The sequence below is a fragment of the Dyadobacter arcticus genome, from assembly GCF_011762185.1.
GTDB classification, from domain to species: Bacteria; Bacteroidota; Bacteroidia; order Cytophagales; family Spirosomataceae; genus Dyadobacter; species Dyadobacter arcticus.
The window spans coordinates 230,687-461,372 of sequence record NZ_JAASQJ010000005.1 but is presented as its reverse complement, the minus strand read 5'-3'; the positions used below and the strand labels follow the sequence as shown (position 1 = coordinate 461,372).

Sequence of the window (230,686 nt, the reverse complement as noted above, 5' to 3'; positions counted from 1 at the left end):
AAATGCTGTAAGAGTTATAAAAATAGTGGGAAGCGCTGCAAAAAGTGCCCCAAAAAATAGTGCTGTAACTTTTAACAAGTAATACAGTTCATGGTGAATAATTGTAAGAAAGGGAGTGCCTTGTAGCACTCCCTTTTCTATGCGCAATCAGGAGTAAGCTATACTTTCCGCTTCAACTCAAAATTCTGACCTAAATAAACCCTTCTAACTACCTCATCTTCCGCCAATTCTTCCGCGCTCCCCTGTTTCAGTATTTTGCCTTCAAATAATAGATATGCGCGGTCTGTAATGGACAATGTTTCATTTACATTATGATCGGTGATCAGGATTCCAATATTCTTATGCTTCAGTTTGGAAACAATACTCTGAATGTCTTCCACAGCGATTGGGTCAACTCCCGCGAATGGCTCATCCAGGAGGATAAATTTTGGATCCACGGCAAGTGATCGTGCGATTTCAGTCCGCCGCCTCTCCCCACCCGACAACACCATTCCTTTGCTTTTGCGAACATGTCCCAAATGAAATTCTTCTAATAATTCCTCGACTTTCAGTTTTTGGTCATTTCGTGAAAGATCGGTCATTTCAAGAACGGCTTTGATATTCTCTTCAACGGTCAAGGAACGAAATACCGACGCTTCCTGGGCAAGATAGCCGAGGCCAAGGCGGGCCCGTTTATACATGGGAAGGCTTGTGATATCTTTATCGTCTAAAAACACTTTACCGCTATTGGGTTTTACCAAACCGACAGCCATATAAAAGGAGGTAGTTTTTCCAGCACCGTTTGGCCCCAACAATCCTACAATTTCTCCCTGCTCGACCTGGTAGCTTACATTATTATTTACAAGACGTACCCCGTATTTTTTTACAAGGTTTTCTGTTCTGAGTATCATGTCTGTTTTATAAATCAACACCAAGTATTAAACTCAATGCAGCTTGATGTCCTTTAATGACAGTTGTAACGTTTTTTTATCCCGAAAGTTATTCTCTTCCAGGCAGTAACAAATTGAAAATGGCCTTCCATTGGCGATATCAGGGTAAAACTGGGCCAAGCCAAAACCAACTGCCGTGAATGTCTGAGAGCTATTTTGTTTGACGTCAAACTTAATATGCTTTTCCTTCATTAAGGAGGGCGTACCCACCAGCGTCACATTTCTCGATTCAAAAATGGGCGTCATATTGCCTGGCCCAAATGGTCCCATCTGACGCAGTACATTGTAGAATTTGAGCGTAATCGTTTCAATAGCCAAAAGCATATCAATGTTAATCACCGGTACTAACTGATCCGGCAGCATACGGCTGCTCACAATGTCGTTGAAGCGCGATTTGAACGCTTCGATATTGTGTATAGGTAGAGTCAATCCGGCCGCGAATGTATGTCCACCGTATTGTTCAAGCAGGTCGGCACACTCCTCAATTGCTTCGTACACATCAAATCCGGGAATGGAGCGGGCTGATCCAGCCGCTTTGCCGTGAGATTGCGTTAAAATAATGGTAGGGCGATAGTATTTTTCGATACATCTGCTGGCGACAATTCCGATCACCCCTTTGTGCCAGTCTTCCTTATATAATACGGTACTTTTGGCCTCAGAAAACCAGGTGTCGTTTTCAATCATGGAAAGCGCCTGTTCTGTGATGCTGGTATCGAAGAGCCGACGTTCGCTATTGTGTTTGTTTATTTCCTGTGCAAAATCAAATGCTTCTTCTTCCACTTCTGAAAGTAAGAGTTTGACAGCCTCCCTGGCATGTTTAATCCTTCCCGCAGCATTGATTCTTGGCCCCAAACCAAAAACAACATTTGTAATGTCCAGCTCGCCAGTCATCCCGGCAATTTGGATCAAAGCTTTGAGCCCGACCCTTGGAGACGCATTGAGTTTTTTGAGCCCATAATATGCAAATACCCGGTTTTCACCTGTGATGGGTACAATGTCTGATGCAATGCTGACCACCAGTAAATCGAGAAAATCAAAAAGTATTTCGAGATCAATATCCTCCCTGATGCAGAAGGCCTGTAAAAGTTTAAAGCCGACTCCGCAGCCGGTCAATTCCTTGTAAGGATAAAGACAGTCCTCACGTTTGGGATCTAGTACCGCAACGGCCGCAGGCAATTCATTACCTGGACGGTGGTGATCGCAAATGATGAAGTCGATTCCGTATTCGGCGGCGGCGCTTACTTTATCAACCGACTTTATGCCGCAATCGAGGGTAACGATCAGCTTAAAGCCATTTTGTTGTGCCCATTCAATGCTATGCCAGGATACACCATATCCTTCCTCGTAACGGTCCGGAATGTAATAATCAATGTTGTTGTATATCTTTTTAAGAAATCCGTAGAATAATGCGACAGATGTGGTACCATCCACATCATAATCGCCATAAATCAGGATTTTCTCTCCGGAAGTGATGGCACTGGATAATCTTTGGACTGCCAAATCCATATTCATCATTAGGAAAGGATCGTGGAGGTGTTTGATTTCGGGACGGAAAAAGTTTCTGGATTGCTCAAAATCATGAATGCCCCGCTGAACCAAAAGTGTTGCTAACGAAGGGCTTACTTTCAAAGATTCAGCCAGTTGTCCGGCAGCCTGTTGTTGTTCGGAGGTAAATTCAAGGGCGTGTATCCAGCGTTTTTCAATCATAAGGCAAAGATAATCGGATTACTTCATGCGCCTACCAAAATGTGTATCACCGATTGCGCAATCAGAAAAGCTAATTGAAACGTCTTATCTTTGCAATTAATTAACATACTTTAATATATATGCCCCGCCTTCTCGCAATTGATTATGGAGCAAAGCGCAGTGGAATTGCAGTTACTGATCCTCTTCAGATTATAGCGACGGCATTAGAAGCAGTTCGTACGCATGACCTTCTGGATTTTTTGAAAAAATACACCAGCCAGGAAGACGTTAAAACCTTCATTATTGGGATGCCGAAACGTATGGATAACACAGCCAGCGAAAATGCAGACCGGGTAATAGCTTTTGTAAAGCAATTAAAGAAAGCATTTCCGGAAATTCCGGTTCACACCCATGACGAGCGCTTCACATCATCCATCGCACTTCAATCCATGATTGCCGCGGGATCAAAAAAAAGTGACAGAAGAGAAAAAGGTAACATTGACAAGATAAGCGCTACCATTATTCTCCAGTCCTACATGGAAAGCATAGGATAGCAGAATATTTTAAACATTACCAAACGAATAAAAGGTCTCAGTAAAATGATTTATCCCATAGTTGCCTACGGCGATCCGATTCTAAGAAAGCCAACCAAATTCATTGAAAAAGATGAACTAGACCTTAAAAAGCTTTCCGAGGATATGTTCGACACCATGCACGCGGCCAATGGCGTAGGACTCGCCGCCCCTCAGATTGGAATGACTGTCAGAATATTTGTAGTGGACGGAACACCATTTAGTGAAAAGGATGATGATGAAGACGATGAGCCAGACTTATCACTTGTTGATTTCAAAAAGGCCTTCATTAACCCTGAAATATTGGAAGAAAAAGGAGAAGAATGGGCCTTCGAAGAGGGTTGTTTGAGCATTCCAGGTATACGAGGAGATGTTTACCGGCCGGCAACTCTGAAAATCCGGTACCGTGATATAGAATGGAATGAATTCGAAGAAGAGTATTCAGGAATGGCCGCCAGGATTATCCAGCATGAATATGACCATTTATTGGGCAAATTGTTTGTTGATTATTTACCCACATTGAAAAAACAGTTTATCAAGAAAAAACTCACCGACATATCCAAAGGTAATGTTGATGCGGATTATAGAATGCGTTTTCCAAGCCGTAAATAATGTCCCTCAGCGCAGGTAATTTCAATTTCAAAATGCAAGAACAGGAATCAGAATTATCGGTTACCTTGATCCAGACAGATTTGTCATGGGAGGATGTGACCGCTAACCTGTCTTCGCTGGAAGAGAAAATCGCATCGCTCAATGAACCTGCCGATATCATTGTGCTTCCAGAAATGTTTAATTCTGGATTCACAATGAATACCGATTTAGCTGAGCCAATGAATTTGACTACAACCCGGTGGATGAAGCAAATGGCAGCGACGACCGGCGCGCTGCTGATTGGAAGTTTTGCTGTTAAAGAGAGCGGCAATTTCTATAACAGGCTGCTTTGTGTAAGGCCAGATGGCAGCTTAGTTCATACCGACAAACGCCACCTTTTTAGTATCGGAAATGAGCATCACACCTACACTGCGGGAAAAGAACGGTTAATGCTGACCTGGAAAGGCTGGAAAATTTGTCCATTAATATGTTATGATCTCCGGTTTCCGGTTTGGAGCAGGAACTCTATTTCCAACCCTTATGATCTATTAATATATGTTGCAAATTGGCCTGCAAGAAGAACGCATGCGTGGAACACATTGCTTAAGGCGAGGGCAATTGAAAATCAATCTTATGTGGTTGGTGTCAACAGGATAGGTAAGGATGGCAATAATCTGGATTACCAAGGAGATTCTGCTGTTCTCGATTTTTTGGGCGAACCATTAGTTATGCTTTTCGATGGGGAGACGGAGAAGACAGTCAGGCTTTCAAAACAGGAACTTGAAGATTATCGAAAGGCCTTCCCAGCATTATCTGATGGTGATTTTTTTGATTTAAGATAAAGGCCTTCTATTAGTCCTCAATACTTATTCAATCACTTTCGGAACCATTATATAGGTCTCATTTTTTGAAGGGGCATTCGTTATGGCCTCTCGTCTGCTCAATGTATTCAACCCTTGATCCTCCCGCCAGTTGTTAACTTCATCCATGATGTGCGTAAGTGGTTCGACATTCTCTGTATCGATCTCATTCAATTGATCCATCCAGGTTAGCACAGAATCCATACTGTGCAGAAGTGCTTCTTCTTCACTTGCACTGATTTCAAGCCGCGCCAAATGGGCAATTTTTCTGAGCGATTCAGCATCAATTTTCATTTTAAGAATTTGTTAAGTTAGCTCGAGCCTGTGTTTCTACTAGCAAAATTAGGTGATTTTTGCAGATCAGTCCGCGAATGCGGGAAAATCAGGTCAATTGGATCAGGTTTTCGGCACATTCGGTTGCTAATGCCTACCTGACGTTTTAAGACAAATGCCAAGCATTGTACCAAGAATGATGGTCTGATGTTGAAAATTGTTGTTTAGACACATAGTAGGAGAAAAATAATATTTGCTTTTCTACTGGATTCCTGAAATTTTTTGAAATACAAACGGAGGCTTTTAGAAACATGCATATTGAGTTTGACGCATAGAGTACAATTTTCTATGCTTTACGATAGACTTGATATTTACTTCTGAATCAGCATTAAACTAGGATTTACTAGTAAATATTCCAATATCAAATTCTTCAAAATATGCAATTTACGAGCGTAATGTGAAAAGATCTGGGAAAAAATCTGACGAAAGCCTTGCTTTTTTTTAAAAGGAAATCTCATACTTTTGTAGAAGTCGGTAAATCAAAAAGGCAATCGAAATTTTATTTTACCAAAACCAGTTTTAACCAAAAGTTTTATTTAATTCACAACCAAAATCTCAATTTAACCTTTAAAAGTAAGTCTGATGGAAAAGAAAGCTACAAGTCCGGCACCAGCTCCAAAGCCTGCTGCGGCAGAAACAAAAGGCAAAGGCGGTTTGAACCCGGCATTGGTAATCCCTCTACTATTTGCAATTGCATTATGTGTTTACATTTTCGTTTTGGGAGCGCCCGAACACTTTAAAGATGGAGATCACGCAAAAGGCCCAATCGATGGAGATTACTATGGAATCGTCTACAAAGGAGGACCTATTGTACCAATTTTGATGACATGTTTTCTGATCGTATTAACCTTCACAATTGAACGTTTGATTACTTTGAACAAAGCGAGCGGATCAGGCAGCATTGATTCATTTGTACGGAAGCTGAGAAGCCTTCTTGATAAAAACCAAATCGACGAGGCAATTAAAGAATGTGACAGACAAAAAGGATCTGTTGGTAATGTAGTAAAAGCAGGCCTTTTAAAATATAAGCAGTTAACTACTGAGACTGCACTTGACAAAGAACAAAAGCTAGCTGCTCTTCAGAAAGAAATTGAAGAAGCTACTACACTTGAACTTCCAATGCTTCAGAAAAACCTTACCATTATCGCAACACTTGCTGGTGCTTCAACACTTTTGGCACTTCTTGGAACGGTAATTGGTATGATCAAAGCATTTGCTGCACTAGGTACATCAGGTTCTCCTGACTCGGCTGCTCTCGCAACTGGTATCTCTGAAGCCCTTATCAATACCGCGTTAGGTATCGGTACTTCTGCTATTGCGACCATTTCCTATGCATATTTGAACAGCCGTGTTGACGACCTTACTTACAGCATTGATGAGATCGGCATGAGCCTTCAATCAAATTTCGCAGCTCATTATTAATTAGTTTTCTAGTTTATGAACTATTTAATGTACAAGTTTCGTTAATATACAAAAAACTTATATATTTGTTATGGCAAAAGTAAGACCTAAGAAGCACGCCCCGCATACGGATATGACAGCGATGACCGACGTTGCGTTCTTACTTCTGACATTCTTCATTATGACGGCGACTTTCAAGTCGAATGAAGCAGAGATAACAACTCCTTCTTCGATTTCACAGATAAAGGTTCCGGATGATGACATTATGATCATTAGTATTGACAAAGCAGGCAAAGTTTTCTTTGGGGTAGATGCCAAACCGGTTCGGGCAGCAATGCTTGATAACATTGGACAGGCTAAGGGGATCACTTTTACTGAAATGGAAAAGTCAAAATTTGCTCTTCAAACTAGTTTTGGATTTCCCCTTAATCAGTTGAAACCTTGGTTGAATATGACAAAGGAGCAAATGCCGAACGTTAAACAGCCAGGTATTCCTGTGGATTCAACAGGTGCTAGTGAATTGGCTGACTGGGTATATGCGGCGCGTAAGGCTAACAATCAGTTGAGAATTGCTTTAAAAGGAGATAACCTTTCAAAGTTCCCGGTTTTCAAAGATGTATTGTCAAACTTGCAGTCACAAAATATCAACAAGTTTAACTTGATCACAGGTAGCGAACAGGCTCCTGCGGGTTATACAAATGAATAATGTTACAAATGGTATCATTTTAATTTTAAGAAAAAATGGCAGCAATTGAAGAATCGGGTGATGGGCATGGCAAAGGCGACGGTAAGGTTCGGGCCAAGAAAATGTCTACCCGTGTCGATATGACTCCAATGGTGGACTTAGGATTTTTGCTCATTACCTTTTTTATGCTTGCGACAACCATGTCAAAACCCACGTCTATGACGCTGGCGGTGCCTGACAAGACGGATGAGGAAGATCAGGAGAAGACAGAACCTTTAAAAGCATCCAAAGTTTTAACCCTTTTCATGGGTTCTAATGATGATGTATACTATCTGGACGGTGTTGCCGCAGATGATGATAAGGCAAAGGAATTATTGAAAACTACCCGTTACGGTTTTGATCTGAGAAGCGTAATTTTTGCTTCGGCAAAGCGGATTAATGCAGCAAACCCGAAGGATGAAAAAGGCAATGAACCCTTTGTGGTAGTAATCAAACCTACTCCAGTGTCAACTTACAAGAATATGGTTGACGTCCTTGACGAAATGGCAATTACCAAATCAAAACGGTATGCGCTCGTTGAAAGTCTTACAGACTCGGAAAAAGGGCTGTTGGGGGATAAAATCATTCCAAAAAATTAATTTTTAATCAAAAACTATCAAAGCGCCATGGCAGAAATGAGCCCGAATGCAACACTTGATGATATAGTGTTTGCCGATCGTAACAAGGCGTACGGTGCATTTGAACTTCGTAGAGGATATCGAGCAGATGTTACGAAGGCCACTTTGATCGGAGCTGCTCTTTTTGTACTTGCTATGTTTACGCCGTCGATCATTAACCGATTGACTGCTGGCGAGGAGAAAGAAGAACTGATGGTTGAAGTGGATTTAATGAAAATACCACCGCCGCCAATTGATCCGGCAGAACCACCGCCGCCGCCACCGCCACCTATCGAGCAGCCAAAGGTGAATACGGTAAAGTTCTTACCTCCCGAGGTTAAGAAAGATGAGGAAGTACCTGAAGAGGTTCCGCCACCAACAGTTGAAGAAATTAAGGAAGCTGTTGTTGCTGATAAGACCGTGGAAGGTGATCCCAATGCGAATGAGATTATCGTTGCTCCCGAAGCTGTTGCTGCCCCAAGTAAAGGTACAGTGGTTGAGGCGGCTCCGGAACCTGAAAAGGTTTTTACAGTTGTTGAGCAACAACCTGAGTTTCCAGGTGGTACCGCAGAAATGTACAAATACTTAAACAAGAACATTAAGTATCCAAGTGCAGCTTCTCGTGCCAATGTTTCCGGACGGGTATTTATGTCATTCGTTGTGAATATTGATGGAAGTATCCAGGATGTAGCAGTTCTGAAAGGATTGGGTTTTGGTTGCGATGAAGAAGCTATGCGTGTTGTGAAAGCAATGCCGAAGTGGAAACCAGGTAAGCAGTCTGGCCGCGCAGTTCGTGTTAAGTACAATCTACCAATCAATTTCCAGTTAGAGTAACTCATGAGGGAAAAACCATTGCATGAGAAGATCGGTGATCTAACCTCTGTGTTAATGGCTCTGACATACATAGGAGGAGGGGTCTTTTTGATCTTCTCCTCCTTGTCTTTTAGATTGTTTCCCATAGGCAGTTTACCGCGTTACGCCTTCGCTGGCACACTTATTTTGTATGGAGGGTATCGGGGTTATAGGGTTTGGAGAAGAAGAAACCGAAATGAGTTATGAAATTTATTGCGACATGCCTTTGGTTTGCAGTATTGTTGGTGGTAAGCTTGTTAGGATGTGATTCTTCAAGTACTAGTTTAGACAATCCAAGGCAGGGTACTATTACAATAGCGTCGGATGAGTCCTTCAAACCGCTGGTAAATGCTCTGACAAATGCTTATGAAGGGATTTACCCCAATGCGCATTTCAAAGTTGATTATAAGCCGGAGCAGGAGTCCATCCGGCAATTGTTGAATGATAGCGCCCGGATTATTTTCTCAACCCGACAGCTGAATGATAAGGAACTGGCAATTATAAAAGATCAAAAAGGAAGTTATAAGTTCCAGCATATTGCGACAGATGGACTTGCTTTGGTAACAAGCAAGGCAAATACAGACAGCCTTATTACAATGTCTGAAATTCAGGCAATGCTGGAGGGAAAAATTACAGATTGGTCGCAATTGAAGGATGGAAATCAGAAAGGGTTGATTACGCTGGTTTTTGACAATGCTAATGCCAGTAATCTGAATTACATCCTTCATAAGTTCGGGATTACCAACATTAACGGGCTGCGTATTATATCAGCCGGTTCAAATGAAAATGTGATTAAGGATGTAAGAAAAGATCCGCTTCATTTGGGATTTATTGGCGTTAATTGGATTAGTGACGGGCATTCGCTTGCTTCCGAGGAGTTATCAAAAGGTATAAATGTTCTTGGTGTAGCTAAAAAGGTGAAACCTGATTCGTTATCTGATTACATACAACCATTCCAAGGAGGCCTTGAATTCAAGCGGTATCCACTATTTCGCGACCTTTATATTGTTAGTCGCGAGGGATATTCAGGATTAGGAGGAGGATTAATGACGTATATAGCAAGAGACGTAGGTGGCCTTATCATCCAAAAGATGGGGCTCCTTCCAACGGTACCCTACCCACGTGAGATTGAAATTACCACAGGGAAGGATTTTTAACTTGAACAATTGGATAGATTTGGAATTTGTTATTGAAAAGCCAAATTTTTTATCATTATTTTAACCCGGTAAAAAATGAACAGAAACATGAAGATGAAATTAGTAGCACTTGTGATTGGTTTATTGACGGTTGTCAATGTTCAGGCACAGACAACACAGGATGGCTTGGCTTTGATACACGGAGAACGGTACAATGAAGCGGGTGAACTATTCAAAAAGCTGTCAACGGGTACTCCGTCGGCAGATAACCAATACTATCTTGGTTATTACTATATAAAGGCAAATCAATTGGATGAGGCTCAAAAGGCTTTTGAAAAAGGTATTCAGCTTGACGAAAAATCATATTTGAATCAAGTTGGTTTAGGAACCGTTGCACTTGGAAAAGGCGATAGAGCCAAAGCGAAAGAATTGTTTGACGTTGCTGAGAAAAAGAAAGGCAAGGATGCTGAAGTACTTTTTAGGATTGGTGAAGCTTACACGCTTTTCGAAAAGACAAATGATCCTGCGGAAGCGATCAGGTTGCTCGATTTGGCTGTAAAAAGGGATAAAAATCTCGCTGATGCCTATCTTGCAAAAGGGGATGCATTAATGCTTAGAAATGAAGGAGGTAATGCAGTAACTGCTTACGAATATGCCTTGACAGCAAAACCAAACTATGCAGCAGCACACAATGCCGTTGGACAGATTTACCTTAGGGGTAAAAATTATAACCTTGCGTTAGAAAATTATAAGAAAGCAATCGAAGCTGATCCTAATTTCGCTCCTGCTTATAAGGATTTGGCCGAGTTGTACTTTTTCGCTCAAAAATATAAGCAAGCTGCTGAAAACTTCGATTTATTCATTCAGAAAAGTGGAACAACTGATCCTGAAATGAAGTTGCGTGCCGCGCAATTTGCGTTCACGGCGGACGATTATCCAAAATCATTGCAATTATTGGAAGAAATAAAAGGTAAGATTAATAATCCAATCACCTTGAGAATGTATGGTTGGTCATATTTCAAACAAAACGATCCTGATAGAGCGATTGAAAATTTGAATGAATTCATGAAAGTAGCGCCGGATAAGATCATCGGAGACGACTACAAGTATCTTGGACGTGCTTACAATCAAAAAGTAACTGATGGAAAAGGATATGATTCCACTGGTGTGCTGTACATCTTGAAGGGTGCGGATTTAGATACAAGCAAGACAGAGGCTTCCAACACATACAAAGAGGTTGCTGCCTTGTATTACGCTGCAAAAGATTTCCCGAATGCTGCCATGACATACAGCAAGGGTATTTCCCTGGATACAGCCAAGGCAAGTGCGAATGATTACTATTATACTGGTCTATCCAATTTCCAAATGGCATCAAGTCTAAACGTGCCCACGGCAGCAGACTCTAATTATGCGGACAGCGCCAATATTGCAATGAATAAGAAGGCTTTGTATTTGAAAGCCGATTCTATCTTTGCGACCGTTACACAGAAACTTCCGGAGTGGCCATACGGATATTATTGGAGAGCTAGTACATTATATAACGCATACGACAGACAGGAAAATGTAGACAAGGGTATTTCTGCTCCGTACTATCAGAAGTTAACTGAATTAGCGGAACTAGACCCGGATCCATCCAAATACAAGTCATATTTGAAGTTGGCATATAGTTATCTGGCTTTTTATACTCAAACAACTTTAAAAGATCAGGCGAAGGCGAAGGAGTATTGGGAGAAACTATTGAAAGTGGATCCGGACAATGTAGCAGCGAAGGAGGCATTAGGCATGGCAGTGGCACCTGCTGCGCAACCAGCAGCAACATCGGCAGCTTCCAAACCAACCGCAAAGGCAAAGGGAGCAGCACCGAAGAAAAAATAATTAAGACTTGTTGATAAGCCAAAAGGCCGCCCGAATTTCGGACGGCCTTTTGGCTTTATATAACACTTAAATTTTTAGAAAGACGAGAGACGTGCAAAGCAGGTATTTAAAACAGGCAAATGTATTGTAGCGTAGTGATCATAGCACCATTGTCTTAAACGTTTTACCTCGGCCGGCATCAACATACGAATCGCTTTTCTCAATTCTTTCTCAAATAATCTGCGGTCGAAGCTAACTTTTTGCAGAATAATTTTTATGTATTCAAGCATCGAGGCCATAGTATTATGTAGTTTTGTGGTTTAGGGAAGTTTAAGTGATTGGATCATTCGGGTTGGGTGAGATTACGCCAAATCCTAATAAAGTTAACGAAAATATTTAATGAAATTATATGCATTATTAAATATTATCTTGTGTTTTTCTGGTATAGTTTATGCCCAAGAATTTAATGATGAAGCTTCTATTGAAATCGGATCCAAAAATCTTTCCCTTGAACAACCATTCCTCATTTCTGTTGTTATAAGAGATGCAGAAAACAGACCTTCCATCATATTTCCCGACATAAAGGATCTCGAAAAGAGGAGCAAGTCGGGTACAAGTTCCATGAGTACTGTTGATGGCAAGAAAGTAGTGATCCAGACGATCACACAGGAGTATTACGCTTCAAAAGCGGGGAATTATCTCATACCCGAGTTTACAATCAATGTCAATGGACAACGCCTTTACGCCAATGAAACAATTGTCATATTTTCCTTGGGAGCCGCCTTTGCCGACGGATCATTAGAGGGTAATACCGAGGCACTGGAAGCAGAAGTCGATGATATTGGAGACGGGATCTTTCTTTCTGTCCAGACTGATAAAAAGTCGGCTTATATTCGGGAAGGGTTTGCGGTGAGAATCTCGCTTTACATAGCAGAAAATGCACCTGTTCGGATGGAGTTTTACAGGTTCAACGAGCAACTCCAATCCATACTTAAAGTGTTGCGACCCATTAATTGCTGGGAAGAGAATGTCGGGATTGAAGAAATTGTAAATAGAAAAGTGACTATAAGAGGGAGACGTTATTCCGAATACAATATGTATCAGGCGAGATTGTTTCCACTCACATCGGAAGACATTTTATTTCCATCTGTAAAATTGGATATGCTTGTGACGGACAATGCCATGACGGTAAATGTGGATAAGAAAATCGTTAAAGCCTTTCGTTCAAAACCTATCCGTATTGCTGTAAAGCAACTGCCCGACCACCCATTACGGGACCAGGTAGCCGTCGGCCAATATAGTTTGAAAGAAAAATTATCTGCCGAGCTGGTTTACCCGGGTGAAAGCATCCGCTATATGTTCAAAGTGGAGGGTATGGGTAACATTACCGCAATCCCTGCACCGGTTATTGTCGCTAACTCCTATTTTGATATCTATCCTCCTGAAGTCAGTCAGGTCGTCAAAAGGAGCTTTCAGAATGTGATCGGGGAAAAGACATTTGATTACTTTATCGTCCCGAGAAAGGACGGTACTTTTCCGCTTGGAAGGTACTTTCAATGGATCTATTTTGACTCGCAAACAGAAAAATACGATACCCTGAGATCAGGAAAATCTTTAAAAGTAGAAGGAGAGGATTACAGACTGGCAAATTTATCATTGAGTGGGTCAGCGGGGCTGTACGACAATTTAGAAAGTCAGGATAGTAGCCGTGAAAGCTTTGATTATAAGCAAATTTTAAAGGATGCTACCAACGCCATTGTGATCATATTGCTGATTATAATGTTTTGGGTTTTTAGAAAATAAATTCATGGGAAGTACATACGGAAAAATATTCAGGATCTCGACGTTTGGCGAGTCGCATGGGGCAGGAATTGGTGTGGTCATTGATGGCTGTCCGTCAGGACTTGATTTTGATCCCGACTTCATCCAGAGTGAGCTGACAAGACGCAAGCCAGGCCAATCGCGGATCACCACGCAACGCAGAGAAGCAGATGAGTTTGAAGTTTTATCGGGGGTTTTTGAAGGTAAGACTACCGGAACACCCATCGCGCTGATCATTCGCAATGAGGACCAGCGTAGCAAAGATTACGCGCACATTGCAGCGCAATTCAGGCCATCACACGCAGATTATACCTATCAGATTAAGTATGGGATTCGCGATTATCGCGGAGGAGGTCGCAGTTCGGCTCGTGAAACAGCAGCAAGAGTTGCGGCAGGGGCTATCGCCAAAACGCTCCTAAAAAGTTTGGGAGTAACTGTCCAGGCTTATGTCTCTCAGGTGGGAAATTTAAAGCTGCAACAGGAATATGGAACGCTTGATCTCTCGCAAACCGAGAACAACGACGTACGTTGTCCTGACCCAATGATGGCGCAGCAAATGTTTGATTACATTGATGGCATTCGCAAGCAGGGTGATTCGGTTGGCGGTGTGGTAAGTTGTGTTATCAAGGGTACACCCGCAGGATGGGGAGAGCCAGTATTTGACAAAATGCATGCAGAGCTCGGAAAAGCAATGCTAAGTATTAATGCGGTAAAAGGTTTCGAATACGGAAGCGGCTTTGATGGGGTTGCATTATTGGGGTCTCAGCACAATGATGCATTTTTTAAGGATGAGGCGGGTTCAGTTCATACCCGTACCAATCACTCGGGAGGGATACAAGGGGGTATTTCTAATGGAGAGGACATTTATTTCAGGGTTGCGTTCAAGCCGGTGGCTACCATCATGCAGGATCAGGAGAGTGTAGATCAAAATGGCAATGTTGCTATTGTACAGGGAAAAGGGCGGCACGATCCATGTGTTGTACCTAGGGCGGTACCGATTGTTGAAGCCATGGCAGCGATTGTCCTGGCAGACTTTTATTTGAGAAATAAGGCGAGCAAGATTTAATGGAACTTGATCAAAGTTTATGCTTATTACGCCTTTGATTGAGACTCAGAACCAGCCATATCGTGCCTAAGAATTCAATAGCAAGGCCTGTCAAAATAATAGGATTGCTTATTTGGGTTTTAGATGAATTTAAGAACGATCCGATGGCCAGTATCACCATACCAGCCAGTAAAATCAGTACAGCATTTTGTAAGCTTAGTTTCACTGACTATACCGTTGGTTCAACAATAGTCTTATTTCAGAAAGTTATCCGTATCGAATATAAATATTCCCTGCCGAAAATGCTATTATGCCAATTAGGTATTTGCTTTTGGCGGAAAGTTTCAAATAAAAAAAGGCTCCCTGGGAGCCTTTTTTTATTCTCTTTATTACAGGTCAGATTACCTGAGTTTTTCCAGGAACAGCGACGGGATATAAACCGTCGGGGCCGGGAAGAATCTTTGGAGAAGCGTCCCACGCAAGTTTGTCAGGGAACAAATTGATATCTGAATTCAATGCCTCATCCCACTTAATCATTTTGCCCGAATAAGTTGCCATACGGCCCATGATTGATGTCATGGTACTCTTCGCACCGTTTTCAGCGTCAGCAAATTTATATTCGCCTTTTGCAATGGCTGCAAATAATTCATCGTGTTCAACCTGATATGGATTTTTATCTCCCTTATCATCATGTTGATACAGAACGCCACCCTTATAATCTTTCAGGATTGTTTTTTTGCCATCAAAACTATCTATACGCCCTTTTGTTCCCACAAAAGCTTCGTCGACCCTGTTCCAGGTGCCTTCAAACTGGCGGCATTGACTTGAAATAACAGTTCCGTCAGCATAAACAAGATCCAATGTATGGTGATCGAAAATCTCACCGTAAGCCTTTCCTGTACGTACCTGGCGTCCGCCTGAACCTTGAATGGTTACAGGATAACCCTTTTTAACCCAATTAGCTACATCGATATTGTGAACATGTTGCTCAGAGATATGGTCACCGCATAGCCAATTGAAATAGTACCAGTTTCTCATTTGATATTCCATTTCCGTTTGATTTGGCTGACGTTCCTTCATCCAGGGGCTGCTGCCAACCCAATAAACCTGACCACCAACGATATCACCCAAAGCGCCATCATGAATACGTTTGATCGCCTCGCGATAGTTGGCCTGATAATGACGCTGTAAACCAACTACCACATTCAACTTCTTTTTCTTTGCTTCTTCCGCGATTTCCAACACTTTGCGAATCCCCGGAGCGTCGGTAGCAACCGGTTTTTCCATAAAGATATGTTTATCATTTTTCACAGCTTCTTCAAAATGCCATGGGCGGAAGCCGGGAGGAGTTGCCAGGATGACTACATCTACATCTTTCAGCGCAATAGCCTTTTTAAATGCGTCGAATCCAACAAATTTGCGGTCGTCAGGAACGTCAATTTTTGTTTTAATATCTACAATCGCTCCTGCTGCATCTTTATATTTCTTTGTGGTCAGAATTTTGTAAGCTTCGTCCAGATTATCTTTAAAAGCGTCGGCCATTGCGACGATCTGCACGTTTTGAGAAGTGCTTAGGGCTTGTGCCGCCGCACCTCTGCCTCTGCCTCCGCAACCGATCAGCGCAACCTTAATTGTCTCGTCTACCGAACTATTAAAGCCATATCCGCTCAGCGGATTTAGCATAGCACCACCTGCAATTAAGCTGGATGCTTTTAAAAAATTGCGTCTATTTTGTTCCATTATCTTATTCGTTAAGAGTTTATATATGATCAATAATCTTCAATCAACTTTGGACTGTAATATGCTTTGATTTCCTCAGCAGAAGGGACTTTCACTGGCCTCACCACCCTGAAACCAACGAACGAAGCACTTGTCATCCACCATTCACTTTTCGGCAGTTGCGGGTCAAGCACTTTCCATTCTGCTTTTGATGCCACACGTCCTGCACTGCGCAAATCAACAGGTTCATCATCCCATGACCCTCCACGAACGGATGTCGGATACAATTCGGTGACCGGTGCATAAGCTTGGCCGACGGGTTGTTTTGCATAATAATCGGGGATGTATTGGTCTAATGTCCATTCCATCACATTACCATGCATATCGTGCAAACCCCATGCATTTGGTTTTTTGGTGCCTATTTTTTTATAAGCAGCGTCGCTATTCTTACGGTACCAGGCAAATTCATCAATTTTAGTCTCATCATTTCCAAACGAATACGCTGTTTTTGACCCGGCACGGCAGGCATATTCCCATTCAGCTTCGGTTGGCAGTCGATAAAAAATGCCTGTTTTCTCATAAAGCCATTTACAGAAATGAATAGCAGCATATTGAGTCATGTTAATGGCTGGGTATCCCTGGCGGCCCATGCCGAAAGACATGTCTACGTAAGGCGGACTCGGGCGGGTACTTGCATCTGTTTTTTGGACGCTTTTATCCGGATCGGGATGCCTCGCGGCCATTTCCTTTTCCATATTTTTAAATGCATATAAATCATATATATCCCAAATCACTTCATGCTTACCCATCCAGAACGGCTCAATTTTCACCTTATGTTGTGGCCCTTCATCGGCCTTGCGACCTTTCTCACTGGCAGGACTTCCCATCATAAATTCGCCTCCGGGAATGGCAACCATATCATAAAGTTGCGGACTGCCTCCAATTTTCTGCGTGTAGTTCTTGAAATTACTGTCCTGGGCTATTGAATTAAAGCAAAGAAAAACGGTTGAGATAAGGAAAAGAAATTTCTTGGACATGAGAATAAAATGTGTTCTATGGAACTATCAGACTAAATATAAGTGGTAATATTAGCCTATTTACCCTACGAAAACGAATTTTTTCTTTGTTGTTTGATATCTGTCCTAACTTTGCAAACATTGGAATTTTACTCTAAAACATGAATTATCTTTCAGCAGAAAATATAGCAAAGTCATTTGGCGATCAATGGCTTTTCAAGAACATCAATTTTGGAATTAGCCGGGGTGACAAAGTAGCATTGATCGGTACCAATGGAACAGGCAAGACCACATTCCTAAATATATTGACCGGTAAAATTCCGGCGGATGAAGGTGAAGTAAGCATTCGTAAGGACATTCGGGTGGGTTACCTTGACCAAAGTCCCTCATTTGATGAAAACCTACCTGTTTTAGAAGTGATATTCTCCTCCAATAATCCGGTTGCGCAGGTGGTCAAGCGATATGAACACGCTATAGAAACCGATAACCATGACGAACTGGCGGAAGTGATGGAAGATATGGATAAGTTCAATGCCTGGGATTTCGAATACAAGACCAAAGAAATTCTCGGCAGGCTTGGAATTCACCATACCGACAACTTATTCGGGACGTTGTCTGGCGGCCAGCGTAAACGGGTTGCAATGGCAAAAGTGTTGCTGGAAGATCCGGATTTATTAATTCTGGATGAACCAACTAACCACTTGGACCTGGAAACCGTTGAATGGCTTGAAAATTACCTGAATACTTCCAACACAACTATTTTGGTAGTTACCCACGATCGGTATTTCCTGGATACAGTTTGTAATCAAATGCTGGAACTGTCACATGGTTCGGCTTACGCCTATAAAGGCAACTACACGTATTTTCTTGAAAAAAAGGCGGAACGGGAAGAAATGGAGGCGGCTGGAATTGACAAGGCGCGAAACCTGATGAGAAAAGAATTGGATTGGATCCGTAGACAACCCAAAGCGCGCGGAACCAAAGCCAAGTACAGGGTGGACGCTTTTGAAGAATTGAAAGAAAAAGCCAGTCAGAAGAAGTTAGATACCCAAATGGAGCTGAATGTACGGACTTCAAGGCTCGGGAGCAAGATCATTGAATTGAACGATGTGAGCAAAGGCTTTGGGGAGCGTGAATTGATCAAAAATTTTGAATATACATTCAGAAAAGGCGACAGGATTGGTATAGTAGGCCAAAATGGGATGGGTAAATCCACATTGCTTAACATGATCACCGGAGAATTGCTCCCTGACAAGGGAGAAATCTTAAAAGGGGAAACTGTCCAATTTGGCTATTACCGCCAATCTGACTTGGTTTTTAATGAAAGCCAGAGAGTGATTGACATTGTCAAAGACGTTGCCGAAGTGGTTCAGCTGGGTACTGGCGAAACAGTTACCGTTGGTTATTTGCTTCAGGCTTTTTTGTTTTCTCCTTCCAAACAGTATGACTTCATTTCAAAACTCAGTGGCGGTGAGAAACGCAGGCTGCAATTACTGCTCATCCTGATCAAGCAACCCAACTTTCTAATCCTCGATGAGCCAACCAATGATCTGGACATTGCCAGTTTGAATGTCCTAGAAGAATTTCTTTTGAATTTTCCCGGCTGCCTGGTTATTGTATCCCACGACAGGTACTTCCTGGACCGCTTGGTTCAACATATATTTGTTTTTGAGGGAGAGGGTAGAATCAGCGATTTTCCAGGGAATTATACCGAATTGCGCGATTATCAGGATGAGCAGGAAGCTGAAAAGAAGAACTTATCTCAGGCAAATGGCAATAAAACCGCGATTATAGAAACAGTGGCACCGCCGAAGGAAGTGGTGACAATAGTGGCTCAACCGAAACGCAAGCTTAGCTACAAAGAACAGAAGGAAATGGAGCAATTGGAGAAAGAGATCGCGGATATGGAGAAGAAAAAAGTGGTTTTGGCTGAAACTTTACATAAAGGCGGGTCGCATGATGAGCTTGTGAAGTGGTCAAAGCAGATAGAAGAAATAACGGAAAGTCAGGCAGACAAGGAAATGCGTTGGCTCGAACTGTCGGAAAATGCATAATTTTGAGAAGTGACCTATCGTCATCAGCTTTCGAATAACGCCATGGATTCAATTGTAGAGTTTTTCCAATACATTCTTAATTCCGAAGAAATCATTCGCACAGGCGGACTGCTGGTGATAACATTTATTGTTTTTGCTGAAAACGGCCTCTTTTTTGCTTTTTTTCTGCCGGGGGATTACCTGGTATTTCTTGCGGGGGTGTTTTGCGGAACTGGCACGCTGGATGTTCCAATTGTAATCCTTTTATTATGCATGTTCACGGCCGCGGTATTAGGTTCACTAGTGGGTTATATTTTTGGCCGCTATTTTGGCGGAATGTTCGAAAACCGGCCTGATTCATTCTTCTTCAAAAAGAAACATATTGACACGACCCGCAAATATTTTGAGAAATACGGAAGCAGAACATTGATAATCAGTCGTTTTCTTCCTATCGTTCGCACATTTGCTCCCATTTTAGCAGGGTTGGTTAAAATGACCTTCCCTTCTTTCCTTATCAATAATGTAGTTGGCGGCGCAATCTGGATCGGTGCATTAACCGGTGGGGGATATCTGTTCGGTGAGCGATTTCCGTGGATCGTGGATTATGTCCAATACATTATATTATTCTTTCTCGCGATTACGACTTTCACGGTTGTCAAGGGTTACCTCAATGCCCGGAAGGAAATGAGCTAGAATTTTCCGTATTTTTTCCGTTAAAAAGTTCGGCAATAACCTGTGATATGTCCATTTCCAGAGCCGTTGACAATTTATAAACTAAGTCAACATCCATCTTCCTTTTATTATTCTCGATTCTATTAATGACAGAAGTCGACAATTCAAGTGCTTCTGCGAGTGATTCTTGTGTCATATTAGAAGCCAGCCTTAGCTTCCTGAAATTTCTCCCGAAATTGTTCATAGTGTGTTGAAAGAGGCTAGATTAATTGATAATTCTTATAAAAGTTAAACACTCGGGTAAGTGCAATTAACTACACGCCGAATTCATGTAGTTATTACAATTTCTTTGACTTGTTATTGAAGGAATGCTGAGTGAGAAAACTATTGCTTGCCCAAAAAATCTGCTGGCAATTTACAAATAAAATTGAAAGCTCAAATTCATCACGGAAATTTTTTTGTAACAAGCTGTGGCATAATGAATTAAACTATTTTTCTAAATTTTCTCAAAGTTGCGGTTTTCGCAAAAGGATCTGTGAAATAGTTTATTTCATTTGTGAGGTAGTTTAATCTTAATCATAAGTCGAATGAAATATCTACCTAGTTGGACGGTTTGTGGCATCTTATCGTTGTGTTTGCTTATTTCCTGCGATCTGCACGAGTAATCCGTTTTGTCTCCTGATTTAGCCAAAATCTTGTTTGACAGCAGAACAGTTGATGTATCTCTACAAGTGGAATGTTCCAAAATCTAATGATCCGAATGGTTGCTAAGCCACCGTTTATGTATAAGATGGTTATTCATCAGTAGCCTAATTCAATATTATTAATTAAGTGTTTTTTTCAATTTTGTAACGTTTAATTTTCACATATGAAACCTTTTATCCTCGTATCCATGAAAAAATGCATACTATCATTTTTTGTTTTTTTCCTAATTTTTATTACCTTATCTTGTAATGAGGATGGTTTAAACTATGAAAATTATCCTAGGCAAGAAGGTAATGAATTTTTTAAAAATGAAATTAGATTGCTTTATGATACTGAAAATGTATCTATTCCCTTAGCTTCATTTGGTATAAATTCATTTAGTAAGGTTAAAACAACATCTAAAAATGAAGAATTCAAAATAAATGCTATGCCAACTAAGGTAAATACAGTTCTATTTGACCTAATGGATACAGACGTTAAAATATTAAAGACTGGCCAGAGAGAATACATAATAAATATGAAAAATGGCTTCGTAAAAGGAGTTAGTTTATATGTAAATGAATCTAATAAAATGATTAGATATACGCATTTATCGAAAACTGTGGATATAACAGATCAATCTTATAAGATATTATCAACCGAGGACAAAACATATTTTATCTTACTTTACAGCTTACTTGCAGAGGCGATAATTGGAGGTGGAGAAAGGGTTGTACCTAGTATTGTTAATAATAGAGTTCAAAAGTTATATTATGGGTATACCACAGGGTTTGGAGTTACTCAAGAAGAAGCCATTCATCGTGAGTCAACAATAAGAAACTCACCGGAATCTGTGCATGATATACAGCAAAATTTCTGTTGGTATTTAGGGACAACCACTAGTTGCGTTTGGGGAGGTTTTGGATGTGTAACGACTTCAACTTTTTATTGTGGATCCAATGACGCATAATTTTTTAATTTAAAACAAATAATAAGTTATGATAATAGATCATCAAATCTATTCGATATTTTTTATTTGGATTGCCATGGTATTTAGTATAATATTTTTTATAATTAGGGATAAGAAATCATCTGATGTTATAAAAATATTTTACATATTTATCTCTATTTTTATTCCATTTTTGGGAGTGGTAATTGTCATTTTTATGAAAGTTATTAATAGATATTTTGCTCATAAATAACATAGTGCATTATTTTTACTCAACATGGCTGTGTATATATAGAGCAATAATGATGTTTAAAGCATGGTTAAGAGATGCAACATTCCGTCAACTATTTACAAGCCTATATTATTGAATATACACATCGATTTAACAGGCGCAAAAATGGTCGAGATTTCGGATGCATGCTGGGCGAAGCTTTTTGGCTGGCAATAGATCTTTGGATTTATGAATCAGCGCCAGGAAGTAATCCTTCATAATATTAGATTGATTAACTTTGGTGAATAATTAAGGTTACTTTGCTGTTAATGGGCCTAGGTATTGAAGAGAACACATTGGTTATTTTTATATTTTTTATCTAGTTGTTAGGTGCTACAATCTTTTATATACTAGAACAGGTGGATTGAAATACTCGGAAAATAAGTAAGATATTATTTGTGTCATGCTTGCCTTTCTGTGGAATTGCTATTATTTGGGGAGTCTATTTATTTCGTAGAATACGATATTTGATATAATAAATATAAAAAACTTAATAAAAACTGCCACTATTTTGATAGTAATTTTCCGACTTACATTTGACTATAACATATAAATATGCGCATTTAGTCTATCAATGTTTCTGGGATATTTAAAACATTTTGGCAGGATATAAAATGCCCGCTAGTTTAAATAGTTATTTGATTATGGTAATTATCGGATTGATCGCTTATATCATTCTAGCACACCAAATCGACAATGACCGATTCAAAATTATTAAAAATGACATTTGAAAATCAATCTTCATCTTCCTCCTGAAACCATCCCGAATAAATAATATAGTTATTAGCAGTCCTGTCAATTGCAGCATCTAATTCCGGGGAGACATCTTTTAGATATTTAGCTGGGTTGCCGGCATAGATGGTGCCTGGGGGAATTTTTGTGCCCTGGGTTACAATTGCACCTGCGGCAACAATGGCACCTTCACCTACAACTGCTCCATCCATCACAATAGCGCCCATACCAATCAGCACACGGTCTTCAATGGTGCAGCCATGAACAATGGCGTTGTGCGCGATCGAAACGTAATTGCCGATCGTTGTAGCGAAACGCTGATAGGTACAATGGATCACCGCGCCGTCCTGAACATTTGAATGATGCCCGATGCGAATGCAGTTCACATCGCCCCGGATCACCGCATTGAACCATACGGTGCAGTTTTCGCCCATCACCACATCCCCGACAATCGTTGCATTTTCAGCGAACCAGCAACTCTCATCATACGCAGGATGATGTCCCCTAACAGATTTTATATGTGCCATAATTTGTTTTACTCTATTTACTAACCGATAGTTACACTAATTTTTACTCTGACTGGAAAATACTTAAAAAGCGATTATCCATTTGCCAAACGCTGTTTAATTGTTACCGAAAAATAAATATATTAGGGAGAATTAATTTACCTGCGAGGTTATGTCTTCTGCCATGAATGTTGCGAAAGGAAGTTTGTTGATCGCCAAACCGTTTCTCGGTGATCCTAACTTTGAGAGAGGGGTGATTCTGATGTGCGAACATAACGAACAGGGAAGTTTCGGCTTCGTGCTTAACCAAACCACGGAATTGTTTTTAGGGGATGTGCTGGAAGAAACAATCTATCAGGACATTACATTACACCTTGGCGGACCGGTAGAAAAAAATACGCTACATTTCATTCACCGTCGACCAGATCTGGTTTCCGGCGGTGCAGAAATCATGAAGGATGTTTTTTGGGGAGGAGATTTCAATGCAGTCAAAACATTGCTGAACATCAACACTTTGCGCCAGGAAGATGTACGCTTCTTCATTGGATATTCAGGATGGGGCGGTGGACAATTGGACGACGAGCTTAACCAGGATTCCTGGATCGTATCAAATACAACTTCAGAATTTCTGTTCTCAACACCGCCCGGCAACTTCTGGCGCGAAGTCCTGCGAAACATGGGGGGAGAATATCGCTCCATTGCCCATTACCCAATTGACCCTCGTTTAAATTAGTTTTCCGAAAACACCTAATTGGGCTGATTCAGGCCATGTACCGATTCGTAATCGGACTTGATGCGCCCCACTTCGCTGGTAAGAAATTTCTTTAAGCCTTCATTGAAAATCTTCTTCTCATCGTCGGGAAGCGAAGCGTAAAGCTCTTTCAATTCCTGATTAATCGCAGCCCTTTCCTGATCCGTGCTGGCGTTCATGGACCGGATATGAAATCTTTTAAAATCAAACTTCGACATAAGCCACCTATTTAATGGATATCAAAAATACCGAAAACCGTTTAAACCTTAAAATCCGCCGTCAAAAGCGAGATTTCTTTTTGCGATAGATAAATCCCATAATCTGATGAGCTAACCGAACGAGAAAAGGGGGTGCAATGTTTAAGGGCAATAGCTTATTCCTCTTTCAGATGACTAGAAATCAAGTTTTGTTGTTATTCACATTTGTTCTCATTGCAATTGATTGGTACGTTTGGCAGGGTTTGCGTTTGGCCATTCGTAATTTGAGTCCGCTGACACAGCGCTGGATCGGAGGCGCGTATTGGGGCTTCACCTTTTTAACGCTTCTTTCCTACATCGGAATGCAGTTGCTTCCACCCGATTATCTTAAGAGCACAACCAGAACATTTGTCATTGCATTTATTGCCATCCCATATCTTTCTAAGATCCTTGCAGTATTTATCTTATTGGTAGATGATGTCCGCCGTTTCCTGCAGTGGATTGTTAGTTTTTTCTTCCCATCGGCCGCCGTTGTTTCCCCAGAGACGGGCGAAATGGTTATCCCCCGTTCGCAATTTCTAGCGACCACTGCGGTCGTTGCAGGTGCAGGGCTCATGGGAACCTTCGCCTATGGTATCATTTCCGGAGCTCATGATTATCGCATCAGAAGGGTAAAAGTCCCACTAAAAAATCTGCCGAAGGAATTTCACGGGATGAAAATTGCGCAATTATCTGACATTCATTCGGGTAGTTTCTTTAATAAGACAGCAGTCAAAGGTGGGGTGGAGATGCTCATGAAAGAAAAGCCGGATATCGCATTTTTCACGGGTGACCTGGTCAACGACAGGGCAATAGAGGTGAAAGAGTACATGAACATTTTTGATAAAGTGAGGGCTCCGTTGGGAGTTCACTCTATCCTCGGCAATCATGATTATGGCGATTATTTCCAATGGCCCGACATTAATACGAAGACCCGAAATTTATCGGATCTGAGAGCGGCGCATAAATTACTCGGCTGGAATTTGATGCTGGATGAAAATCGGGCGATCACTGTAGATGGAGCGTCGATCGGATTGATTGGTATCCAGAATTGGGGCGCGGGTAACTTTGCCAAATACGGAAATCTTGAAAAAGCCAGCCAGCATATGGACGAATACCCTGTAAAAATCCTTTTGTCGCATGACCCGAGCCATTGGGAAGCGCAGGTTTTACCAAAGTATAAAGACATAGACCTTGCATTGGCAGGACATACCCATGGAATGCAGTTTGGAGTTGAGATCGGCAAGTTGAAATGGAGCCCGGTTCAGTACCGCTACAAACAATGGGCAGGTTTATATAAAGAAAATGAGCAATTTCTGTATGTGAATCGCGGTTTTGGATATTTGGGTTATCCGGGTAGAGTTGGAATTTTACCGGAAATCACAATTTTGGAATTGGTGAAAGCCTGAAAATTGATGAAATTGTAGCATCACAAAATAAATTGTACAGGTTTAGGATCCGATCTCGTTGAATATAAGTTCTGCCACAGATTAAAATTGGATGATGATGAGAAAAATTACACCATGGCTTCTGTTTTTTGCCCTGATTTGCGGCCTTTCAGGTATAGAAACAGTGAATGCAAAGCCTTCTTCAACCAAAATGGAAATGTTTGGAAAAAAGAAGAAATACAAAGGTTATCAGAAGCCTAAGTCCAAGAAAATCCTTGGAATCTTCAAGCGGAAAACCGACTGCGGTTGTCCCAGTCATTAACACCGACACGATTTACTGATTTGCACATATTCAAGAGTAAGCAAGGTCATCATTTCAAAGAGATTTGGATGGTTTTGCTTATTTTTGTATTTTAAAACAACCTATTAACGGCATTGTAAGCCAACGTTGAATGAAAATTAATCTTCGAAACCAGGATAGATTTGAAAGCCGTCACCACGGTAAAGATGCGCAGGAATTGCAGGAAATGCTGAGCACGATCGGGGCTGCGTCGCTGGATGAATTGATAGACCAGACACTTCCGGCAGCCATTCGCCTGGAAAAACCGTTGAACTTACCAAGAGCAAAATCAGAAACGGAATTTTTACAGGGTATCAAAAAGATAGCTTCTAAAAACGCAGTCCTGAAATCATATATTGGAACCGGATATTATGACACCATCACGCCCAATGTAATTCTCCGGAACATCCTTGAAAATCCGGCCTGGTACACCGCCTACACGCCTTATCAGGCAGAAATAGCACAGGGAAGGCTTGAAATGTTGCTTAATTTTCAAACGGTTATTACAGATCTAACCGGAATGGAAATAGCAAACGCATCTTTGCTGGATGAAGCCACTGCGGCGGCAGAAGCAATGACGATGCTGCATAGCCTTAGAAATTCCACAAAGAGGAAAGCCGAAACGTTTTTCGTATCTGAGCTTTGTCACCCGCAAACGATCGATTTGATCCATACCCGCGCCAAGCCAATTGGAATTAATGTCATTGTTGGTAACCACGCCACTTTTGACCTAACAAATGAAAATCTTTATGGCGTATTGGTGCAATATCCTGCCACGAATGGAGAGGTCATTGATTATACTGACTTCATTTCTTCTGCCCACGATTTGAATGTTACAGTGGCAGTCGCAGCAGATCTTCTGTCCTTAACATTATTAAAATCGCCCGGCGAAATGGGTGCTGATGTGGTAGTTGGTACGTCCCAGCGTTTTGGCGTTCCTATGGGTTATGGAGGGCCGCATGCTGCTTTTTTTGCTACAAAAGACTCTTTCAAGCGCAATCTTCCCGGTCGTATCATTGGCGTTTCAATCGATGGAGAAGGAAACAGGGCATTGCGTATGGCATTGCAGACTCGCGAGCAACATATTCGTCGGGAAAAGGCAACGTCCAATATTTGTACCGCGCAGGTGCTCTTAGCCGTCATTGCTGGCGCATATTCTGTCTATCACGGCCCGGAAGGATTAAAAACCATAGCGTCGAGGGTTCACGGCCTGACCTGTTTGTTTGTTGATACCATCAGAAAGTTTCATTATGAAGTACTTACAGAAAACTTCTTCGACACAGTTACGATTCAAACTCCTTTGACCAGAAAAATAAGGGAGCAGGCCCTTAAATGGGGTATTAATTTAAAATACAATAAAGAAGAAAGCATAACTGTATCATTTGACGAAGCGAAGACATTTGACGACGTAATTTCTTTACTAAATGTGTTTGCAGAAGTTTCCGGTTTTCAAGGAGAAATGGTTATTGAGGAGGATTTGGAGTTTTCATTTCCTGAGAATCTTGAACGTAAGTCCGACTATCTCACCCATCCAGTATTCAACACCCATCATACGGAGCACGAAATGCTGCGTTACCTCAAATCTTTGGAAAACAAAGATTTGTCACTGGTACATTCCATGATTTCCTTGGGTAGCTGCACCATGAAGCTGAATGCAACTGCTGAAATGATCCCGTTAACCTGGCCTGAATTTGGTGGAATACATCCTTTTGCTCCCGCAAATCAGGTAGGTGGTTACGCACAATTGGTTGGTGAGCTTAATACCTGGTTGTGTGAAATTACTGGTTTTGCAGCCATGTCATTTCAGCCTAACTCTGGTGCCCAGGGTGAGTATGCTGGTTTAATGGCAATACGTGCTTATCATGAGAGCCGTGGTGATCATCACCGTAACGTAGCCTTGATCCCTCAATCAGCACATGGGACTAACCCGGCATCGGCGGTGATGGCAGGAATGAAAGTGGTGGTAACCAAATGTGATGATCGCGGAAATATCGATGTAGCAGATTTGAAAGCCAAAGCAGAGCAATACAGCAATGATTTGTCTTGTCTGATGGTCACCTATCCATCTACACATGGTGTTTACGAGGAAAGTATCATTGAGATTTGCGAAATGATCCATTCACATGGTGGGCAGGTGTATATGGATGGCGCCAATATGAATGCGCAGGTGGGATTAACCAGTCCTGCAAGCATTGGAGCAGACGTTTGCCATCTTAACCTGCATAAAACGTTCTGTATTCCTCATGGGGGTGGCGGGCCTGGTGTTGGTCCGATCGGTGTAGCGGAGCATTTAATGCCATTTCTACCAAGCCACGTTAATTTCAGCACCCAACCTGAGCATTTGCCTGCTGGTGAAGCCGGTGCAGTATCCGCTGCACCTTATGGCAGCGCAAGTATCCTCACCATTTCCTATGCCTACATTGCGATGATGGGCGGAGAGGGACTTACCAATGCAACCAAATATGCGATCCTGAATGCTAATTACATCAAAGAGCGTTTGAGCGGACATTATGATGTTCTTTACACAGGAACAAATGGCCGCTGCGCCCATGAAATGATATTGGATTGCCGGTCATTCAAGGCTGCTGGTGTAGAAGCAGAGGATCTGGCGAAGCGATTGATGGATTATGGCTTTCATGCACCAACACTTTCGTTCCCGGTTGCAGGAACATTAATGATCGAGCCTACCGAATCTGAATCAAAAGCGGAACTCGACAGGTTCTGTGATGCGATGATCGCCATTCGCAATGAGGTGAAAGAGATTGAAGAAGGTACCGCTAATCGTATTGATAATGTCCTTAAAAATGCGCCGCATACTTCAAGGGTTCTATTGAGCGATTCCTGGACGAGGTCTTACAGCCGTGAAAAGGCGGCTTTCCCACTTCCATATCTCAGGTTCAATAAATTCTGGCCAAGTGTGAGCCGCGTGGACAGTGCCTATGGAGATCGTAATCTGATTTGCTCTTGCATCCCGGTTGAAGCATATGCCGACGAGGCAGTTAACTGAGAAGGAAGGTAGTTTTCAGAGAATTTATAATAAAAAACGGAAGGTACTCATCGAGCGCCTTCCGTTTTTTATTATATAAGTTAATTGCTTCCTGAGATTGCTTAAAAATGCCTTTCCCCAATCTCCCTTTTACCCAGCATAACAGCTCCTACCATGGCTACCAATAGCAAAATTGAAATAAGCTCAAAAGGCAACAAGTAGTCACGAAATAGCAGATGACCTAAGTTTTCAATCATACCGACCTGAGAATCAAATGTTTCCGGCGAGTAGGTTGGAATTACGCTTTTGCGATAGGCCCCAAATAGTATAATAAAAACGGTACCGCCCACAATGGTAGCAGCGACTTTGGTCAAATTGGTTTTTGATTCCTCATTGTCTTGTTTCATATTTAAAAACATGATCACGAACAGGAAAAGCACCATGATAGCACCTGCGTAAACAATGATATTCACAGCAGCCAGAAACTGAGCATTTAGTAAAATATAATGTCCTGATAATGTAAAAAAAGTCAGGATAAGATATAAAACACTGTGAATAGGGTTACGCGAAACAACTACCATTACTGCGCTGAGAATGGTAAGAAACGAGAGGAAATAAAAAAAGGATACAGTTGAATTCATAACATTAATGGCGGCTGAGGCTCTTGATTAATCCGTTCAGGGAATGGCTCTTGGAACGACATTGGTAACTTCCCCACTTGCCCTTTTCATGTCCAGAGCAAGTGCTTCTTCTTTGGTCCAGGCTTCACGGGTATAGCGATTGCTCATGTCTTCTACCAGCAGATCTTTGCCCCATATCACCTGATCACGCTCTGTAAAAACAGGGATAAATTCGTCATGGCGTAAATAAACGGCCTGTTTTGGGCAGGCTTCCTCACATAGGCCACAGAAAATGCATCTCAGCATGTTGACTTCATAAACAGCTGCATATTTTTCCTCCCGATACAAGTTTTCTTCCCCTGTTTCTCTTTCCGCTGCTACCATTGAAATGGCTTCTGCCGGACAAGCTACGGCGCACAGTCCACAGGCAGTACAGCGTTCTTTACCATCGGCATCTCTTTTGAGAATGTGCCTGCCTCTGAAAACCGGGCCAAGATATCTCTTCACTTCCGGATATTCAATCGTAACTTTTTTTGTGAAAAAGTGCTTGATGGTGATCGCCAGACCTGTCGCAATGGCGGGCAGGTAAGCTCTTTCCATGAAGGTCATTTCCTTATTGCTGACTTGCTTAGAGCGATTTGTCAATTGCATAGCAATGCGTTTTTGAATTTAGTTTAACCAGGCAGTGATCATTGGCTTCAAGAAAAGCACAGCGGCACCGGTGATTATGATATTAAAAATAGCCAGAGGAATCAACTTTTTCCAGCCAAGGTTCATCAACTGATCGTAGCGGAAACGAGGAATTGTCCAACGAACCCACATGTAAAAGAAGATGAAGAAAATTGCTTTGCCAAAAAATACGCCTGTTCCAATCAGCGTAGCAATGTTATGACCAGTTATGCCGCCCAAAGCCTGTGTAAGTTGGCTGTAAACCCAATCCATACCCGGATAGTTGTACCCACCGAAATATAAAACGGAGATAATAGCAGAAGAAATGAACATGTTGATGTACTCGGCAAATAGATAAAACCCCAGCTTCATACTTCCATATTCCGTGTGATAACCACCTACTAGCTCGGTTTCGCATTCGGGAAGGTCGAAGGGGACGCGATTGCATTCTGCAAATGAACAGGTGATGAAAATGATGAAACCCAGGGGCTGATAGAAAATGTTCCAATTGCCGCCGTGTTGCTGAGAAACGATTTCACCCAACGAAAGTGAACTGCTCATCATTAATATGGCAATCAGTGATAAGCCCATGGCAACTTCATAACTGATATTCTGCGAAGCCGCCCGAATTGCGCCCAATAAGGAAAACTTATTATTAGAAGCCCAGCCGCCGACCATGATCCCGTAAACACCAAGGGCTACCACGCCAAATACATAAAGGATACCAATGTTAGATTCAACCCCCTGAAGGACAACTTCATGGTTGTTGATTTTGAATGTGCTTCCAAATGGTATGACGGCACTGGCAAGTAGAGCCGTAAGCATTGCAAGACTTGGACCCGCAATAAACAGCCATTTATTAGCGAGGGCAGGAATGAAATCCTCTTTAAAAAACATTTTACCAGCATCCGCTAATGGTTGCAACAATCCGCCCCATCCGGCGCGGTTCGGGCCCATACGGTCCTGGATAAATCCCGCTACTTTTCGCTCTCCCCAAGTCGAGTACATGGCAATAACCAGTGTCAGGACGAAAACAACGAAGATTGTTGCAGTTTTAATTAGAAACTCGGTTAAATCCATTTTCAAATCAAAGTTAAATCAGCCCCTTAAGACCAATTATTAATTATTTTTTGCTGCCAAAGAGCGGTGATTCGCTTTGTCGTTGTCTTCGATGCTTTGATGACGGATCGTTTCCTGATCCGTTACGTAATCACGGGTATCATCGATCGGTTTAAATTGAGTAGCAGCCAGTTTAAGTGCAAAATCCGGTTTTTTAATCAGATCAGCCCTGTATTTATTTGCTGATATGACCGAGCTGCGTTTCACTTTGGTGGGACCTTCCAGCACCCAATCTGTCGTTTTTTTCTTCTCAAACCTGCATGTGTTGCAAATGAAATCATTTACTTCACCCCAGGTATTTTTGCGGGCAGTTACCCTGATCACCTCATCGCCGCGATACCAGAGCGTTGTTTTTCCGCAGCACTTATCACAATCACGATGCGCATCTTCGGGTTTGGTAAACCAAACGCGGTTTTTGAAACGATAGGTTTTATCTGTCAATGCACCCACCGGGCACACATCGATCACGTTTCCTGAAAAATCGTTATCAATAGCTTTTTCGATGTAGGTACTGATTTCGGAAGCATCCCCACGGTTCATAACCCCATGCACACGTTTATCCGTAATCTGGTCGGCTGTGTAAACACAGCGATAGCAAAGAATGCAGCGCGTCATATGCAGCTGGATATGCGGGCCAATGTCGATTTTATCAAATGTGCGCCGATCTTCCTCATAGCGTGTCTTTGCAGAACCATGCTCAAATGCAAAATCCTGCAAATGACATTCGCCAGCCTGATCACAAATAGGACAGTCGAGCGGATGGTTGATCAACAGAAATTCAACAATACTCTTGCGGGTATCCAGCACGCCCTGATTGGTAATATTTTCAACAACCATTCCTTCCTGAACCTGTGTGATGCACGACGGAATAAGCTTAGGCATTGGTCGCGGATCTTTTGCGGAGCCTTGTGCAACTTTTACAAGACAGGCCCTGCACTTACCACCCGACGTCGGGAGCGGTTTATAGTAACACATTGCGGGCGGGACAAGCGCTGCCTGACTTTCATCTGCTTCCGCAATTTTCCTTGCAGCCTCCATGATCGTAGTACCAGGTGCCACTTCGACCTCGATTCCGTCAAATGTGATTTTTATCAATTGGGGTTTTGTTTCTTCCATGCCAAATAATGTCCATTGTGTCATCAATTGTTCGCTTCGTAAATGTCGAATGAACCTACTGTTGAACTGTACCTTAAAGATTGCCCGAAATCAAAGTTAAATATGTTTACTGGCGGAATACCTTTGTTTGATATTACGTATTTAATCTGCTTGTTCCTAGCCATAGCCTCAAATTTATCGTAACGGAAGGTTCCGTTTTGATTTGCAAGATAAACCAGGTCAGGAAAAGGAATTAAGATATTCTTAACTAGAAATTGATTCAGAAAATAGCCCCTGAAATTCTCTCCGGGACACACATAAACCCACTCGTTGTCTTTCAATTTTTTGACATAATATAAATTCCTGGCTACCTCCCGCTCTTCGATGTAAATACCTTCAAAATTCAACGAATTGCCAGATTTATATTTCATAAATACAAATAGTGTGCAGTAAAAGAAAGCTATAAAAAGGTAAAGCGACAATGCTGATTTCAGAAACACATTCCTGAAAAGGTACTGATGGGACGCACTGCAAATGAATAATGTAATCTGCAATACTGACACAATCAGGTAATCCTGGTAATAACCTACGCCCGCGCCGATCTTAAACGCCGCCATTGTAGAGAAAACAAAGAATAAGAAGCTGGCTAAGGTCAGGAATAGAAAGAATTTTGAAGGCCGCTGATAAATAATGTAGGCACTCATCAAAACATTGGAGACGATCAACGGGGCGAATTGCAGCAACCAATGTTGAAGAGTCCAATCATAAAACCAGGCCCAACTTGCAGAGTTGGCCACGCCGCCAATGATGTTCGTAAGAAATAACGTAACACTGTTGATAGGCAAGATCAAAAGATACAGTCCAAATACCGCGATTCCGAAGAGTGTTAGCTTAAATAAAGTATTCCACTGCTTCGTCAAAATCCAAAATATTCCAGGAGTTATCGACAAGATCGCTCCACTTTGTTTGACAAAAAATGCCGAAACGGCAATTAAAATGGCTGCATACCACCAGGATTCATTGGCATTGTCTTGGATGGCCAGGTATACGGTATAAATGAATAGCGAGATGAGCAATATCAGCAGACTATCGGGTCGCGAAGTCGTCAGAAACCAGGAACTCAGGACCTGATACAGAAATAATGGAGACAGCAATGCTGCAATCTTATTTTTAGTAATGTGATAAATCAGATAGCCGATCACACATACCGCAAGGATTGTAAAAACATTTGAAAACAACCGACTAGCGACGTAAATGTAATGTACGTCCATCGCCGGCCAATTGACTAGCTGGCAAAATACGGCAACCAGTGAAAAATACAGAGGTGTATATTGGGTCAGGCGAAATGGCGCCGATTCAGGATCAAGGTAGATTTTTTGATTTTCCGTAAGAAGCTGAATTGGAGCAATAGTGCTGCCTTCACTGCCGGAAATATCGGGGTGATATCCGAGAGATGCCTGCATTTTGATGATAATGAGTACGACAGAACTAATCAACCCGAAAATTAAAGCTATCAACAAACATTTTTCCTTGATCCAAACCAGTATCTTATTTATCTCCATTAGACCAGCGCCATTTCTCCCTGGTATACGGCCCCTGGCTGTGAAGCCTCATAAGGGTTTGTTATATGCCAGATGAATTCATCCCTGAAATGGCGAATTGCACTGGCCACTGGCCAGGCAGCAGCATCTCCCAACGGACAAATGGTATTTCCTTCTATTTTTTTAGAGATATCCACCAGCAAATCTACATCGTGCATACTGCCATGACCATGTTCGATGCGATGCAGCACTTTTTCCATCCAGCCTGTTCCTTCACGGCAAGGACTGCATTGGCCGCAGGATTCGTGGTGATAAAAACGAGCGAAATTCCAGGTATTTCTTACTATACAAGCTGTTTCGTCAAAAACAATAAATCCGCCTGACCCCAGCATAGTACCTGTTGCGAAACCGCCATCGGAAAGAGATTCATAGCTCATTAAACGGTCTTCGCCGTTTGCCGTTTTCATGATCAGGTTGGCTGGTAAAATCGGAACGGATGAACCTCCTGCTACCAATGCTTTCAGGTGATGGCCTTTTCTTACTCCGCCGCAATATTCGTCTGAGTTAAGAAATTCCTCTACACTCACGCCTAGCTCAATTTCGTAAACGCCTGGTTTTTGAATGTGCCCGGAGGCAGAAATGAGTTTGGTACCTGTACTTCTACCAATTCCAATTGCAGCATAGGCATCGCTACCATTGTTAATAATCCAAGGCATATTAGCGATGGATTCCACATTATTCACAACGGTAGGGCTTTGATAAAGTCCTTTTACAGCAGGAAAAGGCGGCTTATTTCTTGGATTTCCTCTCTTGCCTTCCAGAGATTCAAGTAACGCAGTTTCTTCGCCGCAGATGTATGCACCTCCTCCTGGCTGAACAACCAGTTCAAGATCATAACCGGTGCCCAGAATATTTTTACCAAGAAAACCTTGTGCAGTAGCTTCCGCGATCGCTTTTTCCAGGATATGGATCACGTACATCAGCTCGCCGCGAACATATATGAAAGATTTTTTGGCACCCAAGGCGTAGCTGCCAATGATCATTCCCTCGATCAACAAATGAGGAATAGATTTCATTAGGTAATGGTCCTTGAATGTACCAGGCTCTGATTCATCTGCATTGCAAACCAGGTAGCGCGGAACGCCTTCCGGTTTAGCCAGAAACCCCCATTTCATACCCATTGGAAAACCAGCACCTCCTCGTCCTCTCACACCCGACTTTTTTGCTTCCTCGACAACCTCATCCGGTGTCATGGTTTTCAATGCCTTCTCAGCGGCAGTGTAGCCTCCTTGTTTCCTATAAGCGTCGAAGGTTTCGATGCCTGGGACGTTGATGTATTCTGTCAATATTTTTTTAGCCATACCAATTAAGCTCGATTCGCTTTTACGCTTTTTCCATTACAATGCTGTCTTCCTCTTCTCTCAGGAGAGGATTGGCATACACCGCGATGTCGTTATAATAAGAAATTGTAGGAGCTTCATCCCGCTTCCATTTATGGGCTGGATATGCATTAGTTGTTGTATAATGGCATACCAATGACTTTCTGGTGAGTTCCGGGTTTGCGATCTGAAGTCCGCCATGGACCAGCGCCGAATGCCAGATCAGGACATCGCCCTTTTTGATGCAGAGCGCTTGTTTTGTCAGTCCTTCTTTTTTGCATTTCCAGTCCAGATATTTTCCAAAAAGTTTAGGGCCAAAAACGGATTCCCCGTGACGATATAATATCCCGGTCCCGAAATTGAATTTCCGGATCTTATGAGATCCCGGAAAATAATAAAGCGGACCGGAGTCCGGGCTGATATCTTCAAGCGCGATCCAGGATGCGGTAAGATGGCTCGGAATTTTGGGCGTTACCCAGGGAAAATCCTGGTGCGTATCCTGTTGGCTCCCATATCTGAAAACCAGGGTCTGGTAAACCACTACCGGTGCGTCGAAAACTGCTTTAACAAAAGTGGTAATATAAGGATGGGTTATCACCTTTTTTGCCAACACCGAAGCGCTGTGGTATTCATTCACCCTTGTATCAATGCCTTTAAGAATTTCCTTTGGTACTTTCTTGATTGCGATATCCCTCGTGTTATTATACCCCTCAATCAGCGCGGTCATATCATACTTTTCATGGTTATCCATAGTTTCGTCAAACTCGTTCCATAAGGCATCGATTTGTTCCTCAAGGACCGCTTTTTGGAAAATTACATATCCATTCTTTTTCCAGAATTCGAGCTTTTCTTTCAGGTTGTAAGGGTAGTCAGCGCTTACAGGAAACTTCGAGACAAATGCATCGATATCAGCATTATCATGATCGATCCACGGCAAAGTGGAGTAGTCAAATTCCAGTTGAGGATTACCCAGATTGTATTTGATGAAATTATAATATTTCCTGGCAATCGATCTCAGGCGCATAGGGTTGGGGATTTAGGTGTAAAGCTATATACTCAAATCACTGATTATTTCATCCACTTTTTGATTCGTCAAATTCATATAATACTTTTCCCGGATTTGAAAAACAGGGCCCCAGCCACAAGCAGCAAGGCACTCCACCTCTTTCAAAGTGAAAAGTCCATCTGGTGTCGTCTGACCCACTTGGATTCCCAATCTTTGTTTCAAATAACCATAAACATCCTCGCCGCCCATCAAGCAGCACGGGCCTGTCCTGCAATATTCAATGACATGTTTTCCAACCGGATCCAGGTGATACATGGTGTAGAAAGAAGCCACTTCGTATACCTCAACAGGTTCAATGCTTAAAATGCCTGCAACGTAATCCATGACCTCGCTGCTCAGCCAACCCCATTGTTCCTGAGCCACATGTAAAACGGGTAAAAGGGCCGATTTCTGGCGGCCTTCCGGATAACGTGCGACAATTTTATTTACTTTCTCCAGTCGTTCAGGAGTGAACACTACCAGATTTGGTGTTTCGGTCATTTCTTAGATTGAATCTTTAAATCAAACTTATGCGTCGAGTTCACCCGCAATTACATTCAGGCTGCTCATGGTTAAAATTGCGTCGGACAGCGTGCTCCCCTTACACATTTCAGGATAAGCCTGGTAATAAATAAAGCTTGGTCTGCGAAAGTGCAGGCGGTAGGGGGCCCGTCCGCCATCGCTGATCAAATAAAAGCCTAATTCTCCATTTCCTCCTTCTACCGCATGATAAACTTCACCGATCGGCGCATCAATTTCACCCATCACAATTTTAAAATGGTAGATCAGCGCTTCCATATTTTGGTATACCTCCTGTTTAGGAGGCAAATAGTATTCTGGTGCATCGGCATAATAGGGGCCTTCCGGAAGATTGTTGACAGCCTGCTCCACAATTTTCAAACTTTGCCACATTTCTTCATTGCGAACCATATATCGGTCATAAGTATCACCATTCTGGCCAACTGGAATTATAAAATCAAAATCCTCATATGAAGAATATGGATTCATCACCCGGACGTCATAATCCAGCCCGGCAGCGCGAAGATTTGGGCCAGTAAAACCATAAGATAATGCCCGCTCTAAGGAAATAGGCCCCACATTAATGGTTCTGTCCATAAAAATGCGGTTGCGGTTGAGCAATTTTTCCAGCTCACGTAAAACGGGTGGAAAGGACTTGATGAACTCATGGATTTTGCGAATAGCAGTACTGGAAAGGTCTCTCTCCATGCCACCCAGGCGTCCCATATTGGTGGTAAGCCTTGCACCACAAACCTCTTCATATATTTCGTAAACCTCTTCGCGTTTTTGCATTACATACAAAAAGCCTGTGAATGCTCCGGTATCGACGCCAAGAATGCTATTGCAGATTAGGTGATCGGTAATACGCGCAAGTTCCATCATGATCACGCGAATGTATTGCGCGCGCTTTGGAATTTCCACTCCCAGCAATTTCTCCACCGTCATATGCCATCCCAGATTGTTGATTGGAGAGGAGCAATAGTTCATGCGGTCCGTGAGGGTAGTGATTTGATAAAAAGGCCTTCTCTCAGCGATTTTTTCAAAAGCACGATGAATATATCCGATGGTTTGCTCGCCAGACACGATCTTTTCTCCATCCATTTTAAGGATATTTTGAAAAACACCGTGAGTTGCGGGGTGAGTCGGGCCGAGATTAAGGGTGGTCAGTTCTTCAACCAGTTCGGGCAACTCGGTTTTAGAGGGAACATTATGCGGTAATAATTCAATATCTGCCATGTTGCTCTGTAATTATCGGCCAAAGAGTGCGTCAATTTTGTCTTCACGAGTAGCATCTTCCAATGCATATTCCTTGCGCATTGGAAAATAGTCCATCTCTTCAATATTCAGGATGCGTGTGAGATTTGGATGTCCGTCAAACAAAATTCCATAAAAATCATAGGTCTCGCGTTCCATCCAGTTTGCGCAGGCAAAAAGGCCGGTAGCCGTAGGAATATGGATATCTGCTTCTGCAATAGACACTTTCACCCTAATTCGGAAATTGTGAATAAAACTATGGAGATGATAAACAACCATAAATTCTTTGTCCTGAGCGTCTGGGTAATGAATTCCCGTCAAATCGGTCAGGAACATGACCTGATAAGTTTTATGATCCCTTAGGAATTCAAGAAGCGAAATGATTTCTCCACGATTTGTCGAAAGCGTCAGAAGTCCGTATGGTTCTTCAAAGTCAAATACCTGATCACCAAATTTCTCTAAAAGTGCTTCTGCTACTTCCTGATTGCCTAGCATATTTGGTTATTGAATGTTATAGGATGCCAGTAATGCCGAATACTCGTCGGTATTACGACGGCGTAGTTTTTCATTTTGAGCCAGATACTGTACCTGCATAAGACCGTCTATAATCTGTTCAGGCCTTGGCGGACATCCTGGGACGTACACATCAACGGGAATAATTCTGTCAATACCTTGCAAAACACTGTAAGTATCAAAAATTCCGCCGCTTGAAGCGCATGCACCTACCGCCATAACCCAGCGCGGTTCTGCCATTTGAAGGTAAACCTGTTTTACAATCGGCGCCATTTTTTTTGCTATTGTGCCCATCACCATCAGCAAATCAGCCTGACGGGGCGAAAAGCTAGGACGCTCAGATCCGAAACGTGAAATATCGTAATGTGATCCCATTGTTGCCATGAATTCAATCCCACAGCAGGAGGTAGCAAAAGGCAAAGGCCATAAGGAATAACTACGGGCCAAACCAATTGCTTCATCAAATGAAGTCGCAAAAAAACCAGATCCGCTATGCCCCTGCGGGGACTCCACAATCGTTACTTCTTTCATAATTTTTCGTGTTTCAATGTTTGAGCTTACTCTTCCCAGTTCAACACCCCTTTGCGGATAACATAATAAAAACCGGACAAGAGTAAAGCCATAAACAGTAACATCTCAACGAAACCAAACATTCCTAACCCCTTAAAATTGACTGCCCAGGGATACATGAAAATCACCTCAACATCAAACAAAACAAACAGGATTGCTACCAAGAAATATTTGACAGAGATGGGCGTCCGGGCGTCACCAACGGATTCAATACCACATTCGAATGGATCGTCTTTTAGTTTGCTCTTCCTGCTCGGCCCGATTAAATGGGTTACAATCATCGTTCCACCAATGAAACCGGCTGCAAGTAAAAATTGAACTAAAATGGGTAGATAGTCAGAAGGAAGATAAGTGCTTTTCATTGCTCGACGCTAGTAAAATCTTGGGAAGCCAACCCGTAAAAAGTCTTTAACAGGCGCATTCTTCTCGTATCTCAAAATTAGCCTTTGCAAATTTATCAATCAAATTCTTTAGTTTTTCTTTTGTTTAATTAGGATGATACTAAATAAGCCCCGGATGGCCGGGGCTTATTTATAAAAAAACGAAGAAAGAATATTTATCGGATTATAATTTGCTTAGTTAGGCTTTGCCCTTGCCCGGTAACCCGTATGATGTATTTTCCCGTTGAAAGATATCCGACATTGATCTGGAGGCGGCTGTTAAGTATTTTGGCAGTTAAGGTGTTGACAACCCGGCCATAAACATCAAAGATGGTAATTACGGCGTCACTAATATTATCCCTGGATTCTATGTAAACAAAATTTCCCTGACTTGGATTAGGGTAAATCACCACCTCGTTTTCTTCATTGGTTTTGAAATCATGGGACGTCGTATCGGAGTAACATGCCAAAACATTGTTATCACCGATTATAAATTCAACTTTCGCTTTTGTAGAATAGGTACCTGTTTTCAGGATCTTGACAATATCAGCCGTCGTGTCCGACTCGTATCCGGGCCTTCTCCATAAAAATTTCTCGTTTAATCCTGTCTCGCTAATGTTGGCAGTGATGCTGAATGGCCCCGAAGCCTCAATAACTGGTTTGGATATTTTTTGTCTGACAATCAAATTTGAGGTGGAAGAATTTTCGGAGACACATCCAAAGATATTCTGGCCTTTCACAAAGTAATTCCCACTTTCTTTGATTCTTGCAGTAGCTCCGGTCGCGATCACGGCATTTGAACCTTGCTTGTACCAACTATATATGTCATTTCCTTCGGACACCGAAAATTGGAAAGCGGAATCAGCGCATGCCTGTTGCTGGCCCTGCTGAAGAATGCTTGGCTGAACTGGTTTTGCGCCATTTTCTAGCACGACAACTGAACTTAGCACCGAATTACCTGCATCATCCTTTATTGTTGCACGGTAGGTACCGGCTGCCGAAACCTTAATACTGTTGCTCTTGTCGCCCGTATTCCATTCGTAGGAAGCAAAACCAGTGGGAAGTGTAATTGTAATTGCATCATTTTCGGTAACACAAGCGGCGCTTATTGTTGGCACGGCAGCTGGGGACATAGGAGGAACAGTCGAAAAGAAGTTGGCACCTAATGTCTCATTCCATGCATTGGCTAAAATTTTAAGCGCAGCCAATGTCCCTTCTCTATCAGCTGGTGACTTCCCTACGAAGTGCGTGCCGTCACCGCGATTGGGCACTAATGGGTCGGTTTCAGGACCTGGATATGTTGGGTTGAATGGCGTGTCCAAAACAGCATTTTGAGCTGCAACGATAACAGGATTAATGCTGGAAGCTACATTAGCCCCTGCCGAAGTCCGGGATGTGCGGGCAATGACCCACGTTATCCTTTTTCCCCCAGTTTCCAGCCCCAGGCGGTTCATAATGAATTGCAGGTTTTCTCTATATGATAAGGCGGATGTTTTGAACAACGCATCTGCCTCGCCCTGCATCCATAAAATAGCCCTTATTCCGTATTGATTGCCATAATTTCTAGCGGCAATTCTCAAATTGCCATATGGCATTTCGGGAGGATACACGAAGCCACCGTATTTATTTTTTGTCGGTAGTCCCTTTGCACTTACAGCCCAGTTCTCAACCGCAGTTCCTTCCCAGGCTGTATTGATAAATAAAACGGGGACATTTAATTTTGCAACAAGCTCATCGCCAACAAGTCCCCAGCACCAGGCAGACTGGCCTCTTGGCGACATAATGCCTAAATTTTCATTGATGTTTTCAAAAACCGGAGGAGTTGGATCGGTGAGACGATCGTATGTGTCATTGTTGTAGTTTGAAATATACATAACCCTGGGGTCCTTAGCAGACGGGCCCGGGTAAGCTCTCAAACCCTGTGCATTTGACTGACCTGCAATGATGAAAACTTCACCTACGCCTAAGCGGGAAAGAACGTCACGACCAACGATTTTTCCGTCTAAAACGGCGCGAATCTCAATCGTATACCAGCCTCCCAAAAGAGTAATATTTCCCGAAAAAACGCCGCCTTTCGGGGCATTTTGCAGCGGTTGCCAAGGGATGTCTATACCTTGACCCTGAATTACAGGAACTGCTCTGATTTCAATTTTGTCCATCGGCACAGAGAATGTGCCGGACACTGTAATTTCTCGCTGGCCGGCCAGATCCCGTTGATATACAGCCTGGAAAACAGGGGAGGTAATTTTGATTTGTGCAAATACTGTTGATGAGATAAAACATATCAACAGCAGCGCCTTTGCCACTACCGGAAGAAGAATTCTATAACGCATTGGGATACTGATACAAGTAAAGTTTTTTATGACCTGAGTGCTAGGGGTTTGATTCGGAATATCTCGATTGCAAAACGGTCACAAATGTAAAAGATTATTTTGCTAAAATAGCACTATTTGGTTTTTTTGATTAGCTGCTTCAAATAGCATTTATCTACTGCACAATAATGAGCTTTTGCGTGGCAGTGAATGAAACGGAGTGGATACGAACGATATATATTCCGCTTGGCAACCCTGAAAGGCTAAAAACCTGTTGACTGTCAAATCTTCTGACATTATAGGTTTTATGGATAATACCACGACTGTCAATGACTTGGATCTCGGCATTATTGACATTTTGGAGTGTCTCAATGGTCATTCTGCCGGTAGCATTAGGATTCGGATAAACTACAAACCCAGGAGTGGTCGTATCAAGTCTGAATATAAAAGGTTCTGAAAATTCAGAATAACAGGTAAGTGTAGCGCTGTAAACAATTGTATTGCTGGCCATGTAAGATCCTGACCGGACGGCCTTGATAATAGAGGTTGTATCCGCAAGGTTCAAATCATTGTATTTCCAGACATGGAAACCGGAACTTAGATTATTTTCAGCTAACAGGGAGTAAGTCCCAACTGGTTTGATCGTAGGCGTGCTTGGAGAAGGTTTTACATCGATGGGTATTTCTGGCGAGTACAGTGAATAGCAACCCTTATCATCTTTAACACGTGCCGAATAACTGCCGGATTCACTTACTTGTATTGAGGGACCTTCTTCACCATTATTCCAGAAAAAGATACTTCCCCTGCTAGCCAGCAAGGTCACCGTGTCTCCATCACAAAAAGTGGTTGCACTTGATGCCTTTACAGTCGGTGCCGGCGGCAATGTTAGCGTTTCAGTTATGATTTTATTACTTGGATCAGAATAGCATTGGAACTCATTGATGGTCTGAACTGAAAACGTTCCTCCCGTTGTGACTTTGAGCGTTTGAGTAGATGCGCCGTTACTCCATAAAAATCCTATGGCAGTTGAGGACTGAAGATTCACACTTAAGTCCGCACAAAAAACAACTGGCCCGTCGGCTGTGATTGTTGGTTTAACGGGTAGCGGGTTCGCCACTACCTGCACAACAGGCGAAACGGGCGAAACACATCCATTTGCGTCTTTGGAAGCGATTGTAAAGTTACCGGATGCCCTGATCTCAATTTCGCGATCGGTGGAACCGTTGCTCCACACATAGGAGAATGCCTCGCTGCTTTGCAAAGTGGTGTAATCGCGCAAACAGAAAGTTGTAGGCCGCAGGGCTGTAATTGCGGGAGTTGGGGGCAAAGGATTCACTTTAACCGAAACTTCGTCCGATGTGGATTCGCATCCGTTCGCATCTCTTTGTTTCAGCCTAAATCTTCCTGTTGTTGTCGCGGAAATGGACTTGGTAACCGCCGCATTGCTCCAAATATTCCCTGTATCGTAATTGGAGGTGAGCGTAACATTTTCGCCTGCACAAAACTCAGTTGATCCGCTCAATGCGATAACTGGTTTTTGAGGCAATGTATTAACTTTCACAGTTACAGCATCCGACTCTGGGGAATAGCAGCCAACATCATCAAGTGCTCTGACTCTGAACTCACCTGATGATTTGATACTAATAGCAGAAGTATTAGCTCCATTTGACCATATATTCTTGACTTTCGAATCAGATGTCAGATTAACTTCCCCGCCATCACAAAAGGTAAGTGCACCCGAAGCCGTAATTTTCGGTTTATCAGGCAGCGGAGAGTTCAATACCTTTACGGTGATTTTGTCTGAGGTCGATTCGCAGCCATATATGTTTCTGGTAGTAGCGAAATAGTCACCACCAGCGGTTACCGGAAGGCGGTCTCCTGTAAATCCAGTACTCCATCTAATATTTTCGGAAGTATTCGACACCAGTGTTGCTGTATTTCCAAGACATACTGGGTTACTTCCTTCCAGCGAGATAGTAGGCTGGTTTGGCTGAATATTTTCTGTGACTTTGATTTCGGGGGAAAAGATAAAATTGCCCCTGTTGTCTCTTGCAGAAACGCTAAATGTCCCGTTTCCAACCTGTATTGAATTGGAAGATTGTCCATTACTCCAGCTGAACGATGAGAGCCCAACGTTGTCGGCCTTCAAGTTAAGATTGCCATTACCAGCACAGTTCACGGAAATCTTCAATGGACTAACTCCCTGAAAAGGCTCTGACCTCGCAAAGAAATCATCATTAAGTTGTTCAGCCCATGCATCTCCCAGCTGGGTTAGACCCTCATTCATAAAATGAACGCCCTCACCATCGATCCTCGGAATTTGGATCAGATCGGTATTTGGCCCTTGAAATACATTTGGCACATTATTGATTACCCGTTGCTGCCCATCAGTTATCCGGGAATCCGTGCCATGTAAATTATCAAACGAGGTGATAGAAACGACCCAGGATATGTTTTTTCCGGATTCATTGCGGCTTGTTTCAATAACAGTTCGCAGATCATTGAAGTAACTTTCAGTGTCGGTGTCAACAAAATTATCTGCTTCCCCTTGTAACCATAATATCCCTCTCAATCCTGTGACCGGTGTATACTTTTGTATTACATTTCTGAGATTCCCATAAGGCATGCCGAAAGGCTCAAAAGGAATGGGTGCGAACACAGACCAGCCAATTCCATTGATACTCTGGCGCCATGCCCTCACCGCAGTGCCTGTCCAGGCGATATTGTAAAATAAAACAGGCACGCCAAGTTTATTGACAAGCTGATCCCCGAGCCTACCCCAGCACCAGGCAGACTCTCCTCTGGGAGAAATGTTCGACTCGGCGTCGATGTGTGCAAAGCGTGGATATTGTGGGAGATTATCCGGAGAAATGATATTACTGTGATCGATGCTGCTAACCCTGTCATCAGAAGCTCCCTGAGCGCCGAGGTTATGAAAGCCCTGGCCATTGGATTGTCCTGCAATCAAAAAAACTTCCCCAACACCGACGCGAGACACTTCTTTGGTATCTATTAATCGGTCGCCTTTCCATGCACGGACCTGCAGTGTGTACCATCCGCCCTTGGCATTGATACTGGAAGAGAAAAACCCTCCTTGCGGATTATTCTCGATTGTCATCCAATCGACGTTGGCACCACCGTTCAAGACGTTCAATTTCGCTTCGACGCGATCTATCGCTTCGGTATAGCTTCCTGCAATGTAAATAGTAGCAGAATCGTTCTTATCACGTTGAAAGACAGCCCTATCAGATGGAAAACTGATGTTAATCTTTCCAAAGGATTCAATCTGTCCAAAGGATTCAAATGTGGAAATGCTTAAAACTACCCAAAGTAAGTATGGTAGATAGTGTTTCATAGAGAGCAAAGATTCTTCAACGTAACTTCTCGGACACACAATATGCATCAAATGGTTGCCTGTTTCAAGAAAATATTATTTTACGGAAATCAAGATTAGCTTACGGGAAACGTAGAATTAATCTGCTCCCATATCATATCTTTTAATCGTTCAATTCCTTCTTGAGTTATTGCAGAAATGAATGTGCTAGGAATAGTGTCCGGGAGTTGACTTTGTAATATACTACGTTCTGAGTCAGACAGCACATCAATTTTAGAAATCGCCAAAATTCGGTTTTTATCCAAAAGTGCGGGATTGTATGTTTTGAGTTCTTGTATCAACGTCTCGTATTCAGCCTTAATGTCCTCACTATCAGCTGGAACCATGAAAAGCAGAATGGAATTTCGCTCGATATGCCTCAAAAAACGAAGGCCCAAACCTTTGCCTTGTGAGGCTCCCTCAATGATCCCGGGAATATCGGCCATCACGAAAGATTTATAATCTCTATATGAAACAACTCCCAGATTAGGGACCAATGTTGTGAAGGGATAGTCTGCAATTTCCGGGCGGGCTGCGGAGACAGCAGATAATAATGTAGATTTTCCAGCATTCGGGAAACCTACCAGCCCTACGTCAGCGAGCACTTTCAATTCGAGGATAATCCACTCTTCCAGGCCTGGTTCACCTGGTTGCGCATGTTGCGGGGTTTGATTGGTGGCGGATTTGAAATGATCATTACCCATTCCTCCGCGACCTCCTCTCAGCAGAATCACTTCCTGTCCTTCTTCCGTTATCTCGAAAAGCTGATCGCCCGTTTCGCTGTTCTTTGCAATGGTGCCGAGCGGTACTTCCAGGATGATGTCTTTTCCAATAGAGCCGCTGCGACGGCCGCCCTCACCGCCCTTGCCGTCGAATGCCTTGATATGCTTGGTATACTTTAAGTGAAGAAGCGTCCAGAGCTGACTGCTGCCTTTTAAAATCACATGTCCACCCCTGCCTCCGTCACCACCATCCGGACCGCCCTTCTCAACATGTTTTTCTCGTCTGAAATGAAGTGCACCCGGGCCTCCGGCGCCGGAGCGGGCATTAATTTTAACGTAATCTATAAAGTTTGAAGAAGCCATGTGTCGTATAGTGAGAATTCAAATTATGCGAAGGTAAACCGCGAAATTGTTGTCGAGATCTCCCCGAATATAAATTCAATTTCTCCAATACCATCAATGGCTACAAACTTTTCCTGTGCCCGGTAATAGTCAGCCACCGGTTTGGTTTTACTATTATATTCCTGAATCCTTTTGCTGATCAACGCTTCGTTCTGATCATCCGGGCGTCCGGAAGTCTCTCCTCTTTTCAAAAGACGGGCCGATAACTCGTTGTCATCCACTACAAGGGCGATCATTACTGAAATACTTTCATTATAGCTGGCAAGCAGTTCGTCCAATGCTTCTGACTGTTTAACAGTTCTTGGGAAGCCGTCAAAAATAAAGCCTGCCGCATTCCTATGCTCTCTAAGCTTATTATTGATCATTCCGATTACCACCTCATCCGGAACTAATATTCCTTGATCCATCAATGTTTTGGCCCTTAGCCCCAATTCGGATCCTGCCTGAATTTCGGAACGGAGAAGATCTCCGGTTGAAAGGTGGATCAGATTATATTTGGCAATAATTTTTTGACTTTGGGTTCCTTTCCCGGCACCGGGAGGACCAAACAGTATAAGATTCAGCATAGTAGCTCTGGAAATTGATGTCGCAGTAGAAGGTGATTTTCGGCAAATTTACAATTCTTACCAAATGTCAGCCTAATTGTTCCCACAAATTTTCCAATAAAAAATCCCCTTACTATTTCTAAATAAGGGGATTTGATAAAAAAATTCATTTTAATCAGGGGATGACGACCCGCTTAACGGTACCATCTTCATTTTGCACTACGGTGACAAATAATGTTCCTTTTGTGTTTTTCTTAAGTTCAATCTGACCTACAAATTCGCCTTCAAAATCTTTAATTTCTTTCTTCCCAACTTCTCTTCCCTTTGTATCAGTAACGGAAATGGTGACGTCACCTTTCTCGGGAACACTGAATCTTAAATTCAGCATTCCATTATCCGGATTGTTGGAATAGGCATTCAGCGCGTGCACATTTGCGGGTTTTATCAATTCTTTTTCCCAAAAATCCCCCATACGGTCACCGAAATTTTCCATATCCTTCATAAACACTTTGGCCCTTGGTCTGAACTCCTTTTCAAAGTTTTTCATATGGCTTTTGAACTTCTCGGAGTCGAAATCATATGAGAAATCATTGTCCCAATGAAAGGCCATTGGTTCGCGGTCATCCCGATGGTCGATAATTACTTTTTTTCTTTTCTTGGCAATCACATCATTATCGTCGTCGTCGTCCACGGTAATCGAGATAGCTTGTTTTTTATTCTTATCCACTCCTAGCGAATCCAGGACTTTTTGAACAAACTCATCCCGCTCTTTATCGGACATGGCGTCCATCCGGTAACTTCTCTCAACATTTTTCACATTCCCATCCGTTTCTTCTGTCACCCTGATCCGGATATTTGACTTATTGGTCTTATCATCAGATTTGGTCTGCTTATCAGATTGGGCGAGTACTGGCTGGATGAAAACTGCGGCGGTGGCGAGCAGCATTGACATGATCATTTTTGAAAAGAAAACAGATTTCATAGGTGCATTTGGTTATGTTTGAACGATTTACAAAATTATCAGAAGCGTATTCTGACCGCTGTTAAATTATGTTAAAAACACAATCCCGCTGGTCGCATGCGTTAAATTTGTTATCAACAAGAATGTCGGTGATAAGGGGAGCGGAGTTGCACCGGAGAAATTAAAATTTATGACCAAAAGGAAAATACAAATAATAGTTGGCCTGATGTGCCTCGCGCTGATCGGGCTGATCGGTTTTCAATGGTATTGGATCCGCGAAGCCATTGCGATCCGGAATGACCAGTTCAATCAAAAAGTATCCGAATCGGTTCAGGAAGTGGTACATCGACTGGAAAAGCAGGAAATGATGTACCTGTTGCAGAGAAGGATCGAAACTGAACAACAGAAAAGTAAATTAGATCGGATTACACAACTCCGGAACATGCCTTTTAAGCGCGTAACTCCTACGAAACCGCAGCCGTCTCGCGAACCATCTTCGCGTTATAAGCCCAAACTTGAAATCGCTATCGGCCCAAATGGGGAAGAAATACATTATCAGATTATCACAGAAGCGGTACCGACAGACGTATTAAGCCCCAATTTTCGGGTCATGGTCGACCATCAGCAGCAGATTATGGAAGAATTTTTCCAGGCTCAGCAATATGGCCTGGCTGGGATTGATGAATTTATGCGTCGACGGCTGGAGGAAGAAAGACGATTGGGGGATGCAATGAAAAGCATGGAAGAGCAGCCGACGGCCAAAAATGGACGTTATGGTGAAAAGAGTGTAAAAGACTCGGTTTCCCGAAACACTGCAAATCGTAAAGTGGCGTACCCTGAAAAAAGCAAGGGCAATCGACGGTCCAAAGGCCTGACCAATGTTGCCGAATTGGATAGGGCGGAGCTCCTAAAAGAGGTGATGAAGGATTTTGTTTATACCAAAAGGCCTATTGAACAGCGCGTTAACCGTTTTTTGCTGGATACATTATTGAAAAAGGAGCTTGTTCAGAATGGTATTGCGCTGCCTTATGAATTTGCAGTAAGAGGCCAGTCCGATGACAGCCTTATTTTTTCGACGGTAAGCTTGAAAACGCGGGATTGGGAGGAGAGATCATATAAAGCATCTCTTTTCCCCAGTGAAACAGTCAATTCACAGAACTCACTTTACGTATATTTCCCCGATCAGCAGCGTTACATTCTGAGTAATATGGGTGTAATGTTTGGCGGGTCCGGGATATTAATCCTGGTCATCATGACTTGTTTTTACATGGCAGTTACGACCATCTTGCGTCAGAAAAAATTGTCGGATATTAAAAACGACTTCATTAATAATATGACGCACGAATTTAAAACCCCTATCTCTACCATTGCATTGGCGGCGGAAATGTCGCAGGAAAATTCAGCATCATTTGGGCATGCCAATGCTGGAGTAAGGCTAAACCGTTACCTGGGGATCATTCGGGAAGAAAATAAACGATTGGGAACGCATGTTGAAAAAGTACTTCAAATGGCGCTATTGGATAAAGGTCATGTCAAATTGAAAATAAGCGATGCCAATGTTCACGATCTGATAGGCAATGCATTGAATGGACAGAGCGTACAGATAGAGCAGAAAGAAGGCGAGGTCGAACTTGAATTTGAGGCGATTGATGAGATCGTTTCGGCAGATGAGGTACATATATCCAACATTCTTAACAACCTGATCGACAATGCGATCAAATACTCACCAGAGAAACTGCATTTGACAATCCGTACCCGGAATGAAAATGACGGCATTGCTATATCCATTGCGGACAAAGGGATTGGGATGAGCCGTGATCAGCAGCAACGCATATTCGACACATTTTATCGCGTGCCTACCGGAAATGTACATGATGTGAAAGGATTTGGATTAGGGCTAAGCTATGTTAAAAAAATGGTCGAAGCCCATCAGGGAACGGTTACTGTACAAAGTAAACCCGGCGAAGGAAGCACATTTACCGCTTGGCTGCCGATCCGCAAAGCGGAACAATTAGTTTAGAACTTTCCGCTGCAAAGCCTAACTTGCCGTCTTTTTAAGATAGCCTGTCGCAGGTTAAAGTAAATTTCCGACTACAATGATTTCCAAAACATATGCCCCTCAGGAGATAGAGGATAAATGGTATGCTTACTGGATGGACAACAAGTTTTTTCAGTCCAAACCAAATCCGGATAAAGAGCCTTACACCATCGTAATACCTCCCCCCAATGTTACCGGTGTTTTGCATATGGGCCATATGCTTAACAATTCCATCCAGGATATTCTCGTACGGAAGGCACGCATGGAGGGCAAGGAAGCTTGCTGGGTACCCGGTACCGATCATGCATCAATTGCTACGGAAGCCAAAGTGGTAGCTATGCTCAAAGAGCGCGGGATCAACAAGAGGGACATTACCCGCGAAGAATTTCTAGAATATTGCTGGGAATGGACACATAAATACGGCGGCATCATCCTTAAACAGCTTCGTAAACTGGGTGCGTCCTGCGATTGGGATCGGACCCGCTTTACTATGGAACCGGATCTTTATGATTCCGTAATCGATGTATTTATTGACCTATATAGTAAAGGACATATTTACCGCGGCCACCGCATGGTGAACTGGGACCCGCAGGCGCGCACAACGGTTTCGGACGAAGAAGTGATTATGAAAGAGGTGAACCAGAAGCTGGTTTATCTTAAATATCCGCTTGTTGGGGAGAATGGAGAAGGGATGGAGGAAGGGATCATCATTGCAACGACGCGACCGGAGACGATCATGGCGGATGTTGCGATTTGCGTGAATCCTAATGATGAACGATATCAGCATCTAGTCGGCAGGCAGGTTTCTATTCCTTTGATTAACCGCGCAATACCTATCATTGCCGATGATTATGTGGAAATGGAGTTTGGGACGGGCTGCCTTAAAGTGACGCCTGCCCATGATACTAATGATTATGAATTGGGCAAAAGGCATAACCTGCCCACTATTGACCTTCTTAATGAGGATGGGACATTAAATGACAAAGCTCAGATCCTGATCGGTGAAGATCGTTTTGCGGCCCGCAAAAAAATTATAAAACTGCTTGAAGAATCAGGCAACCTGATTAAAACAGAGGAATACAAATCCAATGTTGGACATTCCGAGCGGACGAACTCGGTGATCGAGCCCAGACTCTCGGAGCAATGGTTTCTCAAAATGGCAAAAATCAGCAAACCGGCGTTCGAGAATGTAATGAATGATACAGTGCAGCTCTTGCCTCCGAAATTCAAAAATACATACCGTCATTGGATGGAGAATGTCCGGGATTGGAATATCAGCCGCCAGCTTTGGTGGGGACACCGCATTCCTGCCTATTATCTCAATGACGGAACGATGATTATCGCCAAGTCCAAGAGAGAAGCATTACATAAAGCGCAGCACGAATACCAGCTTTTTGCATTGACAGAAGAGGATATCACCCAGGATCCGGATGTCTTCGATACCTGGTTTTCGGCATGGCTTTGGCCGATATCGGTATTTAATGGGATTAAAGAGCCTGATAATGAAGATATTAAGTACTACTATCCTACGAATGATCTGGTAACTGCACCTGAAATCCTATTTTTCTGGGTAGCGCGGATGATCATTGCCGGCTACGAATACAGAGGGACTTACCCATTCAAAAATGTGTATCTGACTGGAATCGTGCGGGATAAGCAGGGGAGAAAAATGTCAAAATCGCTTGGTAATTCACCTGATCCGATTGACCTAATTGATCAATTTGGAGCTGATAGTATCCGTACCGGCATGCTTTTCAGTTCTCAGGCAGGAAATGATTTGCCTTATGATGAGAAATTGGTTGAACAAGGCCGGAATTTTGGAAACAAAATATGGAATGCTTTCAGATTGGTTAAAGGCTGGACCGTGGACAGCGAAATACCGCAACCCGAAGGTTCAGCGATTGCGGTTCAATGGTTTGAGAGTAAGCTCAATGTAACATTGGCGGAAGTGCACGATCATTTTTCCAAATTCCGCATTTCTGACGCTTTGAATTCAGTTTATAAGTTGTTGTGGGATGATTTTTGCGCACAATACCTGGAAATGATCAAGCCTGGCTTCGAGCTGCCGATTGATCTTGCGACGTACGATTCCACTTTGGATTTCTTCGACCGGATGATGCGTTTATTGCATCCGTTCATGCCATTTATAACAGAAGAAATCTGGCAAAATATAATTGAGCGGAAAGCAAATGATTCTATCTGTATCGCCCATTTCCCTCCGGCAAAAGATAGTGATCCGGCAATATTGAATGATTTTGAAATCCTTTTTGAACTGGTATCTTCCATTCGTAACCTGCGCAATGCAAAAAGCATCAGTCCTAAGATAGCATTGCCACTCGCGATCAGGACGGAGACAAAAGAACGTTACCAAAATCTTGAACCGCTCATCAGTAAGCTGGCCAATGTAGAAAGCATTAGCTATGTGACCGAAGAAGGTGAAGGAAATTCATTTCGGGTAAAATCGGATGAGTTTTTTGTAAACCTGCTGGATGAGCTGGACGTTGAATCTGAAAAGGAGAATCTGGAAAAAGAGCTGATATATACACAGGGCTTCTTGGAATCAGTTTTGAAAAAGCTTTCCAATGAACGTTTTGTCCAGAACGCGAAAGGTGATGTTGTTGAAAAAGAACGTCAGAAACTGGCAGATGCAGAGGCTAAGATTGAGACTTTGAAGGATGCATTGGTGAGATTGGGGTAGAATAATTGTTTTAGCATAAGGAAAAAAGCACCGGAAACCATCCTGTGCTTTTTTCTTTTTTATCAGGTGAGGAAAATAAAAAAGTACAATGTGACGAATTGTTAACTTGTTCACCCTTAGGATAAAAAAATTATTAAGTTGAGATATAGTTATATTAGTTATTAAAAAAATTTATTAGATACCAATGTTTGGAATTGTACTAAATGAAGGTGTAAATTTCATTATTCAAACATAATCACATCGCGCCATGAATGTCAGAACAGCCCAGGAACTTGCGTTGCCCGTTGGTGTTACACTCGACCGGTTTATCATGCACAGCCAGAGTGCATTTCCCTATGCCACTGGTGAACTATCACAATTACTGCGTGATATTGCACTGGCTGGCAAGATCATTAACCGGGAAATCAACAGGGCTGGACTTGTGGACATAGCTGGTGCCAATGGTACCGAAAACGTGCAGGGTGAAAATCAGCAGAAACTGGATATCGTTGCCAATATCCGTTTCATCCGCGCATTGAAAAATGGGGGCGAAGTGTGTGCGATTTTATCGGAGGAAGATGAGGACATCATTCATACAGGTAACAATCATGGAAAGTATGTGGTAGCCATGGACCCGCTTGACGGCTCTTCCAACATTGATGTGAATGTTTCCATCGGCACCATTTTTTCAATTTATAGGCGGGTAACCCTCATCAGCGAACCCGCGTCAATGGCAGACTTCCTGCAGGGTGGTAGAAAGCAGATTGCCGCAGGCTACATATTGTACGGATCCTCGACCATGCTGGTTTATTCCACGGGTGATGGGGTTAATGGCTTTACTTATGATCATTCATTAGGTGAATTCATTTTATCCCACAAAAATATATGCTCTCCGGCCCACGGAAACATTTATTCGGTGAATGAAGGTCATTATAACAGCTACCCTCCATTTGTAAAAAATTATATTTCACATTGCAAGTCGAAAAGTTATAGCGGAAGGTACATTGGCTCGCTAGTGGGCGATTTTCATCGTAACCTGCTTAAAGGCGGGGTTTACCTGTATCCTTCAACCAAAACAGACCCAAAAGGCAAATTGCGCTTACTTTATGAATGCTATCCCCTGGCATTCATTGCCGAGAAATCAGGAGGAAAGGCGAGTGACGGTTTTGGAAATATTCTGGACATTATACCCGACTCCTTTCACCAACGCTCCCCAATTTATATTGGCTCAGCCGAGATGGTTAAGGATGTTATCAAGTTGTAGGGACGGCCTGCTGTTTTAGTTTTCGTACCTTTGCGCCATGCAAACCACGCAAACCAATTTTGAACAGTTCAAGCTTAACCGTCAGTTACTCAATGCAATTGAAGAAGCGGGTTATACCGAACCGACCCCGATACAGGAACAAGCAATACCATTAGCACTGGCAGGACAGGATATCTTAGGCATCGCCCAAACGGGGACCGGAAAAACGGCTGCCTACACTTTGCCGTTATTAATGCGGATTAAGTTTGCTCAGGGAGAACATGCCCGGGCATTAATCATGGCCCCAACGCGCGAGCTGGCCATGCAGATTTCCGAAGCAATCAACCAGCTTAGCAAGTATACCGACATACGGACTGTTGTTCTCTATGGCGGTGTAGGTCCCAAAACACAAATTGAAGCGATCCGGAAAGGCGTGGACATTATTGTCGCTACACCTGGTCGTTTTATGGATCTTTATTTTCAGGAAGAGGTCATTGTGAAGCATCTCAATGTAATGGTCCTGGATGAGGCGGATAAAATGATGGATATGGGTTTTATGCCGCAGATTCGCAAGCTCCTCGAAATTATCCCTAGTAAAAGACAAAACATGCTTTTCTCGGCGACATTTTCGGAAAAAGTGGAAAGGCTATCGCACGAGTTCCTCGAATTTCCTACGCGAATTGAAGTAACCCCACAAGCGACCACCGCTGAAATGGTCTCGCAGGTACTTTATGAGGTTCCTAATTTCAGGTCAAAAATCAATCTGCTGACGTCCCTACTAAAAGATAGGGAAGTTTTTAAGCGCGTGCTGATCTTTACCAGAAGCCGCGAAGTAGCGGGATTAGTCCATCAAAATTTACTCGGCAATGTGATCCGGGAAGATGAATTGCGCGTAATTCATGCAAATAAAGGACAGAATACCAGGATCAATGCCATGGAGGATTTCAGGGCTGGCGGTGTGCGGGTTATGGTAGCAACTGACGTAGTTGCCAGAGGAATTGACATCACCGAAGTAAGTCATGTGATCAATTTTGATGTGCCACTTATCTATGAAGATTACGTGCACCGCATCGGCCGTACCGGCAGGGCAAATAACATTGGCCAGGCCATCACATTCATGACTGTTGCCGATGAATATCACATCGCAAAGATCGAAAATATGATCCGGATGGAAATTCCGAGAAAGGAGTTGCCGGAGGATATGGAAATTGCAGATACGCCCGTTAGCGAGCGCCAGGACATGTTGAAAGAAATTGACAATCAAAAAAGGAGGGAAGATCCTACTTTTCTGGGAGCATTTCATGAGAAGAAAAAGATATACCGACCCGACCCAAAAGTGGTTGCCAAAGGACGTCAAAACCGCCGCGGCGTAGCAGCCAGAAGTAAAAGGAAATAATGCAATAGTATTCAAATAAAACCGTTTAACTTGGACAATAGAAAACCAGTTTCTCTATTTTAAGTCATTTATGAAAGATTTTGTTGTTATTTGGCTTACTATTTTAATACCCGCAATTGGCCTGGCTCAAAATACTCATCTTGCGAGCGCCGGTCCAAATTCGGATACAAACGTCACCTCAAAGAAGCCGCTCGAATTAAAAGAAAGACGTATACTTCCACTGTTCGGAGAGATCAGCAAGACCTCAGAACAGATCGATGAAGAAATCAAATTTCTTAGCGAATGTGATAAATCATTTTCAAGCCGTACCGAAGCCAGCAGTTTTTTTGCTGCCCGTGCCTGGGAATATTTGCAGGAAGGTTCTCTGGATACAGCTTGTTATCGCTTCAACCTGTCGCACCTGTTAAATGATAAAAATGTGGAAGCTTACTGGGGGCTTGGTGTAGTATCTTACCAAAGGGAAAATTGGGTTGATGCAAAGCGAATGCTAACAAAAGGAATAGGTCTGCAAAGTGAGAATGTTCCATTATTAGTGGATCTTTCCACGGTTGATCTTAAATTATATGCAATCACAAGTCGCAAGGAGGAATTGGATGAGGCAGGTGAATTGCTAAAACAGGCGACGGGAATAGATTCTACTTACGCCTTAGGCCAGTATAATCTCGCATTGTTACATTATAACCTGAACGAGCTCGATAAGTCCTGGGAGCATTTGCACAAAGGGAGATCACTTGATTTTTCTCAGCTTAACCTCGATTTTGTAGAGTTGTTAAAAGCAAAAATGCCTGACCCTCAGGGGTTTTTCAAATAGTTTTTCAAGGTTTTAGGTATAAGAAAAAAGAGCCTTCCGAATTTTTCGGAAGGCTCTTTTTTCTTGGTATTACTTAAAAACAAAACCGGTAGGTGCCACACTCACCTTGATGGAATCCACCAGGCTTCCGTCTGCCCGGTAACGAATTGCGTAACCGGCCTGTGCATAAGACGGGGTTACCGCAGCATAGATCAACCCTTGTTGCGGATCAACTGACAATCCTGAGAAAACCCTTTTAATCACCGGAGTACTTACATTAACCTGAGAATCGGTGATAGCAAATTTGTAGGTCTCACCATGACTTACGTAGTTCGCATCAAAGTAAGAAAGTATGAAAAACACCGTTTTCAAATCAGAACTGAAAACGAAATTCCCGGCTGATTTAGAAGCGTCAGACCCAATGGGTAGTGTGGTCTCCGTCACATACGTATCAGCATTGATCTTTAAGGCTTTCAATCCAGCACCCGCCCATAATTTTCCATTAGCATCAACTCCAATCGGCGTAACTGCGTCGTCCAGCACGATGGTTTTTAATATCTCATCTGTTGAAGTATTGATGACCGTCAATGATTTGCCACCTCCATAGGAAACAGTCCCAACAAAAAGCTTTCCATTACTATAAACAAGATTTTCCGGCCCGCTTGCAATGTCAATCTTCTTGGTGACCTTCCTGGTCGCCAGATCAATTACCGCAACGTATCCGGTTTTGTAATCATAATTGGAATTTGCGCCCCAGCAAGAAACATATGCTTTATTAGCTCCAACTGTTACAATCTCACGCGGGTTTTCAATATCTGGTGTGCCAATGCTGCCTTCTGTTGTGAATGTATTGGCGTTGACGAATTCAATTTTATCCAGTCCGGCAGCTGAATTATCTATCAATATCAGGCCCTTATCTCCTGTAAACGCATAACCTTGTACGCCACCTTTCAATGCAGTATTGTTAACCTTTGAGAAAATATCCGCTTCGGCAGTACTCTGTTCTCTAGTAAGATATGATATCGCGCCATTGTTTTGAGAAAAATTGCCTTCATTAATCACAAAAACGCCGCTGACAAAATCACCTTTTGGAGCAGGATCACTCTGATTACAAGACCATACGACAAGGGAAACGAATACTGCTGCTGATAATCTGGTTAGTTGGTTTTTCATGTTTATTTATTTTGGTAAAAATCTTTTTGATGCCTGGGAACGATAGCTCAAAACCATACTCAGCGCATAGCTCCTTCCCGGCATTGCATTGTTCCGGACATTCAAGTAAAACGTATTTGCAATATTATTAACCTGTCCCCGGATCCGTATGGAGGTTTTATGCCAGTTAATGGTTGTCTCAGCCAGTAAATTGGCCAAGGAATAGCCGTTTAAAAATTGTGAATTATCAAATGTGCTGAACCGCTTGCTGATAGACTGAACCTGGCCGGTAATCCGGGTATTTTTGTATTGCAAAAAGGCATTCAGGTTCGCGGAATGTATGGGTACAAAAACCAACTGTTTCCCGATAATGTCTGATGAATAAGCGTCGTAAGCCTTTTCCTGGACACTTTTATTAAGAGCATATCCAAAGTTCAAGCCTGATTTCCATAACCTGAAATCGTTGCGCCAGGCCATTTGCAACTCAACTCCTCTTGCCAAAACCTGTTGTAAATTTTCGACATGATAACTTTTTGATGGATTCCAGTAAGTCCAGTCTTTAATGCGGTTATGGTAAGCTGTCAAAGAAGTGGTGAAAAACTGGCTGGCGTTTAATTGATAATGTTGTTCCAATCCAATTTCCTTGTTCCAGCCGGTTTCAGGCCGGATATCAGGATTTCCCAATTCATTCCAGTAGCGTTCATTCAATGTCGGTGCACGGTAACTTCGGGAGTAGGAGCCGCGGAGTTTTAACGAGTAATCTGTTTTTTGAAATAATTGATATTCGGCTCCGATTGAAGGTGTAAAAGGGGGATTGAAACCGGTAATCAGTGCTTGCCGCAGATTTGCGGAAATCAATAAATGCGCCTTCGCTTGCCAGCGTGTTAGTATGAAAAAATCCCCACGGTTTTCTGTGATAAGCGCTTTTTCATAACCCGCAATCTGCGCCCGATAATGCGTCCATTCTGCGCCAGCCTTTATTTGCACATTACTCCCCGACTGACTAAAATTCCATTGAAAATCCTTTTCAACGCGATTTGAGACTTTATCTGTAACTGCATGGTCCGGATTTGTGAGATCCCCTTTGGCAAAATCAATAATATCCCGCACCCATGCAGTCCGGACTGTCAGGTCTTTGATCCGGTAACGCAGCATGGTGCGATAAGCCTCTGTCAATGTTAGCTCACGTCCGGCAAGATCGTTAGGTGTCAATATAAGTTTATTACGGGTAAGCCAGATGTGCGCTGATATTTCCTGGTCATTTTTAGATTCAAAAAACAAGTCCTGGACCAATCCGCGCTGTAATGTCTCTGAACCCAATAACGTATAATTTCTTCTTTCGGAATAGGGGAAGTGATTCTTCATCCGCCCGTCGTACGCACTGGTTTTTCCGGAAAACTTCCAGTTATCGTTGCGTGATATGCCATAACGCGCTGAAACCTGTGTTTGATGGTTATTAAAGCTTTCCTGTTGCCTGCCTATTGAAACATTTAAGCCCTCACTCGGCGACATACTTTCCAACAAAATACTTCCCCCCACTGCGTCGGTACCAACCACACTGGCAGCGGAGCCGTATTGAATAGAAAGTTTGTCGAAGCCAATCAATGGAATAGTAGAAAAATCGGTTTGTCCCAGAGAAGGCGAATTAATGTTTAATCCATTCCATAAAACCGCGGCATGGCTTGCCGAAGTCCCTCTGAATGATGCTGTATTCAATTGGCCAGGGCCATAATTCTTGAATGCGATCGGCGTGTACAGTGACAACAAGCTGCTGATATTCTGAAATTGGAACTGGGTTAATGTAGCCGAATCAATTTGCTGGATTTTCAGGCCGCTCATGAATTTTTCAGGTACAAATCCTCTTACAATCACCGGTTCCAGGCGAATGGTATCTTGCTGCGCACAGACATTACAAGACAGGAAAAGCCCCGTCCCAGCGCAAAAAATAATAACAAACATCCGGTCGATGATCACCTGGGTCTTAAAATGAAATGCTGATAACCCATTGTTTTTCCTCCGAAAACAATCAGATTGAACATTCTGGCAGGTCTCCTGGCTCGTCTTTTGATCCCGTGCCTTCCCGTTTACGTGAAACAGTGGCTAAGAAGATCGGGTCAATTTTACAGACTCACAGTTGCGGGGACAGCTTCCGGTTCAACGGAATTCCCTATTAAGCCTTTAAACTATTTGAAACAGTTTTTGGCACCAAACGCCGTAAAGGTAGAGAATTGAATTGATTTTTGACTCTATCGGATATGCGTTATCTTTGGGCAAAACTCAATTTGTTGGCTGCCGTTTCCGAAACTCTCTCCACCAATTCTTCTCAGAAAGGCATCTATTTAATGCTCGGTGCGGCCTTTTTCTTTTCTTTAACTTCTGCAATTTCGAAATGGTTGGGCAGCGAATTTCACATTGTTCAGCTCGTATTTTTCAGGAATATCGTTGGGGTCGTATTTGTGGTTTCCAGCATTTGGAGGCGGCCGCTCAGACAGGAAGGTGGCAAACTTGGATTGCTGATTTTCCGAGGGGTCGTAGGTACATTATCGCTTTACATGCTTTTTTATGCCATTCAAACCCTGGGACTTGGAAGAGCTTCTACTTACCAATATACCTATCCTATTTTTCTCGCTTTATTTTCCTGGCTTTTGATCGGAGAAACATTGAATTCCGGTGAGTGGATAGCTATTTTTATTGGATTTGCAGGAATTTTGTTTGTGTTCCGTCCCGACCTCTCGATTTCCCTCCGTGATAATGCATTGGGTTTGGGTAATGCTTTATTAACCGCGCTATCTTATTTGTCGATCAGGCAATTAGGAGTTGTATATGATACCAGGGCGATCATACTTTCATTTATGCTCAGCGGGATTTTACTGCCAATTGTATCTATGTTGGTCGGGACTTATTATCCAATGGAGCACCTCGACTTTCTGATCGGGACTTTTAGATGGCCTGAAAATCCCGTACAATGGGCTGGCTTTCTTGCATTAGGCCTTACCGCGTTAATGGGACAAAAAATGCTGACTCAATCTTTTACATATGATAAAGCCGGCAGGGTGGCAGCAATTGGTTATTCCAATATCCTTTTTTCGGTACTGATCGGGTTTTTCATGGGAGAGTCGTATCCCTCAGTTTCCATGCTGATCGGAATGTCGCTGATTGTTGCGGGTGGGATTATGATTTCGTTTGCAAAAAAGAAGCATTAACGCTGTCGGCAATTGCCAAATGTAGATGTATTCGGCGTTTTAATGAGGTACAATTATTTTCTTCGTAATTTGTTACGAAAAGAAATTGAAATCAGCATGAAAGCTTTCACAACAACTTCATTTTTTGTACTAATCACATTGGCGGCCTTGACTGGTTTTCGGTCAGATTCTGCTAATATTCCAGTTGAGGGAATCCAGTGGCTAACTATTGAAGAAGCCTACGCAAAGGTTCAGAAGGTGCCTCGGAAAGTGTTGATTGACCTATTTACGGATTGGTGTGGCTGGTGCAAGGTAATGGACCGGGAGACTTTTAAAAATAAGGCGGTCGTTGATTATGTTAATAAGAACTACTATGCTGTGAAGCTGGATGCCGAGCAAAAAGAGGCTATCAAACTCGGAGAGAAGAATTTTAAATATTTGCCCCAGGGTGGCAGAGGGATCAATGAAATCGCATTGGCATTAACCAATAACCAACCCAGTTATCCTACAACCGTTTTCCTGGATGATCACTTCAATATGATCCAACCATTGCCCGGCTATTTGAAAGCCAAAGAATTCCATCAGATCATCACATTTATCGGCGGCGACCATCACAAAAAAGAAGCTTTTGAAGCCTATAAAGCCAAGACATATTCGGAGCTTTATCCTGCGAAATAGGTTTACACCGTCTCCCCTTCCTGCATCCTTTCCGCATTCTCAGCAATCCTCAGTCTTTCGATAAATTCAGCGATATCGCCTTCCATAACTGCGGGGAGATTGTAAACGGTATAACCAATGCGATGGTCCGTTATGCGGCTTTGAGGATAATTATAAGTACGGATCTTGTCCGAACGGTCGCCGCTGCCAACCATGGATTTGCGCTGGGAACTGATTGCGTCGTTGTGCTCCTTTAACTTAATTTCATACAATCGCGAGCGTAAGACGCCCAATGCGCGGTCCTTATTTTTAAGCTGGGAACGTTCGTCCTGGCAGCTTACCACAAGTCCGGACGGAATATGCGTCAGACGAACAGCTGAGTAAGTTGTGTTTACTGATTGTCCACCAGCACCTGAAGACTGGAAAGTATCTACGCGGACATCATTCATATTGATTTGCACATCCACTTCTTCTGCTTCCGGCAAGACCGCAACAGATGCAGCGGAGGTATGGATCCGACCCTGGGATTCGGTTTGGGGAACGCGCTGAACACGATGGACGCCGGACTCAAACTTCATTTTTCCATAAACGTCCTCGCCTTCTACTTTGCAAATAATTTCTTTATAACCTCCATTGGTGCCTTCCGTGAAATCCATAATGGAAGAACGCCAGCCCATTTTTTCGAAAAAGCGTTGGTACATACGAAATAAATCTCCTGCAAAAATGGCTGCTTCATCACCGCCTGTTCCACCCCTTACCTCAAGAATGATATTTCGGCTGTCGTTTGGATCTTTTGGTATCAGTAATTCCTTGATTGCACTTTCAACTTCTTCCAATTTGGGTGTAAGTTCATCCAGCTCTTCTTTGGCCATTTGCCTGAGCTCCTCGTCCTTTTCAGTCGTAATAAGCTCTTTTGTACCCGCAATGTCTTTCTGAATCTTCAGATATAAAGCGTATTGGTCTACAATCTTTCCCAAATCTTTATACTCTTTGCTTATTCTGGAATATCTGGCAGAATCAGAAACAATTTCTGGTTGTATAATTTGCTGCGAAACCTCTTCGAAACGTTCTTTTATAGCTTCTAATTTATCGATCATCTTTATTGAATATCTTTGGCAAGACTGATTTGGGGCACAAAGATACGCATTTTAGGTAAATGGATATTCCGGCAAAATCTGTACTGACAGCGAATTACAATTCTGTTAATGACGTTCATTTAATATAATCTGATCAAAATGAAAGAGATACTTCGTGGCATTGCATTGGCTATTGTTGTTTTTGGCTGCGATTTGGGAAGTCGAGTGGAGAATACGAAGGAACTTAACAAGGAGATTAAAGCATCACAAATCAAGCGGGTCACGCATACGCAACTTATTTATTCGGCCAATGAATGGGGAAAGAAGATTGCGCAGATCACTGAGAAATCATTGGAAGACCAGTTGCGTAAAAACCCGTCTGAGGCAAATGTTCTTTGTACTGACCTCGCGAAAATCCCGGTTGTGGCGGCACTGGAAAGGGAATATGGGGTTCAAATAGAATTGCTGGGAATGGCTGACCTTAAAAACCCAAAGTTGGCTGCTAAGGAACGCGAAATATTGGACGCCTATGTTTACAGCGCCAAAAACAAATCAGCCGCGGGCGACAATCTTCAGCAACTTGACGACACGCTGTTGGTTTATAATGCACCACTAACCGCCGAAAGTCTGATTTGCAAAGAATGCATGAAAAGCCAGGACGTGCCATTTGCAGTGTGGAGACTGTTATTTAGTAAAAAGGAGATCATCAGGAAGCTGGACGCCAAGCAGTTGAAGAATTGACTTGGATAATGATTTTGCTTACTTTGATGAAAAATTGAAGCTTATGATTATTCGGGAAAAGAAAAACCTCCCTTACGACTTACTCAACGCTGACCCCCTCATTCTCGAAGAATGGGACGGGAAAATCTATTACCGCAAAGGATATCGTGAAGTTCTTAGTGGTTCGAAAAAAATAGAGGATATCATGGGGAGTAGCAGCTTGCAGGCGGAACTGGTTTCATATATAATGCAGGTGCTTTTATTGGCTCTTGATCTAAGGAAATATCGCGTTCATACCAGCGAGCCCGGAATACATTTGGCCCATAAAGTGAATATGTCGGGAGACATCCTTATTTATGATAGGGCAGTGCTGACGCCAGATAAGATTTCATCCCAATATGCCGACGTGCCGCCCAAAATAGTGGTCGAAGTTGACATTGAAATTGAAGCCGAAGGAATTACGGAGGTAGGATATGTTTTTCAGAAATCCGAAAAACTGCTTGGATTTGGCGTTGAAAAAGTAATATGGGTTTTATCGGACATTCAAAAAGTCGTTGTCTTTGAACCAAACCAGGAAGCGAAGATTATTAATTGGCATGGTGACATTGAAATTCTTGATTCTGTGTCCTTTAATGTAGGCAAGCACCTTGATGATGAGGGAATTGTTTTAGAAAAATAGAAAATCGTAGATCAAGGCGTGGAACAATTTTACATCAACAAGACAATCCCAAAGATTATAGAAAATGAAGTCTTAAAGGCCTTATCCTTCTATCCTGAGTTGAAAGACACCTGCATTCATTTTGTTTTTAAACGGGAAATCAAAAAATCCGTCATGCAGGCACAGCCCAAAATCAAAACAATGTTCGGAGCGAAAAGAGAATATAACATCAATATCAGCGCGCTGTTCCGGCTGACCACCACCGCAATTCCAATCCATCAGATTCCGCCGGATATTATGGTCGGGTGGATAGGGCATGAATTGGGGCACATTATGGATTACCAGAACAGAAATCTTTCAGGAATGATCCGTTTCGGATTAGGTTATTTATTTTCCTCCAAATATGTTCAGCAAGCCGAGCGGGTAGCCGATACTTACGCTGTTAATCATGGGCTGGGTAGCTATATCTTGCAAACGAAAAACTTTATCCTGAATCACGCCAACCTTTCGGAGAAATACAAACGGAAGATCGCCAGGCTCTATCTTTCACCTGACGACATTACTGAACAGGTTCGTAAGCTCGAAGAGGCACAAATCAAAACTTTATAAATTCTTTTCAACAAAAGCGGCAAATTCCAGAAATTCAGGTTCTTTCATAACCCTGGGAATTTTCACCTGACCACCTAGCTTCTTCGTTTCCTCGCTCCATTTGTAGAAAAGCTCTTCGGGAATCAACTCAACCTCAACGCCTTTCAATGCCCGGCCTCTCGCCACATTGTAGTTCTTGTTATTCTCTTTTAATGTTTTGTCAAGCGATTCGGCGACTTTGATTTTGTCAGGGAATTTGTCGCAGCTTAAAAACCATTTATGAATGTATTCTTCATTCCGGTGCACTGCGGCGACTATAAATTCTTTAATCACGACATCATATTCGCTCTCGATAACACGCAAACCATCATTCATTTGGTTCACAGAAAGTTGCGACCCCACGACGTTTAAGAAATGCTTGGTGCGGCCAGTGATTTTTATTTCTGCTTTTATCTTATCCGTGATGGTAACCGTATCGCCGATCATATACCGCCATGCGCCCGAGACGGTTGAAATTAGTAACACATATTCAACATTTTGTTCGGCATCAGCCAAAGAATAAACTTTGGCCCCCGGCTTTACCACGCCATCTTCATCCACCGAATCACCATTAAATGGCACAAATTCGTAGAAAATACCATTGTCCGGGAACAGTGCCATGGAAGAAGTGTCGGGTCTTTTCTGGATTGCGATAAATCCCTCGGAAGCGAGGTAAGTATCAATGTAAATGAGCGGACGGGCAAAAAGCTTCTCCAGACTCTTTTTGTAGGGTTCGAAGGCAACGCCTCCGGTGGTGTAGACCATCAGGTTCGGCCAGATTTGATGAATATTATCAATCTTATGATAATTGATGATCTCCTTCAACATCAATTCCACCCAGGAAGGAATCCCCGAAATACAGCCGATATCCCAGTTTGCAGCTTGTTCTGCAATCTTCTTCACTTTTTCATCCCAATCAGACATACCGGCGATTTCCTGCCCAGGTTTGTAAAATCCACCAAACCAGGCAGGCAAATTGGCGGCGCTTATTCCGCTTATTTCACCTTCCTTATGATCATCCTTGTCAATTAAATTAGTACTGCTTCCAAGCATCAAAATTTGTTTCGTGAAAAATTCACCAGGCAGGTCAAATGCATTTATGTTAGTAATTTCTGAAATCCCGGCTTTCCGGATTGCATTTAGCATATCGTCGGTTACCGGTATATGTTTACTATTGCTGGTGGTTCCACTGCTCAGCGCAAAGTATTGCTGCCCGCCCGGCCATGTTACATTCTGATGTCCTTCCAGGAGATAATGCCACCAATCGGCATTCATTTTATCGTAATCGTGAACAGGAACGATCGACTGAAAACTTGCGATGATGTCCTCACTTTCAAGTGTTTCTGTGAATTGGTATTTTTTGCCAAAAGCAGTTAATCTTGCGGTTTGCAACAGATTTTGAAGGACTTTTTTCTGAGCCTCGACAGGATCAGGATCACCTTTAATTAGTCCTGTAAACTCAATTGCTTTCTTAATGAGCTCTCCGATAACAGCCATGTAATTGTGGTGGTGAGGTTTATATTTGATTAATCATGAATTGTCAATCAATTTTCAAAAAGTCATGCCACGTTTTAACTTTGTGAAGACTTGAACCCAATCATGATTTAATGAAGCTGCTATGGTTGTATTTTTCTGTATTGCTATGCATCAAAAAGTCTTTTTAAGGCAAAAAACTCTCTTTACCTTGTTATTGATACTTTTTTCCCTTAGTTCGTTTAGCCAGAACAACATTCTCGTCTTCCAATCCGATTTTGGATTAAAAGATGGTGCAGTTTCTGCAATGAAAGGGGTAGCAGCGGGCGTTTCTGCTAACATTAAATTATACGATGTGACGCATGAAGTCCCAGCCTACAATATTTGGGAAGCATCCTATCGTCTGGTGCAAACAGCCCCTTACTGGCCAGCAGGAACTGTTTTTGTTTCCGTTGTTGATCCAGGAGTCGGTACGCAACGGAAATCAGTAGTTCTATTGACCAAAACAGGCCATTACTTTGTAACTCCCGATAACGGAACACTTACATTGGTAGCGGAGCAAATGGGAATTCAGGAAATCCGCGAGATTGATGAGGCGGTCAATCGCCGTAAAAATTCAAATGAGTCCTATACTTTTCACGGTCGCGATGTATACGCCTTCACAGGCGCGCGCCTGGCTTCGAAGGTGATTTCTTACAAAGAAGTTGGGAAAAAATTGCCAGCAGAAGTAGTTACTATCCCCTATCAAAAGCCGACTTTTGAAAAAGGCGAAGTGTTAGGAGGCATACCAATCCTGGATATTCAGTATGGCAATGTTTGGACAAATATTGATAAACCGCTTTTTGAAAAATTAAATGTAAGGATTGGAGAGGCGCTTATGATTGCGGTTTTCAAGGAAAACGATAAAATTTACGAAGGAGAAGTTCGCTATGTCAATACTTTCGCAGAGGCGAAAGAGGGTAGTGATGTCGGTTACTTTAATAGTCTCCTCAATTTTTCATTGGCGATCAACATGGGTAATTTTTCCGAAAAATATAAGGTTTTCAGTGGAAATGAATGGCGTATTGTTTTAAGTAAGTAAAGCTATTTGCCCGTTGCCTGGTAAATTTCATACCAATCTTCCCGGCTCAGCGCTATGTCCGAAGCACTCGCCGCATTGCGGATCCGCGATTCAGATAATGATCCAATGATTGGCAATGTCCCCAATTTCATAAGCCAGGCCACTGCCGTTTGCTCAATATTAGCTTCATATTTTTTGCCAACTTCTTCTAGTTTAGCACGCAGCCGCACTGCCTTCTCCTCGGTACCATGTAATATTTTTCCGCCTGCAAGCGGCGCCCAGGCCAAAGGTTTACTAAAACTTTGTTTGATAAAATCGATCCTTCCGTCCTCTATGGCTGACGTATTCATCAGATTCAACTCGATATGGTTGGTGACAATCGGTATTCTGAGATATGAGGCGAGTAATTGATGCTGAAAAACCGTAAAGTTGGCAACCCCGATATGTTTGGCTTTACCGGATTTTACAATTTCAGCAAGTGCCGTCGCCGTTTCCTCCGGGTCGGACAAGAAATCGCTTTGATGCAACAGAAAAATGTCAAGGTAATCCGTTTTCAACCTCTTAAGAGATCCATTAATGCTATTGATAATGTGATCCTTTGAGGTATCATAGTAAGTCAGGTACTTATTATCCGATTTCCGGATCCCGCATTTACTGAACAATACAATGTCTTCCCGCTTGAATGACTTATTGTGAATGATCTTCCCAAAATGTTCTTCAATGCTTAATTCTCCGTAGATATCGGCGTGGTCGAAAGTATTAATGCCCAATTCCAGGCATAGATTGACGGTTTTTTCGATTTGCGAAGTTGTAATTGCACCTTCGTCTGTCCATCTCCAGAAACCATAAATTGCTTCCGATACCTTGGGGCCTGAATCACTGAGGCTTACTTTTTTCATTCGGTATTGAGTTAAAATCCTTGCAAAAATATCTATTTCTCCAATCGTTTATCTTTTACGATCAGATAAAAATCGTATTCCAATTCGAGATAGCCATAATCGTACACAAAATGATAAATGCTTCCTTTGAGAGTGGGCCGCACACTCGTGATGAGGTTGAAGTCAAACCCTTTTCCGATTAGCATGCTTTTGGTAGTTTTAGATTTGTCCTCCGGACAAAGGTCCTCCAATATCCTGCGATTTTTTCGAAGCTGGTTATTCATATTTCTTACGAAATTGTAAGAATCTGAATTGAGCCGGTTATTGTAGCTATTTCGGCACATATCAGAGCAGAATTTCTTGTCTACTCTTCCCATCAGTGGTTTCCCGCATTCCAGGCAATTCTTCATTTTTCTTCGGTTTAGCCAAACCTTTCCGGGTTTGTTTAGTGTGCATATGCTAGACATTCGCAATATATAAATTCATTTGTTGGTTTCATAAACCGGCTTTCCCGTGTGCAAACGGCTGCAAATGTTTCTATATGTTTATAAATGATTAAAAACCGAGTCGGATTTTGATGATCGTGCACCTTTGTAAAGTCGACTCACGATGAGCGGCATAACATCATTATCATCTTAAATTTTGAAAGATATGAACGCAGTAAAACTAATCGGAAATGTGGGGCGTGAGATAATTATGAAGGAGTATGAAGGAGGCAAACTAGCGACCTTCTCGGTGGCTACGGATGAGGGCTATCTGAATAAAAACAAAGAAGAGGTGAAGAATACGGTTTGGCACAACATTGTGGTATGGGGGCAACTTGCACAGCGCTGTGAGACTTTCCTGGAAAAAGGGAAGCTAGTGGTAATTGAAGGCAAGTTAACCTACCGGAAATATCAAAATAAAGATAATCAAACCGTAAAAGTAACGGAGATCGTAGCATTTAAAGTGGACGAATATGTGAAGGAGCAAGAAGCAGCAACATCAGTTTAAGCCTTTACAAGTTCGTTTCCAGCAGCTGTTTCCAATTGAAATAAGCCTCTTTGGTTTTTTCCGTCAGCCCGGTTTGCGGTTCGATCGTTTGTAATGCTGTAAGGCCTGTAAAAGCCTCCGAGCGGTTTTTGTAATAACCGAGTCCGAAACCGGCGGCTCTGGCAGCACCTTGGGCGCCGTCTGTATTATAAAGTTCAACCGTCGCTCCCGAAACATTGGCAAATGTTTCGCGGAAGACAGGGCTCAGGAACATATTAGCTTCTCCGGCGCGTATATTTTTTAACGAAACACCGACCGTTTCCATGATTTCCATTCCATAATATAATGCAAACACAATACCTTCCTGAGATGCGCGTGTGTAGTGGCTCAACCCGTGACGGCTGAACTGTATGCCTTTAAAAGTGCTTCCCGGATCTTGATTTTCAAGCATTCTTTCGGCACCGTTTCCAAAAGGAAAACAGAATAACCCATCGGAGCCGACAGGTGCCTGAGATGCGAGTCGGTTCATTTCAGGATAAGATATATTGCCTTGAAACAGCGCATTGCGGAGCCAGCCGTTAAGGCTGCCAGTCCCGTTGACACACAATAAGACACCGTAACGTGGTGAATCAGAAATCGGGTTGACGTGAAGGAAAGTATTTACCCTGGACTGAGCATCAAATTTGATCTGGTCACTGACCCCATACACAACTCCGGACGTCCCGGCGGTTGCCGCTACTTCACCTGGTTCCAGCACATTCAGGGAAAACGCGTTATTGGGTTGGTCACCTGCGCGATATGTTACTGGTATACCCTCGCGAAGGCCCAACGAAAGCGCGGCTTCGGGTGTGACACGTCCTTGTTCAGCGAAGGTCGGTAGTATTTCAGGCAGTATTTCCGGGTCAAAACCAAAATAATTGAAAAGGAAGTCGGCAGGCCTTTGGTTGACAAAGTCCCAAAAAATTCCTTCTGACAATCCCGACGGTGTGGTGACGATCTCACCGGTCATGCGCATGGCTAGGTAGTCGCCCGGAAGCATGAATTTATAAACCTTTGAAAATATGTCAGGTTCATTTTGTTTAACCCAGCCAAGTTTGGAAGCTGTGAAATTGCCGGGTGAATTCAACAGATGTGGCAGGACAAATTCTTCCCCCAATGCATCCATCGCGCTATTGCCAACTTCCACCGCGCGGCTATCGCACCAAATGATCGAAGGTCTCAGCACATTCATGTCTTTATCTATCACAACCAATCCATGCATTTGATAAGAAATCCCAATGGCACCGATTTCATCAGCAGAAATGGCTGCCTTTTGCATCACCGCCTTTGAAGCAAGGCAGGCATTTTCCCACCACATTTCCGGTTGCTGCTCGGCGAAACCAGGTTTAGGCGAGGCAATAGTCATTTCCCGTTCAGGATAAAATGCCGAAGCAATTACAGATCCTGAATCTGCATGAATCAGACATGCTTTAACGGATGAACTACCCAAATCAAACCCAAGAAAATACATTGTTATAGAGATTAATATTGATCAAAATGCTTTAATTTTTAAAGATAAGAGTTGAAAAGTACAAAACTGGACAAATAATTTAAACTAATGAAGAGAATTAAGTGTGACTATTACACTTAATTGAGAAGCGCAAAAATTTGATGGTTGTTCCATTAAAATTTTAAATAATTTTTGTGTAGAAAAAATTCTGTATTTTAATGAAGATAATTGGTCGTTAAGGAATCTATTTGAGGCCTTATTTGTGTATATCTTGCACAAAGTCAAATATCAATCCATATTTGAAAATCAGTTTAAATTACAGACATCCTTTATCGGGTACTATGAAAAAAGTTGTACGATTCTTCTTGATTAGTGGGTTAATATTGTCCTTCGCAGGATTTCGTCCTGGCGAAAAGAAATGGGAAAAGCCATTCTCCAAAATAGATGGAGAGGTTCGGAAAAACAGCAAAGCGTATGTTACCCTCGAAGAAGCTACCAAAAAAATCGGGCATCGCCTAACGGGTAGTGCAAATGGAGAGAAGGCGGAAGAATATGCATTTACGCTGCTGAAAAGCTATGGGTTTACAGATGTGGCCTATCAGCCTTTTGAAGTGGAAGCCTGGATGCGTGACACAGTAACCTTATCAATAGCACCTGGAAGCAGCGATAATTTCAGGGATGTGCCCGTAGTTTCTCTTGCCCATTCTCCTGTTGAATCGAATTTACAGGGTCAGATCGTGGACGTAGGTAATGGTTTGGAAGAAGATTTCGAAGTCATTAAAGACAAAGTTAAAGGCAAGGTTGCAATGGCGAATATCAATCTCGTTGGAGTGACCGGTAAGAAAAATCTTCACCGCTCTGAAAAAACAGCTCTTGCAATCAAGTATGGCGCGACCGGCGTCATCATGGTGAATGGTGCGCCTGGCAAAATTCTTTTGACAGGAACGGCTTCGGTAACCGGCGCAATGATCTCAATCCCGGCAGTCTGCATTTCCAATGACAGTGGATTGGAAGTAAGGAAATGGCTTACGGAAGAAGGTCCTTTGGAAGCGCATATCGATATGCACAACATCTCCAAGCCGATCAAGGCGAGAAACGTGATCGCCACATTGAAGGGTAAGTCTGACGAGAAAGTGATCATCGGCGGCCACCTGGATTCATGGGACCTTGCAACGGGGGCCATTGATAATGGTATCGGTTCGTTCGCTGTCATGGACATCGCCCGAACTTTTAAAGCCCTCAAAGTGAAGCCTGAAAAGACAGTTCAATTCGTTCTTTTTATGGGCGAAGAGCAGGGTTTGTTAGGTTCTAAACATTTTGTTAGCGAACTCAAAAAATCAGGTGCCATCGACAAGGTAAGCTATATGATGAACCTGGACATGACCAATGATCCAAAGGGAATAAATGCATTTGGAAGAGATGAAATGAATGATTTTTTCACTTCTGTCGGAACTGCGATCCACCATGTTGATGCTACGTATAAAAACGAAACAGTCAATCGGGCGGGACTGCACAGCGATCATCAGCCGTTTATGCTTGAAGGTGTCCCAATCGCTGGCTTGTCCGGAAATTTGGCGCCGGGTGTTCTGCAATGCTATCATGCCGATTGTGATAATTTTAGCCTGGTCAACAAAGAGCAGCTTGAAAGTACCGTACGCATTGCGACGATGTACCTATATGCGCTTTCCAATGCAGAAAATATTGCCGTAAAACGACTTTCGGATGAGAAAACACGCGATTTCCTTATTTCGCAAGGCTTGAAAGAAGAGCTGGTCATTGGCCAGGAGTGGCGCTGGGAACAATAATATGCGTTTATTTGCAGTCTAATTTCGGAATGCAATGCTGGTCTTCCCAAACGCAAAAATCAATATTGGCCTAAATATCGTTGAAAAAAGGGCAGACGGTTTTCATAATATCCAGTCCTGCTTCTACCCTGTTCAATGGACAGATGCACTGGAAATCACAGCGGCGCCGGTCTTTTCTTTCGAGTCAAATGGGATAAGTATACCTGGAAATGGACAGGATAACCTCTGTGCAAAAGCCTATCAGCTTCTTACACAAGATTTTGATTTACCACCTGTAAAATTGAATCTCCTTAAAAGTATCCCGATAGGAGCAGGTCTCGGTGGAGGTTCATCGGACGCCGCCTTCACGTTAAAAGCTTTAAATCAACACTTCGGCCTCGATATCCCCGTTGAAAAGCAGGTCAACTATGCGCGACGGCTTGGTAGTGATTGTGCTTTTTTCATCCTCAATAAACCTGCATATTGTTTTGCGAAAGGAGATGAATTTGAAAGTATTGATCTGAGCTTAGCTGGAAAATGGATTGTCTTAGCAAATCCGGGCATCCATATTTCTTCAGCCGAGGCATATGCTGGCGTTCAGGCGAAACAAAGTGCACTGGATCTGCGTACCCTATTATCAAAACCTGTAGTGGACTGGAAACATCATGTGAAAAACGATTTTGAAGCAACACTTTTTAATAAATACACTCTCTTACAAGACATTAAAGCAGAATTATACAATCTCGGAGCCGAATATGCCTCAATGAGCGGTTCAGGATCAACATTATATGCCATTTTTGATCAGGAAAAAAACCTTAAAACCAACTTTCCAAAGTTCAGCGTTTGGCAGGGTTATATGAGGTAAATTTAATGTTTACTTAATATGTCCTTCAGCAAAAAATAGTCGTTATATTCACCTGACGATGCGCTTTGTATTAAATACTGAAAATTGAAATGAGTCCCAAGCCAACAACCAAATTAAGGGAAAGCCCCTTCACCAAGCGACGAGAGCCGCTAGGTTTTATGTTGTGGCTTTGTGTCACAGGCAGTTCATTAATGTTCACTTCAATTTTTATAATATTTTTAATGCGGATGCATAGGGACACAGGGCATCTTGTATCGCTACCCGACATGTTTTGGCTAAGCACCCTGGTTATCTTATTCAGTAGCATCACTTTACATGAGGCTAATCTCGCGTTCAGCAATGAGCGTTTTCTGTATTACCGAATTTTTTTAGGAGCAACCCTTCTGCTAGGTATTGTTTTCATCTTATTACAGGTAGGAGGTTGGTTGGAAATGGTTAATACTGGCGTATTTATTGGCACAAGTACGTCCCACGGATTTATCTATCTGCTCACTGCCCTTCATTTGCTACACATTATTGGAGGCGTTTTTTATCTGACCTATCTTTTCAGAAAAGCTGTTAAGAACAGGACCTATGTCGACTCGTTTGTGTACAGCGTAAATCCGCCCAATAGGCTGCGCATCAAGTTGCTGACAAGGTATTGGCATTTCACCGGCGCGCTCTGGCTGGTGGTATTTATTTTTCTAATCCTTCTTTATTAAAAATTTCGTTTCAGGCTTCTTCTTGCAAGAAAAGTACTGATTAACGTCAAAATTGCTGCCATCAGCATCGGTGCTCCCGCAAAATGGATTGGCGCCTCAGGCTGCGTGAAGATTGAAAACAAATTTGTCATGAGCGGTGGCCCTATAATCGAGGTCAGGCTTTGCAGGCTTGTTAGCGCTCCTTGAATTTCTCCCTGCTCATTTGCTGAAACCTGCGTTGAAATAATCCCTTGTAGTGCTGGCCCGGCAATACTGCCCAGAATGTATGGAATCATAAAAACGTACATCATCCAACCCTGGGTGGCAAATGCGTACAATAAGAATCCCAATGCATACAAAAGCAAGCCGAGATAGACCCCTCTCTTCTGCCCGAGTTTCGGTAGGATTAGCCGGATCAGGTAACCTTGAACAAATGCGCTCAAAATACCAACAGCTCCCAATGAGTATCCAATATTTGCCTCGTCCCATTTGAATTTCTCAATAACATAAAAAGACCAATTGCTCTGGACAGCATGCATTGCAATGTAAAGCAACCCCAGAGAGAGGATCAGCCCATAAATAACAGGATATCGTTTCAGATTTTGTAAAGAACCTACCGGATTTGCGCGTGACCATTCAAATTTCCTGCGGTTTTCAGGTTGAAGCGATTCCGGCAGAATGAAATAGCCGTAAAGCCAGTTGAGCAGAGAAAATCCTGCGGCAGCCATAAACGGTACGCGGGCGCCATACTGGCCTAATAATCCTCCCAGCACAGGACCAATTATGAATCCCAGTCCGAATGCAGCCCCAAGTAATCCGAAATTTTGGGCCCTTTTTTCTGGCGTGCTGATGTCCGCGATATAAGCTGCCCCTGTTGTAAAGCTCGCACCCAATATACCCGCAATAATCCGCCCGACATATAACCAGGCCAGCGTAGGCGCAAATGCCAGAAAAATATAGTCGATGCCAAATCCGAAAAGGGATGCTAACAATACTGGTCTTCTGCCAAATTGGTCACTAATGCCGCCGATAATCGGGGCACAAATAAATTGCATAGAAGCATAGGCAAACAAAAGCCATCCACCGTCCCTGGAGGCATCACTGATGCTATCACCTGTCAGTTCACTGATTAATTTGGGCATCACTGGAATGATTATTCCGAGCCCAATCACGTCAATAAGTAAGGTTATGAAAATGAATCCGAGAGCAGGAGAACGTTTAGCCAGCATATCAAAGTGGTTTATACCTCAAAAGTAAGCGTAAATTTTTGGGGCTTATTAACTACCTGCTGCCTATTATTTTTTTAAAATCTTGAATTCGACACGGCGATTTTGCTGTTGACCTTCTGGCGTGTCATTTTTGGCTACCGGAACGGTTTCACCATATCCTTTACTGGCAACGCGATCCGGCTCAGTGCCTTTTCCTATGAGATATTCCCTTACCGAATCAGCCCGGTCTTGAGAAAGTTTGAGGTTAAATTCGGCGCTACCGGTGTTGTCTGTATGCCCGCCCAATTCAATGGTGAGTGTTTTATTCTCGGACATTGAAATGGCGATCCGGTTCAGCTCGGGAAATGATTCGTTGCTTAATGCAGATTTACCTGTTGCAAAGAAAATATTGTTCAATCTCACAATCTGCCCTTCCTCGATCGGAATCAGTTTCAGCAATTTGTTTGTGATCTCTCTAAAACCTTTGTCTTTTCCGCTTTCGGTAGAGTCGCTGAGATCAATATTTTCGCCTTCGGCAATGAAGTTGGGCGCTACTGCCCGCCAGCTATATTTTTGACCATAAGGGAGTACTATTTTATATTCACCCGTTGTTGGGTTTGTGGTAGCAGTACCAACTTCCTCACCGTCTGCAAGATTTTCATAAATGATCGTCGCTTCAATAGGCTTTCCGGTTTTGGAATCAATCACTTTTCCGCTGATCATGACCACCGGATCTGCGGTGGGAATATTAGCAACAGGGGCCTCAGTGGTGTCACCAGGCGCAGGTTTTGGACGCAGATTGTAACGAACCACATCGCCTTTACCCTCAGTGTCTTTAAACGAAACCATATAAGCGTAATCTCCCAATGCCGAAATCGTGTAATAAGCATCATAACCGTCGGAATTGATTGCAGCACCGAGGTTAACCGGCCGGCTCCATCGTTTCCAGGATTTATCGATGCGCTTGCTATAATAAATGTCATTACTGCCCTGGCCACCTTTTCGGTCGCTTGAAAAATAAATAGTAACACCATCAGGAGCAAGGAAAGGCGTGGTTTCAGTGAATTCCTCTGTATTGATCTCCGGTCCGAGATTCAGCGGTTTAGACCATTCTCCATTTTTTTGTTTAAAACTGACATACATATCGTCTGTTTTGCTGTTCTTTTTTTCACTGAATGACATAACAAGTGCCTTTCCGTCAGTAGACAAATATCCGCAGTCAAACTGCCCTTTACTGATCTTGCTGTAACCTGGTAGTTCTATTTTATTCGGAGCGGACCAGCCGCGTGCGGTCTTTTTACTTGTAGAAAAACCGCGGGTTTCATAAACGCCATTTTTATATGAACCCTTCACGAGCAATGTATTTCCATCCGGCGTAATGCTGTATAAACTGTTGTAATCTTCTTTATTCAATGGCGGAGGAAGGCGCCTGGCTTGTGTCCATTTATCATTCTTCAACTCCGAAAACCAAATATCCTGGCTTCCTTTTGGCCCATGTGTATTTTGCGGATGGCTTATCCTTGAAAAATAAACGGTTTTACCATCCGGAGAGATGATAGGGCTTATTTCATTATACTCTGTATTGACCGTTTTCCCAAGGTTTTCCAGTTGTGCGCTGGCACAAAAGGAAATAGACCAGACAAGAATAATTAAGAATAAAATACGCATTGAAGGGAGGTGATTAGTTATTATCAACATACAACGACCTGTCCAATGGCTTATTTCCCTGATTTTCCAAACGGTAGATTTCCATTTTTTCCAGCAGCGTCGCTGCGTCGTCGGACATCACCAGGAGTTTGCGATTGTCGGGATGTAAAAATCCTTCGTCGACCATTTTATCCAATTGTAAAAGGAGCAGATCATAATATCCATTGACATTTAAAATACCTACCGGCCCCTGGAAAATGCGAAGTTGTGCCCAGGTAAGTATTTCAAAAAGTTCGTCAAAAGTGCCATATCCGCCCGGTAACGTAATTACGCCGTCAGACATAGAGACCATTTTTGCTTTCCGTTCGTGCATCGTATCCACAAAGTGAAGCTCGGAAAGCGTTTTATGTGCATTTTCAAGTTTAGCCAGAAAATTAGGGATAATACCTGTTACAAAGCCATTATTATCCATGGCACCGTCAGCAACCCGACCCATCAGCCCCATATTACCACCGCCGTAAATCAGCTTGATATTTCTTTTGGCCAGCTCAACACCGAGCGCGTAGGCTGACTCTGCATAAACAGGCTTCTTGCCCGCATTTGAACCGCAATAAACAACAATGGACTGCATTGTTTTCGAAATTTAGATTATGTGTAGTTTCAAAAATAACAAATTGTGATTAGGAAAGAATTTCCAATGCCAGACCTTTAAAATCAAGTTCTCCAAATGTGCCCGAACTCATTAACAGTAAATTGGTGTCTTTCCAGGCCAGTGATTCTAAGAAGGCAGCCAGCTCACCAGAATCCGTAAAAACATTCAAATCATCTCTTTTGAACGCCTCACGGATATCATCTTCCGAAATCGGTTCAAGTCTTTTGTGTTCAACAGTAAGTGGATTGTAATAAACGACGGCAATGTCAGCTGCTTTGAGTTTTCTTCTGTACTGCTTCAAAAACGCCTTATTCAAACTGCTGAATGTATGCAGCTCCGCGCACGCAACCAATGTACGTTCAGGAAATTGCTCCTTTAATGCTGAAGTTGTCGCCTCAACTTTGGAAGGTGCGTGGGCGAAATCGCGGTAAATGTTCACCGAATCATTGCTGCCCAATAACTCCAGTCTTTTCGAAGCGCCTTTGAATGACTGGATTGCCAGATAAAATTCTTCATCCGTAATCCCAAGTCTTTCACAAATGGCCCGGGCGCCGCTGACATTTTTCATATTGTGGTTCCCAAAAACCAGAACGGGGATTTCTCCCTGCTCAGCAGTAATCAGGATCGTCTTGCCGTTTTCAATTTTATTGGGATGCACATTGTAAGGCTCGCTGATTACATCTGGTCGCTCCTTTTGCCCAATGACATTGAGCATATCATCCGTTTCATCGAAAATGATCGCCCCGGCTTTGGGCAAAGAATCGGCAAGCAGCTCAAATTGCTTTACATATGATTCCCAGGTTGGGAATACATTAAAATGGTCCCAGGCGATACCGCTTATCAAGGCCATATGCGGCTCGTAATGCATGAATTTAGGGGTAGGATCTATCGGAGAAGTAAAATATTCATCGCCTTCGATCACAATCAGCGGAGCCGTTTCCGATAATTTCACCATGTTCTCAAAGCCTTCGACCTGCGCACCCACCAGATAGTTGAAAATCCGTTTGTTGAATTTCAAAACGTGGAGGATCATGGACGTAATCGTTGTTTTGCCATGGCTTCCGGCAATAACAACGCGCTGTTTGTTCTGGCTTTTCTCAAAAATATATTCCGGATATGAGTAAACTTTAATCCCCATCTCACGAGCCTTCGCTAACTCAGGATTATCCTGCCGTGCATGCATTCCTAAAATTACAGCGTCGAGATCCGAAGAAATTTTGTCTGTAAACCATCCGGTTTTTGATGGTAGCAAACCATGTTTAGACAGGCGGTCGGAAGATGGCTCATAAATTTCATCATCCGATCCCGTAACATTGAATCCTTGTAAATGAAGCTCAATCGCAAGATTATGCATGACGCTACCACCGATCGAAATAAAATGGATTTTAGGTAAAGATGGAATTTGACTCATTGAAGATTTGAAACTGTTTCAGTGCGAAAGTTAGCAAGAATTGATCTTTGAGCCAATTGCAACAAAAAAGGATTCGATATCATATCGAACCCTTTCTCGCGGCGCCGACTTACTAGGCCAGCTTTTTGTATTTAATCCTTTTAGGCGCAGACTCGGTTCCAAGTCGCTTGCGCCGGTTCTCTTCATATTCTGAGAAATTACCTTCAAACCAATACACCTGAGAATCACCCTCGAAAGCCAGGATATGTGTAGCTACACGGTCCAGGAACCACCGGTCGTGGGAAATGATCACGGCGCATCCCGCAAAATTTTCGAGCCCCTCTTCCAATGCGCGCAAGGTGTTAATGTCAAGATCATTGGTCGGTTCATCCAATAGAAGCAGGTTACCGCCTTCCTTTAATGTCATCGCCAGATGCACCCGGTTGCGTTCTCCACCGGAAAGGTTACCTACCTTTTTTTCCTGATCTCCGCCGCCAAAGTTGAATCGGCTCACATAAGCACGGGCATTGGATTGTTTTCCGGCGATCATGATCCAATCATTACCATCCGCAATGCTTTGGTACACCGTTTTGTTGGCGTCCAGATTATCATGTTCCTGATCCACATAAGCCAATTCCACGGTGTCACCCACATCGAAATGACCTGTTAACGGTTTCAGTTGTCCTGTGATCAGTTTGAAAAGCGTCGTTTTCCCCGCGCCGTTGGGCCCGATAATCCCGACTATACCATTAGGAGGCAATGCAAAACTCAGGTTTTCATATAAGAGCCGGTCGCCAAATCCCATAGACACATTGTGCGCTTCAATTACCTTATTGCCAAGACGAGGCCCTGCCGGAATAAAAATTTCCAATTTATCTTCTTTCTCGCGGCCTTCCTCCCCTAACAACCGCTCGTATGCACCCAAACGTGCCTTGGATTTTGCCTGACGGCCTTTCGCCCCCATTCTCACCCATTCCAATTCACGTTGCAAAGTTTTCTGGCGTTTGGATTCGGTTTTTTCTTCTTTTTTCAAGCGCTCCTGTTTTTGTTCAAGCCAGGAAGTGTAATTGCCTTTCCAGGGTATTCCCTCGCCGCGGTCAAGCTCCAAAATCCAGCCTGCAACATTGTCCAGGAAATATCTATCGTGGGTTACTGCGATCACAGTGCCCTTATATTGCCTTAGATGTTCTTCGAGCCAGAGTACTGATTCGGCATCAAGGTGGTTGGTAGGCTCATCGAGCAAAAGCACATCGGGCTGGCGCAAAAGCAGTCTGCAAAGTGCAACCCTGCGTTTCTCACCGCCCGATAGTGTGGAAACCGACGCATCAGAAGGCGGGCAGCGAAGTGCGTCCATGGCTATTTCCAGCCTGTTGTCCAGATTCCAGGCATCAGCAGCATCCAGTTTCTCCTGTACTTCCCCCTGGCGTTCCAGTAATTTATCAAAATCGGCATCTTCCTCGCCGAAAGCTTCATTGATCTGATCGAACTCTTTGAGCAGGTTTACAATTTCTTGCACACCCTCTTCTACAACTTCTTTGACAGTCTTATTTGCGTCTAATTTGGGTTCTTGTTCGAGCATTCCTACGGAATAGCCGGGAGAGAACACAACGTCACCCTGTATGTCTTTGTCAATGCCTGCGATCACACGGAGGAGTGTGGACTTACCTGAACCATTTAAACCTAAAACCCCGATTTTTGCACCATAAAAAAAGGATAGATAGATGTTTTTGATAATATGCCGGTTTGGAGGAATGATTTTGTTAACCCCCGACATTGAGAAAATAATGTTTTCGTTACTCATTTTTTGTTTAATTTGTGCGTAACAAATATCGTTATTATCCCTACACTTAGCAGATAAAAAATTGGAAGAATGGAAAATGCCACATTGAATGATGAATACGGCTACGTCAAAGACAGCAAAGTATTTTTAAAGGGGTACCTGGAATTCCCCGACCGGCAAATTGGAGAAGTAAAAAGGACAGAGCAGGAAGCGATCGACTATTTTAAGAATCGTTTCAACATCGTATTGAACAAAGTTGAGCAACTGGAACAGGAGATAGACGAAGCGCTGAACAAGGGCTCGTATCTCACCAAACTGATACAATTGCAACGTAAGCTTAAAGGTTTTGATGCACTCGGCGACTTTGTCCCTTTGCTGCATAGGCTGGAAGAGAAAGAGGAGTATCTGAAGGGATTGATCGAGGTTAACCAACTCAAAAACCTGGAAATCAAGAGGGCTTTGATTGAGGATGTGAAGGTTGCGGCGGCCATTGAAGATTATGCAGCGGCCACCGACCAAATTCAGGAGATTAAAGCCAAATGGATACGTACTGGTCCTGTTGAGAAAGAGTATCAGGAAGAAGTTGAGACCACTTTTCAGCAGATCCTGGACGACTTTTTCCAACGTCGTCGTGATTACTTTGACGAGCAGAATAAGATCAACCAGTATCGTATAGAGGAGTATGAAAAGTTGATCAAAATCACAAAAACGCTCAGCTACTCACGTGACCTGGACGATGCTTATGCAAAAGCCAGAGACGTTCGTAATGCCTGGAACAATATTGGAGAAGTACCGCCAAAGCGCTTTTTTAAGGTTAATAAGGCTTACAGGCACTTCCTTAAGTTGTTCTACGACAAATACAATCTCGCAAAAGGAATTGAGCCGAAAGTTCGGGTTGACCCACGGATTTTAGAGCAGCAGAAACTATTGCAACAAGCAGAAACACTTTTAAGAGGCCCGGATATCATCGAAGCTTCACAGGAAGCGAAAGTGCTGTTAAGCAAATGGAAAGAGATCAAAATTCCATTTAAAATGGCAGATAAGGAGCTTGCCGAACGTTTCAGAATGGTTTGTGACAAGATTTTTGAGCTCAGCTATCTTGCCCGTGTGATCAGTCGCAAATATCCCGCTTTCGAAATGAAAAGTCAGGAAGAGCAGCTAAGAACAAAATACAGGGAGTTGGAGTGGCTTGCCAAACGTGAAAAAAGCGATCTTGAATTTGCGATCCTGGAATTCGACAGAACGGCAACAGGTGATCCTGAAATCGACAAGCAAGCCGCCGGTCGGATCAACATTCAAAAGCGCAAAGTGCAGATGAAAGAGCGCATCCTATCTGAGTTCGACAGAAAGTTGAAATCGATTACGGGTAATGTAGGATAGTTATTTTAAGGAGGATTTATTAATAACAATATTGGATTGCAATACCCTGGTCTCGAATTCGACCAGGGTATTTTTGCTTTCAATGAGGTCCAGCAGCAGTGAGGTCGCTTGTTGACCCATTTCAAACGAAGGCTGCGTAATCGAACTTACCGGCGGGTCGAGTAACGACGACATGGCCAGGTCGCAAAACCCAATGACTGCGACATCGTCCGGCATTTTATAGCCCAATTGACGCAACGCAGAATGTATACCCATGGTCAGGCGATCGCTGGCTCCAAAAATAGCATCGGGCCTTTCACGCAAAGCCATTAACTGATAAGTCCTTTCAGTACCGCCCGCCTGGTTAATTTCCGTGTGCAATACCCATTCTTCCTGAAAATCGATACCGTATTTTTTCAAAGCATCCTTATAACCTTCCAGTCTGAAACGGGTGATTGAAACTGCCTTAGGGCCCGCAATGTGTGCGATTCTGCGGCAACCTCTTTGGATCAGATGTTCCGTTGCTTCAAATGCACCCTTGTAATCATCAATCCGCACCTTATGGGTTTGCATGGCATCACTGACCCGATCGAAAAGGACGACCGGAATTCCCTGCTCCTGCAATGAAACAAAGTGATCGACATTTTCCGATTGACTTGAAATGGCAACCACCAGGCCGTCAACACGCCTGGAAGCAATATGGCGGGAAGCTGAACGCTCCCTTTCGAGCAGTTCGTGACTTTGGTAAATCATGGTATGATAGCCGCGGCTATATGCAATATCCTCAACTCCGCCGATCGCAGACGAATAAAAACGGTTTGCAATGTCTGGAACAATAACCCCGATTGTCTGTGTGCGGTTTTTGAGCAGGCTGATCGCAATCGGGTTGGGATAATAGTTGAGTTTCTCTGCCAGATCGATGACTTTTTTCTTGGTTTCTTCACTGATTTCGCTGCTATCCCGCAATGCCCGCGAAACCGTCGATTTTGATATGTTAAGCTGCCTGGCAATCTCTTTAATGGTAATCGAAACTTTTTTCATCGGGAATATGAGAATAATGCAATCATACTATATTTTCTAAAAATTAACCGATTGGGCCTGGTTGCACAAATTACTCAAATACATGCAGGGTTCCGGGAAAATTTACGCAACCGGGAACGGTTCCGGGAACGGTTGCGTAAATTAATTGCTTTTTTTCAAGATTAATTTTTGCGTATCAACGAATCTATGGTTAACTAGGTTTACTCTTGACGGGACAATCGTACCCGGCACCACTACACATCCAGGAAATTTTCTATAACTCACCTAGCTTAATTTAAATGGAAGCGCAAGCATTTACCAACACAGTGAAGTCTGTCTACTCGCAAAAGAATGTACTGGAAAATCTGTTTGGCAGGGTGGTGGCAACCGGGGACTACTATGCTTTCCGGGAGTTGTTTACAAATCACTACCGCTCCCTTTGCAACTATGCCATGCGGGTTGTGGTAACCCGGGAAATTGCCGAAGAAGTGGTTTCGGATGTCTTTGTAAAACTTTGGAAAAATCGCGAACAGATTGAGGTTCATACTTCATTTCAAGCTTACATTTACAGGGCTGTACGCAACCAGGCGCTGGATTATCTTAAATTGCGGGTGCATCGCCAGAATGAAAGGGAGTCGCTGGAATCGGTACAATGGAACCTAAGCCACGCCGACCATTTCTCGCCGGTGGAAGAGCTATCCTTCAATGAGTTTTACGCGCATATCGAAGGCTGTATTCAGGCATTACCACGTCAATGCCAACTGATTTTCAGGTTGAGCAGAGAGGAAGGCCTCCGATACCGCGACATTGCCGAACGTCTGAAAATTTCAGTCAAAACCGTAGAAACACAAATGAGCCGGGCATTAAAGGTTTTAAGAGAAAGGGTACCGGAGCATAGGTTGGTAGCATAAAGCTCTAAGCTATTAGCTGTTAGCTGTTAGCTGCGGGGGGGGAGTTCCTGATGAAGATGCCTTTGAATTATATTGGGATACCATTATTAACCTGCGATTTGAGCCGTAAGGCCATAAAGCAAATATCAAAAAAAGCTAAAAGCTAACAGCTTACAGCTTAAAAACAAATGGCATTAGAACAAACCTGGCGCTGGTTCGGTCCTAACGATCCTGTTTCATTGCAAGACATTCGCCAGGCAGGCGCTTCTGGAATCGTAACTGCATTGCATCATATTCCAAACGGCACAGTCTGGGAAATTGCTGCTATTCAGGAACGAAAGGAATTGATTGAATCCGCAGGACTTTCATGGTCGGTTGTAGAGAGCGTCCCGGTTCATGAGACGATCAAAACCCGAACAGGTGATTTTGAAAAACACATAAAAAATTACCAGCAGACTTTATATAACCTTGGCCAGTGTGGCATTGACACGGTATGCTACAACTTCATGCCTATCCTAGACTGGACACGGACTGATCTGGACGCACCAATGAAAGATGGGTCCACAGGGTTGAGATTTGACGCAACACATTTTGCTGCTTTTGACCTTTATCTTTTGAACAGGCAGGAGGCTGGTGAATTATACAGCGAAGAGCAAAAAGCAAAAGCGAAAAGCTGGCTGGATAATGCTTCTGAGGCCGAAATCCATAAGCTAACCCGCAACATCATAGCCGGATTACCTGGCTCTGAGGAAAGTTTTACAATTGAAGAGTTTCGAAAAGTACTGGATACTTATCGGAATGTCGGAGACCTGGAATTAAGGACACATTTGTACCAGTTTATCCAGGCAATTGGACCTGTTACCCAAGAAGCGGGCATCAGGCTGGCTATCCATCCCGACGATCCGCCGTATCCGATTCTGGGCCTGCCAAGGGTGGTAAGTACCGAAAATGATGCCGTTATGCTGCTCGAAGCATATGACAACCAGACGAATGGCATTTGTTTTTGTACTGGATCATACGGCGTGAGGCCGGACAATGATCTCGCAGGCATGGTAAACAGGCTGGGAAGCAGGATACATTTTATTCACCTTCGTGCCACCAGACGCGAACATGACGGCAGTTTTTACGAGGCTGATCATCTGGCCGGCGATGTAGATATGTACAGTGTGATGAAAGCATTGGTATTGGAGCAAAAAAGGCGGATAGCAGAGGGAAGAAAAGATCTTCGGATGCCCTTTCGCCCCGATCACGGCCACCGCATGCTCGACGATCTGTCTGCAACTAAAAGAACAAATCCCGGATACACCGCCATTGGCAGGTTGCGGGGACTGGCTGAATTAAGGGGTTTGGAATATGGTATTGAAAGGGGGCAGGCATAAAAGTGATAATCTGATAAGAAATGGCAACAATAGCTACTGCACAAAAAACTTTCATCTCGGAGGATTTCCTCCTTCGTTCAGAAACCGCGCGCATCCTTTATCATGACTATGCAAAGGAGATGCCCATCATTGATTATCACTGCCATCTACCTCCCGATCAGATCGCTGAGGATAAGCAGTTCGATAACCTCACGCAGATATGGCTTTATGGCGACCATTATAAGTGGCGGGCAATGCGGGCCAACGGGATTAATGAAAAGTATTGCACAGGCGATGCCGGCGATTGGGAGAAATTTGAACAGTGGGCAACAACGGTGCCGTACACCATGCGCAATCCGCTCTATCACTGGACGCACCTGGAATTGCTTCGCTATTTTGATATTGATATTTTATTAAATAAAGACTCCGCGAGAGAGATTTACGACGAATGTTCAGCCAGGTTAAAACAGCCGGAGTTTTCGGTTAAAAACTTACTCACCCGGTTGAATGTGAAGGTAATCTGTACGACCGACGATCCAACTGACGCGCTGCAATATCACAAACAGATTAGTGACAGCGATTTCGAAATTAAGGTACTTCCCACTTTTCGGCCCGATAAGTCTATGTTACTGATCGATTCTCCGGAAGATTTAAAACAATACCTCTCCAAACTGGGGCAAACATCCGGACTAGGAGAGATTAAAACTTATGAAGACCTGCTCGCGGCTTTACGAAACCGACACGATTTCTTTGCCTCAATGGGCGGAAAGCTTTCCGATCATGGTTTGGAACATATTTATGCTTCTTATGACGAAGCGGCTGCGAAGGAAGCATTAAATCTTGCATTAAATGGGCAGCTTGCGTCGGAATCCCAGAGAACTGCATTCAAATCCGCATTGCTGTATGAATTGGCGAAAATGGACCATGCCAAGTCGTGGACACAGCAGTTTCACCTTGGCGCATTGCGTAACAATAATACCCGCATGCTCCGGGAAACCGGACCAGATACTGGCTGGGATTCCATTGGAGATTATAGCCAGGCACAGGCATTATCAAAGTTTTTTAACAAACTCGATTCCACCAATCAACTGGCGAAAACGATTTTGTACAACCTAAATCCAGCTGATAATGAAGTACTAGCAACCATGACAGGCAATTACAATGATGGTAGCGTGGCCGGAAAAATGCAGTTTGGCTCCGGATGGTGGTTTTTAGATCAGAAGGACGGCATGGAGCGACAGATGAATGCATTGTCCAACATGGGAATTTTGAGCCGGTTTGTCGGAATGCTTACCGATTCAAGAAGCTTTTTATCCTACCCAAGACACGAATATTTCCGTCGGATATTGTGCAATTTAATTGGTAACGATGTGGAAAACGGAGAGCTGCCCAATGACATTCCGTGGCTTGGAAAAACGGTGGAGGACATTTCCTATCACAATGCGAGCCGGTACTTTGGATTTTAGAAACAATCAACTACTTTCCAGGACCTGAGCCGAAACGTTTGGTACACAGGCAATAAAAAAATATGGCTCAAATAGTCTCTTTTGGAGAAGTCCTCATGCGGCTTTCCACTCCCGGTTTTTCACGTTTCGAACAAGCCCGTCAATTCAATGTTACTTATGCAGGTGGCGAAGCAAATGTTGCCACAGCATTGTCGTTTTGGGGACATCACGCGGCCCACGTTACCCGTTTCCCCGATTCACCCATTGGCAGGGCTGCTACCCAATATCTGAATTTCCTGGGAGTTGATACCTCACATATAATCTATGGTGCTTCCCGGATGGCTGTTTATTTTCTGGAAACCGGCGTTGCGATGCGTGGAAGTCAGATTGTATACGATCGCGCCAATTCTTCACTGGCTGAAATTGATCCGAAAGAATTGGATTGGGACGTTATCTTAAAAGATGCCAAATGGTTTCACTGGGCAGGCATCACACCAGCGTTATCCCAAGGTGCAGCGGACGCATTGCTGGACGCGATCCAAACAGCACGCAAATATGGAATTACCGTTTCAGGAGATATTTTTTATCGGGCCAATCTTTGGAAATATGGTAAAAGGCCCTCTGAAATCCTGCCTGAACTAGCCGCGGGAACGGATGTGGTTATTGCAAACAGTGAAAACATTAAAGAGATTTTCGGGATTGGAGGAAACGATTTTGTCGAATCCTGCGTCAACTTACAAAAGGCATATCCACAGGTAAGCCTGGTAGTGGATACCAAGAGGACATCAATAAGTGCCTCTCACAATTTGTTGAGAGCTTATTTGTGGAATGGAACCGATATTTTGGAAACCAATGACATTGACATTAATCCGATTATCGACAGAGTAGGAGGAGGGGATGCATTCATCGCAGGGTTGATCCATGGATTAATTTCTTTTAATGATCAGCAAAAAGCATTGGAATTTGGCGTTGCAGCATCTGCATTAAAACATACCATTGAGGGCGATGCATTAATTTCCACCATTGCCGAGGTAGAGGCGATCAGGCAGGGCGAAACATCCGGAAGAATCAAAAGATAATAGCGAATTAACCCATATTATGGACAGAGAAACGACATTGATATTGATAAATGAGATTGGCATTGTCCCTCTATTTTATCATGCTGATATAGAAATTGCCAAGGAAGTGATCAATGCAAGCTACCGTGGTGGCGCACGGGCATTTGAGTTTACCAATCGTGGCGAGAATGCATATAATGTTTTTACAGCACTTCTGGCCTATACCAAAGAAAGCCTGCCGGGACTTTCACTAGGTATCGGCACTATTTTCGATGTCGAAACAGCTCAGAAATTCATTGATGCTGGGACTGATTTCATAGTAACCCCTTTCTTTAATCCCGAAGTTGGCGCTGCATGCTTAAGGGCCAATATTCCCTGGATACCAGGCGTTTCGACACTCACAGAAATTTACAATGCACAACAGGCCGGCGCAGAAGTCGTAAAGTTGTTCCCGGGTGAAGTTGTAGGGTCCGCTTTTGTAAGAGCAATCCGAGGGCCCATGCCAAAGATTAAAATCATGGTCACTGGGGGCGTTCAGCCTACGCGTGAAAGCATTAACGAATGGTTTGGAGCCGGAGCTTATGCAGTTGGCCTGGGATCCAATCTATTTCCAAAAGACGTAGTTGCCGAAGGCAACTTCCCCTGGATCGAGCAAAAAGTAGCTGAAAGTATTGCGTTGGTAAAGGAGTTTCGGCAGGGGTAATTGGAAAGGATCTAAAATTCAAGAATATTACTCAGCCTTACAGAAAAGTCGTTCAGGACAATTCCTCCAGACAGAATTTCTTCAAATTTTAATGTATAAGAAGCTTTTCCAGGCTCATAAATGTATGTTATCTGTTGATCCGTGCAGATAAGCCAGGCAAGTTTTACGCCATTTTCGATCCATTTGGACATTTTGGTCTGAAGATCGGAAAGGCTATCAGTCTCAGATTTTAACTCAATGATAAGATCTGGTGCCAGGTGAGGAAAAGACTTCTTTTCCGCCATACTTAGTGCATTCCAGCGATCGATCCTGATCCAGGCGACATCCGGAACACGCATGGAAGAATCTGCGAGAAAATAACCTCCGTTGGATTCCAATACTTTTCCAGCTTTATACTTGCGGTTCCAGATTCCGATTTCGGTGATTAACTCGCTATTGTTTGAACTGCTGATCGCAAAGGTGGGTATCGTTTTGATAAAGAGATGTCCGCGCTCATCCCTCTCGAAGGCTAATTCAGGATTAGCGACGCTAAATGCAATTAACTCTTCGTCATTTATCATCATTAGCTGCCACTGGCGATTACTTGCGCCATATTTTCCTTTACCGCGTCTGCAAATCCGGGCAACAATGTCAGATCAGCGCCCCACAAATCTGCATCACTTAAAACCTGATCCGCAAGTTCTAGCGGAGACGCCGCATTTTTCCATTTTTCATCGAAATAAGCTGCGGAGTCGCACCGGATTGAATAGGGCTCGCCATTTCGTTCTCCATAGTAAGCACCATCTTTATGAAAAACGGGCTTCATAAATCTCAGATATGCTGCGAATCCTTTCGCAAAAAGAAACGGGACCTGATCCGTTTTCTGATAATGGTTTAGAAGCGTAGGAATGTTACGCATCTTCATTTTGGCGGTGTATTGGACCGTTATGTCGATCAATTGATGCCTGATGAACGGATTTTTAAATCGGTCGAGAACCTGATTTCCAAATTCAGCGGTTTTAATTGGGTCCACGGGATAAGGTATCGCCGGAGCAAGTTCGTTCAACATGATATTTGTAATAAAAGCTGCGGTTTCCGTGTTTTCCATGCTTTCTCTAACGGTATTTAACCCATTCAAAAAGCACAATCCTGCGGCCAGCGTATGGGTACCATTCAACAGCCTCAGTTTAAGTTCGCGGTAAAGGTCAATGTTTGGCTCAATGACAACGCCACTATCCGCTTCCGCAAAAGTTAAAACCGCCCGAACCTGCGAATCTCCTTCAATGGCCCATAACCGGTAAACTTCCGACACAATCAGCAGATTATCCGTGAAACCCTGTTTTCCAAATAAATCATTCACAGCGTCAGCATCAGGTTTTCCCGGAACGATCCTGTCTACCAGCGAACTGCAGAAATGATTGGAATTTTCAAGCCATTGAGTAAACGATTCTTCCAGGTTATGCCTCTTCGCCTGCTCCAAAACGATAGATCGAAGCTTCGGCCCGTTTCCGACGATCAATTCGGTAGGCACAATGACCATACCTGACTCCGCGGATCCGCCTAATGCTTTGAAACGTTCATAGAGATAGGCAGTCAGCTTGCCTGGGAAGGAAGCGGGTGGTGAAGCAAAAATGTCATCATCCGTTAATTGGATACCCACCTCGGTTGTATTTGAAATGACAATTTTCAAATCAGGATTGTGTGCACAGTGGAGAATATCGGCCCAGCGGTTATTCGCTGATAATGTTCGGCTTATGGCAGAATTGATGACCATCTCATCGATCTGAGCACCATTTTCAATACCCTGAATACTATGTGAGTAAATGTTTCTTTGTTCCTCAAATGCGTCAGTACCACCACTTGCGGTCGATTTTACCACAACGATCCGTCCATTGAATATGCCTTGTTGATTGGCTTTATTGACGAAATAGTCGGGCAAGCCGCGCAGTAAAACCCCTGTTCCAAACTGAATGATCTTCTCAGGCAGTTGAAGTAATTCCAGGTGATTGTTCAGCAATTCAGGACGCTGATTCAATAAATCGGGGGAAAGCAGGGGAAGCGGCATTTTTAGTAGATATAAGTACAATAATCATGACGCCATTTTGAAATTTAAACCCCTAAAATAAAAAAGAGACACTCAAAAGCGTCTCTTTTTTATGTATTTAAAAACCGCTAATGTCAAACGCTGAGCGTAACATAACCGCTTTCTTCTTTCTCCCTTTTTTCCTCCGGAAAAATGAAATGAGTGGCGTTTTTAACCTTGTCAGGCAGAAGGGCGAAGGATAAAACTTCATCGATCTGATCAACATAATGGAAGCTGAGGTCTTTTATGTAATTGGCAGGTACCTCCTCCACATCCTTGCGGTTTTTTATGCAAAGTATGATCTCTTTCACCCCAGCACGTCGGGCTGCCAGGATTTTTTCTTTCACACCACCCACTGGAAGCACTTTCCCGCGCAATGTAATTTCACCCGTCATGGCGATAAATGGCTTAACCCTCCGCTGCGTAAATATGGATGCCATAGAAGTAACCATCGTCACCCCGGCAGACGGGCCGTCTTTTGGAACAGCGCCAGCAGGAACGTGCACATGCAGGTCGTAATGATTGAAAATTCGGTAATCGATGCCCATCCGGTCGGCATTGGCTTTAAGATAAGATAATGCTGCTACTGCCGATTCCTTCATAACATCACCCAGCTGACCGGAAAGGGTAAGATTACCTTTTCCGCGACTTAGGCTGGTCTCAATGAAGAGGATTTCTCCACCAACCGACGTCCAGGCAAGGCCTGTTACCACACCGGCAAAATCATTATCCTGATACAAATCTTTATCAAAAATTTCGGCGCCAAGATACTTCTCAACCTGCTCAGGCCTGATCGTCTTAGAATATTCCTGCTCCATTGCCACTGATTTGGCAACTTTCCGTATAACGCCTCCCACTTTTTGTTCCAGGTTCCTTACACCGGATTCCCTTGTGTAACCTTCAATGATTCGCACCAATGCGGCATCATCCATTTTGACATCCGTCGCTTTTAAGCCGTGGTCCCTGCGCTGTTTGGGCACCAGGTAACGTTTTGCGATCTGCAATTTCTCTTCGATCGTGTAACCTGTCATTTCAATGATTTCCATCCGGTCGCGCAAGGCGGGATGAATGGTATCTAATGCATTGGCCGTAGCCACAAAAAGCACTTTCGAAAGGTCGTATTCAACTTCAAGATAATTGTCTGTAAAAGATGAATTTTGCTCAGGATCAAGAACTTCCAGTAATGCAGAAGAAGGGTCTCCGCGATAATCGGAGCTTACTTTATCAATTTCGTCCAGGATAAATACCGGATTAGCAGAGCCGGCTTTTTTAATATTCTGGATAATTTTACCAGGCATTGCGCCAATGTATGTTTTCCTGTGCCCACGGATCTCGGCTTCGTCATGGACGCCTCCCAATGCCATACGGATATATTCCCGGTTCAATGCTTTTGCAATGGATTTGCCAAGAGATGTTTTACCAACCCCCGGAGGACCATACAGGCAAAGAATTGGGGCTTTCAGATTGCCTTTCAATTTAAGGACCGCCAGATATTCAATAATGCGTTCTTTGACTTTTTCAAGTCCAAAATGATCGGCATCCAGCACTTTTTGAGCTCTCATCAAATCAAAATTATCTTTGGTATATTGTCCCCAGGGCAAGTCTACAAGGGTTTCCAGATAATTCATGGTGACCGGATATTCCGGAGCCATTGGATTGATGCGCTGCAGTTTGTTTAGTTCCTTGTCAAAATGGACACGCACCTGGTTAGACCATTTTTTCTGGCTAGCTTTCAGGCGAATGTCGTCCAGGTCACGTTCCGGACTATCCATTCCCAATTCATCATGCAACACTTTAATTTGTTGCCGAAGAAAATAATCCCTTTGCTGCTGATCGATGTCAGAGCTGGCCTTTGTCTGGATTTCCCTTTTCAATTCCAGCATTTCAATCTCCCGCATCATATACTGAAGCAAAAGCGTCGCCTGCTTGTGACCATTTCTTTCTTCAAGCAATTTTTGCTTGTCGGCCACTTCCACATTGATATTGGAAGATAGAAAATGGATCAGGAAAATGGGGCTTTCAATGTTGTCAAGGGCTATTCTCGCTTCCTGAGGGATCTCGGGATTAAGCCGCATGATTTTATGAGCGCCGTCTCGGAGGGATTGCAAAAGTGCTTTGGCTTCCTTTTTGGTAGGTCCTACAAAAGAGTCGTCAATACCGCGTACTTCCGCAGTAAGATAGGGCTCTTCGCTAACGATTTTTTTGATCTCAAAACGTTGCCTTCCCTGAACGATGATCGTCACATTGCCATCCGGAAGGGTAATCATTTTCAGGATCTGCGCTACGGTGCCGACATTGAACAAATCCTCAGCAGTTGGATCCTCCTTATTGGGGATCGCCTGGGTAACAGCACCGAGTATTCTTAAATTGATGTCTGAATTCCGATATATCTTTTTTACCAGCCTGATGGCCTTCTGACGCACAACGGTTACAGGGATAACCATCCCCGGGAAAAGTACTGTTTGCCTGATAGGCAGTATTGCAAGTTCATTGGGAAGTTCAAAAGGCTCGTCGGAGCCATCGGGGCCACCAAGAGGGACAATTTCAAGTGTATCCATATCCGAATCGGACATGAGTAGCCGACTATATAAGTCAGAAGGTTCAAATTTCATAGGCGTTCTGTCAAAATGACAGATAATCTTTTCCCAATATATATAAAATGACTTTCAAAAGAAAGGATACTATACACAAAAATAGCCATGCCAACAAAGCCAGTGTCAGGCGGTTTTAGCATGCTTCAAAGGCTATAATGAGTGCAAGGTTTGGCCTTTTTTAAATAAAAAAGTTCTTTTATCAGAGGCGATTTTGATGTTGGTCATGTTGACCTGATCCTCAAAAACTTCCAGAAGTGTGCTGTTCTGCAGCTTGTAGCCTGACAGATTTCCCTGAAACGGAGCTTCCAAATATACCCAGGTTGCGTCTTCTTCCTGCTCCTTACCGACATAGTGAATCGGTACCATTCTATTTTGACTATCTGTGAAAACAAATGACCTTCTAAGGTATTGCTCAACAAAAGGATCATTCTTGTCATCGTTCGTTACCTTAAAGAGGCGCTGATCGTTGCTCTTGGACAAACCTTTTTCCAGGTCGTCGGTAAAGAGCCGGATGCTGATTTCAAATGATTTAAGCGCCGGATTGTATTGCATTTGGGTAACGGAAACATGGTACTCATGTTTAGGAGTCAGGGAAATGAAAAAGGGAGGAAGGAGGAAGGGGAGAAGGGAAAAAACGAACATGAAAGTTCTCCCTTTCCCCCTTCCTCCCTCCTCCTTCCTCCCTACATCAAAATACCGCTTTCCAGACATCGTTGAAAATTGCAAACGCCATCAGTCCAAGCAGAAGCACCATTCCGACTTTCTGCGCATTTTCAAGGAACTTATCGGAAGGTTTGCGGCCTGAGATGATTTCATAAGAAAGGATCACAGCATGACCTCCATCGAGTGCAGGAATTGGTAAAGCATTCATAAACGCAAGTACCATAGAAAGTAAGCCCGTAAGGTACCAGAAACGGCTCCAATCCCATACGCCGCCAAACATCCGTGCAATGCCGATAGGCCCGCTCAATGCTTTTGAAGCTGAGACTTCGCCTCGGAATATCTTTCCGAAACCTTTAATGTTATCAAAAACAACCTTAAATGCATCCTGCGTACCCACACCGATTGCCTGAAAAAGGGTGTATTCGACAGCTGTGTAATTCAGAAGGCTGAGTGGATAAAAACCAAGTGTACCGTCCTCAGATATGTTTGCATTAAGCGTTTTCAAGCCCGCACCCCTTTGAACGACCATTTGGGCAGGCTTTCCTTTTAATGTTTTGAGCTCAGTCTGAAGTTGGTGAAAAAATTGGATTGGCTTACCCGCAATAGAAACGACTTTATCCCCTACCATCAATCCAGCTTTTTCGGCAGGCGAAGCAGGCACGATTTCACCAATTTTGAAGGGTTCCTGAGGGCGAATAAAATTGACCCTGAAAGCTCCCTGCTCCTCGGGGCTTGACTTCGCCGAAAGTTGTTCGATAAAATTATTAGGTACTTCAATGTCTATTTCTTTGCCTTCGCGACTTACTGTGTACGAGCTATTTGTTCCGAGGAACACTTCCGAACTTACCACGTCGCTGAAATTGGAAAAAGACTTTCCATTGACCCTGACAATCTTATCGCCCGTTTTAATACCAAGTTCCTCAGCCAGCGGCCCAGCCACAATACCGTATTTGTTGACTTCTTCACGTGAAAGGATTTTGTCGCCTTCGTGATATGCAATCACGATAAAGATAAAAACGCCGACAACAACATTGACAAAGATACCTCCAAGCATTACAATCAGACGCTGCCACGCCGGTTTCGAGCGGAATTCCCAGGGCTGGGGTTCCTGGCTCATGGTAGCCGTGTCCATGGATTCGTCGATCATACCAGATATTTTCACAAAACCACCCAGCGGGATTGCGCCTATTCCGTATTCTGTTTCTCCTCTTTGAATGCTAAAAATTTTCGGTGGAAAACCGATGAAGTATTTCTCTACCCGCATTCCAAACATTTTTGCGGCTGCCATATGCCCCCACTCGTGCAATCCTACCAAAATCGACAGGCCCAGTATGAGCTGTCCCGCCATTATTAATACTTCCATTCAGGTTCCGAAATCGTTATTGTGTTATTTATTAAAACAAAAGGATGGCTCGTGGGCTCATCCGCTTTTTCATAGCATTTAAAACGTAAATGTAATCAGTAAAGTTACGCAAATACCGCTATAACATTAAAAGACGCCCTGACGGCTATTTTAAGGTATTTTTATTTGTCAGGTCGATGTCGATACCCATCATACGCATCAGCTCAGAGGCGTTAAAACTGCGGCAAATTCCTTCGTACAGTCGATAATCAAAATGCAATTTGCCGTCTTCCACATCCGAACGGAAGTGGTAGTTCTGAACGTAGTTTTCGGTTGCACCCCATTCTCCCAGTTCCAGATCGTGTGTGGAAACCAGGCCGGACGCATTTTTTGAATGCAATTGCCTGATCAACGCCTCAGCGCCGCGATGGCGGTCGGCCGAGTTGGTACCTTTTAAAATTTCATCCAATAAATAAAAAACAGGGGCATCTGCATGCGCGTCAGCCAATTCGAGCAGCCTCCTGAGTCTTTTCAACTCTGCATAAAAAGAAGATGTGCTTTCCTCGAGAGAATCTTGGGTCCGCATACTGCTGAATATGCGCGCAGGCGAGCAGCTAAAATGCGACGCACTCACCACTGCGCCCATTTGTGCAAGTACGAGGTTAAGCCCGATGGTCCGGAGAAATGTACTTTTTCCCGACATGTTCGAACCCGTGACAAGGATTGTATTTCCGGTTCCAGCTATTCCAAAGCTATTGCTAACCCTTTTTTCTTTTGGAATAAGCGGATGTCCCATGGATGTCGCATTGATCATCATGGTGCTTTGCGAAACCACTTCGGGTGTAACGCACTCCGCATTTGCAAAGGCATGCCCGGCCAGACTGTTCATTGCTTCAATATCCGCCAGCACATTCAGCCAGTCCAATAACCTCAGATGATTTACCTTTTTCCAATCCTCAATACCCGCCAGACAATGCACGTCCCAAAGCGTCGGAATCCCGATAAAGATTGAAAAAAATGGGTTATTCCGATAATCGAGCCGCTCGAAAAGGTTTCCGACGTGGTTTAATGCTTTTGAAGAATCGTCAATCCGTGCACGTCTTTGCTGCCACCATTCCGATTGATAAGGAGCGGATTCGGCGTTCTTTAAAAGGTCCGCGTAGGCAACCAATGTCTTGCCAAGGTCAGCTGTACGGTTCGCAATGTTTTGAATGCTATTAAGAAAACGCCTTAGGATAACCATATGAACGGCAAGGCTTAGCAAAACAGCCCAGGCCGGGACCAGCTGGGCAATTGCTAAAACAATAATGAACAATGTGACGACCGAGAGCCAGCGAAGACGCATGGAAGTAGCGAGTTGCGGCGCAAGTTTTTCAGCCGCCCAGGTGCGGAATGCGCCAACTTGTTTGGCAGCATGCTCATGAAGTAACGCAGTTGCCTCCCATTCCTGGATCAGATGAGGATATGATTTGAAATTTTCCGAAGCTTGCTGCCGCTGTAAAACTTCTTCGGGATCCGCGTGGTTTTTCAGCCAATTGGCAAGTCGGCGGCTTCCCTCGTTCGTCCGCGTCCTGTTCAACAGCTTATACAATGAATACTCGCCAAAAATATCCAGATCGCCTGCAAAAGCATGGTCCTTTTCCTGGAATTGGAGACCGGTATCTGCCCTTTTGAAGCGGAATGCTAACCTTTCCAGTTCGTCCTCATTGACGGTTTGAAGATTTTTCTGAAAATCCCTAACTCTTTTTACCACCTGGTGTTTTTTCATCAGTATCAGAAAAACAACAAGTAAGCCGCCAATGCCAACGGCCATGAGGGGCTGGTCCATTCTATTCCAAAGCCAGGCAAGGATCAATATTGCAATGAAAATACCTACTCTTACCCACGACAGTCTGGTGAATTTTTCCTGCGCTGCCGATTCAGCTACACGGGCCTTTTCAAGTTCGGTTTCAAAGAAGAGTTTACTTTCCATTAATTACTTTCAGCGGTTTCAAACTGCAATTTGATCAGGTTGGCGTATAAGCCATTGTCCAAAACCGTTAATTCCTGGTGTGTTCCCGATTCCGCGATACGTCCTTCGCGAATAACATAAATCATATCTACTTTCCTGATCGTTGCAAGGCGGTGTGCAATCACAATGGTCGTGCGGTTTTGCATTAATTCGTCCAATGCAATCTGTACCAGCTTTTCCGACTCGGCATCGAGTGAGCTGGTTGCTTCATCCAGGATCAGGATTTTTGGATTTTTCAAAATAGCGCGGGCAATGGCGACGCGTTGGCGTTGGCCACCGGACAACTTAATACCCCGTTCCCCGACAACCGTTTCGAATTTTTCGGGAAAAGTATCTATGAATTCCAATGCATGCGCCCGTTTTGCAGCGTCAATGATTTCTTCCCTTGTCGCTTCCGGTTTTCCGTATGCAATGTTCTCATAAATAGTACCTCCAAAAAGCATCACTTCTTGCGGAACAATGGCAATGTTTTTTCTCAATTCAGAAATTCCAAAGGCGCTGAGCGGTTTCCCGTCGATCAAAATTTCTCCCGAAAGATGGTCGTAAAAGCGCATGAGTAATTGAATGATGGTGGATTTACCGGCACCGCTGTATCCGACCAGGGCAATTTTTTCACCGGCATTAATATGAAAAGAAATCCCCCTTAAAACCGGAAGGTCTGCTCGGGAAGGATAGGAGAAATGCACGTTCTGGTAGGTAACTTCTCCTGTCATCCGGCCAGGCTGAGCATTTTTGGCCTCTTCAACGGTTAGTTCAGGAGTTTCTTCCAAAATTTCAAAAATGCGCTCAGAAGCACCGATTACCTTGTTTATTTGTGCGTAAAGGTCACCCATACCGCTGATCGACGCGCCGATGAATGTGGTGTAGAGGATGAATGTAAAAAGATCCGAAAGCCCGAATTCGCCCGATTGTACCAGCGCAGCGCCATACCAGATCACACCTACAATTCCTCCAAACAGGGCGAAAATGATAAAGGACACAAATCCGCCTCTGAAAGTCGCAGCGTATAGCGAAAGGTCTACAACGCGTCTGAGAATCGTTTTATATCGGTCAATTTCGAGTGGTTCATTGGTGAATGCTTTAACCACATTCACCGACTGCAAAGTTTCTTCGACCACCACATTGGCAGCCGCTAATTCATCTTGCGCCTTTCTGGACAACCTTCGCATATGTCTTCCAAAAAAGACCGAAGCAATCACCAGAACGGGAAATGTTGCCAGCATGAACAAGGTAAGTTTCCAGGAAGTGTAAAACAGAATACCAATCCCGACAACCAATGTGGCGATCTGCCTAAAAATTTCAGCCAATGTGAAAGATAGCAAGCCTTGTAATTGCGAAACGTCTGAGGTAATCCTACTGGTGAGCTCGCCCACCCGCCGCTGTTCAAGGAATGATATCGGAAGCGTGATAATTTTGCTGAACACATCCGAACGAATATTGGTCATCGCCAGCTCGCTGACTTTGGTAAACAAATAAATCCGGAAATAGGAGAATACGGACTGACATATCAGCACTAAAAACAGGAAAAGCGTGATCTGATTTATGGTGTATTTTGACTTACCTTCTATTACCTCAATGATGCTCCCCACCAGTTTGGGAAAAGCAAGGGAAGTGGCGGTAGAAAGTGCTAGAAAAATTAATCCTATAAAAAAAGTGACCCGGTAAGGCCGAAGGTATTTAAGAAGGTCCAGGGTAATTTTGAACCCCTGCCAGCTAAGTTTCCTTACAGCAAAAGGGGATGCTTGCGCATTTTTATCTTCATTAATGGCCATTAGAGATTGATGGAGTGTAATGTTTAGCCGTTAACCGACCTATTATTATTAATACGTTTTTTAGCAGTTGCAAAAGTAGCTAATAAAATCAAAGAAGCGATGGAAGCGTAGTTGCGCAATGCGTTGCAAGAATTCGTAACATTAATTTAAAGATTTCCAGATAGTTATAAGTTTTTTTCGAATTTTATAATCCCATAAGCAACCCTCAAAATGTTTTAATCGTATTGATGAAAAATAGCGAATAGCATGCCCGAGTATAACTCCGCCGTTCTTCATGAACTACTCGACGGCTGTTTAAGAAAAAACCGCCGCAGTCAGGAGCTGTTGTATAAACAGTTTTACGGCTATGCTATGAGCATTTGTTTGCGCTATACACGTAGCCGGGACGAGGCTAAGGAGATTCTCAACGACGGATTTTTAAAGGTTTTTACAAAGCTTGACACCTTTGATACAAACCGTGCATTTAAAACCTGGTTGGGAAGGATCATGATTAACACAGCGCTGGATCATTACAGACAAGAAGTGCGCAGGGATGTTTTTGATGACGTGGAAATAGCGGACCAGGTGTCCGTTGACGAAACGGTAATCAGCAAACTGGCGCACGAAGAGCTGATGGGCCTGATTCAAAAACTTACGCCCTCTTACCGGATTGTTTTTAGTTTATCGGTGATTGACGGCTATACACACGAAGAAATTGCAGAACAGCTGAGCATTTCGGTTGGTGCGTCGAAGTCGAATTTGTCGCGTGCAAGAGAAAAATTGAGAGAAATGTTATCCAAAATAAATATTGACGATTATGATAGAGTTACCAGATGACGAACTGGATAAACTCTTCAGAAAGTCATCAGAAGAGTTTGATCCACAATTTGATCCGGAAGATTGGAATAATCTTAAAAAACGGCTGGATCAGCAGGACGGAAGGACCGCTGGCGCCTGGCTGAGAAAATGGTGGCCGCTGGGTGTGTTGCTGCTGTTAATTTCAGGGGGAATTGCGTCTTACTTATGGCTAAGCGATCCCCGTCAGGTTTCGGAAGTAAAAAACCAAAAACCGGTTTCTGAGATAACAGTAAAGGGTTTGACTGCTAAAAAGACAGAAAGTGTAACTGCCAGCGAAAAGACAACTGTTGAGAAAGCTGACACGAAGATTGATCAGAAAGCGGAAGTTAGTTCAGGACAAACCGTAGAAGAAGAGATTCCACTAGGGGAAATTAGGAACGAGAAATCAAAAGTTGCACCAACTATTTCCGTCGACCAAAATGTTGGAACAACCAAACAAATAGGAAATACCGAAAAGGCTATTTCACAATCATCTTCAAAATCAGATTACAGGACTGCAAATAAAAATGGCAGAACGTTATTGCCCCGGAGCCAATCTAAGGCAGGCGGAGTGTACTTAGAGCCTAACCGCTCAAATACGGCAGGAGGCGACGGGGCTCTTACATTAAATGCAAATGGTAATTTGCTTGGAAACGATCCTAACGGAACCAATGCCTCCGAACTTGGGGCAAGGCAGGCTATTGGTTCCAATGGGGTCACAATTGAGGCGGAGGTTGTTGACAGTAAAAAGATAGATTTTTCATCCGAGCTGCTTGTAAACAAAAAACTGAACTGGCAGAATGCGATTGATTTCCCGGGAGTTACTGCACCAATTATAGAAAGTAAACCGGAAAATGCTAAGCCAGAAGAAGATAGTTTGCTGAATGTTCCAAAGTGGGCAATTCGGGTGGGCTATTCACCAGATCTGACAACGGTTGGGTTTAAGAATTTTACTAAGCCGGGTTCTGCATTCTCATTGCTTCTTGAATATGGGATAACAAAAAGACTTTATGTGCAAACTGGGGTTGTAAGGAGTGTGAAAGACTATACCGCAGCTGCTGGCGAGTACACATTTAAAAAATATGTCACCTACGTCAATACGCCAAATGCAGTGGACGGAATTTGCACCATGATTGAAATTCCGATTGGCATCCGGTATGACGTTGCCCAAAATGCACATTCACGTTGGTTCGCAGGTACCGGATTTTCATCTTACTACGCCCAGAAAGAAAGGTACGACTACCATTACGAAAAATACGTCCGTGGCCAGGTTCACAGCTGGGAAGGTAAGACAGGATGGTATTGGTTAAGTCACCTGAATGCATCCGTCGGCTACGAGAGGACGATCACTAAAAAGCTGTCCATCCTCGCCGAGCCATACATACGCATTCCTATCAAAGGCGTAGGCTGGGGCAAAGTCAATCTCGTGACCACTGGTATGTGGATATCGCTACGCTATACACCCGTATTCAGGTAAGTAAGAATACCAATCATAAGCCAATTATATCTACTAATTACATTTTTAATTATTCACTATGGATACTGTAAAACAAGGACAAATGAAAAGAGGCGAATTTCTAAGAAGCCTCGGGTTGAGCACCTCAACATTGATGGCTTTTTATTGCCTGGGTACCACCATGACGGCTTGCGGGTCCAGCGATGACGATCCCGATCCGGACCCAACCCCTGGAGGCGGCAACGCAGGTACCGGCATAATAGGTACGATCAGCGGAAGCGCAGTTAATTTCACAGTTGATCTGACGAAAGTTACGGCTGTGAAGGCTGCCGGTGGGTTTCAGGTTATCGGTGACACCATTGTTGCGCACACAAACAGCGGCTCTTACATTGCATTGTCTAAAACGTGTACACATCAAGGAACCACAATTGGTTTCCGCGCGGCGCAAAACGACTTTTTGTGCCCCAATCACGGATCACAGTTTTCGACAACCGGATCAGTAGAAGAAGGACCAGCAACAACCGCTCTTAAAGTCTATAAAACGACGCTCTCAGCAGACGGAAATACGCTTACCGTTACAGCTTAATTGACATTTATTATGAAAATTCTCCGCATCGTAATAATGTTGATGTGCTCAGCTACAATGGCTTATGCTCAGGACGACCTGCTCAATGAATTGTCTAAACAAGACAGCGCGCAGAAGATTCCGGTAGCAGCTACATTCAAATCCACCCGGGTTGTCAATGGACACTCGGTGGAGACAATGAAGAAAAAACACATGGATTTCCGGATATCCCACCGTTTCGGCAGGCTGAATTCCGGGGCTTACAATTTTTTCGGATTGGATCAGGCAACCATGAGAATGGGCTTTGAATACGGACTTACCGACGACTTCATGATCGGGGTTGGAAGGAGTACTTCCCAAAAGGCATATGACTTTTTTGGAAAGTATAAATTGTTGAAACAAACCTCAGGGGCGCGGACAGTACCTATATCGGTTACGTTATTTGGCGGAATGGCTATTGCAACGGTCAATAAAGAGTTGGAATTTCAGGACATGATTTCCTATACTGCTCAGGTGTTGATTGGAAGGAAATTCGGGGAGAAGCTTTCGCTGCAACTATCGCCGACTTATTTATACCGAAACCGACCGGATGTCATAGGTGATAAAAAGATATTGCTTGCGGTGGGAATTGGCGGGCGATATAAGTTATCCAAACGCGTCTCATTGAACGGCGAATATTTTTATACAGCCCGTGAAAAGAATACTGTGACAGCTCCATATTACGACTCCATGTCGTTTGGAGTGGATATCGAAACCGGCGGCCATGTTTTTCAGCTTCATTTTACGAATTCATTGGGTATGATCGAAAAGCAATTCATTGGAGAAACGGCCGGGACCTGGGGTAAAGGGGACATTCACTACGGCTTCAATCTTTCCCGTACGTTCAGTTTCGATAAAAGGAATAGAAAAGTAGCTCACTGACAAACTATTACATTATGAAATTGCATTTGATTCGCACGGTTCTCGTAACCGTGATCAGCATCGCTATGCTTTCTGCGAATGCTTTGGCGCAGGGAAGCATGTTCTCGACATCGACAGGCAATACCCGTTTTTTATCTGTAACGCCTTTGGAGAATGTCGATGCGACTAACAATAAGTGCCAGGCCATATTAAATACGGCCAACAGCCAGCTGGCCATACGCATGAATATGAGGGATTTTGATTTTCCAAATAAGCTCATGCAAGAGCATTTCAATGAGAACTACATTGAATCTGCCAAATACCCGACGGCAACATTCAGCGGGAAGATTGACAAAGCTCTCGACTACACGAAGGACGGGCAATATGATGTTTCTGCAACTGGGAAATTCACCGTCCATGGGGTAACAAAAGACAAAACGATTGCTGGGAAGGTGAAAGTTGAAGGTGGTAAGATAACCATTACCTCTGATTTTGAAGTGCCTTTAACCGATCATAAAATCGATGTGCCGGAAGTAGTTTTTGTAAAAATTGCGCAGGTTATTACGGTAAAAGCGCAGTACGTGCTGGTGCCGAAAAAATAGCCCGGATGGTTAGACAGACTTGCAAAGTCTTAAAGACTTGGCAAGTCTACCAAGACTTGGCAAATCTACCTCCGTCGCCTACGCCGGGACGAACTTTTTCGCCGAACTGGCTTTTTCTTCACCGGCGCTTTTCTGACAACAGGCTTCCGTACTGGCTCGGATACTGCCTCTTCTTCCGGATCATTCTCCGATAAAGTCGCCGGTTCGGTCTCCGTGGAGGCAACCGTATTGTTCACTTTTCCTGTGTAAGGCAATAGTGAACTGGTGATCTGGTCAATGTTGGCAGCATTGTCAATTGCTTTCAGCCTGAAACGATAAGCGTAGACCTTGGCTGGCAGCAGATAGTCTTCATGAACTCTTGGCGACCAGCTATCATCGCCGCCAAGCCCCATTTGCGCAATGTCAATGTTTACGACAGTGGTTGCACCGCGTTCCAAAGTAGCGACGCGCTTTTTGGCTGCCAATAGCGCTTTGTCCGTATAGTTATGTACGTTAAAATTAAATGTGGAATCGCTTACCGCAAGTATGCCGATCCCTTCCTGGTTGGTAACTGATGCCCAGCGGACATCCGTTTTGTTGCCATTTTCTTGCGGAGTAATGTAAGGAAAATGCTGGTCAGCAACGGTTCCGCCATAAATTCCAATCCGGCCACTCGTCTTGCGATCTGAATAAGTTTCGTGCGGGCCATTTCCGTACCATTGTGTTTTGTTGAATGCCGGTGGCATACTGAATTGCAAACCCACTTTTGGCAGCGACGGCCATTCGCCTGTCGGGGTAAAGGTGTTTTGAACATGTAAATCACCCGTAGCGTAAACAATATATTCTGATTGCACGGCCATTTCACCTTTTAGGCTTTTTAATGTCCTGTCTAACGTTACCTTATAAACCTGTGCGGTAACCCGCTGCGTTTTCATTTCTGAAGAAGTTACTTCAAGGGTATCGAGGCCTGCCGCACGCCATTTGGAAGCATAACTATTTGCTCCGCCTCCTTCATCATTATCGGTAGGTACCCGCCAGAAATTAGGATATGGGCCGCTTTCGATCATTTCTTCTTTTTTATTCTTAAAAGAGATGATACCTCCGGCTGTTTTATCAAATGTTACCGAAAAATCCTCTCCATTCACAGCGATACGGCCCGTGCTGATCTGGGCGACGCGTAACGGTTTTTCATTGTACAAACTAACATTCGTAAACTGCTTCGGGGATTTCAGGATAGAAACCTGGTGCCAGGCGACTTCATGCCCCTTCGGCGCCCAGGTAGTGGCTTCTTTCAATCGTAAACTGAGGTTGAGAAAATACTCTGCATGCGGTTTCTGCGTGGCAGGCAATTCATAGGGGATCGTTAATTGCTCTTTTTGTCCCGCAACTGCATTCAGGTTCCCAATAGTACCTGTCTTACCAACTACTTTTCCGTTTTCCTGAATAGACCAAAACAGCTCGTAAGCACTCAGTGTTTGAAAATCTGATTGGTTATGAACAGTTACCTGCTTTTCGCCGACGCGCAAAGTATCAGGTGTTTCAAATTTTACATATTGGTAAACTTTTTTGACCTCATTTAATTCGGGCTGTGGCACACGGTCAGGATTAACCAGTCCGTCCCCGGCATTGGCACCATCGATGTAATTGAAATTATCCCAATACGTGGTGCCATCGGGTTTCTTTAGTCTAAGTCCCTGGTCCACCCAATCCCAGATAAAGCCGCCCTGCATAGTCGGGTTTTTATCAATCACATTCCAGTATTCTTGTAAATTTCCAATGCTGTTTCCCATACCATGCGCGTATTCACAGATGATCAGCGGCCTGGTCTTATCTTTTTTTACCAATTCGATCAAATCCTGCGTCGAGGGATACATGACCGAAATAATATCAAAACTGCTTAATGTGGTCGGTTTGTAATCTTTTCGTCCCTCGTAATGAATTGGACGCGTAGGATCTGCCAGGTGTATGAAATCGCCCATTGCGGTAAAGTTTTGTCCCATACCCGACTCATTACCAAGTGACCAGATAATGACGGATGGATGATTTTTGTCCCGCTCAATCATGGCATTGCCTCTTGCCAGAAACGCAGACCGCCACTGCGGATTATCGGCCAGGATAATGTTCTTACTCCACAGCTCATGACTTTCAATATTGGCCTCATCCATCACATAGAAGCCATATTGGTCGCACAAGTCGTACCATTCGGACGTATTAGGATAATGGGATGTCCTGACGGCGTTGATATTATTTTGCTTCATCAACGTAATATCCCTGATCATGGATTCCCGGTTGATCACTCTCCCTGTTTCCGGGTCAAATTCGTGTCGGTTCACACCTTTGATCTTAATCGCCTTGCCATTGACAAGCAACTGGCCGTTCCTGATCTTAACTTCCCTGAACCCAACTTTTTGACTTGTTGCTTCCAGCACTTTTCCGTCAGAATTCATCAGCTGCACCGTCAGCGTGTACAAATAGGGTGTTTCCGAATTCCATTTGATTGGGTTCGGAACAGGAACATCAACCCTTACGGCGCCTTCCTTACCCGTTTCTAAGGCAGTAAGCATTTGACTGACAGGCGTTACTACGACCGACTTATTAGCGTCATATAATGTGAAAAGGACCTGGTGTGCATGGATTGTATGTAAGTTGAAATTTTTGACGTACGCACTCAGTTTTAATGTGGCGTGCTCTTGATTGGCGTCCAGGATTGTCCTGACTGAAAAGTCGGTAAGTACTACTTTGGGAAGCAGCAGCAAATTTACATCCCGAAATATCCCGGACAGCCGCCAGAAATCCTGGTCTTCCAGATAACTCCCATCCGACCAATTGATTACCTCGACGGCCAGTGAATTGATCCCTTGTTTCACATCTTCGGTAATGTCAAACTCAAACGGCGTCATGCCATCTTCATGATACCCAATTGCAACGCCATTGAGCCAGACATAACAAGCGGATTGTATTCCACCGAAATGAAGGAATATTTGGTTGTCTTTTACATCATTTGCTACATTGAATGTAGTTCGATACATCCCAACCGCATTGGTATCTGCCGTAATCCTGGGTGGTGTTGCCTTGAACGGATGCTTAATATTTGTAAAAATTGGTTTGTCATAATTCCTTCCCTCACGTGCACCGAATACCTGCCAGTTTGAAGGAACGGGAATATTCTCCCAGTTTGCGTCAGGCATTGTCGGGTCGTAAAAGTTGAGTAGCGCTTTGGAGGGGTGAGAGGCCCATTTGAATTTCCAGTTACCATTAAGCGACTGTACAAAAGGAGTAGTTTTATCCCGGAGCAATGCACTTTTTTCGGTAAGATAGGGTGTGAAATCGGCGTGTGGTTTTTCGGTATTGATGCTGATCACCTGCGGGTCCTGCCATTCTGGAATGGCTTGGGTGAAAGCTGGATGCGCAATAATTATCAGTATAAAGCCCAGAAGATAAAGGCCGTAAGGATTGGAGAGAGGCATATAAATGGTTGAAACGGGTATAGTCCTGTGCAAGGTAAATCGGCGGCTGGTCAGGTCAGGTAATTTTTTTTGCTAAAATTATAGATTATCAAAAACAAACAGACGCAAATGACTGGGACGATGAAGTTTTATTTGAATAATGCCTTTAATTTGCCTTTGAATGTAAATTTAAGATGATGCTTTTAGCCGTAGATGTAGGTAATACTGACACTGTTTTTGGGCTTTATGAGTCTGGCGAATGGAGCAATATCTGGCGAATGCGGTCACTTGCGCAGGAAAATGAGGCTCACTATGAATCAAAGCTGAGGCTGCATTTTCTTGAAGCAGGGCTTTGGTTTGGCGATGTGGAGACGGTTGTGTTGTGCAGTGTTGTTCCAGACCTTACTCCTACCATACAAAAGATGCTGCGCTCTTTATTCGGCGATGACATTATCGTAGTCGGCCCAGACATTTATCCTGCCCTCACCATTGCCATTGACCATCCCCACGAAATCGGGGCGGACCTGATTGCCAATGCAGTAGCGGTAACCAGCAGGTATAAAGAAAATTGTGTCGTCGTGGATTTTGGTACGGCACTAACATTCACTACGGTTTCAAAAGACAGCAAAATATTGGGCGTCGCCATATTGCCTGGCCTGGTTACCGCTGTTAAGGCCTTGTTTGCTAATACCGCGCAACTTCCGGAAGTTCCTCTGAAATTACCTTCCACAGCCATTGGACGGAATACTACGGAGGCAATTCAGGCTGGAATTTTATTGGGTTATGAGGGCCTGGTCAAATCTCTCTTGAGCCGGATCCGTGCTGAACTTGGCGGAGAATGCATTGCCGTAGCAACAGGTGGCTTGTCTTCAATCATTGAGACATTAAAAGACGAATTTGTTGAGATCGATCGGAAACTTACATTGGATGGTTTACGGGTCATCGGAGAGAGCATCAGGGGTTAGTAAACCGCCCATCCGGTATTATAGATAACTCGTTAACTGACTGGTTGTAAAGGTAAGCCCAGCACAAAATTTGCAGACCATTTGGTGCAGTAACCGGGATTATTTTCCGAACATAAAGGCTGTTTTTTTCGTCTTCCAATACGTCCTCATATTCATCCAATTCGAGCAATATTTCGAAAGAATTCAACTTGTATATCTCCCCAAATACTTTCGATTCCGCTCTTTCATCATAAACCGCTCCGGGATACCAGGTGATCCGATACAGACATCCCGGGAAGTAGCCTTCACCTTCATAGCTGGAAGATAACCTGAGCTTTTCCGCAAAAGGGTTGTAAAAACCTTGCATCAGTGTTCCATAAGTGAATAAGAAGCTTGGATCGGCATTCATAATTCCAGAGATATTACTCAGATTAACCTAACATTAACTTTTAGAACTTTTCCATTCTGATACCAGAAGACGGCTAAATGTAGTTATATGATTATGTATTTTTCTTATATTTACAAGTAAAGCTTTTCAATTTACCCATTCAAGTTTATGTACGAAAAGAACCTTGGTACAAAACAAAAAGCATTAAGGATCAACTTAGATCGGGGGATATATGGTTCTTTCGCCGAAATCGGGGCTGGTCAGGAAACCGCTGCCTATTTTTTCAAAGCAGGCGGAGCTTCGGGAACGGTTGCGAAAACAATGTCGGCATATGACATGACATTCAGCGATGCAATATATGGAACGGAAGAAGGAGGCAGGTATGTGGTGGAGTCCCGCTTGATGAAAATGCTTAACCGGGAGTACAATCTGGTTGAAAAACGGCTTTCCGAGAAACGCGGTGATGATAGTCAGTTTTTTGCTTTTGCCAATACAGTAGTCGCCCTTAATTTTCAAAAAACCAATGAATCGCATGGGTGGGTTGGATTACAATTTCAGCTTACACCGATGGGGCCTACAAACTATGTAGTGATCCACATTAGAATGCGGGACGACGAAAACATTTTACAGCAGCAGGCGCTCGGGATCATCGGCGTTAATCTAATGTATGGTTGTTTTTTTTACTATACATCGCCAGAAATACTCCTTTTATCGTTGATGGACGATCTGACAACAGATCGCATTGAAATTGATATGGTACGTTTTAGCGGCCCTGATTTCGATAAAGTTGACAATCGCCTGATGAGCCTTCGTCTGGTAAAAAACGGATTCACTGACGCGGCCCTTTTTGGCAGCGACGGGGGCGTTTTACAGCCTTCTGAGGCATTATATAAGAAGCATATCCTGATGATGCGTGGCCGTTTAAGGCCTATCACCAATGTACACATTGACCTGATCAGCAATGGACAGAAGCAGTTCCTGGCCGAACCAGATGTGGATGAATCGAAAGTAGTGCTCATCTCGGAGTTGACGCTTCATAATCTGAAAGCGGGCGATAAGGATATTGATGAAAAGGATTTCTTAGACAGGGTCGATATACTGTGCTCGCTTGGCCACATGGTGATGATCTCCAACCACCATGAATATTATCGTCTGGTAGCGTATTTATCGAGGCTTACCAAGCTTAAAGCCGGACTTTTGTTGGGTAGCCCAAGCCTTCAGGATATTTTTGAAGAGAAACATTATGAATTTTTGCCGGGAGGCATCCTTGAATCATTCGCCACACTTTTTAGCCGGAAAGTTAAGCTCTTTATCTACCCCACATTGCAGCCGGACGGCTCCGTTTACAGCTGCGAAAATTTTGTAGTCCCTGACCATCTGCGTCCATTGTTCCAATATTTGATTATCAATGATAAAATTGAGGATATCAGGAATTTCAACAAAGAACGGATGCATATCACCACTGACTTTGTTTTGGAAAAAATAAAACGCGGTGAGCCTGGCTGGGAAGACCTGGTACCAGAAAACGTGGCCAAAATCATTAAGGAAAAATCCCTTTTCGGATTACCTAGTGAGAATAAATATGAGGAAACTGCGACGCAGATTCCTCAGGCTGTTGGGAATATTTAAGATTTTTATGCCACGAATAAATTGGAAAGCTAACGCCCACTCAAATCTCCGATAGTACTAAATCTGAAATAACTAGTACTTTATATATGAGCCGGATAAGGGAAGATTGACCAAATGTCGTCTTACCAATTGCCTGCAAATCAGTTACATTCAGGAACCTTAACCTTATTCTTATGGAAAAACCAAACGAAGTTTCGAGAAGGGACTTTATTAAAAATTCAACCAGCGCGGCCGTTGCGCTTTCGATCCCGTACATCATTCCAGCCAACGCATTTGGCGCAAATGACAGGATTCGTGTGGCTGTTCTGGGCGTAAATGGCCGTGGTCAGTCTCACATTGCTGGTTTCAATAATTTAAGTAATGTCGAGGTGGCTACCTTTTGCGATCCCGATAACAACATTCTTCAAAAAAGAGCCAAAGAATTTGAAGCAAAGACCGGCAAAAAAGTAAAAACCGAGATCGATCTTCGGAAGGTTTATGAAGACAAATCGATTGATGTAGTGAGTATTGCAACTCCCAATCACTGGCATGCACTCGCCACGATTTGGGCTTGCCAGGCTGGTAAGGATGTGTATGTTGAAAAACCAGGATCCCATAACTTGCACGAAGGCCGTAAAATGATTGAAGCGGCCAATAAGTACAAAAGAATTGTACAGCATGGTGTCCAATTACGCAGCTCAGAAGCATTGCAGGAAGCTGTTAAGCATTTACGAGATGGATTGATTGGCAACGTATATATGGCAAGGGGATTAGTCTACAAATGGCGTCCTGATATTGGCGATAGAGGTACCGAAGCGGTGCCAGCTGGTTTGGACTATGATTTATGGACGGGTCCTGCCGAAATGAAGCCTTTTTCCAAAAACTACGTGCATTACGATTGGCACTGGCATTGGAACTATGGCAACGGAGACATTGGCAACCAGGGAATCCACGAAACCGATATGTGTATGTGGGGATTGGGCGTCGAGAGTTTCCCTGAAAAAATTACTTCATCGGGAGGTAAGTTTCTTTGGAACGATGCAAAGGAGACACCGGAAGTGCTCAGTTCTTCCTTTGTTTATCCGAAAGAGAAGAAGATCATTGAGTTTGAAGTCCGTCCTTGGATGACGAATGATGAGGGAGGAACAGGTATTGGGAATATTTTCTATGGATCTGAGGGTTATATGGTTGTGAAAGGCTATGATTTTTATGAAACGTTCCTGGGCAAAGAAAAGAAACCCGGGCCTACCCGAAAAGCGGGCGGAGACCATTTCAAAAATTTCATTGATGCAGTTGTGGCCAGGGACACCAAACTATTGAATGGCCCAGTCGAAACCGCACATCTGTCGTCTGGTTTGGCGCATTTGGGCAACATCGCCTACCGCACAGGAAGAGCCTTGACCTTCGATCCAAAAACTGAAAAGTTTATTGGTGATGATGAGGCCAATAAAATGCTGACGAGGAAATATCGGTCGCCCTATTCGCTGCCTGGGGTGGTTTAGTGAACATTATATTGTTTAAATATCATTGACCTGACATACTCCAGGTCAATGTTGTTTATCAACAGAAAATGTTTTCCGAGAATTTTGTAAATTTGACCTCAAAGTTTCGAAATTCTCTTAATTTAATAGACCAACTACACACATGGGGTATCATGAAATTAATCGTTATTTAGCAAATGCAAGGGAAATCCTAACAACAAAAGCTCAGAAAGAAGGTAATGAATATCGGGACATCAAGTATGTTCAAATGGCGTCAGGTACGGCTTATAATGCCGCTTTGATGATTGTGAATGAGTATCTCAGGAAGAAAGAGGGGATCAAATTTGTTAAGCCAAAAAGCATTGAAGACTACCGCAACAGCGTAAGAAAATACAACAAAACTATGTTGTCATACTTGAACGAAACGTATGATACGTTGCATCTGGCGGGTTATTATCACGGAACTCCTTCGGTCAGAACGATTAGGGATGGATTGGAAGCAACCCGTAAAATGCTTGCAATAATAGAATAATCAAGATCATACTCCATAAAAAAGGTGAGCAGGGAAAAATCCTTCTCACCTTTTTTATGATTGCATTTTGATATTAAAGTGTCGAGAAATCGAATGTTTCCAAATACTTAGTAGTGAAATTTCCAGATTTGAAACCAGGATCATCCATTAACTTAATGTGAAAAGGAATGGTGGTTTTAATGCCCTCAATCACAAATTCCTGCAATGCACGCTTCATGCGGGTAATTACTTCTTCCCTCGACTGGCCGCTTACAATAAGCTTGGCAATCATGGAGTCATAATTTGGCGGGATCGTGTAGCCGCTGTAAACATGGCTATCAATACGGACACCATGACCACCAGGAAAATGCAGATTCGTTATTTTACCGGGAGCCGGCCTGAAATTATTAGCTGGATCCTCGGCGTTAATCCGGCATTCCATTGCAAATAACTTTGGCGTGTAGTTAACCCCTGATATAGGTTCACCTGCTGCAACTTTGATTTGTTCTTTAATAAGATCAAAATCTGTAACCTCTTCCGTAATAGGATGTTCCACCTGAATACGGGTGTTCATTTCCATAAAAAAGAAATCACCATTCTTATCGACCAGGAACTCAATGGTCCCTGCTCCCTCATAACCTATCGCCTGAGCACCTTTAATAGCCGCTGCACCCATTTTTTCACGAAGTTCAGGTGTTATGATAGGTGACGGAGTTTCCTCTACCAATTTTTGATGGCGACGTTGAATAGAACAATCGCGTTCGGATAAATGGCAGACTTTACCAAACTGATCTCCAATGATCTGAATTTCAATGTGGCGGGGTTCTTCCACAAATTTTTCAAGATATAGGCCATCGTTACCAAAGGCGGCAGCAGATTCTGTGCGCGCATCGTTCCATGCCTTCTCAAATTCGTCGGGTTTATTTATGATCCGCATACCGCGACCACCTCCGCCAGCAGTCGCTTTCACAATAACAGGGTATCCGATTCCTTCTGCTAATTTTTTGCCATGTTCAATAGAGTCTAAAAGTCCCTCTGAACCTGGTACAACCGGTACTCCAGCGGCAATCATCGTAGCTTTGGCGGTTGCCTTATCACCCATCCCATTAATTTGCGCCGCCGTAGCCCCTATGAATTTAATGCCATAATCCGCACATATCTGGGAAAACTCGGCATTTTCCGAAAGAAACCCGTAGCCGGGATGGATCGCATCCGCGCCCGTGACCTCAGCTGCTGAAATAATGCTTTGAATACTTAAATAAGATTGTCGGCTCGGTGGTGGGCCAATGCAAACGGCCTCATCTGCAAATCGAACGTGAAGACTGTCCCGGTCGGCCGTAGAGTATACAGCCACGGTTTTAATCCCCATTTCGCGACAGGTCCTGATAACACGCAAGGCGATTTCGCCCCGGTTTGCAATGAGTATCTTTTTAAACATGAAAGTTAATTTAGTTTTATAGATCGTCCATTGCCTCAGACAGGCTCAACGAGAAACAAAGGCTGGTCGAATTCCACTGGTGTCGCATTCTCAACCAGTACTTTCACTATTTTTCCGGAAATCTCCGATTCAATTTCATTAAAAAGCTTCATTGCTTCTATCACGCAAACCACTTTACCTGGCTTGATTTCATCTCCAACACTAGCGAATGAAGGCGTTTCCGGACTGGATGCGCGGTAGAAAGTACCGATCATTGGTGACTTGATCGTGATAAGGCTTTGTGCAGCATTGGAAACCATTAACTCAGAAGCGGCGGTCTGGGTCACGGGTGTTGTAGGCGCAGATGTTGCAAAAGACGGTGCAGGGGTCGCAGGAGTCGCGGAGGAATTGGTTATCACCGGAGCTGAACCATAGCGTTTCACCTTAATTTTCAAATCTGCTGTTTCAATATTCACCTCATCAAGGCCGGACTGGGCAATGAAGTCAATCAGTTTTTGGATTTCTTTGGTTTCCATTTATTCAAATTTACACTGTGGTGGCACCCGTTAAAAATTATGATTTTACTCTTTCTACGTAATCGTAAGTACGGGTATCGACTTTAATTTTTTGGCCTTCCTCAATAAATAAAGGCACCATAATCCGGGCACCAGTTTCAACCTCGATTGCCTTCTTTGGAGAGTTGGCGGTGTCGCCTTTCAGGCCAGGCTCTGAGTAGGTAACTTCCAGTTCAACAAAAGGAGGGAGCTCGCAAAGCAATGCTGAATCATTTTCGGTATTGATTAAAATTTCTACTTCCTGCCCTTCCTTCATCAAATCGGCATTGGTTACCAATTTTTCATCGATCAAAACCTGATCGAAAGTTTCGGCATTCATAAAGTTGTAGCCGACTTCATCCTTATATAAATATTGGAATTTATGTCTTTCAACACGCACTGGGATAATACCCGCACCGGAAGAGAAAGTATTGTCTAACACTTTTCCGGTCGTGAGGCTTTTGAGTTTAGTACGGACAAACGCATTGCCTTTACCTGGTTTAACATGCTGGAATTCAGTCACCTGAAACAAGTCATGATTAAAATTTATTACCAATCCGTTGCGCAAATCTGCGGTAGTTGCCATTTTTTTCAATAAATTAAAATGTAATCTTTTCAAATCACAGGTTTATCCCTGGTAAGCCCACTTAAGATAAATCGAGCCCCAGGTAAACCCGCCTCCAAAGGCGGCCAAAATTAAATTGTCGCCTTTTTTTAGCTGTGATTCATAATCCCATAAACACAATGGAATGGTTGCTGCCGTCGTATTCCCGTATTTCTGGATATTTACCATTACTTTATCCATTCCAACATTCATACGGTTAGCAGTAGCTTCAATGATCCGGCGGTTTGCCTGATGGGGCACCAACCACGCTACGTCACTGCCTTTGAGCCCGTTCCTTTCCATAATTTCTGCGGAAACGTCGGCCATATTGGTTACAGCGAATTTAAAAACCTGCGCGCCATCCTGGTAAACATAATGCAGCCGATTGTCAATGGTTTCGTGGCTCGGAGGATATCGGCTCCCTCCGGCTTTCTGGTTGAGGTAAGGATAACCAGCTCCATCCGACTTGATCAGGGAGTCGATAATGCCATATCCTTCGGTATCAGCTTCCAGCAAGACAGCACCAGCGCCATCTCCAAAAAGAATACAGGTTTTGCGATCAGTATAATCTACAATGGCAGACATTTTGTCGGATCCGACAACGATAACTTTTTTGTATTTTCCAGTCTCGATAAATTGAGAACCCAAAGTCAGTGCATAAAGAAATCCTGAGCAGGCAGCCTGAATGTCAAAGCTTCCCACATTTCGAATTCCCACCATATCGCAAATGAGGTTGGCCGTACATGGAAATACAAAGTCAGGTGTGGTCGTTGCGCAAATCAGCAGATCAATTTCCTTTGGACTGGTATTCGTTTTTTCAAGCAGTCCTTTTACAGCTTCGGCACCCATATGTGAGCTCCCTAATCCTTCACCCTTCAGAATACGCCTTTCTTTAATGCCGGTACGACTCACGATCCACTCGTCGTTTGTTGCAACCATTGTTTCCAACTCGGCATTCGTCAAAACATAATCAGGCACATACCCTTGTATTCCTGTTATAGAGGCTTTTATATGGGTCATGATAAATTAACTATTCAAAATCCGATCCGGATTAATTCAATGCTTGCGCAATATGCAAATATGCCTTTGACTTGACCTGTTTGTATGCCCAGCCAATCATATTTTTTATAGCTAAAGGTGAGGAGATACCATGGGCAATCATTACATTTCCATTGACACCGATGATGGAACTTCCTCCAATAGATTCATAGTTGGTTTTGTCAATAAAGTCGTCCTGAAACCCTCTTTGCTTGGAAATTTCGTGTAAAGATTCTCCTAGCTTAAACAAAATATTACCAGTAAAACCGTCGGTGACGATCACGTCGGCCTTGTTGGTAAAGAGATCCTTACCTTCAATATTTCCTATAAAGTTGATTCGTTTGTTTTGTTTGAGTAGGGGGAACGTTGCCTGTGATGTAAGTGAACCTTTTTGTTCTTCTTCACCAATATTCATAAGCGCTACGCGCGGTTTGTCAATTTGAAATGTATATTGGGCGAATAGGGAGCCAATTTCGCCAAACTGTGCAAGAACCTCGGGCTTACAATCTGCATTCGCTCCGATATCGAGCATTATTGCATATCCTCCGCCAACCTGTGGTACAAATCCTGCAATGGCAGGTCTAAGGATTCCTTCTATTGCTTTGATGCTAAAAAGCGCACCTACGTGCATGGCTCCGGTATTTCCCGCACTGCAAAAAATGTCTACCTCTTTTTCTTTCAGAAGCTTGAAGCCAATGCCAATGCTTGAATTGGGTTTTTGAGAAAGGGCTTTCGTTGGATGTTCCCCCATCTCAATAACATCTTCTGCATGAATGACGTCAATGTTAGTAGGGGTGAAGTTACTTTTATTGAAAATATCCCAAATAGCACTTTCACGGCCAATCAAAACGATCCTCGCCTCGGATGGTAGTTCAGAAGACGCCAGAATGACCCCTTCAACAATAGCCTGCGGAGCTAAATCTCCCCCCATAGCATCTACCGCAATTTTCATTTACACGCTGTTATTTTAGACTAATAAGTTAGAAATCGAAGGTGTAAATTTAGCAGATGTGCCGCAGTAAAAAAGAATTTCGCAACAACTTTTATGGAGCTGCTGCGAAATTGATGTACTCATCGACAGAAACTAAACTGTTTTAGTATAGTTCTCTACAACCACTTTTCCCCTGTAAACCAGGTTTCCTTCGTGAACGTGAGCGCGGTGTAGCTGGTGAATTTCTCCTGTGGATGAATCAGTACCTAATTGCTTTCCGGTAAGGAAGTCATGCGCTCTGCGAGAATCGCGACGAGAAGTGGAATGTCTCCGCTTAGGATGTGCCATGATGCTTTATGTCTATTGTTTATATTTTTTACTATTTCAGGTCTGTTGGCGCCAGCCAACTTCTTTGGTACTCTCCGTCGGCTGAAGCCAACGGTAATTAATTATTTTTCAATTTCCGTCGGTTTAAACCGACGGGCAACTGGGCTGGGACGACGGGCTCCCTGGCCATCTCGGCTATTGTTCGCCTTTTAATTTCTTTAATGCTTCCCAGCGGGGATCTATTTTTTCTTCTTCTGTACTTTCCAGGTCTTCTATATCTCCTGACGAATACACTAAAATGCCTTCCTCTTCATCCTCTATCGAATCCAAATTATCATCCTCGGTTCTTAGATCCGGATGTATTTTTTTAAATGGAAGAGTTAGTGCGATAAATTCAAAAATGTATCTTGCAACGTTGATCCTTGGGGTATTTCTATTAATGATTTCAATTTCGTCCGTAAGCTCCTCGTTGTGATCGCCGAACTTTAAAATGATCCTTCCATTCAGATCAATAGGTTCTTCAAAAGGTTCAAGGCTCCGGTCACAGGTTAAAATTACGCTTCCTTTTGTTTCAAAATTAAGTTGAATCATGGTGGCCGATCTATTCAAAACCACATGTGTTTTGAAATTTCCGTGCTCGATCAGATCTTGTTCCAGCTCCTCAAAGAAGGCATCGCCCGACTCCATTTCATAGTCATACTGTTTTTCCTCCAAACCGTAAATGTCTATGTTGTATTTACTTAGCTCTTTCACTCTTTTCTGTCAAAAGGACTGCAAAGGTAATGCCTTTCGATTTAATAAAAAAACGAAGACAGGTTTTTTGTAGAATCAAATCTTCTTCGCGGGATTTCCAAAATAGGTTGCCTTCGCCGGGACATTTTCCACAACCACAGATCCTGCACCGATCCGGGCATTCTTGCCAATTTCAATACCAGCTACGATAATCGCCCCTGAACCTATGAAAACGCCATCGTTCAACTTCACCCGATCATTAATGATAGCACCTGCACCAATCGTCACAAAGTCGCCAACGCTTACCGAAGTATCTACTACGGAAGCAGTTTGAACCAGGCAATGATGCCCGATCTTTGATTTAGCTCCGATAGTAACTCTTGCGCCAATAAGATTTCCGTGTCCTATCAGCGCCATTTCAGATATCACCGCGGTATCATGGATCGCATTGACGGGCATTGCCTTCTGCTGCTCAGTTAAAGTTTCGACCAAGCGCTCCCTGACCGAGCGCTCGCCAATCGCTACAAAGGATTCGCATTTCGCTCCAATAATGTTGAGAAAGTTGTTGTCGTCGGTGTCACCAAGGACACTCACATCGCCAAACTCTTTTCCATGAAGCTCCTTGTGATCGTCCAGCAAGCCATAAACGAGAACATTATTTCTTCTGAAAATATCAAGTGCCTGCATTCCAAGATCGCCTGCACCGAAGATTATTACCGGATTTTCCATATTGATTATTTAAAGTTAGAAAGCCACCATGAATGATTAAGGTTTCAATTGGGGGACAAAAAATAAATCGCCATTGACTTGACGGCGATTTAATGGCAAATTAGAGAAGTATCTTATAAGAAGGTCACACGAAAAACAAACGGGCTTCCATACGGAGAGAGGTTTTGTCCACTGTACTTATCAATCTGATTATTATAATTCAAATTATATAAGGCTGTGAAATGGACGGCTTTGATAAATTTCCCTCCAATAGGCTGAGAGTAAGACGCGCCTACCAGAGGCGAACCAAGCCATTGTCTCTTTTGATAAGAACCTTCCACATTCATAGACTCAAATTCGCCAATCAGGTTAACCATTGGAAATATTGAGTACATCAAAAACGCGCGGCCTCCATAATAAGCAGTATTGATATCATAATATTTATAGCGGAAGTACATTAACGTAGGGCCAACGCCTGCAACCAACTTTTCTGTCAGCTCATAACCTGCCATCGGAGATAGATTGATGTTGGTCACCGTTCCCAGGCTTAATCCAAAACTTCCACCCAGGCGAAGCCGCTCTTTGAAAGGTAATTGCTTAAAATCTACTTCACTTTTTTTCTCTTCGAGCTTTTTGTTTTCTATCGGAGGAACATCCTTTTCCTGCGGCTTTTCTTTCCCGATCGAATCAGGCCGATAATAGTCATCCTGCGCCATTAAAGCCGGGGAAATCACGATTGTAAGCAGGAATATGGAGGACAGGAGGATTTTACTTTTCATCTTTAAATCGTTTATTTTAAAATATGGTAACTTGTAACGTATAAATCCGGGATTTTGGTTTATATATAAAATTACACTCCCAGCTCCTCTAAACACCAGTTAACAGCTTATGCATTATCACATTTCGGTATCGGATCCGCAGTCTCATTTTTTACAAATCACCTACACCGTACCCGAAATTAGCAGCGACTCTATTGAAATTCAGTTGCCTGCATGGAGACCCGGACGATACGAAATTCAAAACTTCGCCAAAAATATTCAATTTATTGAAGCGATCTCAGGGACTGATCAGAAACTGCCCATCCATAAAGTGACCAAAGATAGATGGCGGGTTGTAACAGATGGTCAAAAAGAGATTCGGATCAAATATGCCTACTATGCCGCAATTCAGAACGCTGGTACAAGCTATGTAGACGAGGAATTGTGGTATCTGAATTTCATTAACTTTTGTATGTATACTGAGGGACGAATTTCAGAACCTTATACAATTCGTCTTGACCTACCTGAAAATTACAGCATTGCCTGCGGATTACCATTTGTTGGGGAAAACCGGCTTTATGCCAGAAACTTTTACCAGCTGGTCGACAGCCCGTTGCTTGCTTCCGCGACGTTGCAAAGACGGGAATATCTGGTTAGAGGGGTGGAATTTAAGATTTGGATGCACGGAAATCTTAAACCGAATTGGTGGCGTATCGTCAGGGATTTCCGGCGTTTTTCGAGAGAACAGATCGCTACCATGGGGGAATTTCCTGAGGCGAATTATCATTTTCTAAACCTCATACTGCCAAATGCTTTTTATCACGGAGTAGAACACCAGAATTCAACCATGATTGTGCTGGGGCCTGACGATGAAGGCGAAGGGCTTTATTCGGATTTATTAGGAGTGAGCTCACATGAATTATTTCATACCTGGAATGTTATCCGCATCCGTCCAAAAGAGCTTCTACCTTATGATTTTACAAAAGAAAACTACTTCCGTACTTGTTTCGTGGTAGAAGGATGTACTACTTACTATGGAGATCTATTTCTTAGACGTGCCGGGGTTTTTAACGATGAGGCTTATGTGAAGGAATTGCAGGTGTATATGAAAAGGCACTTCGAAAACAATGGACAGTCAAGGCAATCGCTTGCCGACTCATCTTTTGACCTCTGGCTGGATGGATACGAAAAAGGTATTCCCAACCGGAAAGTTTCGGTATACCATAAAGGTGCATTGGTCGCCATGATTTTAGATCTTTATTTAAGAAAAAAAACCAATCATGCGCAGTCACTGGATGATGTAATGAAGCTGCTTTGGGTGCGTTTTGGCAGACCGTTTGTCGGATATACCCTCGAAGATTATATAGGTATCGTAGAAGAGGTAGCCGGTGAAACGCTCGAATGGTATTGGCATGATTGCATTTTTACCAGCGAACCATTGGAATCCAGATTAAATGAGGCATTGGCTTTTGTAGGATTACAAATGTCAACATTCAGCAATGGCAACATTCAGCTCGACGTGCTCGACGACTTTAAAGCAATGCAACAAAGAGAAATATGGCTTGCTACGGCACAAAGCAAAACGGATTTAGAAGAAGAGGACGAGGCTGTGTAGGAAATTTCGGTGTTCAGCCGTCCGCTTTTCTTTATTCAACAGCCGATAACCGATTGACGAGGTCATTGCAGAACGTCCTTCACAGCTTCTTTGATGTTGGGAAACGCATACACAAATTCCGTGTCCTTCCTGATTCTCTCATTTACAAGGTAACTGCTTCCCAAAACCACGCTTGCCATTTCTCCAAACGCAAGCTTCAATGCGAACGCGGGGACGTTTGGTAACCATTGTGGTTTGTCCAACGCAATGCAAATTTGCTTGGTAAGTTCTTCATTCGTAACCGGATTAGGGGCGACAGCATTATAGGCTCCGTCCCAGAAATCATTTTCAAGTGCGTCAATATACATTTGGCAAATATCGTCCATATGTATCCACGGGACCCATTGCTTGCCTGAACCCAGCGGCGCACCAAAACCAAATCGTGCCGGTAATGCAATCTTCGGCATTGCACCACCTTCCTTGCTGATCACCACTCCGGTTCTCAATTTTACAGTCCTCACCTCCTGGTTTTTGATCAGATCAGCTGCTTTCTCCCATTCAAGGGTTACGTGTGATAAAAAATCGTTTGCTGGCGGTGAAGCCTCGGTATTCCTGGTATTACCCGAATCTGCTCCATAATAGCTGCTGCCCGACGCTGAAATAAAAGCAGCGGGAAGTATATTTTTCTGTTTTAATTGATTGGCAAGAAATGTTATAGTATCTGTTCTGCTGGAAATAATGATCTTTTTTTGCTTGTCTGTCCAGCGACCTTCCGCGACACCTGCCCCTGCCAAATGGATTAGGAAATGCAGATTATCCAGCGCACCTTGTTCGAGGTAGCCTTTTTCAACATCCCACTCAAAAACCTGGACGGAGGGGATAGCTTTCTTTTTTCTGCTGAGATAGGCGACTTCATAGCCTTTTTTTAACAGAAGTTCGGTGAGACGCTTTCCGATCGAGCCCGTTCCACCAGTAATCAGTACTTTCTTACCCATAATATATTGATTGAAAAAAACATACCATTTTAATTACAGAATGCTTGCTGCCGTTGGATCATTTGGGGCTTCCTGTTCAATGGCCTTCGTTACCCGTTCCACCATACTTTCCACAGATTCGTCGGGCAGGAAATGCATGGGAGCTTTAAAATGGACGGTCAGTTTGGTATTACGCTTTTTGAAACGCAACCCTTTTTTATCAAAGGCCCTCCTGAAACCATTGATAACAACCGGAATTACAATCGGATTTTGATCCTTTATTAAATGCGCGGTGCCTTTACGTACAGGGGCATACGGTTTTGTAGTTCCCTGCGGAAAGCTGACTACCCAACCATGTTCAAGGCCCATTCCAATGCGGTCCTGCGCGGAGTTATCTAATTGCCGTTTTACATTTTCGCCGTTTGCCCGCCAAGATCTTTCGATGGTTATAGCGCCGCCCATACTGAATATTTTAGGAAGAATCCCTTCCTTCATAGTTTCTGCCGCAGCAACATAATAACATCTGGCACGGGGCGAGAACAAATAGAATGGAGGCGAAAGGGTATCCTTATAACCCCATTTCGCAGCACAAAAAATATGGTAAAAAGCGATTACATCAGCAAAGTAAGTCTGGTGATTTGAGAGGAAGAGTACTCCATTATCAGGCAATTCAAGTAATTGTTCGCCGCCGATAATGTTTATTTTATTCACTGCTGTATATCTGTAATAGGTAAACCAACCCAAAATAAATATGAGCAAACGTTTGATAACCAAATAGTTTCCAAACGGATCTTTTTCGAAAAGCCCAAAAAAATCAAACCGGATCAGCCAGGGAGGGAGCAGACTGTACGTACTCTTTTTCAAATTCATAGGGTATGTAAGCGATTGAGCATATCAGTCCTTTGGTGAATTAATTAAAAACAGACAACTTTTGTACCAATCAATGGGTAATTTATATATAAGGATAGTTAATGTAAAAATTAAATCAATCCTGTTGCGGAGTTGTTCCGGGAATTGGCATGATTCTTTCAAGAAATTCAATACTTAATTATAAATTTGACCAACTCCATAGTAACAGCTCATTCTTTATTGATATGAAAATGAAATTTAAATTTCACATTCTAACCGGTTTTGTGGCGATCAGCCTATTGTCTGGATGTTCCAAAAATCCGGTAACTGGTAAAAAGGAAATTATCTTTATGTCCAAGGAAAAGGAAATTGCCCTTGGCGCAGAGTCACATCCCGGAATTGTGGCTACAATGGGAATTTATGATGATAAAAACCTGCAATCCTTTATTAATGAAAAGGGAAAAGCGATGGCCAATGTATCCCATAGACCCGAATTACCCTATCAATTCTTTATCGTTGATTCCCCGGTTGTCAACGCATTTGCTGTGCCTGGCGGTTACGTATACTTTACAAGGGGCATCATGGCGCATTTCAATAATGAGGCTGAATTTGCCGGAGTGCTAGGTCACGAAATTGGTCACATTACTGCACGACATTCAGCACGCCAGCAGACTTCCCAGATATTTGGGCAGGTAGGATTATTGGCTGGAATGGTACTTTCTGAAACGGTACGTGGTATGGCGGAACAGACGCAGCAGGCTTTGGGTTTGTTGCTGTTAAGTTATAGTCGCGAACACGAAACTGAGTCAGATAAAATCGGCGTCGAATATTCCAGCAAAATCGGTTACGATGCAAAAGAGATGGCCGATTTCTTTGGTACATTGAAAAAGATCAGCGAAAAAAGCGGGCAGACGATCCCTACTTTCCAATCCACACACCCTGATCCAGGAGATAGGAAAAACAAGGTTGAAAAACTCGCCAAACAATATCAAACAGAACATCCTGGTAAATACAATGTGAACCGGGATGCCTATTTGCGCAAAATTGATGGTATTATATATGGTGCTGATCCAAAACAAGGATTTGTCGAAAATAATGTGTTTTACCATCCATCATTGAGGTTTCAATTACCTGTTCCTAGCGGCTGGCAGTATGAAAATTCTCCTGCCCAGTTTCAAATGGCTCCCAAAGGCGGCAAATCCATGATGATATTTACGCTCGCACCGGGAAATTCATTGGAAGAAGCGGCTCAGGCCGTTGTGAAAAATTATAACCTGCAAGTTTCGGAAAACGAGAAAACCACCATCAATGGTAATCAGGCAATTGTAATGATCTCCACACAGGTAGCGCAAACGCAAACAGGTCAGCCGGCCGCTGCGACACAGAATTCGATCCAAGTCGCGACCTGGCTGATCCAATATGGCAGCAACATTTACGCAATCCATGGGGTGGCAGCGGCCGCCAATTTTGCAGGAAGCGTTAATCAGTTTAAGTCAGTTGCACAAGGATTTAAATCGGTTAACGATCCAAACATTATCAATCGCCAACCCGACCGTGTAAAGATCAGAACAGTACAGCGCGATGGATCATTGAAAGATGCATTGAGGGACAACAGCCAGTCGGATAAGCAAATGGACGAACTGGCGATCATCAACGGCATGTCGCTTTCGGATAAAGTGACGAAAGGAATGCTGATTAAAACGTTGAGTAAATAAAAGGTTTATAATTATTAGTAGAAGCCTTTGTCATGATTCATGACAAAGGCTTTTTTATTGGAATTTTCTCAAAAATATTTGGTTGATAGGTCAACACAATATACAGCAGGACATTGCCAACATGCTTCAAAAAGATAAAGCGGGTATCCAGCGTTCAGTGCAGACTTTACATAAGGATGGTTTTCTTAAAATAGAAAGTGATATTGAGGATAAAAGAAAGAATATGGTGTCGTTAACTGCTAGCGGGAAATTTGTCTGTGAACGCATTCAAACACTTGCTATCGGGTTCAATAATCAAATCATGGAGCATTTTTCAGAAGAAGAACGCAAAACTTTTATCGGATTTTTAGACAGAGTTATCACAGTCATTGACAAATAAAAAATTCATATTAATTTGATATGTCACCAGTAGAGGTGTCAACTAAATGAAGGATTAGCCATAAAAAGCATTTTTACCACCTAGCCCACAACAAGTTGTAAAAGCCCACTTACAAGTATCATTTAAAGCCTAATCGAAATAGCTTGCAAAGCCAAACTTAGTAATTCCTTCTATCCAAAAAGTACTATTTCACATCCAAGCAGCTCTCTTACCGCAGAATAACCAATCTCTTCCACGCACTCATTTTCAGGGCCTTATCCAACGAACTGTCGCGTCTTTTGTAGTAGTTACAAAAACAAATGTTTAACTACAAAATCCGGAAAAATGAAATTAGTACAAAAGTTACCTATCGGCCTGAGCCTGGCCTGTGTAATGATGATGAGCGGCTGTTCGAAAGAAGAACTTCAAACGCCTGAGCCAAAAGTGGAGAGCGTTAATACACATTCGAACCTGAAAACGGATGCGCTCCCATGGATTGCGCCGACAAAGGCGTACGCAGGAATTAAGATCCTCCCAAACTTTTGGGAAAGACGTTCGCTCGACAGTGGGGATCCTGTAAAATATCCGTTCGGTACCTCCAACTTCTCAAGACCATGGGGGAATATCGCATTACAATGGAAGGAGTCATTCCCAGCGCTTCAAGGTCAACCCTGGAATTCGTTTGTTACGGTAACATCTACCACTACTGATAAATCGAATTCAAGTAAGATGGCGAAGGTTGGAACTACCATTCAGTTTCTGAAAACAGGGTTTACTTATTACCTCACATTCTATGTCGCTTCTGCGCGTCCGAAGTTGGATGGCTCAGGCAAGCTTCCGACGTTTGTTGGAAAATGTAATATAGCGTTAAAGAGTCCAAACACCGGGCAATATTATGAGTCCCAGTATTTTGATGTGAATATGCTAGAAGCTCAACCTAACACCTGGATCAAAAAAACCATCGAATTTAAAGCAACAAATTCGGAAATGCGATTTGACTTCAGTGCGACATCTATCCAGGATGGAAAAACGGCATACGCGCATCTGTTCATCGGTCAGGATGCGATTTGGGAAAAAAGGTTTTAAGGTTTGAATCACAAAATGCTAGCAACAAGGGCCGTCTCAGAACATCCGAGGCGGCCTTTTATTTTGCCAAAACCAACTTGCGATGAATTCCTACCAGCAAGTGCGAGTTAACTCGCATGCCAAATCCGGAATAAATACAAAAAATTAGGACATTAATTGCAGGCAAATTTCAAACGCTGCCGAAGGATAATCCAGGCACTCCGAAAGCTCAATTTAAAGGCTAAATTACTTTTCACAGCCCTTTCTTGTGATCAGTAACAGAAATAAATGTTTAACTAAAATTTCTAAAAAAATGGAAATAGTACAAAAATTACCAGCAGCCCTGGCAGTCGCTTGTTTGATGATGTTGAGCAGTTGCTCCAATGACGATGCTCTGGCACCCGAGCCGAAGGTGGAGAGCGTGAATACAAATTCCAACCTAAAGGTAGATGTTGTTGTTGCTCCTTCTATTTTTTCAACACAGTGGTACACCGGCATTGACATTCTGCCTTCAAATTGGAGCAGGAATGTCGATGGCTATTCTAATGACGTGGTTGCATATCCGGTAGGTATTTCAAGCGTAAGAAACTTATGGGGAGATCCTTCAAGGCCGTTTGTGCAGGAACTGATCTTGGTGCCGTGGGCTCGAAACATCACTACATTTATTACGGTGAAGGGTGCGAGTTCATGGGATACCAAAAAGATGTCCAGTGTAAAGACCAAAATCAGGAATCTGAAGCCTGGTAAAAAGTACGCTCTCACAGTTTATGTATCTTCCTCTATACCCAAAGCGACTTACGGTGTAATTAATGCATCTTTCGCTAAAAAATGCTTAATAAAGCTGGGAAATACAGTTGCATCTCAGGAGGAGGTTGTAGATCTGACCAGTTACAAAAATTGTTGGGTTCAGAAGATCATCACTTTCACAGCATCGGGTTCAGAAATGGATTTCGCATTCTCCACGTCAATTGATCAATACTCAGCGTATGCCTACGCACATCTTTTGGTTGGTGACAATGCGCTCAAGCAGCTGAATTGATCGAGTTTTGCTGTTATTTGTATTGAAAGTCAAAGCCGCTCCTGATATTCGGGGGCGGGATTTTTTTGTTAGTCGTAATAGATACGCCGGGAATTGATGGGCTATTTCCCAAACGCGGCCTTCCCGCTATCCAGAAACGCCGCAAAATTTGCAGGATTCAAATCATAATTCTTGGGCTTCACCAGCAAGTTCCCTTCGTGATCAACCAGACAATAGTGCGGCTGCGCGTTGTTATTATACTTTACAATTTGCAAATCAGCATTCTGCGCGCCGATTGTTTTTTTGACTTTGTTGTCGTATTTCGAAGTGTACCAGCTCGCTTCCGGTAGTTCCGTTTTATCATCCACATAAAGCGCGACGATCACGTAATCAGTTCTCAGACGTTGCTGCACAGTGGGATCCACCCAAACTCTCGCTTCCATTTCGCGGCAGTTTACGCAGCCGTGACCTGTGAAATCGATGAAAACAGGCTTATTGACTTTTTTAGCATATGCCAATGCATCTTTATAGTCGAAGAAACCCTCCAATTCGTGAGGTAAGTGAAAAAGGTCAGCGTACTTTCTGGTTTCACCAGGCGCAACGGATGAAGCTACTCCGGCGGATCTTTTGCTCAGGTCAAAATCCAGTGTGGACTGTGGCGGCAGGTAACCAGCCAATGCTTTCAAAGGCGCGCCCCACATGCCCGGGATCATATATACTACGAACGTGAGGGTAACAATGGACAGCAGCAATCTTGGAACACTTACTTTTTCAAGCGGAGAATCATGCGGCGTCCTGATTTTGCCTAAAAGATAGAAACCTAGCAAACCGAATATCACGATCCAAAATGCCAGATAGATTTCTCTGTCCAATAAACGCCAGTGGTAAACTTGATCGGCAATGCTGAAAAATTTCAATGCAAGCGCCAGTTCCAAAAAGCCTAAAATGACTTTTACGGTATTAAGCCAGCCGCCAGATTTAGGCAAAGATTTTAACCATTGAGGAAAAAGGGCAAATAATGTAAACGGTATCGCAAATGCAGCTGAAAACGACGCCATGCCAATAATGGGTTTCACCACTTCGCCTCCAGCAGACGCTACCAGCAAACTTCCAACAATAGGCCCCGTGCAGGAAAATGAAACCAGTACCAATGTGAATGCCATAAAGAAAACCCCGGCATATCCGCCCTGATCTGCCTTCTGATCCATCTTATTGACGAACCCACTTGGCAATACGATTTCAAACAAACCTAAAAAAGACAAGCCAAAAACAAAGAAAATGGCGAAGAAAAGCAGATTCGGAATCCAGTGAGTACTCAGAAAATTGGCAAACGCAGGTCCGTTTAATCTTGAAACGACGGTACCTATCAGTGTATAGATTAAAATAATAGAAATGCCGTAGATCAATGCTTTCAACTTTCCCTTTTCCTGATTGGTAAAAAAACTCACCGTCATCGGGATGATCGGAAAAACGCAGGGGGTAAGTAATGCAACCAGACCGGACAAGAATGCGGCCAATGCAAAACCCCAAAGCGATTTGCCAGCGGCAGGATCCTCAGAACTTAGCGATTTATTTAAAGTTGCGCCTGCTGATTTTGATGATGAGTAGGATTCATCCGTTTTCGCAGTAGACGCAGAATCGACAAGATTACCGGTTGAAGTAGCTGCAACATTTGACGAGGAATCAGCCGCAGGAGTGGAAGCACCGACTGTTGGCTGGGTATCATTTGTTACGGTACCGGCAACAACCTTTAATCCTTTAAATTCAAAATCATCATTGCCTGGAATGCAAAGGCCGGTAACATGGCTGCAGGTCTGGTACTCTGAGGCGCCTTTGATGACGGGGTTGTCGGCAAGTACTTTAATGGTTTGTTTAAAAACGCCCTTTACTTCGAAAATCCGCACATTTCCTCCAAAGGCTTCTTCAAATTTTGTCTTAGGATTCAGCGGTTTTAGTTTCCCAATCACTTCAAAAGTATTGTTTTTCTCAAAAGCAAAACTTGTAAGCATCGGCCCCAGATCCGGATCGAAATCGGAGGAATAGAGGTACCAGTCTTTGTCAATCACTGCAGTGAAAATCAGGTCGACGGTTTCACCTTTTTTTACCTCGGGTTTTGAAAATGTGTAAGTCCAATGCGCTTTTGCTTTCTGTATTTGGGCGATGGCGCCATAATGGAGGAAAAAACCTATACCTAATAGGAAGAGAATACTGCGTTTCATAAGCTGGTGGGAATACTTAATGCCTGGTTAGGCAACGTAATTTTGCCAAAAAAATTCATCAATTAAAATTCCCTTTTCCGGCGATAACCGTTTCTGCTACCTTTGCAGCTTTAACCCAAACCCTAAAATCCCTTTGGAATGTCCCAAACGCTATATATCGTAAAAATCGGAGGCAATGTCATCGATAATCCTGAAGTATGCTCCGCTTTTTTAAATGACTTCATCAAACTGAATGCACCGAAAATACTAGTGCATGGCGGCGGTAAAGTGGCGACCGAAATTGCAGCGAAACTGGGTATCGAAACGCAAATGGTAGAGGGTCGCAGGATTACGGATAAGGCGATGCTGGACGTGGCCACCATGGTTTATGGTGGATTGGTGAACAAAAATCTGGTCGCGCAATTGCAAGCGGGCGGATGTAATGCGATCGGACTTACCGGTGCTGACGGAGGCATTATTCGTTCTGTCAAAAGACCTGTGAAAGCAATCGATTATGGCTTTGTAGGAGATATAGAAGCCGTTAACGATCAACAAATCAATGCTTTACTATATAGCAGCCTTATTCCCGTCATCGCGCCGCTTACTTACAGCTCCGAAGGAACAATGCTCAATACCAATGCCGATACGATGGCCTCGGCAACAGCAGTTGCAATGGCGAAAACTTATAAAGTCAACCTGATATATTGTTTTGAGAAAAAAGGAGTACTATCCAACCCTGACGACGATGATGCGGTGATTGCGTCACTCAATCCTGAATCGTACGCTAACTATAAAAACTCCGGAGCAATCAATAAAGGAATGATCCCAAAGCTGGATAATGCATTTGCAGCATTGGAAGCTGGCGTTGATCAGGTTACGATTTGTCATGCGGATGATTTGCTGGAAGCGGCAATCGGATCGGCTGGGACTGTGATTACGTTGTAAGTTTAGGAATACAGTTCCTGGATTTAAGACTGGTTTTTCCTCAAACTTGACCAAATCTCCCTTCCCATCCATATTCAAGTCGCCAGTCGTAAAACTTACAAAATCAGCTTTTCCAAAGCCTGCTGCACTTTATCATAGCCGAATACGGCAATCTCTGCCTGCATTCTCTCCCGTATTTCCCCAGTTTGTAAGTTTCCAATGCTTCCTTCGTGGGTATGTTTGAGTTTGCGTGGCGGAACATAGCTGCCATCACCAATTTCAGATCCTACCTGTTTATAAGCGTCACGGAAGGGTACGCCGCTGAATACCAACTCATTCACACGTTCCACACTGAAAAGCAAATCGTATTTCGGATCGTCGAGCAGGTTTTGCTTCACTTTCATATTTTCCAGCATGAATGCGGCGATATCAAGACAATCCAGGATTTCGTCGAATGCAGGCATCAGGATTTCTTTCAACAACTGCATATCCCTATGATATCCCGACGGAAGATTGCTCAAAACCATGGTTACTTCCATCGGTAATGCTTTCATCCTGTTGGCTTTTGCACGAAGCAATTCGGCTACATCCGGGTTTTTCTTGTGCGGCATAATGCTGCTGCCAGTTGTCAGGTCGTCGGGCAGGATGATGAAACTGAAATTCTGGCTATTGTATAGGCAAACGTCCATTGCCAGTCTTGAAACCGTTGCTGCCAATGAAGAAATGGCAGTTAGTGCAGCTTGCTCTGTCCGTCCGCGGCTCATTTGGGCGTAAACCACATTGTGATGCATTCCCTCAAAACCCAGAAGATCCGTCGTCAATTGACGGTTCAATGGAAAGGATGAACCATAACCTGCTCCCGAGCCCAGTGGGTTGCGGTTTGCAAGCCGGTATGCCGCATTCAATTGAATGATATCGTCGATCAAACCCTCAGCATAAGCACCAAACCACAAGCCAAACGAAGAAGGCATTGCAATTTGCAAATGCGTGTAGCCAGGCAGCAGGTCGTTTTTATGATCTTCTGATTTTTGGATTAATACATTAAAAAGCTTTTCCGTCGCCTGCACCACTTCAAATAATCTAGCTCTGGTATAAAGCTTCATATCCACCAACACCTGATCATTTCGCGACCGTCCGCTATGGATTTTCTTGCCAGTATCTCCCAGTTTTCGGGTCAGCATTAACTCAACCTGAGAATGCACATCTTCTACGCCATCCTCAATGCTAAATGCTCCTTTCTGAATTTCGCTATAGATCACTTTGAGCTCGTCTTTCAATGCAATCAGCTCATTCGAGGTAAGCAACCCAATCGTTTCCAGCATCATCGCATGCGCCAGGTTTCCCAGCACATCAGATTCGGCCAGGTAGAGATCCATCTCACGGTCTTTCCCAACCGTAAATTTTTCAATTTTTTCAGAAGTAACAGTATTTTCCTTTTGCCAGAGTTTCAAGACGGAGCGGGTGTTTTTGTGATGTGAACCTTCCCGCAAATTTACGGCCAATCCGGGTGGTTTCGTCATTTGAAAATGTAGTAAAATGAAATTTTTCGGGCGAGAGAATCTAACTCATAAAATTATTTTGGAAATGGTGTGACCTGAATGAGGTACCGACGTCTAATTGATAAAACCTATCTTCTATGAGCTGGACGAGTCTGTGGGTACACATGGTTTTCTGTACAAAGTACCGGAAGCCCTATCTAAATAGTCAAATAAGGCAAAGAGTTTTTCTTCACATTAAAGAAAACGCAGCGAAAAAAAATATCTGGCTCGATGTCGTCAATGGATATAGCGATCATGCGCACTGTTTATTCGTTCTTGGGAGAGATCAAACCTTAGCAGATGTCGCCCGGCTAATCAAGGGAGAATCGTCTTTCTGGATAAATCAAAATAAGCTTACTTCAGAAAAATTCGTTTGGCAGGACGACTATTGGGCGGTGAGTGTCAGTGAGAGACACATTGCAAGGGTACGGCAATACATCTTAAACCAGGAAGCACATCATACCAAAAAAACTTTCAAAGAAGAAATTGACCGCTTCACAAAAAAATACGGCTGGCAGCCTAATTCTTAACCGTCAGCTTAAGCTGGCGGCTAGCGAAGGGCGCGCTCTTCCTTCTCGTTGACCGTCAGCTTAAGCTGACGGCTAGGGACTACTGGCCAGAGCAAGCAGCTTAAGCTGACGGCTAGGGACTACTGGCCGAAGCAAGCTACTACCGCCCCACCAACCTCCGAACCGCCACAAAACGCTTAGAGTAGTAAGTAGCATTGAGCAAATCGTATCGGATGCCACCTTTGAATGCGGAATGGATGAACTTTACGTAGCCGGGTGCTACTTCGGTGATGATTCCCACATGACCGATGCGGCTGCTTTTGGCGCTTTCGCCTTTGAAGAAGATCAGGTCACCAGGCTTGGCATCGTCCAGCTTAATTGTTTCGCCGTGCTCGGCTTGTGCGGCGCTGGAATGCGGGAGCGCAATGTTCCATTTATCAAAACAATACCTTACAAAACCCGAGCAGTCGAAACCGCGTTTGGATGTCCCGCCGGAACGGTAGGGAATGTGCAGATGCTTATTGGCAAATGAAACCAGTGATTTGATGGTATAGGTGCTGTCTGCGGTTGTTTTCTTTGGTGTCGGCGAGTAATTGCTGGCAGCATTAGCACTGGCATTGTTGTTAGCAATGGAAATATTAATAGACCCTGAAATGACCATTAAAACAGTCACCGCAGCTATTAAACGAATCAAAAAATGCATGCACTTATTGTGAGGTACAGGTCCTTATTAGCTTGGCAATAGATCCTATGGTTTTGACCTTTTGAAACCGTAGAATTTTGAAGTTAAGGCGTTTATTGCTTAAATCAAATTTTAATAATTTATTACTTTTTAAAATTTTTTGTAACTAATTGAGAACCGGTAAGGTAGCACTGTTTTCGTTAAAGTAAAGGTTGAAAGCCCTTTTTCCCTACTTTTGTGACCTTGTGACAAGTGCTATATTTAATCAAATGACGTTCAAATGAAAACTACCGACCGTTATCTTCAGCGCGGTGTATCGGCTTCAAAGGAAGATGTGCATAAGGCCATTGAAAAAATAGATAAGGGTATTTTCCCTAAGGCTTTTTGCAAAATAGTCCCCGATACCCTCGCTGGCGATCCCGATTATTGCACGATTATGCATGCGGACGGAGCCGGTACCAAAACTTCATTGGCGTATCTGTATTGGAAAGAAACCGGCGATATTTCTGTGTGGAAAGGGATTGCGCAGGATGCCATCGTGATGAATACCGATGATCTACTATGCGTGGGCGCAACGGGTCCAATGCTCTATTCTTCAACGATTGACAGGAACAAAAACCGCATTCCTGGAGAAGTGATCGCCGAAGTTATCAACGGTGCCGAGGAAGTCCTTGAAATGCTGCGCAGCTTTGGCGTGGAAATTTACAGCACCGGCGGCGAAACGGCAGATGTAGGCGATCTGGTGAGGACGGTAACGGTCAATAGTACGGTGATTGCCAGAATGAAACGTTCGGAAGTGATTGATAATGCCAATATCCAGGCAGGAGACGCGATCGTTGGGCTGGCTTCCTATGGGCAGGCGAGTTATGAGCACACTTACAACGGCGGCATGGGAAGTAACGGGCTTACTTCCGCCCGACATGATATTTTAGATAAATACCTGAGCAAATATTCCGAAAGTTTTGATCCGGAAGTAAGTGAAGACCTGATATACAGCGGGAGCAAAAAATTGACCGATCCTGTTGAAGGAACGCCGTTGAATGTTGGACAGCTGATTCTGTCCCCAACCCGCACCTACGCACCTGTGGCCAAGGCATTGCTTGATGAAATGCGGATGCAAATCCATGGCATGGTACATTGCAGCGGCGGGGCACAGACGAAAATTCTACATTTTGTTGATAACCTTCACATTATCAAAGACAACCTGCTTCCCATTCCCCCTCTATTCATGTTGATACAACAAGAAAGCGGTACCAGCTGGCAGGAAATGTATAAGGTTTTCAACATGGGACACAGACTGGAAATTTATCTGCCCAGGGAGCTAGCGCCACGGGTTGTGGAGGTATCAAAATCGTTTGGAATCGAGGCTCAGGTTATTGGAAGGGTAGAAGGGGCTGATGCTAGAAAATTGACGATCCGGTCTGAATTTGGCGAATTCGCATATTAATTGTCGTTCCATTTTTGTAAAACCTTTCAGCCTCTGGGTTGGGAGGCTTTTTTATTGATTTTTAGATAGAGGGTAAGCGAGTAGGGAATGAAAATTGTAGTATAAGTTTGAATGGAATTAGAATTACTACTTCAAACCGAAAACCTTAAATGATCTGTGATGAGAAATTTTATTTACCAAGTTATGGCAGCTCGCTTTACGCTCCTGCTTTATACATTATCAATAACCAGCACTTTTTCGCAAAGTCCGGATGTTGAGTTTAATACCGGGACACCTTACATTACCGGTTTAACATCCGCTATGCAACTGGTACACGCGGGAGACGGTTCTAACCGGATATTTGTTGCTGAGCGTGCTGGTGTTATTAAAATTTTCAAACCAGGTGCACTCACTACCCCCATTGTTTTTTTAAATATGAATAGTGGTGGACAAGTGGTTTTCCCTGCGGGAGAAGGTGGATTACTGAGCATTGCATTTCACCCTGATTTTGCTACAAACGGATATTTCTACACTTTTTATACCAATGATTTGAGAGACCTGGTTGTTGCCAGATATACCGCTACAACGCCATCGGGGGATGTCGCACTTGCATCCACCAGAGTTCAAATTCTCGCGATAGACCACCGCGCGAACACCAATCACAATGGCGGTGAGATGCATTTCGGTGTGGATAATTACTTATACATATCAACAGGCGATGGCGGAAGCGGTAATGATCCACCGAACAACGCTCAGAACCCGGCTGTACTATTGGGTAAGCTGCTCAGGATCGACGTGGATGTGCCGGAGACTGCTGAGAAAAAATACGCGATCCCTTCCACCAACCCTAACCCGGCTTCGGAGATCTATGCAAGTGGATTGAGAAACCCATTCAGATGGAGTTTTGATAAACTTACCAATGCGATCTGGATTGGTGATGTCGGCCAGAGCGCACGCGAAGAGGTCAATTATGTGCCTGCATCGGACTTGAGTGGCGCAAATTTTGGATGGAGGTGTTTTGAAGGCGAAATAATCGCGCCCGGTTTGCCATCCGGTTCGATATGCCCTGAGAGAGATGCATGTACTTTTCCGGTCTATACTTATCAAACTGGGGCCGCGCGCGGCCAGTCGGTTATCGGTGGTATTGTTTACCGGGGCACCAGGTGGCCGCTTATGTATGGTTACTATATAGGTACAGATGTATATTCCGGCCAGATCCATAAGATACGAAGCGATGGTACGCCGGAAAATTTTGAAACCTCCAATTTAACCGGAGTAGTCGATATTGGCGAAGATGAAGCGGGTGAGATTTATGCCGTTACTGGCGCCTCGATCTACACCATTACTGCTTCCGTTGCGCTGCCAGTCACGCTGATCAATTTCTCGGGTTCAAAAGGAATTGAAGGGGTGAAATTATCCTGGGAAACATCAACCGAAGAAAATTCAAGGTCATTTGAAGTTGAGCATAGCATGGACGCAGTACGTTTTGAGAATATCGGAACGGTACCATCTGACAATTCTATTTCAGGAGCCAAATATCATTTTTCACACACAAATAAGGTGGCGGGAATTAACTATTACCGCTTAAAAATGGTCGATGCAGACGACGCCTTTGAATATTCGAAAATAATCGCGGTAGATACCGGATTGGAGGAAATCGCCGAAAATTTCATAAGGCCCTCACTCATTACCGACAACGTAATGAACCTCGTTCTCGACCAGCCTTTCCAGTTTGTGGAATTGGTCGGGGCCAGCGGGCAGGTGTTCCTTAAAGAAGACATTGGTGGAAAGAAAGGCCCCGTCAGCATTCCGCTGAACACCACTTCTTCGGGCATTTACATTGTCAGGTTGTCGGATTATAGCAAGGTTTTACAACAAAAAGTACTGATCATGGAATAGCACAGTAGCGCGCTACCTCAAATAGTTAGAAGTAAGTATTTCGCAGAAACACGGATGTAAGGAGATTTGTAATGCTGAAAAGCTGCAATCACCCTACATCCGTTTTTTTATGAAAAAACTGTTATTACTATTTTCAATCTCCTTAATTGGGCTTCATCCTGTCTCAGCACAATGGGGCACGGTGGGAAACACAGGATTCTCGTCCGGATTTGCTTTCTGGAACAACATTGCTTTTGACTCGGAGAATAAGCCCTACGTAGCCTACTCCGATCAGGGGAACGCTCAGCGTGTTACGGTCAAAAGACTGGAATCGGGTGTTTGGACTACGCTGGGCGCCGCCGGTTTCGCAGGTGGTCAGGGAGATCAGGCCCTTTCTATGGCAATCAGTTCAGACGATATTCCTTATGTAGCGGTAATTAGTTCAGTCGACTTACAGGCGTCGGTTTGGAAACTGATGAGCGGGACCTGGCAAAAGGTAGGGGCAGACATTTCGGAAGAAATGGCAGGCGTTGTAGCAATTGCACTCAATAGCGCCGACGAACCCTATTTGTGTTATCGCGACCAAAAAACGATTAACGGAATTGGAGGAAGGGCCACGGTTAAGAAATTCGATGGTACTGCCTGGGTAACCGTAGGCATCGAGGGTTTCTCGGATGGCGCAATCCAATCCCTTGATTTTGAAATTGATGGCAATGACGTACCTTATGTAGCTTACGAGGATGGCGGGAATTCGCTTAGGGGCACGGTCAAGAAATTTGACGGTATCTCTTGGGTAAATGTGGGAACGCCCGGTTTTACAGGCATATTTGCCAAATTCATCTCCCTGGCTATCAACAGCGCCAATGTCCCTTACTTTGCGTTTCGTGATTCGGGCGTTGGGAACAAAGCCAGTTGTATGAAATTCAATGGCACCAGCTGGGAGTTTGTGGGCGCTCAGGGTATTTCTACGACCAACACTTCTTACACTTCCCTCGCGATTGACAAGGATGATGTTCCTTTTATAGCTTATAGAAACGAAGCTTCCCCTTTTTCGGTCAGCGTCAAAAAATTTGACGGCACGGCTTGGAGCTTAGTCGGTGTTGAAAACTTCACTGGTAATTCAGTAGGCTTTATCAGCATTGCAATGGATTTTTACAAAAATCCTTTTGTCGCTTATCAGGACGGTAACTTCGGTTCCAGGCAAACAGTCTCCGCATTTATTATCAACGATCCGCTGCCGGTGAGGCTAATAACATTTGACGGCAAGTTCTCCGATAACAGCCAGGACGTGATTTTAAGCTGGACCACAACAGAAGAATTCAACAACAACCGCTTTGAAATACAGTCCGGAATTTCTTCCAATACATTCAAAACAATTGGGGAAATCAATGGAAAGGGGAATAGCAATGACAACGCCTTTTACACCTTTACTGATCGGAATCCTGCTGGAACCATCACTTACTATCGCCTCAAACAGATCGACCACGACGGTACATTTTCTTATTCCAAGCTCATCAGCGTGCATAAGCCGCAAAAAGATGGATTTTACCTGGTAAGCAATCCTGTGCAGGGCAATGTGCTCCGGATTCAATTAGGTAAGTCTTCAGGAAGCTCGCAGGTAAAGTTGTTCAGTTTGGGTGGGAAGGCTTTGGGACAGTGGCAGTTTTTGCAGGATGATCCATTGGAGATTGATGTGAAGGGCCTCGCTTCCGGCGCTTATATTCTTCAATACGAAGACGCAAATGGCACTCAAAGCCGCAAATTTATCAGAGAGTAAAACAATTTTGACCAATGCGTTTCCGAATCGTTTTGTTCTTTATATTTAGCTAACTATCAGTAATTTATGAGCCCCTATGTCCCTGCGTCCTGAAATGTCGGGTCCACATTTTGCCCGGCTGATTCTCCTGTGTTTATTTGTTTTGGTTACCAATCCGGTAAGCTCGGAAACCTACACGCCCCAGCAGGGAAGGGCGGCATGGAAAGAGCTGAAGAAAAAGCCTGTAACAGAAGAATCCTTCAGGGAAGTTTGTGATCTGATTCAGGATATTGGCAAAAACAACCTGGATATTAGCTATGAAATCCTCGCTGAATATCTTGCAACGATTCAGAAATTAGGCGACAAGCGAAAAGCACACATTATTTTGATGAGCTGGGCAAAAGCAAAGGAGTCGCTGCACTTTTTTGAAGAAGCTGAAAAACTATACGCAAAGGCCCGGGCAAATGCAAAAGGGACCGGCCAAATGTACCGGGAAACCCTTGCACTTACGGTTTTGCTCTACGGCGAATGGTCCAATAGTGATTCTTCGAAAAAGTACGTTGCATTGGGCGAAAGAGAATGTTTACTGGCCAAAGACAAGGAAAACCTTTCTTTCATTTACACCTTCAAAGCACTGTCGAATCCGGCTGATACGTCTTTCATGCACCAATACCTTAACAGGGCTATTGCATTGGGCGCCGGACTGAAAGATAAGAATGCGCTTTTTACTGCACGCTACAACTATGCCAATATTTTCCTGCAATATAACCCGCAAAAGCAGGTCGTAGAGTTTGAATCGCTCCTTGAACTTGCCCAGGATTCTTCCCTTTATCGTTTCCCCAGGAAACTTTACGAGCGTACGGCATTTACGTTCAGGAACCCGCGTCCGAGCGTTTATTACCAATTAATGCAGCTCAATCTTCTGCTGACCGATTTTGAATCCGCCGGAAAATTTGCCGAGCTTTTTTACAATGTGAGCATCAAGCCCAACCCGAACGCAGCTCAGGCCGCTTATTTCAATGCGGAAATGTCCCTGGTCAAATCCTGTCAGCAAGATTATGCAACTGCTGCGGAATTCTTGGACAGAAGCCGCAAACAGTTCAATTTGCCCGAAGATAAAATACCTTATGTCAGTTACTTTATCGCGGCTGGCCTTTTGGCAGAACATCGGAAAGAATATGCCAAGGCGGAAGAATATTTCAAGAAATTCGCATCTGCGGATGGTTATTCCAAAGGATTTCACGTCTTGCCCCTGGAACTATATTATGCTCATATCCTGACACTTAACAAGAAATACGACCAGGCGGAGAAGATTTTCAACTTTTTTAGCGGTGCGCTTGTCAATAAGAAATACTCGGCGACCGGCTACTACTACAACTATTTCAAGGCGGAGTTTTTGAAGGCGAAAGGGGATTATCCTGGTTATATGCAGTCGCTGGAAACATTTTACGCCATTAAGGATTCACTCACCAATCTTAATAAGTATCGCGCGATTCAGGAGGTGTTGGCCAAGGTAAGGATTAAAGATAAAGAGCAGCAAATCACCAAATTGAATGAAGAAAGCGCCTATCGTGACCGCGAAATTAGAAAGGAGCGTATTTTTTACAGTGTTGTCATCGGACTTTCTGTACTAGCGATTGGTTTGCTGATCCTCAATTCCCGGAACAGGATGATACGCAACCGTCAGAAGGAGGCTTTGCAGCAAAGTGAAATGGAAAGAATGGACAAGCAGCGGCACATTGATCTGATGGAGGGTGTGATGGAAGCAGGCGAAAAGGAGCGGCGCAAAATTGCAGACCAGCTGCACGACGAGGTAAGTTCCATGCTCGCATTGGCTTCGCTATCCGTTTCTTCTACATTGGAAAAAGGCAGGAGCGACGAGCAGGGAGAACAAAAGCTTCACAAAACACAGGAAATATTATCGTCCGTTTCGAGTACCATCCGGGATCTGAGCCACCAGCTCAACCCGTTGGTAATTGAAAGATATGGTTTTCGGAAAGCGGTGCTCGATTCGGCGGAGATCATCAACTTGTCCGGAAAAATTACGCTGGAAACGGTTGTCGTCGGATTTGAAGATACAGGTAGTTACAATCTCCCTTTCCTGAACGACCTATACCGGATTATCCAGGAGCTCCTGCACAACGTCCTGAAACACGCAGAAGCCACCGAAGCTTCTCTGGAAGTGATCGAGCATACCGATATGGTTTCTATTATTGTCGAGGATAATGGGGTAGGATTGAGGGATTTATCACATGTAGACGGACAGGGTTTGAGTACGATCCGCTCTCGGGTTGCTTATTTGAATGGCAAAATGGAAATAAGCAATAAACAGGACGGCGGGGTGCTCGTGGTGATTGAAATTTATTTGGTAAAATAGTCCTGACATTGAATATGCCTGTTAAAATTATTATCGCAGATGATCATCCCATGCTGGTAGACGGCATCTTGGGGGTTATATGCGAGATCGAAATGGTGGAATTGGCGGATTCGGCAACCAATGGCAAAAATTTGATTTCCAAACTAAAACAAACCGCCTTTGACTTGGTATTGCTCGACCTCAATATGCCGCATATGGACGGTATTGAGACACTTAAAGTGATCCGGAGGGATTTCAATAAAGTAAAGGTCATTATTTTCACAAGTTACGGGCAGCCGGAATTGCTGCGGGAGATTAAAAAGCTGGGAGCGCAGGGTTATCTTATCAAAGATTGTAGCTCCGTTGAATTAAAAGAAGCGGTGACCACCGTGGCCAATGGCGGTACCTGGTTTCAAGGCATTCTTTCCGACGATATTTCCCCGCCATTTCAACTCGATGATTTTCTCAAAAAATACCAGATCACGCCGCGCGAGGTAGAGATATTGCGCCACATTGCAGATGGACTGACCAGCCGCGAAATTGGCGAGAAGCTGTTTATCAGTGAATTCACAATCAATGCGCACCGCCGCAATATCTGCCGGAAGCTGAACATTTATACCTCGGTTGGTCTGTTGAATTTTGTCAGGAAAAACAGGCTGATCTTGTGAAAAGACCGACTGCTTTGCACAGGCCGCATTACAATGTTTCCACTAAATTTGGAACGCTAAAAAGGCTTTTTAAGCCAATAGCAATTATATTGCTGCCCATAACAAATCGCACCTCTACTTAAAACATGGGTTTTTCCCTGCTTCCCATTTCAGTTATACTGATTTTTGCGCTTTACTATTTAAAATTTACCAGTTCTGGTCTTTACACCAGGGTTCGCCAGGGTTTTATCTTTTCGCTGGTAACCAATGCAATCCTGGTATTTGCTTACAATGAGCTGTTTTCTCCCTTCAATGCACTTAATACGACCACGGCGGTCATTTTTTGGTTCGTTGAGAATGTCTCCCTTTTAGCACTGCTGTTTTACTGGCATAAGACGGGGCAGGTGCAAATACCGGAATTAGGAACATTAAAAAAAGTAATCGGACTGGCTGGGCTGACGAAAATCAACAAAGTAATCATCATTCTGGCACTGCTGATCTATATTTTGCCTTTGCTGTTTCTGGCAATATACCCTCCGCCCAACAACTTCGATTCCCATAGCTATCACCTCAACCGCATTCTTTATTGGGTCAATGATGGCAATCTGGACCACTTCCCATCGGTGCATTTGCAGCAGCTATATCTTAATGTCTTTGCCGAGTACCTCGCATTGGACACGGTGTTGCTTTCCGGATCAGATCGCTTTTCCGGGATCATTCAGTTTGGAGCATTTCTTGGTTCCCTGGCGGGTATTAGTCTGTTAGCCAAGCGGTTCGGCCTTAAACAAAATGGGCAGTTACTAGCCGCGGTATTCCTGCTAACCTTACCGATCAGCATTTTCGAAAGTACCAGTACCCAGGTGGATTACTGCGCCTGCTTTTTCTTTATATCCTACGTTTATTTCGGATTTGAATTGCTGGAAAGAAAGTCGCTGCTCACTTTAACCGCATTTGTCCTGTGCCTGTCTTTCGGTGGATTTTCCAAGTATACCATCTTTATTTTTGGCTTGTCATTTACCACTTATTTTGCTTTCCGCATCCTTTTCAAATACCGCATTGGTTATGCTTTGAAGGTTTTGGCGTTCGCGGTGATCATATTGGTTGCTACATTCGCGCCGTTTTTTCGCAGAAATTATCTGTTGTTCGGGCACGTGATGAGGCCGCTGAGGGGGACTGTTTTTGCTTCCGAAGAATTACCTGTGGACAAATACGGGCTACGATATACGCTTTCTGGTGTTATCAAAAACGCTGGCCTGAACCTGGGTTTGCCCGACACCCGTTACAATCAGTTTGTAGAAGGCCGGATCCGGGATTTCCATCACGCGATCGGCGTGGACATTGACGACTTAGGATTACGGCTGGACCGGTTTTCTGTGAAATATTCGGTGCATGAGGATATGGTGCCGAATACCATTCATTTCTGGTTAATTCTTGCGTCTACCCTTTTTTTGTTTTTTGTTCCAGGCAAATGGGAGTTTAAATGGCTCTGGATTTGCGCAGTGCTCGGTTTTGTGCTTTTTAGTACCTTAATGAAATTTCAATCGTGGAGCACCAGGACCCAGATGCCTTTTTTCACAATGGGATCTATTTTGGTCACGTACATTTATGATCAAAAGCTCCGCTGGAAATCCATTTATATCATTGCACCGCTACTGGTACTTTCAACTCCTTTTGTTTACGGGAACCCAAGCAAGGAGCTGTTTTCGATCAATTATTTCACGCGTAAAATGCTGGCACACATTCCAATTGCCATCTGCGAAACCGGCGGAGCCCAGGCGGAATTGTATGAGAAGGAACTGGGCGCTTACTACGAATTTCCAGGGAACCAACAGTGCCATCCCATCAGAAAATGGCCCGGATACAATGAACGCAGAAAAGTCTTTGCCTTGCTGGAAAAAGTGGGATACTATGACTTAGACCGCTCTTCAAGCATATTGACAATGGATCGCGGCAAGGCTTATTTTTTAAGTCATCCCAGCAATTACGACAATTTCAAACCATTGCTTGACCACATTGAAGGCGATCACAAGAACGTGGGTGTTTTCTTCGAAAAAGGAAATGGTTTCTACCATTATTGGAGTGCAATGGCCGCCAAACTGGATCATCCAGGCAAAATGCAATACATCCGCTTCCGAAAGGAATTTATGAGACTTGAAAATGCACGGAAAGAATTTTGCTATGATTACATCCTCTCTGATGATCCCACGTTACTCGCCAATTTTGTCCCAAAGGCGAACATTGATACGATTTACACGACCCAGTTATTTCAATTGGTGAAGTTGAAAAGCAAGAGTTGCGAGAAGAGTTTGTATTAATATGTATCGTAATATTACAATGAATAAAACCTTTTCTATATTTGCATCATGAGACTTACAAGAACCGGGATATTCTCAGAACATTCGTAGTGAGTAAGCCGTGTTGTATTTAAGCCGGGCTTTTTTTTGAATAAATCAATCGTAATATTACATTTAATAAATAGAAACTATGAACCAGTTACATCCGATGACCTGGGGGGAATTTAAAGGCACCCTGGAACAAAATCCCGATCTGCACTTGCAATTTCAATATGAGGGAGACAAGTTTGTCGACAGCTCTTTTCACATTACCGAGATCAAGCAGGCACCGATTGTATCTGTGGATTGCGGTGGGCAAATGAACAGTTGGACAGAAGTGATCGTGCAACTTTGGGAGCCATCAATAACGAAAGCAAATCGTTCGATGCAAGTAAGAAAGGCATTAAAAATTGTCAATTTGGTAGAGAAATCACTTCCTCTGAATCCAAATGCAACGGTGAAAATTGAATTTGGTAATTCAAAATTCGACACCCGCCAAATGTATCCGGGTGAGTTTGTCGCCGGTGGTGAAGCATTCACCGTAAATTTGGTTCCGGATTTTACACAGTGTAAGGCACTCACCCGTAATCAGAGCTGTGGAACTACTTCTGCCGATGCAAAGTCTGATTTGGTTGGCGCGGACGCAGCAAGTTGTCAGCCAGGATCCGGGTGCTGTTAATTAAACAGAAAAGGTATGACATTAACTATCGAAAAAGCCCGGTCCACTGATCGCCAAACAGTCATCGCGCTTTTAAAGCAAGAGAAATTACTTACCGAAGATTTGCCGGATGATTTGCCCTATTTTCTGATTGCCAAAGCTGGGTTATGGGTGGGCTGATCATTGTTTTCACCTTTTACAATATCAACTCATCCCTGGCGGCGGGTGCAGCTTCGGAAGGAACCGCTGATGTAACACACGCAGTTTCGAATCATGCCACATTCAGGGATGCCGGCTCCGCTTTCGGTGTGTTGACGGGCGGATTACTCCCGGCCTACAACCACCTCGACCTGATCTTCACTTTGCTCAGTCTCACGCTAATCCTGCTCACCTGGATTTATTACAGGCAATCAGCTTTCGCAAAACACAAAAAGTCCGGCGCAGAAAATATCTGCGTCGGATCTACCCATAACAAACCTAACTCTCTACGTTGAAGTAGAATGTTACAAGTCACAAAGCTACGCTCCATCAGTCGCCGCGATAAAGGGGATTTTACCTATTTTAAACCTTCGGATACCCTATTTTATAATGGCAAGCTTCAAAGCTTCATTAACGGCTTTGACACGGGAATTGACATTCAGTTTCAGCAGCAGGGCCGACATATGGTGATTGACTGTTTTGGCCGATATGAACAATTTGCTGGCGATTTCTTTATTCTGCATGCCCTCTTTCAGCAGTTGCAAAACATCGAGTTCACGAAGCGTCAGATTAGCGGCATTTGAGCTGGTTGTTTTACGGATACCCCGCGGGATGCGCCTGATGCCGGAAGCGCGCATGACCGATTTCAGTTTCTGATAGGTAGCCGTTGCGCCCAATTCCTGGATTATTTTAATAGCATTGCTTTTATCGCGTTCGTCACCTTCAAAAAGCACGAGCGCTTCTTCGTAAGGGCAACCGGCAGCGTTCCAAAATTTGGTTTCCGGCGATGCCGGAGAATGGTTATGCACCAGATACCGTTCGTAAATGGCATTTACGGAAACTTCCTGCCTTTTTACTTTCCGTAGCCATAAATAAAATTCGTTGTTATCATAAACGCTTCCCATCTCTTCGGTCATTTCAATGGTACATTCCAATTCATTCGTATTCAGTACATGATCACCAGTCAGCCACTCGTATTCTAGGAGGGCGACCATGGCGGGGATGATTCTTTGAAGTTCCATGGTCTCGAAAGCCTTCGTTTTGGCCTGAAGTAAAATCGGGAGCGCTCCGGCTTCGCTTCTTCTCATTTTAATAATGCCAATGATGATCATAGGCCCAATACTGATAACAGAAGGCTGTTCTTCATTGGCAAGCAGTTTCTCGGCGGTTGTATAGGCCTCATCCCAGGCACCTGTTTCCAATTCCATTCTGGCCCTGAGCGATAGCATATAGTTTGTCCAGGAGTCCAGTTCCCGTTTTTCAGAATAGTAAATCCCTTCATCCAGTATTTTTTTGGCAAAACCAAAATCTTTCAAGCGTATGGAACTTGCACCCATATTGGTATAGGCCCGCGCTGCGTGCTCATGAAAAGATCCTGTCAATGCAATCTGCAGACTTTCCTTTAACACATCAATTCCCGCCTGCTTAAGATCGGGCATTTCCATCTGCACAGTTCCAATATTATTCAGGGCGTGGGAAAGCGTTTCCATATCGCCCAGCTTTTTGGCCATAGCAATTGCCAATTGGCCCCAGACCATGCATTCATAAGGCTGGTGTGACAGCATTTTTAGTTGGGATATATTGCTCAAAACCTGCGCTTTAACGCGTGAATCCGGCTGCCCTTCCATCACTTCAACAGCTTCACAACCATACTTTTCTGCTTCATTCCGGTTTCCCTCAAACCACCATAACCGGGAGAGGAAACGCATGCAATCTCCCGTTTTCTCGGTATCCTCCTGTTGCTGAAACAGTACCAGCAATTTTTCCTCGTATTTGATAGCTTCTTTTATCTGGTTGGTCAGATAACATTCATAGGCATAAGATTCGTAATAATAGATCAGCTTGGCGGTGTCGTGACCCTTATAATGCGTAATGGCTGTGTAAAATAACTTGGCGGCTTCCAGGTGTGCGCCCATGCTGGCGGCATGCCTGGCTGCAAGCGGGATATATTGAAGCATGAGTTCATGTTCGTTGGCCCATTCTGCGTGGTGGATAATCCTTTCCATTTCTTGCTCAGAATTTTCCAGTAATAGATTGAGGATCTTGTTGTTTAAAGAAACCCTTGCAAAGTGTGAAACAGAGGATTCAATGGTACGCCGGTACAATTCATGTTTGAAAAACAGCTTATTTTCCTTCAAAAGCAGAATTTTTGAATCCAGTGACTTCTCAATGATGGCAGTGTAATCAGGCATTAGTTTTTCAAGATACCTCACTTCCAATCCCGTGGGCGCGACTGATAAAAGCTCCCATACTTCCCTCGTTGCCTCGCTCTGCCGATGGCAAACGGACAATATGGAATCTATGATGTTTTCCGGTATACCTATGCTATAACTGGCCAATATCTCATTGACATAGAATGGATTGCCACCAGATATGAAAAATACATCCTCCCCGGAATATCCTTTATCCGTAGCCATCTTTGCCACCGCCTGCCGAGAAAGTGGAGTGAGTTCGAGACGTGTAAAAGAATCGTTAGGAAGCTGGCCCAATAGTGCTCGCAACGGGTGCCGGGAGTGGATCTCGTCATCGCGGTAAGTAAGTATAAAAAGGCATCCAAGATGGGTGATCCGTCTGGCGAGAAATTTGATGAAGTCCAGCGTCGCCTCGTCCGCCCAATGAATGTCTTCAAAAATAATGATGGAAGGCTCGCGCAGGTTTTTGATCTCGTAAATAAAATCGGCGAAGAGCTCGCCCCGGTTACCCGTGTTACTCGACCGGGTTAATGTTTCGCTGCCGATCTGCCAGATAACGTCGTGGATCGGTGCCAACGGTCTCGGGGTGAACATCGCGTCGCAGGTGCCTTTGAAAACCCTGCAATCTTTTTTTCGCTCATTGCAAAAGGCTTTGACCAGCGAACTCTTGCCGATACCGGCTTCGCCACTGAGTAAAATGCAGTGTCCTTCTCCATCGATAGTTTGTTCAAATTGAGTGTTCAACCGGGTTAAAAAACCGGATCTTTCTATTAATTCCATGGCTGATTTATTGGGGTGGAAGTGTTAGTTCCGCGGTAAGATGTTGAAGTGGATACGTAACATTTGCGGGTCGAGTTGCTTTGAGCCCTGGTGTAACTGCAAACCAAAGCCTGATCAAACATATGAAATCCGGATTAACGCCTGTCGAAAAATGGATCGCAACTTGCTGTAAAATAGGGAATATACCCTATATCGGTCGGCAGATTCTTCATTTGTTTTGCATCTGTAATTTTTTACGTTTCAGGCATCACCTTCATCAACATTCATATCCGATTACCAGCCGTTTTCGACAAATGCGGACTGGTAATCGGGGCCAAATTTAAATTATGTCAGCAAGCAGTATATCACAATACCATTTCGGTTATCAAAAGTCCCTGGTACCCAAAAGCACAAGAATTACTTCAATTGATGTGTTAAGGGGCGTTGTGATGATGGTCATGGCACTCGATCATGTTCGGGATTACTTTCATTACGACGCATTCTTTTATAGCCCGAGTGATCTGGCCCAAACCAGTGTGCCGCTTTTTTTTACCAGGTGGGCAACGCATTTCTGTGCACCTGTTTTTATCTTCTTGGCGGGGACCTCCGCTTATTTGTATGGCAGGTCAAGAGACAAGAAACAATTATCCTTATTTCTTTTCACAAGAGGTATTTGGCTGATGGTTGCAGAATGCTTCATCGTAACACTTGAGTGGACTTTCAACCCTTCCTATCCCTATTTTAATCTGGCCGTCATTTGGGTAACAGGTCTCAGCATGGTGCTGATGTCTGCGCTTATTTATCTGAATAGGGGCGTCATTTTTACAATCGGGATCGTCATCATTGCGGGTCATAACTTATTGGATGGTATCCACGTGCCTGGGGCAGGCGCAGCGTCTTTCATCTGGGCATTGCTGCATGAGCCCGGCTATTTTACTTTTGAAAATATCTCATTTTCTGTCCGTTACCCTTTACTTCCCTGGATTGGGATTATGGCAGCGGGATATGCGCTCGGCGGTTTCTTTTCGCGAACCTATAACCCAGGACAAAGAAGGGCCGCATTTCTTTGCCTGGGTACCGCTGCAATTTTGCTATTCGTCATTTTAAGAATTTCTAACTTGTATGGGGATGCTGCGCATTGGTCATTTCAGAAATCGGAGGTGTTCAGTTTGCTATCGTTTTTAAACGTCAGCAAATACCCTCCGTCGTTGCTTTACACGCTAATAACTCTTGGACCTGCCCTTATTTTTCTTTCCCTGGCCGAAAAACCCCTGAACAAGTGGACTTCTGTAGCCCATATTTTCGGGCGGGTACCCATGTTTTACTATTTAGCCCACCTTTTTTTGATTCATGTCCTGGCAATCGCCGCAGCAACATTGTCAGGATATGACTGGTCGGACATGATATTGTCATCGAGCGTAAACAAAGCTGAAAACCTGCAGGGTTATGGCTTTGATTTAATAAGCGTTTACGTTGTTTGGATTGCCGTTCTTTTCATTTTATACCCCTTTTGCAAATGGTTTGATCGCTATAAAAGAGCGAACCAATCAACAAAATGGTGGTTAAGTTATCTATAAACCATGCGCACCTTATTTGTTTCCGCCTTGCTCTTAACAGCGGGTTTAAGCATACAATCCTGCGTTGAAAAGGAAGAATTGGCGCCGCCGGTTGTGGCCGTTGTGAAAGACTACACCGTGAGTACGCTTGCTGGTAATGGTACCTACGGGTTTGCGGATGGGGCCGGGAAGGATGCGGCATTCAGAAGTGCTTTTGGTTTAACCTCAGATGCCGCGGGGAACATTTACGTAGCGGACGGCGGCAACAACCGGGTTCGGAAAATCACACCTGCCGGGATTGTAACAACTGTTGCCGGTGACGGTACGATCGGATCGCGGAATGGACCAGGCGAGAATGCGCAATTCAATTATCCGCATGGGTTGGTGGTGGATAAGGCCGGGAATATCTACGTGGCCGATGCCGGGAACAATATGATCCGGAAAATTACGCCCGACGGAGTGGTCAGCACTTTTGCGGGTAGCGGAGTAGAAGGATTGAAAAACGGGATAGGTGCGGCTGCGGCTTTCAGTTTTCCCGCAGACATTATCCTCGATCCACAGGGAAATTTTTATATAAGCGACGGCAGCAATCGCTGTATCCGGAAGATCACCCCGGATGGCTTCGTGAGCACATTCGCAACCGGTTTTGGCTTCCCCGAAGGTCTTGAAATGGACAAAGCAGGCAACATTTATGTCGCTGATGCAGGCGGTTTTGTAATACGAAAAATTACTCCCGAGGGTACCGTCAGCATTTTCGCGGGCAGTGAGTCGGAAATTTGGTATGTAGATGGCAAAGGCGCTGTTGCACGATTTCACAATCCGGAGGGCATAGCTATTGACAACGACGGGAATCTATATGTCGGCGACCTCAATGCTGCCATTCGAAAAATCACCCCGGACGGCATTGTGAGCACCATAGCCGGGAATGGTACCAAGGGATTTGTGGATGGCCCGGCCATGGATGCTAGATTCCATGAGCCCAGCGGGGTCGCTATTGATCCAGCCGGGAATATATATGTAGCAGATGTGCTGAACTCCCGCATCCGGAAAATCAAGCATTAAATGTTTTATCCAAATCTCACAAACTCAAATCAATTGCCATGAAAAAAAGTGTAATCGTAGCAATCCTTGCTACCCTGTTTCTATATGCCTGTCAGCGCGATATTGTGGAAAAGGCGAATCCCGATCCAGAGGAAAATAATGGAACGTTGTCGATTGAGCAATTAAAAGAATCTCTATCCCGCAGCACCGGTGCGGCGAAGGACGAAATTATATATGCTCCTACTGATACCTCTTTCGTCATTGAAGGGGATATGACAATATCCCGAAACGAGGCGGAGGGATTTTATACGGAAGGTTCGGGAGCGGCGGGTACCCACCAGCGCTGGCAATTCTTGGTGGGCGATAATTATGCAGGCAACATAAAGGTTTTTATTCAGCCTAACGTTCCAGTCGAATGGGTTACGGCAACGAAGGAAGCCATAGCCGAGTGGAATGTCATGAAGGGGACAAAAATCAATTTTGTCCAGGTATTCAACAGCAACGGGGCAAATATTAGCGTCCGGGTTATTAATGATCCCACTGAGCCTATTGGTAGGGGTAAATTACCTTTTTCCAATGGACAAGCGGGAAGCCTAATAACCATCAATATGCATTACAATTACCTTTCGACCCGTACCAAAATAACAACGATGGTACACGAGTTGGGGCATACTATCGGATTGTTGCATACAAATAAGAATGAATATGGGGACTTTCCGGTACCTATTCCCGGTTCACCGGTCTCGGATCCCTATTCTGTAATGAATTCCAGCGTAAGGCACGATTGGGTAGCATTTACGAGTGGGGATGTTAAAGCGGTTCAGACCCTGTACCCGGCGGGGGATTGGGTTCAGTTTCCTGGGTCTGCAACTGACTTTGCAGTTTCAGCTAACGGGAGAAATGGCTATGCCATCGGTCAGGACGCCATGCCAGGTGGCTATGGTATTTACAAATGGAGCGGCAGCAGTTGGGACCGCTTACCGGGAGCTGCTGCCAAAGTTGCGGTAACCCCAGAAGGTGTACCCTGGGTTGTAAACACTTCAGGAACGATCTACCGTTTCAATGGAAGTTTATGGGAGCAATATCCCGGTTATGCAAAAGACATTGCTGTTGGAGGCGATGGCTCAGTTTACATCGTCGGCGGAGCAGCCATCTTTGGTGGTTATGGTATTTATAGATGGAACGGCAGCACTTGGTTAAAACTACCTGGTGCTGGTTTGCGAGTCAGCGTAGGATTGCCAGGCGTCTTGTGGATAGTCGATGACACCGGCAAAATTTTTAATTTAACTGGCAATAACTTGAAAGAAATGCCAGGATTAGCCCATGATATTGGCGCTGGTGCTGACGGAACCGTTTACATGCTCCAGCGCACACCTGTATATGGAGGCTATACTGTTTACAGGTGGAGTGGTATCTATTGGAGCAAAACGAATGGATCCGGCATTTCGATCGCTGTTACCGATAAAGGAATTCCTTGGGTGGTTAACAATCTGGGAAATATCTGGTATCAAAATTTTTAATCCTTCACAACTTAAAACTTACCTAAATGTTAAAAAGACTGCATTCACTTAAGCATATCACTGCGATTGCCCTACTTGCGGCCACATTTCTCACAGCCTGTACCGATCATGTTGAGCCTGATCCTTCGTTACCTGCTGAACAGATTGCACGGGCGTTGGCGCTGTCAATCCCTGCCCAGGTAGCATTACCTGCCAATCCGAACGGAAATACCATTTTGGCGACCTATTTCGCAACCGGGGTTCAGCGATATAGGGCTCAGGAAAAATTTTATAGCAATCCTGTATCTTATGAGTGGGCGTTCGTCGCGCCGCAGGCAGACTTGTTTAATGTCTCCAATGCAAAAATCGGGACGCATTTTGGTGGTCCGTCGTGGACTGTAACTTCCAGCAATTCTTTGATCGTGGGCCAGCCATTTTCTCCTGCCAAGACTGCAAATGTCGATCCTGAGAGTGTGGATTGGCTGTTGCTAGCGACAAAAACCGGAACTATACCAACCGGCCGATTTGAAGATGCGGATTACATTCAGCGCATTGCAACGAAGGGTGGTAAAGCGCCAGCCGTTCCGCCATCCAGTTTGCAGCAAACCTCAGATGTTCCGTACACGGCAGTTTATATTTTCTCGAAGATCAATCCGTGAGGGTAAACGTATAATTACTATCGTTTTTAGCCACGAGTACACCGCAGCTGCGGTGTACTCGTGGCTAAAAAATTTCTTCAATGAATCGGGAGAGTAAGGACTGATGAGTGAAGAGATAGTTTATTACTTTTGCGAATGACAATATTATTTTAATTAACCATCTGATCATTGATATAATGGCGACAATTGCACAGCTTACTGCTGTTATGGATGTCCTTAAACTGGCCGAACGGTTGAAATTTGAGCTTCGTCACAGCTATACTTCGAGCGGACGACAAGAGAGCGTAGCGGAACATACCTGGCGTATGTCACTGATGGCTGTTTTAATGGAGCCATACCTGGAACAGAAAGCTGATATGGCCAAACTTCTCAAAATGGTCATCATTCATGACCTGATTGAAGCCGAAGCTGGTGATATGTCAGTGCTCGATATCTTACGAGACCCTTCCCTCAAATTGGTCAAACAACAACGTGAAATACAGGCAATTGAAAATCTGCGTGAAAAATTGGGAGAGCCTTTGGGTGCGGAAATCTATGCGCTTTGGTTCGAGTTTGAGGATAAATCAACTTATGTTGCCAAGGTCGCCAATGCCTTTGACAAGCTCGAAGTACAATTGCAGCATAACGAAGCAGACATAACCACCTGGGAACCAATTGAGTATGATCTGTCCTATATGATGGATCGCCACGTTGGTTTTGATGCCAATTTAAAAATGTTAAAAGATTTGATCGAAGAGCAAGCCGACCAAAAAATGAAGCTATCTGGTGTGGACACGGCCGCAATCCGATCAAGGGTGCTTTTCGCCTGAGTTATGTCAGATATTTTGCTTTATTGAACTAAACAACGTTATGAAACACCCCCGGACCTTGTTCCTCTTACTTTTCATCCTTTTTACCCTTCCAACATCTGCCCAAAAACAGGTCAACAAACAGAGTGGCGTTTGGTTGGGGTACTTCAACCAAACCAGAATAACGGATAAATGGGGACTCTGGCTGGACCTTCACGCAAGAAGAACTGATTTTCTGGACCGTTGGGCAACCCAGATTGTCAGGCCGGGGATCACGTATTATGCGAACGACCATTTGAGGTTTACGGCCGGTTATGCTTATGTCCGCAGTTATCCTGCTGTCGGGCTCCAGACGGTCCGACCGGAAAACAGGTTATGGCAACAGATACTCTGGACAAGCCGTCAAAAGCGTTTGCAAACCCAGCAATGGATCCGGCTTGAAGAGCGTTTTAACAGGAAAATCGCAAATGATCAATTGCAGGACGGTCATAATTTCAATTTTCGTTTTCGCTATTTATTAAATCTGATGGTCCCGTTGAACCGGGATTTTATCGAACCCAATACCCTGTTTTTTGCATTCAACGACGAGATTCATATCAATGCGGGCAAACAGATCACCTACAACCTTTTTGACCAGAACCGTGTTTTCGTCGGTTTGGGTTATCAATTTACAAAAGCGTTGAATTTACAGGTCGGCTATATGAACCAATTCCAACAGCTGCCTTCCGGCAATCATTTCAACAGCAACAATGTGCTGCGTGTATTTATGTTTCATAATCTGGATCTTCGGACAAAAAAGTAATCGGCATCCGACCGGAAACACTTTCAGAGCTCCCAATTCAGGATTTCCCCCCATACATCTAGTGCGATATAGCTTGCACAGCCTGACGTTATTTCGTCAAATTTAAATAGCTGCTCACCTACTTTTAAATTCCGCTATTTCTACAAATGACCTCGGACAAAACTTAGCTGTTCTGTTGAAATTCTTCGTCCTTTCTGGGCCAAAATAACGATTTATAGTTAGATAAGGGATAATAAAGAATTTCCTTGGATTCTACATATTTCATTCTGTAAATTCCTGGAACAGTTTACTCAATCTCTTCTCTATCAAAATGTTATGAAAAATTTTTCTAAATTTATTCACGCCTTACAGTCTGTAAAATTCTATCAAACAGCACTAATTAGTTCGTTTTTTTTCTTTTCGCTTTCGCAGCAGGCGAAGGCACAGGGTAATCAAACCATGCTGACAATCCCTGATGAATTTTTATCCCCCGATTTTAAGGGAACGGGTAATTTTAACGCAATCATTTTCGGGAATTTTCAAAGCAATTCGGGCGATGTGGAGGGACGGCTGGCGGTTGCCGGAAATTTTAACCTCACTACAGGCGGGTATAGCGTGGGCACGGGCACCATGGGTGTAAATGCGCCGGACCTAACAGACAACCTGGTCGTAAACGGCATATTCAACAACGCTGGCGGTGGCAACTGGGGCCTAAGAGGAAATTTGGTTTACAATACCGCTCCGGGAGGCAATGTGTTCCCCAGTCTGCTTGCTCCGGGCTCAACCATTACCGGCGGAATTGTTGACCATATTTTGTTTTCTGACAACACGCTGCTGGATTATTACCGGACGCTCAGCGGGCAGTTGGATGCGTTGACAAACAACGGATTAATAACCTTCGACGGATACCATGTTTACACGCTTACCGGAACCAGTGATGGAGTAAACATTTTTGATATCACGTTACCCGACAACATGAGCAGTGATGAGATAAGGGTTGTGATACCGGAGGGTTCATCGGCGATCATCAATGTCCTTAATCAAACGCTTTCGATCAATGGTGGCAGTATGAAAATGAACGGTGCTGACTCAGAGAATGTAAGCGTGCTGTTCAATTTCCCAAATGCAAACTCGATTTCTCTGGCGCATTATAAATTTTTGGGAAGCTTTTTAGCGCCTAAGGCAGGTTTGAGTGGTAATGGGGGTTCAATTAACGGGCAGTCGATTATCGGCGGAAATTTTGATCAGCAAGGTGGATTTGAATTCCATAACTTCTATTTCACCGAAAATTTATCTACGCTACCGGTTAATCTGGTGCAATTTTCTGCTTCGAAGGAAGGTGGATCCGTCAATCTCGACTGGACAACCGCATCGGAAACAAACAGCAGTCATTTTGATATCGAGCATAGCGTTAACGGGAAATCCTGGAACCTGATTGGAACGGTATCTTCTCACGGAGAAAGCAGCCAGTCATTGTATTATACTTTTACGGATCAATCTCCTGTTGAAGGTGAAAACCTATATCGCCTCAAAATGGTTGATCGGGTGACGGACCGTCGAGACGCTACCTTTGCATACAGCCGGATTCAGAGCGTAAGAATAGAAACGGGTTCAGCGATAACCATATATCCAAACCCCACTGTTGATAGAATTCTGATCAATAATAACACAAACGTCAAGTTGCTGACGATCACCGATCTGTCAGGACGAAAAGTATACCACTCACAAGAAATCACATCCGCTGGCATTGATTGTAAAAACCTGACACCCGGCATGTACGTCATTACCATCACGAGGACGAATGGGGTGATTGATTCTAAGAAGGTGTTGATTAGGAACTAAGAGGAAAAAAGTTTAGCCACGGGTGCACCGCAGTTGCGGACCGCAAATATTCACGAATAACTACGCTTATTATTCGTGCTCATTCGTGCATTCGTGGCTAAAAAATGCCCTAAGCTCCTTTGTCATCACAGCTCCCTTAAATTTAATATCATTTTGTATGTATTATAAATCTCATTTTACATACATTTACGTAATTAATACCGGCCATGAAAGGTACAAACCAACAGCAACACCATCCGCCCTCCTGGGCGCAGCGATTTATAGAATGGTATTGTAAGCCCGGGCTCGTGGAAGATCTCACCGGGGATCTTAATGAATACTTTGAGCGGAATGTACGGTCCCTCGGGCCGCGTCGAGCCAAGCTGATTTATATCATCGATGCTTTCAAGTTTTTCAGAATCTATACGGTAAGAAAACCTAGCCTTGTCAACCTTTTTATCAATTGGATCATGATCAGAAGCTACTTCAAAACATCGGGACGCAACTTATTGCGCAATAAACTGTTCTCGTCCATCAATATTGCCGGCCTTGCCATCAGTATGTCGGTTGGATTACTGCTGATCGCGTTTATGCTTGACCTGCGTTCGTACGACAAGTTTCACGAGAACGGCGAGCGGATATATCGTATCACCAATGTAGCAACTTTCAAGGGTGACCAAGGCAGCGGATCACGACCGGAAAAGTACGCATCAACATCCATAAAGACCGGAAAGCTCATTCGGGAGAAGGTGACCGGCGTTGAAGAAGTAGCCATTATGGGCAATGACTTTTCGCAGGATGCGAAAGTTGGCGACCGAATTCTTCCCGTCAAAGGCTTCTGGGCGGAACCGTCGCTGTTTAGGATTATGACATTTCCAATGCTGGAAGGAAATCCAGAAACGGCATTGCGCGACCCTTACTCGATCGTTCTCACGGAGACGGCAGCAAAAAAGCTTTTTGGCAGCGAACCTGCGCTTGGCAAGCCAATCAAATTTGATACACTCGATTACCAGGTTACCGGTATCATGAAAGACGTTCCCTTCTTTTCACATATCAACTTCGAAGCACTGGTATCGCTTTCAACGGCTGAACAAACTGGCAAACGGGATAAAAATTTCGCAGCATGGACAAACATGTTTTCGAATTCCGTGTATCTCTTACTACCAAAAAATGCTGACGTCGCTTCCACCCGGGCTTCCATCCAATCTCAGCTTGACGCAATTGCGATGGAGGAAAACCTGGCAGAGGAAGACACAAAAATCCAATTGGAACTTCTTCCCTTATATAAAATAGTGGTAGGGGAGGATCTCCGTTCCGGCTCCATGAGCGGTTCCGTAAGTCCTCACATGCCTACTGCTGTGCTTTGGATACTCGGCGGACTCGCATTCATTGTGATATTGTCTGCGTGTTTCAATTACACCAATCTTTCAATTGCACGTGGTATGCGCCGCTTTAAGGAAGTAGGTCTTCGTAAAGCGATTGGTGCCCAAAGGAGCCAGGTACGTCAACAGTTCCTCGCGGAATCGATCATGATCTCCCTGGCAGCTCTTTTTCTATCCTTTTGTATATTCCTGATCTTGCGGCCACAGCTGATCAACATGGCCCCGGAGATGCAGCGCACTGTGAAGCTTAACCTCACCCCGGCAACGGTATTGGCATTTATAGTCTTTTCGATCACGGTAGGTATTATCGCCGGCTTCATGCCTGCCATGTTTTTTTCGAAAACCAGCGCGATCAATGCGCTCAGGAATGTGTCCGCTCCGGCGTTCCGGTCAGCGAAAGTTTTTAGACAAGTAACACTCAGACGCGCTCTGGCGGTGGTTCAATACACAGTCACACTGATCTTTATCACGACCACTGCCATCGGCTATGTGCAGTACAAGAACATTCTTGCATTTGATCTGGGATTTAATACAGAAAATATCCTGAACATCAATATGCAGGGTAATAAGCCTGATGAACTTATCAAGGAATTGAGCGAGATGCCTGAGGTAACTGCATTGTCGCGGTCACTGATAATCACCAGCGTTGGGAATGCCTGGGGCGGCTTCATTAAATACAAAGATTTCCGTGACTCTGCACTGGTGATGACCAACAATGTAGACGAGAACTACTTGCCGCTGCACGGGTATAAGCTCATTGCCGGGGGAAATTTCATTACAAGACCCACAACAGCCCAAGCCGTCAGCGAGTTGATCGTTAACGAGGAGTTCTTAAAACGATTTAACATCAGCGCCAGCGACCCAGGGAAAGCGATTGGGGAAGAGGTTTCATTCAGTAATTTCAACGTTCAGGGACGTAAGATGACCATTGTTGGCGTAATGCAGGACTTTCATTATGGAAAGGTGGACAACCTTATCGGACCTGTAGCCTTCATGCCCTGGACACCGGGAGACGGGGCGATCATCAATGCCAAAATACAAAGTACTAACATGCCCGCGACCCTGGCAAAGATAAAGTCCACTTGGAAGAAGGTCGATCGTGTCCATACATTTCAGGCCAAATTTTATGACGAAGAAATTGAAGAGGCGTACAGCGAATTTTCCACCATGATCAAAATCATTGGATTCCTTTCATTCCTCGCCATTTCCATTGCGTCCATGGGGTTGTTTGGAATGGTTGTATTCACTACTGAAACAAGGATAAAAGAGATCGGCATCCGAAAGGTGATGGGCGCCAGCTCTGGCAGTCTTATATATTTGCTGAGTCGCAGCTTTCTGTTACTGCTGTCGATATCGGCATTCGTCGCCCTGCCTGTTACTTACCTTTTCTTCGAGAATGTACTGCTCAGAAATTTCCCCTACCATGCCCCTGTCCAAGTCGTCGAGCTGTTCATTGGCTTGCTGGCGGTATTGTTAATCGCAATCATTATGATCGGATCGCAAACGATGAAGGCAGCCAGGACTAATCCGGTGGAAGTGCTTAAGAGTGAGTGATGGGCAGCCCGAATCACTTACATCGGAATGCCTGTAACGTTCCAAATGACAAGGATCCGATTAGAAAATTGTTGTTCCAGTTTAGTTAAGCCCAGCTTGTTGCAAAGTACGGTTCAGAAATTTCGTTGAGTATACTCAAAAGAGGAAGCTTTTGAATCGACTGCACTTAGAGATAGTGACTCGGAGACGATTGCTTTACAAGCTTAATAAAATAGATTATTACTAGCAAACGAATGGTTGAAAATCTGAATGTTAACTCATTGATAGCAAGGCAGGATAGGGATCTTAAAGGCCATCAACGCTAAATGCAATATTACGATTAACAATCTCAAAAAGATACGCTGCCTAGTTACAGCAGGAGGATGTAAGGGCAAATGTAGCATGCAATGCCCCAAAAGTTTTTTGTGCTTCCTCCCACACAACCGGATTAATACAATAGCAAACCCGTGGCGGATTTATTTCACCATGAATGATTCCAATCCTTTTCAGTTCTTTCAAGTGCTGGGATACGGTTGCCTGGGCTAGTTCGAGCTCATCAACCAGGTCACCACACACACACGCCTTCCTGGCAATCAACAATTGCAGGATCGCAACCCTGGCCGGGTGCGAGAATGCCTTGGCCAGATCCGCGATACGGTTCTGCTGCTCAGTGAATATTTCAGTCTTTGTTACGCCCATGCCGCAAATATAAGGCTCAATTTTTCAATTGCATTATTACGATAAGGTTTTTTCGGTTCGATTAAATCTATCGTATCTTTACGATTGATTTAATCATTTTTAATTCGATAAGATATGAACCTGATCATTTTGTTAACTATAACCATTTTAACCACTGCTGCGACTATGCCATCCGACCATCCTGACGACAAGAAATCCCTAAATCCCGAGCTAACCAGCTACATTAACACCATTAAAAAAGACTTCTCGAAGATACCTGAAGACCGCATCGCAGAACTTGACAAGATTGCCCTATTTATTCAAAAGCAAGTAGAAGCCGGGCAGCCTGTGCGACTGACTTATATTTGTACCCACAATTCCAGACGCAGCCATTTTGGACAGATTTGGGCAGCTACTGCCGCTGCCTACTATGATCTCCCCGATGTGATAACATATTCTGGCGGCACGGAGACCAGTGCGTTTAATGAAAGGGCGGTTGCTGCATGCGAAAGAGCCGGTTTTGATATTACAAAAACATCAGAAGGCAAAAACCCGGTCTATCATGTAAGCTATGCGGCTGATACAGAACCTTTGAAGGCATTTTCAAAGAAATATGATGACGCCAGTAATCCCCAAAATAACTTTTGCGCTATCATGACATGTTCGCAGGCTGATGAAGCTTGCCCAGTTGTGAAAGGTGCTGCTGCGCGAGTTGCCGTCCCTTATGATGACCCAAAAGAGTTTGACGGTACAGCGCAGGAGGCTGCAAAATATGACGAGCGTTGCAAGCAGATCGCGACAGAAACACTTTATGTCTTTTCAAAAATAAAAATTTAAGCTCAGGGCTAAAAGGAAGCCTTTTCAACATGCATTTTAAGTGAATCACTTTTCAGTAACACTTTTGTTGATGGGAGTGTGTTCAAGCCGATTAACACCTGGAAATCCTTACTTTGTCACCTCACTCACCAAAATGACAGGCGTGATATTGGTATAATTTTGAAAATCCGCACGAATGGCGTCTCTATTCGGCCCGATGGCCGCTTGATAATCGGTTATGCTTTTTACGTAGAATGTGCCAATAGCCATAAACGGCAGTGGTTGGTTGGGAATACCACTGGCAAGCCCTTTTTCAATGGTGTATTTAATCAAATTTGATCCTAAAAATCCTGCTACCATTGGCATGTGCTTCGTTTCATAATACTCCATATTAAAGGTTTTACCTTCGGCATAAGGGTACATGACGGAAACTTTAATCAAGCCTTTTTCACCAGCAGCCACGTTCTGCTTTTCCTGACCAAACGCTGCGAAACAAGTGGTCAAAAGGATCAACGATACAAATAGTTTTAATTTCATGGATAAGTTTTTTAAGTGAAATAATGTTCATTTTGAAAGAATAGCCCACAAATATCAACACAACGCCTTAATTTGCAAAACGCTATTTTCCGATGAAACCAATCGAAAAAAACGATTTGAAAGTATGGAATTAAGACAGCTCAAATATTTTTTGAAAGCCAAAGAGTTATTAAATTTCACAGAAGCTGCAAGGGCCTTGAACATTAGCCAAAGCACTTTATCTCAGCAGATTAAGCAGCTGGAAGATGAGTTAACCGTGCCTTTGTTTAACCGCATAGGAAAAAGGATTACACTTACGGAACCTGGTAAGCTATTTAGTGAATATGCTATGCAGAGTATAAATAGAGCTAATGAGGGACTATTGCTCTTACAGGATTTGAAAAATCTGAATATGGGAAAAGTCACGATTGGTGTTATTTACTCCATGCGAATTCTATTTGCCAAAATATTGGTACAGTTCGCAAGTCAATATCCAAATATCAAAATCCAGGTTGTATTTGGCACCACGAAAGACCTTCTCGAAAGACTTAATCTGCACCATTTTGATTTTATTTTGACGTTCCATGAAGAATTAAGGGAACCTCATTTAAAATATCAGACACTTTTAAAAGCAAATATGGTGTTGGTAACTGGCAGCAAATCACCGTTGTCCCAAAAAACCAATATATCCCTCCAGGAAGTGGCCGGGCTGCCAGTGGCTCTACCTTTCAGTGGTAGCAGTACGATCCAGTTTTTTGAGGACTCATTCGGGCAAAAAAATCTGGTGCCGAATATTTGTATGGAAATAAATGATATCCCTACTTTATTTGAAATTGTAAAAACAGGGCATTGGCATACCATATTGAGTGATACCAGTGTAAACGATCCCGATGTAGTGGGTATCCCTATTGATGGAAAAAACATGAGGCGAACCATCATGATTATTTCCCTCAGAGAAGCTTATGAAAAGAAAGCTGTGAAAAAGTTCTATGAGATGCTGGCCGAAATTTAAAGTTCTTACCTAGCTGCTCGCCACCTCGACAATGTTGTAAATCACGGTTATCTGGCAGTTGATTTTTCCTTTCTCCTATCCGGCTTTGTAATTGGTTTAATATTATTACCAGATTCCACGCGGCTCCGGCGGAGCCTCCTGGAAATCTCCAACCAACCAATCGGGAGGCCCCGCTGAGGCCAATGCCCTGAATGTATTATTTTTTTCTAGAAACAGGATGCCGCTCTGCGGCCCTGCGCAGCCAGGATTTCGATTTATCTATATTGTATCTCCAATTGAATAAATAGAGCGACATTGTAACATATGAAAGCAGCCGTCATACACCACGCAGGCTCCGCAGGCCAATTGATTCTGGAAGACCGTCCTTTGCCAGTGCCGCAGGCAGGGCAGGTTTTAATTAAAATAAAAGCATTCGGACTCAACCGCTCGGAGCTCATGACGCGCAAAGGCTACTCACCGAATGTGAAATTTCCCCGTATTCTTGGAATCGAATGTGTTGGAGAAGTAGAATTTGATCCATCCGGGGAAATGGAGAAAGGTCAGCAGGTGCTGGCGTTAATGGGTGGAATGGGCCGTGATTTTGATGGCAGTTATGCCGAATTTGCTGTTTTACCCAAACATTTGCTGCGTCCATTCAAAAGTAACCTCTTATGGCAGGTATTGGGCGCTATTCCAGAAATGTTCCAGACGGCGCACGGCTCACTGTATCTGGCCCTGGACGTTCGGAAGGGCGAAACCCTGCTTGTCAGAGGCGGGACTTCATCGGTGGGTATGCTCGCAATTCAAATGGCACACCGCGCGGGACTGACCGTAATTGCTACCACACGCAACGCCGGCAAAGCGCAGACATTATTGGATAATGGCGCTTCTCATGTGCTGATCGACGATGGTCATTTAAGAGAAAAAGTAAGCGAAATCTTCCCAAATGGGGTCGACAAAACATTGGAACTGGTCGGCACATCAACGTTGAAAGATTCGCTGGAATGTCTCAGGCCGGGCGGCACGGGTTGCATGACTGGCATGCTTTCGGAAAGCTGGACGGTACCCGATTTTGCACCGATGGAATTCATCCCGGCAACCGTACGGCTTACCATATACGACAGCGGACAACTTACGAGCCCGGCCCGGGATTTTCAGGAGTTTATCGATTCCATTGAAGCCGGCGAGATCCTGCTTCCGATCAGCAAAACCTTTCATTTAGAGGAAATCGTCGAAGCCCACGAGTTTATGGAAAGCAACCAGGGGGCGGGAAAAATTGTGGTTTTGACGGGATGATCATGAGGCGCATTGTTTCAAGATATCCGCCCCAGTAATTTACATCGCAATGCCTGTAAATTATCCGGAAACTTCCCGGCGGATTTATATAAATTGCCTTTTTAACCAAACGCCTCTCCGCATGACACCCACTACCTCCAACCCCAAAATCCACGAAGGCCGCAACCTGAAACGCTTCCGCGAAATGCTCGGGATCAAACAGGATTTCTTGGCGTTCGAACTCGGCGAAGACTGGAACCAGCAAAAAATATCTCTACTTGAACAGAGGGAAAAGATCGATTCTGAAATTCTGGAACAAGTTTCGGCTATTCTTAAAATCCCTGCCGAGGCGATTCGGAATTTTGATGAGGAGCAGGCGATTAATATTATTGCGAACACATTTAACGTTGAAAAAGACGCCTACATTGGGAATTCAAATGGAACCTTCCATATCAATCCAATCGAAAAGATCATCCAACTTCACGAAGACAAGATTGCGCTTTATGAGCGGATGTTGAAGGAGAAGGATGAGATGATGGGGCGGTTGGAGCGGTTGATTGAGGGGAGGTAGGTTGCATCCGCAGAGTCCATATTTTGATATTACTTTTGCACTCGTTATACACATACCACCTGACACAGCTATGGAAAGATTCAGAACTGAAAAATCACTTCAAGCCCTTGTTCGCTTCGGCAATCTTGGTGGCGGCAGCTTGAACAAAATGAAAGCGCTGAAACTGATTTGGCTCTCCGATCGATATCATTTAAGGCAATACGGCCGGACAATCACCGGAGACCAATATTTCGCCATGAAAAATGGCCCCGTAGCTTCCTGCACATTTGATTTGTTGAAAGGCTCTGGCGTCTCCTTTGATAGAGAAGCAATCCAAAACATTGCTAAGTATTTAACATTCAGCCAATATAACTACACAGTTCACGGAGAGGCTGACATGGATGCTTTTTCTGAAACAGATACAGAAGTAATTGATCTGATTTGGGAAAAATACAAACACTATGACCATTTCGCTCTATCAGAACTGTCCCACAACTTTCCTGAATGGATTCGCTACAAAGCAAACTTCGAGAACGCCGTAAAAGGCAGGTATGAAATCATCATGGATGATTTCTTTGTGAATGTGAACGATAAGATAGGCTTGTTCAATGACAGTGAAGAATTCCTAAACGAATCCAGAGAAATTTTCCTAGAATTCTCTGCTTAATCGGCCAGATGGAAGTTAGTTTTGAGGCCTTCTATCAGGTACTTAAGGAAAAAAGTATCCTTTATTTTTCGCTTAACTACCAAGGCAATCCCGATCGACATTATTATGTATTGCTTGACAAGGGCACCGAAGTCCTATTGTTTTCCGTATGCACTTCCAAGCTTGATACAATTTTGAATTTTGTTAAAAAGCGTAACCTCGATTATGACACGATTGTCTTTATCGAGAGCGAGCCGGATAATCCTTTCAGCAAGAATACCTACATTAATTGCAACAGCCCGGTTTCAATTCCTTATAGCGAGTTTAAAAAAATGTTTAAGGAAGGGAAAATAAAGTATAAGGACCAATTGGACGACCGGTATTTTGACCAAATCATCAATGGGATTTTAAAAAGTCGATTGGTGGAACGGAGGATTAAGAAGCTATTTTTGTGAAGAGGGTTTTCCTCGTTAGGCGTGTATAGGTAACTTACATAGCAAAGCCCGTAAATTATCCGGGAGGCGGGGACGAAATACTGTCGAATTTGGCGATTGAACCAATTATAGCACTCCGAAGACTAGAATCTGGAAAAGACAGTAATCAATAAAGCCCGAACTGAAAACTGGATTTACCATCATTACCCAACAATACATATACCTGCGAAATCTAGCTGTATTTGAGTATTCAAGTGGAATCAGTGCGTTTCCAGGGATATAAATGATGACTTATTAAAAAGCCTCGAACAACAGTCCGAGGCTTTACATATCGATGACAGCCCAACTAATCTACTTACTGGTATAAATGTGAACATTTGAAAGCCGTTGCCCGAGATGACGGACAGCACTTTCTAACTTTTCTGCTTGCTTGGCAGATGGGAATTTCTTCCCAGTAGCATATTGCCTCACCAGACTTCCATTAAGTCCGGACGCCTTCGCTATCTCAGTAATATTGAGAAAGCGGAACTCCTCAAAAAAGGCCGTCAGATCGTATTCAATTTTAAAGTTTATCTGATTTGCGTCCAGTCCATGGAAATCATGCAATAGGTTTTTCATATTCGATTCAAGTTTCTCCATATCAGAAGCCTGTTCTACGATTAGATTATCATCGTAAAGCACTCTCCCAAACAAAGAACCGTCTTGTCCTTCCACGATTAACTCAATATCATGGACAGGACTTGATGCGTCGTGGTTCATATTTCCATTTTTCCCGAAGTTTTGTTTGAGTTGCCTAACATCATGTTGTTGTTTTGGTTTACATTATATGTTCACAATTATCCTGCCTGAAAGCAGGCGAACTTGTCATTTCAAGCCCGCCTGTTTCAAAATGCCATTTAAAGTGCCTCTTGGTATTTCATCTTTTCCTTTATAGGAAACAGTTATTTTCCCCCTTTTTTCAGGATGAATATACTGCTGATGGCTCGTACCATTTTGCGACTTCAAATACCATCCGTCCTCTTTCAGGATTTCAAGTAATTGTCGTGCCGTCATGTCAAGGAACTTATGGATGAGCTCTGTTGCTATCCAATACAAAGGTAACATAATTGTTACTTATTGCAAATATTTATTTGTTGTTTATGTACCCGCTCAGAACCGGGCGTTATCCACAAGCTCTTTATAATCCTCAAAGGCACTGTAGTTGAAACCACTACTTTGCTGACAATCAGCTGAGGTGGTAACCGGTTTGTTTTCGTCGAGTCTTGGATGCACTTGCAGTTTGATAGCCATGATGATTTTTGGAGCTAAAATTCAAGTCCGACTACAGTCGATTACAATTGACTTGGAGAGTATGTACTGCACTTTGTATTGCGCAAGAAAAAGCACTTAACAAAATTTGCTAAGTGCTTCACAATCTTGTGGTCACGTAGGGATTAGAACCTACGCTATAACTTATTGATAATCAATGCCTAAATGTCGCTCAAAAGGGCTGCTCACCGACTGCTCACCTGATTTTAGGATTGGTGCAACCGATAGTCAAATATAAATATAACCGGCTTGCTGACAAGATATTACATCAAAAATCAAATGAAAAGGTCCAGGCCGGGCGACCGGTGCCATTCTAGTCGCTTTGGGCCCCCCACCATGGGCTCTTTTTAATGCTAATTTACGCTGGACCAACCATTGATAATGCCGGTCAAGTTTACCACCGACCAGCTCGCCGTCGGCGAGCCGACAAAAGTAAATGTCATTCTAATGTCACAAATCCAATCGCAATACCAGCTATTGATTTTGTTTCTTGTGCTGGCATAATAGAAATCTGCAAAGTCTCAATGCTGCTCAAATCAAACACGCTACTATCTGGGGTAGTCGCTAAAGCATAGGGCAAAAAGCCTGGATAAGGCCGCGGCAAGCTAACGAAATCTACTTTTTTGAGATCATCCAGCAAAACAGAATAAGCGCCATTTTTCGCTTCAATGTTCACTGTCGCTCCGAATACTGAACCGTCTTTTCCGATCAATGCCAGCTCAACCGCACAAGATTTTTGATTGAGCGAGTGACCGTAAAAGACCAGTTTTTTCTTACTCAAAAGATCTCCGGTGCGACCCGCTATTTTGTCCTTAAAATTGTATCGCATGGCATAATCTTCCGGTTTTTCAGGGCTGATATTTAGCACAGAAGTGCCATTATCGCTGGTTGAAGTTAATTGTGATGTTTTCAGATAAGGTCTTAACAACTGTTCATGGTCCGTACCTGCATTGAAAATAGTAACCAGAGCAGATTTCGGCAGAACACGCATTTGAAAAGTTGTTTCGTCGTCACTTTCAGTCGCATTGGTTATTTGCTCAGGGTAATGCTTTTCCGCTCCATTTTCCTCTATAATGATGTGATATTTAACAACTTCCCCATTCAATGCATTCACTGGAATTTTTGCCAGGTAATGATAGCCGCTTTCATGCGTAAGCTTGAAATCCGCAGACTGTCCCTCTTTCGACAAAACCCTCACTAGCGCTGCCTCCGTTTGTTTTAAAGAAACGATCTGAACTTTAATATCCACGCTCTGTCCTGCCGATACTTCCTGGATTGGCTTGTGAAGCACATAGGTTTTCTTCAATGTGGTTGACGGGGCAACAAACTCGTTGAGTGTGATATTTTTCCATTTGCTATCCGCATTGAATTTGCTTGAAACGCCTTTTTTGATCAACATATAAGTGCCTGGAGTGATGTCAAAGGTGTTGTTTGAAGATTTCGACGGAGGGTTAGTGTTTCCAGCATTCAATGGTTTAATCTCAAAATCATTGCCCAGATCCGGTAGCTGAACCGACATGGGCCATTTACGCCAATTGATGACAGCGAGCGTTTTATCCAGACTATTAAAACCAAAAGGATCTTCAAGCCAGATCCCATCAGGTAAAACTTCCAGCCGCCAGACGCCGCTTTCCAATTTATCCAGAAAATAGGCCCCTGTTCCTTCATACTTCACGATAGCAGAATTTCCGAAGCCGCTGATATGTTCCAATGAACCTGCATTCGGCGGAATTGTAGCTGTATTATTTGTGTAAATGAACTTTTCCTTCGTCACCAGTTCCGCCAGATCCTCACCATAACTTACTCTGAAATCGCTGAAAGAAGTATCTGCGGGGAATTTCCCGAAATCTTTATAAAGTGGAACATTGTGAAAAACTTCCGAGGCAATTTTCAGACTTAATGCTTTCTGTGGAGTGTAAACCAGGTTCATGTAATGCGTGTCGTACTCGGTGTTCGCATAGGCAAAAAACGTCGGGTCATAGGCGAAATGCGTAGCGAGCTGCATGCCAGCGGTGCGAAAACTGCGCGCCATAGCCGGATAAATGTAGGAACGCCCCACATCAGCCGCGTCAAACTCGTAAACGATCTTTGCCATTTTTTGAAACTTGGGATTGGCGGCAAAAGGGATGTTATAATCATCCACATTCGGGAGCAAATTTCCCATGATCTCGTGCTTGGACTGCAAACCGGTGGGATACCATTGAAACGTACCGCCTTGAATATCAGCATCAAAATAACCCTGAGCCAGGTGAATGCTGTGGCTGATGTTATAAAAGACCGGCTTTTTACAGCCGGTCTTTCGCATGGAAGTCACCATACCATTGATAAAAGCCGTCACTTCGCTTGCCTTTCTGCCATGCTGCGGCTCGTTACTGATCTCAAATGCGATTAGATCCGGCTCGTTTTTATAAGCAACGCCCGTGTAAGGATTAACATGATTGAGAAACTGAAACAGGTAATTTTGCTGCGCCTTTATGGCATCCGGATTGGTCAGACAGGCAGCTTTCCCATATTTCCGGGAAAAACCCGGCGTTTTCTCGTCCTTTTCCGGCCAGCCGTTTCCCCAGTAAGCAATGGGCGTAAGGACAAATTTAATCCCCCGCTCTTTCATCTTTTTCAAAGCATAATCCAGCGATTTTAAATGCTCGTTTTCCAGCAGATTTCCTAACGTATCGCTGATTTCTGTATCCCAGACATGGACACGGTATAAGTCGAAACCCAGCCGGGAAAAATGGTAAACGTCATCGTCTATTGCCTTTTCAGGATTTACATTCAGCTGCTTCGCAACACGGTAAGCATAAGCAAACGGAACCGTGTAATTCGCCCCGAAACCTTGTACTTCCTTGTTCGATGCTCCCCAGCGCATCACGCCATCTTTGTCAACATAGACATCGTTGGATTTCTGGGAAAAGGCGATTGGCCCGGCAAAAAGAAAGAATAATAGAAAGGTTTCAAAAAGCTTCATTTCAACAAAAAGTTAAAGGGCAAAAGTTAAATGGCTAAGATCTATAAGTTTAATGACGACTGAGTGGTTGACCATTGACTCAGGTCAAGTTGAACGAAAGCCGATGGCCGGGTGCTGACAGCCGACAGCTTATGTCAGTAACCCTTCGTTTGTTCAATTTTTCCTTCCCCTACATTAATCACATATTGCGGCACAGGGAAAAGCTCTGATGGTCCGTGCGTTACTTTTCCAGCTGCTTCCAATGCGGATGCCCACTTGCCGTGCCTTACAAGGTCGATTTTACGGATGCCTTCGAAGTAGAATTCCCAGCCACGTTCGCGCAAAATGGCGTCGTTGAATGCAACCTTGGATGCCGTAGCTGTGGCCGATAATGCTGCAATCCCGCCATGTTTGGCCCTTACTTCATTTACCAATCCAATCGATTCGGCAGTCGGGCCTGCTTGCTGATTAATGGCCTCAGCGAGCATTAGCAGTACATCTGCGTAACGCAGCACAGGTATGTCATTGCCTTGAAGATCTGCTCCGGGCGTTGATTCGTCAGGGTATTTTTTCAAAACCGGGCCGCGCATATTGGTTCGGTTTCTGGCTTTTCCTGATTTGTCGGTGTAAGTCGGGATGAGCAGATTTCTTCTTTTATCAGCCGGATCAAATGTGTCGTAAAACGCCCAGGTTGGACAAAACACGCCGCTCGGGCTCGCCCAGCCGCCGTTCACTTTGGTACTTTTAAAATCACCAGGCAGGCAATACATGACCAGCGCATTGAAATTTCCACCCGCCTCGCCGGTCGATAACGGGTCGCAATTCACAGCCCAAATTGTTTCTGAATTAACTTCCGATGATTCACGGAATAAGCCTGCATAATCTGTGACCAGGCTGTATTTGCCCAATGCGATCGTTGCTCTGGCTGCTTTTTCAGCTTCAGCCCAGTTTTTTTCATTGAGGTAAAGTCTTGTTAACATGCCCAGCGCCAATCCCTTATTAAACCTGCCATATTCCGACGGACTCAGCTCCAGATGTTCTGCCGCAAAACGCAGATCTTCCGAGATTGTGGAAACATAAGATTCCCTTGAAGGGCGCGTGAGATCACTTTCAGCATTCGTATTGATTTTCGATGCATCCAGAATGATGGGAACCGGGCCGTACATATGCAGCAGATAGTACATCGTCCAGGCGCGTCCCATGCGGGCTTCCGCCATAAATCTGTTCTTCGAGGCATCACTGAGCGTCGATTTTTCCACGTCCGCGATCACCTGCGTCATGCGGGTAATGTAGCGCACCTTTTCAAAGTGGCTTTGTTTGCCTTGCGTTTTCAGGAACGTAAAATCCCCTTTGCTGAAAAACTCCCAGAAACCGCCCCATTCGGTGAAAATGTTCATCTGATCAGTAGGCAGATCGAACATAGCCAAATGGCCGTATTCTGGACTAAAGAACATATTTTGATACTCCACATCACTATATCCCCATTTGGAACCGAAGGGTTTGTAAGCTTGCAATGCATAAAGTTCGAAATCTGCTTCCGTCTTTGGGAAATTGGCCGGAGAAAGCACGCCTGTCAGCACGGGATCAAAATTTTTCTCGCAGCCGCTGATCGACAGACTGGCCGCCAGGATGCTGGCAATGATTATCTTTTTCATTTGATTGAATGTCTGGATGTTAAAAATTAGCCTTTAAACCAAGTGATAGCGTGCGCACCATCGGATAAGGAGCCGGCCCGCCTTTGATCGAATTGGCCTGAATTTCAGGATCGACGCCTTTGAAGCCGGTCAGGATGAATGCATTCTGCACGTCAGCAAAAACCCGCACACTTTTGATGTATTTGGTCAACCCGCCGGAATTGATGGTGTAGCCCAATGTAATGTTACGGATGCGCATGAAATCCCTTTTCGCAAGCCTGGTATCCAGTCCTGCATCCAGCGCAATCGCTGCCTCGTTATATGCAGCGCCTGGCAATGTTCCGGCTGGATTTGCCGTGCTCCATGCGTCCTTAATCCGCTCCGTACCACTCTGATTTCCCGATAACAAACCCACCGGATCACCCCATAATGTTGTAAAATCATTGCCCCAAGCCCCATATTGGCCATACATGAACACGCTCAGATCAAATTTGCCATGGGTGAAATTGTTACCGAACCCGATGATCGCCTTGGGAATGCCCGAGTAACTTTTCACATCGTTGAAATCCAGTTTTCCGTCTCCATTGTTATCCACAAAAAGTGGGTTACCCGGCTTGCTTGCTCCGGCTGGCTGCCACGCGGGCACCTCCTGTCCAGCCTGCAAAATGCCATTGGTTTGATATACATAAATAATATCTCCGCCCACAGGATCATTCACATTGCCGTATTGCGCGGGTGGATCATTCGGGAAACGCTCTACCCATCGGTTTTTGAAATGCGTAACATTGAAAGTTGTATTCCAGCTAAAATTGTTGGTCTTAACATTCTCCGTATTCAAACTCACCTCAAAACCTTTACGACGCTGATGTCCGCCGTTGATGGGTGAAGTAGAGATAATGGACAATTGTTGCGTCGTCGCACTGCTCAGCAAGCGTGTGCGGTTCTCTGTAAAAACGTCAACAGAACCTGTAATGCGTTCTTTGAACAAACCAAAATCCAGACCTGCATTGAACGTCTTCGTGATCGGCCAGCGCAGGTTAGGGTTATCAAATGCTGTGAGGCGATAAGGAAAGTATACCACCGAGCCATTATTAAACGTAACTGCATTAGGATCAGCACCGTAAGCGCCATAAGCCACGCTACCCGGACGTTCGCCCGTGGTGCCGTAACTCGCGCGAAGTTTCAATGTGCTGATGGTTTTGAAATCCTGCATAAATGCCTCATTATTAATCTTCCAGCCCGCTGAAACCGATGGGAAATACTGGTATTTGTTATCCGGGAAAAACTTGTCGGCACCATCACGACGCACGGTCAGCGAAAGCAGGTAACGGTCCAGAAAATCGAAGTTGCTACGGATAAAAAATGAACGCAGCTTGTTGATGCCCCGGTAAGAACCAACGATTTTCGGGCCAGTGGCAGAACCCAGGTTATCCGTATTGATCGCGTCCTGCATATTGGAAGTTTCGACGCTGAAGCCGGAGAAATCTTCCAGGTACTGCCCCACACCCGTCACTACATCGAGATTGAGCCAGTCGCCGAACGATTTTTTGTAGGACATGGTCGCTTCCATTGTCTGGTTTTGTCTGCGTGTTTCGGCCAGAGAAGCCCTCGCCCTGTAAAGTTGTCCCCAGAAAACGGTCACCGGAATGTAAAAGTCACGCACTGAATATTCGCTGTTATTGCCGTATAGCAACTTGGCAGTCAATGTATTTGGAATGATATCGATGTCCAGCGACGTGTTCGCAAGCAAACCTTGTGCCTTGGTTTTGTCTTTGATATTTAATAACGAAACAGGATTTCCGGTTACTGCAAACTGGCTGAAAGTGCCATCTGTGTTGTAAACCGGAACATTGGAAGGATACGCCAATGCGGCCTGCAAAGCATTGAAACCCTGGTTACCCGAACCGCCCGCTTGCCAGCCAGCCTGCGGATTGGTGTAAGCATTGCGGTTCGCATTCACATTTACATTAAGCCTGAATATTTTACTCAAAACAAAAGACACATTCAATCTGCCTGAAAAACGTGTCAGATCCGACTTTTTTATCGATCCAACCTGATTGAAATAATTTCCCGAGAAGAAGTAAGTTGCTTTTTCGGTGCCGCCGTTGACGCTCACATTGTGGTTATCCACGCTTCCTGCACGTAAAACCTGGCCCAGCCAGTCCGTTCCAACTCCCGCGCTTTGAATTTCCTGATCCGTGAATTTCTGCGTGTAACCGGTCAGGTCGGAAGCTACATTGCCAAAAGGTGCCATGTTCCTGTCCGCCTGGTATTTATCTTTACTCAGCTGATTGTAATACAGCATATAATCGCCTGCTTTCAGCGGTTTGAGATAGGGCATATTTCTTGAAAAAGATTGGCTGCCGTCGTAACTCACACTCATCCTGCCTGCTTTTCCTTTTTTGGTAGTAATGATCATTACCCCATTTGCGGCAGACACACCATAGATCGCGGCACTTGCATCTTTCAAAAATTCGATGGATTCAATGTCATTGGGATTCAAACCAGCTAACCCGCCGCGGTTAACGCCTTGAATTTCAACAGAACCATTTCCCGGCTCCATGCTGCTGCTTGGAAGTACAACGCCATCGATTACCAATAACGGATCGCCTTTTCCACGGATTGATACTGAAATATTCCCTCCCGGCTGTGAGCTTTGCTGCGTCACCTGCAAGCCCGCCGCACGGCCAAAAAGTAGTTCCGAAACATTATTATTAGCTGAGGTTGGGATTTTGGTAGGATCCACTTTCGCGATGGCAGTGGTCAGGTTTCGCTTTGCCGTTGTACCATAACCTACAACTACCACTTCATCCAGATTCTGCGTATCCGCAGCCAGCTTGATATCGATTGTCGTACGGTTCGCAATAGCGATTTCCTGCTTGATATAACCTATAAAAGAATAAACAAGAACCTGATCTGCGCCCGACGCTGCGGGCACATTCAGCGAATAATCACCGTTCTGATCGGTAGAAGTTCCACTGTTATTTCCCTTTAACACCACGTTCACCCCCGGCAGCCCACCGCCGGAATTATCAGTCACTTTTCCTTTTACAACCGCCTGCTGAGCGAAAAGAAACGTGCAGGAAGTCATCAGGAAAATCTGCAGTAGCAGTAATTTTTTCTTCATCGGATGATGGATTAAGTTTAGATTTTTCATTGTAATTTCATGGTTGCAAGGTAGATCGGCCGCTCAACTTCGATTAGAAATAATCGGACGCAAAGCGATAATTTTCTGACATTTGTCTGGCATTAATTATATTTTTTGTTCAAAAAGTCAGTTTTTTACTCCAAAAAAGAATGAATCGGGCCGGTAGGATCAGCAGAACGTGGGGGATTATTTTCTTTTTAATAATGGCATGTCTGCATGCGCGTGGACAGGAAAAATTCTTCAACTCGCTGTCCATCCGAGAAGGCTTACCGACCAACCTTATCAATGCAGTTGCGCAGGACCGGAATAACTTCATCTGGATCGCCACAAGCGACGGATTAGCCCGGTACGACGGCTATCATTTCAGGATTTTCAAAAAGGGAGAGACGGTCGGCTCCATTCCCAGCAACGGCGTGCAGGCGATCTATGCCGACGGGGACGATCTCTGGATCGGGACGGGAAAAGGCTTATGCAAAATCAATACGATTACTTTCAAAATCACCCGAACTGTAACCGGAACGAATACCAATATACGCTGTATTTCAAAAGATCGGAATGGTCAGCTTTGGCTTGGCACAATTACTGGGCTTTTAAAATACAACCTGAAAAACGGAACATTCAAAACTTACACCAAGCAAAACAGCCAGCTCAGTCACAACACAGTTCGAACGATGTTTCAGGATAAAAAGGGAACATTATGGGTCGGCACTTATGACGGGCTGAATAAGCTCAATCCGCAAACGGAAACTTTCACGGTTTTTGACCTCAAAAGAAAAGGCACTTCTGCATTAAAAAACAACCTGATCTGCGACATTAAGCCGGTTGCGGAAATCGATTCGCTGATTTGGGTCGGTACGGATACCGGACTTTGCAGGTTTAACATCATTACGGGAACCAATGAAAATCAAAGTGACCAGATTAAATTAAGTAATGATGTTGTAAAGGCAATTTATACCGATAAGGACCGCAATGTGTGGCTGGGCACTGATTTTGGCTTAAATGTTTATGATCCGTTGAGTGGCAAAAACGAGCGCTATTTTCATAATCCGCAGTCGCCCTACTCGATTGCGAACAATGTGATCTGGCAAATATTTGAAGATCAGGCTGGCGTGCTCTGGTTTGTGACTTCCAATGGGATCAGCAAGATCAATCAGCTTGATAATCTTTACCAATATCACCGGGTTACGCAGCAATTGGGTGAACAAACGATTGGCAATCAGGTCAAATCATTCCTTGTCAGCAAAACGGGCGTTTACTGGATCGGGACATTGCATGGTGTGATCCGCTATGATCCAAAAACACTGCAAAGCCGGAAATTCGACATTGATTCTCCTGAAAAAAGCCGGCTGCTGATCAACAATGTTACCATTTTGCATGAAGGCCGCGACGGACGCATCTGGATCGGAACGGTTGCGGGGATTAATGTTTGGGATGACGAAAAGGAGGTTATGCAAGCAGTTACTGCTAATAAGACCAACGGGCTTGCATCCAATTACATCAATAATTTCGTCGAAACCCCGGATGGTTCTTTGCTGGTAGGTACCTGGGAAGGTGGGATTTTTCGGGTAAATGGTGATCTGAATCCACTCGAAAATTTGCGCTTTCAGCTGATCTCCAAGATTGAAACGGAGAAGTTTTTCTATGGAGCCGGATCGTTGTGGTTGATCGAATTTGACGAGCTTTTTAAACTGGATCTTAAAACATTTGAAAAGAGAAAAGTAACGTCGTTCGCCCGTGTTGCCGACCGTAAGACGGTGAATAGCTTATTTCTAGCCAAAAGCGGGATCATCTGGGCGGCGACTCAAAATGGTCTGGTCGAATATAATCCGAAAACGGAGAAAGCATTTTTTCATGCAATCCCAAACTACAACATTGCCAGAACTACGATTACGGAGGATAGAAACGGCAATATATGGACCGCCACCAATGCTGCCCTTGAAAAATTCACCGCTACTGAAAAACGTGTCGAATTTTATCCGCTCAACAAAAATTTGCCACTTAAAAGCTTCTATGCGGGTTGCGTAGCAAGATCGGCCTCCGGAGAATTATTTTTTGGCGGCGATAACGGATATATTTCGTTCTCGCCGGAGAAAGCGATCGCAAACGGATATCAGCCTAAGATTTTCCTAACCAATTTATTGCTGAATAACCAGCCTGTCGAAATCGGGGAAAAGATCAATGATCGGGTGATCCTGGACCGGGACATTTCATTTGCGCAAGCCATTGAGCTGGATTACGGGCAGCGTTCTATCGAATTGCAGTTTGCAGCGCTGCATTTCTGGCAGCCGGAGGTGAATAACTACTCATACAAACTGGAACGCGCCGATGAAAACTGGACGACGACTTCCGGGGAGAAGAATTTTGCGGTATACTCCAATCTTTCGCCCGGAACGTACATTTTTAAAGTAAAAGGGACTAACAATAACGGGATATGGAGCCATGAGACCAGCACGACAAAGATCACCATTAACCCGCCGTTTTTTCTGAGTAAAGGGTTTCTCGCATTATATCTGCTACTGATCGCTGCCGGGGTTTATTTTGGACTAAAAGTCTATTCGGGCCGGATTAAGCTGGAAAATGAGTTAAAAATCAGTAAGCTGGAAATCGCGCACGCCGAGGAAATTGAGCAGACTAAAGAGCAGTTTTTCACCAATATCTCCCACGAACTCCGCACGCCCATCAGTCTGATCTTGCCTCCTATTCACCAGATTATGAGGGATGGAAAACTGAATGCAGATAATTTCAAACTGATTTCACTGGCCGAAAAAAATTCGCACCGACTACTTCGCGTCGTAAACCAGATATTGGATTTCAAAAAAATGCAGAGCGACACGCTTTATCTGAACATCACCAAAGTAGAAATTGTGAGTTTGCTGCATGAGCTTTATTCCCACTTTGCCGATAAGGCTGCGAGGCATGAAATCGACTATACATTTACGAGCAATACGCCGGAATTCGAAATATTTGCCGATGTTGAAAAGGTGGAAACAATGGTGCTTAATCTGCTTTCGAATGCATTTAAGTTTACGCCAAAAGGTGGGACGATCCAGCTAAGCATTGAAATTGTAACCGCTGCTAATGTTTCTGACGAGGTGGTGCAAATATGCATTTCAGATACGGGAACGGGCATTTCAACCGACGACCAGGCACGTATTTTCGAACGCTTTTACCAGACTACCGAGTCCAGAAAAAGGGAAATGGGCTCGGGGATTGGGCTTGCGCTTACGCTGGAGTACGTAAAAATGCATCAGGGCGAGATAACCCTCGACAGCGAGCCGGGTAAAGGAAGTATTTTCACTGTTCTGCTGCCAAAAGGGAATGCGGATAAGCTTCTTGCTCAGGTCAGCGAAATGGACACTTACCCCGTTTTTAATGCTGCGTTGGCAAACTCGAACAAAACTGAAACATTACTACCTGGATCCGAAAAGCCGTTGCTGCTGATCGTGGAGGATAACCCGGATATGGTCGATTTCATCCGCATTAGTCTGAATGAAAAATACCGTTTCGTGATCGCTGGGGATGGTGAAGAAGGTTTGAGAAAAGCCTCAGAATTCCTGCCAGATGTAATCATTTCCGACATTATGATGCCGGTTATGGATGGACTGACCTTTTGTAAATCAATCAAAAGCAATCCGAAAACCAGTCAGCTGTCTGTAATTCTGCTGACGGCCAGAAGTTTGACTTCCCAGAAAATTGAAGGAATCAGAGTAGGAGCCGACGCTTACATTACCAAACCATTTGACATTGAACTACTTTACGCACAAATTGGTAATCTTTTACATCGAAAAAAAGAACTTACAACCTACTTCCGGCATGAGCTGATCGTGACACCGGCCCCCGAAGATGGCAAGGAAAATATGGACGACAAATTTGTCAAAAAGGTGATGAGTGTTATCGAAGCGCACATTTCCGATCCCGATTTCACTGTGGAAATTCTGGGTTCTGAGATTGGTATGAGCTCGGCGCATTTATCCAGAAAACTTAAATCACTGACCCAGTTCTCGGCCAACGAAATCATTAAAAAATACCGCATCAAAAAAGCGTCCCTACTTCTTGAAAATAGGGAAGGGAATATTTCCGAAGTAATGTATGACGTTGGGTTTTCGAATCTCTCCTATTTCTCGAAATGCTTCCGGGAGGAGTTTGGAGTGACGCCGAAGGAGTATGTGAAGAAGGAAGGAAGGAAGTTTAATATCGACATTTCGGCCCGGTAACTTACATTACAACACCCGTAAATTATCCGGAAACTTCCCGCCGGATTTATATAAATTGCCTTTTTAACAAAACACCTTCCGCATGACATCCACTACCTCCAATCCCAAAATCCACGAAGGCCGCAACCTTAAACGCTTCCGCGAAATGCTCGGAATTAAGCAGGATTTCCTTGCGTTCGAGCTCGGCGAAGACTGGAATCAGCAGAAGATATCTTTACTCGAACAAAGGGAAAAGATCGATTCTGATATTTTGGAGCAAGTTTCGGCTATTCTTAAAATCCCGGCGGAGGCGATTCGGAATTTTGATGAGGAGCAGGCAATTAATGTTATTTCCAATACATTCCACGACGGAGCTTTTATAGGAAGTTCAGAAATAACTTACCATAACAATCCACTTGCCGAAATAAAGAAGTTGCATGAAGATAAAATGGAGCTTTATGAGCGGATGTTGAAGGAGAAGGATGAGATGATGGGGCGGTTGGAGCGGTTGATTGGGGGGAGGTAGGTTTATATGGCGATGATTGAATAACAACAGAAAGGTAAAAAAATACTTTCAGTCTTAAACTGACTATCAAATAGGAGGGGATTGTACGTAAACCCCAATAATGGCGTAAACGCAGATGGATATAGCGCAAAGCTGATAGAAATATCAATGATAACACTTCTATCAGCTATTTTACAAAGATACGGGAGAGCTCTGTATTAACCCATTGAATGGAACCCTACCTTGTTTCCTTCTGTGTCGATAAAAAGTGCAATAAAGCCCCTGTTGTCACCAATAGCAGTTTTCGGCAGAATAACTGTTCCACCGGCACTTTCTACTCTGCCTAATGGAACTGAAAGGTCATTTCCGCCATCTAAGTAAACAGTTGTGCCAGTCATTGCAGGAACAAAGTTTTCGCCGCTAGCAATTGCTCCGCCAAATCCGCCTTGTTGTGGATCAGACGGTAAATAGGCATATTGCATATGAGGATTAGGGTCTTCATGAATTTGAGCATCTAACACTGTAGCATAAAATGCTTTTGCTCTAGCGAAATCTGTTGCCGGGATTTCAAACCAATTTAGAGTATTTACCATGTTTATTAAATTTTATTTGTTTTTGTCGGTTTTTAATTAATTTGGTGCGACTTCATAAATAGTGTTTATATTACCTTTTGTTGCTTTTGAATAAGAACAAATTGATTTAGTGGCTTCTACCAGTTTTTTCGCCGTATCGTAGTCTACATCATTTATTTTAATTAGAAGATGGGCTCCAAGATCATAATTACCGTCTGAATGCAATACACCAATTTTAGCCGTCACAGTAACGTCTCCAATTTTAACTTTTTCGATTCCTGCGGCAATTGTTAAACTAGTACCAAAACAAGCCGACCAAGCTGCCGCGAAGAGTTGTTCTGGATTGGTTGCTCCACCAGCTCCGCCCATTTCTTTGGGAAATCTGATGTCTAAATCCAATAAACCATCTGATGATTTTGCGTGACCGTTTCGACCTGCTAACGTTGTCACTTCTGCTTCATAAATTTTTTCCATTTTTTGAATTTTAATTAATTAGTATTTATTTGAACTTGAATGCCTTGTTTGCGAAGCGTAGGTAAGAACGCATTGTTTACTCTAACACAACCAAGCACATTGGTGTCAAAAAATAGTTTGTGATCATCAATCATATACGACTCCTGAATCCCTCCTCCATAGATGCCTGCATTGTTAATAATCACATCTATTTTGCCGTTTGTTTTTGAAAGAATTAGCGATTTAGCCTCTGTACTTTGTTTTTCCCATTCGTGTTTCTCATGGTAGCATAAACAGTATGTTTATGTTCTGCAAGAAGTTTGGCGGTAATATTGCCAACGCCTGTGCTTGCTCCTGTAATCAGAATGTTTTTATTTGATATATCTATTAGTATTAATTAATCTTGTACTTCAAATATCAAGTGTTAATATTTTTCAGACAAGTAGGGCAATTAATCTAAGTAAGTATGAAAAAAGATACTGTTATTGATAATCAGGAGGTTAAAAACAAAGAATTAATTGTTTTTGATGAAAATACATGCCCGGTAACCTCAACAATGCAAGTTTTGGGCGGTAAATGGAAACCAATTCTCATCAATGCTATTTATTTTACCTCACCAGCGAGGTTCGGAGAACTAAGACGAAGTGTGAAAGGAATTAATCAATCAATGCTCACTTCACAACTTCGTGAACTGGAAGATGACGGGATCATTAGCAGGAAAATCTATGCTGAAATTCCACCGCGAGTAGAATACACACTAACCGAATTTGGGTTAACACTTTCGCCGATTTTGCAATCAATGGCTAAGTGGGGAAATGAGTATAGAATAAAGAAGCAAAAGGTGTAAAGCACTAAAATTTCTAACCCTTAACTGTACGTAGAGTTCAGCAGGGTTCTAACGCGTAGGATATATTAACACCCAATCTTTAAACCGCTAGATCCAGTAACCGGGATGATAAAGGTATTGAGTGAAGAATAACCTAATACGAACGGCACCTTAGCCGAAGCATATAGATTTTGTCTATGGGCTTTAACTGAAAAATTATACGGTGGTTTTTACGTACTCTGATAATATCCGAAAAGTAGCAAATTGTGCGTCACAAGGTGCCGTATATAACAAATTGGTGTTCTTACATCACGTTAAACCGTACTTTTCAAGTGTTTACTTCCATCCCTATGTTTCCCCAATTTTGTTATAAAATCCGTTGATTCTGTTAGATCTGCTTTTTGAAAGTTGCACAACTTTGCAATACAAAAACAGAACATTATTAAAATTGTAATAACTGGTTCGCTAGGAAATATTGGTAAACCCTTATCAGAAGAATTAATCCAACCGCCTCTGAAAGCGGCATTCCAACCGTTCAAATGCTTGCCGAAAAACTGGGTATGTCGGCAAGCTATCTCAGCGATATGCTGCGCTCTTTGACAGGAGAAAATGCCCAGCACCATATTCAGGAAAAACTCGTGGAAAAAGCGAAGGAAAGACTTTCAACTTCCAACTTGTCCGTATCTGAAATCGCCTATGAACTGGGATTTGAATACCCTCAGTCTTTCAGCCGCCTGTTCGAAACAAAAACAAGCCTTTCCACACTTGCTTTCAGGCAATCATTTTGTCTAGGATATAAAACGCCTCCCCAATATTGGGGATGGTGGATCATTTCATAATTCTTTAATTTTGAGCAGGACTAAAACTGGAAGAATTTGAGACCCTTTACACTAGCCAATACTATTATAGTGTACGGGTCAGTGAATATCGTTTAGCAGGCCATATCGCTGTTGAACCCAAACTCGGAAGCTTTGCCTTCAAACCGTATCTGGAATTTGCATAACCTGCCCACAAGCAGAATTTTTTTGAGTGAGGCTGTCAACATGTCGGTCATATCCATCGTTTTTTTTTACAATAGCGTCAACTGATCTAGTATATCATCCTCTAATTCAGTCATTAAGACCTTCTTAACTCACGGGCCAATTAATACTTAAATTATTCAACCAAACGCCAAAGCTAATGAAAACGCAAACAATCACCCTTGCCCTGTTGCTAATGAAAACCGTCTCTTTTGCCCAGACTAATTTGCTTGACGAGTTTCCGGCGATGATGAAAGCCCGCAATGCCGACCCAATAAACTGGCTTCATACCCATACTACGCCAGACATGACGTTCATCGCCGGACATGACGGATCGCTTCAAAATAAGGACTGGATGATGGGACTTTTGAAATCTCAGAAAAGTCATCAGACGGAGATTACGAACCTCAAAGTCCATCAGGCGGGTGACCTGGCCGTAGCAACGGGTATCAGTACCATTACCATCGTCGCATTGGATGGAGGTAAAACCAGCACCTATAAGGATGCCTTCACGTATACCCTGCGCTGGATGAAAGAGGGCCTTGATTCAGTACCCAAATGGATGATGACGAATATACATCATACCAAAATAGAATATAAATAAATCCCAAACCAACCATACGCACTAGCTGATAGTTGCTTTTGCCCGGAATTATGCCACCCAATCAACAGACTCTGCCAAAGTCAAGTCGATTTGCTTTACTTTCATTCTTGGAATTCTTGATGCAGGCAACCTTCTTGAAATATCCATGGTAAACTTACGCTCGCCGGCAACTGGCACATCCACTTCAAAGGAAGCTTTCATTGCATAGTATGCAATGTCAATTTTTTGATCAGCAAAATATTTCCAAATCTGGCCATTGGCGTGGCCATTACTTGCATAGGAAGCGTAAAGGTCGAGCTGTCAGCCGAACGGATCGTGATGGGTTTTTCCTAGACATCTTCAATGACTTTTACCTAGCCAATGTAAATGGTGTAGTTTAGGCGTCGGGTCTAGATTTCTACCGGCAGTGGGTTATAAATCGTGATTTTGCTTATCAATTTGATTCGTTCGGCATCAATATTCGATGCTCTCAAGAGGCGTTGATATTGTTCGTCTGAAACTTGATGCATATCTGTCTGTCAAGTTTGATGTTCGCCGTGTTTGACGACCAAAGAGTAAAAAAATCTTTTGCGGATATTCTAACTAATTTTTTAATAGGTTTAGTAGTAGTCAAATCTATTGCAACTTTTATTGCAACAAAAACAAAAAAGACCTAGCAAATTTTGCTTAAGTCTTTGATTTTGAAGTGGTCACGTAGGGATTCGAACGGCACCGGCCGCCCGGCCCAAACCTCCTGATCCATAGTCAGCCTGGACAGAAAACAAAAAAGCGCCAATCATGCGAAAGGCGCCTTAGTTGTGGTCACGTAGGGATTCGAACCCCAAACCTCCTGATCCGTAGTCAGGTGCTCTATCCAATTGAGCTACGCAACCATTTCCCGAACGGGACTGCAAAGATAGATAATGTGCTTTGTTAGAGCAAGGCGAGATTGAGGAAAAATTAATAAAATACGCCCCATCGCATCAATACCCCTTAAAATCAGCCTTTTTCTTTTGCAAAAAAGATGAAATCCCTTCCCTCGCATCTTGGCTTTCAAATAAAATATCCTGATTAACACGCTCAAATTCCTGCATTCTTGCCAGATCGGATTGGAAAGATTGGTTCAAAACTTTCTTGATCATGCCAATTGCCAGCGTTGGGGCGGACTGATAGTATGTTGTCAGTTTTTCGATTTCACCGTCTAGTTCTGCAGCAGGAACAGCTTTGTTGATCAATCCTATTTGTGCTGCCTCAGTAGCGGATACTTTTCGGCCGGTTGTGGCTAGTTCGAATGCTTTTGCGGCTCCCACTAATCTTGGCAGAAAGAATGTTGCTCCCGCATCGGGCATTAACCCGATTTGGACGAAAAGTAAACTCAGATAAGATTCTTCGCTGGCGATGATCATATCGCAGGCTAATGCAAGCGAGCAACCCGCACCTACAGCCAGGCCATTTAAGCGACAAATTACTGGCTTTGGAATTTCGCGGATCGCATCGATCATCGGTTCGTAAAACTCCTCCAATGTTTCGGATGCCGTTTTTTTACTTTCAGTTGCTTCTTTCAAATCGGCTCCGGAACAAAAGGCTTTATCGCCTGCGCCGGTGATGACCACGACCCGGACGGTTTCGTCGGCATGCGCAACCAGCACGGCCTGGGTAATTTCACGGATCAGCTCCGGATTTAACGCATGGTAAACCTGCGGACGGTTTAGCGTGATCCGCGCGATTCCCTGCTGGCTTTTATATAGGATATGCTGATACATCGGACGAAGTGTTTGTATCAAAAGAAAAAATAAATGGTCATACTACTTACCAGGATGCCCGAAATAAAACCTCCCAGAATTTGTGCAGGGGTGTGGGCATTCATCTGAAGACGCGCGCTAAGTACGAAGCCGCCAATTAATAGCGTTGCCAGTATTGGGGCCAGCAATGCTACTTCGTCAAACCGGATCAGCAGTCCGGCCAAAATGCCAAGTGAACCGCCAATGCCGGCTGCATGGGCACTGATTTTCCAGAAATAACTGATGATTGTAATGATAGCCAGAGATAGGGTCGCACTGCCGAGGATGACGGAAATCTGAGGAGCCAGCTCACCAATTGGCTGTAACTGCCAGCCAAACAGGTAGGTTGCGAGTCCGTAGATAATGGTACACGCGAGAAAAGGTATCCGACGTTCCTCAATATTGTCAACATGCAAGCTGCTGATGACACCCATTTTTTTGAAATAATAAATAACTACCGTTGGTGCGATGAAGGTGTTTATAAACAAAAGCAACAAAAGGCTTCCCAATGCCGGTAATTCAAATGCACTCACGCCGACGAGGTCGGGGGACAATAAAAACAGTAATGCGAAGAGGTAGGTGGTAAGGATCAGCGGGTGGAAAGCTACTGACAATATTAGGGCAAGTCGGTTATTCAAAACAGCGGTTTTATCTGAGTATGGAAAACAAAATTAAGCTGAAATCCATACTGTACAAGGCTGATCGCTGCCAGAAAAGTAAGTTGCAGCCCTTAAATAGGTTTTAATAGGGTAATTTGTAATTTTGCGCCTCATTCGAAAAACCCGTTTTGGGTTTTATTATTGACATTTAGATTGAATTGACAAGAACATGGGACCGTTGCAAATCAAGGAAATATTACAAACTGCTCCTGAAAACCAGGCTGTAACATTAAAGGGCTGGGTAAGAACAAAGAGGGAAAGCAAGAATGCAATTTTCATCGCACTGAATGACGGGTCCACCATTCATAATATACAGGCCGTAGCCGAGCCAGGACAATTTTCACCCGAACTGCTTCTGTCGGTTACCACCGGCGCCTGCCTTAAAATAGAGGGTCAACTTGTCGAATCACAGGGATCTGGTCAAACGGTTGAAGTGAAAATTACGGATATCCTCGTTTACGGTGCCGCCGATCCCGACGCTTATCCATTGCAGCCAAAAAAACATTCACTGGAATTTTTGCGCGAGATCGCCCATTTGCGTCCGCGTACCAATACTTTCAGCGCCATTTTGCGGATTCGCCACGTGCTGGCTTTTGCTGTGCATCAATATTATAACGATAACGGCTTTTTTTATCTGCATACGCCTGTAATTACCGCTTCGGATGCGGAAGGAGCGGGCGAAATGTTCAGGGTTACTACATTGGATCTGAATAAATTGCCAAGAACAGAAGACGGGGCAATCAACTTTAAGGAAGACTTTTTTGGTCGTGAAGCCAATCTTACCGTTTCAGGACAATTGGAAGGGGAATTGGGTGCGATGGCGCTTTCGAAGATTTATACTTTCGGGCCCACATTCCGGGCTGAGAATTCCAATACGACACGGCATTTGGCAGAATTCTGGATGATTGAACCGGAAATGGCTTTTTTCGAGCTGGAAGATAACATGGACCTCGCCGAGGATTTTGTAAAAAAGGTAATTGCATATGCATTGGAGCATTGCAAAGACGATCTTAACTTTTTGCAAAGCAGACTGGCAGAAGAGGAAAAGAACAAACCACAAAACGAACGTTCGATACCGCTTCTTGAAAAACTAAGTTTTGTGGTAGACAATCCTTTCGAGCGTCTGACTTATACCGAAGCCATTGATATTTTATTAAAATCAAAACCACATAAAGAGAAAAAATTCCAATATCCGGTAGGGTGGGGCATCGATCTTTCCAGCGAGCACGAGCGCTATCTGGTTGAAAAACACTTTAAAAAACCGGTAATCCTGACCAATTACCCGCGTGAGATTAAGTCATTTTATATGAAGCTGGACGAGGATGGAAAAACGGTGCGTGCGATGGACGTCCTTTTCCCGGGAATTGGAGAAATCATTGGAGGCAGTCAGCGTGAAGATAACTACGAGAAATTGCTGGAACGTGTTCACGAAGTCGGTATTGACCCCCAAACTATTTGGTGGTATCTCGAAACCCGCAAGTTCGGCACGGCGCCCCATTCTGGGTTTGGATTGGGTTTTGAGCGTTTGGTGCAATTCGTGACCGGCATGGGGAACATCCGGGATGTGATTCCTTTCCCGAGGTATCCGAAAAGCGCGGAGTTTTAAAAGTTAAAATAAATGCCCAGGCGATATTCTATTGCCTGGGCATTCTCTGTAATACGGCACTATGTTCCTACGCCGCCTTCATTGCCGCCATATTCTGGCAAAAAAGCATAAGATCACGAAATGTGTAGAAGATATCCAGCTTGCGCGGGTTGTGGCCAGCTTCCAGCTCATAACTTTGAAAACCGCTGTAAATCTCCCAAAGATGCTCGGCCATTTCGGCAGGCGTGTTGAGCTCAAATAACTGTTGCAATTGCTGGCGGTACGCCAAGCACATCGAATCCGGAGATTCGGCAGAGTGTGTTTGTTGGTTCATTTTGCATTTTATTTTGGGATGGGAAAAAATTAAAAATGCCCTGTCTTAGGTGTCCCGCGCCTATGCAAAGGCGCCCAGGAGCTTTCGCTTGATCCACACCGTAACAGGGCAATACTTACTAGATTTTTCATTTTGCATATATTTAAATTGGGAGTGCGAATATGCAGATTTTGTGAGGAGAAATGCAAATTGGGGTAGGGGGAGATTTGGAAGCCGGATATGGTTAGTTCATCCATTTGCACACCGAAACGACTTTGTGACTATTTATCTACCTTTACAGCATGTTCTACAGACGAAAAATCATATTGGCCTTACTGCAAGCTTTTGAGGGGCATTTGCCCAAAATATCCCTGCAGAAGCTGCTTTTCCTTTTTACCGAGAGGCAATCAAAGCGCGATTATGACTTTGTTCCCTACAAATACGGGTGTTACTCCTTTTCCGCTAATGCCGACCTAGTGGCTATGGTTGGACACGGTCAATTATCGGAAGACCAGGCAAGCTATACTAAAATTGGATCCGAGAATTACGTTAAGCTGCTGAATGAGAAGGATAAGAAAATCTTAATTGATATTAAGAACTCATATAGCAAGCTAACGACAAATTCACTGATTAGACTGACCTATTTAAACTATCAATATTATTCAATCAACAGTGTCAAAGCGAAGGAAATTCTCACTGATGAACAGTATCAGAGTGTTTTAAAGGCAAAACCTGTTAATGATAAGACGATTTTGTATACCATTGGATATGAGGGGATATCTTTGGAGGAATACCTTAATCGACTTATAAAGAATGACGTAAAGGTGTTGGTTGATGTTAGAAATAATCCATTGAGCATGAAGTTTGGGTTTTCTAAAAAGCAATTAAAAGCTTTTTGCGAGAATTTAGGGATTGATTACGTGCATATTCCCGAAGTCGGAATCCAATCTGACCAAAGACAAGAACTTAATACTCAGAAAGACTACGACAATCTGTTTGAAATTTACAAAAAACAGAATTTGCAAAAGACAATAAGCCAGCAACAGGAAATTCTCCGATTATTGAAGGAAAAGAAGCGAATTGCACTAACTTGTTTTGAATCAAACATTTGCCAGTGCCACAGAAAACATTTAGCAGAAGCAATTATCAATTTACCCGAATGGAGCTTTGAATTAAAACACATCTAGAATGGCACTAACGAAGGTTTTGATCGCGGTCAAAACTTATCCCACACTATCAAATAAATATGATGAATTGGTCTGCACTGCGGGTTTTCTAGAAGATGGAAGCTGGATCAGAATTTATCCGATACCATTTCGAAAGCTTGAATATGACAAGCAATACAGTAAATATGACTGGATTGAGATTGATCTAGAAAAAAATAACTCGGATTTCCGATTAGAAAGTTACAAGCCGAAATCGATTGATGCTGCATTCAATATTGTAGGTAATATTGAATCCGAGAATGGTACCTGGCGGTTAAGAAAAGAGATTGTGCTTAGGAATGTTCATACGAATATGACGACACTGATCGCAAAGGCAAAAGACAATAAGCAGTACACTTCTCTGGCTGTCTTTAAACCCAAGATAATTCTGGATTTTAAAATTGAGAAAGTTGAAAGAGACTGGGACAAGAAGAAATTGGACATATTAAAAGCCAATGCGAGCCAGTTAAATCTCTTCAAAAACTCAGACAACCCTATCGAGGTGGTTCCAAAGCTTCCGTACAAATTTTCATATAAATTCACCAGCGATGATGATATTGAAAGAACAATGATGATCGAAGATTGGGAAATCGGGATGTTGTATTGGAATTGTTTGAAACGTCATGAGGGTAACGAATCAAAAGCGTGTGATGATGTCAAAAGGAAATACTTTGATGACTTCGCCAAGACAAAGGATCTATATTTGTTTTTGGGCACCACCCGAGAGTTTCATATGATGGCACCCAACCCATTTGTCATCATTGGAACATTTCATCCAATGAAAACCAAACAGTTGAGTTTGTTTTAGTCCCACCAGTCAAAAAACATCTTTCTAAACCCCGTTACCTTTTCAACAGCTTACCGTATTACATAAAGTAGATACCGTAAACTGTCACAACATGAAAAGGAAACACACGTACCAGCCAAGCGGCACCGCGATGACAATCATCATGGTGCTGTTTTTTGTTTTTAGAACCTCCGCTCAGGAAAATTTTCAGATTAAATGGACCATGGACGAAGTATTGACAGGCGTTTCAAGTCACGCCAATTTTTCGCCAAATGATGCCGCATTATTAGGTGGATCAAATGCATATGCTTTAAATGGTGGTTATGGCTATGGAGGCGCCATTGTTGCAGCCTACGTGGTTCGGCCCTGGCCTACCTTTTTTTCCTCGGGCCGCTATGTGGAGTTTTCTTTTACCGCCAATTCATTCAAATACAACATTTCCTCCATTTCATTTAGATTAAGGCGCTCACCGGACGGTCCTCCGCAGGTAAGGGTCCGATCTGCAATGAATAATTTTGCTTCTGACCTGAGTACGCATACGCTTACAAATCCAAGCCAATTTTATTCGTATTCAATCCCGACTAGTTTTAATAACCTGACAGCGAATACTTTTTCCATCAGAATTTATGGAAATGGCCCGACGACTATTTATGGAACACTCTGGTTCGACGAAATCATCATCAACGGCCAGGTCCTTGCCATCATTCTTCCCATTGATTTAACTTATTTCAAAGCCGAGTCGGAAGAGAAAAAAGTGAAACTTTCGTGGGAGACGGCCTTGGAGAAGAATAGTAAGGAGTTCATTGTGGAGCGGAGTGCGGATCTCAAAGACTTTGAATCGATTGGAAAGTTGAACGCAGCAGGTGATGCGACTGGTCGTTTGCAATATGAATTTGTTGATGAAAATCCCTTTGCTGGCGTCAATTATTACCGACTGCGCATGGTGGATCGGGATGGTAGTTTCTCATTTTCCAAAACGCTGGACGTTATCAGGGAGGAAGAAGCATTGTATCTTCAGGTGATACCTAATCCGGCTTCTCCTGAAAAAATTACAATTATGGGAAAAGATATCGAAACAGATTTTCTGATGCTCACCAACTATGCCGGAGTCGCAATTCCCTTCCTTGCTGAGCCTATTCGGGCAAATTTTATTAATTTATATCCGGAACACGCGCTTCATTCCGGCTTATATTTCCTAACTTATCAGAGAAATAGGCGGAAAGAACATGTTAAAATACTAGTTCCATAAGCGTTTCCGGGTTTAATTTGTAGATAGTAAATATAAAAAGCAACGGCATTCCGTCGTTAGCATACCAACGTTCTGAAAAATTAAAGGCCAAAAGCCTATGTTGAAAAAAGTGCAACCGAAAGTGTGGTGGATGGCATTGTCCGCCCTGATTGTCCTGTTGGTTTCCTGGGGTTTAGTAAGAAAAAGCAAGTCGGAGACCGAATCAATCATGGTCAATGGCAAGGTGATTTCAAAGCTTGACCCTGTGTCCGTTACGGAACCTAGTGCCGAAATGCTTCTGAAAATCTCCAAAATCGAGGAGATTTTTCAAAGGAAAAAGCGGGCTGGATTTAATGGTAATGTGATGGTCGTTCAAAAAGGTCAGCTGCTTTATCAGAACTCTTTTGGCTATGCACATATCAAAGAAAAGGATTCGCTAAACAGTTCTTCGAGATTCCAGCTGGCTTCGCTTTCCAAGCCTTTTACCGCAGTCGCCGTTCTAAAATTGATTCAGGAAGGCCGGGTTAATCTGGACGATTCGGTACAAAGGTTTTTTCCCGAATTCCCCTATCATGGCGTCAAAATCGATATGCTGCTAAGCCACCGCAGCGGATTGCCCAATTACATTTATTCATTTGATGATAGCGTCCGGCATGGTCGCAAATATCCTGACAACATGGATATTATGGATTGGTATGCCAAAGTCGTTCCTACGCCAACGCCTTATAACCGCCCGGGACGGTCATTTAACTATTGTAATACCAACTATTGCGTACTGGCGGCGATTGTTGAAAAGGTCACCGGTGCTTCATTCGGGACATTCCTCAATGATCAGATCTTCGCCCCGCTGGGAATGCTTAACACTTTTCTGGTAACAGATACTTCGTCAGCGGCGACAGTCGGCAGGACAGTAGGGCATCAGTATGGACGGAGGCTCGAAAAGGATTATTACGATGATGTGGTCGGCGATAAAGGCCTTTATTCAACGACGGGGGACATCTATCGTTTTTATAATGGCCTGACAAAAGGATTGTTGCTGGATAAAAAACTGCTCGACGAGGCTTTCAAGCCAAGGAGTTTTGAGCGGTCAGGAATTCGTAATTACGGCTATGGATTCCGGATGCACACGAAGGAAGATAATACGCCAAGATTTATTTACCACGGAGGCTGGTGGAAAGGGTACAACACCATGCTTTGGGTTTGCCCCGAAGATGAAGCGGTCATCATTGTTTTAGGTAACTCCTATAACCGGTCGACCTACGATCTCAAAGAGTTGCTGCAAGTAATCCACGGGACTGCCAAGATCGAGGATATCGAGAAAGAGATCTAGCTTTGTTTGAATTCGGCTCTGAATTCAGGATATTTGCCGAACAATCGTATTCCAGCACCTCATGCCCGATTCCGCATATGTATTACCTGCTTATCTGCTGCTGGGCCTGCCGTTTTTAGGATTTTTAGTACTTTGGCTTGCTGGAAAAAGCCTGAACAAATTTGCCGGATGGATTGGGGTATTTCTCACAGCTATCGGCCTCATTGTCAGTCTCAAATACGCTGATCCCTCCACATTACACCTTGTAAAGTTCGATTGGCTTACGATAGGTAACACCGCTATCTCACTTTCATTTCGCTTTGATACCCTTACCTGCGTGATGCTCGCGGTGGTGCATTTTGTGGCTTTGCTGGTCCAATTGTACTCGACAGCTTACATGCACGACGATCCAAACCTGCATCGTTACTTTGCATTCATCCAGCTTTTCCTTTTTTCAATGATTGGGATTGTGCTGGCAGAGAGCTTGTTGTTGATGTATATATTCTGGGAACTGGTTGGTTTATCATCATACCTGCTCATTGGATTCTGGTATTTCAAACCAAGGGCTGTCTGGGCTGCGCAAAAGGCATTTGTGCTGAACCGCATCGGTGACGCCGCGTTCCTCACCGGAATTTTAATGCTATTTTACTATACAGGTTCTACCGACTTTGAAGTACTTTCTTTAAAAATCGAATCTGTCAGTCCTGGAATATTAACTGCGATTGGGTTGTGTCTTTTTGGCGGTTGTATGGGAAAATCGGCGCAATGGCCATTGTCGGGATGGTTACCTGATGCCATGGAAGGCCCAACGCCTGTTTCAGCATTGATTCACGCCGCTACCATGGTCGCAGCCGGGATTTTTCTTTTGGCAAGAATTTCATTTTTGCTAACCATCGACGCCAGGCTGGTTATCCTCATTATTGGGACTATCACAATGCTTTCGGGCGCATTCAAAGCCATGAAAGCCTGGGATATTAAACGGGTACTGGCTTACTCCACCATGTCGCAATTGGGTCTGATGGTCGTGGCGGTTGGTTTTGGAAGCTGGCAGACGGCCTTGTTTCATTTGGTAACGCACGCATTTTTCAAAGCAGGATTGTTTCTCTCCGCTGGTTCCGTTATTCATGCGGTAACGCCTTCACAATCAGAAGCTCCATTTGATCCCCAGGATATGCGGACGATGGGCGGGTTGCGGACCAAGCTTCCGATAACATTTATATGTTTTTCGATTTGTGCCGGTGCATTGGCTGGATTACCGTTTTTCTCGGGGTTTCTTTCCAAAGACGCGATCATTACCGAGGGATTTTTATGGGCTGCTGAATTTGGAGTATTGGGATACGTCTTTCCGATCATTGTCATTTTCTCCGCTGGTCTTACTGCCTATTACATGAGCCGACAGCTTTGGCTGGTGTTTTTTGGTGAAAAAAGATTTGAAGTTTCTCCGTCCGTTCACCCGCATGAATCACCGATAGCGATGCTGCTGCCCATAATCCTGCTGTCAGTACTTTCCTTATTCTTCTGGTTTTCGGTAAATCCATTTAATGCGGAAGGCTGGTTTTTGACATTCATTGGTCAAAGTGAAGACGCACATTTGGCTTGGGTCCCAATAGTAGCAACGGTAACAACTTTGGTATTCATATTACTGGCTTACAGACAGATGCAGACCAATGATCCTTTCGATACAAAAGCCTCATCTGTTTCAATTTCAACTCCCGAAAAACAAAAATTAACCTGGTTGCGAGACTATTCCCAGGAGCACTATTTCATTATTCCTTTTGTATTTATTACCAAGTATTTAAAGTTATTTGAAAAGAAAGTCATTGACGGTTTCATCGATTTGCTTGCAAAAGGCAGCGTCATATTTGCACATCTGATCGGCTGGATTGACAAAACATTTGTAGACGGCGGCGTTAACCTGACTGTTTTTGCAATACGCTCCGCCGGCCAGGCCGCCCGCAGCATGCAAAGCGGAAAAATTCAATCCTATTACATTGTGACGGCAATGGGCATATTTTTACTGATCCTATGGTTGCTAATGCTTTGAAACAGCGGCCGCATTTAACTTAATATTTAATGATTGAACATATACTTTCCTTGCTGATTGCCATACCATTGCTGGGTGCGTTGGCCGTAGCCGCTTGGCCGTCACAACGGACTGAAAATTTCAGGATCATTGCCCTTACCGCATTGGTATTGGAGTTTTTGCTGGCAGTCTTCCTTTATACCACATTCGACCAGCAGAATCCGAACCTTCAATTAAGCGAGGTTTCCGACTGGATTACATTGCCGATCGGTACGCTCGGGGTTGTTTCCATTGATTATGCCCTTGCTGTGGATGGAATTAGCCTTCCGTTGGTGCTGCTGGCAGTTGTTGTGCTGTTTGTCGGCGTTATCAGTTCCTGGAATATTGCTCAAAAAACGCGGGGTTACTTTGCATTGTACCTGCTTTTGACAGGAAGCGTTGTCGGCTGTTTTCTCGCACAGGACTTTTTTCTATTCTATCTGTTCTTTGAATTTATGCTGCTGCCCATGTACTTTCTGATCGGCCTTTGGGGCGGGCCAAGAAGGGAATACGCGGCGCTTAAATTTTTCATATACACATTCTTCGGGTCGCTGTTGATCCTGATCGTGATGATCGGCCTTTATTTGTCGGTGATAGATCCGCTGGAAACAGCCCGGGCGGTTGGTATTTTGGGTATGGACGACGCTGTGCATCCGGAACTGATTTCCCAGATACAACAATGGCTTATCGACGGAAAGATTGCCCCTGAACAGATTGTACATACATTCCGTTTTGCCTACCTCGCTGATCCGGGCAATTACATTCCGGGTTCCCTTTTGAGCATTGCATCTGAATATTTTATTGCAGATACACCCATCCGTTTGCTGGCATTTTGGTTTTTGTTTATCGGCTTTGCAGTGAAATTGCCGGTTGTCCCAGTGCATACCTGGCTGCCCGATGCCCACGTGGAGGCCCCAACGCCCATTTCAGTCGTCCTTGCGGGTATTCTTTTGAAAATAGGGGGTTACGGTTTTATCCGGATTGTATTTGGCTTTTTCCCAATTGAAGCCCAATACAGCATTATCCCACTGGCAGTGCTTGGTATGATTTCCATTATTTATGGAGGTTTTAATGCGCTGGGACAGAGTGATTTGAAGAAAATGATCGCTTACTCTTCCGTTTCCCACATGGGTTTTGTTTTGCTGGGAATCGCAGCATTTACGGCCGAGGGTATTAACGGCGCGGTTTATCAGATGGTCAGCCACGGAATCCTTTCCGCAATGTTGTTCCTGCTAACCGGCGTTATTTACGACCGCACACATGACCGCAGGATTGACCATTATCGCGGCCTGATCGGGGTGATGCCAAATTTTACAATTATTACGGGGATTGCCTTCTTCGCCTCACTAGGCCTTCCTGGTTTTTCCGGATTTGTGGGCGAGCTATTCACTTTAATGGGTGCTTTCCAATCCAATGCATTACCAGTCTGGATCCCGGCCGTCTCCACATTAGGGATCGTTTTGGCGGCTGCTTACTTCCTTTGGACCTATCAACGCATGTTCTTTGGCTCTTTCTGGTTCAGAAATAAAGATTTACAGGTTTTAAACGACCTCACGCTTCGGGAAAAAGGGATGTTACTTCCATTGGTCTTCCTCACTATTTTATTGGGAATCCTGCCTGGGGTTCTCTTCAATATCACAGGCCCCACAGTGAAGGCCTGGCTGGAAGGATTGAAGTAGAAGCTCGCCTTGCAGTCTGGTGGCCATGTAGAATAATTACAAGGATGCTGTTGGTAAAAGGAAATTAAATATCTTTATTTTTCAATACCTCCACGATAGATACATTGGCAGCAATCTGCCTGTGATGGCATTGCTGCTATCTTGATGTACCAGATCAACACATACTGCTCAGCTTCCTAATGAAATCTCTTAAAGTACTTATTGCCGAAGATCACAAAGTAGTGACCATGGGAACCATTCAAATTCTTCATGATGCTTTTAGTGACATTAATACCGCATCTGCTACCGATATGTTGGAAGTTCTTGGTGCATTAAACGATGAGACTTACGACCTGCTCATCCTTGACATCAATATTCCGGGCGGGGATAGGCCTGCCATGATCGGGGAAATCCGACTGGTCCAGCCTGATATTAAAATCCTGATTTTTTCGGGGTATGATGAGTTCCTCTACGCCTATCCTTACCTGCAGGCTGGGGCAGACGGCTATCTTTCTAAAAATTCAGCTGAGAAAGAGTTTAAAGTGGCTATTGACCGCCTGATGAGCAATGTAAAATACATCAGCGAAGCCATGCAGCAGCAAATTATCAATAATCTTATTGGGGCGACAAAACGTGCGGAAGAAGGTCTTAAAGTGTTGACCGAAAGGGAAATGGCGATTTTACATCTGCTATTAAAAGGAAAGAAGGCCGCGGAAATCGGGAAAGAATATTCATTGACAGTCTCAACGGTGAGCAGCCACAAGCTAAATATTTACAGAAAACTGGGCGTGTCAAACCTTGCCGAGTTAATAGAGTATGTCAGGGCGCATTAACCCTCCGGGAAAATAATATGGACAGAGGTTCCTGACGAAGTCCCGGATGAAGTCCCGGATGGTTCATTCTTTTCTGCCCATATTTTTAAGTGAATAATAGCCGCAAGTTCTGTGACTAGGGTAAGGCCCATTCCGCTGCTTTGAGGGATTTTTGGCTTTTCAGATGCTGGCTGAATGTCACGCGCAGGGTCATTTATCCACTTCATAATTTCGGGATTCATCCCTGTTCCATTGTCCGTGACAATCAAATGCAATCTGCCGTCAATGGTTGAATTGCTCACTCTGATCGTGCCATTTTTAGTTGCTTTGGTAGCGTTATCGAGCAGGTTATAAACAATAACTGATACAATTAATAGATGGCTTTTGACGGTTGCATCCTGAAAAACTTCATTAATCAGTTCAGTCCCCTTTTCGTTTGCAATGGAAGAGAAAATGTTGAGTTTTTCCTCTACGATCTCGTGTAAATACAGTGTTTCCGTCTCGGCCCTATCCCTGGTCAGCCACGATTTGATGAGGTTCAGTAAATTGTTGGTCAAATGAAGCAGCCGTTCCGAAAACTGCCAGTTTGCTTTGCTGATATCGACCATGTTAGCGTCCGTTTGCGTGCCTTCAAGGAGTTTGGAAAGTAGCTTGCCCGACCTGGTAAGGAATATTAACGGCGTACGAATATCATGGCTGATGGAGCCGATGAGCCGTTCGTACAAGAACATCTGCGTAAGTAAATCATTTTGAGAAGCCTGTAAAGTTTCCAGCGTCATCTGAAGGCTGAGCGTCCGGTCATTAATGCGTGTTTCCAGCAATTTGTTTCGGTTGAGGAGAATGCGTGTGTAGAAAAAGACGCCCAAACAAACGAGGGCCACCGTGATCGCCCGAACCCACCATGTTTCGAACCAGGCCGGGAGAACTTTCAGTTGAAGTGTTTTTGAAGAATACCTGTTAATGCCAAAACCATCCAATTTTCGGACCCGCAATGTATGTTGGCCTGATCGGAGATTGGATACCTGGATTACGCCATCGTCACTGACCGGGAACCAGATCAAGCGGTCAGAGTCTTCATTGAGTGAGTATTGAAGTTGCACATTTTTCTTGTTGCCATAATAAGGCGTCGCAACATGAATGGTCAGCAATGCAAAATCATTTCCTAATTCAATTTTTTCTGATACCGCCAGACTGATATTATTCACCTCTATGTTATCAATAAATATTTCACTGTCAGGGGTTTCTGTGGAGAAATTTTTTGGTTTGAAAAATATCAGCCCATTCATGGAAGGAAGCGAAATGGTACTGTCCTCCAATTGAACGGCGCAGGGCTGGCAACCACCATTGAATTCATTGCTATGAAAACCGTTTTCCCTGCTGAAATAGGCAAAGTAAATGTCATTAGTCTTATTAGACGCATAAGCCAGCAGATCCTGTTTCGCAACCTGGAACAGCCCTTTATTAGTTGTGATCCAGAAGTAGCCCTTTTCGTCTTCGGTGATGCAATGGGATGCAGCCAGATATTGGTCACGGTCGAGTGGAAAATGGATGAGTTTGCCGTTTTCAAGGAGAAAAAATCCATCTTCATAAGTCGTTACCCAAATTTTATCAAATGGTTTCGGGCAGTAAATGCTTCTGACATACTTATTTGCCAGACCAGGGATGTGTGTTCGTTTATGGGTTGTCAGATTGAGCCGGGAAAGGCCGTTAGCAGATCCAATCAACAATTCATCATCGGATGTTTGTGCCAGGTAAGATATGTTCCCGATTTTTTGATCCACAGTTTCAAAACTGCCTGTTGTATCATTTTTTCGTATTCGGATCAGCCCATGGTCCCGAATGGCAGCATATATCCAGCCACCTCTTCCTTCCAGCAGGTTCGTCAATTCATAATGTATTTTCCATTGTCCGACTACTTTAAACTGGCTGTCCATTTTAAACAAGATACCATTCTGCTCCCTCCATATGTAGCCAACTGAGTCGGTCATGAGTGTATATTTTGTTGCCGTGGCCTCCATGACCCGGTTTGCAATGGCATTTTTCCTGTCATCCATCCCCAGGACAAATCCCTGGGTAGTTAAAACACTTCGTTTCGCAAAGGGCGTCTGTGCATAATAAACTTCGTCACTATTTTTCCTGTTACTCCCATTTAATGCCCTGAACTGCTTTTTTGAGAACCTGAAAAGCCCGTTGTTCTTGCTTCCCATCCATAGCGTTTCAGTCTGTTCGTCAAAAAGGATTGAAATGATCGCATTGGCTTCAAAATCAAAATCCTTCAATAGCAATTTTGTGTCAAGGGCGCCATTTACATTTTTGGTCACGACATACAGCGATCTGTTGAGCCTGATGCAGACGTTTTGAGGAGCATTGATATTCCAGAGGATTTTAAGAGGGCTTTTTGCGCCAACCCATCGTGCATGCCTGGTCAGATCACCTGTAAATTGAACAGGATTTACTTTTCCATTTGCGAAGTGAAGCAACTTACCAGCGTCATCGCGGTAATAAGTCTCGTTTTGTAGGACGAAGAGGCCCCAAAAGTCGGCAATTGCTGCGGGATATGTTCGTATAATACTTTTCGAGTAATAAGAAACCATCCTGTCATGGAAAAATTGATCAGATCTGCGCTTCCCCAAAGGAATTTTAACGGATTTGACGACCTTGTTTAAATCGAGATAATTTCTATCGGTATCCCAAAGGCCTAGCGACCAGTAGCTTGAATCCCCATTCGTTTTCTGCTTTTTAAATTCAGCCGTACGGTTAGGGGCCGGGAGTACAGTCCCTTTTTGGATGAGAAAAAAATCTTCTTCCGCGTTGCTGGCATACAGATTTCCATCATCCCAGCCATTGGATAAAAATCCAAAACGATTGGAAGAGGTTGCCAGATTGCTTTTAGTAAAATATCTGAAAAGCCGACCGTCAAAACGAACCAGTCCATCTTCAGTTGTAAACCATAGAAATCCGTCTTCGTCCTTTGCTATGCTTTTTATGCTGTTCTGTGGCAGCCCGTTTTCATCTGTATAATGTTGCAGGCTGTAATCAGATGCACCATCGCCCTGGCCCCATACGGGATAACTGGCCAACAGTAAGAAAATCAGCAATTTCATTCGTTCTTATTTTTCCTGAATGTAATCCGTTTTGGGACTAAAAATCAAAACCCCGGGAAATTTCCCGAGGTTGACAGTTTTACTCAACAATTATTTAAAGTCATTTTTGATCACACAAATGTGCGTATAGCAGTTAATGCGATTATTACAGTTTCACGAATTTCAAATTCTCGGTAAAATTCGCTCCCTGGATCACAATGTGATAAAGTCCCGAAGCAAGGGATGACGCGTCAAGCTCATAGCCATTGGTATAGCTGGCACTTGCCGGAAGCGAAAGCACAACCTTGCCGCTCTGGTTGGCAACCTGGATGCTGAAAGCCTGATTCTTATGCATGTCCGGATTGAATTTCAGCTTGCCGCTGGTCGGGTTTGGATATATCGAAAGGACATCTGACGAACTGATCACTGCCAGGTTCCGGATCTGGGAGTATTCAAATTTGCCGTCATAATCCAGCTGCTTCAAGCGGAAGTAATAATTTCCTCCGGCCAGGTCATTGATGGAGTAATGGTATTGCTGCGTGATTTTCGAATCACCGTTACCATCCACAAACCCCACCTTCACAAAATTCCTGGCATCCGGGCTCATTTCAATGTCGAAACCTTTATTATTTGTTTCTTCGGAAGTTTCCCAGGTAAGTGACGCATTGTTCTTTCCTTTCAACTCTACATTGAAAGCGGCAAGTGTAACTGGAAGTGCAGTAGTGATACCAAAGTTCACATTGGAAATGTCAAAGAAGATGTTGGGTGTATTCGCCATAACCCTTCCTCCAATAAGAGGCAGGTCTGCATTGCTGCTGCTGGCAGCGACCTTGATCCTGGCCTTGATTGTATTCACATCTAATGGAAGGATGACCGCTGCAAGTCCAGTGTTTGGGGTAGCCGATAGCAATGTTCTTGGAAAAGTCAGCCCACCGTCTGTCGAGAGCAAAATATCCACCAGCTGGCAATTGATCCCAGCAGGGTTATTGGTATTATTCACACTCCATGTAACCGCCTGCGGTGAACCTGCCAGGTGACTACCTGTTAACCCGCCGCCTGGCCCATCGTTGTTGATCAGAAAGGGGCCGGAACCTCCGTCCACAGTAACCGTGGTAGAAGCAAAACTTACGCCACCACCAGCTGGGTTGTTATCGCGAGCGGTAAGGTTGTAATGAAGCGTTGTACCAATAGAAGGAAGTTTATCAGCTCTGGCTGTATTAGAACCGTCCAGAATTCCACTTAAAATTGGAAATGTCCTGGTATTACCGGTGGGTGAAACGCCGTAAGTTCTGGAAAAAGGGGGCTTACTCGTATCGAGAAGTGTATTTGCATCGGGTGGGTTTAGTTCATCACCTCCCGTGTCAGTTCCATCCCAAGTATAGGTGATTGCATCTCCCTGACCATCTGTAGCGCTGCCAGTAAGTACAAATGGGGTTGACTTTGGAATGGTATGGCCCGGAATCGGCGCAATTACAGGAGGGGTGTTACTGATAGGAGTAACCACAACACCTGCGGGATACGGGAAAATGGTATTCATATACGTGATCGCTTCCTGATAACTTGTGCTGTGATATTGCAGCAGCAACTGAGTCGCAGGTACCGGATAATTGAGTACGAAGTAATCATCACCCAAATTTGGGACACCGCCGGCAAAGCAAATCATCGAGTAGCTCATAATTGTAATTCCAGCACCTGGTTCAACCGAAGTAGCGGGATTACGTGAATCACAAACCGGAATACTACTATTATAGGAATGGTTCATCCCAAACTGATGGCCAACTTCGTGGAAAAATATTTTATCATAAAAAGCCTGCACGTAAGAGTCGAGATCACCTTCCAGTGTAACGCCCCTGGCTTTAAATGTGTTATTACAAAGGCCCTGATAGGCAAGCCCAGCACCTGATGTTCCAGGAAGGGTGCTAAAAACGTGGCCGATGTCATAGTTTGCTGATGATAGCGCAGCATCGGTAATTACTTGATTTTTGTCAATGATGGCAAGTTGTGAGAGCGGCAGATGGGTGATTGGGTCTGCAAATGGGTCAGTGTTTACATCCGTAAACATCAGGCTGGTACCACTTACAATCGTGAACCCTACCGAAAGCTCAACACGCATAAAGGCATTTATCCGATTTACATACTCGGCAGCTGCTACGAAAGCACTTGAAGCTGTTCCGCCATGTGCCGTCACAAATTTGCTGTCCGCGGATAAACTCATCCGGAAAGTTGTCAAAGCAGTCCCAGTTGATGGAATATCGTCTATGGCTGCCTGGCGCTGCGAAGGCCGAGGCTTTGTATCTTTTGGCAATTCGATGTAATCCTTTCCGCCAGACCCCCCCCCGGCCTTTAATCCGGAACTTTTCGGGCTCACCGCGTCTTTTGAGAAATAGTTAAAATAAGTTTCGTTTGCTGCCCCAGGTAGTCGTTCAAAATAAACAGCGCTTCCGTCACCTAAAAGAATAATGGCATTAAACCCTCCCGAGGTAAGGCTGAGCCGAATGACCGAATTTTTATTGACAGTTCCTTTTCCAGTATAAGTTTTGATATCCGGATTCTCTGCTGCAATCTTAGGTGAAAGAATTGGTGATTCAAGGATTTGGAAAGTTTCAACCTGACCGTCCGGCATTGGAATTTCTAATGCCAAAGGAACGGCTGTTTCACTCTTAAATTCCAATGGTGCCTGCAATAAATAACTGCGAAGATCGCTCGTTCTGAGATTATAGACAGAGTACTTCTCAATTTTTTTCATTTTAGTCAAGTCCATTTTGGCATTTTTGACTGGCTTAAAAAATCCTTTTTGTCCGTAAGAGCTTAGCGCGTGGACACTTAGTATCGTCACCATGACAATACTTCTGAAGTAAAGTTTGAATTGCATACAATAGAGTTGTTGAATAATAGAAAAATTTAAACTAGAGAAAAGGCGGTTATTAGCACAGATGTTGGCTGTGATTTAAGAGAACATGAATATGCCAAGCGACACACGTGTACAGACGTCTTAACTGTCAATCGTTATGGAGAGAGTATCCAAATATGGCCACTTTCCTGAATAAATGCTAGTCGTTTCGTAATATTTTAACCTCTAAAAGCAATAAAAGTCAATAAGGTTAGTTGCCAGTAACTTGGTTTGTAGAACTTGTACAACTGATTCTAAGGCCGCAAACGCAAATTGCTATACGTTACCTGGATTGTAGCTAGGGGTTGGTGATAAATTGGCTATTGATGAAAAAATCAAAACCCCGGGAAAATTCCCGGGGCTGACATGTTTACTCAACGTTATTATTGTCTGCTAATGATTCACACCATGTGTGTGTATAACGCCAATCCGGTTCAGTTATAGCTTCACGAATTTCAGGTTCTCTGTAAAATTCACTCCCTTGATCACAATATGATAAAGCCCCGATGCAAGCGATGAAGCATCAAGCTCATATCCACTTGAATAATTGGTACTTGCAGGAAGCGATAATACAACCTTGCCGCTTTGATTGGCCACCTGAATGCTGAAAGACTGGTTCTTATGCATGTTCGGGTTGAATTTCAGCTTGCCGCTGGTCGGGTTGGGATATACAGCAAGAATATCTGACGAACTGATGACTTCCAAAGTCCGGATCTGGGAATATTCGAATTTACCATCATAATCCAGCTGCTTCAAACGGAAGTAATAGTGCCCTCCCGCCAGGTCATTGATGGAATACTGGTATTCATATGAGATCTGAGAATCACCATTTCCATCCACAAAACCGACTTTAACAAAATTTCTCGCATCCGGGCTCATTTCAATGTCGAAACCTTTATTATTTGTTTCCTCGGTAGTTTCCCAGGTAAGTGAGGCATTGTTCTTGCCTTTCAGTTCCACATTGAAGCTTGCAAGTGTAACGGGAAGTGCCGTAGTGATACCAAAGTTCACATTGGAAATGTCAAAGAAGATGTTGGGTGTATTCGCCATAACCCTTCCTCCAATAAGAGGCAGGTCTGCGTCGCTGCTGCTGGCAGCGACCTTGATCCTGGCCTTGATTGTATTCACATCTAATGGAAAGATGACCGCTGCAAGTCCAGTGTTTGGGGTAGCCGATAGCAATGTTCTTGGAAAAGTTAAACCGCCGTCTGTCGAAAGGAGGATATCCACCAGCTGGCAATTGATCCCGGCAGGGTTATTGGTATTATTCACACTCCAGGTAACCACCTGAGGTGAACCAGCCAAATGACTTCCTGTTAATCCGCCACCTGGCCCGTCATTGTTGACCAGGAACGGGCCAGCGGTTCCGTCAATAGTAATCAAAACGGAATCAATTGCTGTTCTCCCACCAGCTGCATTGTTATCTCTTACAGTAAGGGTATGCTTCGTAACAAAAGCTACCGAGGGAAGTTTATCGCCATGGACAATATTTTTATTATTTAGAATGCCGTCCAGTGCGGGATAAATTCTGGTAGGTGATGTCGCAGCTGGATACGATCTGAAAAAAGGAGGCTTTGTAGGATCATCTATTACAGTTAAATCAGGATCTTCGACAAGACCAACGTCTTTTCCTTCCCAGGAATAGGTTAAGTTATCTCCATTTCCGTCTGTTGCACTTCCGGTAAGCGAAAAAGGCGTTGATTTAGGAATTGTCTGCGCTGCTGGCATTGTAATTACCGGCGCTGCAGTATTAGTAGTAATGGTCATGGTTCCGCAGCTAATGGTACTAAGGAAATCCTTAGCCTGTTTCAAATTCACTGAGTGGAAGTTCAGGAATAGCCCCCCCTGTGTTGTAGGAAAATAGTCTTCCGTATCACAAATAAATCCGTAACTCATCAGCGTAGCTCCTGATCCCGGCTCGACGGAAGTAGTTTGTCTTCTTGTTGTACAAGGGCCGAAATTACTATTATAGCTGTGAGACATCTGGAACTGATGCCCCGTTTCATGGAAAAGTACCTGATCCGTAAATAGTTGTGAATAAAAAGCCAGGTCACCCTCCTTTGTAACGCCTTGCCCTTTGCTAAATTCATCACAAACTGCAGGTGTAGAGGCGATTCCACCAGCGCTGCTACCCAGAGGTTCCTCTCCAAAAACATGGCCTACATCGTAATTATCGGCGCCCATGAAGATTGGATTATCTAAAACCGCTTGGTTTTGATCTAGCATCAATCCGTCGTTTTCATTGGTATACGGATCGGTCGCAGCATTATCAAATACGACTCTTTCATCGCTCACCAAAGTAAAGTCGACAGCAAGCTCATTTCTGAAAACGGCTTTCATCCTGTTTGCATAGGCAACCAGTACAGCGTATACCTTTGCTTTTGTTTTCGGTAATGAAGTTACCTGCCTGTCATAAAATTCACCGTTCGAAGCAAAAGCAAGTCGGAACTCATATAAATCCCCATCAGCCAAAGTTCTGTTTGCAGCGCCCTGTTTCTGTCCCTTCTTTATAATCATGTCTTCATCTTTTACCCCACATCTTATGCTTTCTTTGCCTTTTAATGAAGGCGCATCCTTTGCAAAATAATTGAAGTAAGCTTCTGAACTTGACCCAGGTAGCTTTTCGTAGTAGACATCACCCTCTTCGGTATTCAGGATAATTGCATTAAAGCCTTCGGAAGTCAGACTGATGCGGATCACAGCTTTTTTGTCAACTGTTCCGTTTCCGGTGTATGTCTTTATATCCGGATGTTTTGCAGCTATTTGTGGTGCAAGTATTGGAGATTCATAGAGATTGAAGATTTCAATCTCTCCATTAGGCAAGGGTACTTCCAGAGTCAGCGGCTTGCTTGTTTTGCTTTTAAATTCCAGCGGAGCCTGCAAAAGATAATTTCTCAGGCTGTTTGTTTTCAGGTTTTAGGCAGAGAACTTCTCAATGCCTTTCATTTTTGTCAGGTCCATTCTCGCATTGGATGCCGGTTGGAAAAATCCTTTTTGTCCGTGGGAGCTTAGCGCGTGGACACTGAGTATCGTCGCAATGACAATAAGCCTGTGGTAGAATTTGAATTTCATGCAGTAGAGTTGTTGAATAGATGAAAAATTAAAAGTTGAGTAGGCACTATCAGTACCTTATGAGCTGACAAAGGTCCATGGCACGCAAATGTGCACATTAGCACAGAGGTTAAGGACGTCTTTTTCTGGTAAATGATAGCAAGCCTATGCGAATTTGCCCACTTTTCCGAATAAATGCTACTGGTTTTACTATATTTTACCTAATAATAACAATAGAATGCGGCAAAATAGGAATTTGGGAGCTGCGTTGTAGAACTTGTACAACTGATTCTATGAGCCCAAACGTAAATTGCTATACGCCATCTGGATAGTAGCTATGGAATGCGCGATCAGAACCTAACTATAAAAAAAACGCACTTGCCTTGGATAATACATTTTTAAATCATTTACTTTGTAATTCAAAGTACTTTTAAAAACACTAACTTACATTACTCCAGTGCATTATGAAAGACGACATTTTAGCCAACCTCGACAATCCCCGGCAGCTCGAAAGGTTGTACCGGGCAGACAAGCCCACTTTTAAGCGCACATTCAAAGCTTTGTATCCCGAACTGACAGATAAAACGCTCATGCGTTTTTGGGATGAGCGATTGAATTTCGGCAGTGAAGAAATTTCCTGGGGCACCAGTAAAGACATGGTATTTGTGATCATTGCTTCTATCGTAGCAGGAATTATCGTAAAGCTGCCGGTAATGCTTAGTATCGACGAACAGTTTTTCTTTACCCGAAATGTCGGGTTTGTTATTTTTCCGGTACTATCGGCCTATTTTGCCTGGAAGAATAAGCTGTCCATTGGTAAAATCGGCTTTATTGCTGGTGCAATGGTCGTCGGATTGGTTTTTATCAATTCCCTTCCTGATGTCAAAGAGAGCGATACGCTGGTTTTGTCGTGCATTCATCTGGGCCTTTTTCTGTGGGCGGTATTGGGTTTTGCTTTTGTTGGTGGGCGAAATAACATCGAGAAGCGGCTTGGCTATTTAAGGTACAACGGCGATCTGATCGTTATGACTGGACTCATCTTGATAGCAGGAGGAATTATGTCTGCGCTAACTGTTAACCTTTTCGATCTGATTGGCCTTAAGATCAATGAGTTTTATTTTAAATATGTTGGGATTTTTGGCCTTGCCGCTGCACCAATCGTTGGCACGTACCTCACTCAGACCAATCCGCAACTGGTAGGGAAGGTTTCACCGGTAATTGCGAGGATTTTTGGTCCGCTGGTATTGGTAATGCTTGTGATTTATCTTGTAGCAATCGTTTATTCAGGCAAAGATCCTTATAACGACCGGGAGTTCTTATTGATTTTCAATGCATTACTCATTGGTGTAATGGCTATTATCTTCTTTTCTGTGGCTGAAACTTCCAAGGCAACGAAAATCCAGGCGGAGACATGGGTTCTTTTGCTGCTGTCTGCTGTAACCGTCGTTGTGAACGGCATTGCATTGTCTGCCATTTTGTTCCGGATCTCGGAGTGGGGTATTACGCCGAACCGGGCCGCGGTACTGGGCAGTAATGTCTTAATTTTAATCAATCTGCTCCTTGTAACCGCGCAGCTTTTCAGGGTTTTGTCAAAGAAAGCAGATATATCCGGAGTCGGAAAAACCATGGCCAACTACCTGCCGGTTTACGTCATATGGACGATTATCGTGACATTTATTTTCCCATTGGTGTTTGGGTTTAGGTAGAATATTGAGATAATTTCCAGAGCGTATTTTACAAAAAAGGACTTGTAAGTTTGCCTTGCAAGTCCTTTTTTTATATTAAAAGCCGCCGCCCCGCAACGATTTGCCTGACCAAAAAATAGTTTTCCAAAAAAATTTTAAGGAAATTGAAGATTGTGATGTGCCTGGGGAAATGAAATGCCCGGTGAAGAAGGAACGTTAAAAGTATAATACTCAACGATTATGCGCGAAAATATTGACAAAAAGGAGGTCGACATGACTGAATTCGAACCGGTCCGTAGGTCTGGCAAACGTGACCAGCCCGTATCATTGGGTATACCCATTCTACTTTTTTTAATTTTTGGTCTGCTCCTGTCCGGGATGTTTGGGCTGATTGCGCTTTTCCCTCTGGGAATTGCGGCATTGCTGCTTTTCTGGTTCTGGGAACGGGTTGTGAGACTTCCAATATTTTTTTACGCAGTCTTTTTTTTACTGGTTGGATTCATGGCCTGGAATTTTTTGTCCAGCGGCCCGGTGTTTCCAAATCCCATTGCATCGTGGATCTACAAAAACACAGGCCTGGATATGCGGCATACGGAGCAAACCGTGGTGGTTTCAGATGATGACCTGCAACCCGCCCCAGCACAGCAATCCCCGGCTCCAACAGATACTCTGACCATGGAGCCCGAGCAGGTTAACCCGGTTAACGAACAGGCTCCCGCTCCCGAAAAGCAAGATGAAACAGCCGCAGAACCTGCAAAAGAAATAGCAGTAACGCCCGTAAGCACTGATTCGAAAGCTTTTGATGCTTTTTTAAGCAAAGGGTTGAAAGCCGTTGAAGACGAGCAATATGACGTGGCCAATCAAAACTTCAAAAGTGCTTTCAAAGCCAGTCCCGGCAACCCCAGATTGAAAGAACTGGCTGCAGAATTTAAAAAGACGGGGGACGAGAAATGCCAGGATTTTAAGAGTGCCAATGCCAAAGAACTGATGCACATCCCAAACAATTACTATCAATACTCAGCCTCACTCACTCAAACAGTTCCCTTGAAATGCGATTAAACATTTACCTGACTTTCCTGTTGCTATGTTCAACTGTCGGATTGGCATGGTCTCAGGAAAAATTTCCGAGAAAAGAGCTTTACTCGGTATGGATGATTGCGGAGGAAAAACTCGACGCGGGGCAGTTCAAAGAGGCGGCGGCACTGTACAAGTCTTATCCCAAAGATTCCAGTTTTATGCTAAGGACCAGGCAGCTCAATGTGATCGGTGAAATTGTAAAAGAAGCGGAAAGGCTTTATAAAAAGGAACAATACGCGGAGGCGCTGGACAAATACAAAGAATATCGAAAATTAAGGGACATTGGAACGCTTAGGTATTTTGAGGATAAAATTGAAGACTGCCTGAACCAGATCAACAAAGGAAATCTCAATGAATTAACAGCGCAGCAGCGTGTCATCACCGGCTTTGAATTTGCACACCGGGGACGTGAAAAGCTCAGCAAACTGGATACCACCGGTGCAAAAAGTGACTTCAACAACGCGAAGGAGCTTGGAGGAAACAGAAACAGCATTCTCAGGGAGCAATACCTGGAGGGTTTGAGGGTTGCTGATGAACTTGGCAAGTGGGGGAACAAAAATTGGGGTAGTGCCATCAAAAACCTCCCCCCGAACGAAGAACTCAAAGCGCTTGAAACCTATCGGAGCATCAGAAATATTGACATTCCGGAGGTTGAGACCAGAATTAGAGAATTGCAGAGCAGTGTAGATGGTAAGGCAACCATTTCCGACATTGCTAAGCTTTGCGATATCGATCTGTTGATCAGGCATGTTGAAACCAATAAGTCCAGCATTAAAACATCCGATTTTTTACTCGGCCGGTTGAAAGAGTTCAAGAGTACCCGACAAAAAATTGATATCCTTAAAAAGAACAAAACCAATACAGAGACGGTACGAAGCGCTTATTCAAGTCTGATCGCCTGGACGGATGATCTTCCTAATGACATCCGGGCGAGTATGAAAGGCTGCATCCAAAATGAATATGCCGGATATGTGGCCAACCTGCCTACACCTGCACCTGTGCAATCAGGCAGCCCAAATTGTGAAGGTTTGGAAAGCTTTACGAAGGGGATCACATTGGTACGAAGGGAGCTTGCGAATTGCGACATTGTCCGGTCGAAGCAATTGTGGAAGGAAACGGTCTCTTTTCTTAAAGGCTGCAGCAATGCTTCTGCAATGTTGAGAGCGCATGCGAGTCTGAGTGATTCCATACGTACGTTCGCCAAAAGCGATAGTCTGCTGATTATTTATCGGGGCGAGATTGAGGAATTTGCCAAAACGGATGAATGTGCCAAGATCCTGGATACATACCAGGATATGAAGTCACTGAAAACCTGCAACCCGGAGGCGCTTGAAGCAGAAATAAACGGCGGTTTGGAACAGACAAGAAAATGTCAGAAAGAAAGCTGGTTCAGACCGCAGATCGTTGGAAGCATTGCAGGTGTTATGCCCAACTACATGATCGGGGAGACCAAAAAGGAGATGGCGACAGGCTGGATGGCTTCGGGTGGAATCGCGCTATCTTACATTGATCATAAGAATATCGCCGAATTTCTGGCCGGTGTTGAATACTTTAAAACCAATTATTACTCCACCGCACCCTCCTCCGAGTCTGTCCAGGAAGATTTCAAGATAACCGGATTAAATGCGTTTCTGGGCATAAAACTCCATCTCCCAAATACGAATCCAAGCAAACTTCGGCCCTATCTCCGATTTGGTCCAGAATTACAGATCCCGCTTTCTTACCAATATGAAAACTATGAAACGTTCGCCGAAAGCGGCGATCTAGACCAGCTGCAGAAATCGGTATTGCTTTTGTCCGGAGGTTTAGGGATTGAGATTCAAAAAGAACGGTTTGGAGCTTTTCTGGAAGCCTTCGGAGCCTCGGGTTTAGGCAATATCTACAATTCCAAAGTGTCGCACCTTACTACAACTAAGGAAAAGGTTGAGGGCGGATTGAATAAATTTGGGATTAAGATTGGATTTCGCTTTTGGTAATATGCGCTGACTGGGCAGTTGAGAAAGAAACTTACTGACTTGTCCCACATCCACCAAGACCCTTTCTTTCGGCTTCATAAACTGTTTCATATTCTCCTGAACAGCATTAACTCAGCTTCCAGCTTGGTCTTTCAAAATGGCAGGTATATCCGCCGGGATGTTTTTGCAGATAATCTTGGTGCTCAACTTCTGCATTCCAAAAGTCTGTTGCAGGGACCACTTCTGTGACGATTTTGCCTGGCCATACTCCGGAGGCTTCCATTTCTGCGATCAATGTATTGGCGACCTCGTGCTGGGTTTCGTCCAGATAAAAAATGGCAGAACGGTACGAAGCTCCAATGTCGTTTCCTTGCCGGTTTCTCGTCGTGGGATCGTGGATCTGGAAGAAATATTCAAGAAGTCCTCGATAAGTTAATTGTGCGGCGTCAAATGTGATCTCGATCCCTTCGGCGTGGTTTCCGTGGTTTCGGTAGGTCGCATTGGGAACTTCACCGCCGGTGTAACCTACCACTGTTGAAACGACACCAGGATAATGTCTGACCAGTTCTTCAACTCCCCAAAAACAACCACCTGCCAAAATGGCTTTCTCAGTATTCATAATGCTATTTTTTAGTTAATAAAGCTTCTGTACAATTTCCATGCCCTTGAAGATTCCAATACTTCATCAATATGTTTAGAATTTACCGGATAGGAGCGGTGGATGCGCATAAAAAACGGATAACAAAGGCTGGACCGCCTACAAATCAACTTTCAATTTTGAGGCCAGATCATGAAAATATTGAGTACCCCAGATATTCAAAAACACCGGCATCCTCCTGCATGATTTCTCGCAGTGCCTGTGTTGCTTCTTCCTTATTGGAAGGATTAAAACGAGTAAAACTAAAAGCGCCTGCAATGGTATCGATCCTCCGGGAATTGATTGTTCTTCCTTTGCCGCTACACGTCGATCGCGTCATAAACGATCACCTTGTCCCACAATGCACTGCAATCCTTGATGAACTGCTGGTGAATGGGATGATCCTGGTAGCTGGCCTGACCTGCGAGATTTTCAAAAAACATCAGTTCGGATACCCCCCAGGAATTGTCGACGACATCGCGTTTTTCGGTACTGGCTACCACGCCGATGCGAAGTTCCTTGATCGCTTCAATTTTTCGCAACGTTTTCAGCCCTTCAATAATCCGGTCACGATCTTTGACTGAATCGGGATTTTTAAGCCAAAAAAATACGTGGTGGACCAACGGATATTTGTCTTTCTGAATGTCGGTTGAAGATGCCATTGCAGTAGCACTTCCTGCTGCCAGTGCAACGGAGCCTGCGATAAATTTACGACGGGAGTTGTTCATGCCTTTGAGTTGTATATCGTTCCTGACCAAGTTAGCTAACTTATTTAATTACTGAAAGGATCGTGCATTTTTAGCCACTGAGTAGCGGGCAACACAATCCTGCTTTTTGAAAATAGTGATGAAATGCTAAACCTTATGATAAAGAATAGGTTCCTGACATTCCTTTTTCTAATCTGTGCCTTTGTCGCTGAGGGACAAAACGAAGGCACGGTAAAAAATGCAGTATCCAAAGCTGCTGAATTTGCTCGATACAGTGATTTCGGTGCCAAAGGTGATGGCAAAACCAATGATATCGACGCCATCGCCGCGACCCACGCATTTGCTAATTTGAACAATCTTCTGGTAAAAGCCGATGATGGAGCTACCTACTATATCGGAGGGAAAGATCGCACAGTGATCGTCCAAACTGATACTGATTTTGGTAAAGCTGCATTCATCATTGATGATACAGAAGTGCAGAATCGCAATGCTTCTGTTTTCACGATCAGTTCAGGCCTTAAACCGTTCAAACTGGAAAAGATCGCTTCACTGAAAAGGAACCAGGAAAAGATAGATGCGTCTTTACCCGGGCCCTGTCTCATTACCGTTACAAATTCCAACGTAAAGCAATATATCCGGTTTGGGCTCAACCAAAACAATGGATCTTCGCAAACTGATATCTTCGTGGTCGACAAAAATGGCAATGTTGATAAGAATGCTCCAATCATCTGGGATTTCGACCAGATCACGGACATCACCGCGCTTCCCATAGACGAGAAACCGCTGAAAATTTCCGGAGGGCGTTTCACGACCATTGCCAATAAAGCGGAATCGAAATATACTTATTATAGTAGAAATATCGCGATCAGGCGGTCCAATGTGCTTGTCGAAGGGCTGGAACACCGCATTACGGGCGAGGAAGACCATGGCGCACCTTATGGAGGTTTTATCAACATTGGTGATTGCTCCTATGTGACAATCAAAAATACTATACTGACTGGCCACCGGACATATACCACCATTGGAGCGGCAGATAAGCCCGTCACAATGGGCACTTATGACCTTTCCGCCAACCGGGCACTCAATGTATCCTTCATCCATTGCACCCAGACCAATGACATCAACGACAATAAGTACTGGGGCATTTTAGGTTCTAATTTTTGCAAAAACCTACTTTACGACCATTGCACCCTTTCCCGTTTCGACGCCCACCAGGGCGTTGCCAATGCCACCATTCGCAACTCAACCCTAGGCCACATGGGCATCAACGCCATCGGCAGCGGAAAGTTATTAGTGGAAAATTCGTGGATCCGTGGCAAAACCATTATAAACCTACGCTCCGACTACGGCAGTACCTGGCAAGGAGAAGTGGTGATCCGGAACTGCGTTTTCGTACCAGCAGACGGCAAACCAATCAGCGCAGCCCTGATCGGCGGCTCCAATTCAGGTCAGCACGATTTCGGCTATACTTGCTATATGCCGGAAAAAATTACCATTGAAAATCTCCGTATCGACGACTCCCAACATCCGGAAAATTACCAGGGCCCTGCCATTTTCGCCAATTTCAATCCGGAAATGAAAGATGAATCTTACAACGAGAATTTCCCTTATGTAAAGACGAAGGATGTGATCCTTAGTAATATAACTACTGCAAGTGGAAAGGCGGTGAGGGTTAGTGACAATGCTTTTATGTTTAGGGATGTGAAGGTTAATACGGGCAAATGAGCCGGTTTACCAAAAGCCTGGATTATATATCATCTAAATTGTCCCGGAAATTGGGCCTGTTGCGACGAGCAAGATTCTAACAGCTAATTAATATTGATATGAAAAAACTTTCTATGCTCAAAGACAGCAAATGGTTAGTTGCGGTCTTCTTCTTTACAATATCGGTGCTTCAAATTAAGCCATGCCAGGCGCAAAAGGCTCCTCCTTTATCATGCGCATCGACCACGAAATATCAAAAAGAGCATCTTTCGGCATTGGATAAAAAAATTTTTGACGACAATGAGAAACGGTTAAAGGCTTATATCGCCTCATCAGCTGCCGCCCGTCGTGCTGACGCATCCACCGATCCGATTTATACCATTCCTGTGGTTGTGCACGTGATCGAGCCATACGAGCAAACCCTTTTGACAGACCAGCAGATCATTGATGGTATTGCTAAACTGAGTGATGCATTCAGAAACCGTCTCCCCGACTCAGATGGGGCAGATATCCAGATTCGGTTTCAGCTTGCATCGAACGCGCCCGACTGTTCGCCTTCAACGGGGATTATCAGGATCGACCAGCGTAACAATGACATGTACCGAAACCATGGTGTTGGCGAATCGGGTGACCTGGGGATTTCTGCGACCGACATTTACGGGATGAGTTATTGGAATAATCTTGATTATTATAACATATGGGTTGTCAATTACATCGGGTTTACAGCAGCCATGGTTGGTTTTCCGACGGGAGGTTATTCTCCGTATGATGGCTGCATGATTCGCGCTGATTATTTTAACGGCAAAACCCTGGCCCATGAGCTGGGACACGCCCTTAATCTGTGGCATCCCTTCGCCAGGGGTATTGGTGAGGGTGACCTGGATTTAAATGAATGCCCGCTCAACGAAAATTGCGCCGAACAGGGTGATTGTATTTGCGATACGGAGCCAGCCAATCAAACCATTGCGTGGGCTTGTCCGGGAACCCTCGAATATGGTAATGCATGCAATAGTGGGGCACCGTTTGGAAACGTAATTAAAAACTTAATGAATTGGGGAAATGAATGTCTGACTCAATTCACGAACGACCAGCGCACCCGGATGCGGGCTGCATTAGAATTGCTAAGGCCCGGCCTGATCAACAGCAATAAATTGGACCCTTATGTCGAAGAGCAGATTATTCAAAAGGGCACTGCTGCCACGCTTACGGCAACAACCTGCAAAGGAGTTGTGCTGTGGTATGAAGCCTTTTCCGGGGGAAATTTTATTGGGCCGGGAAAGACCTTCACCACGCCCTTGCTGACTGAATCGAGGACCTACTATGCCGCATGTCTTCGCGTCGATTGCGGATCCTCGAACCGAGTACCCGCCGTGGTGACTGTGGCAGGTTCTCTGCCAGTTCAAATCATATCATTTGAAGCCAAGGTACTGGAACGCAACCTGGTTACATTGAAATGGGCTACTTCTTTTGAACAATCACATGATCATTTTGATGTGGAATCGGCCGGTGACGCGAAGTCCTTCCGAAAAGCCGGGCAGGTTTTCGCCCCGTTTCTGACGGCTTCCGGTAAGTCGGAATATCAGTTCACCGACAGGCCGGCATTGGACGCTGAACAGATATACTATCGCCTGAAACAGGTCGATAACGATGGCAGTTATGCCTATTCGAAAATCGTGTCGGTTCGTATTCCCAGGGTTAACCAGATAACGATCGGCCCGAATCCGGCAGAGAACCTGATCACCATTCATGGGGTCGTGGACAATTGGGAAGTGGAGGTGATTAGCGCCACAGGTGTTATGGTTCAGCGGGTAAAAAACAAGATTCACATTGATTCAAGACAACTGCCTGCCGGTCTGTACCTGGTGCGGGTGATATCGGAAAATGGAAATATAGTGACGAGGAAGATGGTGAAGAATTAGCGAAGACATTTACTGACCTGCCCTAGATCTACCAGGACTCTCCCCTTCGGAATCATGTACCGTTTCATACTATCTTGAAGATGCGCTTTTACGATGTAATGAAGCAGGGAGCCTTGTCGCAGGACAAGACAAATCGATGGTAGAAATTAGCCTCCACCCGAATCGCCATGCAAAGACTTCTTTTTAAAACGATCACTTTAATTTGCCTCTCTCAGGGTTTCTCGGGCAATGTTACATGCAATGCGCAGCGTCTTCACAAACATGAAATTCAAGTGAGCTACGGACCTTTGGCAAGGACACAGGTTATTGAAGATGCGCTTACCACCTATATTGGAGCTTTCGTAGGTGATCCACCTCCTAGAATGGACTTTTCAAACTTTTACGCAGCCACTTATCGCTACCAGGTGCATCGGCGACTGGCAATTAGTGTGACATCCGGTTTCACCAGTGGAAGCACATACAAAATCGATTACTCGCACACTAAAAGCTTTTATAGGCACAGTAATAAAACAACGGCTTTTGAGACAAAATTCAGCTATGTCGACGGCCGGATGATTTCGCTTTACGCCATTACCGGGCTCGGATTACATATTACCCGGGTAAAAAATCAAGTAATAAATGAGGCGAAAACGTATCCCTTGCTAACATGCCAACTTACTCCTTTTGGTATCCGGATCGGCAGGCAATTCGGAGGTTTTGCCGAAATCGGTTATGGATATAAAGGGATAGTCAATTTTGGGATAAGTGCAAGATTTTGATCCCCACCGAGGAAAAATAATCTTCTTATTCAACAACAGGTTAAGGCGAAGCCGCCTCTTAGGATTTGAGGCGGCTTCTCATTTGATTTACAAAATGCCGAGGACGAAGCCTAGTAAATGATGAAAGGAACCGTAGTGGTTTCGGGCCCATTGGAAACCCTTAGGATATACATTCCCCTAGTGAGTGCAGGCAGTTTCGGCAGTGGGAATGACCGGGCTTTTTCAACCTTGAAAACATTGTCTGAATAAAGCACTGAACCCTTTACATCCGTCAGCTGTATTGAAAACCTCCCTGCATTTTCAGAACCTTCCAGCTGAAACCTGATCTTGTCCGGCGTACCAGGGTTGGGATAGGCCAGGATCGACAGTGCAATCCGCGCTCCCTTCACAGAAATGATCCTTGAGTAAGTGGATGTCCCATCGTAGTCGACTTGCCTTAGCCGGTAGTAAGTTACCTCCGCCCAGCGGTTCAGATCCTGGAAATGATATTTGCTACCTGTATTTCCCGCTCCATCCACAACCCCAGCCATTTCAAATCCACGTTGTGGATCTAATGATCTTTCTACTTCAAACCTCTGGTTATTCGTTTCTTCGCTTGTCTCCCAGTTGAGAAGTACCGTTGTAGTATCCTGGCGGGAGCCGCTAAAACTGATCAGGGTAACAGGCAAACCGCCTTCTCCTTTGCAAAGGTAGTCGCCGCAGGGCTCTGTAGCCATGGCCCTCAATGCCTTTTGCTGGTCCATCCATCGCTTACCCGCACCGGCTACAAGGTTAGTCCGGTAGTAGCCGGGTTCAAAGCTACGCGCGGATCCGGAACCGGGACCGGGTCCAAGACCGCGCCGCATCTCTGTTCGATCCGCAACGACGAGCAATGACCCTGTCTCTGTTACGCCTTTCGACAACCCTGTTGACCTTTGCGCTTTGGCAGGCAAAAAATGCAATAGAATCAGCGAACCAATTTGCAGAAGTGTATAAAACTTCATCATGGTCATCATGATTAAAACGAAGCGCTATTTGTTCTCAAATCCCACTTATATTCGGACGGCGGAGACGTTTTGTAGTTTGTAGCGCGCATCTTCCTAAAGTTTACTGAGAAGCTTTCGGCTACGGTTGTGCAACCTCCATCGCAGAGTCCCGCGGATCCCAGATGGTCGGTAAATATATAAGCGCCAAGCTCGACTTTATAGACCAATCTCTCTTCAGCCCCTTCACCTTCATAGAATCTAAATTCCATCACCTGCCCATTTTCCCCGGAGGCTAACATTTGCATAAGTCGCATACTGGCGGCATCAATGCTTTTTGTAAAAATGGCATCTTTGTACTCTGCTTTACCGGCGCCTAGGCCACCACCTGTCACCGCAGTTCCCACCAGCTTTATTTCGTATTCCAAAGTCGCAATTTTAACCTCATCCTCATGGGCGCCGGTACCTTTGCCATTGGTGACCTGCTGCATAAACAGATAAATCCCCTGGGCACTTACGGCAGTGTAACCAATAGAAAGCAGCACAATAGCAAAAAGTAGTTTTAAAGTTTTCATACGTTTTTTGAGTTTTTGGATTGTTCTGTACAAACCTATCCGTACAGGAGTGAAAAGGCTGTCGTTTTTGTCCCAAATACTATCGCATTTGTAACAGGCTAAAAAAACTCGGTTATGGAATGGTTCAAATGGGGAATTCCCTACAGATCAGCAAAGTGGGCCGTGGCAGGATGGGAGAAACTGGCAGGTAAAATTGGGATAAGCAGATGTGATCTTTGGTGTAGAATTCAGGCTTTAAAGCTTAACAGCATGATAATAATGATTTTCTCCCTCATCTTCGAATTCCTCGATAAGCGAAAGTCCAGATCCAGCTAGTAACTCTTTGTATTTCTCCGCTCCGAGAGATATAGATTCTATTGCTGTAATCGCATCTTCCCATTTCATTCTTTGAGATGGTGCCGTAAACAATAGTTTCCCGCCTGTGGACAGCGCATTTGCCATTTTTTGAATCACAACTTCCTGTGTTTCTACGGGCAGAAGGAATAAAAGCCCCCAGGCAATTATGGCATCGAACTGCCTATTGAAAAATGAGGAATCTTCTGCGGCTTCACAAGCGACGGGACTATTTGGGAAGTTCTGCTTGAAGATTTGAACCATCGAAGATGACGCATCAATTCCATAAACGGTCAAACCTTCATCTACCAATGCCATCGAAATGGGCAGGCCTATACCACAACCTATATCCAGCACTGTCGCATTTGGAGGTAGTGATCTTGCCCAGTGCCGAACTGATGGCGCGCCGATTCCATTGCTGCCCTTAGAGCGACAGCGAATGAATGTCGCCGCGTTGTCCTCGTATCCGTTTGATTTATCCATTTGCATTCAGATATACTGATAATGTCGTACGTAAGTTTATATATTTCAGTTAGTTACCTGCTTTAACGCATTTAGGTAGAACGCAGTATACTCACTTGGATACGTCGCTAAATAACAATTGGTTCAATGACATTTCTCGTTCTTTCAATCGTATCATCGTAGCTTTGCGGCTTCAAAAAATGAGAAGATGATTACAGTTGAAAATTTGGCCGTTGAATTTAGCGGTTCTGTCCTTTTTAGCGAAGTTTCCTTCGTGATTAATCCTACCGATAAAATTGCCTTGATGGGTAAAAATGGAGCGGGGAAATCCACCATGATGAAAATTATTGCTGGTGAACAAAAAGCCAATCGCGGCCATGTTCGTGCGCCCAAAGACGCTGTGATCGCTTATTTGCCGCAACATTTACTCACCGAAGATAACTGTACCGTTTTCGAGGAAGCGGCCAAAGCGTTCAAGCAGGTTTTTGAAATGCGTGTCGAAATGGAAAAACTCAATCTTGCGCTCGAAACCCGCACAGATTACGAGAGCGATGAATATATGGCGATCATCGAACAGGTGACCGAACTGGGTGACAAGTATTATCAATTGGAAGAAGTCAATTATGACGCGGAGGTTGAGAAAGCCTTGAAAGGATTAGGATTCAGGCCGGAAGATTTTCATCGGCAAACCAAGGAATTCAGTGGAGGATGGCGTATGCGCATTGAGCTTGCCAAAATACTATTGCAAAAGCCAGACCTTATTTTGCTGGATGAGCCTACAAACCATATTGACATTGAATCCGTGATGTGGCTGGAAGATTTTTTGGTGAATAAGTCGAATGCGGTGATGGTTATTTCTCACGACCGTGCCTTCATCGACAACATTACCAACCGGACGATTGAAGTAACCATGGGGCGGATTTTTGACTACAAAGCAAACTATTCACATTACCTGGTGTTGCGTGAGGAGCGTAGGTCACATCAGGTCAAGGCATACCAGGAACAGCAGAAAATGATTGCTGATAATATGCAATTTATCGAACGTTTCCGTGGTACATACTCCAAAACCAACCAGGTTTCCTCCCGCGAACGCATGCTAGAGAAACTGGAAATTATCGAAATTGATGAAATTGACAACTCAGCCCTAAAACTTCGTTTTCCCCCTTCGCCACGGTCTGGGGACTATCCGGTTACCGTGAAAGATGTGTCAAAATCCTACGGTGATCAGGTTGTGTTTAAAAATGCCAGCATGATCATTTCAAGAGGTGAAAAGGTATCGTTTGTGGGCCGGAATGGTGAGGGTAAATCCACGATGATCAAGGCTATTATGGGCCAGATAGGTGTTGACGGAACCTGCCAGCTTGGACACAATGTCAAGGTCGGCTATTTTGCCCAAAACCAAGCATCGTTATTGGATCCCAATCTGACTATATTTCAGACGGTGGACGAGGTCGCAGAAGGAGATGTAAGAACCCAGATCAAGAATATTTTGGGAGCCTTCATGTTTCAGGGCGAAGATATCGACAAGAAAGTAAGTGTATTGTCGGGTGGAGAAAAAACGCGGCTTGCCATGGTGAAGTTGCTTCTGGAACCTGTAAACCTGTTGATTTTGGATGAACCTACAAACCACCTGGATTTGAAGTCGAAAGATGTTTTGAAAGAAGCGCTCAGGAACTTCGACGGAACATTGGTGCTGGTCTCTCATGATCGTGATTTTTTACAAGGTTTATCCCAAAAAGTCTTTGAGTTCAAAGACAAACGTGTCATTGAGCATTTTGAGACGATTGATGCGTTTTTGGAGCGGAATAGGATGAAGAGTATAGCGGATCTTCAACTTGTGAAGTAGGGTTTCATAAGTTACTCTAAATAAATATGTTACTTCAAGGGCCGACTTTCAATTTTGCCGACAAATCATGAAAATACTGCGAACTCCAAATATCTAAAACACTGGCATTGGGTAGGATTGAAAAATTAGGCTCTATTTTGAGCAGCTAGAAATCGAGATCTTCGGAAAAACGATCCAGTCCCGCGTCGGACTACTGCGTTTGTAAAATTATCAAACCTGCTGGGACCATTTCCTGATCATACCCGTCAGTTCATCCAGTTTGATCGGTTTGCTGATATAATCATTCATGCCTGCATCGAGACATTGCTGCTGGGTACCTTCCATTGCATTGGCGGTGAGCGCGATAATAATGGGCTGGTTCACAACGGTTTTACGGATCAGGCGGGTTGCTTCCAGGCCATCCATGACTGGCATCTGCATATCCATCAGGATCAGATCATATTTTTTCAGGTTTGCTGCTTCCAGCGCTTCCTGGCCGTCTTTGACAACATCAGGCTGATAGCCCAGTTTTTGGAGGATCCGGACGATTACATGCTGGTTGATGACATTATCTTCGGCTACGAGTAAGTCAAAAGGGTAGGTGATTGAAAAGTCAGTTGAAAGCTTGTTTGAAACAACATCTGTTTTTGTCAGCGGTTTTGTTTGAAATGCATTCATGATGTGGTTGCTCAGGGCATGCTGGCGTATGGGTTTGGTAAGTATGGATGCAAAAAGCCGGCGATCCGGGTCTTTTAGCTCTTCACCAATGGAACTGAGCAGAATAATGGGCATTTGTGGGGCATAACGTTTGATGTTTTCTGCTAAGTTAACACCATCCATTTCCGGCATCTGCATGTCGGTCAGTACCAGGTCAAATCCATTATCTTCAAATAAAATCTCCATCGCTTTCGAACCAGATGACGCTAATACTGGCTGCAATTTCCAGCTTTCCATCTGCCGTTTCAAAATCGCCAGGTTAGTCGCATTGTCGTCAACAAGCAGGACTTTCTTTCCCTTATGTTCATCCAGATCCTGGCCGTAGTATGTGGGCAGAATTTTGGTACCCCTGCTGGTTTTTGTTGTAAAACTAAAAGTGGAGCCATGATCAACTTCGCTGGTCACGCTGATTTCTCCGCCCATCAGGTTTACCAGCTTCGAGGATATGGCAAGTCCCAACCCGGTGCCGCCGTATTTGCGGGTAGTAGAAGGGTCTACCTGTGAAAATGCTTTGAAAAGCCGGTCCAATTTGTCCTCGGGAATCCCAATTCCTGAGTCACGGACATCGAAACGTATTTGTAATTTCCCGTCCACACCAGCTTCCTCTTGCGTAACATACACACAGACCTCGCCGTGTTCAGTGAATTTCATTGCATTACCCACCAGATTGATCAATATCTGCCGCAGCCGCAATGAATCGCCCACGATTTGAACCGGAATCTTTTCATCTATCTGATAAATAAGGTCCAGACCGATCTGGGCAGCCTTGCTGCCAAAGATATCCAGCACGTCCTCGATATTCTGACGCAGGTTAAAATCCTCATTTTCAAGTTCCAGGCTTCCCGATTCTATTTTTGAAAAATCAAGGATATCATTGATTACGTTTATCAGCGTATCGCCGCACGTAGCAATGGTTTCAGTAAACATACGTTGCTCTTCATTTAGCGGCGTTTCCTGTAAAAGCGCTGCCATTCCGATAACCCCGTTCATCGGGGTGCGTATCTCGTGGCTCATGGTTGCCAGAAAAACGCTCTTGGCCTGGTTGGCCCTGTCCGCTTCCTGCCGCGCTTTGATCAACTCGGCATTGGTTGCCCTCAGGGTTTCGTTAGCCTTTCTTTGTATTTCCTCACTTTGTTTTCTTTCCTGGGAAAGCTGGGCTTCCTTTTGGAGCTCGGTCATTTGTACCATTTGGCTTATCTGTAATTCATAGGATCTGTTGAGCGTATAAGCCCAAAGCCCGCATATAAAGAAAATTGCAGCAGCCAATAAAATGTGAATGATAAAAGTCAGCAGATCGAAATATTCCAATGTTGTAAAATAGACTTCGGAGAGACCGGTATTTTGTAAATACCCAAATACGGCGTGATGAAGCAGTACCACGATCATCATCGGTACCTGCAGCTTCCATTTCTGAAAGGTGACCAGGACCGCACTGCCAATAAAAGCGAAGAAATGCATTTCAAACAATCCGTGCATCTGGTAAATAAACTGCGCCATGAAAATACCCAGTACCACACTGAGCACATATTGGTACAGGTCAGACCTGGGCAAGGCAAACTTGATGGAATAGTAGGCCAACAGCAAAATCCAACCAACACCGACGGCAATGGTCCACGTATCGTAAAATCCAGCCAAAGCCAGACCAACTAAAAAGTAGCCTGGCAGGAAGAAATTCATCAGACGATCCGATCTTTCCTTTATTTCCGATTGAAAGTTACCGACTGGATTATCCGGCAAAGCGGTAGTCCGATTCATATTTGGTTTGGAGCAGTTAATTTTTGCAAACAGGCATTGTACATCCGTAAGATTTCAATGCTTGTGCTGTGAGGGTTGGCAACGACTGGCTTTTCAATAGGCCGTTCAACGCAATTTTTGCGTATGCCGTCTTTTCTTCGGTGCAATATCGGCTTGCATTATAGTTTCCGCGGTAGTAGAGTTTCTGATCCTTATCGATCAAAGCTGCCTGCGGTGTTGAATATACGCCGCAGCGGGTCGCAATGGACTCATCAAATACCACCGGTATCTTTAACCCAAGTTTATCCTGTATTTCGTCGGCCGAATAAGCTTTGTCGGATAATACCACTACAACAAAGTGAACACTGTTTCCATAAGAGCGCACCAGTGATTGAAAGTGGCTCTTATTAAATCGGGAACAAGGGCATTCCGGATTATAGAAATGTAGAAAAACGGGTTTGTCACCGGTACTTTGGATCATTTTACCCAGATCAATTTTGGTACCGGGCGGCACATTCACGTAGTTTGCAGGAACAGGGGTGGGGAGCCGGTATTTCCAGTCATTATACCAAAAAAGCACCCCAACCGAAGATAGCAGCATCGTGAGCCATGCGATCACCAAACCCATTCTGATCATTGGAGAAGTTATGAGATGTCTATATAAAAATATTTTAAGAATCCTATCAAATTTACTCTAAAAAACTGGTAGAATAGGTTATTATTTCCGCAGCCGCCAACCGGCACCAGACAATTACCTGGTAAGATATTACATAAACTCTACCTCCATGGATGCCTTACTGTTAATAGTTGGTCAACAAATTAAAGCAGCGTGTACAAACTTGCATATGACCCAGGAAGAACTGGCTTAAAAGTGCGGAATGAGACATCTTTTTCCTATAACTTATTTTCTAATTAAAAATCTTATGGACTTTCCCCTTGTCCTAAGAACATGTAGTCCTTTTTGTAAGGAGCTGATATCAAGTGGCATCCCCAGGTTGGCTGTACCTGACCACACGATGACCCCACCGCTATTTGTGATTTCCAGTGGAGTCCCGGTGAACGTCTTTTCCACATATAGGAAATTGCTGGCTGGATTTGGGTATACGACTGTTTCAAGCTGCTCAAATTCCAGGTTGAGGATTCTGCTAAATGCAAATGAACCGTCCGTATCTATCATTTTTAGGCGGTAGAGGTTTTTTCCGGTAAATGGAGCAGCGTCGATAAAAGAATAGCGGACAACCTCTTTGCTTTCTCCGGCCGATCTGACTGAACCTATTTCATTCCAGCTTATGCGCCTTTCACTGCTTTTTTCAATCACAAAGTGGCTGCTGTTGTTTTCAACGGTAGTCTCCCAGGATAAAAGCGTAGCTCGACTTTCCTTCTTCGCGTCAAAACGCACCAGCGTTACAGGCAAAGCCGTACAAGCAGATTCAACCGCTGTTTGAGTCGCACATGATCCAGTGTTATCGCTGATATATATATAATCCAAGCCTCCACTGACAGCCTGACAGATTACTTGAAGAGCGCAATTTGCCAGACTGGAATTGAAGGTGATTTCTAATGCACTGTTGATCTTTTTGATGCCTGCCAGAGCGGAGATGTCCGTTAGCAACGGATTGCCCGTAATCGAAAGGTGCTCTATGGGTGACGTCAGCTTTTCTAGCCCACTTAAGTTAGTGAGCAGAGAACAGTCTTCAAGGCGCAGTTCTTCACCAACGCTTGTCAGTTTACTTAGAGCGTTTAGCGAGGTAAGTGGGTTTTCTGAAATTGTAAGACTTCCACCAACCGACGTAATGTTTTGTAAGCCGTCGAGGCTGTTCAAGGCTGCATTATCCGTGACAGACAAGTCTGCTGAAATGCTGGTAAATTGACTAAGAAAGCCAAGGTTGGCTATCAGTGGATTCCCTGAAATAACCACATCTTCCGCAATAGTTGTTAATCCCGACAAAGCATCCAGGTTAAGCAGGCCCGCATTGTCGCTTATGTCGACGGCACCATTGACGCTGGTTATATTGTGCAGACCGGATAGACTGGCGAGCGACAGCGTGCCGCTGATATATAAATTATCTACCGAGGTGATACTCGACAACTTAGCCAGACTGTTCAATTTCTGATTTTGCTCAACATCAAGGCCGCCGCCAATGGACACGAGGGCATTTAGACCATTGAGATTTACCAGATTGGTATTTGAGAGAATTCGGAAGTCTGACCCGACACTGACCAACTGGTTCAACCCGGTTAAGTTGACCAACTGATTCATTCCAATTACATCAAATTGCCCGCCGACGGAAATCAGATTATGCAGGCCGTTCAAATTAGTTAAATTGTTTAGATAGCCTAAGCTCAGGTTTCCGTCAATCCGCCTGATACCAGATAGCGGCGAAAGGTCAGCAATGTCACCGAAATCAATATAAAGACTCTGCGTCAGATGCGAGCATCCAGGATAGTTGGTAGCGAAATTATTGACATTGAATTGATTAGACAAAGTCAGATCGGCTGTTGGGCATTGCGCTGACAAGCTCTGGCTCAGCATCACCAATGCCAGCCAGACAAAAGTCAGACAGAATAAGGATACCTTTTTCATAACAGTTAAGATTAGATGTTTGGAAACTTGGAGATGAAGCAGCACCCAGGATGATGTGGGTACGCGCTTCAAAGGTCTGTGTCGATCAACAGAACAAAACTAGTTACCAGAGTGCGGGGGGACTGTTTCAAATGTTACTGGAGGCTATCAAAGATGTTACATCCAGTTGAATTCGCGTGTAAAAATGAGGTTTTCGTAAAATACAGCAAGAAGAGTCACCTATTGGTTCAAACTCACAAGCATAGCATCCGATGACCGAAGATAGGAGTCGTTGTACTGGAACGTATATCCTTCATCGTTTTCTATCAAAACCCCTGCGAATTTGTCTCTCTAGTAAACATTTGCTTGCTGATACTTTCGTTCAACCGCTCAAAGTATATAGCCGATATTCGAGAGAACAGATCTTGGCCGCTTTCGGAGAAAGCACATTTGAAAGGAAATCCAGCAACCGGGAAGGGGTCGTAAACCTGGAAGCAAAGAATGCCGTGCTGCTGCTCATAACGCTGGAAAAGACAGAAGCAAATTACTCTCCAACCACATTGTATAACGATTACGCAGTCAGTGAGAAGATATTTCATTGGCAATCTCAGAACACGGCCCGGCCTGAGACTGGCAAGGGGCTGTCATATGTAAAGCAAAAGCATAAAGGGAAATCTATTCTTCTTTTTGTGCGGGAAAAGAACAATGATGAATTCAATAATACGACTGCCTATGTCTTCCTGGGCCTGGCCGACTATATCGACCATTATGGAGCGAAGCCGATGAGTATCAATTGGGCATTGCGCGAGTCAGCTCCACATTATGCCTGAAGGATATGGTGAAGATGGCGGTTAGGTGAGGTTATTTGACCGTAACCAAAATAAAAAGCTAAATTTGACCAGATCGCGAAACGAACCTGAATGAGTAAGAGAAACCAAATCGCTTGTTATGCCTTCTTTTTATGAGTAAAGACAAAATAACACTTCCAAGCTTCAACGAAGCAGAGTACAAAGAAATACTGCACCAAGCTATTAGCCAGATTCGGGAGGCACGTATACACATTGCCCGTCAGGTAAATAGCAGCACACAGTCCGTTTACTGGAATCTGGGAAAATTGCTTTCGGAGAGACAGTTGGAAGAAGGTTATGGCAGCGGCGTTGTCAAACAATTGTCTATTGATTTGAAAAATGAATTTCCGGATATGGGTGTGTCGCTGAGAAATCTGTGGAATATGAAACGCTTTTATGAGCGTTATTATCAAGCAGATACAAAACTGCTACAGGCTGTAGCAGTTTTGCCTTGGGGACATAATGTGCTATTGCTGGACAAGTTACAGTTATTAGAAGCTGTTGGATTCTACGCAAGCGAAACCCTCTCAAAAGGTTGGTCAAGAGACTTATTGCTGAATGCCATTAAAATGGACAGTTACAGCCAGGCACAAATCAAAACACACAATTTTGACCAGACGCTCCCCGAGGCACATGCCGATTATGCCAACGAAGTATTCAAAAGCACCTACAATCTGGGATTTTTGGGCGTTACGGAACCCATTAAAGAGTTGGAACTGGAAAACAGACTGATTGCCAAAATAAGGGCATTTATACTGGAATTGGGCAGAGGATTTAGTTTCATTGGCAACCAATACCGGCTGGAATACAATGGTAAGGAATATTTTGTAGACATGCTTTTCTTTCATCGCGGCCTGCGTTCCCTAGTTGCGATTGAACTGAAAATTGGCAGTTTCAAAGCGGAATATGTGGGAAAAATGAACCTCTACCTCTCCTTACTTGACCGTTTGGAAAAAAGCGAGAATGAAAACCCTTCCATCGGCATTATCCTTTGTGCCGATAAAGATCATTTGGATGTTGAAATAGCATTGCAAGACATTAACAAGCCGATAGGTGTTGCTGAGTATCAGCTTTTGCTACCGCAGGCTGAGTTGCAGATGCTGGTGTTGAGGGAGTTGAATGCATAGAGCAGAACGCCGTGAATTTTACGATCATATTAGACATAATAGGACTTTGAGACTCTTTAAATATGTTCACCCGAATAGAATCAATATCCTGGAAAACTTGTCCATTCGGTTTACCCAGCCAAACGAATTAAACGATCCAATCTTTGTCAGAAACTTAGAACCCGCTTCAATACTAAACATCTTCTTTGGAGTAAATTCCGATGTAACCTTGAAGGAAGATATTTTAAAGATTTTGGCCCGTCCAAACCTATCGCATGTTGGCGTTTTTCAAAGTGTTATTGATGAAAATGAATATAAGGTAATTTTTGAGCGTGTCGATCGAGAGCATTCTCCATTGATTTGAATGCGTGTTTTAGGCTCATAATTGTCCACCATTTTCCTGACGTCAGGAAAATGGTTCTGAAATAAAGGTTTTAGTCTACGTCAATAACTCATGCAATTTTGTCTAATGAGCTTCTTGTCCGGCAGCTTCAAGAGATACTGAGCGGTCAGCACCGAAAATTACCGCTCACATTAGGTCAATGCAGGAATGTATTTCTCTCACCACCGGCGAGAGTTTTGCGCTGATTTGGTTGCTGAAAAAGAGTGTAGCCGGTGAAATTGAAATAGGAGGCGGCGAACAGAAATTGGCGGCCCGCTAGTCTCTCTGAGGAAGTGGATTTTTATCCAAAAAATGGCCCATATCTTCCGCCTGCTCTAAAAATAAATCCGGCATCAAAAAAGGCTTATTGTGAGATACTTGATGCGCTGCTTTGGCATGTGTATACCCAGAGGCAAATACTACCTTTTGTTCCACCTTTTGTTTTTTTGTCGTTTGAGTTGCCATGTTGCCCTTTCTATTGATTATCAATGTAATCATCTCTTCAAATTTAACGAAAATGCGTCATAATTGGTGCCTTTTGTGAACGGAACCCATTCGCCCTTCCAATCTGGCCAATCTCCCTCTATTTCACCTTCCTTGTTTTTGACAGCTTTTAAGCCTTCGATGTTATACCGCTCTACCAGATAGTCTTAGTGTTAGCTAATGCCCATCTGATATAAGCGCGTTCTTAGACGCATTTCGAACTCATCAGAACCTTCCTTCTTCCTGACTGAACCAGTGGCTAAGAGCTTTATTTCAGGATGGTTATCAATGTATTCGAGTGCCTTTTTTGCCACCGTCGCCAGGATCTGGTTGCGGTCACCGTTATTGACCGAGATTTTGTCATCGATCTTATTGGTCTCACGATTCCAAACTCCGAAGCCAAGATTGTATTCATTGTCACTCCTGGGTAGCTTCACAATAGCGATCAGCATATTGTGATTGCCTTTACTATAAAACTGGAAGGCGTTTTCGGCATAGGCGACGGTATCGTAACTCGGAAGGTTCATGCATTAGGCGGCTAAAACGCAAAGCTATGGAAAAAACCTTCCTATTTATTTTCTCGTAGACGCCTACTAAATCTCCAATATCGAAGCAAATTTATCTTCATCAACGTCATGTTTTTATAAAGTCTTACCGTTTATTCATTCCCTAGCCACCCATCCAAAATTTCTCCTATATTTGCCCCGCAAACTACATTTTTTTCATGAACAACAATTTTAAAATCAGGCCAAAATGGCCTTGGAGAGGCATACGGGTGCAAGTCCCGAAGCCTGATCGATGTTGTTCATTGATGGAGTTTGCGGTGACCTCTCCTTATTTATTCACCCAAATCCATTTTTAATTGCAAACTCCTAATGGAAACGGTGTCGACTCGAATGCAAATTCAGTCAACCCAACGAATGATGCACGTCAAGCATTAGATGTCGGCGCTCCGCTGACGCAATCGCAGGCAGATTTTTTGTATATCGTCGATTGTCAGGGCTGTCGGGAATTATCCCAATCGCTCAAAATGATCCACGATCTGGCTCTTTATCACTCGGATATCCCGTTTGATCAAGCTGAAAAGTCAGCTCTTTTTGACCTGAAAGTACTTTGGGAAGGGCTCGAAAAAATGGGGGCGAAAGCGTAGGGATTGGAGGACTGTTGGCGACAGTCCTTTTTTTGTTTTTTCACGTCAGCTTTCACGGTCATACAAATCCGCATTGATTTTCAAATCTCCTATATTTACCCCACAAACGGTAGTAAATGTGTATCAACTTCAAATCAAAATATAGGCCAAAATGGCACCAGTCACTGAATGGAGAAAAGTAAATTGAAAATTTTAAACCAGGATCTGCTGTCATTGTATCTGGCAAATGTTCCCCTTGGTCTGGCCGAAGCTTTTGAGGGGTTGCACGAAGCCGAGACGTCCACAGAACGGTTCAGTTTTTACACGTCAGTGTCGGCGATGGCATCCAGTAAGATTGAAGGTGAGCCAATGGAGATAGACAGTTATATTAAGCATAAGATGCTGAATACGGAATATTTGGAAGATTTGGTGCAGAAACCCAATGACCTGTATGAGGCATACATTTTTGCCCAAAAAAATGCACTTTCCGAGAAAAACTTTCTTGAGGCACATCATATATTAACTACACATCTTTTGCCGGAAAAGAAAAGGGGTGTTTGCCGGAAAGGAAATATGGTGGTCATGGAGCATAAGACGTTCCGGATTCAGTACGAAGCCGCTTTGGGCACAGAAGTCAAATCGTTATTTAATGATTTGTGGAGAGACATTGAGTATTTGGAAAAGCAAGCGCACAGTATTGAGCAAATTTTTTATTACGGCTCACTTATTCATTTGACATTTGTCAATATCCATCCCTTCGAAGATGGTAATGGGAGAGCGGGTCGTCTTCTGGAGAAATGGTTCTTAGCGGAAATGCTCGGTGAAAAAGCATGGTTTGTTCAGAGTGAGCTCTACTATTACCAAAACGTCAACCAATACTATCTCAACCTAAACCGCTTGGGGATGTTCTACGAGCAGCTGGATTACTCCAAAGCGCTTCCGTTTTTATTAATGCTGCCTCAGGCGGCTTGTTCAACAAGCTAACGTGATTTTTGTTTGCTTTTAATCTATTTAGCTGCCAGATAATATAAACCGCCATTTTCAGATAATTTTAATGCGGACCGGCCCCTTAAAATCCTTAACATCAACAGGCATTCCCTTTTGTGTTATTACTACGCTACCTTTGTTATGCAAATCAATTGCTACCCCGAGTACATCTTTCATATGCTTACGCCAGCCGTTAGGATATAGCATGCGAGCAATTTCAGAAGGACAGGTACTTTTCTCAGCACCACGATGAATGGCAGTAGATAGAATGGTTGTTGCAATTTTCTCGTAATGTTGCATGCGTATGTTACTGGATCAATAAGGATGTTTCGAAACACTGTTTTTTATCTGGCTATCTGTAGGTTTTTGACTGACGGTAATGTTATCTGCCTGATCGATTTTTATTAAGCCCATTTCTTCAAATGCTTTCAACCATCGCTGCATGGGCAAAACATCCCATTTCTGCTGGTACCGCGTAGCGTTCTCAATAATCGAATGAAAATGGTTTACCGGCGGATCGTGCTTATCGTGATATTGGTGTAATACGTAATCGCGTACAAAGATCAGCTTAAAGTCCGCCTTGTGAAACATCATGGCAAAATCTGTATCTTCTGCCCCATACCCGACAAAGGATTCATCAAAGCCACCAATTTTTTCAAACGTTTGCTTTTGAATACCAAATATTAAAGACCAGAATTGCAAATGTTCAACCGGCTGGCCGACCGGTATGCGCTCCCGGGCAGGGTGAGTCACCGCTTTATGCTTTAGATCACCATAATTTCCTGTGTCTGGCAATACTGGCAGATACAAAGGATAAGCTGTAATTATATTTTCCGCTTCCAAAACCATCAGCATATTTGCAAACAGCGTTGGCGATACAATGCAGTCTACATCTATAAATATGACGTTGCCTGTTTTTGCAGCGGTCATTCCCACATTCCGCGCCGCAGCTAGTGGCAGCTCATGAATTTGCTTAATTAAATGGATGTTCACATTCAAACCATTCGGAGTTGCAATTCCGTCCAGGTCGTCCATACAAACAACTTGTATATCGTAGGGAAGATTCGTCGATGCTTTTATAGAGTCAAGAAGATTGGCTAATTGCTTTCGCCTTCCCTTAACAATTGTTACAATGCTGAATTCAGGCATACCAGTTTCTCATTTTCTGCGCTATTTCCTCAGGTGCTGACGCATTCACCAAATTTTTGTAAAAAGGTGTAAATACTTTCGCTTTTTGCAGCAGGTTTTGCCACTGCTCAGCGCTGAAAATTTCCTGCGCTAAAAGCGCAACATTTTGACTAGCTAATACATTTGCATGTACTACTTGCTCGTCATACGGTCTGGGCTCTGGAAGCAGGACCATACGTTTATCAAGTGACAATAGTTCCGCAATCGTGTTTTGACCAGCTGCAGAAATCACTACTTCTCCAACAATAGCTTCACTGATGTCTTTAACTGGGCCGAGCAGTATACAATTTTTATCTAAATCATAATCTCGCTTATTACCAATAATAGTAAACTGTGTATTTTGATCTTTCGTAATATTTTTAAGTACCGATTCATCGTAATTATTGTAGCCTAATAGGACTGTTATGTTACTAATATCTGAACGGTTGCTTCGCTTAAAACCACAGCCAGAATACTGTGACATATATCCGCTGTAGTATGTTTTGGATGCAAACTGGTAGTTCGCCTGTTCCAGAGAAGAATGAAAATGAGCTACGATATGATCCGCCAGTTCATGCGCAAAAACCTGTGTCGGATCGCTCATCACATTTCCGGGCAGGTGGACCAAAACGACTGGGACGCCCATGCCCCGAACCATGATTGCCAACTCAGGAACACCGTCGCAGTAGAAAGCTTTTGGCTGGTAGCGCTCTATAGCTTCAGTCAGCGCTTTTGCTCGCCCTGCAGGCCCGATCGCATACGGCGTAACTTCAAAGGCTTTTGAAAACGTATGTTGTGGTATCTCGTAGCCAGTCGGATACTTTGGAGGCAGCTCCAGCACCTGAACGTCGTGCTTCTTGTGCAAATACCCGGTTATTTCACTGTTCGTCGTTATCACTATAACCTTAAAAATGACTGATAATGCCGGATACAACATATTGAATGTCGCCCTATGGCCATTTCCGTGCGCATGTACAAAATAGAATATCGTTGGCTTCTTCATCCCCTGGCCTTTTTCGCTATGCGTTCATAGACGTTTATATAAGCCGCGGAAGTTTTTTTCATATCGAATGAGGCTGCAAATTCTCTGCACGCTTCCGGTTCCGATTGTTTTGTGATATCTAACAGCTTTATTAGATCCCGCCAGTCATGTGAATCAACTGCTATGGATACTTTTTCGTTGCGCAGCTCCGGAGGTATGGCGGTATTAAACCCAACGACGGGTAAACCGCTTGCAAGCATCTCTATCGTACTCAAGCCGAAAGGCTCTTCCCAGGTAGCTGTTGCCAAATACGCTGAAGCGCCTGCCGCCAGTTTACTTAACTGTTGCTGAGTGGCATGGGAGATGTATTCAACACGTTCATTTAGCTGCGGCTGCACATGGTCTCGGAAATATTCTTTGTCAAAAACGGCTCCGACAATCTTAAGTGGCTGTTTTAAATAATTGGCCAGATGTATAGCGGCTTCAACGTTCTTTTCTTTTGCAATGCGCCCGCTCCATAATAAATACCCGTCAGGATTTCGAACGTGTAACTTCCACTTCTGTAGTAGTATTCCATTTAAGATTACCTCCACATCTTTGCCGAGGAATGCCTTCCATTGTTCGCTCATTCGGTTCGAGATACCGATAGGTAAGACAGGCGCATGCTTAATAAAAAATTTATACATCAGTACAAATTTTTCTGTTGGTGGCAGATGCAATGTTAGTATGCTTGGAGTTCTGAAGAGTGCGCCGACTGCGTAGATTTTGGGTATAAATGAATTATAATGGATGACGTCGTAGCGACTAACGTCTAACATTCCATACTGTAGCGTCTGATAGTGTTGCTGTCCGAGCCATTCCGGACATGCCCGGTACGAATCATCTTTCATGCTAAGCGGGCTCTCATGAAATTCAATCACCTGAAACAGATTTTTTTCATCTGCGTCTTTTGCTATAACATCGACTGTATGCCCCAGGCGCACTAATTCGTTTGCGTGCTCAACGATGAATGCTTCCGTGCCTCCGTTGTATGGCTCACGCAGCGAGATGAATGGCCCGGCAACAATGAGTATCTTCATAGCAATTCCTCAAAGTAATTTATATAGCGCTTAGCCATCGTTCTCAAAGAAAATGTTTCTGCGTGGCGCCTGACTTTGTCGCTCTCAAGTGGTATCGCAGCTGCGATTGCTTTTGCAAGAGATTTTACATTTTTTTGCTCCGCAACAACTCCGCTCTCCATATTGACTAATTCCAGAAAAGCACCGCGGTCGAATCCGGCTATCGGCACACCCGACGACATGGCTTCTATGTTGGTGAGGCCAAACGGCTCTTCCCAGCGGACAGCATTGATCATAGCGGCTGCTCCTTTCATATGCAACTGTATATCAGACTGTTTTAAATGACCAAGGTATGTATCGTTTGCCGTCATGCGAGGGCTAATTTGTTCATCAAAATACCTTTTATCGTCGAGTGGTCCGGCAAACTTTAATGGCATATTTATTTCGTGGGCCGCGTCTATCACGATGTCCAGACCCTTAGCGTGCACGATTCTTCCAAACCAAAACAGATAGTCCCGACTTATACGTACGAGCGGCCACTTAACCATGTCAACACCGTTATAAATGACGATTGAACCGTTAGTCATATATGGCTGCCACGTAGCTTCAAAGGATTTTGAGGGCATCACGAAATGAAGATTTTCAGAACCCGAGCAAATCTTAACAGCTGCTTTTAATTTGCTGATTGGTGGCGTATGTATTGTCGTGACCACCGGAATCGGAGCCTTCACGCCCCATAGTATCGGTAGCTCATGCGTCGAATTGTTATGAACAATATCGAAATCATTTTGTTCAATATCTTCGAGTATCGAGAGGTATTCATCGTTCTCATATATTTCGAAGTGCTCGTGTTCCCTATGCTCATCGCCGT

The 230,686-nt window shown here is 43.8% G+C and carries 196 protein-coding genes, 1 tRNA gene, 1 pseudogene and 1 riboswitch (1 of these 199 only partly in view); of the genes and pseudogenes, 101 read left to right on the top strand and 97 right to left on the bottom strand.

Annotated elements, in window-relative coordinates; all coding sequences use genetic code 11:
- Positions 1-158: 158 nt before the first annotated feature.
- Positions 159-890: an LPS export ABC transporter ATP-binding protein gene (gene lptB, locus FHS68_RS23520; RefSeq protein WP_167275753.1), complete on the bottom strand. Its 732-nt coding sequence runs from the start codon at positions 888-890 to the stop codon at positions 159-161.
- 33 nt (positions 891-923) lie between these two features.
- Positions 924-2,636, bottom strand: coding sequence for a single-stranded-DNA-specific exonuclease RecJ (gene recJ, locus FHS68_RS23515; RefSeq protein ID WP_167275750.1), 1,713 nt, complete (start codon positions 2,634-2,636; stop codon positions 924-926).
- 119 nt (positions 2,637-2,755) lie between these two features.
- On the opposite strand from recJ, the gene ruvX reads away from it, so the two are divergent.
- Genes ruvX through FHS68_RS23500 form a run of 3 tightly spaced genes read left to right on the top strand, consistent with a single transcriptional unit; the run spans position 2,756 to position 4,620 of the window.
- A complete protein-coding gene (ruvX, locus tag FHS68_RS23510; RefSeq protein WP_167275747.1) occupies positions 2,756-3,169 on the top strand; it encodes a Holliday junction resolvase RuvX in 414 nt (137 codons plus the stop codon).
- Between the two features lie 45 nt (positions 3,170-3,214).
- Positions 3,215-3,799, top strand: coding sequence for a peptide deformylase (gene def / locus FHS68_RS23505; RefSeq protein WP_167275745.1), 585 nt, complete (start codon positions 3,215-3,217; stop codon positions 3,797-3,799).
- Positions 3,799-4,620 carry an amidohydrolase gene (locus tag FHS68_RS23500; RefSeq protein WP_229212037.1) on the top strand — a complete coding sequence of 274 codons (822 nt, stop codon included), beginning with the start codon at positions 3,799-3,801 and terminating at the stop codon, positions 4,618-4,620. The genes def and FHS68_RS23500 overlap by 1 nt, the downstream gene beginning before the upstream one ends.
- 24 nt (positions 4,621-4,644) lie before the next feature.
- Here FHS68_RS23500 and gatC read toward each other — a convergent pair whose 3' ends face one another.
- Positions 4,645-4,932 (bottom strand): Asp-tRNA(Asn)/Glu-tRNA(Gln) amidotransferase subunit GatC, encoded by a 288-nt coding sequence (gene gatC / locus FHS68_RS23495; protein WP_167275742.1) that lies wholly within the window; start codon positions 4,930-4,932, stop codon positions 4,645-4,647.
- Between the two features lie 621 nt (positions 4,933-5,553).
- Here gatC and FHS68_RS23490 point away from each other — a divergent pair.
- The 6 genes from FHS68_RS23490 to FHS68_RS23460 all read left to right on the top strand — a co-directional run bounded on the left by FHS68_RS23490 (position 5,554) and on the right by FHS68_RS23460 (position 11,576).
- Positions 5,554-6,393, top strand: a complete 840-nt coding sequence (locus FHS68_RS23490) for a MotA/TolQ/ExbB proton channel family protein (protein ID WP_167275739.1) — start codon at positions 5,554-5,556, stop codon at positions 6,391-6,393.
- Between the two features lie 70 nt (positions 6,394-6,463).
- On the top strand, positions 6,464-7,078 hold the full coding sequence (locus tag FHS68_RS23485) for an ExbD/TolR family protein (RefSeq protein ID WP_167275737.1): 615 nt from the start codon (positions 6,464-6,466) through the stop codon (positions 7,076-7,078).
- A gap of 35 nt (positions 7,079-7,113) precedes the next feature.
- Positions 7,114-7,695, top strand: coding sequence for an ExbD/TolR family protein (locus FHS68_RS23480; RefSeq protein WP_167275734.1), 582 nt, complete (start codon positions 7,114-7,116; stop codon positions 7,693-7,695).
- A gap of 27 nt (positions 7,696-7,722) precedes the next feature.
- Positions 7,723-8,547, top strand: coding sequence for an energy transducer TonB (locus FHS68_RS23475; RefSeq protein ID WP_167275732.1), 825 nt, complete (start codon positions 7,723-7,725; stop codon positions 8,545-8,547).
- Positions 8,548-8,768: 221 nt separating this feature from the next.
- A complete protein-coding gene (locus tag FHS68_RS23465) occupies positions 8,769-9,722 on the top strand; it encodes a substrate-binding domain-containing protein (protein ID WP_208408412.1) in 954 nt (317 codons plus the stop codon).
- A 75-nt stretch (positions 9,723-9,797) separates the two neighbouring features.
- Entirely contained in the window at positions 9,798-11,576 is a 1,779-nt protein-coding gene (locus FHS68_RS23460; RefSeq protein ID WP_167275727.1) for a tetratricopeptide repeat protein, read from the top strand.
- A gap of 74 nt (positions 11,577-11,650) precedes the next feature.
- Here FHS68_RS23460 and FHS68_RS26505 read toward each other — a convergent pair whose 3' ends face one another.
- The gene (locus FHS68_RS26505; RefSeq protein ID WP_229212036.1) at positions 11,651-11,854 is read right to left on the bottom strand and encodes a hypothetical protein; all 204 of its coding nucleotides are present in this window, start codon (positions 11,852-11,854) and stop codon (positions 11,651-11,653) included.
- Between the two features lie 100 nt (positions 11,855-11,954).
- Between FHS68_RS26505 and FHS68_RS23455 the strand changes: the two genes are divergently transcribed.
- Positions 11,955-13,358, top strand: coding sequence for a BatD family protein (locus FHS68_RS23455; RefSeq protein ID WP_167275724.1), 1,404 nt, complete (start codon positions 11,955-11,957; stop codon positions 13,356-13,358).
- Positions 13,359-13,362: 4 nt separating this feature from the next.
- Complete coding sequence (aroC, locus tag FHS68_RS23450; RefSeq protein ID WP_167275722.1) at positions 13,363-14,442, top strand: chorismate synthase; 1,080 nt, start codon at positions 13,363-13,365, stop codon at positions 14,440-14,442.
- A gap of 375 nt (positions 14,443-14,817) precedes the next feature.
- Here the strand turns inward: aroC and FHS68_RS23445 are convergent, their stop codons facing one another.
- Both FHS68_RS23445 and FHS68_RS23440 read right to left on the bottom strand, forming a co-directional pair.
- A complete protein-coding gene (locus FHS68_RS23445; RefSeq protein WP_167275719.1) occupies positions 14,818-16,161 on the bottom strand; it encodes a Gfo/Idh/MocA family protein in 1,344 nt (447 codons plus the stop codon).
- A gap of 29 nt (positions 16,162-16,190) precedes the next feature.
- The gene (locus FHS68_RS23440) at positions 16,191-17,177 is read right to left on the bottom strand and encodes a formylglycine-generating enzyme family protein (RefSeq protein WP_167275717.1); all 987 of its coding nucleotides are present in this window, start codon (positions 17,175-17,177) and stop codon (positions 16,191-16,193) included.
- Between the two features lie 140 nt (positions 17,178-17,317).
- On the opposite strand from FHS68_RS23440, the gene FHS68_RS23435 reads away from it, so the two are divergent.
- Positions 17,318-19,210 (top strand): ABC-F family ATP-binding cassette domain-containing protein, encoded by a 1,893-nt coding sequence (locus FHS68_RS23435; RefSeq protein ID WP_167275714.1) that lies wholly within the window; start codon positions 17,318-17,320, stop codon positions 19,208-19,210.
- 42 nt (positions 19,211-19,252) lie between these two features.
- Positions 19,253-19,882: a DedA family protein gene (locus tag FHS68_RS23430; protein ID WP_167275711.1), complete on the top strand. Its 630-nt coding sequence runs from the start codon at positions 19,253-19,255 to the stop codon at positions 19,880-19,882.
- On the opposite strand, the gene FHS68_RS23425 is transcribed toward FHS68_RS23430, so the two are convergent.
- Positions 19,857-20,105: a helix-turn-helix domain-containing protein gene (locus FHS68_RS23425; RefSeq protein ID WP_167275709.1), complete on the bottom strand. Its 249-nt coding sequence runs from the start codon at positions 20,103-20,105 to the stop codon at positions 19,857-19,859. The two genes, FHS68_RS23430 and FHS68_RS23425, sit on opposite strands and share 26 nt — an antisense overlap.
- A 648-nt stretch (positions 20,106-20,753) precedes the next feature.
- On the opposite strand from FHS68_RS23425, the gene FHS68_RS23420 reads away from it, so the two are divergent.
- Positions 20,754-21,515, top strand: coding sequence for a hypothetical protein (locus tag FHS68_RS23420; protein WP_167275706.1), 762 nt, complete (start codon positions 20,754-20,756; stop codon positions 21,513-21,515).
- Between the two features lie 984 nt (positions 21,516-22,499).
- Here the strand turns inward: FHS68_RS23420 and FHS68_RS23415 are convergent.
- On the bottom strand, positions 22,500-23,024 hold the full coding sequence (locus FHS68_RS23415; protein WP_167275703.1) for a gamma carbonic anhydrase family protein: 525 nt from the start codon (positions 23,022-23,024) through the stop codon (positions 22,500-22,502).
- Positions 23,025-23,175: 151 nt separating this feature from the next.
- On the opposite strand from FHS68_RS23415, the gene FHS68_RS23410 reads away from it, so the two are divergent.
- Positions 23,176-23,736, top strand: a complete 561-nt coding sequence (locus FHS68_RS23410) for a YqgE/AlgH family protein (RefSeq protein ID WP_167275701.1) — start codon at positions 23,176-23,178, stop codon at positions 23,734-23,736.
- A 14-nt stretch (positions 23,737-23,750) separates the two neighbouring features.
- On the opposite strand, the gene FHS68_RS23405 is transcribed toward FHS68_RS23410, so the two are convergent.
- Positions 23,751-23,972 (bottom strand): hypothetical protein, encoded by a 222-nt coding sequence (locus FHS68_RS23405; RefSeq protein ID WP_208408410.1) that lies wholly within the window; start codon positions 23,970-23,972, stop codon positions 23,751-23,753.
- Positions 23,973-24,142: 170 nt separating this feature from the next.
- On the opposite strand from FHS68_RS23405, the gene FHS68_RS23400 reads away from it, so the two are divergent.
- Together FHS68_RS23400 and gcvP are read left to right on the top strand one after the other, a co-directional pair.
- Positions 24,143-25,399 carry a metallophosphoesterase gene (locus FHS68_RS23400; RefSeq protein WP_167275698.1) on the top strand — a complete coding sequence of 419 codons (1,257 nt, stop codon included), beginning with the start codon at positions 24,143-24,145 and terminating at the stop codon, positions 25,397-25,399.
- Between the two features lie 431 nt (positions 25,400-25,830).
- The gene (gene gcvP / locus FHS68_RS23395) at positions 25,831-28,725 is read left to right on the top strand and encodes an aminomethyl-transferring glycine dehydrogenase (protein ID WP_167275695.1); all 2,895 of its coding nucleotides are present in this window, start codon (positions 25,831-25,833) and stop codon (positions 28,723-28,725) included.
- Positions 28,726-28,826: 101 nt separating this feature from the next.
- Here the strand turns inward: gcvP and FHS68_RS23390 are convergent, their stop codons facing one another.
- The 17 genes from FHS68_RS23390 to FHS68_RS23310 form a co-directional block, all read right to left on the bottom strand.
- Entirely contained in the window at positions 28,827-29,345 is a 519-nt protein-coding gene (locus FHS68_RS23390) for an NADH-quinone oxidoreductase subunit J family protein (RefSeq protein WP_167275693.1), read from the bottom strand.
- A gap of 36 nt (positions 29,346-29,381) precedes the next feature.
- Entirely contained in the window at positions 29,382-29,975 is a 594-nt protein-coding gene (locus tag FHS68_RS23385) for a NuoI/complex I 23 kDa subunit family protein (protein WP_167275690.1), read from the bottom strand.
- An 18-nt stretch (positions 29,976-29,993) separates the two neighbouring features.
- On the bottom strand, positions 29,994-31,073 hold the full coding sequence (nuoH, locus tag FHS68_RS23380) for an NADH-quinone oxidoreductase subunit NuoH (protein WP_167275688.1): 1,080 nt from the start codon (positions 31,071-31,073) through the stop codon (positions 29,994-29,996).
- 39 nt (positions 31,074-31,112) lie between these two features.
- Positions 31,113-32,228, bottom strand: a complete 1,116-nt coding sequence (locus FHS68_RS23375; protein ID WP_167275685.1) for an NADH-quinone oxidoreductase subunit G — start codon at positions 32,226-32,228, stop codon at positions 31,113-31,115.
- Between the two features lie 23 nt (positions 32,229-32,251).
- Positions 32,252-33,670 carry a glycosyltransferase family 39 protein gene (locus FHS68_RS23370; protein ID WP_167275683.1) on the bottom strand — a complete coding sequence of 473 codons (1,419 nt, stop codon included), beginning with the start codon at positions 33,668-33,670 and terminating at the stop codon, positions 32,252-32,254.
- 98 nt (positions 33,671-33,768) lie between these two features.
- Positions 33,769-35,109: an NADH-quinone oxidoreductase subunit NuoF gene (gene nuoF, locus FHS68_RS23365; RefSeq protein ID WP_167275680.1), complete on the bottom strand. Its 1,341-nt coding sequence runs from the start codon at positions 35,107-35,109 to the stop codon at positions 33,769-33,771.
- Positions 35,110-35,131: 22 nt separating this feature from the next.
- The gene (locus FHS68_RS23360; RefSeq protein WP_167275677.1) at positions 35,132-36,151 is read right to left on the bottom strand and encodes a phytanoyl-CoA dioxygenase family protein; all 1,020 of its coding nucleotides are present in this window, start codon (positions 36,149-36,151) and stop codon (positions 35,132-35,134) included.
- 24 nt (positions 36,152-36,175) lie between these two features.
- Complete coding sequence (locus tag FHS68_RS23355) at positions 36,176-36,673, bottom strand: NADH-quinone oxidoreductase subunit NuoE family protein (protein WP_167275675.1); 498 nt, start codon at positions 36,671-36,673, stop codon at positions 36,176-36,178.
- 27 nt (positions 36,674-36,700) lie between these two features.
- A complete protein-coding gene (gene nuoD / locus FHS68_RS23350; RefSeq protein ID WP_167275672.1) occupies positions 36,701-37,927 on the bottom strand; it encodes an NADH dehydrogenase (quinone) subunit D in 1,227 nt (408 codons plus the stop codon).
- A gap of 12 nt (positions 37,928-37,939) precedes the next feature.
- The gene (locus FHS68_RS23345) at positions 37,940-38,440 is read right to left on the bottom strand and encodes an NADH-quinone oxidoreductase subunit C (protein WP_167275669.1); all 501 of its coding nucleotides are present in this window, start codon (positions 38,438-38,440) and stop codon (positions 37,940-37,942) included.
- Positions 38,441-38,446: 6 nt separating this feature from the next.
- Positions 38,447-38,989, bottom strand: a complete 543-nt coding sequence (locus FHS68_RS23340) for an NADH-quinone oxidoreductase subunit B (protein WP_167275666.1) — start codon at positions 38,987-38,989, stop codon at positions 38,447-38,449.
- 26 nt (positions 38,990-39,015) lie between these two features.
- Positions 39,016-39,390 (bottom strand): NADH-quinone oxidoreductase subunit A, encoded by a 375-nt coding sequence (locus FHS68_RS23335; RefSeq protein ID WP_167275664.1) that lies wholly within the window; start codon positions 39,388-39,390, stop codon positions 39,016-39,018.
- A 194-nt stretch (positions 39,391-39,584) separates the two neighbouring features.
- A complete protein-coding gene (locus FHS68_RS23330; RefSeq protein ID WP_167275661.1) occupies positions 39,585-41,741 on the bottom strand; it encodes a T9SS type A sorting domain-containing protein in 2,157 nt (718 codons plus the stop codon).
- Positions 41,742-41,895: 154 nt separating this feature from the next.
- The gene (locus FHS68_RS23325) at positions 41,896-45,075 is read right to left on the bottom strand and encodes a T9SS type A sorting domain-containing protein (RefSeq protein ID WP_167275658.1); all 3,180 of its coding nucleotides are present in this window, start codon (positions 45,073-45,075) and stop codon (positions 41,896-41,898) included.
- Positions 45,076-45,170: 95 nt separating this feature from the next.
- Positions 45,171-46,178, bottom strand: a complete 1,008-nt coding sequence (gene obgE / locus FHS68_RS23320; protein WP_167275656.1) for a GTPase ObgE — start codon at positions 46,176-46,178, stop codon at positions 45,171-45,173.
- Between the two features lie 23 nt (positions 46,179-46,201).
- Positions 46,202-46,783, bottom strand: a complete 582-nt coding sequence (locus FHS68_RS23315; protein ID WP_167275654.1) for an adenylate kinase — start codon at positions 46,781-46,783, stop codon at positions 46,202-46,204.
- A 154-nt stretch (positions 46,784-46,937) separates the two neighbouring features.
- Positions 46,938-47,744, bottom strand: a complete 807-nt coding sequence (locus tag FHS68_RS23310; protein WP_167275651.1) for a T9SS type A sorting domain-containing protein — start codon at positions 47,742-47,744, stop codon at positions 46,938-46,940.
- A 169-nt stretch (positions 47,745-47,913) separates the two neighbouring features.
- Between FHS68_RS23310 and FHS68_RS23305 the strand changes: the two genes are divergently transcribed.
- The 5 genes from FHS68_RS23305 to FHS68_RS23285 all read left to right on the top strand — a co-directional run bounded on the left by FHS68_RS23305 (position 47,914) and on the right by FHS68_RS23285 (position 55,888).
- Positions 47,914-49,743, top strand: coding sequence for a sensor histidine kinase (locus FHS68_RS23305; protein WP_167275649.1), 1,830 nt, complete (start codon positions 47,914-47,916; stop codon positions 49,741-49,743).
- A 76-nt stretch (positions 49,744-49,819) separates the two neighbouring features.
- Positions 49,820-52,459 carry a valine--tRNA ligase gene (locus tag FHS68_RS23300; RefSeq protein WP_167275646.1) on the top strand — a complete coding sequence of 880 codons (2,640 nt, stop codon included), beginning with the start codon at positions 49,820-49,822 and terminating at the stop codon, positions 52,457-52,459.
- A 247-nt stretch (positions 52,460-52,706) separates the two neighbouring features.
- Positions 52,707-53,702 carry a class 1 fructose-bisphosphatase gene (fbp, locus tag FHS68_RS23295; protein WP_167275635.1) on the top strand — a complete coding sequence of 332 codons (996 nt, stop codon included), beginning with the start codon at positions 52,707-52,709 and terminating at the stop codon, positions 53,700-53,702.
- A gap of 37 nt (positions 53,703-53,739) precedes the next feature.
- Complete coding sequence (locus FHS68_RS23290; protein WP_167275632.1) at positions 53,740-55,077, top strand: DEAD/DEAH box helicase; 1,338 nt, start codon at positions 53,740-53,742, stop codon at positions 55,075-55,077.
- 70 nt (positions 55,078-55,147) lie between these two features.
- On the top strand, positions 55,148-55,888 hold the full coding sequence (locus FHS68_RS23285) for a tetratricopeptide repeat protein (protein ID WP_208408408.1): 741 nt from the start codon (positions 55,148-55,150) through the stop codon (positions 55,886-55,888).
- 69 nt (positions 55,889-55,957) lie between these two features.
- Here the strand turns inward: FHS68_RS23285 and FHS68_RS23280 are convergent, their stop codons facing one another.
- Positions 55,958-57,040: a YncE family protein gene (locus FHS68_RS23280; protein ID WP_167275630.1), complete on the bottom strand. Its 1,083-nt coding sequence runs from the start codon at positions 57,038-57,040 to the stop codon at positions 55,958-55,960.
- A gap of 6 nt (positions 57,041-57,046) precedes the next feature.
- Complete coding sequence (locus FHS68_RS23275; protein ID WP_167275627.1) at positions 57,047-58,978, bottom strand: TonB-dependent receptor plug domain-containing protein; 1,932 nt, start codon at positions 58,976-58,978, stop codon at positions 57,047-57,049.
- 66 nt (positions 58,979-59,044) lie between these two features.
- Positions 59,045-59,244, bottom strand: a riboswitch (cobalamin riboswitch).
- Positions 59,245-59,274: 30 nt separating this feature from the next.
- On the opposite strand from FHS68_RS23275, the gene FHS68_RS23270 reads away from it, so the two are divergent.
- Entirely contained in the window at positions 59,275-60,222 is a 948-nt protein-coding gene (locus FHS68_RS23270) for a DMT family transporter (protein ID WP_229212035.1), read from the top strand.
- A 96-nt stretch (positions 60,223-60,318) separates the two neighbouring features.
- The gene (locus FHS68_RS23265; protein WP_167275624.1) at positions 60,319-60,879 is read left to right on the top strand and encodes a thioredoxin family protein; all 561 of its coding nucleotides are present in this window, start codon (positions 60,319-60,321) and stop codon (positions 60,877-60,879) included.
- A 2-nt stretch (positions 60,880-60,881) separates the two neighbouring features.
- Here FHS68_RS23265 and prfA read toward each other — a convergent pair whose 3' ends face one another.
- Positions 60,882-61,955, bottom strand: coding sequence for a peptide chain release factor 1 (prfA, locus tag FHS68_RS23260; protein ID WP_167275622.1), 1,074 nt, complete (start codon positions 61,953-61,955; stop codon positions 60,882-60,884).
- Between the two features lie 138 nt (positions 61,956-62,093).
- On the opposite strand from prfA, the gene FHS68_RS23255 reads away from it, so the two are divergent.
- Genes FHS68_RS23255 through FHS68_RS23245 form a run of 3 tightly spaced genes read left to right on the top strand, consistent with a single transcriptional unit; the run spans position 62,094 to position 63,921 of the window.
- The gene (locus tag FHS68_RS23255; protein ID WP_167275619.1) at positions 62,094-62,675 is read left to right on the top strand and encodes a hypothetical protein; all 582 of its coding nucleotides are present in this window, start codon (positions 62,094-62,096) and stop codon (positions 62,673-62,675) included.
- Positions 62,676-62,718: 43 nt separating this feature from the next.
- A complete protein-coding gene (locus FHS68_RS23250) occupies positions 62,719-63,333 on the top strand; it encodes a Uma2 family endonuclease (protein WP_167275616.1) in 615 nt (204 codons plus the stop codon).
- A gap of 18 nt (positions 63,334-63,351) precedes the next feature.
- The gene (locus FHS68_RS23245; protein WP_310588641.1) at positions 63,352-63,921 is read left to right on the top strand and encodes a hypothetical protein; all 570 of its coding nucleotides are present in this window, start codon (positions 63,352-63,354) and stop codon (positions 63,919-63,921) included.
- Here the strand turns inward: FHS68_RS23245 and FHS68_RS23240 are convergent.
- Entirely contained in the window at positions 63,916-65,436 is a 1,521-nt protein-coding gene (locus FHS68_RS23240) for a GH3 family acyl-acid amido synthetase (RefSeq protein WP_167275614.1), read from the bottom strand. The genes FHS68_RS23245 and FHS68_RS23240 overlap by 6 nt on opposite strands.
- 187 nt (positions 65,437-65,623) lie before the next feature.
- On the opposite strand from FHS68_RS23240, the gene FHS68_RS23235 reads away from it, so the two are divergent.
- Complete coding sequence (locus FHS68_RS23235; RefSeq protein ID WP_229212034.1) at positions 65,624-66,493, top strand: SAM hydrolase/SAM-dependent halogenase family protein; 870 nt, start codon at positions 65,624-65,626, stop codon at positions 66,491-66,493.
- Between the two features lie 2 nt (positions 66,494-66,495).
- Here FHS68_RS23235 and FHS68_RS23230 read toward each other — a convergent pair whose 3' ends face one another.
- On the bottom strand, positions 66,496-67,371 hold the full coding sequence (locus FHS68_RS23230) for an aldo/keto reductase (protein WP_167275608.1): 876 nt from the start codon (positions 67,369-67,371) through the stop codon (positions 66,496-66,498).
- 32 nt (positions 67,372-67,403) lie between these two features.
- The gene (locus FHS68_RS23225; protein WP_167275606.1) at positions 67,404-67,760 is read right to left on the bottom strand and encodes a DNA gyrase inhibitor YacG; all 357 of its coding nucleotides are present in this window, start codon (positions 67,758-67,760) and stop codon (positions 67,404-67,406) included.
- A 241-nt stretch (positions 67,761-68,001) separates the two neighbouring features.
- Between FHS68_RS23225 and FHS68_RS23220 the strand changes: the two genes are divergently transcribed.
- Positions 68,002-68,343: a single-stranded DNA-binding protein gene (locus tag FHS68_RS23220; protein ID WP_167275603.1), complete on the top strand. Its 342-nt coding sequence runs from the start codon at positions 68,002-68,004 to the stop codon at positions 68,341-68,343.
- Positions 68,344-68,347: 4 nt separating this feature from the next.
- On the opposite strand, the gene FHS68_RS23215 is transcribed toward FHS68_RS23220, so the two are convergent.
- The gene (locus FHS68_RS23215; RefSeq protein WP_167275600.1) at positions 68,348-69,832 is read right to left on the bottom strand and encodes a xylulokinase; all 1,485 of its coding nucleotides are present in this window, start codon (positions 69,830-69,832) and stop codon (positions 68,348-68,350) included.
- A gap of 320 nt (positions 69,833-70,152) precedes the next feature.
- On the opposite strand from FHS68_RS23215, the gene FHS68_RS23210 reads away from it, so the two are divergent.
- From FHS68_RS23210 to FHS68_RS23200, 3 genes are all read left to right on the top strand, one after another.
- Positions 70,153-71,616: a M28 family peptidase gene (locus FHS68_RS23210; RefSeq protein WP_167275598.1), complete on the top strand. Its 1,464-nt coding sequence runs from the start codon at positions 70,153-70,155 to the stop codon at positions 71,614-71,616.
- Positions 71,617-71,650: 34 nt separating this feature from the next.
- The gene (gene ispE, locus FHS68_RS23205; protein WP_167275595.1) at positions 71,651-72,460 is read left to right on the top strand and encodes a 4-(cytidine 5'-diphospho)-2-C-methyl-D-erythritol kinase; all 810 of its coding nucleotides are present in this window, start codon (positions 71,651-71,653) and stop codon (positions 72,458-72,460) included.
- A 227-nt stretch (positions 72,461-72,687) separates the two neighbouring features.
- Complete coding sequence (locus FHS68_RS23200) at positions 72,688-73,161, top strand: cytochrome c oxidase subunit 3 (protein WP_229212033.1); 474 nt, start codon at positions 72,688-72,690, stop codon at positions 73,159-73,161.
- Here FHS68_RS23200 and FHS68_RS23195 read toward each other — a convergent pair.
- From FHS68_RS23195 to ettA, 5 genes are all read right to left on the bottom strand, one after another.
- A complete protein-coding gene (locus tag FHS68_RS23195; RefSeq protein ID WP_167275590.1) occupies positions 73,158-74,369 on the bottom strand; it encodes a TCR/Tet family MFS transporter in 1,212 nt (403 codons plus the stop codon). The two genes, FHS68_RS23200 and FHS68_RS23195, sit on opposite strands and share 4 nt — an antisense overlap.
- 66 nt (positions 74,370-74,435) lie before the next feature.
- A complete protein-coding gene (locus tag FHS68_RS23190) occupies positions 74,436-76,016 on the bottom strand; it encodes an OmpA family protein (RefSeq protein WP_208408406.1) in 1,581 nt (526 codons plus the stop codon).
- A gap of 13 nt (positions 76,017-76,029) precedes the next feature.
- Complete coding sequence (locus tag FHS68_RS23185; protein WP_167275584.1) at positions 76,030-76,626, bottom strand: LOG family protein; 597 nt, start codon at positions 76,624-76,626, stop codon at positions 76,030-76,032.
- Between the two features lie 49 nt (positions 76,627-76,675).
- Positions 76,676-78,058: a UDP-N-acetylmuramate--L-alanine ligase gene (locus FHS68_RS23180; RefSeq protein WP_167275582.1), complete on the bottom strand. Its 1,383-nt coding sequence runs from the start codon at positions 78,056-78,058 to the stop codon at positions 76,676-76,678.
- A 112-nt stretch (positions 78,059-78,170) separates the two neighbouring features.
- Positions 78,171-79,838 (bottom strand): energy-dependent translational throttle protein EttA, encoded by a 1,668-nt coding sequence (ettA, locus tag FHS68_RS23175; protein WP_167275579.1) that lies wholly within the window; start codon positions 79,836-79,838, stop codon positions 78,171-78,173.
- Between the two features lie 69 nt (positions 79,839-79,907).
- Here ettA and FHS68_RS23170 point away from each other — a divergent pair, with 69 nt between their 5' ends.
- Positions 79,908-81,197 (top strand): DUF349 domain-containing protein, encoded by a 1,290-nt coding sequence (locus tag FHS68_RS23170; protein ID WP_167275576.1) that lies wholly within the window; start codon positions 79,908-79,910, stop codon positions 81,195-81,197.
- Here the strand turns inward: FHS68_RS23170 and FHS68_RS23165 are convergent, their stop codons facing one another.
- Positions 81,198-82,217 carry a LacI family DNA-binding transcriptional regulator gene (locus tag FHS68_RS23165; protein ID WP_167275574.1) on the bottom strand — a complete coding sequence of 340 codons (1,020 nt, stop codon included), beginning with the start codon at positions 82,215-82,217 and terminating at the stop codon, positions 81,198-81,200.
- 278 nt (positions 82,218-82,495) lie between these two features.
- Here FHS68_RS23165 and FHS68_RS23160 point away from each other — a divergent pair, with 278 nt between their 5' ends.
- The 5 genes from FHS68_RS23160 (at position 82,496) to FHS68_RS23140 (ending at position 87,650) form a co-directional block, all read left to right on the top strand.
- Positions 82,496-83,107, top strand: coding sequence for an RNA polymerase sigma-70 factor (locus FHS68_RS23160; RefSeq protein ID WP_167275572.1), 612 nt, complete (start codon positions 82,496-82,498; stop codon positions 83,105-83,107).
- 167 nt (positions 83,108-83,274) lie between these two features.
- Entirely contained in the window at positions 83,275-84,465 is a 1,191-nt protein-coding gene (gene uxuA / locus FHS68_RS23155) for a mannonate dehydratase (RefSeq protein ID WP_167275569.1), read from the top strand.
- 20 nt (positions 84,466-84,485) lie between these two features.
- Complete coding sequence (uxaC, locus tag FHS68_RS23150; protein WP_167275566.1) at positions 84,486-85,910, top strand: glucuronate isomerase; 1,425 nt, start codon at positions 84,486-84,488, stop codon at positions 85,908-85,910.
- 62 nt (positions 85,911-85,972) lie between these two features.
- Positions 85,973-86,968 carry a sugar kinase gene (locus tag FHS68_RS23145; RefSeq protein ID WP_167275564.1) on the top strand — a complete coding sequence of 332 codons (996 nt, stop codon included), beginning with the start codon at positions 85,973-85,975 and terminating at the stop codon, positions 86,966-86,968.
- Positions 86,969-86,987: 19 nt separating this feature from the next.
- Positions 86,988-87,650: a bifunctional 4-hydroxy-2-oxoglutarate aldolase/2-dehydro-3-deoxy-phosphogluconate aldolase gene (locus tag FHS68_RS23140; protein WP_167275561.1), complete on the top strand. Its 663-nt coding sequence runs from the start codon at positions 86,988-86,990 to the stop codon at positions 87,648-87,650.
- An 11-nt stretch (positions 87,651-87,661) separates the two neighbouring features.
- On the opposite strand, the gene FHS68_RS23135 is transcribed toward FHS68_RS23140, so the two are convergent.
- The 7 genes from FHS68_RS23135 to FHS68_RS23105 form a co-directional block, all read right to left on the bottom strand.
- A complete protein-coding gene (locus FHS68_RS23135; RefSeq protein ID WP_167275559.1) occupies positions 87,662-88,213 on the bottom strand; it encodes a Uma2 family endonuclease in 552 nt (183 codons plus the stop codon).
- Positions 88,213-89,694 (bottom strand): tagaturonate reductase, encoded by a 1,482-nt coding sequence (locus FHS68_RS23130; protein WP_167275556.1) that lies wholly within the window; start codon positions 89,692-89,694, stop codon positions 88,213-88,215. The genes FHS68_RS23135 and FHS68_RS23130 overlap by 1 nt, the downstream gene beginning before the upstream one ends.
- Positions 89,695-89,807: 113 nt before the next feature.
- Positions 89,808-92,324, bottom strand: coding sequence for an endopeptidase La (lon, locus tag FHS68_RS23125; protein ID WP_167275553.1), 2,517 nt, complete (start codon positions 92,322-92,324; stop codon positions 89,808-89,810).
- Between the two features lie 132 nt (positions 92,325-92,456).
- The gene (locus FHS68_RS23120) at positions 92,457-93,017 is read right to left on the bottom strand and encodes a DUF6702 family protein (RefSeq protein WP_167275550.1); all 561 of its coding nucleotides are present in this window, start codon (positions 93,015-93,017) and stop codon (positions 92,457-92,459) included.
- A complete protein-coding gene (gene rseP, locus FHS68_RS23115) occupies positions 92,995-94,332 on the bottom strand; it encodes an RIP metalloprotease RseP (protein WP_167275548.1) in 1,338 nt (445 codons plus the stop codon). The genes FHS68_RS23120 and rseP overlap by 23 nt, the downstream gene beginning before the upstream one ends.
- A 145-nt stretch (positions 94,333-94,477) precedes the next feature.
- Entirely contained in the window at positions 94,478-96,283 is a 1,806-nt protein-coding gene (locus tag FHS68_RS23110; protein WP_167275545.1) for a MutS-related protein, read from the bottom strand.
- The gene (locus tag FHS68_RS23105) at positions 96,283-98,094 is read right to left on the bottom strand and encodes an ABC transporter ATP-binding protein (RefSeq protein ID WP_167275542.1); all 1,812 of its coding nucleotides are present in this window, start codon (positions 98,092-98,094) and stop codon (positions 96,283-96,285) included. The genes FHS68_RS23110 and FHS68_RS23105 overlap by 1 nt, the downstream gene beginning before the upstream one ends.
- Positions 98,095-98,340: 246 nt before the next feature.
- Here FHS68_RS23105 and FHS68_RS23100 point away from each other — a divergent pair, with 246 nt between their 5' ends.
- The 5 genes from FHS68_RS23100 to FHS68_RS23080 all read left to right on the top strand — a co-directional run bounded on the left by FHS68_RS23100 (position 98,341) and on the right by FHS68_RS23080 (position 102,433).
- Positions 98,341-98,910, top strand: coding sequence for an RNA polymerase sigma factor (locus FHS68_RS23100; protein WP_167275539.1), 570 nt, complete (start codon positions 98,341-98,343; stop codon positions 98,908-98,910).
- A complete protein-coding gene (locus FHS68_RS23095) occupies positions 98,891-100,387 on the top strand; it encodes a hypothetical protein (protein ID WP_167275536.1) in 1,497 nt (498 codons plus the stop codon). Before FHS68_RS23100 ends, FHS68_RS23095 begins: the two co-directional genes overlap by 20 nt.
- Before the next feature lie 82 nt (positions 100,388-100,469).
- Positions 100,470-100,952: a QcrA and Rieske domain-containing protein gene (locus tag FHS68_RS23090; protein ID WP_229212032.1), complete on the top strand. Its 483-nt coding sequence runs from the start codon at positions 100,470-100,472 to the stop codon at positions 100,950-100,952.
- Positions 100,953-100,964: 12 nt separating this feature from the next.
- On the top strand, positions 100,965-101,852 hold the full coding sequence (locus FHS68_RS23085; protein WP_167275531.1) for a DUF5777 family beta-barrel protein: 888 nt from the start codon (positions 100,965-100,967) through the stop codon (positions 101,850-101,852).
- A 14-nt stretch (positions 101,853-101,866) separates the two neighbouring features.
- Entirely contained in the window at positions 101,867-102,433 is a 567-nt protein-coding gene (locus FHS68_RS23080) for a YceI family protein (protein ID WP_167275528.1), read from the top strand.
- A gap of 65 nt (positions 102,434-102,498) precedes the next feature.
- Here FHS68_RS23080 and lacZ read toward each other — a convergent pair whose 3' ends face one another.
- A complete protein-coding gene (lacZ, locus tag FHS68_RS23075; RefSeq protein ID WP_167275526.1) occupies positions 102,499-105,879 on the bottom strand; it encodes a beta-galactosidase, LacZ type in 3,381 nt (1,126 codons plus the stop codon).
- Between the two features lie 176 nt (positions 105,880-106,055).
- Here lacZ and FHS68_RS23070 point away from each other — a divergent pair, with 176 nt between their 5' ends.
- Positions 106,056-106,823 (top strand): type III pantothenate kinase, encoded by a 768-nt coding sequence (locus FHS68_RS23070; RefSeq protein WP_167275875.1) that lies wholly within the window; start codon positions 106,056-106,058, stop codon positions 106,821-106,823.
- On the opposite strand, the gene FHS68_RS23065 is transcribed toward FHS68_RS23070, so the two are convergent.
- Positions 106,813-107,211: a gamma-glutamylcyclotransferase family protein gene (locus FHS68_RS23065; protein WP_167275523.1), complete on the bottom strand. Its 399-nt coding sequence runs from the start codon at positions 107,209-107,211 to the stop codon at positions 106,813-106,815. The genes FHS68_RS23070 and FHS68_RS23065 overlap by 11 nt on opposite strands.
- Positions 107,212-107,358: 147 nt before the next feature.
- Between FHS68_RS23065 and FHS68_RS23060 the strand changes: the two genes are divergently transcribed.
- The 3 genes from FHS68_RS23060 to FHS68_RS23050 all read left to right on the top strand — a co-directional run bounded on the left by FHS68_RS23060 (position 107,359) and on the right by FHS68_RS23050 (position 110,811).
- Positions 107,359-108,819 carry a nucleotidyl transferase family protein gene (locus FHS68_RS23060; protein WP_167275521.1) on the top strand — a complete coding sequence of 487 codons (1,461 nt, stop codon included), beginning with the start codon at positions 107,359-107,361 and terminating at the stop codon, positions 108,817-108,819.
- A gap of 173 nt (positions 108,820-108,992) precedes the next feature.
- Positions 108,993-110,300, top strand: coding sequence for a Gfo/Idh/MocA family protein (locus FHS68_RS23055; protein ID WP_167275518.1), 1,308 nt, complete (start codon positions 108,993-108,995; stop codon positions 110,298-110,300).
- Between the two features lie 142 nt (positions 110,301-110,442).
- Positions 110,443-110,811 carry a DUF5618 family protein gene (locus FHS68_RS23050; RefSeq protein WP_167275516.1) on the top strand — a complete coding sequence of 123 codons (369 nt, stop codon included), beginning with the start codon at positions 110,443-110,445 and terminating at the stop codon, positions 110,809-110,811.
- Between the two features lie 73 nt (positions 110,812-110,884).
- Here FHS68_RS23050 and accC read toward each other — a convergent pair whose 3' ends face one another.
- The 9 genes from accC to FHS68_RS23005 form a co-directional block, all read right to left on the bottom strand.
- Positions 110,885-112,228, bottom strand: coding sequence for an acetyl-CoA carboxylase biotin carboxylase subunit (accC, locus tag FHS68_RS23045; RefSeq protein ID WP_167275513.1), 1,344 nt, complete (start codon positions 112,226-112,228; stop codon positions 110,885-110,887).
- 35 nt (positions 112,229-112,263) lie between these two features.
- Entirely contained in the window at positions 112,264-112,743 is a 480-nt protein-coding gene (gene accB, locus FHS68_RS23040; protein WP_167275510.1) for an acetyl-CoA carboxylase biotin carboxyl carrier protein, read from the bottom strand.
- Positions 112,744-112,780: 37 nt separating this feature from the next.
- On the bottom strand, positions 112,781-113,347 hold the full coding sequence (gene efp, locus FHS68_RS23035; protein WP_167275508.1) for an elongation factor P: 567 nt from the start codon (positions 113,345-113,347) through the stop codon (positions 112,781-112,783).
- A 42-nt stretch (positions 113,348-113,389) separates the two neighbouring features.
- Positions 113,390-114,385 (bottom strand): beta-ketoacyl-ACP synthase III, encoded by a 996-nt coding sequence (locus FHS68_RS23030; protein ID WP_167275504.1) that lies wholly within the window; start codon positions 114,383-114,385, stop codon positions 113,390-113,392.
- 31 nt (positions 114,386-114,416) lie between these two features.
- Entirely contained in the window at positions 114,417-115,355 is a 939-nt protein-coding gene (gene plsX, locus FHS68_RS23025) for a phosphate acyltransferase PlsX (protein ID WP_167275502.1), read from the bottom strand.
- A gap of 132 nt (positions 115,356-115,487) precedes the next feature.
- Entirely contained in the window at positions 115,488-115,682 is a 195-nt protein-coding gene (rpmF, locus tag FHS68_RS23020; RefSeq protein ID WP_167275499.1) for a 50S ribosomal protein L32, read from the bottom strand.
- A 174-nt stretch (positions 115,683-115,856) separates the two neighbouring features.
- Positions 115,857-116,414: a YceD family protein gene (locus tag FHS68_RS23015; RefSeq protein WP_310588639.1), complete on the bottom strand. Its 558-nt coding sequence runs from the start codon at positions 116,412-116,414 to the stop codon at positions 115,857-115,859.
- Between the two features lie 75 nt (positions 116,415-116,489).
- Positions 116,490-117,122, bottom strand: a complete 633-nt coding sequence (locus FHS68_RS23010; protein ID WP_167275497.1) for an acetyltransferase — start codon at positions 117,120-117,122, stop codon at positions 116,490-116,492.
- A 113-nt stretch (positions 117,123-117,235) separates the two neighbouring features.
- Positions 117,236-117,880 (bottom strand): hypothetical protein, encoded by a 645-nt coding sequence (locus FHS68_RS23005; RefSeq protein WP_167275494.1) that lies wholly within the window; start codon positions 117,878-117,880, stop codon positions 117,236-117,238.
- A gap of 109 nt (positions 117,881-117,989) precedes the next feature.
- Here FHS68_RS23005 and FHS68_RS23000 point away from each other — a divergent pair, with 109 nt between their 5' ends.
- Positions 117,990-119,474, top strand: coding sequence for a M61 family metallopeptidase (locus tag FHS68_RS23000; protein ID WP_167275490.1), 1,485 nt, complete (start codon positions 117,990-117,992; stop codon positions 119,472-119,474).
- A 62-nt stretch (positions 119,475-119,536) separates the two neighbouring features.
- Here the strand turns inward: FHS68_RS23000 and FHS68_RS22995 are convergent, their stop codons facing one another.
- Together FHS68_RS22995 and FHS68_RS22990 are read right to left on the bottom strand one after the other, a co-directional pair.
- A complete protein-coding gene (locus FHS68_RS22995) occupies positions 119,537-120,448 on the bottom strand; it encodes a TIGR01777 family oxidoreductase (RefSeq protein ID WP_167275488.1) in 912 nt (303 codons plus the stop codon).
- Between the two features lie 33 nt (positions 120,449-120,481).
- Positions 120,482-121,297 carry a lysophospholipid acyltransferase family protein gene (locus FHS68_RS22990; protein ID WP_167275485.1) on the bottom strand — a complete coding sequence of 272 codons (816 nt, stop codon included), beginning with the start codon at positions 121,295-121,297 and terminating at the stop codon, positions 120,482-120,484.
- 224 nt (positions 121,298-121,521) lie between these two features.
- Between FHS68_RS22990 and FHS68_RS22985 the strand changes: the two genes are divergently transcribed.
- The 4 genes from FHS68_RS22985 (at position 121,522) to FHS68_RS22970 (ending at position 125,453) form a co-directional block, all read left to right on the top strand.
- Positions 121,522-122,991 carry a M48 family metalloprotease gene (locus FHS68_RS22985; RefSeq protein ID WP_167275483.1) on the top strand — a complete coding sequence of 490 codons (1,470 nt, stop codon included), beginning with the start codon at positions 121,522-121,524 and terminating at the stop codon, positions 122,989-122,991.
- Between the two features lie 121 nt (positions 122,992-123,112).
- Positions 123,113-123,370 carry a MarR family winged helix-turn-helix transcriptional regulator gene (locus FHS68_RS22980; RefSeq protein WP_229212031.1) on the top strand — a complete coding sequence of 86 codons (258 nt, stop codon included), beginning with the start codon at positions 123,113-123,115 and terminating at the stop codon, positions 123,368-123,370.
- A 324-nt stretch (positions 123,371-123,694) separates the two neighbouring features.
- Positions 123,695-124,435, top strand: a complete 741-nt coding sequence (locus FHS68_RS22975) for a hypothetical protein (protein WP_167275480.1) — start codon at positions 123,695-123,697, stop codon at positions 124,433-124,435.
- A gap of 292 nt (positions 124,436-124,727) precedes the next feature.
- The gene (locus FHS68_RS22970; protein WP_167275477.1) at positions 124,728-125,453 is read left to right on the top strand and encodes a hypothetical protein; all 726 of its coding nucleotides are present in this window, start codon (positions 124,728-124,730) and stop codon (positions 125,451-125,453) included.
- A 101-nt stretch (positions 125,454-125,554) separates the two neighbouring features.
- Here FHS68_RS22970 and FHS68_RS22965 read toward each other — a convergent pair whose 3' ends face one another.
- Positions 125,555-127,651 carry a protein-disulfide reductase DsbD family protein gene (locus FHS68_RS22965; RefSeq protein ID WP_167275475.1) on the bottom strand — a complete coding sequence of 699 codons (2,097 nt, stop codon included), beginning with the start codon at positions 127,649-127,651 and terminating at the stop codon, positions 125,555-125,557.
- Between the two features lie 138 nt (positions 127,652-127,789).
- Between FHS68_RS22965 and argB the strand changes: the two genes are divergently transcribed.
- Positions 127,790-128,575: an acetylglutamate kinase gene (gene argB, locus FHS68_RS22960; protein WP_167275472.1), complete on the top strand. Its 786-nt coding sequence runs from the start codon at positions 127,790-127,792 to the stop codon at positions 128,573-128,575.
- Positions 128,576-128,670: 95 nt separating this feature from the next.
- On the opposite strand, the gene argH is transcribed toward argB, so the two are convergent.
- Complete coding sequence (gene argH / locus FHS68_RS22955) at positions 128,671-130,005, bottom strand: argininosuccinate lyase (protein ID WP_167275871.1); 1,335 nt, start codon at positions 130,003-130,005, stop codon at positions 128,671-128,673.
- Positions 130,006-130,190: 185 nt separating this feature from the next.
- On the opposite strand from argH, the gene tnpA reads away from it, so the two are divergent.
- Complete coding sequence (gene tnpA / locus FHS68_RS22950) at positions 130,191-130,622, top strand: IS200/IS605 family transposase (protein WP_167275470.1); 432 nt, start codon at positions 130,191-130,193, stop codon at positions 130,620-130,622.
- A 139-nt stretch (positions 130,623-130,761) separates the two neighbouring features.
- Here tnpA and FHS68_RS22945 read toward each other — a convergent pair whose 3' ends face one another.
- Positions 130,762-131,304 (bottom strand): C40 family peptidase, encoded by a 543-nt coding sequence (locus FHS68_RS22945; protein WP_167275467.1) that lies wholly within the window; start codon positions 131,302-131,304, stop codon positions 130,762-130,764.
- Positions 131,305-131,563: 259 nt separating this feature from the next.
- Between FHS68_RS22945 and FHS68_RS22940 the strand changes: the two genes are divergently transcribed.
- The 9 genes from FHS68_RS22940 (at position 131,564) to FHS68_RS22900 (ending at position 142,831) form a co-directional block, all read left to right on the top strand.
- Positions 131,564-132,730 carry an AIR synthase related protein gene (locus FHS68_RS22940; protein ID WP_167275465.1) on the top strand — a complete coding sequence of 389 codons (1,167 nt, stop codon included), beginning with the start codon at positions 131,564-131,566 and terminating at the stop codon, positions 132,728-132,730.
- Positions 132,731-132,913: 183 nt separating this feature from the next.
- Positions 132,914-134,608: a PQQ-dependent sugar dehydrogenase gene (locus FHS68_RS22935; protein WP_167275463.1), complete on the top strand. Its 1,695-nt coding sequence runs from the start codon at positions 132,914-132,916 to the stop codon at positions 134,606-134,608.
- Positions 134,609-134,717: 109 nt separating this feature from the next.
- Entirely contained in the window at positions 134,718-136,364 is a 1,647-nt protein-coding gene (locus FHS68_RS22930; protein WP_167275460.1) for a T9SS type A sorting domain-containing protein, read from the top strand.
- Positions 136,365-136,440: 76 nt separating this feature from the next.
- Positions 136,441-138,720, top strand: coding sequence for a sensor histidine kinase (locus FHS68_RS22925; RefSeq protein ID WP_167275458.1), 2,280 nt, complete (start codon positions 136,441-136,443; stop codon positions 138,718-138,720).
- 14 nt (positions 138,721-138,734) lie between these two features.
- Entirely contained in the window at positions 138,735-139,367 is a 633-nt protein-coding gene (locus FHS68_RS22920; protein ID WP_167275455.1) for a response regulator, read from the top strand.
- 125 nt (positions 139,368-139,492) lie between these two features.
- Entirely contained in the window at positions 139,493-141,661 is a 2,169-nt protein-coding gene (locus FHS68_RS22915; RefSeq protein ID WP_167275453.1) for an ArnT family glycosyltransferase, read from the top strand.
- A gap of 169 nt (positions 141,662-141,830) precedes the next feature.
- Positions 141,831-142,358, top strand: coding sequence for a DUF6428 family protein (locus FHS68_RS22910; RefSeq protein ID WP_229212030.1), 528 nt, complete (start codon positions 141,831-141,833; stop codon positions 142,356-142,358).
- Between the two features lie 15 nt (positions 142,359-142,373).
- Positions 142,374-142,517, top strand: coding sequence for a hypothetical protein (locus FHS68_RS22905; protein WP_167275450.1), 144 nt, complete (start codon positions 142,374-142,376; stop codon positions 142,515-142,517).
- A complete protein-coding gene (locus tag FHS68_RS22900; protein ID WP_167275448.1) occupies positions 142,505-142,831 on the top strand; it encodes a hypothetical protein in 327 nt (108 codons plus the stop codon). Before FHS68_RS22905 ends, FHS68_RS22900 begins: the two co-directional genes overlap by 13 nt.
- An 84-nt stretch (positions 142,832-142,915) precedes the next feature.
- Here FHS68_RS22900 and FHS68_RS22895 read toward each other — a convergent pair whose 3' ends face one another.
- Positions 142,916-145,507, bottom strand: a complete 2,592-nt coding sequence (locus FHS68_RS22895; protein ID WP_167275445.1) for a helix-turn-helix transcriptional regulator — start codon at positions 145,505-145,507, stop codon at positions 142,916-142,918.
- Positions 145,508-145,833: 326 nt separating this feature from the next.
- Here FHS68_RS22895 and FHS68_RS22890 point away from each other — a divergent pair, with 326 nt between their 5' ends.
- The 8 genes from FHS68_RS22890 to FHS68_RS22855 all read left to right on the top strand — a co-directional run bounded on the left by FHS68_RS22890 (position 145,834) and on the right by FHS68_RS22855 (position 156,567).
- Positions 145,834-147,063: an acetyltransferase domain-containing protein gene (locus FHS68_RS22890; RefSeq protein ID WP_167275443.1), complete on the top strand. Its 1,230-nt coding sequence runs from the start codon at positions 145,834-145,836 to the stop codon at positions 147,061-147,063.
- Between the two features lie 3 nt (positions 147,064-147,066).
- Positions 147,067-148,104: an NHL repeat-containing protein gene (locus FHS68_RS22885; RefSeq protein ID WP_167275866.1), complete on the top strand. Its 1,038-nt coding sequence runs from the start codon at positions 147,067-147,069 to the stop codon at positions 148,102-148,104.
- Between the two features lie 38 nt (positions 148,105-148,142).
- Positions 148,143-149,603: a M57 family metalloprotease gene (locus tag FHS68_RS22880; protein WP_167275440.1), complete on the top strand. Its 1,461-nt coding sequence runs from the start codon at positions 148,143-148,145 to the stop codon at positions 149,601-149,603.
- A 26-nt stretch (positions 149,604-149,629) separates the two neighbouring features.
- Positions 149,630-150,241 carry a DUF3455 domain-containing protein gene (locus FHS68_RS22875; protein WP_167275437.1) on the top strand — a complete coding sequence of 204 codons (612 nt, stop codon included), beginning with the start codon at positions 149,630-149,632 and terminating at the stop codon, positions 150,239-150,241.
- 176 nt (positions 150,242-150,417) lie between these two features.
- Entirely contained in the window at positions 150,418-151,050 is a 633-nt protein-coding gene (locus tag FHS68_RS22870) for an HD domain-containing protein (RefSeq protein ID WP_167275435.1), read from the top strand.
- Positions 151,051-151,090: 40 nt separating this feature from the next.
- Positions 151,091-151,831 (top strand): DUF2490 domain-containing protein, encoded by a 741-nt coding sequence (locus FHS68_RS22865; protein WP_167275432.1) that lies wholly within the window; start codon positions 151,091-151,093, stop codon positions 151,829-151,831.
- A 315-nt stretch (positions 151,832-152,146) separates the two neighbouring features.
- On the top strand, positions 152,147-153,652 hold the full coding sequence (locus FHS68_RS22860; RefSeq protein WP_167275429.1) for a choice-of-anchor A family protein: 1,506 nt from the start codon (positions 152,147-152,149) through the stop codon (positions 153,650-153,652).
- A gap of 206 nt (positions 153,653-153,858) precedes the next feature.
- On the top strand, positions 153,859-156,567 hold the full coding sequence (locus tag FHS68_RS22855) for an ABC transporter permease (RefSeq protein WP_229212029.1): 2,709 nt from the start codon (positions 153,859-153,861) through the stop codon (positions 156,565-156,567).
- 345 nt (positions 156,568-156,912) lie between these two features.
- On the opposite strand, the gene FHS68_RS22850 is transcribed toward FHS68_RS22855, so the two are convergent.
- Positions 156,913-157,245, bottom strand: coding sequence for an ArsR/SmtB family transcription factor (locus FHS68_RS22850; protein ID WP_167275427.1), 333 nt, complete (start codon positions 157,243-157,245; stop codon positions 156,913-156,915).
- Between the two features lie 114 nt (positions 157,246-157,359).
- Here FHS68_RS22850 and FHS68_RS22845 point away from each other — a divergent pair, with 114 nt between their 5' ends.
- Complete coding sequence (locus FHS68_RS22845) at positions 157,360-158,061, top strand: low molecular weight phosphatase family protein (protein ID WP_167275425.1); 702 nt, start codon at positions 157,360-157,362, stop codon at positions 158,059-158,061.
- Between the two features lie 108 nt (positions 158,062-158,169).
- Here FHS68_RS22845 and FHS68_RS22840 read toward each other — a convergent pair whose 3' ends face one another.
- The gene (locus FHS68_RS22840) at positions 158,170-158,577 is read right to left on the bottom strand and encodes an EthD family reductase (protein WP_167275423.1); all 408 of its coding nucleotides are present in this window, start codon (positions 158,575-158,577) and stop codon (positions 158,170-158,172) included.
- A 124-nt stretch (positions 158,578-158,701) separates the two neighbouring features.
- On the opposite strand from FHS68_RS22840, the gene FHS68_RS22835 reads away from it, so the two are divergent.
- The 5 genes from FHS68_RS22835 to FHS68_RS22815 all read left to right on the top strand — a co-directional run bounded on the left by FHS68_RS22835 (position 158,702) and on the right by FHS68_RS22815 (position 162,473).
- Positions 158,702-159,568 carry a LysR family transcriptional regulator gene (locus FHS68_RS22835; RefSeq protein WP_167275420.1) on the top strand — a complete coding sequence of 289 codons (867 nt, stop codon included), beginning with the start codon at positions 158,702-158,704 and terminating at the stop codon, positions 159,566-159,568.
- A gap of 303 nt (positions 159,569-159,871) precedes the next feature.
- Positions 159,872-160,843: a zinc-binding alcohol dehydrogenase family protein gene (locus FHS68_RS22830; protein ID WP_167275417.1), complete on the top strand. Its 972-nt coding sequence runs from the start codon at positions 159,872-159,874 to the stop codon at positions 160,841-160,843.
- 121 nt (positions 160,844-160,964) lie between these two features.
- Positions 160,965-161,393, top strand: coding sequence for a helix-turn-helix domain-containing protein (locus FHS68_RS22825; RefSeq protein ID WP_167275415.1), 429 nt, complete (start codon positions 160,965-160,967; stop codon positions 161,391-161,393).
- 70 nt (positions 161,394-161,463) lie between these two features.
- A complete protein-coding gene (locus FHS68_RS22820; protein ID WP_167275412.1) occupies positions 161,464-162,039 on the top strand; it encodes a Panacea domain-containing protein in 576 nt (191 codons plus the stop codon).
- An 8-nt stretch (positions 162,040-162,047) separates the two neighbouring features.
- On the top strand, positions 162,048-162,473 hold the full coding sequence (locus tag FHS68_RS22815) for a hypothetical protein (protein WP_167275410.1): 426 nt from the start codon (positions 162,048-162,050) through the stop codon (positions 162,471-162,473).
- A 330-nt stretch (positions 162,474-162,803) separates the two neighbouring features.
- On the opposite strand, the gene FHS68_RS22810 is transcribed toward FHS68_RS22815, so the two are convergent.
- The 5 genes from FHS68_RS22810 to FHS68_RS22790 all read right to left on the bottom strand — a co-directional run bounded on the left by FHS68_RS22810 (position 162,804) and on the right by FHS68_RS22790 (position 171,465).
- Complete coding sequence (locus FHS68_RS22810) at positions 162,804-163,211, bottom strand: hypothetical protein (protein WP_229212028.1); 408 nt, start codon at positions 163,209-163,211, stop codon at positions 162,804-162,806.
- 105 nt (positions 163,212-163,316) lie between these two features.
- A complete protein-coding gene (locus FHS68_RS22805; protein WP_167275407.1) occupies positions 163,317-163,505 on the bottom strand; it encodes a type II toxin-antitoxin system HicA family toxin in 189 nt (62 codons plus the stop codon).
- 694 nt (positions 163,506-164,199) lie between these two features.
- A complete protein-coding gene (locus FHS68_RS22800; RefSeq protein WP_167275406.1) occupies positions 164,200-166,725 on the bottom strand; it encodes a hypothetical protein in 2,526 nt (841 codons plus the stop codon).
- 134 nt (positions 166,726-166,859) lie between these two features.
- On the bottom strand, positions 166,860-168,359 hold the full coding sequence (locus FHS68_RS22795; RefSeq protein ID WP_167275403.1) for a RagB/SusD family nutrient uptake outer membrane protein: 1,500 nt from the start codon (positions 168,357-168,359) through the stop codon (positions 166,860-166,862).
- A gap of 19 nt (positions 168,360-168,378) precedes the next feature.
- Entirely contained in the window at positions 168,379-171,465 is a 3,087-nt protein-coding gene (locus FHS68_RS22790; protein ID WP_229212027.1) for a SusC/RagA family TonB-linked outer membrane protein, read from the bottom strand.
- A 170-nt stretch (positions 171,466-171,635) separates the two neighbouring features.
- Here FHS68_RS22790 and FHS68_RS22785 point away from each other — a divergent pair, with 170 nt between their 5' ends.
- Positions 171,636-175,700, top strand: a complete 4,065-nt coding sequence (locus FHS68_RS22785) for a hybrid sensor histidine kinase/response regulator transcription factor (RefSeq protein WP_167275395.1) — start codon at positions 171,636-171,638, stop codon at positions 175,698-175,700.
- 82 nt (positions 175,701-175,782) lie between these two features.
- Positions 175,783-176,205: a helix-turn-helix domain-containing protein gene (locus FHS68_RS22780; protein WP_167275392.1), complete on the top strand. Its 423-nt coding sequence runs from the start codon at positions 175,783-175,785 to the stop codon at positions 176,203-176,205.
- A gap of 197 nt (positions 176,206-176,402) precedes the next feature.
- Here the strand turns inward: FHS68_RS22780 and FHS68_RS22775 are convergent, their stop codons facing one another.
- From FHS68_RS22775 to FHS68_RS26875, 3 genes are read right to left on the bottom strand one after another with little or no spacing between them, the layout of a single operon-like run.
- Positions 176,403-176,777: a VOC family protein gene (locus tag FHS68_RS22775; protein WP_167275389.1), complete on the bottom strand. Its 375-nt coding sequence runs from the start codon at positions 176,775-176,777 to the stop codon at positions 176,403-176,405.
- A 36-nt stretch (positions 176,778-176,813) separates the two neighbouring features.
- Positions 176,814-177,230, bottom strand: a complete 417-nt coding sequence (locus FHS68_RS22770) for an Ohr family peroxiredoxin (protein WP_167275387.1) — start codon at positions 177,228-177,230, stop codon at positions 176,814-176,816.
- Positions 177,231-177,244: 14 nt separating this feature from the next.
- Complete coding sequence (locus FHS68_RS26875) at positions 177,245-177,445, bottom strand: SDR family NAD(P)-dependent oxidoreductase (protein WP_374757533.1); 201 nt, start codon at positions 177,443-177,445, stop codon at positions 177,245-177,247.
- 230 nt (positions 177,446-177,675) lie between these two features.
- Here FHS68_RS26875 and FHS68_RS22760 point away from each other — a divergent pair, with 230 nt between their 5' ends.
- From FHS68_RS22760 to FHS68_RS22750, 3 genes and pseudogenes are all read left to right on the top strand, one after another.
- Positions 177,676-178,056 (top strand): winged helix-turn-helix transcriptional regulator, encoded by a 381-nt coding sequence (locus FHS68_RS22760; protein WP_167275382.1) that lies wholly within the window; start codon positions 177,676-177,678, stop codon positions 178,054-178,056.
- 497 nt (positions 178,057-178,553) lie between these two features.
- Positions 178,554-178,874 (top strand): annotated as a pseudogene (locus FHS68_RS22755) (helix-turn-helix domain-containing protein); the annotation flags it as partial.
- Between the two features lie 340 nt (positions 178,875-179,214).
- A complete protein-coding gene (locus FHS68_RS22750) occupies positions 179,215-179,658 on the top strand; it encodes a nuclear transport factor 2 family protein (RefSeq protein WP_167275377.1) in 444 nt (147 codons plus the stop codon).
- A gap of 48 nt (positions 179,659-179,706) precedes the next feature.
- Here FHS68_RS22750 and FHS68_RS22745 read toward each other — a convergent pair whose 3' ends face one another.
- From FHS68_RS22745 to FHS68_RS22730, 4 genes are all read right to left on the bottom strand, one after another.
- Positions 179,707-179,859: a hypothetical protein gene (locus FHS68_RS22745; protein ID WP_167275375.1), complete on the bottom strand. Its 153-nt coding sequence runs from the start codon at positions 179,857-179,859 to the stop codon at positions 179,707-179,709.
- Between the two features lie 597 nt (positions 179,860-180,456).
- Positions 180,457-180,530: transfer RNA gene (locus FHS68_RS22740), tRNA-Arg, on the bottom strand.
- A 90-nt stretch (positions 180,531-180,620) separates the two neighbouring features.
- Entirely contained in the window at positions 180,621-181,400 is a 780-nt protein-coding gene (locus FHS68_RS22735; RefSeq protein ID WP_167275372.1) for an enoyl-CoA hydratase/isomerase family protein, read from the bottom strand.
- A 17-nt stretch (positions 181,401-181,417) separates the two neighbouring features.
- The gene (locus FHS68_RS22730) at positions 181,418-182,032 is read right to left on the bottom strand and encodes a hypothetical protein (protein ID WP_229212026.1); all 615 of its coding nucleotides are present in this window, start codon (positions 182,030-182,032) and stop codon (positions 181,418-181,420) included.
- A 214-nt stretch (positions 182,033-182,246) separates the two neighbouring features.
- On the opposite strand from FHS68_RS22730, the gene asnS reads away from it, so the two are divergent.
- Entirely contained in the window at positions 182,247-183,683 is a 1,437-nt protein-coding gene (gene asnS, locus FHS68_RS22725; protein ID WP_167275369.1) for an asparagine--tRNA ligase, read from the top strand.
- A 67-nt stretch (positions 183,684-183,750) separates the two neighbouring features.
- Here asnS and FHS68_RS22720 read toward each other — a convergent pair whose 3' ends face one another.
- The gene (locus FHS68_RS22720; RefSeq protein WP_167275366.1) at positions 183,751-183,996 is read right to left on the bottom strand and encodes a hypothetical protein; all 246 of its coding nucleotides are present in this window, start codon (positions 183,994-183,996) and stop codon (positions 183,751-183,753) included.
- Positions 183,997-184,457: 461 nt separating this feature from the next.
- On the opposite strand from FHS68_RS22720, the gene FHS68_RS22715 reads away from it, so the two are divergent.
- From FHS68_RS22715 to FHS68_RS22685, 7 genes are all read left to right on the top strand, one after another.
- Complete coding sequence (locus FHS68_RS22715) at positions 184,458-185,162, top strand: DUF488 domain-containing protein (RefSeq protein WP_229212042.1); 705 nt, start codon at positions 184,458-184,460, stop codon at positions 185,160-185,162.
- Between the two features lies 1 nt (position 185,163).
- Positions 185,164-185,988, top strand: coding sequence for a DUF8758 domain-containing protein (locus FHS68_RS22710; RefSeq protein WP_167275361.1), 825 nt, complete (start codon positions 185,164-185,166; stop codon positions 185,986-185,988).
- A gap of 91 nt (positions 185,989-186,079) precedes the next feature.
- On the top strand, positions 186,080-187,216 hold the full coding sequence (locus FHS68_RS22705) for a hypothetical protein (RefSeq protein WP_167275358.1): 1,137 nt from the start codon (positions 186,080-186,082) through the stop codon (positions 187,214-187,216).
- A 97-nt stretch (positions 187,217-187,313) separates the two neighbouring features.
- Positions 187,314-188,525: a serine hydrolase domain-containing protein gene (locus FHS68_RS22700; protein ID WP_167275356.1), complete on the top strand. Its 1,212-nt coding sequence runs from the start codon at positions 187,314-187,316 to the stop codon at positions 188,523-188,525.
- Positions 188,526-188,586: 61 nt separating this feature from the next.
- Complete coding sequence (gene nuoL, locus FHS68_RS22695) at positions 188,587-190,548, top strand: NADH-quinone oxidoreductase subunit L (RefSeq protein WP_167275354.1); 1,962 nt, start codon at positions 188,587-188,589, stop codon at positions 190,546-190,548.
- Positions 190,549-190,577: 29 nt separating this feature from the next.
- Complete coding sequence (locus FHS68_RS22690) at positions 190,578-192,245, top strand: complex I subunit 4 family protein (RefSeq protein ID WP_167275352.1); 1,668 nt, start codon at positions 190,578-190,580, stop codon at positions 192,243-192,245.
- Between the two features lie 179 nt (positions 192,246-192,424).
- On the top strand, positions 192,425-193,057 hold the full coding sequence (locus tag FHS68_RS22685) for a response regulator (RefSeq protein WP_167275349.1): 633 nt from the start codon (positions 192,425-192,427) through the stop codon (positions 193,055-193,057).
- Here FHS68_RS22685 and FHS68_RS22680 read toward each other — a convergent pair.
- From FHS68_RS22680 to FHS68_RS22665, 4 genes are all read right to left on the bottom strand, one after another.
- A complete protein-coding gene (locus tag FHS68_RS22680; RefSeq protein WP_167275347.1) occupies positions 193,054-196,140 on the bottom strand; it encodes a sensor histidine kinase in 3,087 nt (1,028 codons plus the stop codon). The genes FHS68_RS22685 and FHS68_RS22680 overlap by 4 nt on opposite strands.
- 145 nt (positions 196,141-196,285) lie before the next feature.
- A complete protein-coding gene (locus FHS68_RS22675) occupies positions 196,286-198,991 on the bottom strand; it encodes a zinc-dependent metalloprotease (RefSeq protein ID WP_167275345.1) in 2,706 nt (901 codons plus the stop codon).
- Positions 198,992-199,447: 456 nt separating this feature from the next.
- Entirely contained in the window at positions 199,448-201,892 is a 2,445-nt protein-coding gene (locus tag FHS68_RS22670; RefSeq protein ID WP_167275332.1) for a zinc-dependent metalloprotease, read from the bottom strand.
- A 33-nt stretch (positions 201,893-201,925) separates the two neighbouring features.
- Entirely contained in the window at positions 201,926-202,081 is a 156-nt protein-coding gene (locus FHS68_RS22665; RefSeq protein ID WP_167275320.1) for a hypothetical protein, read from the bottom strand.
- Positions 202,082-202,524: 443 nt separating this feature from the next.
- Here FHS68_RS22665 and FHS68_RS22660 point away from each other — a divergent pair, with 443 nt between their 5' ends.
- The 3 genes from FHS68_RS22660 (at position 202,525) to FHS68_RS22650 (ending at position 206,798) form a co-directional block, all read left to right on the top strand.
- Positions 202,525-203,766: a hypothetical protein gene (locus tag FHS68_RS22660; protein WP_167275317.1), complete on the top strand. Its 1,242-nt coding sequence runs from the start codon at positions 202,525-202,527 to the stop codon at positions 203,764-203,766.
- A 219-nt stretch (positions 203,767-203,985) separates the two neighbouring features.
- The gene (locus tag FHS68_RS22655) at positions 203,986-204,804 is read left to right on the top strand and encodes a carbonic anhydrase family protein (RefSeq protein ID WP_167275315.1); all 819 of its coding nucleotides are present in this window, start codon (positions 203,986-203,988) and stop codon (positions 204,802-204,804) included.
- Entirely contained in the window at positions 204,795-206,798 is a 2,004-nt protein-coding gene (locus FHS68_RS22650) for an outer membrane protein assembly factor BamD (protein WP_167275312.1), read from the top strand. The genes FHS68_RS22655 and FHS68_RS22650 overlap by 10 nt, the downstream gene beginning before the upstream one ends.
- 106 nt (positions 206,799-206,904) lie before the next feature.
- Here FHS68_RS22650 and msrA read toward each other — a convergent pair whose 3' ends face one another.
- Positions 206,905-207,396: a peptide-methionine (S)-S-oxide reductase MsrA gene (msrA, locus tag FHS68_RS22645; RefSeq protein ID WP_167275310.1), complete on the bottom strand. Its 492-nt coding sequence runs from the start codon at positions 207,394-207,396 to the stop codon at positions 206,905-206,907.
- 338 nt (positions 207,397-207,734) lie between these two features.
- A complete protein-coding gene (locus FHS68_RS22640) occupies positions 207,735-208,142 on the bottom strand; it encodes a Dabb family protein (protein WP_167275307.1) in 408 nt (135 codons plus the stop codon).
- 135 nt (positions 208,143-208,277) lie between these two features.
- On the opposite strand from FHS68_RS22640, the gene FHS68_RS22635 reads away from it, so the two are divergent.
- From FHS68_RS22635 to FHS68_RS22625, 3 genes are all read left to right on the top strand, one after another.
- Positions 208,278-209,846 (top strand): hypothetical protein, encoded by a 1,569-nt coding sequence (locus FHS68_RS22635; protein WP_167275304.1) that lies wholly within the window; start codon positions 208,278-208,280, stop codon positions 209,844-209,846.
- Positions 209,847-209,944: 98 nt separating this feature from the next.
- The gene (locus tag FHS68_RS22630) at positions 209,945-211,744 is read left to right on the top strand and encodes an Ig-like domain-containing protein (protein WP_167275302.1); all 1,800 of its coding nucleotides are present in this window, start codon (positions 209,945-209,947) and stop codon (positions 211,742-211,744) included.
- A 167-nt stretch (positions 211,745-211,911) separates the two neighbouring features.
- On the top strand, positions 211,912-212,502 hold the full coding sequence (locus FHS68_RS22625) for a hypothetical protein (protein ID WP_167275299.1): 591 nt from the start codon (positions 211,912-211,914) through the stop codon (positions 212,500-212,502).
- 110 nt (positions 212,503-212,612) lie between these two features.
- Here the strand turns inward: FHS68_RS22625 and FHS68_RS22620 are convergent, their stop codons facing one another.
- The 3 genes from FHS68_RS22620 to FHS68_RS22610 form a co-directional block, all read right to left on the bottom strand.
- Positions 212,613-213,488, bottom strand: a complete 876-nt coding sequence (locus FHS68_RS22620) for a T9SS type A sorting domain-containing protein (RefSeq protein ID WP_167275296.1) — start codon at positions 213,486-213,488, stop codon at positions 212,613-212,615.
- Between the two features lie 11 nt (positions 213,489-213,499).
- Entirely contained in the window at positions 213,500-214,039 is a 540-nt protein-coding gene (locus FHS68_RS22615; protein WP_167275295.1) for a type VI secretion system tube protein Hcp, read from the bottom strand.
- A gap of 234 nt (positions 214,040-214,273) precedes the next feature.
- Positions 214,274-214,855, bottom strand: coding sequence for a class I SAM-dependent methyltransferase (locus FHS68_RS22610; protein ID WP_167275292.1), 582 nt, complete (start codon positions 214,853-214,855; stop codon positions 214,274-214,276).
- Between the two features lie 187 nt (positions 214,856-215,042).
- Between FHS68_RS22610 and FHS68_RS22605 the strand changes: the two genes are divergently transcribed.
- Positions 215,043-216,680: an ABC-F family ATP-binding cassette domain-containing protein gene (locus tag FHS68_RS22605; protein WP_167275290.1), complete on the top strand. Its 1,638-nt coding sequence runs from the start codon at positions 215,043-215,045 to the stop codon at positions 216,678-216,680.
- Positions 216,681-216,890: 210 nt separating this feature from the next.
- On the opposite strand, the gene FHS68_RS22600 is transcribed toward FHS68_RS22605, so the two are convergent.
- From FHS68_RS22600 to FHS68_RS22590, 3 genes are all read right to left on the bottom strand, one after another.
- Positions 216,891-219,131 (bottom strand): response regulator, encoded by a 2,241-nt coding sequence (locus FHS68_RS22600; protein WP_167275287.1) that lies wholly within the window; start codon positions 219,129-219,131, stop codon positions 216,891-216,893.
- A gap of 16 nt (positions 219,132-219,147) precedes the next feature.
- Positions 219,148-219,747 (bottom strand): DUF6436 domain-containing protein, encoded by a 600-nt coding sequence (locus tag FHS68_RS22595; protein ID WP_208408404.1) that lies wholly within the window; start codon positions 219,745-219,747, stop codon positions 219,148-219,150.
- Between the two features lie 264 nt (positions 219,748-220,011).
- Positions 220,012-221,694: a T9SS type A sorting domain-containing protein gene (locus tag FHS68_RS22590; RefSeq protein WP_167275284.1), complete on the bottom strand. Its 1,683-nt coding sequence runs from the start codon at positions 221,692-221,694 to the stop codon at positions 220,012-220,014.
- 341 nt (positions 221,695-222,035) lie between these two features.
- Between FHS68_RS22590 and FHS68_RS22585 the strand changes: the two genes are divergently transcribed.
- Both FHS68_RS22585 and FHS68_RS22580 read left to right on the top strand, forming a co-directional pair.
- Positions 222,036-222,503, top strand: a complete 468-nt coding sequence (locus FHS68_RS22585) for a DUF3427 domain-containing protein (RefSeq protein WP_167275282.1) — start codon at positions 222,036-222,038, stop codon at positions 222,501-222,503.
- Between the two features lie 131 nt (positions 222,504-222,634).
- Positions 222,635-223,648, top strand: a complete 1,014-nt coding sequence (locus FHS68_RS22580) for a PDDEXK nuclease domain-containing protein (RefSeq protein ID WP_167275279.1) — start codon at positions 222,635-222,637, stop codon at positions 223,646-223,648.
- 637 nt (positions 223,649-224,285) lie between these two features.
- Here FHS68_RS22580 and FHS68_RS22575 read toward each other — a convergent pair.
- Together FHS68_RS22575 and FHS68_RS22570 are read right to left on the bottom strand one after the other, a co-directional pair.
- On the bottom strand, positions 224,286-224,474 hold the full coding sequence (locus FHS68_RS22575; RefSeq protein WP_167275276.1) for a hypothetical protein: 189 nt from the start codon (positions 224,472-224,474) through the stop codon (positions 224,286-224,288).
- Between the two features lie 191 nt (positions 224,475-224,665).
- Positions 224,666-225,019 (bottom strand): DUF6934 family protein, encoded by a 354-nt coding sequence (locus FHS68_RS22570; RefSeq protein WP_167275274.1) that lies wholly within the window; start codon positions 225,017-225,019, stop codon positions 224,666-224,668.
- Positions 225,020-225,354: 335 nt separating this feature from the next.
- On the opposite strand from FHS68_RS22570, the gene FHS68_RS22565 reads away from it, so the two are divergent.
- Positions 225,355-225,642, top strand: coding sequence for a hypothetical protein (locus FHS68_RS22565; protein ID WP_167275271.1), 288 nt, complete (start codon positions 225,355-225,357; stop codon positions 225,640-225,642).
- A 168-nt stretch (positions 225,643-225,810) separates the two neighbouring features.
- The gene (locus FHS68_RS22560) at positions 225,811-226,605 is read left to right on the top strand and encodes a Fic family protein (protein WP_167275269.1); all 795 of its coding nucleotides are present in this window, start codon (positions 225,811-225,813) and stop codon (positions 226,603-226,605) included.
- Between the two features lie 57 nt (positions 226,606-226,662).
- Here FHS68_RS22560 and FHS68_RS22555 read toward each other — a convergent pair whose 3' ends face one another.
- The 5 genes in view from FHS68_RS22555 to FHS68_RS22535 are tightly spaced (at most 15 nt apart) and all read right to left on the bottom strand, a layout consistent with a single transcriptional unit that may run on beyond the window.
- Positions 226,663-226,908 (bottom strand): DUF3253 domain-containing protein, encoded by a 246-nt coding sequence (locus FHS68_RS22555; RefSeq protein ID WP_167275267.1) that lies wholly within the window; start codon positions 226,906-226,908, stop codon positions 226,663-226,665.
- Between the two features lie 15 nt (positions 226,909-226,923).
- The gene (locus tag FHS68_RS22550) at positions 226,924-227,757 is read right to left on the bottom strand and encodes a glycosyltransferase family 2 protein (RefSeq protein WP_167275264.1); all 834 of its coding nucleotides are present in this window, start codon (positions 227,755-227,757) and stop codon (positions 226,924-226,926) included.
- Positions 227,750-228,778, bottom strand: a complete 1,029-nt coding sequence (locus FHS68_RS22545; protein WP_167275261.1) for a glycosyltransferase — start codon at positions 228,776-228,778, stop codon at positions 227,750-227,752. The genes FHS68_RS22550 and FHS68_RS22545 overlap by 8 nt, the downstream gene beginning before the upstream one ends.
- Positions 228,775-229,836 carry a glycosyltransferase gene (locus FHS68_RS22540; RefSeq protein ID WP_167275259.1) on the bottom strand — a complete coding sequence of 354 codons (1,062 nt, stop codon included), beginning with the start codon at positions 229,834-229,836 and terminating at the stop codon, positions 228,775-228,777. The genes FHS68_RS22545 and FHS68_RS22540 overlap by 4 nt, the downstream gene beginning before the upstream one ends.
- On the bottom strand, positions 229,833-230,686 hold the 3' portion of the coding sequence (locus FHS68_RS22535; RefSeq protein ID WP_167275256.1) for a glycosyltransferase. The gene runs 169 nt beyond the window's last position; the window shows 854 of its 1,023 coding nt (coding positions 170-1,023); the start codon falls outside the window, past its right edge; its stop codon occupies positions 229,833-229,835. Before FHS68_RS22535 ends, FHS68_RS22540 begins: the two co-directional genes overlap by 4 nt.

Bases quoted from the DNA above. Each gene is read 5' to 3' on its own strand.
- lptB (WP_167275753.1), bottom strand. From the start codon at position 890: ATGATACTCAGAACAGAAAACCTTGTAAAAAAATACGGGGTACGTCTT.
- recJ (WP_167275750.1), bottom strand. From the start codon at position 2,636: ATGATTGAAAAACGCTGGATACACGCCCTTGAATTTACCTCCGAACAA.
- ruvX (WP_167275747.1), top strand. From the start codon at position 2,756: ATGCCCCGCCTTCTCGCAATTGATTATGGAGCAAAGCGCAGTGGAATT.
- def (WP_167275745.1), top strand. From the start codon at position 3,215: ATGATTTATCCCATAGTTGCCTACGGCGATCCGATTCTAAGAAAGCCA.
- FHS68_RS23500 (WP_229212037.1), top strand. From the start codon at position 3,799: ATGTCCCTCAGCGCAGGTAATTTCAATTTCAAAATGCAAGAACAGGAA.
- gatC (WP_167275742.1), bottom strand. From the start codon at position 4,932: ATGAAAATTGATGCTGAATCGCTCAGAAAAATTGCCCATTTGGCGCGG.
- FHS68_RS23490 (WP_167275739.1), top strand. From the start codon at position 5,554: ATGGAAAAGAAAGCTACAAGTCCGGCACCAGCTCCAAAGCCTGCTGCG.
- FHS68_RS23485 (WP_167275737.1), top strand. From the start codon at position 6,464: ATGGCAAAAGTAAGACCTAAGAAGCACGCCCCGCATACGGATATGACA.
- FHS68_RS23480 (WP_167275734.1), top strand. From the start codon at position 7,114: ATGGCAGCAATTGAAGAATCGGGTGATGGGCATGGCAAAGGCGACGGT.
- FHS68_RS23475 (WP_167275732.1), top strand. From the start codon at position 7,723: ATGGCAGAAATGAGCCCGAATGCAACACTTGATGATATAGTGTTTGCC.
- FHS68_RS23465 (WP_208408412.1), top strand. From the start codon at position 8,769: ATGAAATTTATTGCGACATGCCTTTGGTTTGCAGTATTGTTGGTGGTA.
- FHS68_RS23460 (WP_167275727.1), top strand. From the start codon at position 9,798: ATGAACAGAAACATGAAGATGAAATTAGTAGCACTTGTGATTGGTTTA.
- FHS68_RS26505 (WP_229212036.1), bottom strand. From the start codon at position 11,854: ATGGCCTCGATGCTTGAATACATAAAAATTATTCTGCAAAAAGTTAGC.
- FHS68_RS23455 (WP_167275724.1), top strand. From the start codon at position 11,955: ATGAAATTATATGCATTATTAAATATTATCTTGTGTTTTTCTGGTATA.
- aroC (WP_167275722.1), top strand. From the start codon at position 13,363: ATGGGAAGTACATACGGAAAAATATTCAGGATCTCGACGTTTGGCGAG.
- FHS68_RS23445 (WP_167275719.1), bottom strand. From the start codon at position 16,161: ATGGAACAAAATAGACGCAATTTTTTAAAAGCATCCAGCTTAATTGCA.
- FHS68_RS23440 (WP_167275717.1), bottom strand. From the start codon at position 17,177: ATGTCCAAGAAATTTCTTTTCCTTATCTCAACCGTTTTTCTTTGCTTT.
- FHS68_RS23435 (WP_167275714.1), top strand. From the start codon at position 17,318: ATGAATTATCTTTCAGCAGAAAATATAGCAAAGTCATTTGGCGATCAA.
- FHS68_RS23430 (WP_167275711.1), top strand. From the start codon at position 19,253: ATGGATTCAATTGTAGAGTTTTTCCAATACATTCTTAATTCCGAAGAA.
- FHS68_RS23425 (WP_167275709.1), bottom strand. From the start codon at position 20,105: ATGAACAATTTCGGGAGAAATTTCAGGAAGCTAAGGCTGGCTTCTAAT.
- FHS68_RS23420 (WP_167275706.1), top strand. From the start codon at position 20,754: ATGAAAAAATGCATACTATCATTTTTTGTTTTTTTCCTAATTTTTATT.
- FHS68_RS23415 (WP_167275703.1), bottom strand. From the start codon at position 23,024: ATGGCACATATAAAATCTGTTAGGGGACATCATCCTGCGTATGATGAG.
- FHS68_RS23410 (WP_167275701.1), top strand. From the start codon at position 23,176: ATGTCTTCTGCCATGAATGTTGCGAAAGGAAGTTTGTTGATCGCCAAA.
- FHS68_RS23405 (WP_208408410.1), bottom strand. From the start codon at position 23,972: ATGTCGAAGTTTGATTTTAAAAGATTTCATATCCGGTCCATGAACGCC.
- FHS68_RS23400 (WP_167275698.1), top strand. From the start codon at position 24,143: ATGACTAGAAATCAAGTTTTGTTGTTATTCACATTTGTTCTCATTGCA.
- gcvP (WP_167275695.1), top strand. From the start codon at position 25,831: ATGAAAATTAATCTTCGAAACCAGGATAGATTTGAAAGCCGTCACCAC.
- FHS68_RS23390 (WP_167275693.1), bottom strand. From the start codon at position 29,345: ATGAATTCAACTGTATCCTTTTTTTATTTCCTCTCGTTTCTTACCATT.
- FHS68_RS23385 (WP_167275690.1), bottom strand. From the start codon at position 29,975: ATGCAATTGACAAATCGCTCTAAGCAAGTCAGCAATAAGGAAATGACC.
- nuoH (WP_167275688.1), bottom strand. From the start codon at position 31,073: ATGGATTTAACCGAGTTTCTAATTAAAACTGCAACAATCTTCGTTGTT.
- FHS68_RS23375 (WP_167275685.1), bottom strand. From the start codon at position 32,228: ATGGAAGAAACAAAACCCCAATTGATAAAAATCACATTTGACGGAATC.
- FHS68_RS23370 (WP_167275683.1), bottom strand. From the start codon at position 33,670: ATGCAGGCATCTCTCGGATATCACCCCGATATTTCCGGCAGTGAAGGC.
- nuoF (WP_167275680.1), bottom strand. From the start codon at position 35,109: ATGGCTAAAAAAATATTGACAGAATACATCAACGTCCCAGGCATCGAA.
- FHS68_RS23360 (WP_167275677.1), bottom strand. From the start codon at position 36,151: ATGCGCCTGAGATCGATTGCCAGGAAATATTATAATTTCATCAAATAC.
- FHS68_RS23355 (WP_167275675.1), bottom strand. From the start codon at position 36,673: ATGACCGAAACACCAAATCTGGTAGTGTTCACTCCTGAACGACTGGAG.
- nuoD (WP_167275672.1), bottom strand. From the start codon at position 37,927: ATGGCAGATATTGAATTATTACCGCATAATGTTCCCTCTAAAACCGAG.
- FHS68_RS23345 (WP_167275669.1), bottom strand. From the start codon at position 38,440: ATGCTAGGCAATCAGGAAGTAGCAGAAGCACTTTTAGAGAAATTTGGT.
- FHS68_RS23340 (WP_167275666.1), bottom strand. From the start codon at position 38,989: ATGAAAGAAGTAACGATTGTGGAGTCCCCGCAGGGGCATAGCGGATCT.
- FHS68_RS23335 (WP_167275664.1), bottom strand. From the start codon at position 39,390: ATGAAAAGCACTTATCTTCCTTCTGACTATCTACCCATTTTAGTTCAA.
- FHS68_RS23330 (WP_167275661.1), bottom strand. From the start codon at position 41,741: ATGCGTTATAGAATTCTTCTTCCGGTAGTGGCAAAGGCGCTGCTGTTG.
- FHS68_RS23325 (WP_167275658.1), bottom strand. From the start codon at position 45,075: ATGAAACACTATCTACCATACTTACTTTGGGTAGTTTTAAGCATTTCC.
- obgE (WP_167275656.1), bottom strand. From the start codon at position 46,178: ATGGCTTCTTCAAACTTTATAGATTACGTTAAAATTAATGCCCGCTCC.
- FHS68_RS23315 (WP_167275654.1), bottom strand. From the start codon at position 46,783: ATGCTGAATCTTATACTGTTTGGTCCTCCCGGTGCCGGGAAAGGAACC.
- FHS68_RS23310 (WP_167275651.1), bottom strand. From the start codon at position 47,744: ATGAAATCTGTTTTCTTTTCAAAAATGATCATGTCAATGCTGCTCGCC.
- FHS68_RS23305 (WP_167275649.1), top strand. From the start codon at position 47,914: ATGACCAAAAGGAAAATACAAATAATAGTTGGCCTGATGTGCCTCGCG.
- FHS68_RS23300 (WP_167275646.1), top strand. From the start codon at position 49,820: ATGATTTCCAAAACATATGCCCCTCAGGAGATAGAGGATAAATGGTAT.
- fbp (WP_167275635.1), top strand. From the start codon at position 52,707: ATGAATGTCAGAACAGCCCAGGAACTTGCGTTGCCCGTTGGTGTTACA.
- FHS68_RS23290 (WP_167275632.1), top strand. From the start codon at position 53,740: ATGCAAACCACGCAAACCAATTTTGAACAGTTCAAGCTTAACCGTCAG.
- FHS68_RS23285 (WP_208408408.1), top strand. From the start codon at position 55,148: ATGAAAGATTTTGTTGTTATTTGGCTTACTATTTTAATACCCGCAATT.
- FHS68_RS23280 (WP_167275630.1), bottom strand. From the start codon at position 57,040: ATGAAAAACCAACTAACCAGATTATCAGCAGCAGTATTCGTTTCCCTT.
- FHS68_RS23275 (WP_167275627.1), bottom strand. From the start codon at position 58,978: ATGTTTGTTATTATTTTTTGCGCTGGGACGGGGCTTTTCCTGTCTTGT.
- FHS68_RS23270 (WP_229212035.1), top strand. From the start codon at position 59,275: ATGCGTTATCTTTGGGCAAAACTCAATTTGTTGGCTGCCGTTTCCGAA.
- FHS68_RS23265 (WP_167275624.1), top strand. From the start codon at position 60,319: ATGAAAGCTTTCACAACAACTTCATTTTTTGTACTAATCACATTGGCG.
- prfA (WP_167275622.1), bottom strand. From the start codon at position 61,955: ATGATCGATAAATTAGAAGCTATAAAAGAACGTTTCGAAGAGGTTTCG.
- FHS68_RS23255 (WP_167275619.1), top strand. From the start codon at position 62,094: ATGAAAGAGATACTTCGTGGCATTGCATTGGCTATTGTTGTTTTTGGC.
- FHS68_RS23250 (WP_167275616.1), top strand. From the start codon at position 62,719: ATGATTATTCGGGAAAAGAAAAACCTCCCTTACGACTTACTCAACGCT.
- FHS68_RS23240 (WP_167275614.1), bottom strand. From the start codon at position 65,436: ATGGCTGTTATCGGAGAGCTCATTAAGAAAGCAATTGAGTTTACAGGA.
- FHS68_RS23230 (WP_167275608.1), bottom strand. From the start codon at position 67,371: ATGAAAAAAGTAAGCCTCAGTGATTCAGGCCCCAAGGTATCGGAAGCA.
- FHS68_RS23225 (WP_167275606.1), bottom strand. From the start codon at position 67,760: ATGAAGAATTGCCTGGAATGCGGGAAACCACTGATGGGAAGAGTAGAC.
- FHS68_RS23220 (WP_167275603.1), top strand. From the start codon at position 68,002: ATGAACGCAGTAAAACTAATCGGAAATGTGGGGCGTGAGATAATTATG.
- FHS68_RS23215 (WP_167275600.1), bottom strand. From the start codon at position 69,832: ATGTATTTTCTTGGGTTTGATTTGGGTAGTTCATCCGTTAAAGCATGT.
- FHS68_RS23210 (WP_167275598.1), top strand. From the start codon at position 70,153: ATGAAAAAAGTTGTACGATTCTTCTTGATTAGTGGGTTAATATTGTCC.
- ispE (WP_167275595.1), top strand. From the start codon at position 71,651: ATGCTGGTCTTCCCAAACGCAAAAATCAATATTGGCCTAAATATCGTT.
- FHS68_RS23200 (WP_229212033.1), top strand. From the start codon at position 72,688: ATGCATAGGGACACAGGGCATCTTGTATCGCTACCCGACATGTTTTGG.
- FHS68_RS23195 (WP_167275590.1), bottom strand. From the start codon at position 74,369: ATGCTGGCTAAACGTTCTCCTGCTCTCGGATTCATTTTCATAACCTTA.
- FHS68_RS23190 (WP_208408406.1), bottom strand. From the start codon at position 76,016: ATGCGTATTTTATTCTTAATTATTCTTGTCTGGTCTATTTCCTTTTGT.
- FHS68_RS23185 (WP_167275584.1), bottom strand. From the start codon at position 76,626: ATGCAGTCCATTGTTGTTTATTGCGGTTCAAATGCGGGCAAGAAGCCT.
- FHS68_RS23180 (WP_167275582.1), bottom strand. From the start codon at position 78,058: ATGAGTCAAATTCCATCTTTACCTAAAATCCATTTTATTTCGATCGGT.
- ettA (WP_167275579.1), bottom strand. From the start codon at position 79,838: ATGAGTAACGAAAACATTATTTTCTCAATGTCGGGGGTTAACAAAATC.
- FHS68_RS23170 (WP_167275576.1), top strand. From the start codon at position 79,908: ATGGAAAATGCCACATTGAATGATGAATACGGCTACGTCAAAGACAGC.
- FHS68_RS23165 (WP_167275574.1), bottom strand. From the start codon at position 82,217: ATGAAAAAAGTTTCGATTACCATTAAAGAGATTGCCAGGCAGCTTAAC.
- FHS68_RS23160 (WP_167275572.1), top strand. From the start codon at position 82,496: ATGGAAGCGCAAGCATTTACCAACACAGTGAAGTCTGTCTACTCGCAA.
- uxuA (WP_167275569.1), top strand. From the start codon at position 83,275: ATGGCATTAGAACAAACCTGGCGCTGGTTCGGTCCTAACGATCCTGTT.
- uxaC (WP_167275566.1), top strand. From the start codon at position 84,486: ATGGCAACAATAGCTACTGCACAAAAAACTTTCATCTCGGAGGATTTC.
- FHS68_RS23145 (WP_167275564.1), top strand. From the start codon at position 85,973: ATGGCTCAAATAGTCTCTTTTGGAGAAGTCCTCATGCGGCTTTCCACT.
- FHS68_RS23140 (WP_167275561.1), top strand. From the start codon at position 86,988: ATGGACAGAGAAACGACATTGATATTGATAAATGAGATTGGCATTGTC.
- FHS68_RS23135 (WP_167275559.1), bottom strand. From the start codon at position 88,213: ATGATGATAAATGACGAAGAGTTAATTGCATTTAGCGTCGCTAATCCT.
- FHS68_RS23130 (WP_167275556.1), bottom strand. From the start codon at position 89,694: ATGCCGCTTCCCCTGCTTTCCCCCGATTTATTGAATCAGCGTCCTGAA.
- lon (WP_167275553.1), bottom strand. From the start codon at position 92,324: ATGAAATTTGAACCTTCTGACTTATATAGTCGGCTACTCATGTCCGAT.
- FHS68_RS23120 (WP_167275550.1), bottom strand. From the start codon at position 93,017: ATGTCTGGAAAGCGGTATTTTGATGTAGGGAGGAAGGAGGAGGGAGGA.
- rseP (WP_167275548.1), bottom strand. From the start codon at position 94,332: ATGGAAGTATTAATAATGGCGGGACAGCTCATACTGGGCCTGTCGATT.
- FHS68_RS23110 (WP_167275545.1), bottom strand. From the start codon at position 96,283: ATGGAAAGTAAACTCTTCTTTGAAACCGAACTTGAAAAGGCCCGTGTA.
- FHS68_RS23105 (WP_167275542.1), bottom strand. From the start codon at position 98,094: ATGGCCATTAATGAAGATAAAAATGCGCAAGCATCCCCTTTTGCTGTA.
- FHS68_RS23100 (WP_167275539.1), top strand. From the start codon at position 98,341: ATGCCCGAGTATAACTCCGCCGTTCTTCATGAACTACTCGACGGCTGT.
- FHS68_RS23095 (WP_167275536.1), top strand. From the start codon at position 98,891: ATGATAGAGTTACCAGATGACGAACTGGATAAACTCTTCAGAAAGTCA.
- FHS68_RS23090 (WP_229212032.1), top strand. From the start codon at position 100,470: ATGAAAAGAGGCGAATTTCTAAGAAGCCTCGGGTTGAGCACCTCAACA.
- FHS68_RS23085 (WP_167275531.1), top strand. From the start codon at position 100,965: ATGAAAATTCTCCGCATCGTAATAATGTTGATGTGCTCAGCTACAATG.
- FHS68_RS23080 (WP_167275528.1), top strand. From the start codon at position 101,867: ATGAAATTGCATTTGATTCGCACGGTTCTCGTAACCGTGATCAGCATC.
- lacZ (WP_167275526.1), bottom strand. From the start codon at position 105,879: ATGCCTCTCTCCAATCCTTACGGCCTTTATCTTCTGGGCTTTATACTG.
- FHS68_RS23070 (WP_167275875.1), top strand. From the start codon at position 106,056: ATGCTTTTAGCCGTAGATGTAGGTAATACTGACACTGTTTTTGGGCTT.
- FHS68_RS23065 (WP_167275523.1), bottom strand. From the start codon at position 107,211: ATGAATGCCGATCCAAGCTTCTTATTCACTTATGGAACACTGATGCAA.
- FHS68_RS23060 (WP_167275521.1), top strand. From the start codon at position 107,359: ATGTACGAAAAGAACCTTGGTACAAAACAAAAAGCATTAAGGATCAAC.
- FHS68_RS23055 (WP_167275518.1), top strand. From the start codon at position 108,993: ATGGAAAAACCAAACGAAGTTTCGAGAAGGGACTTTATTAAAAATTCA.
- FHS68_RS23050 (WP_167275516.1), top strand. From the start codon at position 110,443: ATGGGGTATCATGAAATTAATCGTTATTTAGCAAATGCAAGGGAAATC.
- accC (WP_167275513.1), bottom strand. From the start codon at position 112,228: ATGTTTAAAAAGATACTCATTGCAAACCGGGGCGAAATCGCCTTGCGT.
- accB (WP_167275510.1), bottom strand. From the start codon at position 112,743: ATGGAAACCAAAGAAATCCAAAAACTGATTGACTTCATTGCCCAGTCC.
- efp (WP_167275508.1), bottom strand. From the start codon at position 113,347: ATGGCAACTACCGCAGATTTGCGCAACGGATTGGTAATAAATTTTAAT.
- FHS68_RS23030 (WP_167275504.1), bottom strand. From the start codon at position 114,385: ATGACCCATATAAAAGCCTCTATAACAGGAATACAAGGGTATGTGCCT.
- plsX (WP_167275502.1), bottom strand. From the start codon at position 115,355: ATGAAAATTGCGGTAGATGCTATGGGGGGAGATTTAGCTCCGCAGGCT.
- rpmF (WP_167275499.1), bottom strand. From the start codon at position 115,682: ATGGCACATCCTAAGCGGAGACATTCCACTTCTCGTCGCGATTCTCGC.
- FHS68_RS23010 (WP_167275497.1), bottom strand. From the start codon at position 117,122: ATGGAAAATCCGGTAATAATCTTCGGTGCAGGCGATCTTGGAATGCAG.
- FHS68_RS23005 (WP_167275494.1), bottom strand. From the start codon at position 117,880: ATGAAAAGTAAAATCCTCCTGTCCTCCATATTCCTGCTTACAATCGTG.
- FHS68_RS23000 (WP_167275490.1), top strand. From the start codon at position 117,990: ATGCATTATCACATTTCGGTATCGGATCCGCAGTCTCATTTTTTACAA.
- FHS68_RS22995 (WP_167275488.1), bottom strand. From the start codon at position 120,448: ATGGGTAAGAAAGTACTGATTACTGGTGGAACGGGCTCGATCGGAAAG.
- FHS68_RS22990 (WP_167275485.1), bottom strand. From the start codon at position 121,297: ATGAATTTGAAAAAGAGTACGTACAGTCTGCTCCCTCCCTGGCTGATC.
- FHS68_RS22985 (WP_167275483.1), top strand. From the start codon at position 121,522: ATGAAAATGAAATTTAAATTTCACATTCTAACCGGTTTTGTGGCGATC.
- FHS68_RS22980 (WP_229212031.1), top strand. From the start codon at position 123,113: ATGCTTCAAAAAGATAAAGCGGGTATCCAGCGTTCAGTGCAGACTTTA.
- FHS68_RS22975 (WP_167275480.1), top strand. From the start codon at position 123,695: ATGAAATTAGTACAAAAGTTACCTATCGGCCTGAGCCTGGCCTGTGTA.
- FHS68_RS22970 (WP_167275477.1), top strand. From the start codon at position 124,728: ATGGAAATAGTACAAAAATTACCAGCAGCCCTGGCAGTCGCTTGTTTG.
- FHS68_RS22965 (WP_167275475.1), bottom strand. From the start codon at position 127,651: ATGAAACGCAGTATTCTCTTCCTATTAGGTATAGGTTTTTTCCTCCAT.
- argB (WP_167275472.1), top strand. From the start codon at position 127,790: ATGTCCCAAACGCTATATATCGTAAAAATCGGAGGCAATGTCATCGAT.
- tnpA (WP_167275470.1), top strand. From the start codon at position 130,191: ATGAGCTGGACGAGTCTGTGGGTACACATGGTTTTCTGTACAAAGTAC.
- FHS68_RS22945 (WP_167275467.1), bottom strand. From the start codon at position 131,304: ATGCATTTTTTGATTCGTTTAATAGCTGCGGTGACTGTTTTAATGGTC.
- FHS68_RS22940 (WP_167275465.1), top strand. From the start codon at position 131,564: ATGAAAACTACCGACCGTTATCTTCAGCGCGGTGTATCGGCTTCAAAG.
- FHS68_RS22935 (WP_167275463.1), top strand. From the start codon at position 132,914: ATGGCAGCTCGCTTTACGCTCCTGCTTTATACATTATCAATAACCAGC.
- FHS68_RS22930 (WP_167275460.1), top strand. From the start codon at position 134,718: ATGAAAAAACTGTTATTACTATTTTCAATCTCCTTAATTGGGCTTCAT.
- FHS68_RS22925 (WP_167275458.1), top strand. From the start codon at position 136,441: ATGTCCCTGCGTCCTGAAATGTCGGGTCCACATTTTGCCCGGCTGATT.
- FHS68_RS22920 (WP_167275455.1), top strand. From the start codon at position 138,735: ATGCCTGTTAAAATTATTATCGCAGATGATCATCCCATGCTGGTAGAC.
- FHS68_RS22915 (WP_167275453.1), top strand. From the start codon at position 139,493: ATGGGTTTTTCCCTGCTTCCCATTTCAGTTATACTGATTTTTGCGCTT.
- FHS68_RS22910 (WP_229212030.1), top strand. From the start codon at position 141,831: ATGAACCAGTTACATCCGATGACCTGGGGGGAATTTAAAGGCACCCTG.
- FHS68_RS22905 (WP_167275450.1), top strand. From the start codon at position 142,374: ATGACATTAACTATCGAAAAAGCCCGGTCCACTGATCGCCAAACAGTC.
- FHS68_RS22900 (WP_167275448.1), top strand. From the start codon at position 142,505: ATGGGTGGGCTGATCATTGTTTTCACCTTTTACAATATCAACTCATCC.
- FHS68_RS22895 (WP_167275445.1), bottom strand. From the start codon at position 145,507: ATGGAATTAATAGAAAGATCCGGTTTTTTAACCCGGTTGAACACTCAA.
- FHS68_RS22890 (WP_167275443.1), top strand. From the start codon at position 145,834: ATGTCAGCAAGCAGTATATCACAATACCATTTCGGTTATCAAAAGTCC.
- FHS68_RS22885 (WP_167275866.1), top strand. From the start codon at position 147,067: ATGCGCACCTTATTTGTTTCCGCCTTGCTCTTAACAGCGGGTTTAAGC.
- FHS68_RS22880 (WP_167275440.1), top strand. From the start codon at position 148,143: ATGAAAAAAAGTGTAATCGTAGCAATCCTTGCTACCCTGTTTCTATAT.
- FHS68_RS22875 (WP_167275437.1), top strand. From the start codon at position 149,630: ATGTTAAAAAGACTGCATTCACTTAAGCATATCACTGCGATTGCCCTA.
- FHS68_RS22870 (WP_167275435.1), top strand. From the start codon at position 150,418: ATGGCGACAATTGCACAGCTTACTGCTGTTATGGATGTCCTTAAACTG.
- FHS68_RS22865 (WP_167275432.1), top strand. From the start codon at position 151,091: ATGAAACACCCCCGGACCTTGTTCCTCTTACTTTTCATCCTTTTTACC.
- FHS68_RS22860 (WP_167275429.1), top strand. From the start codon at position 152,147: ATGAAAAATTTTTCTAAATTTATTCACGCCTTACAGTCTGTAAAATTC.
- FHS68_RS22855 (WP_229212029.1), top strand. From the start codon at position 153,859: ATGAAAGGTACAAACCAACAGCAACACCATCCGCCCTCCTGGGCGCAG.
- FHS68_RS22850 (WP_167275427.1), bottom strand. From the start codon at position 157,245: ATGGGCGTAACAAAGACTGAAATATTCACTGAGCAGCAGAACCGTATC.
- FHS68_RS22845 (WP_167275425.1), top strand. From the start codon at position 157,360: ATGAACCTGATCATTTTGTTAACTATAACCATTTTAACCACTGCTGCG.
- FHS68_RS22840 (WP_167275423.1), bottom strand. From the start codon at position 158,577: ATGAAATTAAAACTATTTGTATCGTTGATCCTTTTGACCACTTGTTTC.
- FHS68_RS22835 (WP_167275420.1), top strand. From the start codon at position 158,702: ATGGAATTAAGACAGCTCAAATATTTTTTGAAAGCCAAAGAGTTATTA.
- FHS68_RS22830 (WP_167275417.1), top strand. From the start codon at position 159,872: ATGAAAGCAGCCGTCATACACCACGCAGGCTCCGCAGGCCAATTGATT.
- FHS68_RS22825 (WP_167275415.1), top strand. From the start codon at position 160,965: ATGACACCCACTACCTCCAACCCCAAAATCCACGAAGGCCGCAACCTG.
- FHS68_RS22820 (WP_167275412.1), top strand. From the start codon at position 161,464: ATGGAAAGATTCAGAACTGAAAAATCACTTCAAGCCCTTGTTCGCTTC.
- FHS68_RS22815 (WP_167275410.1), top strand. From the start codon at position 162,048: ATGGAAGTTAGTTTTGAGGCCTTCTATCAGGTACTTAAGGAAAAAAGT.
- FHS68_RS22810 (WP_229212028.1), bottom strand. From the start codon at position 163,211: ATGAACCACGACGCATCAAGTCCTGTCCATGATATTGAGTTAATCGTG.
- FHS68_RS22805 (WP_167275407.1), bottom strand. From the start codon at position 163,505: ATGACGGCACGACAATTACTTGAAATCCTGAAAGAGGACGGATGGTAT.
- FHS68_RS22800 (WP_167275406.1), bottom strand. From the start codon at position 166,725: ATGAAGCTTTTTGAAACCTTTCTATTATTCTTTCTTTTTGCCGGGCCA.
- FHS68_RS22795 (WP_167275403.1), bottom strand. From the start codon at position 168,359: ATGAAAAAGATAATCATTGCCAGCATCCTGGCGGCCAGTCTGTCGATC.
- FHS68_RS22790 (WP_229212027.1), bottom strand. From the start codon at position 171,465: ATGAAGAAAAAATTACTGCTACTGCAGATTTTCCTGATGACTTCCTGC.
- FHS68_RS22785 (WP_167275395.1), top strand. From the start codon at position 171,636: ATGAATCGGGCCGGTAGGATCAGCAGAACGTGGGGGATTATTTTCTTT.
- FHS68_RS22780 (WP_167275392.1), top strand. From the start codon at position 175,783: ATGACATCCACTACCTCCAATCCCAAAATCCACGAAGGCCGCAACCTT.
- FHS68_RS22775 (WP_167275389.1), bottom strand. From the start codon at position 176,777: ATGGTAAATACTCTAAATTGGTTTGAAATCCCGGCAACAGATTTCGCT.
- FHS68_RS22770 (WP_167275387.1), bottom strand. From the start codon at position 177,230: ATGGAAAAAATTTATGAAGCAGAAGTGACAACGTTAGCAGGTCGAAAC.
- FHS68_RS22760 (WP_167275382.1), top strand. From the start codon at position 177,676: ATGAAAAAAGATACTGTTATTGATAATCAGGAGGTTAAAAACAAAGAA.
- FHS68_RS22750 (WP_167275377.1), top strand. From the start codon at position 179,215: ATGAAAACGCAAACAATCACCCTTGCCCTGTTGCTAATGAAAACCGTC.
- FHS68_RS22745 (WP_167275375.1), bottom strand. From the start codon at position 179,859: ATGAAAGCTTCCTTTGAAGTGGATGTGCCAGTTGCCGGCGAGCGTAAG.
- FHS68_RS22735 (WP_167275372.1), bottom strand. From the start codon at position 181,400: ATGTATCAGCATATCCTATATAAAAGCCAGCAGGGAATCGCGCGGATC.
- asnS (WP_167275369.1), top strand. From the start codon at position 182,247: ATGGGACCGTTGCAAATCAAGGAAATATTACAAACTGCTCCTGAAAAC.
- FHS68_RS22720 (WP_167275366.1), bottom strand. From the start codon at position 183,996: ATGAACCAACAAACACACTCTGCCGAATCTCCGGATTCGATGTGCTTG.
- FHS68_RS22715 (WP_229212042.1), top strand. From the start codon at position 184,458: ATGGTTGGACACGGTCAATTATCGGAAGACCAGGCAAGCTATACTAAA.
- FHS68_RS22710 (WP_167275361.1), top strand. From the start codon at position 185,164: ATGGCACTAACGAAGGTTTTGATCGCGGTCAAAACTTATCCCACACTA.
- FHS68_RS22705 (WP_167275358.1), top strand. From the start codon at position 186,080: ATGAAAAGGAAACACACGTACCAGCCAAGCGGCACCGCGATGACAATC.
- FHS68_RS22700 (WP_167275356.1), top strand. From the start codon at position 187,314: ATGTTGAAAAAAGTGCAACCGAAAGTGTGGTGGATGGCATTGTCCGCC.
- nuoL (WP_167275354.1), top strand. From the start codon at position 188,587: ATGCCCGATTCCGCATATGTATTACCTGCTTATCTGCTGCTGGGCCTG.
- FHS68_RS22690 (WP_167275352.1), top strand. From the start codon at position 190,578: ATGATTGAACATATACTTTCCTTGCTGATTGCCATACCATTGCTGGGT.
- FHS68_RS22685 (WP_167275349.1), top strand. From the start codon at position 192,425: ATGAAATCTCTTAAAGTACTTATTGCCGAAGATCACAAAGTAGTGACC.
- FHS68_RS22680 (WP_167275347.1), bottom strand. From the start codon at position 196,140: ATGAAATTGCTGATTTTCTTACTGTTGGCCAGTTATCCCGTATGGGGC.
- FHS68_RS22675 (WP_167275345.1), bottom strand. From the start codon at position 198,991: ATGCAATTCAAACTTTACTTCAGAAGTATTGTCATGGTGACGATACTA.
- FHS68_RS22665 (WP_167275320.1), bottom strand. From the start codon at position 202,081: ATGAAATTCAAATTCTACCACAGGCTTATTGTCATTGCGACGATACTC.
- FHS68_RS22660 (WP_167275317.1), top strand. From the start codon at position 202,525: ATGAAAGACGACATTTTAGCCAACCTCGACAATCCCCGGCAGCTCGAA.
- FHS68_RS22655 (WP_167275315.1), top strand. From the start codon at position 203,986: ATGCGCGAAAATATTGACAAAAAGGAGGTCGACATGACTGAATTCGAA.
- FHS68_RS22650 (WP_167275312.1), top strand. From the start codon at position 204,795: ATGCGATTAAACATTTACCTGACTTTCCTGTTGCTATGTTCAACTGTC.
- msrA (WP_167275310.1), bottom strand. From the start codon at position 207,396: ATGAATACTGAGAAAGCCATTTTGGCAGGTGGTTGTTTTTGGGGAGTT.
- FHS68_RS22640 (WP_167275307.1), bottom strand. From the start codon at position 208,142: ATGAACAACTCCCGTCGTAAATTTATCGCAGGCTCCGTTGCACTGGCA.
- FHS68_RS22635 (WP_167275304.1), top strand. From the start codon at position 208,278: ATGATAAAGAATAGGTTCCTGACATTCCTTTTTCTAATCTGTGCCTTT.
- FHS68_RS22630 (WP_167275302.1), top strand. From the start codon at position 209,945: ATGAAAAAACTTTCTATGCTCAAAGACAGCAAATGGTTAGTTGCGGTC.
- FHS68_RS22625 (WP_167275299.1), top strand. From the start codon at position 211,912: ATGCAAAGACTTCTTTTTAAAACGATCACTTTAATTTGCCTCTCTCAG.
- FHS68_RS22620 (WP_167275296.1), bottom strand. From the start codon at position 213,488: ATGATGAAGTTTTATACACTTCTGCAAATTGGTTCGCTGATTCTATTG.
- FHS68_RS22615 (WP_167275295.1), bottom strand. From the start codon at position 214,039: ATGAAAACTTTAAAACTACTTTTTGCTATTGTGCTGCTTTCTATTGGT.
- FHS68_RS22610 (WP_167275292.1), bottom strand. From the start codon at position 214,855: ATGGATAAATCAAACGGATACGAGGACAACGCGGCGACATTCATTCGC.
- FHS68_RS22605 (WP_167275290.1), top strand. From the start codon at position 215,043: ATGATTACAGTTGAAAATTTGGCCGTTGAATTTAGCGGTTCTGTCCTT.
- FHS68_RS22600 (WP_167275287.1), bottom strand. From the start codon at position 219,131: ATGAATCGGACTACCGCTTTGCCGGATAATCCAGTCGGTAACTTTCAA.
- FHS68_RS22595 (WP_208408404.1), bottom strand. From the start codon at position 219,747: ATGATCAGAATGGGTTTGGTGATCGCATGGCTCACGATGCTGCTATCT.
- FHS68_RS22590 (WP_167275284.1), bottom strand. From the start codon at position 221,694: ATGAAAAAGGTATCCTTATTCTGTCTGACTTTTGTCTGGCTGGCATTG.
- FHS68_RS22580 (WP_167275279.1), top strand. From the start codon at position 222,635: ATGAGTAAAGACAAAATAACACTTCCAAGCTTCAACGAAGCAGAGTAC.
- FHS68_RS22575 (WP_167275276.1), bottom strand. From the start codon at position 224,474: ATGGCAACTCAAACGACAAAAAAACAAAAGGTGGAACAAAAGGTAGTA.
- FHS68_RS22570 (WP_167275274.1), bottom strand. From the start codon at position 225,019: ATGAACCTTCCGAGTTACGATACCGTCGCCTATGCCGAAAACGCCTTC.
- FHS68_RS22560 (WP_167275269.1), top strand. From the start codon at position 225,811: ATGGAGAAAAGTAAATTGAAAATTTTAAACCAGGATCTGCTGTCATTG.
- FHS68_RS22555 (WP_167275267.1), bottom strand. From the start codon at position 226,908: ATGCAACATTACGAGAAAATTGCAACAACCATTCTATCTACTGCCATT.
- FHS68_RS22550 (WP_167275264.1), bottom strand. From the start codon at position 227,757: ATGCCTGAATTCAGCATTGTAACAATTGTTAAGGGAAGGCGAAAGCAA.
- FHS68_RS22545 (WP_167275261.1), bottom strand. From the start codon at position 228,778: ATGAAGAAGCCAACGATATTCTATTTTGTACATGCGCACGGAAATGGC.
- FHS68_RS22540 (WP_167275259.1), bottom strand. From the start codon at position 229,836: ATGAAGATACTCATTGTTGCCGGGCCATTCATCTCGCTGCGTGAGCCA.